We start from the raw sequence: 227196 nt of genomic DNA on the forward strand, positions 1-227196 counted from the left end.
AGGTCGGCGAGACGGCGAACCTCGCGGTGCTGGAGCGCGACGAAGTCGTGTACGTGGCCCAGGTGCCCTCGAAGCACTCGATGCGGATGTTCACCGAGGTGGGACGCCGGCTGCTGCCGCACGGCACGGGCGTCGGCAAGGCGATGCTGGCACACCTGCCGGAAGCGGAGGTGCGGGCTCTGCTCGACCGGACCGGGATGCCGGCGTACACGCAGCACACGTTCACCGACCCGGACGCGCTGGCGGCCGAGCTGGCCCGGATCGCTTCGCAGGGGTACGCGCTGGACGAGGCCGAGCAGGAGCTGGGCGTGCGGTGCGTCGCGGTGGCGGTCCCGGGAGCACCGGTCCCGGCGGCGGTTTCGGTGTCCGGCCCGTCGGGACGGCTGACCGCCGAGGCGGTGGCCCACATCGCCCCGGCGGTCCAGCGGGTGGCGGACGCCCTCGGGGCGAGCCTCGCCCAGGCACCGCTGTCAGTGTGACCAAAAGTGATAATTCATGACTCAACGTGACACCGATGGAATCGGCGACGACCCCTGCCGGTAAAGTGAGCGGCATGGCAAGTCTCGAAGACCTCGAAGCCCGGGTGAGCGCGTTGGAGGCCCAGGCGCGTCAGGCCCGGCAGGACGCCACCGCGGCTCGCATCCTCGCCGGTGCGGCGGACCGAGACGTCTCCGAGTTCAAACAGGGCCAGAACGCCCTGATCAGGTCGATAGGTGCCCTGCGCGAGACCCAGCTCGAAGACCACGAACGGCTCACCGACCTCGAAGTCAAGGTCGACAACCTCGATGCGAAAGTCGACAGCGGGTTCACCAAGGTCAACATCGGCGTGGAGCAGATCAGCCGGTTGCTCCAGCAGGTCATCGACAAGCCCTGACCCTCAGCCCGGCTCGCTCTTCAGCAGCTCCATGAGCAGCCCGTCGTGCCAGGTGCCGTCCGGGCCGCGTTCGTACTGGCGCAGCACGCCCACCGGCTGGAACCCCGCTTTCGTGTACACCCGGATCGCCGTCTCGTTGGCCGCCGCCGGGTCGATCGTCAGGCGGTGGTGGCCCGTCGCGAACAGGTGGGCCGCCAGCGCGCGGACCGCGTCCGTGCCCACGCCGCGGCCGTGGAAGCCCGGGTGCACCGCGATGTCGATGCCCGCGTGGCGGTAACGCGGGTCCGGCTCCTCCCAGCTCTGGATCAGCCCGACGACCACGTCGTCCAGCTCGATGACATAGACGGCGTAGCCCTCTTCGACCGCGTACAGGCCTTCGGTTTCCTCGTCCGCGTCGCCCCACCAGCGGGCGACCTCCGGCGTCGCCAGGATCTCGCGCACGCGGGCGCGGTCCGGCTCGGTGATCGGGCGCAGCAGCACCCGCGCACCACGGATGGTGGTCATTTCGGTCCTCTCTCGTAGCGAACGACGGCGGTGCGGCGTCTGATACGAGGAGGGGCACGAGCGGACGGGCGTCAACCGGGCATGCCCCGATTCTGCGCCGGCCGGCGCGGCCCGTCAGCCGAATATCGGAGGGACGGCATGGACCCGCACCCCGGTGGCGCACTCGCCTGGCTCGCGCAGGGCGCCGCCGCGAACCTGCTCGACCGGCTCGTCGACCGCGCGCTCGACGGCCCGCCGCTCGCACCGGCCTGGCCGCGCCCGGGGAAGACCGCGGCGGGCACCGTCGAAATCACCGTGCGGCACCACACCGCCGCGAAGATCCGCACGCCGGTCATCCTCACGCTGCAGGAGGACGGCAGCCGCGCCGGAACGGCGTTCCCGACCCTGCTCGGGCACACCGCCCGCCTCGCCCTGCCCGTCGGCCATTACCTCGGCGCGGCGCTGGTGGTCAACCCGCGGCGGCGCACCCTGCAGGGCATCGGCTGGTCGCGGCTGACGGTGGTCACCCACCGGACGTCGCCGGTCATCATCCCGGCCCAGCGCCCGTCGGCGCCGGTGATCCTGCAGCTCGGCCTGCGCAAAGCCGACGGAACGCCGCTGTTCCGGCTTTAGCCGAGCAGCGCGTCCACGAACGCGCCCGGCTCGAACGGCGCCAGGTCGTCCGGGCCCTCGCCGAGCCCGACCAGCTTCACCGGTACGCCCAGTTCCTTCTGGACCTGGAAGACGATGCCGCCCTTCGCGGTGCCGTCCAGCTTCGTCAGCACGATGCCCGTGACGTCGATGACCTCGGCGAACACGCGGGCCTGCATCAGCCCGTTCTGACCGGTCGTCGCGTCCAGCACCAGCAGGACCTCGTCGACCTTCGCCTGCTTCTCCACGACGCGCTTGACCTTGCCCAGCTCGTCCATCAGGCCCGTCTTCGTGTGCAGCCGGCCCGCCGTGTCGACCAGCACCGCGTCCACGCCCGTGTCCACGCCGCGCTTGACCGCGTCGAACGCCACCGCCGCCGGGTCCGCGCCTTCCTTGCCGCGCACGACCTCCGCGCCGACGCGCTCGGCCCACGTCTGCAGCTGGTCGGCCGCCGCGGCGCGGAACGTGTCCGCCGCGCCCAGCACCACCGTCTTGTCCTGGGCGACCAGCACGCGGGCGAGCTTGCCCGTGGTCGTCGTCTTGCCCGTGCCGTTGACCCCCGCCACCAGCACGACGGCGGGCTGCTTCTTGCCGTCGACGGTGTGCGGCAGCGCCCGCACCGCGCGCTCCGCGTCGGTGGACAGCTGGGCCGTCAGCACCTCGTGCAGCACTTCGCGGGCCTCGGCCGACGAGCGGACCGCGCGCCGGGACAGCTCGTCACGCAGCCGCTCGACGATCTGGTTGGTGGTGGCCGCGCCCAGGTCGGCCATCAGCAGCGTGTCTTCGACGTCCTGCCAGGAGTCCTCGTCGAGGTCGCCGGCGCCGAGCAGGCCCAGCAGGCTGGTCCCGAAGACCGACCGCGACTTCGACAGGCGCCCGCGCAGCCGCTCCATGCGGCCGGTCGCGGGTTCGATCTCCTCGACGACCGGAACGGGCGCGGGCTCTTCGGGCAGCTTGACGTCCCGGACCGTGCGCTGCGCCGAGTCGCGCGGCACGGCGGCGTCATCGCCCACCGCGGGCTGGCCGTCCACCTCCGGCCGGTCCTCGACCGGGTGCTCGACCTCCTCCGGCGGCGCCGTGCCGCCGGGCGCGAGCGCGATGCCGCCGCTGGCAGCGTAGCTGCCGCCCTTCGGTTTCTCCTCGACCTCGCGCTGGGCGTCCAGGCTGATCCGGCGCCTCCGCGCGATCAGCAGGCCGGTCACCAGGAGGGCGACCAGCACGACAACGGCGACGACTACGAACAGGAACCAGGTGCTCGACACGCGCCCATCCTTTCATCCGCACCCGCCGGGCCCGGACACCCCGTCCACACAGGCAATTCATAACGACGTAGGTCGCGATTGGGCCAAGACTTCACCACGTGGGTTGCGTCACCCCGTGGCCTGCACTAAACCCCACCGGATGGGGAAAGACTGTTCCACCCGGGGCAGCCACGGCTTCCGGGTGATCGGGCTGATTTCCGGCACGTCGGTCGACGGCATCGACGTGGCCGTGGCGGACCTGCACGCCGAAGACGACACGATCATGTTGACGCCGCTGGGCGAGCTGGACGTCCCCTATCCCGAACCGCTACGCGAGCGCCTGCTCGCGGCGCTGCCGCCGAACCCGTGCACCGCGGGTGAGCTGACCCGGCTCGACACCGGCGTCGGCCAGGCGTTCGCCGAAGCGGCCGCCCGCGGCGCCGAAGAACTGGCCGGCGGCACCGCGGACCTCGTCGCGTCGCTGGGCCAGACCGTGTTCCACTGGGTCGAGGACGGGCACGTCCGCGGCACGCTCCAGCTCGGCCAGCCCGCCTGGATCGCCGAGCGCACCGGGCTGCCGGTGCTGGCCGACCTGCGCGCCCGCGACGTCGCCGCGGGCGGCCACGGCGCGCCGCTGGCCGGCACGCTCGACCGGCTGTGGCTGCGCGGCCTGGCCGAGGACACCGGCCGCCCGGTCGCCGCGCTGAACCTCGGCGGCATCGCCAACATCACCGTCGTCGCCGCGGGCGAGCCGGCGATCGCCTACGACACCGGGCCCGCCAACGCGCTGCTCGACCTCGCGGCCTACCGCGTCACCGGGCGGCACAGCGACGTCGACGGGCGGCTCGCGCTCAGCGGGTCGGTGCGCTCGGACCTGCTGGCGCGGCTGCTCGCCGACCCGTACTTCGCCGCGGCGCCGCCGAAGTCCACCGGCAAGGAGCACTTCAACGCGCCCTACCTCGACGCCGCGCTGGCCGGGCTGCCGCCGGTCGATCCCGGCGACCTGCTCGCCACGCTCACCGAGTTCACCGCGGTGACCGTCGCCGACCAGTGCCTGCGTCACGGCGTCGCGACGGTCGTCGCCTCCGGCGGCGGCGTCGCCAACCCGGCGCTCATGGCGGCGCTCGCGCGGAACCTGCCGTCCGTGGCGCTCGAGACCAGCGACGACCTCGGCCTGCCCGGCGCCGGCAAGGAGGCGTACCTGACCGCGCTGCTCGGCTGGCTCACCTGGTGCGGCGTGCCCGGTACGGTGCCGTCGGCGACCGGCGCCCGCGGGCCGCGCCTGCTCGGCGCGCTCGTCCCGGGTGCCGGGCCCCTGATCCTTCCCGCCCCGCTGGGGGGCACCGTGACGCGGTTGCGAGTCGCGGAGAAGGCCGGAACAGTAGGAGAAGTCCATGCGTGGTGTTGACCTCGCCATCATCGTGGTCTACCTGGCGGCGATGCCGCTGATAGGCGTGCTCGTCGGCCGGAAACAACGGTCGGCGGCCGACTACTTCGTCGGCGAGCGCAGCCTCCCGTGGGGCGCGGTGATGCTTTCGGTGGTCGCCACGGAGACGTCGACCCTGACCGTCATCAGCACGCCGGGGCTCGTCTTCGGCAACGCGTTCCTGTTCCTGCAGCTGGCCTTCGGTTACATCATCGGCCGGACCATCGCCGCGTTCGTGCTGCTGCCGCGGTACTTCCGCGGCAACCTCGTCAGCGCGTACGCCTTCCTCGGGAAGCGGTTCGGCTCGGGGCTGCAGGGCACCGCGTCGGTGACGTTCGTGATCACCCGGCTGCTCGCCGAGGGCGTGCGCCTGTTCGCCGGCGCCATCCCGATCAAGGTGATCCTCGGGCACTACAACATCCACCTCGACTACTGGGTCATCGTCGTCATCCTGACCGCGCTGACGCTGATCTACGCCTACATCGGCGGGATCAAGGCGGTCGTCTGGGTCGACGTCATCCAGCTGTCGCTCTACCTCGGCGGCGCGGCGGTGGCCGCGATCGTGCTGTTGAACAAGCTGCCGGGCGACTGGGCCACGCAGGCGTCCGCCGACGGGAAGTTCATGCTCGTCGACTTCACGAAGAACCTGCTCACCAGCCCGTACGCGTTCGTGACGGCGGTGCTCGGCGGCGCGGCGCTCTCGATGGCCTCGCACGGCGCCGACCAGCTGATCGCCCAGCGGCTGATGGCCACGCGCAGCCTGCGCGACGGCCAGAAGGCGCTCATCGGCAGCGGCATCATCGTCACCGTCCAGTTCGCGCTGTTCCTGCTGGTCGGGGCGATGCTGTGGGTGTTCAACGGCCGGAAGTCGGTCGCGCAGCTCGGGTTGCAGAGCCCGGACGACGTGTTCTCGCGGTTCATCATCGACGACCTGCCGGTCGGCGTCTCGGGCCTGCTCATCGCCGGGGTCCTCGCTTCGACCATGGGCGCGCTCGCGTCGGCGCTCAACGCGCTTTCGACGTCGACGGTGGCCGACCTCTACCAGCGGTTCACCAAGCGCTCGCCGGAGGACTCCAAGCTGCTGCGGCACGGTCGCATGTGGACACTGATCTGGGCGGTCGTGTTCGCGGTGTTCGCGTCGCTGTTTTCCACCACGAAGAACTCGGTGATCGAGCTGGGCCTGGCCATCACCGGCTACACCTACGGCGCGCTGCTCGGCGCGTTCGTGCTCGGCCTGCTGATCCGGAAGGCGCGGCAGGCCGACGCGATCGTGGCGTTCGTCGTCACGGTCCTGGTGATGGCGTTCGTGATCCTCGGCGTGAAGTTCAACGCGAAGACCGGCGCCCTGATCGGCGTCGACTTCAGCAAGGCGGCCGGGGACAAGGTGGCGCTGGCGTACCCGTGGTACACGCTGCTGGGCGTGGTGATCACGCTGGTCGTCGGCGGGCTGCTGGCACTGCGGCACCGGACGCCGGACCCGAAGGCGGTTCCCGACGAAGCCGCCGGTGAAGCGGAAGAAGTCCCCGCCGCCTGAACCCGCTGAACCGTTTCCGGCGGGCGCCCGTGTTGGTCAGCGGGAGCCCGCCGGGAGGCGGCGGGAGGCAGCGAAGGTGGGACGATGAAAAAGACGACGGTGGCGCTCGCGGCCGGTGCCCTGCTGGCCGGCGGCGCGGCGACGGCTTCGGCGACCCCCGCCCCGGCGAAGGTGCCGGACGCGGTCAAGGTGCCGGACGGCAACCGGCACCTGGTCACTTTCCACGGCGAAGGCGTGCAGATCTACGGCTGCGCGAACGGCGCGTGGACGCTGGTCCAGCCCGCGGCCGTGCTGTCGGAACACGGGAAGCCGGTGGCGCTGCACAGCAAGGGTCCGGTCTGGACGTCCACTGTGGACGGCAGCACGGTCGGCGCGGCGGCGGTGGCCAGTGCGCCACGGCCGGACGCGATCCCGCAGCTGCTGCTCAAGGCGGACCTCAACACCGGCGACGGCGTCTTCGGCAAGGTCACGTACATCCAGCGCCTCGCCACGCGCGGTGGCGTCGCTCCGGCGGGAAGCTGCCCGCCGGGCGCGCAGACGGCGGTCCGGTATTCGGCGGACTACGCCTTCTGGGTGGCCGGCTGACAAGCGCCCCAAGGCGACCTTGGTTGCGTCTGACGCACCGAAGGCCGCCTTGGGTGCGTCTCACGCACCGAAGGCCGCATTGGGGCGATCGGGACCAGGCGAATGGGCGGTGCGTGCGGGGCCGTGCTCCCGTAACTTGGGAGTGGGAGATGGGGGTCGGATGGGGTTCTTCATCGGTGTCGGCGTGCTGCTGGCCGTCGTTCTCGTCGTCGCTTTCGTGCTCGACCGGGCGGATCGCCGACGCGGGGTCAAGCACGGCCTGCTCCGGCCGCGCGGGCGGCGGCCGCGGATCGGGGACGCCGGTTACGTCGGCAACGACCTCCGGCACTACGAGCCGCGCGTGCGGGGCGAGGATCGCCCCGCCCCGCGCGAAGACGACATGTGATCGCTCAGCCGGCCGGGACCGGCTCCTCCGCGGCCGTGCGCAGGCGCTGCGAGATCACCTTCGTGATGCCGTCGCCCTGCATGCTCACGCCGTAGAGGGCGTCGGCGATCTCCATCGTCGGCTTCTGGTGGGTGATGATGATCAGCTGCGACGAGTCGCGCAGCTGCTCCAGCAGCCCGATCAGCCGGCGCATGTTGGTGTCGTCGAGCGCGGCCTCGACCTCGTCCATCACGTAGAACGGTGACGGGCGGGCGCGGAAGATCGCGACCAGCATGCCCACCGCGACCAGCGACTTCTCGCCACCCGACAGCAGCGAAAGCCGCTTGACCTTCTTGCCCGGCGGGCGCGCCTCGACGTCGACGCCCGTGCTCAGCAGGTCGTCCGGCTCGGTGAGGACCATCCGGCCCTCGCCGCCGGGGAAGAGCACGCCGAACACGGTCTCGAACTCGCGGGCGACGTCCGCGTACGCCGACGTGAACACCTCCAGGATCTTCTCGTCGACCTGCTTGATCACCGACTCGAGGTCCTTGCGGGTCTCCTTGAGGTCTTCCAGCTGCGTGGAGAGGAACTTGTACCGCTCCTCCAGCGCCGCGAACTCCTCCAGCGCGAGCGGGTTCACCTTGCCCAGCAGGGAAAGATCCTTCTCGGCGCGCTTGGCGCGGCGGGCCTGGGTGTCGCGGTCGTACGGCATCGGCGGCGGCGGGGTGACGTCCTCGCCGCGGTTCTTGGCCGCCTCGTACTCGGCCATCTCGCCCGCGCTGGGCGGGACCGGGACGTCCGGGCCGTACTCGCGGACGAGGTCGTCGAGGCCGATGCCGAAGTCCTCGGCGATCTTGGCTTCCAGTGTCTCCAGCCGCAGCCGCTGCTCGGCGCGCAGGACCTCGTCGCGGTGCACGGCGTCGGTGAGCTTCTCCAGCTCGCCCGACAGCTCGCGGACCTTGGCGCGGACGCCGCTCAGTGCCTGCTCGCGGGACTGGCGGCGGGCCTGGACCTGGTCGCGTTCGGTGGCCGCGCGCTGCACCGAGTGTTCGATGCGCTCCAGCGCCAGCTCGCCCGCGTTGACGACGGCGTTGGCGATCTCGGCGCCGCGCTTGCGGGCCGCGGCGGCGCGCTCGGCGCGCTCGCGGGCCTGCTGCTCGGCGTGCGCGGCGCGGCGGAGCCCTTCGGCCTTGCCCGCGATGCTGCGCGCCCGCTCCTCGGCGGTGCGCTGCGCGAGCCGGGCCTCCATCTCCTCCTGCCGGACGACGGCCAGCTCTTCGACGGCCTGGTCGCGCTCGGCGGTGTCCGGGTCGTCCTCGACCGGCTGCTCGGCGACGGCGGCGAGCCGTTCCTCCAGCTCCGCGAGCTGTGCCAGAGCCTGCTCGCGGCTCTGCTCGACCTTCGCGCGCTGGCCGCTGAGCCGTTCGACCTCGGCCTGGGCCTGCCGGACCGCCTGCTGCAGCCGGTTGAGCCGCTCCGAAGACCGGGCGCGCCGGACCTTCGCCTCGCCGAGCGCGTCCTTGGCCTGGGAAACCTCTTCGCGACGCGCCTGCTGTTCGGCGCGGGCGCCTTCCAGCTCGGCGGCGTACCGCTCCAGCGAGCGCTCGGCCGTGCGGAGCCGCTCCCCCGCCTCGTCGACGGCCGCCTGGACCTCGATCACGCTCTCGCGCTTGCCGGAGCCGCCGATCGCCCAGCGGGCGCCGAAGACGTCGCCTTCGGCGGTGACCGCCCGCACGTCCGGGTGCGCGGCCACCAGCTGCCGCGCCGCATCGAGGTCGCGGACCAGCGCCAGCTTGTCGAGCGCCTGCTCGACCGCGGCGCGCAGCGGCGGCGGCGCCGTGACGACCTCGCGGGCCCAGCGCGCGCCTTCGGGCAGCGCGGGCCACGCCGAAGTGTCCACAGTGGACTCGGGACTGCCGAGCAGGATGCCCGCGCGGCCCGAGTCGGTGTCCTTCAAGTACTTCAGCGCGCGCAACGCGTCTTCGCCGCCGGCCACGGCGACCGCGTCGGCGACCGGGCCGAGCGCCGCGGCCAGCGCGACCTCGTACCCCGGTTCGACGGTGAGCAGCGCGGCGACCGAGCCGAGCAGGCCCGGCAGCTCGTGCGACGCGCCGAGCAGGGCACCCGCGCCGTCCTTGCGCCGCAAGCCCATCGACAGCGCCTCGACGCGCGCCTTCTCCGACGCGATCTCGCGCTCGGCCGCGCGTTCCGCCTTGACCAGCTCTTCGACGCGCGCCTTGGCCGCGTTGTTGGCCTCGACGGCGCGGTCGTGGCGCTCCTGCAGCGCCGCGTCGTCGGACTCCTCTTCGCCGCCTTCGGCCTTGGCCAGCTCCAGCTCCTCGACGGCGATCTCGGCGCGCTCGGCGGCTTCCTCCAGCGAGACGCTGAGCCGGTCGATCTCGTCGGAGGTGGCGCCGTTCTTGCTGCGCAGCGCCTCGACCTGGCCGGTCAGCTTGGCCATGCCCTCGCGGCGGTCGGCGATCGCCCGGACGGCGGCCCAGTGCGCGCGCTCGGCGGCCTGGACGCGCTGTTCGAGGTCTTCGCGCCGCAACACGGTCTGCGCCAGCAGCTCCCGGGCCTCCATGACGGCCTCGTTGAGCTCCTCTTCCTGCTCGGCGACGCGTTCGGCTTCTTCGAGCAGCTCCTCGGGGTCACGGCCGCCGGTCGACGTCGAGACGTCGGCCGACAGGTGCCGCTGCCGCTCGACCGCCAGGCGGACGGTGCCGCGCAGGCGCTCGGCCAGCGCGGACAGCTTGTACCAGGTCTCCTGGGCGGTCTGCAGCAGCGGCGCGTCCTCGGCCAGCGACGCCTCCAGCTCGGCTTCTTCGGCGGAGACGATCTCGAGGTGCTGCTCGACCTCGGCACGGCGCTGGCGGGCGGCCTTCTCGTCGGCCTCTTCGCGCGCGATGGCGTCCCGCTGGGTGACCAGGTCGTCGGCGAGCAGGCGCAGACGGGCGTCCCGCAGCTCGGACTGCACGGCCTGGGCCCGGCGGGCGATCTCGGCCTGCTTGCCCAGCGGCTTGAGCTGGCGGCGCAGCTCGGTGGTGAGGTCGCCGAGCCGGTCGAGGTTGCCCTGCATGTTGGCCAGCTTGCGCAGGGTCTGTTCCTTGCGCTTGCGGTGCTTGAGGACGCCGGCGGCCTCTTCGATGAAGGCGCGGCGCTCTTCGGGCTTGGACTCGAGGATCGCCGAGAGCTGGCCCTGCCCGACGATGACGTGCATCTCGCGGCCGATGCCGGAGTCCGAGAGCAGCTCCTGGACGTCCATCAGGCGGCAGCGGTCGCCGTTGATCTCGTACTCGCTCGCGCCGTCGCGGAACATCCGGCGGGTGATCGACACCTCGGAGTACTCGATGGGCAGCGCGCCGTCGGCGTTGTCGATGGTGAGGGTGACCTCGGCGCGGCCGAGCGGGGCGCGGCCCGCGGTGCCGGCGAAGATGACGTCCTCCATCTTGCCGCCGCGCAGGTCCTTCGCGCCCTGGGTGCCCATGACCCAGCGCAGCGCGTCCAGCACGTTCGACTTGCCGGAGCCGTTCGGCCCGACCACGCAGGTGATACCCGGCTCGAAGCGCAGCGTGGTGGCCGAGGCGAAGGACTTGAAGCCCTTGAGCGTCAAGCTTTTCAGGTGCACTGGGTGCCGACCCCTCTGGCCGCGATGACTGGCGTTTCAATCGTCCCAGGCTACCTGGGGGTGTCCGGGGACCGCCGGACGCGCCCCCTCTCGGCGCGGCTACCGCTCGGCGAAGCCGGTCAGCCCGCCTTTCGGGTCCGACCAGCGCTCGACGACGTGGTCCACACTTCCGGGTGATTCTCCGGACCGAAGCGCGGCGAGCAACCGCTCACAGTGGTCGCGATCACCCTCCGCTATGACCTCGACACGCCCGTCGGGCATGTTGCGCGCACTGCCGACCAGACCCAGTTCCAGCGCCCGGCTGCGGGTCCACCAGCGGAAACCGACTCCCTGCACCCGGCCGTGCACCCACGCCGTCAACCGGATGTTCGTTTCTTCCTCACTCACGTCCTCATCCTTTCCGGGCTCTCCGACTGCGCACAGTGATCGCACAGGGCCACTACCTGGGCGAATGCGGCACCGACGGTGATAACCTCGCCGCCGAGGTCCTCCCCCCGGGTTCCCCCGCCCGGGGAGGCGGTGATCGATTCACCGGCCTCACACCGCGCCTTCCTCCCCGAACCCCCGAGGAGCCTGCAATGCCCCGCCCCGACGGGTCCGCCTCGAGCCGGCACGCGACCAGGATCGACACCGCGCCACCGAAGAGCAGCAAACCGAACCGCACCGGGTACGTCGTGCTCGGGGTGGCCGGGCTGGTGGTCGCGACCGCGTTCGCCGCCGTCGCCGAGCTCGCCGGCCCGGACCCGGCCACCACCGCGGGCGGCACCGGCGGCACCGGCGGCCAGGGCACCTCGCAAGCAGGCCTGCAGACGGTCCGGAACACCCCCTCCACGGCCGGCCCGTCGACGGCCGGCAGCGTGCCGACGACCCCGTCGGCGCCGACGTCGTCCAGCGCCCCGACCACGCTGGTGTCGGTGAGCCCGGACGGCAAGACGACCACCACGTTCGTCACCCAGGCGCCCCCGCCCCCGCCGCCGCCGCCGCGCAGCGACACGGGCGGTGGCACCCCGCCGCCGCAGCAGCAGTCGAGCCAGAACCCGAAGCCGCCGAGCGACACGAGCACGAAGCCGTCCCCCTCGACCGACCCCGCGACAACGCCCGACCCGTCGCCGTCGTCGACCCCGACCACGGGCGGCAGCTCCAGCACGGGCGGCTCGCCGACCACCGCGCCCAGTGCCTCGGGGAGCACCACGCACGCGCAGTGAGCCACGCGCCGCGTCAGGCCAGGATCGCCGCGACGATCGCGTCGCGCAGGAACTTCCCGTAACGCTCCGGTGACCAGCCGCGCTCCAGGCAGAGCAGCTCGTACTGCTCCGGGGCGTGGTAGGTCCACAGGACGTCGCGGACGTCTTCGGCGGTGAGGCCCGGCTTGATCTGGCCGGTCGCCATCAGGTCGGCCGAGAAGTACGTCATCGCCGTGAGCATCTCCTGGCGCATCTGGGCCCACACCTCGGCGGCCCCGGGGTCGGCGGCGGCCGCGTCGCGGGCGAGCAGCTGGACCGGCCACACCGCAGGCGCCGAGCCGGCGAGGTGCTCGAGGTACATCTCGATCTTGCGGGCGGCGTCCGGCTCGGCCTGGATCGCCGCGATGAAGTCGCGGCCCGCGATGGGGATGTCTTCGTCGTCGCCGGCGACCGTCACGTCGAACACCGCCTTGAGCAGGACCGCCTTGCTGGCGAACGCCTTGTAGACGGTCTGCACCGCGACACCGGCGGCCTTCGCCACTTCGGGCATCGCCGTGCCCGCGTACCCCTTCTCCCGGAAGAGCCCCGACGCCGCGGCCAGGATCCGGCGGCGGTTTTCGCGTGCCTGCTCTTGGCGGCGCGAAGTGTCGTAACGCCGCTTGACAGGATCGGCCATTTGAGTAGAGACTCCTCTATCCAATAGACGTCCATCTATCATGACACCCTGAGGGGGCGCTGACCATGATGGGACAAGCCACGACCGACGCCGTCACCGCCGCGCGGGAGCTCGCTCCCGAGCTGAGCGCGCGGGCCGCCGAAGCGGAAGAGCTCCAGACGCTGCCACGCGACCTGGTCGAGCGGGCGCGCTCGGCCGGGTTGTTCCGGCTGGCGACGCCCCGCGCGCTGGGCGGGCGGGAGCTGCCGGCCGCCACGATCGTCGAAGTGATCGAGGAACTCGCCCGCGCGGACGGCTCGGCGGGCTGGACGATCACCATCGGCAACGCCTCGTCGTTCCTCGCCTGGCTCGCGCCGGACGTCGCCGCCGAGCTCGTGGCGGGCGTCCCGGACCCGATCGGCGGCGGCGTCTTCGCGCCGATGGGGCGGCTGACCCCCGACGGCACCGGGAAGTTCACGTTCGGCGGCCGGTGGAGCTTCTGCAGCGGCAGCCCGCACACGGACCTGTTCTTCAACGGCGCCTTCGCCGGCGGCGACCCGCGGGACTGGCGGCTGGCCGTGGTCCCGGCCGCGGCGGTGCGGGTGATCGAGAACTGGGACGTCAGCGGGCTGCGCGGCACCGGCAGTCACGACGTCGTGATCGAGACGGTGGTGCCGGAGGAGCACACGATCTCACCGTTCACCCAGCCGGCGCGCCACGACGGACCGCTGTGGCGGTTCCCGTTCTTCACGCTGGTGGGCGCGATGTTCGCGGGCATCCCGCTCGGCATCGCGCGGCGGGCGCTCGACGAGTTCACCGCGTTCGCGCCGGCGAAGTTCCGCCCGCCGAGCCCGAGCCCGCTCGCCGAGGACGGCGACGTCCAGGTGGCGCTGACCCGCGCCGAAGGCCGGCTGCGCTCGGCACGGGCGTTCGTCTTCGAGGCGCTGGGCGCGCTGTGGGACACGGCGTGCGCGGGCGACGTCCCGGACGTGCGCCGGCGCGGCCAGTTCCTGCTGGCGACCCAGCAGGCGATGCGCGCGGCGCTCAGCGCGGTGAACATCGCGTTCGGCTTCGCGGGCGCCGGCGCGCTGCACGCGGACCAGCCGATCCAGCGCTGCTTCCGCGACCTCCACGCGGCATCCCAGCACATCTACTTCTCGGCCGCGGCTTCGAAGCGGTACGCCAAGCTGCGGTTCGGGATCGACCAGCCGACGTTCTGGTTCTAGTGCCGAAAGGTTCACGAGCAGGACCGGCGACGCGCGACACTAGATCTCGAAGCGGTAGCCCATGCCGGGTTCGGTGAGCAGGTGCCGGGGCCGTGACGGCTCCGGCTCCAGCTTGCGGCGCAGCTGGGCCAGGTACACCCGCAGGTAGTGGGACTCCGTCTCGTACGTCGGGCCCCAGACCTCGCGCAGCAGCTGCTTCTGCGCCACCAGGCGGCCGCGGTTGCGGACCAGCAGCTCCAGCACGCCCCACTCCGTCTTCGTCAGGTGGACCTCCACGCCGTCGTGGCGGCGGACCTTCTTCGCCGCCAAATCCACCGTGAACGACGACGTGTCCACCACCGCCTCCGCGCCCTCCGCGCCCGACACCGCCGAGCGGCGGACCGCCGCTCGGAGGCGGGCCAGCAGCTCGTCCATGCCGAACGGTTTCGTCACGTAGTCGTCCGCGCCGGCGTCGAGGGCCTGGACCTTGTCCGCCGAGTCGCCGCGGGCCGACAGCACGATGATCGGGACCGTCGTCCAGCCGCGCAGGCCCGCGATCACCTCCGTGCCGTCGAGGTCCGGCAGGCCCAGGTCGAGCACGACGACGTCCGGCTTCGTCTCGGCGACCGCCTTCAGCGCGGCCGTCCCGTCGTGCGCCGTGATCACCTTGTAGCCGCGGGCGTTCAGGTTGATCCGCAGCGCCCGCACGATCTGCGGCTCGTCGTCCACCACCAGCACGGTGGCACCCCGGTCGCTCATCGCGCCCCCTCCTTCGCCGGCTCGGCGCTGAACGCGGGCAGCGACACCACGACCGTCAGGCCGCCGCCCGGCGTGTCCTCGGCCCGGATCGTGCCGCCCATCGCCTCGGTGAACCCCTTCGCCACCGAAAGCCCCAGCCCGACACCCGGTGTCGTGTCCCGGTCGCCGCCGAGACGCTGGAACGGCGTGAACGCCGAGTCCGCCGCGCCCTTGCGCAGGCCCTTGCCGTGGTCGACGATCCGCAGCTCGACCTGGCCCGAGTGGGCGCTGGCCCGCGCCGACACCGGACCGCCGCCGTGGCGCAGGGCGTTGTCCAGCACGTTCGCCACCACCCGCTCCAGGAGCCCGGGGTCGGCGAGCACGGACGGGAGCCGGTCGTCGACCGCCACCTCGACCGCCTCGGAGCTGTCCACATTGGACAAGGCGTGCGCGACGACCTCGTCGTAGCCGACCGGGCGCAGGTGCGGGCGCACCGCCCCGGTGGCCAGCCGCGACGAGTCGAGCAGGTTGTCGATCAGCCCGGCCAGCCGGTCGGCGGACACCTCGATCGCCTCCATCAGCTCCGCGGTGTCCGCTTCGGACAGTGCGAGGTCGGGCGCGCGCAGGCTGCCGACCGCCGCCTTGATCGACGTCAGCGGCGTGCGCAGGTCGTGCCCGACGGCCGAGAGCAGCGTCGTGCGCAGCTCGGTCGCCTCGGCCTTGCGCTCGGCGCGCGCCGCGGCGGCGGCCGCCCGCTGCTGGCGCAGGGCCAGCAGCGCCTGCCCGGCCACGGCCTCCAGCACCCGCCGGTCGGCCGCCGGCAACGCGCGCCCGCGCAGCGTCAGGTGCACGTCGGCGGTGACGGCGATGTCGACGTCCGCCTCGTCCGGGTCGGCGCACGGGTGCTCCCCCGCGGTCGCGACGCGCCGCCACTCGCCCTCCCGCTTTTCCAGCAGCGTCACCGACGTCAGCGCGAAGTTCTCCCGGACCTTCGCCAGCAGCCGCTCGATCGGGCTCGCGTGGGTCAGCACGGTCCGGGCGTAGGAGGCGAGCAGCGCCGCCTCGGTCCGCGCCCGCGCCGCCTGCGTGGCCCGGCGCGCGGCCTGGTCGACGACCAGCGCCACGAGCACCGCGACGACGACCATCGCGATCAGCGTCACCAGGTTCTGCGGGGTGTGCACGTTGAGCGTGTACAGCGGCGGGGTGAAGAAGAAGTTGAGCAGGCCGGCCCCGAGCACGGCCGCGACCAGCGCCGGGCCGAGGCCACCGACCAGCGCCACGATCACGGTGGCCAGCACGTAGGAGATGACGTCGGTGGCGAAGTCGAGGCCGCCCGGCAGGAACACGCCGATCGCCGTCACCAGCACCGGCAGCGCGACGCCGAGCACCCAGCCCGCCACCAGCCGCGAGAGTCCCAGCGGGCTCGCGCTCAGCCGTGCCCGCAGCCGCCCGCCCGCCTCGGAATGGGTGACCATGTGCACGTCGATCGGCCCCGACTGGCGGACCACCGAAGCGCCGATGCCCTCGTCGAACAGCCGCGCCACGCGCGAGCGCCGCGAAGTGCCGATCACCAGCTGGGTGGCGTTGACCCCGCGGGCGAAGTCCAGCAGCGCGGTCGGCACGTCGTCGCCGACGACGGTGTGGAACGTGGCGCCGACCTCTTCGGCGAGGGTCCGGCAGCGGGCGATCGCGGCGGGCCCGAGCCCGGACAGGCCGTCGCCACGCAGGATGTGCACGACCTGCAGCTCCGCGCCCGCGCGGGTGGCGATGCGGCTGGCGCGGCGGATCAGCGTCTCGCTCTCCGGGCCGCCGGTGACCGAGACGACGACGCGTTCGCGTGCCTCCCACGTATCGGTGATGCGCTGCTCGGCGCGGTAGCGCTGCAAGGCGACGTCGACCTGGTCGGCCACCCACAGCAGCGCCAGCTCGCGCAGCGCGGTGAGGTTGCCGGGCCGGAAGTAGTTGCCGAGCGCGGCGTCGATCCGCTCGGCCGGGTAGACGTTGCCGTGCGCCAGCCGCCGCCGCAGCGCCTCGGGGGTGATGTCGACCAGCTCCAGCTGCTCGGCGCGGCGGACGACCTCGTCGGGCACGGTCTCCTGCTGGGTGACCCCGGTGATCCGCTCGACGACGTCGTTGAGGCTCTGCAGGTGCTGCACGTTGACCGTGGACAGCACGTCGATGCCCGCTTCCAGCAGTTCCTCGACGTCCTGCCAGCGCTTGGCGTTGCGGGAGCCCGGCACGTTCGTGTGGGCGAGCTCGTCGACGACCGCGACCTCCGGCGCGCGGGCCAGGACGGCGTCGAGGTCCATCTCCTCGAACTCGCGGCCGCGGTGGCCGGCCCGCCGTCGCGGAACGATCTCGAGTCCTTCGAGCAGCTCGGCCGTCTTGGCCCGGCCGTGCGTCTCCACCAGGCCGACGACGACGTCGGTGCCGCGGTCGAGCCGCCGCCGCGCCTCGCCGAGCATGGCGAAGGTCTTGCCGACGCCGGGAGCCGCGCCGAGGTAGATCCTCAGCTCACCGCGACGCGGCTTCGGCGACGTGTTTTCCGTGGTCACGGTGTCAGTGTGCCCCTCCGGCCGCGGCTTGCACGGCCAAGTTGAGCGGGAGCACAGTCACGCCGGGGACACCGATCCCGGCTCCGCTCGTGTTCTGCTCGATCAGCTGCTTCACCCGGTCGAGGGGCACGCCGGTGTTCCGGGCGACGCGCGCGGCCTGCAGCTCGGCGTAGGCCACGCTGATCGCCGGGTCGAGCCCCGAACCGGACGCGGTGACGGCGTCCGGCGGCACCTGGCCGGGTGACACGCCTTCGCGTCGCGCGACCACGTCACGCCGCTCCCGGATCGCGTTCACGAGATCCTCGTTGTAGGGGCCCTTGTTGGACGCACCGGACGGCATTCCGGGGGTGACCGCCGAAGGCCGCGTGTGGAACCACGGGTCGTGCGCCGGGTCGGCGGGCACCGGGTCGACGCCGATCAGCGACGACCCCACGGCCTGCCCGTTCCGCGTGACGACCGAGCCTTCGGCGTTCGATTCCAGGCCGGGAATCCGAGCGACCGCCCACACGGCGAGCGGGTAGAGGATCCCGAGCAGGACGGTCATGACGAGCAGGACGCGCAGCCCCGCCCAGGTTTGCTTGACGAGCGTGTGCACGGACTTCACCCGATTCCGGGGATGAGACGGACGAGCAGGTCGATCAGCCAGATCCCGAGGAACGGGCTGACGATCCCGCCGAGGCCGTAGACGAGCAGGTTGCGGCGCAGCAGCGCGGACGCCGACGACGGCTTGTACCGCACGCCCCGCAGCGCCAGCGGGATCAGCACGACGATGATCAGCGCGTTGAAGATCACGGCCGAGAGGATCGCCGACTTCGGCGTGGCCAGGTGCATGATGTTCAGCCCGCCCAGCTGGGCGTGGATGCCGGTGAACATCGCGGGCAGGATCGCGAAGTACTTGGCCAGGTCGTTGGCGACGCTGAAGGTGGTGAGCGCGCCGCGGGTGATCAGCAGCTGCTTGCCGATCCCGACGATCTCGATCAGCTTGGTCGGGTCGCTGTCGAGGTCGACCATGTTCCCGGCCTCCTTGGCGGCCGAGGTGCCGGTGTTCATCGCGACGCCGACGTCCGCCTGCGCGAGCGCCGGGGCGTCGTTGGTGCCGTCGCCGGTCATCGCGACCAGCCGCCCGCCTTCCTGCTCCCGCTTGATCAGCGCCATCTTGTCTTCGGGCTTGGCCTCGGCGAGGAAGTCGTCGACGCCGGCGTCGGCGGCGATGGCCTTCGCGGTGAGCGGGTTGTCGCCGGTGATCATCACCGTCTTGATGCCCATCGAGCGCAGCTCGGCGAAGCGCTCCTTCATGCCCGGCTTGACGACGTCGGAAAGCCGGATCACGCCGCGGACCACCGTGTCTTCGGCGACGACGAGCGGCGTGCCGCCCTGCGCGCCGATCTCGTCGACGACCCTGGTGGTCTCCGCGGGGAATTCGCCGCCGTTGCCGAGCACCCAGTCGCGCACCGCGCTCGCCGCGCCCTTGCGGATCCGCCTGCCGCCGAGGTCGAGCCCGCTCATCCGGGTCTGCGCGGTGAACGGGACGAACTCGCCGCGTTCGTCCTGGCCCGCGTGGTCCGGCGTCAGCTCGACGACACTGCGTCCTTCCGGGGTCTCGTCGGCCAGGCTGGCCAGCCGGGCGGCGCGGGCCAGCTCGTCCCGGGTGGACGTGCCGACCGGGATCAGCTCGGTGGCGCGCCGGTTGCCGAAGGTGATGGTGCCGGTCTTGTCGAGCAGCAGCGTCGAGACGTCGCCCGCGGCCTCGACCGCGCGGCCGCTCGTCGCCAGGACGTTGCGCTGCACCAGCCGGTCCATGCCCGCGATGCCGATGGCGCTCAGCAGCGCGCCGATGGTCGTGGGGATCAGGCACACCAGCAGGGCGGTCAGCACGATCACCGGCTGCTCGGCCCCGGAGTAGCGGGCCATCGGCTGCAACGCGACGACGGCGAGCAGGAAGATGATCGTCAGCGTCGAGAGCAGGATCGTCAGCGCGATCTCGTTCGGCGTCTTCTGCCGCGCCGCGCCCTCCACCAACGCGATCATGCGGTCCACGAAGGACTCACCGGGTTTCGTGGTGATCTTCACGACGATCCGGTCGGACAGCACGGTCGTGCCGCCGGTGACGGCGCTCCGGTCGCCGCCGGACTCGCGGATGACCGGGGCCGACTCGCCGGTGATGGCCGACTCGTCGACGGTCGCGATGCCCTCGACGACGTCGCCGTCACCCGGGATCACCTGGCCCGCCTCGACGACGACGAGGTCACCGATCTTCAGGTCGGCGCCGGGCACCCGCTCCTCGCCGGTTTCGGTGAGCCGGCGGGCGACGGTCTCCTGCTTCGCCCGCCGCAGGCTTTCGGCCTGCGCCTTGCCGCGCCCTTCGGCGACGGCCTCGGCGAGGTTGGCGAACAGGACCGTGAACCACAGCCAGACGGCGATCAGGACCGTGAACACGCTCGGGTCCGTGACGGCGAAGACGGTGGTCAGCGCGGACCCCACCCACACCACGAACATCACCGGGTTGCCGAGCTGGTGCTTCGGGTTCAGCTTCCGCAGCGCTTCCGGCAGCGAAATCCAGAGCTGGCGGGGGCTGAACACCCCGGCGCCCACCCGGCTCCGGTGCCCGGCGGGAGCCACCTGCGGTCGTTCGTCGGTGACGGTCATGCGAGTGCCTCCGCGATGGGCCCGAGCGCGAGCGCCGGGATGAACGTGAGGGCCGCGACGAGCACCACCGTGCCGGTGAGCAGGGTGGCGAAGAGCGGTCCGGTGGTCGGCAGGGTGCCGGCGGTTTCGGGCACCGTGCGTTGCGCGGCCAGGGAACCGGCCAGGCAGAGCACGGCGAGGATCGGCACGAACCGGCCGAACGCCATGGCGACGCCGAACGAGGACTGGAACCAGTCGTTCGTCGCGGTCAGCCCGCCGAACGCGCTGCCGTTGTTGTTGCCGGTGGACGCGTAGCCGTAGAGGATCTCGGACAGGCCGTGCGCGCCGCCGTTGCCGAGCGCGCCCGCGGTGCCCGGCAGCAGCAACGCGATCCCGGAGCCGAGGAGCACGACCGTGGGCATCGCCAGCATGGCGACGGCGGCGCAGGTGACCTCGCGCTTGCCGAGCTTCTTGCCCAGGTACTCGGGGGTGCGCCCGACCATCAGCCCGGCCAGGAACATCGCGATGATCGCCATGACGAGGATGCCGTAGAGCCCGGTGCCGACGCCGCCGGGCGAGATCTCGCCGTAGAGCATGTTGAGCAGCGGTCCCCCGCCGCCGAGGCCGGACAGGCTGTCGTGGGCGCCGTTCACCGCGCCGGTCGACGTGCCGGTGGTCGTGTCGGCGAAGATCGACGTCGCCCCGATGCCGAACCGCTGTTCCTTGCCTTCCGTGCTGGCGCCGGCGGCCAGCGCGGCCGGGTTGCTCGCCTCGGCCTCGGAGAACCAGATGATCGCCAGCGACGCGGCCCACAGCAGGCCCATCACGCTCAGCAGGACGTACCCCTGGCGGCGGTTGCCGACCAGCGTGCCGAACGCGCGGGTCAGGCTGACCGGGAGCACCAGGATGAGGAACAGCTCGACGAGGTTCGTCCAGGCGTCGGGGTTTTCGAACGGGTGCGCGGAGTTGGCGTTGAAGACGCCGCCGCCGTTGGTGCCCAGTTCCTTGATCGCCTCCTGGCTCGCGGCCGGGGCGAGGGCGATGGTGCCGTGGCTGCCGTCCGGGTTCGTCACGGCGATGCCCGCCTTCAGGCTCTGCACCACGCCGAGCGCGACCAGCACGAGCGCGAACACGAACGCCATCGGCAGCAGCACGCGGATCGTGCCGCGGGTGAGGTCCACCCAGAAGTTGCCGAGCCGGTCGGTCTTCGCCCGCACGAACCCCCGTGTCACGGCGATGGCCACGGCCAGGCCGACGCCGGCCGACAGGAAGTTCTGCACGGTCAGCCCGGCCATCTGCACGAAGTGGCCCATCGTCGTCTCGGGGACGTAGGACTGCCAGTTCGTGTTGGTGACGAACGAGATCGCCGTGTTGAACGCGACGCCGGGGCTCACCGGGCCGCGGCCGAGGCTCCACGGCAGCAGCGGCTGCCACCGCTGCAGCAGGTAGAGCAGGACGACGGAGACGAACGAGAAGCCGAGCACGCCCGCGGCGTAGGCCGGCCACCGCTGCCCGGAGTCCGGGTCGACGCGGAAGACCTTGTACAGGCCCTTTTCCAGCTTGAGGTGCTTCTCGGTGGAGAAGACGCGCGCCAGGTAGTCGCCCAGCGGCCGGTAGACCGCGGCGAGGGCGGCGAGCAGGAGGCCGAGCTGGACGAGCCCGGCCGTCGTGTCGGACATCAGAATTTCTCCGGCCTGGTCAGGGCGACGAACAGGTAGCCGAGCAGACCGAGCGCCAGCAGCCCGCCGGCGACGTTGGCCACGGTTCCCGCGCCGCTCACAGCTTCTCCAGCCCGCGCAGCACCAGCGCGAGGACCACGAAAACGCCGATCAGCAGCACGGCGTAGAGCAAGTCGGCCACAGGCACCTCTCAAGACGGGTCACCGGGTTCGGTGACCGGACGCCGTTCACTGTGCGGCTCCGGAACCGCGTCACGACCTGCGGATGACGGCGCCTTGATGCGTTCCCGACACGCATTTACGCCGTCTTGACGGCTGGTGGCGGCGGTCACGCAAGCGTTTGCCGGACACTCACGGTATGCAGTTGGTTAGTGACCCGCGACACACCGCGTGACCGAACAGGTGCGGAACGTGCAATTCGGGCAGACAAGATCTTGGGGGCGTGTTACACCTGAGTTACCGATAGTTGTATCGGCTAAGCAATTCGGAGAGAGGGGTTCCCCATGTGCGGTATCGCCGGCTGGGTTTCCTACGACGCCGACCTGACCCGCCGCCGGGACGTGGTCGGCGCCATGACGGAGACCATGGCCTGCCGCGGACCGGACGACGAAGGCACCTGGGTGCGTACGCACGTCGCGCTGGGGCACCGGCGCCTGGCCATCATCGACCTGCCCGGCGGCCGTCAGCCGATGTCGGTGCACACGCCCAACGGCGACATCGCGATGGTCTACAGCGGTGAGGCCTACAACTTCACCGAACTCAAGGAAGAGCTGACGAAGCTCGGGCACACGTGGGAGACCGACAGCGACACCGAGGTCGTCCTGCACGGCTACCTGCAGTGGGGCGACGAGGTCGTCGACCACCTCAACGGCATGTACGCCTTCGCGATCTGGGACGAGCGCGACGACCGGCTCGTCATGATCCGCGACCGGATGGGCATCAAGCCGTTCTACTACTACCCCACCCGCGACGGGGTCCTGTTCGGGTCCGAGCCGAAGGCCATCCTCGCCAACCCGCTGGCGGCGAAGGTGGTCGACACCGACGGCCTCCGCGAGCTGATGGCCTTCACCAAGCGGCCGGGCTGGTCGCTGTGGAAGGGCATGGAGGAGGTCCGGCCGGGCACGATCGTCACCGTGTCCCGCGAGGGCATCCGCACCCGCACCTACTGGAAGCTCGACGCGAAGCAGCACACCGACGACCAGGAGACCACGGTCGCCCGCGTGCGCGAGCTGATGACCGACATCGTGAACCGGCAGCTCGTCGCGGACGTCCCGCGCTGCGTGCTGCTCTCGGGCGGGCTCGACTCCAGCGCCGTCACCGGCCTCGCCGCCGCGCGGCTGGCCGAGCAGGGTGAACGGCTGCGGACGTTCTCCGTCGACTTCGTCGGCCAGGAGGAGAACTTCAAGCCGGACGAGATGCGGGACACGGCGGACTCGCCGTTCGTCCGCGACGTCGCGAAGCTGGTCGGCTCGGCGCACAAGGACGTCGTGCTGAACCCGGCCGAGCTGACCGACCCCGAGGTGCGGCGCGCGGTGCTGCGGGCGCGGGACATCCCGGCCGGGCTCGGCGACATGGACACGTCGCTGTACCTGCTGTTCAAGGCGATCCGCGGCGAGTCGACGGTGGCGCTGTCGGGCGAGTCGGCCGACGAGGTGTTCGGCGGCTACCGCTGGTTCTTCGACGAGGCTTCGGTGAACGCGGACATGTTCCCGTGGATCGCCTTCCGCACCTCGATGATGACCGAGCGGACGTCGATCTACACGCCCGAGCTGATGGGGAAGATGGACTTGGAGTCCTACGTCCGCGACCAGTACCGGTCCGCCGTCGACGAAGTCGAGCACCTGGACGGCGAGTCCGAGCGCGAAGCCCGGATGCGGACGATCTGCCACCTGCACCTGACCCGGTTCGTCCGGATGCTGCTCGACCGCAAGGACCGCGCGTCGATGGCGGTGGGCCTGGAGGTCCGGGTGCCGTTCTGCGACCACCGGCTCGTCGAGTACGTCTACAACACGCCGTGGTCGCTGAAGACGTTCGACGGCCGCGAAAAGAGCCTCCTGCGGCACGCGACCAAGCACGTGCTGCCGGACTCGGTGCGCGACCGGGTGAAGAGCCCGTACCCGTCGACGCAGGACCCGGGCTACGCGGCCGCGCTGCAGCAGCAGGTCAAGGAGGTCCTCGGCGAGCCCGGCCACCAGGTGTTCGGCCTGGTCGACCGCGGCTGGGCGCACCGCGCGTCCGAAGTGGACCCCGCGGCCATGGACCCGGCGATGCGGATCGGCCTGGACCGGCTGCTGGACCTCTACCACTGGATCGAGATGTACTCCCCCACGCTCGAACTGGCTTGACTTCGAGTGCCCTCGAGGTTCCAGGCTGGGTGGCATGAAGGTGCTGCTGTTCGGCCGCAACCCGGCCACGGTCTCGAGGGTGACGGCGGCGCTGTCCGCGGCGGGTCTCGCCGCGGACGGCGTCGCTTCGGAGGAAGCCGCACTGGCCCGGCTGGGGGTGGTGGACGCGCTCGTGCTCGGCGCGGGCGTGGTCGGCGACCTGCGGGAGCGCGTCACGGCCGCGGCGGCGCGGCACGGCGTCGTGTGCGTGCAAGGGCCGCACATCCTGCCTTCGCGGGACGCGCTCGAGTACGTCCGGACCGAGATCCTGCCGCTACTGGCGCAACGCCGTCCGCACGAACGCCGCGACCCGCGGTGACCGTGACGTCGACGGCCACGCCACCTGCAACCGCACGTCGCTGAGCCCGTCGATCTCGCGGTAGGCGATGCCTTCGCGCGGGTAGCGGCGGGCCACCGACCTCGGGAGGAACGTCACCGCCTGGCCCAGCTCGACCAGCCGCAACGCCTCGGCGAGGTCCTTCGCCGGCGGGCCGAGCCGGGCGGGCGGCGGGTCGGCGAGCACGGTCCGGGGATCGCGGGCGCGGTAGTAGGCGTCGAGGCGGTCGTCGACGCCGGGCCACGTCACGGCCGGGCGGGCGAGCACTTCGCGCAGCGTCGCCGCTTCCCGGCCGCGCGGCTGGGCGGCGACGCGCGGCTCGGTGGTGACCGGCTCGACGTCCAGCCCGGTGCGGTCGAACGGCGCCGGGATCAGGGCGACGTCACCGCGGCCGTCGCGGAGCATGCGGGCGGCTTCGTCGCCGGTGGCGGCGAAGAGCAGGTCCGCCGGCTCGCCGAGGGCGGCGAGGATGCCGGGCAGGAGCCCGGCGTCACCGTCCGGTTTGGACACGACGACCAGGGCGCCGTTCCGCTGCGCCCGGCGTCTCGCGGCCTTCGCGGCTTCGACGGCGGCGCGGGCGTCCGGCAGCATCGCCGCGCCGGCCCGGGTGAGCGCCACGCTGCGGGTCGAACGGTCGAAGAGCGTGACGCCGAGTTCGCGTTCGAGCCCGGCGACGGCCCGCGAAAGGGACGGCTGGGTCCGGCCGAGCCGGTCGGCGGCCCGGCCGAAGTGCAGTTCCTCGGCGACGGCGACGAAAGCCTCGAGGTCATTCATACGTGTTCAGCATAAGTGGCGGTGTCCAGCGCATTTCCGTCCCGCGCCGGACGATGGTTGCCTCGGGGACATGACCAACACCGACATCGTCCGCCGTTACCTGGCCGCCTTCAACCGCGGCGACCTCGCCGCGTTCGACGAGCTGATCGCGCCGGACTACCTCAACCACAGCCCGAGCCTGCCGGGCCTGCCGCCCGGCCCGGAGGGCCTGAAGCCGATCGTCGAGGACCTGCGGCGGCAGGCCCCGGACCTGCGTTTCGAGGAGGTCCACCTCCTGGAGGACGGCGAGTTCGTGGCAGCGCACCTGCTGGTCCACGGCTTCGGCCCCCAGCCGGCGCGGCAGATGCAGATCGAGCGCCTGCGCGACGGCCGGATCGTGGAGCACTGGCGCGTCACGGCCTGAGCGGCGGCCTCGCGGCGACCCGGGCTCGGCGCGAGCCGGCTTTCCCCAGCCGCCGGAGAAACCGGACGTACGGCGACCACCGGACCGGCTCCGCGACACCGCCGGTCAGCTCCTCCTCCGCCCGGTCCAGCAGCTGCTCCAACAGCGCGTCGTGCAGGGGACGGAAGAACAACGGCCAGCTCAGCCGGGCCCAGCCGCGCAACGACGCCGACAGCACGTGCGTCAGCCTGCCGTCGCCGGCCGAGAACTCGTGGTACCCGTGCACGCCGGCCGGGGCCGTGAAGCGGAACCGCAGGCGGTCCGGTGCCACCTCCGCCAGCACGTACCGCACCGGGCCGTGACCGGCCGGCGTGCCCGGGCCGCGCGGGCCGCCGAGGCGGGCCGGCGGCCAGTCCGCCACCGGCCACAGGCGGTCGTCGCGGGTGCCGAGCGTTTCCAGCAGCGCGGCCAGTTCCGGCCGGGACGCCGGGAGCCGCCGGGTGTGCACGTTGCGGACCATGTCGGGGTCCTCGCCTTCTGGAGACTGTCCTCCAGAAAGTATTAGAGCATATCCTCTACAACATGGGCCGCCCCGCGACGTACACCACAGACCGGTTCCTCGACGCCGCCGTCCGGCTCTTCGCCGAAGGCGGCGCGCGGGCCGTCACCATGGCCGCCACCGCGAAGGCCGCCGGCGCGCCGAACGGGTCGATCTACCACCGTTTCCCCGACCGCGCGGCGCTCCTCGCGCGGCTGTGGCAGCGCACCGCGCGCGACTTCCAGGACACGTTCACCGCCGCCCTCGCAGACGCCGCCGGTGTCGACGCGGCGGTCGCGGCCGCGACGAGCGTCGTGCACTGGTGCCGCGAACACCCCGACGGCGGCCGCGTCCTGGACGCCGGCATGCCGGCCTTCAGCCCCGAAAGCTGGTCGGCGGAAGCGAAGGAAGCCGTGGCGAAGGACGAGGCGGCCCTGCGGCACGCCCTCAAGAACGCCACCCGGCGGCTGCCGTCACTGACCGGCTGCACCGACGAGGAGGTCGTGCTCGCCCTCGTCGAGATCCCGCGCGCGGTCGTCCACCGCTACCTCGCGACCGGGCGCACTCCCCCGCCGAAAGCCGTCACGCTGGTGGAACGCACGGTCCGCAAGCTGCTCAGCGCCTGACCTCCGCCAGCCGCACCGGACGCCGCTCACGACGGGAGACCTCGCAGGCTTCGGCGATGTAGAACGCTTCGAGTGCGTCGGCCGCGCCGCACGGCGAAGGCGCCCGGCCCGCGACGACGTCCAGGAACGCCCGCAGCTCGGTCGTGTACGCCGGCCGGAACCGCTCCATGAAACCCGGGTACGGCGGCCCCGGCAGCGGAGCGACACCCGGCTCCACCGACCGCAGCGGCGACCGGTCGTCCAGGCCGACCACGACGCCCGCCACCGAGCCCAGCACGTCGAGCCGCACGTCGTAGCCCGCGCCGTTGTAGCGGGTCAGCGACACCGTGGCCAGCGTGCCGTCGTCCAGGGTCAGCGTCGCCGCCGCCGTGTCGACGTCGCCCGCGTCGGCGAAGAACCGCTCACCGCGGTTCGCGCCGATCGCGTACACCTCGTCGACCTCGCGGCCGCTGACCCAGCGGATGATGTCGAAGTCGTGGACGCCGCAGTCGCGGAACAAGCCACCCGAATGGGCGACGTACTCCGCCGGTGGCGGGGCCGGGTCGAACGTCGTCGCGCGCAGCGTGTGCAGCCAGCCCAGCTCGCCCGACGCGACCGCCGCCCGCGCCGCCGCGTAGCCCGCGTCGAACCGGCGCTGGAAGCCGATCTGCACCGGGACGTCCGACGCCCCGATCCGGTCGATGACGGCCAGCGTGCCCGGGATGTCCGCGGCCACCGGCTTCTCGCAGAACACCGGCAGGCCCGCGTCGACCGCCGCGATGATCAGGCCCGGGTGCGCGTCGGTCGCCGCCGTGACGACCAGCCCGTCCAGCCCCGCCGCGAACAGGCCGTCGAGGGAAGCCGATTCGACGCCGAGCTTCGCGGCGGCGGAAGCGGCCCGCGCGGCGTCGACGTCGGCCACCACGACCGACTCGACCTCGTCGAAGCCCTTCAGCGTCTCCGCGTGCGCGGTGCCGATCCGGCCGGTGCCCGCCAGTCCCAACCTCATCGTGGTGCTCCTCCTGTCGCAGAAACTGTGCCGATGGTTTCCGAGCCGGCCACAGACACGGCCGGACGGCTCCGCGGCAACGGTCACGTGCCGCTCGGGCGCCGGCCCGCTTTCGGCCGGCTCGGAAACGGGGCGGTGGTCGCCCGCACCACCAGTGACGGGTGCAGCAGGTGCCGGACCGGCTCCGTGCGCTCCCCGCGGACGCGCTCGATCAGCGCCTCGAAGGCCAGCCGTCCCATCTCGGTGCGCGGCTGGTCCACTGTGGTCAGTGACAGGTGCCGCAGCGCCGCGAGTGACGTGTTGTCGTAGCCGACGACCGACACGTCCTCCGGCACGCGCAGCCCGGCTTCCTCCAGTGCCGAAATCGCGCCCACGGCGTTGAAGTCGTTGCCCGCCACCAGGCCGGTCGGCAGGTCCGCGCGCGGATACGCCGCCAGCAGCTCCCGCACGGCCTTCTCGCCACCGGTGTCGGTGTGCTCGCTGCGCACGACGATCGGCTCGAGGCCGTGCCGCCGCATCGCCGCCTGGAACCCGCGACGGCGCTGGGCCGCCCCGGCCGCGCCCCCGCCGTCGAGGTGCGCGATGCGCCGGTGCCCGAGCCCGACGAGGTGGTCGACGGCCAGCGCGGACCCCGCCTCGCCGTCATCGTTCACGGTGTCCACAGCGGACACTCGCGAGGTCCGCGACACGAGGACCACCGGGCACTGGCGTGCCGCGGCTTCGATGGCCGACGCGGGCACGACCGGCGAGAGCAGGATGACTCCGGCCGGACGGAAGGAAAGCAGGCTGCGCAAGGCGTTCCGTTCGCGCGCGGGGCTGCGGCCGCCGGTGTTGAGGACGAGGTCGAAACCCGCCGCCTGCGCGGCCGCGTCCAGTCCCTCGACCACGTCGGCGAAGAACGCGTTGCGCAGGTCGTTGACCATCACCCCGAGCACCGTGGACGTCCGGCTGGCCAGCGACCGCGCCATCACGTGCGGCTGGTAGCCGAGCTCTTCGGCCGCGCGCAGCACTGCCGCGCGGCGCGGGGCGGAGACCTTCGGTGAATTCCTCATCACCAGGGAGACCAGTGCGCGGGAAACTCCCGCCCGCGCGGCGACGTCCTCCATGGTCGGACGCACCATGCACCTCCCCTGAGCACCGAAAACTCGGCCTTGACTTGATGTGACGGACGCTACAAGATTAGAGCGCTCTAATCAATAGAGCGCTCCAACGCACCCGATGAGAGCAACGGAGTCCGCACTGTGACAGCGAAGATCCGTTTGGCCGCCGCCCCGATCTCCTGGGGCGTGTGCGAGGTCCCGGGGTGGGGCCGCGTGCTGGACGCGGCGACCGTGCTCGGCGAGATGCGCGAGCTGGGTGTCCAGGCCACCGAACTGGGCCCGCCGGGCTACCTGCCCCGCGACCCGGCCCGGCTGCGCGAGCTGCTCGGGACGTACGGCCTGACGCTCGTCGGCGGCTTCCTCGCCGTCGTGCTCCACGAAAAGCAGGACGAAGCCCTGCACGAAGCCGAAGAGTCCGCCGCGCTGTTCGCCGCCTGCGGTGGTGACGTCCTCGTCCTCGCCGCCGCCACCGGGCTCGACGGCTACGACGCGCGCCCGAAGCTCACCGACGCCGAATGGGCGACGCTCGTCGAGACCGCGGGGAAGATCCGCGGCATCGCCGCCGCCCACGGCCTGCGCACGGTGCTGCACCCGCACGTCGGGACGCACGTGGAGCAGCAGGCCGAGGTCGAGCGGTTCCTCGCCGATTCCGATCTCGGGTTGTGCCTCGACACCGGGCACCTGATGATCGGCGGGACGGATCCGGTCGAGCTGGCGAAGCGGTTTCCCGAACGGGTGGGGCACGTGCATCTCAAAGACGTCCGGGCGGACCTGGCGGCCGAGGTCCGCGCCGGCCGGCTGGCCTACACCGACGCGGTCGGGCGGGGCATCTACACCCCGCTCGGCGAGGGCGACGTGGACGTGGCGGCGATGGTGCGCTCCGTCCGGGCGGCCGGCTACGACGGCTGGTACGTCCTCGAGCAGGACACCGCCCTCCACGACTCGAGCCCCGACGACCTGCCCCGGCGGGACACCGAGCGCAGCCTGGCCCACCTCGCGAAGATCATCGGCTCCCAGTAATCGGTCCCAAAGGAGTGACTGTGTTCTCGTTCAAGAAGCTGGCGGTGCTCGCCGCCGCCGCGCTGGCGCTCACCGCGTGCAGCGGGCCCAGTGCCGACAACTCGAAGAGCAGCTCCGGCGGCTCGCCGTCCGCGGCGGCCCCGAGCAGCGGCGGCCCGCTGAAGGTCGCGGTCGTCACGCACGGCAGTGCCGGTGACGCCTTCTGGAACGTCGTCAAGAACGGCGCCCAGCAGGCAGGCAAGGACCTGGGCGTCGGCGTCGACTACTACTCCGACGGCGATCCCGCCAACCAGGCCAAGCTGATCGACAACGCGGTCGCGCAGAAGGTCGGCGGCCTGGTCGTGTCGATGGCCAACCCGCAGGCCCTGCAGACGTCGATCCAGAACGCGGTCAAGGCCGGCATCCCGGTCATCACCATCAACTCCGGCGAGGACTACAGCACGCAGTTCGGCGCGATCGCGCACGTCGGGCAGAGCGAGGGCCTCGCGGGCCAGGGCGCCGGCCAGCGGCTGAAGGCGGCGGGGAAGACGAAGCTGCTGTGCGTCATCCACGAGGCCGGGAACATCGGCCAGAACCAGCGTTGCGACGGCGCGAAGCAGACCTTCGGCAACGTCACGACGCTGCAGGTCGACATCTCCAACCCGACCGACGCGCAGTCGCGGATCCGCGGCGCGCTGCAGTCCGACCCGTCGATCGACGCGGTGCTGGCGCTGAACTCGCAGGTCGCGGCCCGCGCGGTGAGCGCGGCGAAGGAAGCGAGCAGCAAGGCGCAGGTCGCCACCTTCGACCTGAACGCCGACGTCGTCGCCGCGATCAAGGACGGCAGCATCCTGTTCGCCGTCGACCAGCAGCAGTACGAGCAGGGCTACCTGCCGATCGTGTTCCTGAAGCTGTACAAGGAGAACGGCAACACCATCGGCGGCGGCCACCCGGTGCAGACCGGCCCCGGCTTCGTCGACAAGACCAACATCGACACCGTGGCCCCGTACGCGCAGCGCGGCACGCGATGACCGCAGCGATCCAGGCCCAGCCCGACGAGCGCGTCGCGAAGAAGGGCCTGGCCGACCGCCTGGTCGTCCGGCCGGAAATCGGCGCGCTCCTCGGCGCCGTGCTCGTGTTCGTCTTCTTCTCCGTGGTCACCGGCCAGTTCCTCAGCCCGCTGGGCGTGGCGACCTGGCTGGACGACTCCTCGACGCTGGGCATCATGGCCGTCGTGGTCGCGCTGCTCATGGTCGGCGGCGAGTTCGACCTGTCGGCGGGCGTGATGACGGCGTCGACGTCGCTGGTCACGGCGATCCTGGCGACGCAGGCGGGCTGGAACGTCTGGCTCGCGCTGCTGGTCTCGCTCGCCTTCGCGCTCGGCGTCGGCGCGTTCAACGGCTGGCTGGTCATGAAGACCGGCCTGCCGAGCTTCATCGTCACGCTGGGGTCGTTCCTGGCGCTGCAGGGCCTCAACCTCGGCGTGACGCGGCTGGTCACCAACACCGTCCAGGTGTCGGGCATGCGCTCGACCAGCGGTTACGAGTCGGCCGGGTCGTTGTTCGCGTCCACCTTCGACATCGGCGGCACGGAGTTCCAGTCGTCGATCGTGTGGTGGATCCTCGTCACGGCGATCGCGGCGTGGCTGCTGGTGCGGACCCGGTTCGGCAACTGGATCTTCGCGGTCGGCGGGTCGCAGGTGTCGGCCCGCTCGGTCGGCGTGCCGGTGGTGCGCACGAAGATCCTGCTGTTCATGGGCACCGCGCTCGGCGCGTGGCTGGTCGGCTCGATCAACATCCTGCGGTTCGCCAGCGTGCAGGCCAACCAGGGCATCGGGCTGGAGTTCCAGTACATCATCGCGGCGGTGATCGGCGGCTGCCTGCTCACCGGCGGGTTCGGCTCGGCGGTGGGCGCGGCGATCGGCGCGCTGATCTTCGGCATGGCGCGCCAGGGCATCGTGTTCGCGCAGTGGAACAGCGACTGGTTCATGCTGTTCCTCGGCATCATGCTGCTGGCCGCGGTCCTGGTGAACAACGCCTTCCGGCGGCGCGCGGAAAGGGTACGCCGATGAGCCTGATCGAAGTCCGCGACATCGGGAAGACCTACGGCAGCGTCATCGCGCTGCGCGACGTGTCCACTGTGGTCAACGCGGGCGAGGTGACCTGCGTGCTCGGCGACAACGGCGCAGGGAAGTCCACGCTGATCAAGATCCTCGCCGGCGTGCACCAGCACGACCGGGGCGAGTTCCTGGTGGAGGGCGAGCCGGTGCGGTTCGCCTCGCCGCGCGAGGCGCTCGACCGCGGCATCGCGACCGTGTACCAGGACCTCGCCGTGGTGCCGCTGATGAGCGTGTGGCGCAACTTCTTCCTCGGCTCGGAGCCGACGACCGGGTTCGGCCCGTTCCGGATGCTCGACCGGAAGAAGGGCCGGGAGACGACCAAGAAGGCGTTGTCCGACATGGGCATCGACCTGCGGGACGTCGAGCAGCCGGTCGGGACGCTCTCCGGCGGTGAGCGCCAGTGCGTCGCGATCGCGCGGGCGGTGTACTTCGGTGCGAAGGTGCTGATCCTCGACGAGCCGACCGCCGCGCTGGGGGTCAAGCAGGCCGGGGTGGTCCTGAAGTACGTCGCGCAGGCGCGGGACCGCGGGCTCGGCGTCGTGCTCATCACGCACAACCCGCACCACGCCTATCCCGTCGCCGACCGGTTCCTGCTGCTCAAGCGCGGTGCCGCGCTCGGGCACTACGAGAAGTCCGAGATCGACATCAACGAACTGACCCGGCAGATGGCGGGCGGTGCGGAGCTGGAAGCGCTCGAACACGAGCTGCGGCAGGTGGGGAAGGCGTGAGTCTCGAAGCGCTCACGATCGGCCGGGTCGGGGTCGACTTGTACCCCGAGCAGAGCGGCGTCCCGCTGGCCGGGGTCAGCACGTTCGCCAAGTCGCTCGGCGGGACCGCGACGAACGTCGCGGTCGCCGCCGCGCGGCTCGGCCGGCGCACCGCGGTGCTCACCAAGGTCGGCCCGGACGGCTTCGGCGACTACGTCCGGCAAGCTCTCGGCGGCTTCGGCGTCTCGCCGGCTTTCGTGGGCACTTCGCCGGACCTGCGGACCCCGGTGGTGTTCTGCGAGCTGAACCCGCCAGCGGACCCGCCGCTGCTGTTCTACCGCGCGCCCATCGCGCCCGATCTGACGCTCACCGACGAGGACGTGCCGTGGGACGTCGTCGAGTCGGTGCCGCTGCTGTGGGTCACGGGCACCGGCGTGTCCGCGGAACCGGCGCGGGCGACCCAGCGGAAGATCCTCGAAGCCCGCGGCCGGCGGGAGCACACCGTCCTGGACCTGGACTACCGCCCGATGTTCTGGCCTTCGGTGGCCGAGGCCCGCGAAGAGATCGGCGGCCTGCTCGACCACGTCACCGCCGCGGTCGGCAACCGGGCCGAGGTGGAGGTCGCCGTCGGCACCGCCGATCCGGACATCGCCGCGGACCGGCTGCTTTCCCGCGGCCTGCGGCTGGCCGTGATCAAGAAGGGCGCCGATGGCGTGCTGGTGGCGACGCCGGAGGGGCGCTGGACGGTGCCGCCGCAACGCGTCGAAGTCGTTTGCGGCCTCGGTGCCGGCGACGGCTTCGGCGGCGCCCTGATCCACGGGCTGCTGTCCGGCTGGGACCCCGTGCGCATCGCGGAGTACGCGAACGCGGCGGGGGCGCTCGTCGCGTCCAGGCTGGCCTGCGCCGACGCCATGCCGACCGCCGAGGAGATCGAGGAAATGCTGTGATCCTCACCGACGAGCGCTGGCGGGAGCTGCTGCACACGCGGGCGACGAACCCGGGCGCGGTCCGGCAGGCGTACGCGACCCGCAAACGGCGTCCCCGGCTGCTGTCCGACGCCGGCACGCTGTTCCTGGTCGCGGCCGACCACCCGGCGCGGGGCGCGCTGAAAGTCGGCGAGGACCCGCTCGCCATGGCCGACCGGCGGGGGCTGCTCGAGCGGCTGCTCGTCGCGCTGGCGAACCCGGCGGTCGACGGCGTCCTCGGCACGCCCGACGTCGTCGAGGAGCTGCTGCTGCTCGGCGCGTTGCACGACAAGGTCGTGTTCGGCTCGATGAACCGCGGCGGACTCGACGGCGCGGACTGGGAGATCGACGACCGGTTCACCGGCTACGACGCCCGCACGCTCGTCGACTGCGGCCTCGACGGCGGCAAGATGCTGCTGCGGCTGGTCGACTCCGACCCGGGCACGGTGCCGACGCTGCAGGCTTGCGCCGACGCGGTCACCGAGCTGGCCGCGTACGGGCTGGCCGCCATGGTCGAGCCGCTCCCCTACGCCCGCTCCGAGGGCAAGCTGGTCCTGCGATCGGATCCGGTGTCGCTCGCGCGGGCGGTCACGGTGGCTTCCGGTCTCGGCACGACGTCGGCACACACCTGGCTGAAGCTGCCGCCCACCGATTCGGCCGCCGTGCTGGGCGCCACGACGCTGCCGGTGGTCGTGCTCGGCGGCGCGCCGTCCGGCGACCCGGACGCCGGCCTCGCGTCGTGGGGCCGGACGCTGCGGCACGACGTCGTCCGCGGCCTGGTCGTCGGCCGCTCCCTGCTCTACCCGCCCAGCGGCGACGTCGCCGGTGCCGTCGAAGCCGCCGCGAAGGTCTTGGAGGCCGCGAAGTGAGCAAGCTGCACCGTCCACTCGGGACGCTGTCCGACGACGCCGACCCGGTCCGGCTCACCCCGGACAGCGCGGGCTGGACCTACACCGGCCTCCGGGTCCTGGCACTGGCCGCCGGCGAGACGCGGGTCCTGCACACCGGCGAGTTCGAGGCGTTCGTGCTGCCGCTTTCCGGCTCGGCGACGGTTCGCGTCGACGGTCAGGTCTTCGAGCTGACCGGACGCACGTCCGTCTTCACGCGGGTCACGGACTTCGCCTACGTCCCACGGGACGCCGAAGTCGAGTTGTCGACAGTGGACGGGCTGGAGGTCGCGGTGCCGATGGCGCGCTGCACGCGTCGCCTGTCGCCGGCGTACGGACCGGCGGAGGACGTGCCGGTCGAGGTCCGCGGCGCCGGGCAGGCGACGCGGCAGGTGACCAACTTCGGCGTGCCGGGAGTGTGGGACCACGCGGACAAGCTCAACGCGTGCGAGCTGATCACGCCGGGTGGCAACTGGTCGTCGTACCCGCCGCACAAGCACGACGAGGCGACCGGGTGCGAAGTCGTCAACGAGGAGATCTACTACTTCCGCATCGCCGGCCGCGACGGGGTGACGCCGTCCCGCGAGGGCTTCGGCCTGCACCGGACGTACACGGGCGACGGCGAGCTGGACGAGGACGTCGCCGTCCGCGACCACGACGTCTTCCTCGTCCCGCGCGGCTACCACGGCCCGTGCGTGGCCGCGCCGGGCTACCCCATGTACTACCTGAACGTCCTCGCCGGGCCGGCGGACGAGCGGTCGATGGCGTTCTGCGACGACCCGGCGCACAGCTGGGTCCGCGGCACGTGGGCGGCGCAGGAGCTTGACCCGCGGTGCCCGGTGACGAGTCATGAAGGGCGTGTGCGGTGAACGACTTCAGGGGTCCGGGGGCAGCGTCCCCGGCCGGGGTGCGGGGGCCGGGCCCCCGCCGGACACAGCAGCTGACGACGGCTCAGGCGCTGGTCCGCTGGATCCTCGCGCAGCGTTCGGAAACCCTCGACGGCCGGGAAGTACCGCTCTTTCCGGGCGTCTTCGCGATCTTCGGGCACGGCAACGTCCTCGGCCTCGGGACGGCCCTGGAGGAACACCGCGGAGAGCTTCCCGTGTGGCGCGGGCACACCGAGCAGGGCATGGCCCTCGCGGCGGTCGGCTACGCGAAGGCGACGCACCGGCGGCAGGTCGGCGTGGTGACGTCCTCGATCGGGCCGGGCGCGCTCAACACGGTCACCGCGGCCGGGGTGGCGCACGCGAACCGGCTGCCGGTGCTGCTGCTGCCGGGCGACACGTTCACCAACCGGGCGCCGGACCCGGTGCTGCAGCAGATCGAGCCGTTCGGCGACGCGACCGCGACGGTCAACGACGCCTTTCGCGCGGTGTCGCGCTACTTCGACCGGATCGGCAGGCCCGAGCAGCTGGTCGCGACGTTGCCGCAGGTCGCGCGGGTGCTCACGGACCCGGCCGACGCCGGGCCGGTGACACTGGCGCTGCCGCAGGACGTCCAGGCGGAGACGTACGACTTCCCGGACGCGTTGTTCGAGCCCGTGCTGCACCGGCCGCTGCGGCCGCGGCCGGACCGGCGTTCGGTCACCGAAGCGGCGGCGGTCCTGCGCGCGTCCCGGCGTCCGTTGCTCGTGCTCGGCGGGGGTGTCCGGTACTCGGGCGCCGGGCAGCGCGCGCTCGACTTCGCCGAGCGGCACGGGATTCCGCTGGTGGAGACGACGGCGGGCCGCACGCTGGTCCCGCACTCGCACCCGCTGCACGCGGGGCCGCTGGGCATCACGGGCTCGACGTCGGCGAACGCCGTCGCGGCTGCGGCGGACGTGGTCCTGGCGGTCGGGACGCGGCTGCAGGACTTCACGACGGCGTCCTGGACGGTCTTCTCCCCCGACGTCCGCCTGGTGGCGCTCAACGCGGCCCGGTTCGACGCGGTGAAGCACGGCGCGCTGTCGGTGGTCGGCGACGCCGACGCGGGCCTGACCGATCTCGCGGCCCAGCTGGAGAGCTGGCGGGTCGACCCGTCGTGGACGTCGCGGGCCGCGGCCGAGCGGGCTTCCTGGGACGCGCACGTCGGCTCGCTCCGGTCGGCGCCGGGCCCGGTCCCGTCGTACGCGCAGGTCGTCGGGGTGGTGAACGACCTGTCGGCGCCGGACGACTACGTCATGACGGCGTCCGGCGGGCTGCCGGGCGAGCTGATCGGCGGCTGGCGCGGGTCCGGCTCGGTCTCGATGGACGTCGAGTACGGGTTTTCGTGCATGGGGTACGAGCTGTCGGGTGCGTGGGGCGCGGCGATCGCGTGGCCGGGCCTGGTGACCACACTTCTGGGTGACGGTTCGTACCTGATGCTGAACTCGGAACTGTTCTCGGCGGCGTTCGCGGGCCACCCGTTCGTCGCGGTGGTGTGCGACAACGACGGGTACGCCGTGATCGCCCGCCTCCAGGAGGGCCAGGGCGGGAAGCCGTTCAACAACTTCTACGCCGACTGCACGACTTCGCACGATTCACCGCCGCGCGTCGACTTCGCACGGCACGCGGAGTCACTGGGGTGCGTGGTGTTCCGCGCGTCCACAGTGGACTCACTCCGGTCGGCGTATGCCGCGGCACGGGAAGCCGCGGTGACCGAGCGGCGGCCGGCGGTGGTCGTGGTGCCGACACAGCCGTCGGCGTGGACCGAAGCGGGCGCGTGGTGGGAGGTCGGGGTGCCGGAGCACCTCGCGGGCCGGGACGAGTACGAGCGCGGGAAGAGCGGACAGGTCCGTTACCTGCGCTCCTGAGCACCCCTGCTCGTCACGCGAGGGCCGTGGCAGCGGGCGACGCCGCGTTCTGCACGAGCTTGCGCGGCGCGCCGGAGCCGTCGGCCGGGACCGTCCAGATCGCGTTGTCCAGCCCGTACAGGACGGTGTGGTCGTCCTGCCAGAGAGCCTGGTCGTCGACGCTGCGGGTCTCGGCCAGCGCGGTCTCCCGCAGCGTCGCGAGATCCAGCACCGACAGCCGCCAGAAGCCGTCGCCGACTTTCTTCTTGAACGCGATGCGCTTGCCGTCCGGGGAGAGCGACGGGCATTCGACGTTCTCCCTGACGGCCTTCCCGCGGTAGCGCGCGTAGTCGGCCTCGACGAGGTACGTCTTGCCCTTGCTGCCGAGGGTGGCGTAGAAGCGGTTGCCATCGGGGGCGAACGTGATGCCCCAGTAGTTGACGTCGGCGGCGAAGTACCGCTTGCCGTCGAGGAAGACCGGCAGCTCTTCGATCGTCTTGACGAGCCGTCCGGTGTCCGCTTCGTACAGTCCGGCGCGGGTCGAGAAGCCGGTCTGGGCGTAGGAGTCTCCGGTGACGAACAGTGTCCAGTAGACGCGCTTGCCGTCGGGGGACACCCGCGCGCGGCTGGGCGTGCCGGGCAGGGTTTCGGTGTGGCGGACGGCGAGGTGGTCGTCGAGGACGAGGACGTCGGTCACCGCCGGCAGCGTCCCCGGCCGCACGGCCAGGCACACCGCCGTCTGCTTCGCCGCCGCGAACCGGTCGCATTTCAGGCTGCTGAGCTGCGGCTTCGCTTCGGAATGCGCCAGCGGGACGGCGCCGACGCGGCCGGTGGCCGTGTCACGGAACAGCAGCTGGCCGGGCGCGAGGGTCAGCGCGGCGGCCGGTTCGGCGTCGGCGGTCTCGTGGCGGGAGCTGACGACGTAGGCGACCGCGGCGGCCACCAGCAGCGCGGTGCCCACGAGGGCGAGGACGAGTTTCTTCACGGGCGCACCGGTTTCACGAGAGCGGCGGCGAAGGCGACGACAGCCAGGCAGGCCGTGGCGCCGAGCACGGCGGGCCGCAGGTCCCAGACGGTCCATGCGAGTCCGAACAGGACGGACGACAGCATCCGGGCGACGGCCTGGCCGGTCTGCACGACGGCCATCCCGGTGGCGCGCAGGCCGGCCGGGATGAGCGGTCCGGCGGCGGCCATGAGGACGCCGTCGGTGGCCGCGTAGAAGACGCCGTGCAGGCCGAGCGCGACCACGGCGAGGACCGCGGTGGCCGGGCCGCAGAGCAGGAGCAGGGCCAGGCACAGCGCGGCGTGGCCGCCGAGGAACACCGGCCAGCGGCCGATCCGGTCGGCGAGCCTGCCCAGCGGCACGGCCAGCACCAGGTAGACACCGGCGGTGCCCAGCGGCAGCAGGGGGAAGAACGTCGCCGCGATCTCCCAGCGGCGCTGGAGCACGAGGTACACGAAAGAGTCGCCGACCGTGACCAGGCCGAGCAGCGCGGCCCAGAGCGTGACGCGCCGGAAGTCGCTCTCCTTGAGCAGCCGGAACGCGGCTCGCGCGGACACCGCGGCCCGGTCGAGGGCGCCGGGGCGATCGCGGACGAACAGGGTGAGCAGCAGGACGGCGATCGCCGCGACGCAGAAGCTGGTGAAGAACACGCTGGTGTAGCTGCCGAGGCTCAGCGCGAGCACGGCCATCGCCACCAGCGGGCCGAGGAAGGCGCCGACGGTGTCGAGCGCGCGGTGCACGCCGAACGACCGGCCGAGCGCGTCGGGCTCACTGGACAGCGAGATCAGGGCGTCGCGCGGGGCGGTGCGCAGGCCCTTGCCGGTGCGGTCGGCGGCGAGGACGACGCCGATCGCCGCGACCGACGAGCCGGCGGCGATGAGGCCGAGCTTGCACACCGCGGACAAGCCGTACCCGAACCCGGCGACCGCCTTGAGCCGCCGCCACCGGTCGGCGAGGTGCCCGCCGAGCACCCGCACGACCGCCGTGGCGCCCGCGTAGAGCCCGTCGAGCAGCCCGAACTGCAGCGGGTTCAGGCCGAGGCCGAGCACCAGGTAGAGCGGGAGGACGGCGGTGACCATCTCCGAGGAGACGTCGGTGACCAGGCTGACCATGCCGAGCGCCACGACGTTGGCGGAGACCCGCTTCAACGCGGTCCTGCGCTCGGTGCCGGTCGCCACGTCCGAGGTCCGGCTTGCCGCGATGTACATGCCCGCGTCTCCTAGTGGCAGGTGTAGGTCGGGCTGCTGTCGAGGACCTTGCCGTCGACGCCGATGAGCTGCGTCTGGAACGAGGTGTCGGTCATCGACAGCTTGAGGACGCCGTAGGTCTTCAGCAGCTTCGCGGTGGTCGGGTGCGCGGAGTGGAGGTCGTAGAGGCTCGCGCCGCCGCTGCCGCCGACGATCTCGACCGGGCCGGCCGCGTCCGCCTTGCCGTCGGCGTTCTGCGGGACGAACCGCTCGTAGTCGTGGTCGTGGCCGTTGAGGACCAGGTCGACCTTGTTGGCCACCATCAGGTTCCACAGCTCGATGCTGTCGGGGTTGTCACCGTGGTCGCCGGAGCTCCAGCGTGGGTGGTGGTAGTAGGCGGCGACGCAGCCCTTCTTGTTGTTGGCCAGGTCCTGCTTGAGCCACGCCAGCTGCTCGCTCGGGCCGAACTCGTGGGTGGCGAAGTCGTTGGAGTCGAGGGCGATGAAGTGCCAGTTGCCCATTTCCCAGCTGTAGTAGCGCTGGCCGTGCGGCTTCGCGATGGCGCCGAAGTAGTCGTCGTAGCCCTTGTACGGCGTGTCGTCGTAGGTTTCGTGGTTGCCGGGGATGGGGTGGGTGATGGCCTTGAACTTGCCCCAGGTCTTGTCGTAGTAGGACTTGAAGTCCGAGAGGTGGGCGTCGTCGTACTGGTTGTCGCCCATGGTGATCACGGCCGCCGGGTTCATGGTCTCGACGAGCTTGGCGGTCTTGACGTGGGCGCAGCTGGAGCTGCTGGCGGTGCAGCGTTCGGCGATGTCGCCGGCCGCGGCGAGGACGAAGCCGGTGCCGTTGCCCGCCTGGGTCTTGACGGTGATCGGGGTGCTGGTGCCGGACAGGTTCCCGGCGGCGTCGCGGGCGCGCACGGCGTAGGTGTAGCTCGTGTCGGGCGTGAGGCCGGTGTCGGTGTAGGACGGGGTCGTGCTGGTGGCGACGGCGGTGCCGTTGCGGAGGATGTCGTAGCCGGCGACGCCGACGTTGTCGGTGGCGGCGTTCCAGGTCAGGGGCACGCTGGTGGCGGTGGCCGGGCCCGCGGTCAGGCCGGTCGGCGTGGTCGGGGCCTGGGTGTCGCCGGAGGAGTCGGTGCTGCCGAAGACCTGCATCTCCCAGAAGGAGTAGCCGTAGCTGGTGGCGCGGGTGAGGCCGACGAAGCGCACGTACCGGCCGTGGGCGTTGAGGCCGGTCAGGTCGTCGGTCTTGCCGTCGCCGTTGTCGACGGTGGCGGCGGTGGTGAACTGCGTGCCGTCGTCGGACACTTCGATCCGGTACTTCTTGGCGTAGGCGGCTTCCCAGTTCAGCAGCACGCGGTGGATGGCGGCGGGCTGGCCGAGGTCGATCCGCAGCCACTGGGGGTCCGAGCCTTCGGCGCTGGCCCACCGGGTGGACGTGTTGCCGTCGACGGCCTTCGCCCCGGTGTAGGACGAGCTTTCGACGGTGGACGTGGCGACGGGTTTCCCCTGCGAGAGCAGGACATCGGCGGCCTGCGGGGTACTGGCCGCGGCGATCGCGGAGGGCAGCAGGGTGATCGCCGCGATCACGGGGGTGAGCCGGGTGAGTGTGCGTAAGCGGGTCGACGGCACGTCGCGCTCCTTCTTGGCCTGGCGGAGGGCTGCTGGGCTGCGGCGTTTCTGTTAGGAAAGTTTCCTAACTAAAGAGACTGTATCGATGACCGGTTTCGGGTGACAAGACGTGTCCGGCCATTGAATCGGTCAAGAGGGTGAGCTTCGGCTGCTTTCCGCTGGTCAGCACCCGTCCCGATAATCGGGGCAGTGCCCCGCGAGGCGAGATCGCGGGCCCGCCTCCGCCGATCTTGTCGGTGGCGGCCGGTAGCATGGAGACCGGGGGCAGCGCCCATCGCTGCGCGCCGATTCCTCTTGCACTGCAACGGAATCACGTCCGTACAGTTCACTCTTTCCAGCGATGGTGTTCGCACACTTGTTCGGTTAGCTTCAGATGTATGACCCGCTCAGCTCTCCGAACGCAGCAGCTTCCGGATCTCGGTGACCGCCGCGCGCCCCGCCCGGTTGGCCCCGACCGTGCTCGCCGAAGGCCCGTAGCCCACCAAGTGCAGCCGCGGCTCGCGCACCACGCGCGTGCCGTCCATCCGGATGCCGCCACCCGGCTCGCGCACGTGCAGCGGCGCCAGGTGGTCGATCGCCGCGCGGAACCCGGTGGCCCAGAGGATCACGTCGGCGTCGAACCGCGAACCGTCGGCCCACTCGACCCCCGTGGGCACGATCCGGGAGAACATCGGCCGCCGGTCCAGGATCCCGGCGGCGCGCGCGGCGCGCACCTCGGGCGTCACGGCGAGGTCGGTCACGCTCACAACGCTCTCCGGCGGCAGCCCGGCGCGCACGCGTTCTTCAACCTTCGCGACGGCGCTGCGGCCCCAGTCCTCACTGAAGGGCTCGTCGCGCCACACGGGCGGGCGCCGGGTCACCCAGGCCGTGGCCCGCGCGAGAGGAGCGAACTCCATGAGTAGCTGAACGGCGGAAGCCCCACCCCCGACCACGACAACCCGCAGGTCCCGGAACTCGCCGGGCCCGGCGTAGTCGGCGGTGTGCAGCTGACGGCCGGCGAACGTCTCCTGTCCGGGATAGCGCGGCCAGAAGGGCCGATCCCAGGTACCGGTCGCGCTGATGACGGCCCGAGCGGCCCATGACTCGGCCGGGCTCGCCACCACCAACCGCTCCCCCGCGCGCGTCACGGACTGGACGTCGACGGGTCGATGCACAGGGAGGTCATAGACGCGTTCAAAGCGCGCGAAGTATTCCGAGACGACCTCGGAGGCGGGCCGCGTGACGTCCGGGCTGCCGAAGGCCATGCCGGGAAGGTCGTGGATGCCGTGCACCTTGCCGAGGACGAGTGAAGGCCACCGGTACTGCCACGCACCCCCGGCCCGCTTGCCATGATCGAGCACCACGAACCCGGAGCCGTTGGCGAACCCGGCCCGGCGCAGGTGATAGGCCGCGGAGAGGCCGGCCTGCCCGGCACCGATCACCACGACATCGGTCTCGTGATCCGCACGGCTCATGTAGGTGTCAACAGCACCGAAAGGCAGGTATTTCGCGCCCTGAATCACACGGCGCCCATCAGGCCCGCGCTTCCGGAACGTGCCCACCACCCGCTCAGCTCGCGACTACCCGACCACGCCCGCGAGACCGCGTTCCCGGCCGAACCAGCCTGCTCCGGCAGGCTCAAGCCCACAGCCGTCCACCCGGCTGCGCCCGAGTCAGGGCCCCGGCGCCACCAGACTCACGCTGCCACCCTCGGTTGCACCCAGCCCATTCCCAGGCCCCGAACCAGCACCCGCCACCCTCATACCGCCGCCCCCGTCGCACTCAGCCTGAGCCCGGCCCATATCCGAGGCCGCCCCCATCGGCTCCACCCCGCACCAGCGCCAGCCAGGCTCACACGGCACCCCGCTGCCCCCAGCCTCAGCCCACATCCCACGCCGCCCCGAACCAAAGGCCCCCAGCGCCGGCCAGGCTCAGACCGCCACCCGGTTACGCCCAGCCTCCTTGGCACGGTAGAGCGCGGCGTCCGCCGAGCGGAGAACGTCGTCCAGGGTCGGGCCGGCATCCGGGTGGCGCGCGACGCCGATCGATACCGACAGGCCGCTCACCCGGACCGTGCCGCTGCCCGTCGAAATCACCACGTTCAGCTCCCCCACCGCCGCGCGCACGCGTTCGGCGATCCCCAGCACGTCCGCGCGCCCGATACCCGGCAGCAGCACCACGAACTCCTCACCACCGAACCGGCCGACCGTGTCGCCCTGGCGGACCGAGCCCGAAATCGCGACCGCGACCGCCGCGAGGACGTCGTCGCCGGTGAGGTGACCGTACGTGTCGTTGATGCGCTTGAAGTGGTCCAGATCGATCATCAGCACCGCGAAACCACCACCCGCGGCGCCGCGCCGCTGCGCGCGGGCGTGCTCCCGAACCGCCGACTCGTGCCAGCCCGCGGTGTTGAGCAGCCCGGTCTTCTCGTCCGTGACGGCGGCGACCTGGAGCTGCTGCTTCAACAGCAGGTACCGGTGCAACAGCAGCAACGGCGCGACGACGAACACCACCAGCACCGGCTGCTCGGCGAGCGCCAGCGCGGCGAGCCCGCCGAGACAGAGCGTCGCCAGCTCGAAAGCGTTGTCCTCCCACGTGCCGATCAGATCGGCCGCCGAGCGCTGGCTCGTGTACAGGTAAATCCCGGCCGCGACCAGGCCGATGTTGACCAGCTCGAACACGGCCGCGCCCAGGCAGAGCCCGAACAACCCACGCGGCGTCTGCAACGGCGTCCCGTGCAGCCCGGACACAGCGAGAACGGACGAAGCAGCGAAGCAGGAGAGCATCGCCCAAGCCGTGCTGGCGACGAAGCGGTGCGCGGGCCGCGTACGGACCTGACGCCACACACGCATCCACAGGTGCGCGTAGAGCACGACAGCCAGCAGCGCCACCCAAGCGGGCGGCAGCAGGACGACACCGGCGAGGTACCAGACGGACGTGACGTTGATGTGGGTCTGCCCGCTCATCCACCGCCGCAACCGCTCGATCCGGCGCGACATCTCGGCCTGGGCCACACCGAGCCCGACCAGCACGCCGAACCAGACCGGCCGCACCGGCCCACCGAACCCGGTGACCAGCGCGGTCACGGTCGCCCCGACGGCGACCAGCTCACAGCCGAGCGCGTAAGTGATCCACCGGGCCTTGGCCCCGCCCCACATCGCCCACCGAGCAGGCCACCCCACCCAGGCGGAAAGCGCTTCCCCGCGCACGTCGGCCTGGGCTCTCAAGAGCCGAAGCCACAGAAGTGACGGACCGGCATCGTGACGTACCCCTTGCGCGAAGTTCGGCCGACAGGTAGCCCAGCGTAGCCGTTCAGACGACGCCCGTCGCCAGTCCGGGCGAATTGCGGGCAACGCGCCTGCCCAAAGACCCGCGCAGGGTGGGTCTGCCCAGCTCAGAGCAGCACAATCAGCTCATCGCCGCCAAAACACCGACACGACTCCGCGCAACTCAGCCGCCCAACGAACGAACAAATCCGCCAGCGCGCGTACGCGCGGCTCGGCCGCCAGCGCCCGCACAAGCCGACCGGCTCGCGCCCAGCACGCACGACCAGCCCTGAGCGACCCGACCGACTCACCGCAGCGAGCTAACCAGCCCGACAGCGCCACCGGTTCCCTGAGTAGCTCGCCCGCCCCAACCTCCCAGCCACGAGCGATCCGACTCAACCTCCAGCGAACCGCCGAGCCCGACAGCCCACCGGTTCCCTGAGTAGCTCGCCCGCCCCAGCCTCCCAGCCACGAGCGATCCGACTCAACCTCCAGCGAACCGCCGAGCCCGGCATCGCCACCCGCTACCTGCCTCGCGCGCCCAGCACTGGGCTACGGCGCCTTCTCACCCAGCGGACCAGCCAGCCCGACCGGCGCGCCGCTACTTGCGCAGAGCGCGAACGATCGCCACCACCCCGGCCACCGCCGCGATCGCGACCAGCACCGGCGCCAGCCGCTTCAGCACCGACTGCCCGGCGTAATCGAGGAGGTCGATCGCTTCCGTCTCCGGGGCCGCCGGAACGCTGCGCAGCGGCGGGCGCTCCGCTGTCTCCTTCGGTGCCGTGTTGATCTCCGGGGTCGTCGGGGCCGGCTTGACCGCCGGTTCCGGCTTTGCCACCGGCTCTGCCGTGGCCGTCGGCTCCGGTGCCGGTTTCTCGGCCGCCGGTGCGGGGGCCGGTGTGGCCGCGGGCGCCAATTTGCCCGACAGGCAGCCCGCGAACGTGTCCAGGATCTTGCCGCCCACCTCGCTGATCAGGCCGCGGCCGAACTGGGCCGGCTTGCCCGTGATCGCCAGGTCCGTCGCCACCGCGCCGTGGGTTCCGCCGTCGCTCTCCGTCAGCGTCAGCGTCACCGTTGCCGCCGCCGTGCCCGCTCCGCGGGCGTCCTTGCCCGATGCCTTGATCGTGACCTTGTGCGCCGCTTCGTCCTTCTCCAGGAACTCGCCGTTGCCCTTGTACAGCAGGGAAATCGGGCCGAGCTTGACCTTCACCGTCCCGCTGAACTTGTCCCCTTCGACCTTCGTCAGCGTGGCGCCCGGCATGCACGGGGCGACGCGCTCGGGGTCGACGACCGCCTGCCAGACCTCGCCGATCGGTGCCGGGACGGTGAATTCGTGGTCGAGCCGCACGGCCGACCTCCTTCCTCGAGACGAGCCTGCCGCACCCCACCCTAGCCGCACCCGGCGCTCGTGCCCCGGCGGCGAAGCCGGGGCACGAGCGGTGTGTCAGGCTCCGGCCGCCGCCGCGATCGCGCGGCCCGTCAGCACCTTCGCCAGGTGACGGCGGTATTCGACGTCGGCGTTGCCGTCGACCGGCGGGTTCGTCCCTTCCGCCGCGTGGGACGCCGCCGCGCTGATCGACTCGGCCGACGCCTGCACCCCGACCAGGGCCGCTTCGACGCCCGTGGCGCGGACCGGCGTCGAGCCCATGTTGGTCAGCGCGACCCGCGCCTCCTCGATCACCCCGGCCTCGGTACGGACGGTGACCGCGACCGCGACCATCGACCACGCCTGGGCGACACGGTTGAACTTCTCGTAGTGCGCCCGCCACCCCGTGTGCTTGGGGACGCGGACCTCGACGAGCAGCTCGTCCGGCCCCAGCGCCGTGGTGAACAGGTCCTGGAAGAACTCCGCGGCCGGCACCGTCCGGCGCACGGACGGCCCGGCCACCACCAGCGCAGCGTCCAGCGCCAGCACCGGCGCGAGGAGGTCCCCGGCCGGGTCGGCGTGCGAGATCGCGCCGCCGAGCGTGCCGCGGTGGCGGATCTGCGGGTCGGCGACCGTGTCCGTCGCTTCCTTGAGCAAGGCCGCGTGCGAAGCGACCAGCGGGTCGCGCTGGACCTCGTAGTGCGTGGTCATCGCGCCGATCACCAGCGCGTCGCCGTCCTCGCGCACGCCGCGCAGCTCCGGGATGCGCCCGAGGTCGACCAGCGTCGTCGGCGCGGCCAGCCGCATCCGCAGCACCGGCAGCAGGCTCTGCCCGCCGGCCAGCACCTTGGCGTCCTCGCCCGCCGACGCCAGCGCCTGCACCGCTTCGTCCACTGTGGACGGGCGGACGTAGTCGAAGGAAGCCGGGATCACTGCGCACCTCCGGTAGCGTCGATCGAACCGAGCCCGCCACCGGCTTCGTCGCGGCCGGGGCCGCCCGCGTCGGTGGTGCCGTGCTGGATGGCGTGCCACACCCGCATCGGCGTCAGCGGCATCTCGATGTCGTCGACGCCGAAGTGCCGCACCGCGTCGACCACCGCGTTCACCACCGCCGGGGTGGACGCGATCGTGCCTGCCTCGCCGACGCCCTTGGCGCCGAGCGGGTTGGTCGTCGACGGTGTCTCCGTGCGGTCGGTGGTGAACGACGGCAGGTCGGCCGCCGACGGCAGCAGGTAGTCGGCGAACGTGCCGGTGGTCAGCGTGCCGCTGTCGTCGTGCTCGGTGCCCTCGAACAGCGCCTGCGCGATGCCCTGCGCGAGCCCGCCGTGCACCTGGCCTTCGACGATCAGCGGGTTCACCACGACCCCCACGTCGTCGACGCAGACGTACGAGCGCAGCTTGATCCGGCCCGTCTCGGTGTCCACCTCGGCGGCGCACAGGTGCGTGCCGTGCGGGAACGAGAAGTTCTCCGGGTCGAACGTCGCGTCCGAGTCGAGCGACGGCTCGACCCCGTCGGGCAGGTTGTGCGCCGCGAACACGGCCAGCGCGACATCACCCAAGGTGGTGGATGTGTCGGTGCCCTTCACGGTGAACTTGCCGCCGGCGAACTCCAGGTCGTCCTCGGCGCATTCGAGCAGGTGCGCCGCGATCGGCTTGGCCTTCGCGATCACCTTCTCCGCGGCCTTGATGACGGCGATCCCGCCGACCACCAGCGACCGCGAGCCGTAGGTGTCCATGCCCTTGTGCGACGACTGCGTGTCGCCGTGCAGGATCTCGACGTCCTCGAACGCGACGCCCAGCTGGTCGGCGACGATCTGGCTCCACGCCGTCTCGTGGCCTTGGCCGTGCGCGGACGCGCCCGTCGTGACCTCGACCTTGCCGGTGGGCAGCATCCGGATCGACGCGTACTCCCAGCCGCCGGCGCCGTAGTCCAGCGAGCCGAGCACCCGCGAGGGCGCCAGACCACACATTTCGGTGAACGTCGAGACGCCGATGCCGAGCTGGACCTTGTCGCCGGACTCGCGGCGGCGCCGCTGTTCGGCGCGCAGGCCGTCGTAGTCGAAGAGCTGCTTGGCCTTCTCGGTCGCGGCCTCGTAGTTGCCGGAGTCGTAGGTCAGCCCGCACACCGTGGTGAACGGGAACTCCTCGTGCTTGATCCAGTTCTTCTCGCGCAGCTCCAGCGGGTCCATGCCGAGCTCGACGGCGAGCTCGTCCATGATCCGCTCGATCGCGAACGTCGCTTCCGGCCGTCCGGCGCCGCGGTAGGCGTCGGTCAGCGTCGTCGTCGTGTACACGTTGGTGCACGCGAAGTGGTACGCCGGGATCTTGTAGATCGCGTTGAACATGAACGCGCCGAGGATCGGTACACCGGGGCCGACGAGGCCGTTGTACGCGCCGAGGTTGGCGAGCAGCTCGACCTTGAGGCCGGTGACCCGGCCGTCCCGGGTCGCGGAGATGGTGATGTCCTGGATCTGGTCGCGGCCGTGGTGGGCGGCGAGCATGGTCTCCGACCGCGTCTCGTTCCACTTGACCGGCTTGCCGAGCTTCTGCGCGACGAGCAGGGACATCATCTCTTCCGGCAGGACGCCGATCTTGCCGCCGAAGCCGCCGCCGACGTCCGGGGCGATCACGCGCAGCTTGTGCTCGGGAATGCCGAGCGTCAGCGCCGACATCACGCGCAGGATGTGCGGGATCTGCGTGGCCGACCACATGGTGATCTGGGTGCCGGTCGGGTCGACGACGCAGGCGCGCGGCTCCATGAACGCCGGGACGAGCCGCTGCTGGCGGAAGCGGCGCTTGAGGACGACCTCCGACGAGCTGATCGCGTCCTCGACGTTGCCGCCGGTGCCGGCTTCGGCGGAGTCGAACTTCCAGACCGCGCTCGTGTTGGTGCCCAGGTCCTCGTGGACGAGCGGGGCGCCGTCGGCGATGGCGGCCTCCATGTCGAGGACCACCGGCAGCTCGTCGTACTCGACGTCGATCTCCTCGAGCGCGTCGTGCGCTTCGGCGGACGAGCGCGCGACGACGACCGCGACGCCTTCACCGGCGAAGTTGACCTGCTCGGCGGCGAGCACCGGACGGCGCGGCGCCTTCATGTCCGGCGTGATCGGCCACGCGCAGGGCATGCCGATCGAGCCGTCCGGGTCGAGGTCCTTCGCGGTGAAGACGGCGATGACGCCCGAAGCGTTCTTCGCCGCCGACGTGTCGATGGAGACGATCTTGGCGTGCGCGAACGGGCTGCGCAGGACCGCCATGTGCAGCATCCCGGGCAGCGTGATGTTGTCGGTCCAGCGGGTGCGGCCGGTGATCAGCCGCTCGTCCTCCTTGCGGCGGCGGGCCTTCCCGACCTCCGGTTCGATCGTCGCGGTCATCAGTCACCACCCACGCCGACGTGCTTGTTCTCGGCGATCCGCTCGGCTTCGGGTCCGGCGCCGGGACTCATGTGCTTCGCGGCGTCGCGGACCGCCCGGACGATGTTCTGGTAGCCGGTGCAGCGGCAGAGGTTGCCTTCGAGGCCCTCGCGGACGGCCTGTTCGTCCGGGTCCGGGTTGTCGGCCAGGAGGTCGATCGACTGCATGATCATGCCCGGCGTGCAGAACCCGCACTGCAGCGCGTGGTTGTCGTGGAAGGCCTGCTGCACGGGGTGCAGCTTGCCGTCGCGGGCGAGGCCTTCGACGGTGGTGACCTCGCAGCCGTCGGCCTGTACGGCCAGCACGGAACAGGACTTCACGCTGTGCCCGTCGAGGTGGACGGTGCAGGCGCCGCAGTTGCTGGTGTCGCAGCCGACGACGGTGCCGACCTTGCCGAGCCGCTCGCGCAGGTAGTGCACGAGCAGGGTGCGGGGCTCGACTTCGTCGGTGTACTTCGTCCCGTCGACAGTGACGGAGATGCGCATCAGGCCTCCAAAAAAGCGGATGCCCGCCGGGGCGGAGCAGCGGCGAGCCGGTTCGGGAACGGCCAGGCCCGACCGTGATCGGGCTCACAAGACCCGAGCGTGCTACGCGACCTTCGCGGGGACAAGTCCTGATGTCACACGTTCAACTATCTTTTCCGCAGATGCACGGCCATCCCGCGAAAGGCGCCGTTTCTGCGGAAGTCCGGATGGGTGAACTTTTGTGGGCCACCCGGAGCAGTGCCGCCGGCTCAGCCGTGGATGCGGCCGCTGAGGTCCGCGAGCCGCCGGCCGCCGCCACCCCACCGCAGTGCGATGATCTCCGCCGCGATGGACACCGCCGTCTCCTCCGGGGTGCGGGCGCCCAGGTCGAGGCCGATCGGCGAGGACAGCCGCGCCAGCTCGGCCTCGGTGATCCCGGCTTCCCGCAAGCGGGCGAGGCGGTCGTCGTGCGTCTTGCGGGAGCCCATCGCGCCGACGTAGCCGACGTCCAGGCGCAGCGCGACCTCCAGCAGCGGCACATCGAACTTCGGGTCGTGGGTCAGCACCGCGATGGCCGTGCGCTGGTCGACGCGGCCGGCCTCGGCTTCGGCCTTCAGGTAGCGGTGCGGCCAGTCGACGACCACGTCGTGCGCGTCCGGGAACCGGCTGGCGGTGGCGAAAACCGGCCGTGCGTCGCACACCGTGACCTGGTAGCCGAGGTAGGCGCCCATGCGCGCCATCGCGGCGGCGAAGTCGATCGCGCCGAACACGAGCAGCCGGGGCGGCGGCTCGAAGGAGTTGACGAACACCGTCATCCCCTCGCCGCGGCGCTGCCCGTCGGGACCGTAGTGCAGGGTGCCGGTGCGGCCGCTGGCCAGCAGGCCGCGCGCGTCGTCGGCCACGGCGTCGTCCATCCGCGACGAGCCGAGCGAGCCCGCGGTCCGGTCCGGCCAGACGATCATGTGCTCGCCCACCAGGCCTTCGCGCTCGTGCTCGATGATCGTGACGACCGCGACCGGCTCGCCACCGCGCACGGACGCCACGACGTCGCCGAGCTCGGGCATCGACGCGCGGTCGACCGGCTCGACGTAGATGTCGATGATCCCGCCGCAGGTGAGGCCGACCGCGAAGGCGTCGTCGTCGCTCACGCCGTAGCGCTGCAGCACCGGCTTGCGCTCGGCGACGACCTCCTGCGCGAGCTCGTAGACGGCGCCTTCGACGCAGCCGCCGGACACGCTGCCCGCGACGGTGCCGTCCGGCGCGACGACCATCGCGGCGCCCGGCGCGCGCGGCGCCGAAGAGAACGTCGCGACCACGGTGCCCAGCCCGACCGTTTCACCCGCCGACCAGCGGCGGAACACGTCGTCCAGTACGTCACGCATCGGAAATCTCCCCGAGCAGTCGTTCCAAGGTGGCCAGGGTGTGCCCGGCCAGCAGCCGGTCGATGTGGGGCAGCGCGGCCACGATGCCCGACTGGACCGGAGCGTACCCCGCACGGCCGGCATGCGGATTCACCCAGAATACGGCGTGCGCGAGGCGGCGCAGCCTGGCGAGCTGCTCGCCGAGCAGGCCGGTGTCGCCGCGTTCCCAGCCGTCGGAGAAGACGGTGACGACCGCGCGGCGCGCGATGCCGCGCTGGCCCCAGCGGTCGAGGAACGCCTGCAGCGTCTCACCGAGCCGGGTGCCGCCGGCGAAGTCGGGCACCGCCGAGCCGGCCGCGAGCATCGCGCGTTCGGGGTCGCGCAGCCGGAGCTGGCGAGACACGCGGGTGAGGCGCGTGCCGAGGGTGAAGACCTCGACGGATTGGGGCGCGCGCCGCGTCAGGACGTGGGCGAAGCGCAGCAGGGCGTCGGCGTACGGGCTCATCGAACCCGAGACGTCGATGAGCAGCACGACCCGCCGCGGCCGGCTGCCGCGCCGGACGTGCGCGAGTTTCACGGGCTCCCCGCCGCTGGCGAGCATGGCGCGCAGCGTGCGCGACGGGTCGAGCCGTCCCCGTCGCGACGGCGTGCTCCGGGCGGCCGGCCGGTCCGGGAGCGCGGGCTTCAGGGTGGCCAGCAGTTCGCGGAGGTGTTCGCGTTCGGCGGTGGTGAGCGCGGCGAGGTCCCGGTGGCGCAGCACTTCCTGGCCGCTGGCGGCGACTTTGAGCTGCTCGGCGCCGTCGCCGCCCTCGGCGTCCCCACCTCCGGTTTCGGCGAGAGGCGCAATCCGAGCCTGCTTCGGCGCGGCGGCCTTCGCGCGCTGCGGAGCGGGCGGCTCGATGGAGAACCACTGGCTGAAGGCCTCCTCGTAGCACGGGAGGTCATCGGGGCTGGAGCACAGGGTCAGCCGCCCTGCCCAGTACAGCTGGGTGGGCCGGGCGACATCGACCGCGGCCACGGCGGCGAGGTAGGCCTGCACACGGTGCGCGTCACAGGCGACCCCGGCCTCCCGCAGCGCGGCGGCGAACCCGGCGTAGCCGGCCACCGGATCAGTGGTCATGCATCCATTGTGCGCTCTGGTGGCGTCCCGGCGAGGAATCGAACCCCGGACCTCGGCGTTCGTAGCGCCGCGCTCTCTCCGACTGAGCTACCGAGACAAGGCGGCCTGCGCACACGCCCCTCCCCGGACGGGCGCAGACCGCGCTCTCCGCCGCGGCCGACCCAAGGTAGCGGAGGGTGGGCGCGAAGAGCTTTCAGGAAGTGTGTTCAGCGAACGGCACGGGAGATCGTGCCGCAGCGGTGCATCCGGAATCCGGTCACGATCTCCTCCTCTCGGGTGTTGCCTGCTGTGCTGAGAAAAGGATGCCGGAGCCCGGCGGGCGGGGCAACGGAATTAACCGCGTACCGCGAAGCACCTGCCGAGTCCTAAATGGACATCCGGCGGATGCGGCGTCACGCGGCCTTGACGCCGGGGGTGATGGGAGCGCAGCCGCGCAGCCCGGCGGTCTTGTTCAGCTCCAGAACCGGCGGCAGCGTCCGCTGCGTGTACGCCTTGAGTTCCGCCAGCTTCGCGTCGTCGACCAGGTCGCGCCGCACGTAGTAGCTGACCCAGTTCCGCGAATCCACCGTGAGGTTCCCGATCGGCTGGGTCGCGAAGATCGTCACGTACTGCTGCTCGAACCTCGGGTCCTTGTCGAACTGCAGCGTCGAGATCCAGGAGCCGATGAAGGTGATCAGCTCCGGCTTCTCGGAGTCGAACACGTAGTCCCGCACGCCGGCGACGTCGGAATGCAGGAGGTGATCGGCGACCGTCTTGTCACCGAGGCCGGCGAGGTCGAGCACGCGGATCCGGCTGCCCAGCGACGTCGCGCCGAGGTCGATCAGGCCGACCTGGGCGGAGTCGGGCAGCCTGAGCAGGTCCGCGAGCCCGTTGATCGTCTGGGCGTCCCGCTGCGCGACGATGCACATCGCCGTCTTGACGTTGGCCCGGTAGTCGGTCCCCTGCGCGTAAAGCCCGTTCACCGAGCTGACCAGGGCGACCACCAGGAGGCAGGCGAGGACGATCCGGCCGCGCAGCCGCGCCGCGGCCAGCGCCTCGACCACGACGACCGCCCCGCCGAACGCGCCGAGCGTCCACACCGGGGTCGCGAACCGCAGGTGCCCCATCCAGTCGTACTCGAGGATGATGAACGCCACGACGGAGAGGCCGAACGGCACCAGCAGGGCGATCAGCCCGGTGCGCAGCCGCGATGGCCGGACGAGCAGCATCGCCAGGCACGCGACGGCGACCGCGACGATCAGCCAGCCCACGTAGTCGATGATCTGGCCGGGCTGGGCGAGGTCGTCGAGCGTGGGCGGTTCCTGTCCCTTCGCGACCGCGGTGTTCGGCACGAGCCTGCCGAACTCGAACCAGCGGAAGACGAGGTACCCGCCGTACGGCACGGCGAACGCGACGATCGAGACGACCACCGTGCGGACGCTGCGGACGAGCAGCTCGCGCTTGAGGAACAGCAGCACGACGATGGGGTAGGCACCCGCGTAGATGACGCCGTCGGGACGGGTCAGCGCGGCCGCGGCGGCGATCAGGCCGGAGCCCGCCGCGATCTGGTAGTTCAGCAGCTTGCCGCCCTGCACCGCGCGCAGGACCAGCACCCCGAGCGCCGCGACGGTCAACGCGTAGAAGGAGTTCTCCAGGCCCGAAAAGCACCAGATGACGAACGACGGGATCGCGGCGAGCGCCGCACCGGCGGCGAAGGTGATGAGAGCCGGGCGGCGGCTGAGCGTCTTGGCGCCGAGGTAGAACAGGACCAGCAGCCCGAGGCAGCAGGCCAGCGCGAGCGCCTTGGGGAAGAGGATCTGGTCGTTGACCCCGAAAAGCGTGCCGTGGTCGAAGAGGCCGACGAGCTTGCCGAGCGCGAGCAGGATCATCCAGGTCGGGTTGGAGTAGCCCTCGACCGGCATGGCGCCGGGCTGCAGGACCGGGCCGAAGCCGTCGGCGACGTTGCGCGAGTACGCGAACGTGATGGCCGAGTCGTCGATCAGCCAGTGGCCGTAGAACGAGGCGTGCACGGCGATGAGCGCGGTCCCGCCGAGGACGGCGGCCACGGCGGCGAAGCGGGCGCGCCACCTGCGCGCGGGCACAGCCGGCGCCGTCGGCCGCCGTTCGGCGACCGGCCTTGCCTCCGTCGTCTCCGCCACGCTCATGCCGCAGGTCCTCCCCCGCCTTCGGTGCCCCCGGAACCGGCCACTCAGGCGAACAGCGCGTCGAGTTTCGCCCTGACCCGGTCGAGGTCTTCGCTGTACTTCAGGACCGCGCCGAGTGTCCGCGCCGCCGTCGCCGCGTCCAGCTCGTCACGGTGCAAAGCCATCAAGGCTCGCGCCCAATCGAGTGACTCTGCTACCCCTGGTGGCTTCAGCAAGTCCATTTCGCGGAGCCGATGCACCGCTTCAGCGACCTGCCGAGCTAGGACTTCACCTATTAGCGGGATCCTACGGCGCAGGATTGTGACCTCTCGCACCAGGTCCGGGTGTTCCAGCCAGTGGTAGAGGCAGCGGCGCTTGAGGGCGTCGTGCACTTCGCGGGTCCGGTTCGACGTCAGGACCACCAGCGGGGGCTCTTCGGCGCGGACCTCGCCGTACTCGGGGATGGTCACGGCGTGCTCGTCGAGCAGCTGGAGGAGGAAGGCTTCGAATTCGTCGTCGGCTCGGTCGATCTCGTCGATGAGCAGCACGCACGGCGCCGTGATCAGGGCCTGCAGCAGCGGCCGGGCCAGGAGGAAGCGCTCGGTGTAGAGGGAGCGTTCGGCGGTCTCGACGTCGACGCGCCCGTCGCCGGCGGCTTCGAGGGCGCGCAGGTGCAGGAGCTGGCGCGGGAAGTCCCACTCGTAGAGGGCCTGGGCGGCGTCGATGCCCTCGTGGCACTGGAGGCGGACCAGCGGGCGGCCGAGCGCGGTGGCCAGCGCGATGGCGAGCGACGTCTTCCCGGTGCCGGGCTCGCCTTCGCAGAAGAGCGGACGGCCCATCCGCAAGGCGAGGAACCCGGCGGTGGCCAGCCCGTCATCGGCGAGATAACCGGTCGCATCCAGCGCGGCGGCGAGTTCTTCAGGCGAGTCCGTCACGCTGTCGATCGTAGGCGGCCCGGCGCTGGTGTGCGGCTTCGCCGGGCTGGTTCGGCGGGTGTTTCCTGGGCCGGTCCCGCGGCCGGCCCTGGCGGCCCACGCCGGGGCCTGCGGTCAGGACGGCAGGTCGGCTCGGTGGTCGACGTCGCGGCCGCTGCCGAGGTCGCCGCACTCGATGAGGCGGAGGTCGGCGCGGGTGGCCAGCCAGTCGCGGGCACCGTGGTCGCCGCGGGCGGTGGCGGCGATTTCGGGCCACCAGCGGCGGCCGAGCACCACGGGATGGCCGGGGACGCCGTCGTAGGACGCCCGGGCGACGGTTTCGGAGTTCGCGTCGGCGGCGACCCGGGCGAGGATGCCGGCGCCGACCCAGGGCAGGTCGACCAGGTGGACGAGCGCCGCAACGGGACCGTTGACCTGGGTAAGCGCGGCGAGGCCGGCTTTGAGGGAGGCGCCCATGCCGGTCTCCCAGTCGTCGGCCCGGACGGCCTGGGCGGGGTCGGGAAGAAGCGCGGCGACCTGGTCGGCCGCAGCACCGAGAACGACCCGAACCGGCGCACAGCCAGCGGCGGCAAGTGTCCGGAGAGCACGACGGACGAGAGGTTCCCCATCGAGTTCGGCGAGGGCTTTCGGCCCGCCGAACCGCCGACCGGCGCCGGCAGCGAGCAGGAGCCCGGCGACGGGCGGGGCGGCGGGTTCGGTGGTTCGGGACTGCTCTGCCGCCGAGGTGGTGGGGCGCTCGGGTTCGGCCACGGAGCCGGCGGGCGGGGCTTGGTCTGCCGCCGGGCTCATGGCTGCCCCGGGTCGGGCCCGGATCCGGCGGCCCGGACTTGTTCCGCCATCGGGCCCCCGCCTCCGGGCCGCCACCGCCCCACCCGGGTGGTGCGTGCCTCGTCAGCCATGGGCGCGGCCCGGGGCACCTACTGCCAGGTCTGCTTCTATCGCCCTGGCCGTCTCCAGCAGCGGGGGCACCAGTTCCTTCTCCACCGACTCCGCCGTTGTCCGGCTCGCGTGTGTTGACAGGTTCACCGCCGCCACCACTCGGCCCCGGCGGTTGTGGATCGGGGCCGCCACTGAACGGAGGCCTTCCTCCAGCTCCTGGTCCACCATTGCCCAGCCCTGGTCGGTCACCTTGGCCAGCTCGGCCCGCAAGCGCTCCGGTGAGGTCACCGTGCGGTCCGTCAGGCGATCGAGGCTCGCCACCACGAAGTACGCCTCCAGCTCCGCCGGGCTCAGGCCCGCCAGCAGGACGTGGCCCATCGACGTCGCGTACGCCGGGAAACGGGTTCCCACGTTGATGCTCACCGTCATGATCCGGGAGACCGCCACCCTCGCCACGTAGACGATGTCCGTTCCCTCCAGGACCGACACCGAGCTGGACTCGTGCACCGCCGCCGACAGGTGCTCCAGGTGCGGCTGTGCCACCTCCGGCAGCGTCATGCTCGACAGGTACGCGTAGCCCAGCTCCAGCACCCGCGCCGTCAACGAGAAGTACTTTCCGTCGGTGCGGACGTAGCCCAGGTCGGTCAGGGTCAGCAGGAAACGCCGCGCCGCCGCGCGGGTGAGGCCCGTCGCGCGGGCCACGTCGCTCAGGGTCAGCTCTGCCGCGTCCGCGTGGAACGCCTTGATCACCGCCAGCCCGCGCTCCAGCGACTGCACGTGGTGGGCACCACGGTGCGCCGGCTCGCTGTCCAGCTCGGCTTCGAAAGGCGGCCTCCCCGTGTCCATGCCCGGCAGCCTATCCGGCGTCGGCCGGCCGGGCGGTGGGCTCGCCGAGCTCGGCCAGGGTGCGCTGGGCGATCGCGAACGCCGCGTTCGCCGCCGGCGCTCCCGCGTAGACCGCCGTGTGCAGCAGGACCTCGCTGATCTCCGCCGCCGTCAGGCCGTTGCGGACCGCGGCCCGGACGTGCATCGCCAGCTCGTTGTGTGCCTGCAACGCCGTCAGCGCCGCCAGCGTGACGCAGCTGCGCGTCCGGCGGTCGAGGCCCTCGCGGGACCAGACCGAACCCCACGCGCCTTCGGTGATGTAGTCCTGGAACGGGCGGCTGAACTCCGTCGTGCCCGCGACGGCGCGGTCGACGTGCTCGTCGCCGAGCACCTCGCGCCGCACCTTCATGCCCTGCTCGTGGCGGTTGGTCACACTCGCTCCAAGTGCTCGAGGATCAGCCGGGTGAACTCGGCCGGCTGCTCGTAGTTGCCCAGGTGCGCGGCGTTCGCCACGACCTCCAGCCGCGCGCCGGGAATACCGTCGGCGATCAGGTCGGCGTGGCCCGCCGGCGGGGTCGACGGGTCGTCGGCGCCCGCGATGACCAGCGTCGGCGCGCTGATCTTCGGCAGCGTGTCGAGCTGGTCCATCCGCTCGATCACCTCGCAGCAGGCCGCGTACCCCTCCGCCGGGACCGCGGCGATCATGGCCCGCAGGAACTCCGCGACGTCCGGGTGGCTCTTCGCGTACGGCTCGGTGAGCCAGCGCCCGACCCCGGCTTCCGCGACCGACGCCGTGCCTTCCGCGCGGACCTTGCGCGCCCGCTCCGCCCACATCGACGGCGGGCCGAGCTTCGCCGACGTGCAGCACAGCACCAGGCTCTCGATCCGCTCGGGCGCGTGGACGCCGAGCCACATGCCGGTCATCCCGCCGAGGGACAGGCCGACCAGGTGGGCGCGCTCGACACCGAGGTCGTCGAGCAGGGCCACGAAGTCCGCGCCGAGGTCGTCCAAGGTGTACGGCGCGGGCGGCACCGGCGACGCCCCGTGCCCGCGCGTGTCGTAGCGCACCACCCGGTAGCCGCGCCCGGCCAGCGGCGCGACCTGCGGCTCCCACATGCGCAGGTCACTGCCCAGCGACCCGGCGAAGACCACGACCGGGCCGTCTTCCGGTCCTTCGACGACCCGGTGCACCCGCACGGCACCCACTCGCCCACCTCCGTCCAGCGCCGTCATACCCGGAAGAACACCGTTTCGCCGTCACCCTGCAGCCGCACGTCGAAGCGGTAGCCGTCCTCGGTCTTCGCCGCGATCAGCGTGCCGCGCCGCTCCTCGGGGACCGTCGCCAGGACCGGGTCCGCCGAGTTGTCCTGGTCCTCGAAGTAGATCCGGGTGACGCACCGGTTCAGCAGGCCGCGGGCGAACACCGATACGTCGATGTGCGGTGCCTGCACGGCGCCGCCGGCCCCGGGCACCACGCCCGGCAGCAGGGTGAGGATGCCGTAGGTGCCGTCGGCCTCCGTCGGGCAGCGGCCGAACCCGCGGAACTCGCCGGACGTCGCGCCGCGCGGATCGTCGGGGTGGCAGAAGCCGCCGTCCGGGTCGGCCTGCCAGGTTTCGATCATGGCGTCCGGGACCGGGTCGCCGTTGCCGTCGCGGACGACACCGCGGATCCAGAACGCCCCGGCGGTGCCCTCGGGCACGACGTACGGGCCGTCGGGCCACGGCAGCCCGATCGACAGGTACGGACCGACGGTCTGCGAAGGGGTGGGCAGCAGCTTGGGCATCAGTCTTCGTCCTCTTCCTCTTCGAACACCGACGCGTCGCGCCCGCGCAGCACGATGTCGAACTGGAACCCGAGCGCCCATTCGGCCTGGGTGATCGAGTGGTCGTAGCGGGAGATCATCCGCTGCCGGGCCTTCTCGTCCGGGATGGAGTTGAAGATCGGGTCCTGCGAGAAGAGCGGGTCGTCCGGGAAGTACATCTGGGTGACCAGCCGCTGCGTGAACGCCGAGCCGAAGACCGAGAAGTGGATGTGGGCCGGGCGCCAGGCGTTGTCGTGGTTCTTCCACGGGTACGCGCCGGGCTTGATGGTGGTGAAGGTGTAGCGGCCCTCGCTGTCGGTCAGGGTGCGTCCGACACCGTCGAAGTTCGGGTCGAGCGGTGACGGCCAGCGGTCGCCGGTGTGGCGGTAGCGGCCGCCCGCGTTGGCCTGCCAGATCTCGATGAGCGAGTCGCGCACCGGGCGGCCGTCGCCGTCGAGGAGCCGGCCGGTGACGATGATCCGCTGGCCCTGCGGCTCGCCCGCGTGCTGCCGGGTCAGGTCGTTGTCGTGCTCGCCGAGACGGCCGGGGCCGAGCAGCGGGCCGGTGACCTCGGTCAGCATCTGCGGCAGCAGGACGAGCTCCTGCTTCGGGTGCCGCAGGGCCGTGGAGCGGTAGCCGGTGTAGTCGAGGGGCGGGTGCGTGCCTTCGGGGTCTTCCCCGTAGCGCGGCAACCTGAGTTCGGTCGGAGTGGCCACGTGTTTCTCCTTTACCGGCCGTCCAGGACGACGGCCAGGCCCTGGCCGACGCCGATGCAGATGGCGGCGAGTCCCCAGCCACCGCCGCGGCGGTGCAGGTCGTGCGCCAGGGTGCCGAGGATCCGGCCGCCGGACGCGCCAAGGGGATGACCGATGGCGATCGCGCCGCCGTGGGTGTTCACGATCTCCGGGTCGAGCTTCTTCCAGTCGCGCAGGCACGCCAGCGACTGCGCGGCGAAGGCTTCGTTGAGTTCCACCGCGGCCAGGTCCTCCCAGCCGATGCCGGCGCGTTCGAGGGCGATCTCCGCCGCGCGCACCGGGCCGATGCCGAACACGTCCGGGTCGACACCCGCCGCGCCACGGCCCGCGATCCGGGCCAGCGGCGCCTTGCCGAGGCGGTTCGCGGCCGCTTCGTCGCCGAGGAGCAGGGCCGAAGCACCGTCGTTCAGCGGAGACGCGTTGCCCGCCGTGACGGTGCCGTTCTCCTTGCGGAACACCGGCTTCAGCTTGGCCAGCGTCTCCGGGCTGGAGTCCGGGCGGATGCCCTCGTCGCGGGCAAGGTCCACCCCGTCGACCGGGACGACCATGTCGTCGTAGAAGCCCTCGTCCCACGCCTTCGCGGCATTGACGTGGCTGCGCGCGGCGAACGCGTCCTGCTCTTCGCGGCCGATGCCGTAGCGCTCGGCGAGCTGCTCGGTGGATTCGCCGAGGGAGATCGTCCACTGGGACGGCATCGCCGGATTGACCATGCGCCAGCCGAGCGCGGTGTTGTAGAGGGTCTGGTTGCCCGCCGGGAAGGCCTTGTCCGGCTTCGGCATGACCAGCGGCGAGCGGGTCATCGACTCGACGCCGCCCGCGACGACCAGCGACGCGTCGCCGACCTGGATCGCCCGGCTGGCCTGCATGACCGCGTCGAGCCCGGAGCCGCAGAGCCGGTTCACGGTGCTGCCAGGGACGCTCGTCGGCCAGCCGGCGAGGAGCGCGGCCATCCGGGCGACGTTGCGGTTGTCCTCGCCGGCGCCGTTGGCGTCGCCGAGCGTCACCTCGTCCACAGTGGACGGATCGAGGTCGGTGCGCTGCCGCAGAGCGCGGAGGACACCCGCGGCCAGGTCGTCCGGACGGACGCCGGCCAGCGCGCCGCCGTAGCGGCCGAACGGGGTGCGGATCGCGTCGAGGACGTAGACGTCGGTCATGCGCTCGCCTTCCGGATCGGCGGGTGGGTCGGGAGCAGGAGGTTTCGCGCGGCGGCGGTGGTCATCGGCTCACCTTGCCACGACGCGGACGGGATGGGCGCGGTCATGCGCTCGCCTTCTCGAGGTCTCGCAGGAGGGTCAGCTCCTGCTCCGTGGGCGCCGGGGTGGTCTTGAGGTCCTCCGACACCTTCAGTTTCCAGCCCGTGGCCGCGACGGCCTGCTCCAGCTCCACGCCCGGGTGCAGCTCGGTGAGCGTCAGCTCGGCGGTCCCGGGGTCCGGGCGCAGCAGCCCCAGGTCCGTCACCACCAGCGTCGGGCCTTTGCCCGGCAGGCCCAGCTTTTCGCGGTCGCCCTTGCCCGTGCCGTGGCCGAACGACGTCACGAAGTCGACCTTCTCCACGAACGCACGAGGACTCTGGCGCAGCACGATGAACACCTCGCCGCAGGAGGCGGCGATCTCCGGGGCGCCGCCCGCGCCCGGCAGCCGCACCTTCGGGTCGTGGTAGTCCGAGCCGATCACCGTCGTGTTGATGTTGCCGAACTTGTCCAGCTGGGCGGCGCCGAGGAAGCCGACGTCGATCCGGCCCGGCTGGAGCCAGTAGTTGAACACCTCCGGGACACTGACCACCGCGTCGGCCGTGTCGGCCAGTTCGCCGTCTCCGATGGACAGCGGGAGGCGGGACGGCTTGGCGCCCAGGCACCCGGACTCGTAGATCAGCGTGAGGTTCGGGGCGTGCGCGCGGCGGGCGAGGTTCGCCGCCTTGCTCGGGAGGCCGATGCCGACGAAGCAGGAGGAGCCGTCGGCGAGCGCGCGGGCCGCCGCGATGCTCATCATCTCGTCGGCGGTGTAGCCGGGGTTCATGCTGGGACCTCCGCGGAGTCGGCCGCTGCGGGACGCGGGTGGTGGACAGGGGCCGGCCCGGGCGTCATGCCGTCACCCCCGTCAGCTCGTTCAGCCACTTGGTGAACTCCTCGCGGTCACGGCCCACCTCGTCCCACGCCTGATACGCCGAGTTGTCACGCTCGTAGTACCCCGCCGCGTACGACGGCTTCGCGCCGCCGGGCACCTCGGCCACTGCGGTGACCACCCACGCCGGGAGCACGACGGCGCCCGGGCGGGGTTCCAGCTCGTCGACGATCTCCTCCACCGTCACCACCGACCGCTTCGCCGCCAGCACGGCCTCCTTCTGGACGCCGGTGATGCCCCACATCTGGACGTTGCCCTCACGATCGGCGCGCTGGGCGTGGACGATCGTGACGTCCGGGTTCAACGCCGGGACCGCGGTGAGCCGCTCGCCGGTGAACGGGCAGGTGATCGGCTTGATCGTGGCCGTCTGGGCCGGGAGGTCCGTGCCCGTGTAGCCGCGCAGCACCGCGAACGGCAGGCCGGACGCGCCGGCGACGTACCGGTTCGCCATGCCGGCGTGGCTGTGCTCCTCGATCTCCAGCGGGACCGGCCACGCGTGCTGGACGGCGTCGCGGAAGCGGTGCAGCGAGCCGACTCCCGGGTTGCCACCCCACGAGAAGATCAGCTTGCGCGCGCAGCCGGCGCCGATCAGCTGGTCGTAGACGATGTCGGGGGTCATCCGGACCAGCGTGAGATCCCGCCGGCGCTGCCGGATGATCTCCTGCCCGGCCGCGACCGGGATGAGGTGCGTGAAGCCCTCGAGCGCGACGGTGTCCCCGTCGTGCACCAGCCGGGCCACGGCCTCCTCCAGCGACAGCAGCTCCGCCATCACTCGCTCCAAACTGTTCGCATCACGCACACTCGTTCTGAAACCGAACATAGCACGGCGCGCGCCGAGCCGACCAGACGTCTTCCGCCCAATGGATGACGCAGACCGGAAATCGAACTCGAGTCAGCCGCGGTCGGCGGCGAAAAGGCCCTGGATGGCAACCGCCGCGGCACCGCGAGCCCACTCTTCGAAGGGCAGCGGCCGGACGGCCAGACGGCACCGGGCCGCGCTGCCGAACGCATGGACCTCGAAGGTCCGGCGGATCTGCTCCTCGAACAGGTCGTACGTCGCAACGCCTTCGCCGGAGACCACCACCCGTTCCGGGCCGAACAGGTTGACCAGCGCGGCCAGCCCGAGCCCGATCGCGTGGCCCGCCGCGGCGAAGACCTCGCGCAGCGGCTCGTCACCGCCGCGGGCGCGCGTCACGGCGTCTGCCATGGACAACGCGGGTTCTCCCGTGACCTGGCGCGCCCGCGTCAGGATCGCTTCGCCGGACGCGATCGCCTCGACGCAGCCCTGCCCGCCGCAGGAGCAAGCAGGGCCCTCGGCGACCGGGACGTGCCCGATTTCGCCCGCGACGCCGTACGCGCCGCGAAGGACACGGCCGTCGACCACGAGCGCACTGCCGATGCCCGCACCGACGGTGACCAGTGCGAACGTCGACGCGCCGACGCCTTCACCGAACCACTTCTCGGCGACGGCGAGGGCCTTGACGTCGTTCTCCAGTGTCGTGGTGAGCCCGGTGGCGTCTTGCAGCAGTTCCGCGAGAGGAACGTCCCGCCAGCCGAGGAACGGCGAGTACCGGACGACGCCGGACACGCGGTCGACGTCGCCGGACACCGCGACACCCACGCAGAACGCGCGGTCACGGACGCCCGGGTCGGACAGCAGCTCGCCGGCCAGATCGGCCAGCGCCCGGACGACGTGGCCGACGTCGTGGCCGGTCAACGCATGGCGGGCACTGGCACGAACGTCGGCACGCAGGTCCGTGACCACGCCGATGAGGTCGTCGCCGGTGATCTTGACGCCGACGAAGTACTCGCGGTCCGGCCGGATGGCCAGCGGGTTCGCCGGACGGCCGGCGCCGGGCGCGGTGCGGCCGCCGGAGGCGAGTTCTTCGAGGTACCCGGCTTCGATGAACGGCCGGGCCGCCTTGGTGACCGCGGCCGAGGACAGGCCGGTGCGCCGGGCGACGTCGACCCGGGACACCGGCCCCTCGGTCAGGACCGTGGTGAACACGGTCGCGGCCGCGGGACCGGTGATCGGCGCCCTCGCGCTGCGCGGCATGCCCGGCACGTTAGACAGCATTAATTAACTTCGTCAAGAATTTATTTTTCCGCTGGTCGTGCCTACGCTCGCGGTCATGCCGCTCGTCGAACACGACCCCGCGCACCGGCTCTGGCTGCTACGCGGCCCCGAGAGTGCGTACGCCTTCCGGCTCGACGCCGACGACCGGCCGCGGCACGTCCACTGGGGCTCGCCGTTGACGTTGTCGCAGGCCACGCAGGTCACCGCGCGTCGCAACCCGGCCGACAGCAGCTTCGACGAGCCGGGCGACGAGCGGCAGGAGCTGCCGGCCGAAGGTGGCGCGTTCTTCGGCGTTCCCGCGCTGGCCGTGCGCTTTGAGGACGGCACGTCGGCCCTCGAGTGGCGCTACGACGGCTTCGCGCTCGACGACGACGCTCTGGTGGTGCGTCTCGCGGACCGTCACTATTCCCTGAAAGTGTCGCTGTACTACCGCGTCCGCGGCGACGTCGTCGAGCGCCGGACGACCCTGCGCAACACCGGCGACGAGCCGATTTCCCTGCTGCGCACCGATTCCGCGTCGTGGACGCTCCCCCGGCGCGACGGCGCACGCCTGAGCCGGACGTCGGGCGCGTGGAGCGCCGAGTACGGCGTGCTGCGCGAACCGCTGCCCGTCGGGGAAACGACGCTGACCAGCCGTCGCGGGGTGTCGAGCCACCAGGTCGACCCATGGGTGATGCTCGACGCGGGCGACGCGACCGAGACGTCCGGCGAGGTCTGGAGCACCGCCCTCGCGTGGAGCGGCAGCTGGCGGATCACCGTGGAGCGCACGCACACCGGCCGCGTCACGTGGACCGGCGGGTTCGGGCACGAGCACGTCGGCTGGCGGCTGCTCCCCGGCGAAACATGGGAGACGCCGGTGTTCGCCGGCCTCTACGCGGCCGACGGCTTCGGCGGCACGAGCCGGCGGTGGCACGCCTACGTCCGCGAGTTCGTCCAGCCGCACCCGGACGAGCTGCGTCCGGTCGTCTACAACTCCTGGGAAGCGACCGGCTGGGACGTCGACGAGCGGACCGAGACGGAACTGGCCGCGGCCGCCGCTCGCGTCGGGGCCGAACTGTTCGTCATGGACGACGGCTGGTTCGGAGCCCGCACCGGCGACGCCGCCGGGCTCGGCGACTGGGTCGCCGACGAAGAGCGTTTCCCGGGCGGGCTGAAACCGCTGGCCGACGCCGTGCACGCGCACGGGATGCGGTTCGGGTTGTGGGTCGAGCCGGAGATGGTCAACCCGGACAGCGATCTCTACCGCGCACACCCGGACTGGGTGCTGCACATGGCCAACCGGGAACGCACGACGTTGCGCAACCAGCTCGTGCTGAACTTCGCGCGCCCGGACGTCGCGGACTGGGCGCACGACTGGCTCGACCGGCTCGTCGGCGACCACGGCATCGACTACCTCAAGTGGGACATGAACCGCGCGTTCACCGAGGCCGGCTGGCCGGGCGAAGACGCGGGACGCGTGTGGGTCGAGCACGTGCGTGCCGTGTACCGGATCCTGGACCGGCTGCGCGCGGACCACCCGGCACTGCGAATCCAAGGCTGCGCGGGCGGCGGCGGGCGTACCGACCTCGGGATCCTCGCGCGCACCGACGAGAACTGGGCCTCCGACAACACCGACGCCGCCGACCGGATCACCATCCAGCACGGCTACGGCCAGATCTACCCCGCGGGCACGATGTCGGCGTGGGTCACCGACAGCCCGAATCCGGCCACGGGACGCGAAGCGCCGCTGAGCTTCCGGTTCCACGTCGCGATGGCGGGAGTGCTCGGCCTGGGCGGCGACCTGCCGCGGTGGAGCGCGGGCGAACTCGACGAGGCCGCGAAGCTCGTCGCGCTGTACAAGGAGATCCGGCCGGTGGTGCAGCACGGTTCGCTGTACCGGCTCGCCGATCCGGCAACGTCGGCGCTGACCGCGGTGCAGTACGTGCTGGACGACTCGGTGGTCGTCTTCCTCTGGCGCCGGCCCACCGAGTTCGCGCGGCCCTTCACCCCGCCGCGCCTGCGGGGACTCGATCCGGCGGGCCGCTACCGCGACCAGGACGGTGCCGTGCACGACGGCGCGGTGCTGCTGTGCCACGGACTCGGCTGGGATTTTCCCGGGAGCGGGTACGCGAGCGCGGTGGTGCGGCTGACTCGGGTGGGCTGAATCGCCGGGGGTGTGCCCTAGGCTGTCGGGGTGGCCAAGATCGCGGTGACCCGATGGATTCCCGACGACGCGGTGCAGCTCCTCGCCGACGCCGGTGACGTTGCCGTGTCGCGGCTCGATCGCCCGCTGACGCCCGGCGAACTGCACGAGTTTGTCGATGGCGCCGCGGCCGTGGTCGGGATGCTGCACGACCGGATCGACGGCGCGCTGGCCGACGCCGCCGGGCCCGGCCTGAAGATCGTGGCGAACGTCGCGGTGGGCTACGACAACGTCGACGTGCCCGCGCTGGCGTCGCGCGGTGTCGTCGTCACGAACACGCCGGGCGTGCTCACCGACGCGACCGCCGACCTCGCCTTCGGCCTGCTGCTCGCCGTCACGCGCCGGATCGGCGAGGGCGAGCGGCTGCTGCGGTCGCGGACGCCGTGGTCGTTCCACCTCGGCTTCCTGCTCGGCTCGGGGTTGCAGGGCAAGACGCTCGGCATCGTCGGGCTCGGCCAGATCGGGCGGGCGATGGCGAAGCGGGCCGCCGCGTTCGGGATGTCGATCGTCTACTCAGGACGGTCCAAGCAGGACACCGACGCCGAGTTCGTGCCGTTCGAAGAACTCCTCGCCCGCTCGGACGTCGTCTCGCTGCACTGCCCGCTGACGCCGGAGACGCGCCATCTCATCGACGCCGCCGCGTTGCGGGCCATGAAACCGGGCGCCTACCTGGTGAACACGACGCGTGGCCCGGTCGTCGACGAAGCCGCGCTCGCGGACGCCTTGGAGGCCGGGGAGATCGCCGGTGCCGCGCTGGACGTGTTCGAGAAGGAACCCGAGGTCGAACCGCGGCTGCTCGGCCGCGACGACGTCGTGCTGAGCCCGCACCTCGGGTCGGCCACGGTCGAAACCCGCACCGAGATGGCCGTTCTGGCCGCTCGCAACGTCGCGGCGGTGCTCGCCGGGCGTCCCCCGCTGACGGAGGTGAAGCCGTGACCCGTGTCGTCATCGCGCCCGACAAGTTCAAGGGCAGTCTCACCGCGGTGGAGGCGGCGGAGGCGATCGCCCTCGGCGTCCGTGACGCGCTGCCGGAGGCCGAAATCGTGTCCTGCCCGGTCGCCGACGGTGGTGAAGGAACCCTCGACGTCCTCGAAGCGGCGGGCGCGCGGATCGTCCGGATGCGGGTCCGCGGCCCGCTCGACGACCAGGTCGAAGCCCGGTACGCCGTGCTGGACGGCACCGCCTACGTCGAGTCGGCGCGCGCGTGCGGGATCGAGTTCGTCGAGCCGAGCCCGCAGACGGCGCTGGCCGCGCACACGTGGGGCGTCGGGGAACTGCTCGCGGACGCGCTCATCCACGGCGCCGAGCGGCTGGTGCTGACGGCCGGCGGCACGGCCAGCACCGACGGCGGGGCGGGCATGCTCGGCGCGCTCGGGGCGGGTGTGCTGGACGCGTTCGGCGCACCGGTCGGCCTGGGCGGCGGCACGCTCCGGCGCGTCGCGTCGACCGAGCTGACCCCGGTGCGGGAGCGCGTGGACGGCGTGCGGGTCGCGGTGGCGACGGACGTGACGAACCCGCTGCTGGGCCCGTCGGGAGCCGCGGCCGTGTTCGGGCCGCAGAAAGGGGCGGGACCGGACGAGGTGGCGTTGCTGGACGAAGCGCTGGGCCGGTGGGCGTACGCGCTGCAGGTGGGTGGCGCTCCGGACGTCTCGCGGATCGCGGGCGCGGGAGCCGGGGGCGGGATCGCGGCCGGGGCGATCGCGGGCCTCGGGGCAACGGTCGAATCCGGGTTCGACCTCATCGCCGGGCTGACCGGAGTGGACAAGGCACTCGACGGGGCCGATCTCGTCATCACGGGCGAGGGATCGCTGGACGAGCAGAGCCTGAACGGCAAGGCGCCGGCCGGGATCGCGGATCGGGCTCGGCCGCGCAGGGTGCCGTTGCTGGCGCTGGCGGGCCGGATCCAGCTCGATGCCGCCGGGTTGGCTCGGCTCGGGGTGGTGGGGAGCAGCGCTTTGATCGATCACGCGCCTTCGGTCGATCACGCGCGGGCGCATGCCGCGGAGTTGCTGCGGGAACGGGCTGCGGTGCTGGTTCGCGAGTGGCTCGCGAGGTAGGCACGCCGGGAGCCGGGAGCGCTGGTGCGGCACCGAGTTCTTCGGCCGTCCGCGCGGGCGAACGGACCTTTCGCCGCGCTGCGAAAGGCCCGTCCGCCTCGGTCAGCTCGTGTGCTGGGGCAGCACCGCGAACGCCACTCCGCCCGCTTCGTCCTCCTGGACGTCGAGGACCTTGTCGTCGAGCAGCGCCGCCGCCTGGGGTTCCAGGAAGACCTTCGGGCCTTCTTCCTCGCCCAGGACGCTGTCGCCCTCTGCCGGCTCCGGGGCCACCGAGAGCGCCAGCTGGGCGCTTTCGCCGTCGGCTTGCTGGACCGCCAGGCGCAGCCCGGCCTCTCCTTCGCCCTGGCTGGTCAGTGCGGTGATCGCCTCGGCGGCGGCTTCGGTCACGGTCAGCATTTTCGGCCTTCCCTTCGTCGCGGTCCGATGCACTGGAGGTCCCCACGCTAGGGGCGTCCGTCCGGACGTGCAGTCTGAGCGGATCAGCCCTGCCGCGCCTCGCGGATGGCGTCCGCCACCGAGCCGCCCGCGTAGTCGGCTTGCTCCCGCGGGTCCGGGTCGGCGTGCCGGCGCGGGATCTCGTCGTCCGGGGTCACCTGCTCGAAGTCCGGCGGTGCGTCCTCGACGGTCTCGTCGAGCTGGTCCACCGGCGTCACGGCCAGCGGACGGTCCGGCACCGGCTCCGGCTCGGTGTCCGGCACCTCTTCGGCGAGGCGCTGGTCCATCGGCTCGCCTTCGCGGATCTCGCTGGGCGTCGTGCCGAAGCGGTCCGCGGCACTCCAATGCTCGGGCGGCTCGATGCCCTCCTCGAGCGGGTCCACGCGCAGCTCGTCCTCGTCCAGCGCCTCGCTGGGGTCCAAGCTTTCCGGTTCGGCCGCGTCACGGTCACTCACTGGTTTCTCCCGGCGCGTAGGCAGTAGTCGGTCTCGCCGTTGAGCTACCCGGCCGCCGGGGTGGCTCAAACGCGGGCGATGTCGCCGGAATCACATTTCTTCAACTGGTTTAACACATTCACAAGTTTGTGAACGCAGGGTAGGTTGGGATCATGGCCACCACCAGGTGGGCGCCGGAGCACCGGCTGCTCGCCGCCGACCCCGACCGCGACCACGAGCTCGGCACGCACGCCGCGTGGTACGTCGTGGCCGGTGTGGTCACCACCGGGGTCCAGGCCGTCCTGTTCCTCCTGCTGCGCGACCAGCTGGGCTCGCAGATGGCGAACCTCGTCGCGATCGCGGTCACCACGGTCGGCAACACCGAGTTCCACCGCCGCGTGACGTTCGCCGGACGGCGGAGCAACGCCGGGAAGCGGCACCTGCAGGACCTCGTGACGTTCGCCTTCTACGCCGGGTACGGCTCGGCGGTGCTGGCGGTGCTGGACGCGCTGGTCGACCGGCCGACGTCGTGGGAAGAGACCGGCACGCTGCTGCTGGCGAGCCTGGTCGGCGGTTTCGTGCGGTTCGCGGTGCTGCGCTGGTGGGTCTTCGCGCACCGAGCCGAGGCGGCGCGCGCCCGCTAGCGTCTGCGGACGTGGACCGGGAAGAGATCACGCCCCACTCGGGCGGCAGCGAGCCGGATTACCGCTTCACGCTGGCCAACGAACGGACATTCCTCGCCTGGCTCCGGACGGCGCTGGGCTTGCTGGCGGGCGGGGTCGCGGTGCACCAGCTGGTCCCGGCGCCGGCCGCGGCGAGCGCGGTGCTCGCGGGGTTGTGCGTGGCGCTGGCGGCCGTGCTGGCCGCGACGGCCTATCCCCGCTGGCGGCGGGTGCAGATCGCCATGCGGGCCGGGCAGCCGCTGCCGCGGAGCCGGATGATCCTGGTGCTGACGGGCGGCCTGCTGACCCTGACCGTGGCGGCGGCCGTGCTGCTGGTGGTCTCGTGAGTGCGCCGGACGCGCAGGTGCGACGGCCGCGAGGAGGTAAGCGGCCGGGGCTGACGGGAGTGGCTTCGGAGGTGCCGCGAGCGAACTCGCAGCCCGGGAGCCCCCGACCGGGGCTGACCACAGCCGCCGCGGAGGCGGGACGGCCACGAGGAAGTCGGCTGCCGGACCCGACCGGAGCTGCCACAGACGTGCCGCGAAGGCTCCGCAGGGCCACCTTCTCCGCCGCGGCGACCTCACCCGGTCGGCCACGGACCGCACTCACCCGTTCCTCACCCGGACGCGCCGCCGATGCCTCCCCGGCCACCTCTCGCCCCATTCGGCCGAGCCCGGCCGACCACCTCACCGCCGCCCGAATACCGCGGCTTCGCGATTATCGCGACGTCAGAAATGCCGTCATACTCCTCCGGACCCCCTCATGACCACCGATGCCGGGGCTCAGGCCGAGCGGACGGGACTTGCCTGGCGGCGGACCGCCCTTGCCTCCGCCGCCTGCACCGTACTGCTTCTGCACTCCGCCGCCCAGCGGCACTGGGGTGCCTCGCTCGTGCCCGTTCTGCTCGCCGCCGCCACGTCTGCCCTGCTCGCGGGCGTGGCCGTGCGGCGGGAACGGGCTTTGCGCGCCGGGCGGCCCGTCGTCATGTCTTCCGCCGTGCCCGCTGTCGCGTCGCTCGCCGTGACCGTCACTGCCGCCTCCGTGGTCGTCTTCCACTGACGGGTGAACTCGGCACATCCTGAAACCGATTAATCGCAATGTGCGGGCGCTGGTCGCGGGAACATCACGGTCGCTCCTGCGAACGGGGTATTGGTCGTTGAAATCTGGACTGACGCCCCGGGAGGTGTTTACGATTACCCAGCGTCGCACGGAGTGCGGGTGAGCCGGAATCTCCCGGAGTATCCGCAACCGAAAAGTCACGGAGAGTGGAGCCCCCGGCAGCGACGGTCGAGGGTCGGCCGGGGAGACGACCATGACAGCACCGCCGAGGACCACCGCTGAATCCGGTTCCGCCGTTCGCGATTATCGCACTCTGGAGTCATCTCCGCGGCCGAACGGACGCCTGACGAAGGAGGACCTCGACCCCCTCGTCAAAGACGCGGGCGAGGGCAATCCGGCCGCGATCCACAACCTCCTCCAGATGATCGAGCCGGTGGTGGTCCGCTACTGCCGCGCGCGCATGGGCGGCCGCGACCTCTCCTACCTCTCGGCCGACGACGTCGCCCAGGAAGTCTGCCTCGCGGTGCTCAAGGCGCTGCCGGACTACCAGGACCGCGGCGGCTCCTTCCTCTACCTCGTCCACGCGATCGCGGCCAACAAGGTCGCCGACGCCTACCGCGCCGTCGCGCGGGACCGCTCCGAGCCCGTCCCCGAGCTCCCGGAGCGTCCGCTGGTCGGCAACGAGCCGGAGACCCACGCGCTGCACCTCGACCTCGGCGCGCGCCTCGGCCGGCTGCTCGCGTCGCTCCCGCGCGTGCAGCAGGAGATCCTGACCCTGCGCATCGCGGTCGGCTTCTCGGCGACGGAGACCGCGGAGGCCCTCGGCATCTCGCCGGGCAACGTGCGCGTGACGCAGCACCGCGCCCTGACCCGGCTGCGCGCGATGATCGGCGGCGAAGAGTTCTAGACCACCCCAGCGGCGGGCGGGGAAACCTCTTTTACCCCCTGGAAGAGGTTTCCCCGCTCGCATCCAAGCCGTAGACCGAGCGGGCGTTGTGCTCGAAGACGGCCAGCCGCTCGGCGTCCGACAGCGACCCGGTCAGGGCGATCGCCGCGTCCAGCACCAGCTCGTAGGACGCCGCCAGCTCGCAGACCGGCCAGTCCGAGCCGAACAGCAGCCGCGACGGGCCGAACACCTCCAGCACGTGGTCGACGTACCGGCGCAGGTGCCCGACCTCCCAGCCCGACCAGTCCGCTTCCGTGACCAGCCCGGAAAGCTTGCAAGCCACGTTTTCGTGTGCCGCCAGCGCGGCCACCCGCGACGCCCACGGCTCCCACTCCCCCGCCGCGATCCCCGGCTTCGCCGCGTGGTCCAGCACCAGCCGCAGCTGCGGCAGCCGCGCCGCCAGCGAAGCGGCCGCGGGCAGCTGGTCGACGCGCACCAGCAGGTCGTACGCCAGCCCGGCGTCCGCCACCGCGCGAAGTCCCGCCACGACCGAGGGGCGCAGCAGCCAATCGTCGTCCGGCTCGGTCTCCACCTGGTGCCGGATCCCGACCAGCGGGCCGGCCGAGGCCGCCAGCCGGTCCGCGACGTCCGGGGCCGTCAGGTCGGCCCAGCCGACCACGCCCGCGATCACCGGCTCGGCGGCCGCCGTCGCGAGGAACTCGGCGGTCTCCTCCGCCGACGACACGGTCTGGACCAGCACCGTCGCGTGCACGCCCGCCGCCTTCGTCACCGCGCGCAGGTCGTCCACCGTGTACGGACGGCGGATCGGGTCGAGCGCCGCCCCCGCCATCCACGGGTACTCGCGCCGCGCCGGGTCCCACAGGTGGTGGTGGGCGTCGATCATGAGACTCCTTCGGCGATCACGACGTCGGCACGCAACAGCCCCGCGTCGACGAGCTCGGTCCACAGTTCCGGCGGCACCGCCGCCCGCGCGCGCCGCGTGTTGACGCTGACCTGCGAAGGATCATGCGCGCCGACGACGACCGACGCCACCGCGGGATGCGCCATCGGCAGCGCCAGCGCGGCTTCCGGCAGCTCGACACCGTGCCGCGCGCAGACCGCCGCGATCCGGCTCGCCCGCTCGACCAGTTCCGGCGGCGCCTCGGCGTAGTCGTAGAAGCGGCCCGGTTCGGCCGTGGCGAGGATGCCGCCGTTGAACGCGCCGCCGGCGACCACGGCGACACCGCGCTCCAGGCAGAGCGGCAGCAGCTCGTCGAGCGCCGGCTGGTCGAGCAGCGTGTAGCGGCCCGCCACCAGCACGACGTCGAGGTCGGTGCGCCGGACGAACTCCGCGAGCATCGGCGCCTGGTTCATCCCGGCGCCGAATGCGCGGATCACGCCCTGCTCCCGCAGCTCGTGCAACGCCGGGAAGGCGCCGCGCAGGGCTTCCTCGAAGTGGTCGTCGGGGTCGTGGACGTACACGATGTCGACGCGGTCGAGCCCGAGCCGCGTCAGGCTGTCCTCCAGCGACCGCAGGACGCCGTCGCGGCTGAAGTCCCAGCGGCGCCTGTACGCGGCCGGGACGGCGAAACCCTGGTCGTCCTGCACGTCGGCGCCGGCGGGGTTCGGTTCCAGCACGCGGCCGGCCTTCGTGGACAGCACGTACTCGTCGCGGGGAAAGGAACGCAGCGCCGCGCCGAGCCGCGTCTCCGACAGACCGAGGCCGTAGTGCGGCGCGGTGTCGAAGTACCGGACGCCTTCGTCCCACGCGCGGCGCACGGTCGCGTCGGCGGTCTCGTCGCTGATCGCGTGGTACAGGTTGCCCAGCTGCGCGCAGCCGAGCCCGAGCGGGGAGAGGGAGAGTCGCAACGCCGTCACTCCTTCACCGGCAGTTCCCAGACCAGCCCGATGCCGGTGTCGTTGCCGGAGTAGTCGTCCTCGACGTCCAGCAGCTCGGCCATCCTCGCCTGCCACGGGACGTTCGCGGGATGGTTCCGCAGCGCCGCCCGCATCGCCGCGTAGTCGTCGACTTCGACGACGTGGAACAGGTCGAGACCGTTACGCCAGATCCGCCAGCTGTGGACGCCCGCTTCGCGCAGCGCGGTGTCCAGCTCGGGCGGGATGACCGCGTGGACGCGCTCGTACTCCGCTTCCCTGCCGGGCTTGAGTCGGGTGTGCAGAGCCACCCGTTGCGGTGGGGGCTGGTGGGTCATCACCACTCCTTTGCCGGAACATGGCACGCTGGACAGCAACACCGAAACATCCGAGGTCTGTTGCAGGGAGGGCGGACGCGATGCCCGTCACCGATGTCGCGATCGACAAGATCAAGGACATGATCATCTCCGGCGAGCTGGCGCCGGGCGACCGGCTGCCGAAGGAGGCCGAGCTGGCCCAGCGGCTCGGGCTCTCGCGCAGCTCCCTGCGGGAGGCCGTGAAGGCGTTGTGCCTGATCAGGGTGCTCGACGTCCGGCAAGGCGACGGCACGTACGTCACCAGCCTGGAGCCGAACCTGCTGCTCGACGCGATGACGTTCGTGGTCGACTTCCACCGCGACGACACCGTGCTCGACTTCCTCGCCGTGCGGCGGATCCTCGAGCCGGCCGCGACCGCGCTGGCCGCGCTGCACATGAGCGACGACGACATCACCGAGCTGGGCGCGCTGCTCGGCGAGCTGGAGGACTCGCCGACCGTCGAGGCGCTGGTCGCCAACGACCTGCAGTTCCACCGCAAGATCGCCGACGGCTCGGGCAACCCCGTGCTGTGCTCGCTGCTCGACAGCCTCTCCGGGCCGACAGCGCGCGCCCGGATCTGGCGCGGCCTCACCCAGGAGGGCGCGGTCGCGAAGACCCGGGAACAGCACACGGCGATCTACGAGGCCATCGCGGCGCGCGAGCCGGAGCTGGCGCGCTCGTGGGCGACCGTGCACGTCGCGGGCGTGGAGCAGTGGCTGCGCAACGCGCTGGGCACGGCGGACGACCCGACAGTGCCCGACCCGGAAGCCGAGCCCGCCGCGGAAGCCTCGTAGCACACGCCCTCCTGAGAACGTCGGATCTTCACCGGGTGGGCGTCAGGTCTGGGGCTTTCCGCCCGCGTACCGGGAGATGATCAGCGCGACCAGGATGATGGCGCCGTAGATGGCCATCTGCCACTCCGGCCGCACGTGCGCGAAGTTCAGCAGGCTCGACACCGACGACAGCAGCAGCACGCCGGTGAGCGCGCCGACCAGGGAGCCCTTGCCGCCGTCGAGCGAGACGCCGCCGATCACCGCCGCCGCGAACACCTGCAGGATCAGCCCCGCGCCCTGGCCGGAGCCGATCGCGCCGACGTAACCGGTGTAGGCGAGGCCGCCGATCGCGGCCAACGCGCCGGCGAGCACGAACATCGCCCACGAGATCCGGTCGACCCGGATGCCCGCCGCGCGCGCCGCCTCGCGGTTGCCGCCGATCGCGTACAGGGACCGGCCGACCCGGTGGTAGCGCAGGAACCAGCCCGCGACCGCGAACAGCGCGGCGGCCAGCCACACGGTCATCGGCAGCCCGGCGAACGTCGTCGTGGCCAGGTCGGTGAACGCGTCCGGCAGATTGAACAGCGTCTTGCCCTTCGTCGCGCCGACCTGCACCCCGCGCAGCACGAACTGCATGGCCAGCGTGACGATGAACGCGTTCAGCTGCAGCTTCACGATCAGGAAGCCGTTGAAGTAGCCGACCAGCGCGCCCACCACCGGGATCAGCAGCAGCCCGACGGCGGTCGGCAGGCCGAGGCCGAAGCCGGCGGACGCCGCCGGCAGCACCACCATCGCGCCGAGCGCCGGCGCCAGGCCCATGGTCGACTCGAGCGACAGGTCGAACTTGCCGGTGATCAGCACCAGGGACTCGCCGAGCACGACCAGCGAAAGCGCCGCGGACGCGGTCAGGATGCTGACGATGTTGCTCCAGCCGACGAAGGCACCGTCGACCAGGCCGCCCAGCACGAACACGGCGGCCAGCGCGGGCAGCAGCGCCAGTTCCCGCAGCCAGACGGCTTTGCGGCGCCGGGCCGGGGCGGCCGGGACCGCCGTCTTCGGATCGGTCATCACGTCGGTCACGAGAGCTCGACTCCTTCGATGTCGGCCACGAGGTCGCCGTCGGACCACCCGGCCTGGTGTTCGGCGACGACGGCGCCGGCGCGCAGCACCAGCACCCGGTCGCTCAGGCGCAGGTCGTCGAGCTCGTCGCTGACGATCAGCACCGCCTTGCCTTCGGCGCGCACCCGGTCGACGACCGCGAGCAGCGCCTCCTTCGACTTCACGTCCACCCCCGCGGTCGGGTTGATCAGCACCACGACCCGCGGATCGCTCAGCAACGCCCGGGCCAGCACCACTTTCTGCTGGTTGCCGCCCGAGAGGTCGGACACCGGCTGCTCGGCGCCCGCGGCCACGATGTCGTAGTCCGCCAGCGCCTGCGCCGCCTTGGCGCGCCGCGTGCCCGGCGACGCGATCCCGCCGCGGCCCAGCTTGCCCAGGATGGACAGCGTGGCGTTGTCGGCGATCGAGTGCTCCAGCACCAGGCCCTCGTGGTGGCGGTCGCGCGGCACGCAGCCGATCCCGGCCCGCAACGCCGCCGGGATGTCACCGGGCCGCAGCGGCGTGCCGTCGACGCGGATCGTGCCCGCCGACGGCGTCCGCAGGCCGTAGACCGTCTCGGCGACCTGGTGCTTGCCGCTGGCGTTGCTGCCCGCCAGGCCGACGACCTCGCCGCGGCGCAGGCGGAACGAGACGTCCCGGAAGCCGTCGCCGGACAGGCCGTCCACGGCCAGGATCTCCGGCGCGTCCGCTTCGAGCGCCTCCCGCGATGCCGCGTCACGGACGGCCAGGCCGCCCGGCTCGCCGGTCATCGCGTCGACCAGCTCGGCCTTGCCGACTTCCGAAACCGGCGCGGTGAGCACGTGCTTCGCGTCGCGCAGCACCGTGACGGCCTGGCAGACCTCGTACACCTCGTGCAGGTGGTGCGAGATGAACAGGAACGTCACCCCGCCCGCCTGCATCTGCCGCATCCGGCCGAACAGCCGGTCGATGGCCTGGCTGTCCAGCTGCGCGGTCGGCTCGTCGAGCACGATGAACCGGGCGCCGTAGGACAGCGCGCGGGCGATCTCGACGAACTGCCGGTCCTCCACCGACAGCTCGCCGGCGGGGGTGTCGACGTCGACGTGCACGTCCCACGAATCCAGCAGCTCACGGGCCTGGCGGCGCAGCTTCTTCCAGCCGATGGCGAACCCGCCGCCGGACTGCCGGTTGAGGAACAGGTTCTCGGCCACGGTCAGCTGCGGGACCACCATCGCGTGCTGGTACACGCAGGCGACCCGGGCCTTCCACTCCTCCTGCCTGGCCAGGGGCGGGGCGGGCGCGCCGCCGAACTCGACGTGCCCGGTGTCCGGTTTGGACAGTCCGGTGAGGATGCCGACGAGCGTCGACTTCCCGGCGCCGTTCCGCCCGACGAGCGCGTGCGACTCGCCGGGCTGCACGGTGAGGCTGACGTCGTGCAGCGCCACGGTCGGGCCGTAGCGCTTGCCGACGCCTGCGGCGCTGACCACCGGGACGGCGGATTCGCCGGCGGGCAGCGCGGTCACAGGTTGTTCCCCCAGAGGGCCTTGTCGTCCACGTTGTCCTTGGTGATGACCGGCGCCGGCAGCTGGTCTTCCAGGATGCCGTTGCCGAGGTCGACGATGGTGCTGTCGTGGTCGGTCGGGCCCGGCTTGAACGTCTCGCCCGCCATCGCCTTCTTCAGCCAGTACAGACCGTACTTCGCGTACGCGTCGGCCGGCTGGGACACGGTCGCGTCCAGCTCGCCGGCGCGGATGGCGGCCAGCTCCTGCGGGATGCCGTCGTTGGACACGAGCACGATGTGCTTCGGGTCGCCGACCGGGAAGTACAGGTTCTTGCGCTTGAGCGCCTGTTGCGTCGGGGCCAGGTAGACCCCGCCCGCCTGCATGTAGACGCCCTTGATGTCCGGGTTCGCGGTCAGCATGCTGTCCAGGCCGGAGGACGCCTTGTCGGCCTTCCACTCGGCCGGGATCTCCAGCACCTGGATGGCCGGGTACTTCTGCTTCATGCAGTCGCGGAAGGCTTCCGAGCGGTCGCGGCCGTTGACCGAGGCCAGGTCGCCCATGATCTGCACGACCTTGCCGGACTTGACCTTCTCGCCGATCGTGTCGCACGCCTTGGTGCCGTAGGCCTTGTTGTCGGCCCGCACGACCATGGCGACCTTGCCGCTCTCGGGAGCGACGTCGACCGCGACCACCGGCACGCCCTTGTTCTCGGCCTGCTTGAGCCCGGCGACGACGGCCGCGGAGTCCAGCGGCGTCACGACCAAGCCCTTGACGCCCTCGTTGAGGAACGTGCCGATGTCGGTGATCAGCTTCGCCGGGTCGCTGTCGGCGTTGACCGTCGGGAGGACGTCGACGCCCTCGGACTTCGCCATCTGCGGCACGTAGTTGTTGTAAGCCTGCCAGAACGGTGAGGTCAGCAGCGGGATCGTCGCCCCGACCTTGCCGCCGCCACCCCCGCCGGCGGCCGGGGCGGCCGCGTTGTCCTTGGTGGACCCGCAGGCGGCCAGCACCAGGCCGCAGACGGCGGCCGTGGCGGCCACCTGGATCACCCTCGTGCGCACAGCATCCTCCTTGATGACGGCGTTGGATCAAGTCTTCTAGTCGTGGTGGACCGGGCCGCGGGGCCGCAGGCCGTACATGCCGCCGTCGACCGCGAGCGCGGTGCCGGTGGTCGACGCGGAAAGCGGGCTGGCCAGGTAGGCGATCGCGTGCGCGACCTCGTCGGCGGTGACCAGGCGGCCCATCGGCTGCCGGGCGGCGAGCGCGGCGCGCTCGGCCTCCGGGTCGCCGGCCGCGTCGAGGAGGCGGCCCACCCACGGCGTGTCGGCCGTGCCCGGGCACACGCAGTTGACGCGGATGCGGTCGGGCAGGTGGTCGGTCGCCATGGCCAGGGTCAGCGAGAGCACCGCGCCCTTGCTGGCCGAGTAGAGCGCGCGGTTGGGCAGGCCGGCCCAGGCCGCGATGGAGCAGGTGTTGACGATCGCCGCGGACGGCGACTGCTTCAGGTGCGGCAACGCGGCCCGCGCCACCCGGACCATGCCGACGACGTTGACGTCGAACACGCGGTGCCATTCGTCGTCGTCGTTGGCCGTGACGTCGCCCTGGGCGCCGATCCCGGCGTTGTTGACGAGAATGTCGAGGCGCCCGAAGCGGTCCACGACGGCGTCGATCGCGGAGCGCACTTCGTCGTCGGAGGAGACGTCGCAGCGGAAGCCGTCGTCGTCCGGTTTCAGGTCGAGGACGGCGACCTGCGCGCCGCGTCCGGCCAGCACGGTGGCCGCGGCCGCGCCGATGCCCGAGGCACCTCCGGTGACGGCGGCCACCAGGCCCTCGAATTCACTCACTTGCGGTCTCCGTCCACTCGGGACCGTCCGGGAAGCGGAACCGGCGCAGCGTGGCGTCGTGCATGCGCGCGGAGAACCCGGGTGCGGTCGGGGCGAGGTACCGGCCGCGCTCGACGACGGCCGGGTCGGTGAAGTGCTCGTGCAGGTGGTCGACCCACTCGATCGAGCGGTCCGCGTCGGTGCCGGACACGGCCACGAAGTCGAACATCGACAGGTGCCGGACGAGCTCGCAGAGCCCGACCCCGCCGGCGTGCGGGCACACCGGCACGCCGAACTTGGCGGCCAGCAGCAGGATCGCGAGGTTCTCGTTGAACCCGCCGACGCGCGCGGCGTCCAGCTGCAGCACCGAAATCGCGTTCGCCTGCAGCAGCTGCTTGAAGACCACGCGGTTCTGGACGTGCTCGCCGGTGGCGACCCGGATCGGGGCAAGCGCTTTCGCGATGGCCGCGTGCCCGAGGACGTCGTCCGGTGACGTCGGCTCCTCGATCCAGTACGGGTCGTACGGCGCGAGCGCCGTCATCCAGGTGACCGCGGCGGAGACGTCCCAGCGCTGGTTGGCGTCGACGGCGATCCGGACGTCCTGGCCGACCGTCTCGCGGGCCAGCTTCATGCGGCGGACGTCGTCCTCGAGGTTGCCGCCGACCTTCAGCTTGATCATCTCGAAGCCGTCGGCGACGGCCTGCTCGGCCAGCCGCACCAGCTTCGCGTCGGCGTAGCCGAGCCAGCCGGGTGACGTGCTGTAGGCGCGGTAGCCGTGTGCTTCCAGCTGTTCGGTCCGCTCCGCCCGGCCCGGTTCCGCGCGGCGCAGGATCTCCAGGGCTTCGGCTTCGGTGAGCGCGTCGGACAGATACCGGAAGTCGACCAGGGACACGAGTTCTTCGGGGGTCATGCGGGCCGCGAACTTCCAGACCGGGAGGCCGGCGCGGCGCGCGGCGAGGTCCCACGCCGCGTTGACGACCGCGCCGACGGCCATGTGCGCGACGCCTTTCTCGGGGCCCAGCCAGCGGAACTGCGAGTCGCCGACGAGGGTGCGGGACAGGTCGCCGAGCGCGGCCGCGTCCTCCGGGACGTCCCGGCCGACGACGTGCGGGGCGAGCGCGCGGATCGCCGCGGCCTGCACGTCGTTGCCGCGGCCGATGGTGAACGCGAGGCCGTAGCCGTCCGGGCCGCCGTCGGCGTGGAGCACGACGTAGGCGGCGGAGTAGTCGGGGTCGGGGTTCATCGCGTCCGAGCCGTCCAGCTCCCGGGAAGTGGGGAACCGGACGTCGAGGACCTCCATGCCGATGATCTTCGCCATGGTCAGGCCTGCCTCGCGGTCTGGCGCTGCCGTCCGAGGCCGTCGATCTCCAGCTCGATGACGTCGCCGTCGCGCAGGTAGGGCTTGGGATCGGGGTGCCCGAGCGCGACGCCTTCGGGGGTACCGGTGTTGATCAGGTCGCCGGGCCGCAGCACCATCACCTGGCTGAGGTGGTGGACGATCGCGGCCACGGAGAAGATCATGTCCTTCGTGCTCGAGTCCTGCTTCTTCTCGCCGTTGACCCACAGGCGCAGGCCGAGGTTCTGCGGGTCGGGCACCTCGCTCGCCGGGACGAGCGCCGGGCCGAGCGGGTTGAAGTTCTCGCAGGACTTGCCCTTGTCCCACTGGGCGGTGCGGAACTGCAGCGCGCGCTCGGAGACGTCGTTCGAGATCACGTACCCGGCGACGTGGCCGAGGGCTTCGTCGGCGCTGTCGAGGTAGCGGGCCGTCTTGCCGATGACGACGCCGAGCTCCACCTCCCAGTCGGTGCTGACCGACCCGCGCGGGATGAGGACGTCGTCGCCGGGGCCGACCACGACGTCCGGCGCCTTCATGAAGACGACGGGCTCGGTGGGCGGGGTCGCGCCGGTCTCCTCGGCGTGGCGGCGGTAGTTCATGCCGATGCAGACGACCTTGCCGGGCTGCGCGATGGGCGAGCCGACGCGCAATCCCTCGACGTCGGCGCGCGGCAGCTCCCCGGCGGCGAGCGCGGCGGCCGTGCGCGCGATCCCGTCCGCGGCGAGGAAGCCGCCGTCGATGTCGGCGGTCAGCCCGCCCAGCTCGTAGGTCGTGCCGTCGCCGGCACGCACGAACGGACGCTCACTTCCCGGCTCCCCGAGACGCACAAGCTGCACGGATTTTCCCTTCACCCGCCCTGACCAGACATCCGATGTATATCGCAGTGTGGCGGCGCGATCCAGAGCCAACGCCCAATCGGCCGGAAAATTGATCGGATCAGTATCGGTTCACCGCTCGGCCGACCACGGCGTGTCACCGATCACAGCCGGAATAGCCCCGGCGCCCGGCTCGCTGGTCCGGTTCAGGGACCGACAGGAGGCGGATGACCACCACGGCGGAACGTACCGCGCCCGGCGGGCGGGCGCAGCTGAAGTTCGTCCTGATCCTGGGCGGCCTGACGGCGTTCGGGCCGCTGTCGATCGACATGTACCTGCCCGCGCTGCCGCGGATGGCCGGCGACCTGCGGGCGGCGGACACGACGGTCCAGCTGACGCTGAGCGCGTTCATCGTCGGCCTGGCGCTGGGCCAGCTCGTGCTCGGCCCGCTGTCGGACGCGCTGGGCCGCCGCCGCCCGCTGCTGGCGGGGCTCGTGCTGTACGTCGCCGGCTCGGTGCTGTGCGCGGTGAGCCCGGACGCGTGGCTGCTGGTCGCCGCCCGGCTGGTGCAGTCGCTCGGCGCGGCCGCGGGCATCGTGATCGCGCGCGCGACGGTGCGCGACCTGTTCTCCGGCACCGCGATGACGAAGTTCTTCTCGACGTTGATGCTGGTGAGCGGCCTGGCCCCGATCCTGGCGCCGCTGCTGGGCGGGCAGCTGCTGAACTGGACGTCCTGGCGCGGGGTGTTCGTGGTCCTGACGGCGTTCGGCGCGCTGCTGCTGGCGGTGGTGACGTTCTTCCTGCCGGAGCCCTCGACGGTCCGCTCGCCGGCGCGGCTGGGCGCGGTGATGCGCACGTACGGGCGGCTGGTGCTGGACCGCTCGTTCGCCGGCTACGCGCTGGCGTCCGGGCTGCTGTTCGCGGCGATGTTCGCCTACATCTCCGGATCGTCGTTCGCGCTGCAAGGGGTGTACGGGCTCAGCCCGCAGGCGTACAGCGTCGTGTTCGGCGCGAACGGCGTCGGCATCGTGCTGGCGGGCCAGCTCAACGGACGGCTGGTGGGCCGCGTGTCCGAGCGGGCGCTGCTGCTTTCGGGACTGCTGCTGGGCGTCTTCGGCGGCGCGTCGGTGCTGGCTTCGGCGTTGCTGCGGGCGCCGCTGCCGGTGTTGCTGGTGTCGTTGTTCCTGCTCGTGTCCAGCATCGGGCTGGTGATGCCGAACGCGAGTTCGCTGGCGCTGGCCGCCCACGCCCGCTCGGCCGGGGCGGCGTCGGCGTTGCTGGGCGTGCTGCAGTTCGTCGTGGGCGCGGTGGCGACCCCGCTGGTCGGGCTCGGCGGCCCGGGAACGGCGGTGCCGATGGCCGCGACCATGGCGGGGTTCGCGCTGCTGGCGCTGGCGGCTTTTCTCGCGCTGGCGCGGAAAGTCAGGCCAGGGACGCCAGGTCCGCGTTCTTGAGCTGGCCGGCCGTCACCTTCGCGCGGCCGTCCACCAGCGCGCCCAGCGCGTCGCCGTCGTCCCACATGTTCACGTTCATCGCCGCCGTCACTTCGCCTTCGCGGAGCCAGAACGCCGTGAACTCGCGGGCACCGAGGTCGCCGCGGATCACCAGCTCGTCCGAGTCCGGGTCCGCCAGCCCGCGGTACTCGCAGCCCAGGTCGTACTGGTCGGTGAAGAAGTACGGCGAGTTGAGGAACGGCTGGTTCTCGCCCAGCAGGTTCTGCGCCACGTGCGTGCCCTGGTCCTTCGCGTTCGCCCAGTGCTCCACGCGGATCCGGCGCCCGTAACGCGGGTGGAAGTGCGCCGCGATGTCGCCGACCGCGTACACGTCCGGGGCCGCCGTGCGCAGGCCCGCGTCCACGGACACGCCGCCGTCGTCCGACAGCTCCAGGCCCGCCGCGTGGGCCAGTTCCACCCGCGGTGCCGCGCCCACCGCGATCAGGACCACGTCCGCCGTCAGCTCCTCGCCGCTGCCCAGCCGGACGCCGCGGACGCCGTCCGCGCCGCCGGTGATCTCCGCGACCTGCTCGCCCAGCCGGTAGTGCACGCCGTGCTCGGTGTGCAGGTCGCGGAACACCCCGCCGACCGTCTCGCCGAGGACGTTCGCCAGCGGCACCCGCACCGGGTCCACCACCGTGACGTCGGCGTCGTGCGCCCGCGCCGCCGCGGCCGCCTCCGAGCCGAGCCAGCCGGCGCCGACGATCACCACCCGCCGCGCGTCCGCGAACGCCGCGCGCAGCCTGCGGGAGTCGTCGAGGGTGCGCAGCGTGTACAGGCCGGGCAGGTCGCCGCCGGGCACCGGGAGCGTGCGCGGGCGCGAACCGGTGGCCAGGACGAGGCGGTCGTAGCGGTGCTCGCCGCCCGTGTCGTCGAGCACCAGGCGCGCGCCCAGCTCGACGCGGGTCGCCGTGACGCCGGGGGTGAACCGGATGTCGTGCTCGGCGTAGTACTTCTCCTCGTGCACCCAGTCGGGCTCTTCGGCATTGCCCAGCAGCACGCCCTTCGACAACGCAGGCAGCTCGTACGGGCGGTGCGGATCGGAGCCCATCAGCAGGACTTCCCCGGAGTAGCCGCGTTCCCGCAACGCGGCCGCGGCGGACGCCCCGCCCAGGCCCGCTCCGACGATGACGATCTTCCGCGGCTCCGACATCCCAGACCTCCCACGTCGACGAATCGGTGCGGACGGTACTCCCGGACGGCCCGCGCCACGACCGGGGGATACGCCGGAAATCCCGGAAGCGCAAGAGAAAACCCGCGGGTAGGCAGATCGGGTGAACCGGCGTCATAGCACGTCCCCGGCCTGCTCCCTCCCTCGCACGGAGCACGACCACGAGGAGAAGTCGGAGGCGGCGACCATGAGTCGGGGCGAGTGGTCGATCGGCTGCCGGGATCTGGCCGGCAGGCGCAGGGACGTGACGGTGTTCGTCAGCCAGGACAAGGTGGTGCTGGTCGCGCCGCCCGGCGAGGCGGCGGTGCTCGGCCCGCTCGACGTCGGACGGCTGCGCGCCGCCCTGCGTGACGCCGTCGTGGCGACGGCCGACGAGAAGACCGAAAGCTGACAACTACCGTTCCTACTTTCCAGTAGGTTAGAGTCGGGCCCGACGAGAAGGGACCGGCCATGACGACCTACTTCATGACGGGCGCGACGGGTTTCCTCGGGAAACGCCTGGTCGCCCGCCTGCTGCGGCGGCCGGGGACGACCGCCGTGTACGCACTGGTCCGCGAGACCTCCCGCGACCGCCTGACGGCGCTGGGCGAGGGCACGGGCAAGCTGCACCCCGTCACCGGCGACCTCGCCGAACCACGCCTCGGCGTCGACCCTGCCGCGCTCCCGCCGCTGGACCACGTCGTCCACCTCGGCGCGCTCTACGACCTCACCGCCGGCGAGGAGGCCAACCGGCGCGCCAACGTCGACGGCACCCGCCACCTGCTCGCCTTCGCCGCCGCGGCCGGGGCCGGGCTGGTGCACCACGTGTCCTCGATCGCCGTCGCGGGCGACCACGCCGGGCGGTTCACCGAGGACGACTTCGACCTCGGCCAGCGCTTCGCCTCGCCGTACCACGCGACGAAGTTCCAGGCCGAGAAGCTCGTCCGCGAGCAGCCGCTGCCCTTCCGCGTGTACCGGCCCTCGGCCGTCGTCGGCGACTCGCGCACCGGCGAGATGGACAAGATCGACGGCCCGTACTTCTTCCTCCCCGCCATCTCGCGGCTGGCGGCGCTGCCCGCGCGGCTGCCGCTGGCCGCCCCCGATCTCGGCGCGACCAACCTGGTGCCGGTCGACTACGTCGTCGAGGCGATGGAGTACCTGATGCACCGGGACGCGCCGTCCGGGACGACTTACCACCTGGCCGCCGCGCGCCCGCAGTCGCTCAACTCCGTCTACAACGCGTTCGCGCGCGCGGCGGCCGGGCCGACGATCCGGGCGGTGCTGCCCGCGCGGCCGTCCGGCGTGGTGCGCCGCGCCGGGACGCGGATCGCGAAGGCCGCCGCGAGCGGGATCGATCGCGTGCCCGGCGGCCGCGCGGCCCGCGCCGCCGTGCTGGCGGAACTCGGCATCCCCCTGGCCGTGCTGCCGCACCTGAGCATGGACGTCGTCTTCGACACCGCGCGCACCACGACGGCGTTGTACGGCAGCGGCGTCGAGCTGCCGGAATTGCGGGACTACGCGGCGCCGCTCTACCGGTACTGGCAGGCCCACCTCGACCCCGACCGCGCCCGTCGCGCCCACGGCCTGGCCGGGCGGACGGTGCTGATCACCGGCGCGTCCTCCGGGATCGGCCGGGCGTCGGCACTGGCCGTGGCCCGCAAGGGCGCGAAGGTGATCCTCGTGGCCCGGCGCGCTTCGGAGCTGGAGGAGGTCCGGAGCGAGATCGCCGCGGCGGGTGGCGCCGCGGCGGCGTACCCGTGCGACCTCACCGACGGCGACGCCGTCGACGCGCTGGTCAAGGACGTCCTCGGCGAGCACGGCGCGGTCGACGTCCTGGTCAACAACGCCGGCCGGTCGATCCGGCGCTCGGTCGCGCTGTCCACGGAACGCTTCCACGACTACGAGCGCACGATGGCGATCAACTACTTCGGGCCGGTGCGGCTCATCCTCGGCTTCCTGCCGTCGATGGCGCGGCGGCGGTTCGGGCACGTCGTCAACGTGACGACCCAGGGCCTGCAGACCGACACCCCGCGCTTCTCCGCGTACCTCGCTTCGAAGGCGGCCCTGGAGGAGTTCGGCCTGACGGCCGGGCGCGAGACCCTCTCGGACGGGATCACGTTCACTTCGGTGCGGATGCCGCTGGTCCGGACGCCGATGATCGCGCCGACCGGCTACCGCGGCATCCCGTCCAGCAGCCCCGAACGCGCCGCCGCGCTCGTGGTCAAGGCGTGCGAGGAACGTCCGGAGATCCTCAGCCTGCCGGAGGGCCGGGCGGCCGAGCTGGCGACGCTCGCCGCGCCGCGGCTCGCGCGGTTCGCCGCGCACCTGGCCTACCGGGCCACGCCGGAGTCCGCGCCCGAGGCGAAGGACCTGCCGCGGCGGCCCGCGCCGGCGTCGGTCGCGGCGGCGGTGACCCGCCTGATCTGGCGCCGCCGTGCTTGATCCCCTCGAATTCCGCCGGAACACTGGCTTCGCGACGACGGTACTTCTACCCTCGCGCGAGTCCCGTACATCGGTGCGGGCGTGAACTGGGGAGTTCGAAATGCCGGAAAACAGCACTGGGGAACGATTCGCCGTGGCCGACGAGACGGCCGCGATCGGCACGGCCCGCAGGACGAGGTAGGCCGGCCGGCCCGTCCGTGAATGCCACCTCGAGGGACCTGGCGTCGGCGAGCGTGGCGTTCACGGGCTCCGGGGCCGGTGGTCTGTCCACGCCCGCGCCGGGCCCGGCCGCTACCATCGCTTCCCGGGCGTGATCGGGAGCGGAAGGCGGGCAGGCGTGGACGTGGCGAGTCCGGCGCGCGCCGCCGCCCCGGAGCCCGCGGCCGCCAGGACCCGGCGGCCACTGCTGCGCTGGGGCATCCACGCCGGCTGGGTCGTCCTGCTCGCGCTGGCCACCGAACTGCGCGTCGGACGCTTCGGCTTCCACCCCTCAGACCAGGGCTTCATCCTCGCCCAGGCGTGGCGCGTGCTGCACGGCGAAGTGCCGCACGCCGACATCATCTCCGCGCGCCCGCTCGGCTCGGCCGTCCTGCACGTCGCCGACTACGCGCTTCCGATGCCGCTGTTCTTCGGGTCGAGCTTCCTGTCCATGATCGAGATCATCGTGGCGACGATCGCGTTCGCCACGCTGGTCACCCGCCGCCGGGTGCTGGAGTGGGGCCCGGGCATGACGGCGATGGTCGCGGCGGCGTCCCTGATCAACCTCAACGCCTTCCCGCTGATGGCCTGGCACACCGTCGACGGCATCGCGCTCACCGCGGGCGGGGCCTGGGCGCTCGACACCGGTCTGCGCACCGGCCGCGCCGTCGCCCGCCGCGGCGGGCTGGCGCTGCTCGGCTGCGCGGTGTTCGTCAAGCAGAGCTTCGCGCTGGCCGCGGTCATCGGCGTGCTGTGGCTGCTGCTGCACCCGGCGACCCGGACCGGGACCCGGCGCGCGCTGCGGCTCGTGCTGGACCTCCTCGCGCTCGGCGCGCCCGGCCTGGGGTACGTCGCGTGGGTCGGCCTCGGCGGTGGTTTCACCGAAATGGTCGAGCAGCTCACCGGCGGCGTGCCCGCGTACGGCGAACGCCTGCTCGGCCTCTGGCTGGAGGACCCCGAGGTCCTGACCCGGGCGCCGGTGCGGGAGCTGAGCTTCTTCGCCGCGATCGCCGTGGTCCTGCTCGCCGTCCGGTTGCCGGGCGACCGGCTCGGCGCGGCCGGGCGGGTCGCGTCGTGGGTGCTGGTGCTGGCCGGCGCGGCCGCGGTGGTCTGGACGATCGTCGACGGCCGGTTCACCGGCTCCTCCCGCTGGGCCGACGTGCTGTGGTGGATCGTCGCGGTCAGCGTGCCGGTGAACGCGGCGGTGCGGCGGAAGGTGCCCCTGCCCGGGCTGCTCGTGCTCGCCACCGGCTTCATGACGAGCCTGTCGTGGGGCAACGACACGCCGACGCTGCTCACCGGCACGCTGGCGCTCACGGCGTTGCTGCTGCTGAGTCACGTCGTCCCGCCGCGGCCGCGGCTCGCGCGGCGGTGGGTGACCGCGACGGCCGGGGTGACGGCCGTCGCGGTGTGCGGCTGGGTCGTCGTCGCCCGCCACGACCAGGCCGCCTACCTCGACCTCGGGCACGACCGGCTGACCGAGGACCTCGGCGCGGTCAGCCGGGCCATGTCGGGTATCCGCACGAACCCGTCGACGTTCACCTACGTCCGGCAGATCCGCGACTGCCTGGACCGGTTCCCGGCCGCGCGGACGGCGGTCCTGCCGGACAACGCGTTCGCCTACCCGGCCTTCGGCCTGCGCAACCCGTTCCCGCTGGAATGGCCGCTGCCGCTGGAGATCGTCGGTGACGCGCCCCAGCGGATGCTCGACACGGCCGACGCGCTCAGCCGCGAAGGCGGCTACCTCGTGCTGTTCCAGACGGTGCCGAGCCGCGTGCTGGCGACCGGCGGCCCGGTGCCGGCGGAGGTTCCCGCCGGCACGCCGGTGTTCACCTATCTCGGCCTGGAGCGGGCGATCCAGGCCCGGCTCACGGGCCGCACGGTCACCTGCGGCAGTTTCGTGGGCAAGTACGCGCCCTGATCTCAGGAGGCCCGCGCGGCCTCGTCGATGGTGCCGAACGCCTCGATCAGGGTCTGCGCGATGTCCTCCTCCCCGGCGCCGGAGAGCAGTTCGCCGAACCGGACGCTCTCGGCGGCGATCCTGGCGCTGCGGGCGAACATGGCCCGCTCGAACCCGGCGAGCGCGGTCTCGGCGTCGCCGGGGTGCGCGGCGAGTGCCTCGGCGAGTTCGGCGCCGTCGAGCATGGCCAGGTTGGCGCCTTCGCCGTTGGCCGGCATCAGGTGCGCCGCGTCGCCGACGAGCGTCACGCCCGGCACCCGGTCCCACCGGTGCCCGACCGGCAGGCTGTAGTGCGGCCGCAGCACGGGCGCGGTGTCGCCGTCGGTGATCAGCGCGGTCAGCTCCGGTGCCCAGCCGTCGAATTCGGCCGCGATCCGCACGGCGGCCGCGGCGGGTTCGGCGAAGTCGACGGCGTCGAACCACGTCAACGGCCGGGTGAGCGAGACGTAGGTGTGCAGCGTGTCCCCGCTCTCCCGGTGGGCGAAGATGCCCTTTCCCGGCGCGGGAACCATGAGCGAGCCACCGCCGACCGCTTTCGCGGCCGCGACGTGCCGCGTGTCGGCGTCGTACAGGTAGACCTCGACGAACGCTTCGCCGACGTACTCCGGCTTCGCCGCCGACAGCAGCGGCCGGATCCGCGACCAGGCACCGTCCGCGCCGACGAGCAGGTCCGTCACGACGGTGCTGCCGTCGGTGAAGCTCACCTCGTGCCTGCCGTCGCCGAGCGCGCGGGCCCCGCCGACCTTGTGTCCCCAGTGGACAGTCCCGGCGGGCAGCGAGTCGAGCAGCATCCGCCGCAGCTCACCGCGCTGCACCTCGGGACGGCCGCCGGTGCCGTCGTCACCCTTTTCGAACAGGACGGTCCCGTGCCGGTCGAGGATCCGCATGGCCTGGCGGCCTTCCAGGACCAGGCCGCGGAACCGCTCGGTCAGGCCGGCGGCCTCGACGGCGAGCTGGCCGTTGTAGTCGTGGATGTCGAGCATCCCGCCCTGCGTGCGCGCCATCGGCGACGTCTCCGCCTCGTGGACGGTGGCCGGGATCCCGTGGCGGTGCAGCACCCTGGCCAGGGTGAGCCCGCCGAGCCCGGCGCCGATGATCGTGACGTTCATGGATGCTCCTCCGGTTCGGTTCGCGACCACCGAAGGCTGGCGTACACGGCTGGTACGGGACGCACACGGCACTGGCACCGCGCTGGCACGGACGCTCAGTCGGCCACCAGGTCGTCCGGGTGACCGGCGGCCAGCCCCGCCAGGACGCCGAGCGCCGCGGACAGCGTCCCGACCGGTGGGGCCGACAGCGCGATCCGCACCGCGTTCGGCGCGTGGCCCGGCAGGACCGCGAACGCGGCCGCCGGGGACAGCGCGATGCCCCGGCGGGCCGCCGCCGCGACGAACATCTCCGCGCGCCACCGTTCCGGCAGTTCCCACCAGCGGTGGTAGGAGGCCGCGTCGCCGCGCAGGCCCGGCAGCTTCTCCGCCACCACGGAAGCCCGCGTCGCGGCGTCACGGCGTTTCGCGGCTTCGACTTCGGCGAGGGTGCCCGTCACGATCCACTGCGTCGCCGCTTCGACGGCGAAGCGTGACGCGGTCCAGGCGCCGGACCGCACCGACGACGCCAGCCGCGCGGTCCAGGACGGCGGTGTCACGAGGAAACCGGCGGTCAGCCCGGGCGCGACCCGCTTGGACAGGCTGTCGACGAACACCGTCCGCTCCGGCGCGTACGCGGCGAACGGCCGGACGTCCCCGCGCAGGAACGTGTAGATGCCGTCCTCGATCACCGGCAGGTCGAGCCGGGCGACCACGCCGGCCAGCTCTTCCCGGCGCCGGGGCGGCATGGTCGTGCCGAGCGGGTTGTGCAGCGTCGGCTGGACGTACAGCGCGCGCACCGGCCCGGCCGCGGCGAGGGCGTCCGGCACCAGCCCGGACTCGTCGGTCTCGACCGGCACCAGTTCCACGCCGAGCCGGGCGGCGACCGCCTTCACCACCGGGTAGGTCAGCGACTCGACCGCGAGCCGCTCCCCCACCGGGACGAACGCGGCGATCGCGGCCGCGATGGCCTGCCTGCCGTTCCCGGTGAACAGGATGCTCGCCGGGTCGGGCCGCCAGTCGCCGCGGGTGAGCAGGCCGGCCGCCGCCGCGCGGGCCGCCGGTGTCCCGGCGGTGCCGATCGGGTGCAGGGCCGCGGTGAGCACGTCGTCGCGCAGCAACGGCTCCAGCGCTTTCGCCAGCAGCGCCGACTGGTCGGGCAGGACGGCGAAGTTGAGCTCGAGGTCGACGCGGGCGTCGCCGGGTTCGGCGAGCGCGGGTTCGGGCGGGGGTTTCGCGGCCCGGACGAACGTGCCGCGGCCGACTTCGCCGACGGCCAGGCCGCGCCGGACCAGCTCGCCGTAGACGCGGGCCGCCGTCGAGTTCGCGATGCCGCGCTGCCGCGCGAACCGGCGCTGCGGCGGGAGCCGGTCGCCGGGGCGGAGGCGGCCGGCCTCGATGTCGGCGGCGAGGGCGTCGGCGACGACGCGGTAGTCGTCCATGTCCACCTTCCCGCCTCCGACCGGTCGGTGAGCATGATCCCACTCGGGCCGGACCGCCGAGGACCTCGGGCCGGGCCCCGAGCCCGCTAGATTGGCCGAGGAGGTGTCATGACCGACAAGACCTGGGCCGAAGTCGACGAGTACCTCGCCGGAGCCGTGCTCGCTCCCGATCCCGTGCTCGACGCCGCGCTGGCGGACTCGGCCGCCGCCGGGCTGCCGCCGATCGCCGTCGCGCCCAACCAGGGCAAGCTGCTGCACCTGCTGGCCCGCCAGGCCGGCGCCCGCTCGATCCTGGAGATCGGCACGCTCGGCGGGTACAGCACGATCTGGCTGGCCCGCGCGCTCCCGCCCGACGGCAAGCTCGTGACCTGCGAATACGACCCCAAGCACGCCGAAGTCGCGAAGGCCAACCTGGCGCGGGCGGGCTTCGGCGAAGACGTCGTCGACATCCGGGTCGGCGCCGCCCTCGACACGCTGCCGTCGCTCACCGGCCCGTTCGACTTCGTGTTCATCGACGCCGACAAGGCCAACCTCGCGAACTACGTCCGGGCCGCGCTGGAGCTGACGCGCCCGGGTTCGACGATCGTCGTCGACAACGTCGTCCGCCAGGGCAAGGTGACCGACCCGGCGAGCGCCGACCCGAACGTGCAGGGCGCGCGGCGGATGTTCGACCTGCTCGCCGCCGAGCCGCGGCTGGACGCGACCGCCGTCCAGACCGTGGGCGCCAAGGGGCACGACGGGTTCGTGCTGGCCCTGGTGCGCTGACTCACCGCGGCGGCCGCACCACCGGCGGCGGGCCCCCGGCGACCGGCCGGGCCGGCCCGCTCGCCGACGCCGCCGTCATGAACCCGCGCCAGACGTCGGCCGGGACGGCGTCACCGGTCAGCTCGGCGCCGGTGGCGTCCTTGAGCCGCCGTTCGTCGTCGGAGCCGATCCACACCGCGGCCACCAGCTCCGGCGTGTAGCCGACGGCCCAGGCGTCCTGGTTGCCGGGACTGCTGCCGTGCCCGGCCTCGCCGGTGCGCAGCGCGGCCGCGCGCCCGTCCGGCAGGCTCGTGGCCAGCGTGCCGGTGACGTCGCGGGCGATGCGGCGGCTTGCGTCGCCGTCGCCGTCGTCGAAGGCGGGGCGCGCGGCGTCGGTGTGCTCCCAGACGACCGCGCCGCTCTCGTCCCGCACGCGCGACACCAGGTGCGGGGTGGTGCGGCGGCCGTCGGCGGCGAAGGTCGCGTAGGCGCCGGCCACGTCCAGCGGCCGCAACGGATACCGGCCGACCGCGATGCCCGCGCCGATGAGGAACCCGTCCTTCTCCCGCATCGTCGGGGTGCCGTCGACGGTCTCCGGGATGCCGGCCTGGCGCGCGGTCTCGCTCAGCGCGTCCGGGCCGAGCTTCTTCGCCAGGGCGACGAACGGGCCGTCGGCGTGGACCCGCATCGCCGTGCGCGGGGTGCACTTGGGCCCGCAGACGTCCGGGTAGGTGAAGTCCTCGCCGAGGAACCGCTGGTTCACCGGGGACGAGATCAGCTGGTCGGTGCCGTAGCCGTGGCGCAGGGCCGCGGCGAGCGTGAACGGGTGGAACGCCGTGCCCGCGGCGTGCGGGGTGCCCGCGTAGTCGCGCACGCCCTGGTCACCGCCCTGGTAGGCGCGGACGGCGCCGGTCTTCGGGTCGATCGCGACCATCGCGCCGCGGAACTCCTTCGGCTCGCCCGCGAGCCGGTCCCGCAACGTCCTCTTCGCGGCGTCCTGCAGGCCGCGGTCCAGCGTCGTCTCGACCGTCATGTCGCCCTGCTGCAACCGGCCGAGCGGGAAGCCCTCACGGTCCAGCTCGGCCAGGACGGCCTGCTTGACGTGGAACTCGTCGTAGGTGAGGCGGCCGGCCCGGGTCTCCGACGGCGGCTGGATCTCGGCTCCGGGGTAGGCCAGCTGCTCGTCGTTCTTCACGTAACCGCGGCTCACGAGCTTGTCGCGCACGTACTGCCAGCGCCGCGCGGCGTGCGCGTCGCCGGAGGCGGCCGGGTCGTGCACCGACGGCGACTGGATCATCCCGGCGAGGAAGGCGGCTTCGCTCCAGGTGATCGAGTCGTCGAGGTTCTTGCCGAAGTAGGCGTGCATCGCCGCGGCGGGCCCGAACGTGCCGCGGCCGAAGGAGATGATGTTGACGTAGCTTTCGAAGATCTGCTCCTTGCTCTGCTCTTGGGTGATCTTCGTGGCCAGCACCAGCTCGGCGAACTTGCGCCCGAGGGTGGCGTCGTCGTCGCCGGTGGACTTCTTGATGTACTGCTGGGTGATCCCGGACCCGCCGCCGACGCCGGTGACGAACGCGCGGCCGATGCCGGTCGGGTCGAAGCCCTGGTTGTCCCAGAAGGTCGGGTCTTCGGTGGCGATGATGGCGTCACGCAGCTTCGCGGGGATCTGCGCGTAGGGCACGAAGGTGCGGTCGCCGTCGGCCGGGACCACCTTGAGCAGCGGCGATCCGTCGGCGTACTGCAGGACGACGGTCTTGTCGAGCCCGGCGAGGACGTCGCGAGGGCTGCGGACGTCGAGGACGAGGTAGGCGATCCAGAAGGCGATCAGCGGCCCGCCGACGAGCACGCCCGCGGTCCGGCAGGCGATCCGGCGGACGCGCCGCCATCGGCGGCGGCGGGGCGGGGTGTCCGGCTTCTGGTCTGCTTCGTCCGTCGGCGAGGTCACGAATGGATGACGGCCGAACGGGTGACAAGGTTCTGCCGAGGTTGTTCGAATCCTGTCAGGAACTTTCGGGACGCGTCAGGACAGGAAGGCCCGCAGGAGCGACGCCGTGCCCTCGATGTGCTCGGCCATTGCCCGGCGGGCGGCGGGGGCGTCGCCGGCCAGTATCGCGTCGACGATCGCCTCGTGCTGGGCGTTGGAGTGCTCCAGGTTGGGCGGCAGCAGCGGGATCCGGTCGAGCAGCTGGTTGACGCGGGTGCGGGCGTCGGCCATCGCCGTGGTCAGCGAGCCGGACGCGGTCACCTCGGCGATCGCCAGGTGCAGGCGGGAGTCCTTGCGGCGGTAGTCGCCGAGCTCGGCGCCCGCGGCCTCGGCGAGCGTGCCGGTGAGGTGCTGCCGGTCGGCGCGGCTGAGCGAGCGGGCGGCGGCCATCTCGGCGGCACCGGTCTCCAGGACGTACCGCAGGCACAGCGCGTCCTCGAGCGCGACGGCGTCGACCTTGCCGCCGGGCTCGGGCGGAGCGGGAAGCGTGTCGTGCACGAACGTGCCGCCGTACCGGCCCCGCCGTGACTCCACGTAACCGGCGTCGGAGAGGGCGCGGATGGCTTCGCGGAGGGTCACCCGGCTGACCCCGAGGCGTTCGGCGAGCTCGCGTTCCGACGGCAGCCGCTCCCCCGCGCCGACCACGCCGAGGCGGATGGCCTGCAGCAGCCGTTCGACGGTCTCCTCGAAGGCGTTGCCGGCCCGGACCGGCCGGAACAGCGCCTCACCGGCGTTCACCACCGAGGTCGACTCCATCCCGCGAGTTTAGGCGCACCCGGGAGGTGGCCGCCGAGGCCGGCGCCGGTCACACTGTGTTCGCGGCGCGGAAAACCGGTGGAACCGGACGGCCACTGTCGGCAACGATGACAAGACCGACACCGAACATCGACGCAGGGGGCGATCCGGTGCACTTCCTGATGGCCGAAGATCTGGTCCACGAGCGAGAAGACGAGCTGCGCCACGGAGTCAGCCGCCCACCGGGCCCGGGCCGCACGCTGCCGAGCCGCAGCCCGGGAACGAGGAAGCAGCAGCTGGGCTGGCGCCTGGTCGAGGTGGGGCTGCGGCTGGCGGTGGAGCCGGAGGACCGGCGGAACTGACCCGTCGGCCCGGACTCGCGCTGGTCACCACCGCCGCTGACCGGCGCACCGCGCCGCAGGCCAAGCCGCTGCCCGGCCCCGTCAAACGGCGCGGCCCGAGTGCTCCCGCCACAGGCCAAGCCACCGCCCGGCACCGCCACACCGCGCCGCCCGCCTCCCGCCGCAGGCCAAGCCACCGCCCGGCACCGCCACACCGAGCCGCCCGCCTCCCGCCGAGCCGCTGCCCGGCACCGGGGCGACCCGCCGCCAGCGGCGCCTCGCCGGGGCCACCTGGCCCAGCCGCCAGCGCCACCACCGGCTACCCGCCACCGGCCACCCAGGCCAACCCGCACCGGCGCACCACCGGACCCGCGCCCCGCCGGCGTCAGCACTCGATGACGTTCACCGCCAGGCCGCCTCGGGCCGTCTCCTTGTACTTCACGCTCATGTCCGCGCCCGTCTCGCGCATCGTCTTGATCGCCTTGTCCAGTGTCACCACGTGGCTTCCGTCGCCGCGCATCGCCATCCGGGCCGCGTGGATCGCCTTCGACGCTCCCACCGCGTTGCGCTCGATGCACGGGATCTGGACCAGGCCGCCCACCGGGTCGCACGTCAGGCCCAGGTGGTGCTCCACGCCGATCTCCGCCGCGTTCTCCACCTGCGCCGGCGTTCCGCCCAGCACTTCCGTCAGGCCCGCCGCCGCCATGGCCGAGGCCGAGCCGACCTCGCCCTGGCAGCCGACCTCCGCTCCCGAGATCGAGCCCGTCTGCTTGAGGATCGAACCGATCGCGCCGGCCGTCAGCAGGAACTTCACGATCCCGTCGTCGTTCGAGTGCCGGATGAACCGCTGGTAGTAGTGCAGCACCGCCGGGATGATGCCCGCCGCGCCGTTGGTCGGGGCCGTCACCACCCGGCCGCCGGCCGCGTTCTCTTCGTTGACCGCCAGCGCGTACAGGCTCACCCAGTCCATTGCGTACAACGGGTCGTCCGCGCCGTCCTCGGCGAGGAGCTTCTCGTGCAACGCCTTCGCCCGGCGCGGGACCTTCAGCCCGCCCGGCAGGACGCCTTCGTGCGTGCAGCCGTTGCGGACGCACTCCGCCATGACCGCCCAGATCCGCAGCAGCCCGTCGCGGACCTCCTCGCGCGAACGCCAGGCCAGCTCGTTCTCCAGCATGATCTCGCTGATCGACAGGCCGGTCGCCGAACAGTGCGCCAGCAGGTCCGCGCCCGTGCGGAACGGGTACGGCACCGGTGTCGAGTCCTCGACGAACACCGTGTCCGTCTCGTACGACTCGTCGCGGACGAACCCGCCGCCCACCGAGTAGTACGTCCGTTCGCGCAGCAGGACACCCGACGCGTCGAACGCGCGGAACACCATGCCGTTCGGGTGCGCGGGCAGCGACTTGCGGCGGTGCATGGTGAGGTCGGTGTCCTCGTCGAACGCGATTTCGTGCGTGCCGCCCAGCCGCAGCCTGCCGGATTCGCGAATCGACGCGATGCGCTCCGGCACGGTGTCCGTGTCGATTTCCTCCGGACGCTCGCCCGACAAGCCGAGCAGGACGGCCTTGTCGCTGCCGTGGCCGAACCCGGTCGCGCCGAGGGAGCCGAACAGCTCGGCCTGTACCCGCGCGGTCCGGGCCAGGTCGGCGCCGAGTCCGTCCACGAAGGTCAGTGCCGCCCGCATCGGCCCGACGGTGTGGCTGCTCGACGGGCCGATGCCGATGGAAAACAGGTCGAAGACGCTGATCGCCATTGATCTGCCCCTTCCTATCGCGCCAGCAGCGAGCTGGCTTCTTGCGCGGCCGGGCCCTGGTCGGCGAGGTGGGCCAGGTTTTCCGGCAGTTCTTCCCCGCGGTGGGCCTTGGTCTGGGCGTAAAGCCGGCCCGCGCGGTAGGACGACCGCACCAGCGGACCCGCCATCACACCGGCGAAGCCCATCGCCTCGGCGGCCTGGGAGTGCTCGACGAACTCCTCCGGCTTCACCCACCGATCCACCGGATGATGCCGCGGCGACGGACGCAGATACTGCGTGATCGTCAAGATCTCGCACCCCGCGTCCACCAGGTCCCGCATCGCAGGGGCGACCTCCTCGGGGGTTTCGCCCATGCCCAGGATCAGGTTCGACTTCGTCACCAGCCCCGCCTCACGCGCCTTGGTGATGACCTCCAGCGACCGCGCGTACCGGAACCCCGGACGGATCCGCTTGAAAATCCGCGGCACCGTCTCCACGTTGTGGGCCAGCACCTCGGGCCGCGACCCGAAGACCTCGGCCAGCTGCGCAGGGTCGGCGTTGAAGTCCGGGATCAGCAGCTCGACGCCGGTGCCCGGGTTCAGCTCGTGGATCTGCCGCACCGTCTCCGCATACAACCACGCACCACCATCGGGAAGATCGTCCCGCGCCACACCCGTCACGGTCGAATACCGCAACCCCATCGCCTGCACCGACTCCGCGACCTTCCGCGGCTCGGTGCGGTCCAGCTGGGCGGGCTTGCCCGTGTCGATCTGACAGAAGTCGCACCGCCGCGTGCACTGATCCCCACCGATCAGGAACGTGGCCTCACGATCCTCCCAGCACTCGTAAATGTTGGGACAACCCGCCTCTTCACACACCGTGTGCAGACCCTCACGGCGCACCAGACCCTTGAGTTCGGTGAACTCCGGCCCCATCCGCACCCGCGTCTTGATCCACGACGGCTTCTTCTCGATCGGCGTCTCGCTGTTGCGGACTTCCAGACGCAGCAGCTTCCGGCCCTCGGGCAGCGCGCTCATCGCGAAAGGTCCGCGTACAGCGGGTGCTTCGCCGCCAGGGCCTCGACGCGGTCACGCAGCTTTGCGCGCACGCCGTCGTCGAAGCCCGGCTTGAGCGCCTCGGCGATGACGTCGGCGACCTCGGCGAAGTCCTCGGCCTGGAAGCCGCGAGTGGCCAGCGCCGGGGTGCCGATGCGCAGGCCCGAGGTGATCATCGGCGGCCGCGGGTCGAACGGGACGGCGTTGCGGTTGACCGTGATGCCGACCTCGTGCAGCCGGTCCTCGGCCTGCTGACCGTCCAGAGTGGACTCGACGAGGTCGACGAGCACCAGGTGGACGTCGGTGCCGCCGGTCAGCACCCGCACGCCCGCTTCGGCGCAGTCCGCCTGGGACAGCCGGGAAGCCAGGATCCGCGAGCCTTCGAGGGTGCGCTGCTGGCGCTCCTTGAACTCCTCGCTCGCGGCGATCTTCAGCGCGACGGCCTTGGCCGCGATGACGTGCTCCAGAGGCCCGCCCTGCTGGCCCGGGAACACCGCCGAGTTGATCTTCTTCGCCAGCTCCTCGCGGCACAGGATCAGCCCGCCGCGCGGGCCGCCGAGGGTCTTGTGCGTGGTCGTGGTGACGATGTCGGCGTGCGGCACCGGCGACGGGTGCAGCCCGGCCGCGACCAGCCCGGCGAAGTGCGCCATGTCCACCATCAGCCGCGCGCCGACCTTGTCCGCGATCCGGCGGAACTCGGCGAAGTCGAGCTGACGCGGGTACGCGGACCAGCCGGCGATGATCAGCTTCGGCTCGTGCTCGACGGCCAGCCGCTCGATCTCGGCGAGGTCGACGATTCCGGTCTCTTTGTCGACGTGGTACGCGACGACGTTGTAGAGCTTGCCCGAGAAGTTGATCTTCATCCCGTGCGTCAGGTGACCACCGTGCGCCAGGTCGAGGCCGAGGATCGTGTCTCCCGGCTTGAGCACCGCGAACATCGCGGCCGCGTTGGCCTGCGCGCCCGAGTGCGGCTGGACGTTGGCGTGCTCGGCGCCGAAGAGCGCCTTCGCGCGGTCGATGGCGAGCTGCTCGACGACGTCGACGTGCTCGCAGCCGCCGTAGTAGCGGCGGCCCGGGTAGCCCTCGGCGTACTTGTTGGTCAGCACCGAGCCCTGCGCTTCGAGCACGCCCACCGGGGCGAAGTTCTCGGAGGCGATCATCTCCAGGGTCGACTGCTGGCGGTTCAGTTCGTCGGCGACGGCCGCGGCGACCTCGGGGTCGACTTCGGACAGGTGCTGGTCGAACGTCGTCATCAGTTCTCCTGGGTGTGCGCGGCGTACGCGGCGGCGTCGAGCAGGTCCGGCACGTCCCCGGTCAGACGCACCTTCAGGAGCCATCCTTCGGTGTACGGGTCGGAGTTGATGACCTCGGGGGTGTCCGATGTGGTGCCGTTCACCTCGACGACCTCGCCGGAGACCGGCGCGTACAGCTCGCTGACCGACTTGGTCGACTCGACCTCGCCGAACACCTCGCCGGCGGTGATCGTCGAGCCCGCCTCGGGCAGCTGGACGAACACGATGTCACCGAGCGACTCGGCGGCGAAAGCGGTGATGCCGACGGTGGCGACACCGTCCTCGACCTTCAGCCACTCGTGTTCCTTCGTGTACTTCAGGTTCTCGGGGATGCTCACGGGGAAGTCCTTACGCGCGGGAGTAGAAGGGAAGGGCGACGACCTCGACGGGCTCGATCCTGCCCCGGATGTCGACGGTCAGCTCGGTGCCGGGCTCGGCGTACGCCCGATCGACGTAGGCCATGGCGATCGGGTAACCCAGCGTCGGCGACAGCGCGCCGCTGGTGACCTCGCCGATTTCGGTGTCGCCCGCCAGGACGCGGTAGCCGTGCCGCGGGGCCCGGCGGCCGGCGCCTTTCAGCCCCACTCGCACGCGCGGGACGTCCGCCTTGGAGCGCTCTTCGAGGGCCGCGCGGCCGACGAAGTCGCCGGGCTTCTCGAATTTGACGACGCGCCCGAGCCCGGCCTCGAACGGGCTCTGGTCCAGGGTGAGTTCGTTGCCGTACAACGGCATCCCGGCTTCCAGCCGCAGCGTGTCGCGGCAGGCCAGCCCGGCCGGGACCAGGCCGTGCGGCTCGCCCGCGTCCATGAGCAGACGCCACAGCGCCGGTGCCTCGTCGGCGTCGACGAACAGCTCGAAGCCGTCCTCGCCGGTGTAGCCGGTGCGGGCGAGCAGGACGTCGTGGCCCTTCACCGAGGCCGGGACGCTGGCGTAGTACTTCAGCGCGTCCAGGTCGGCGTCGGTGACGGCGCCGAGGATGGCCGCGGCCTCCGGGCCCTGGACGGCGATCAGCGCCGTGGTCTCGGACCGGTCGTCGACGACCGCGTCGAAGCCTGCGACCCGCTCGGCCAGCGCGTCGGCCACGACCTGCGCGTTGCCCGCGTTGGCGACGACCAGGTAGTGCTCGTCGGCCAGCCGGTAGACGACCAGGTCGTCGAGGACGCCGCCGTCGGCGTTGCAGATCATCGTGTACCGGGCGCGGCCCGGCTTGACGCCGGAGAGGTTGCCGACCAGCGCGTAGTCGAGGACGTCCGCCGCCTGCCTGCCCGTGACGTGGATCTCGGCCATGTGCGACAGGTCGAACAGCCCGGCCGCCTCGCGGACGGCCTTGTGCTCAGCCAGCTCGCTGGCGTAGCGGACCGGCATCGACCAGCCGGCGAAGTCGGTGAACAGCGCACCGAGTCCCTTGTGGACTCCGTGCAGGGAGGTCTCTTTGGACACTGTCAGCCTTCGTAAGCGTTGAGGGGCGGGCAGGAGCAGACGAGGTTGCGGTCGCCGCGGGCGCCGTCGATGCGCCGCACCGGCGGCCAGTACTTGTTCTTCCGCGACACACCCGCCGGGTACACCGCCACCTCGCGGCTGTACGGCTTGTCCCACTCGCCGACCAGCGTCTCGGCGGTGTGCGGGGCCCCGCGCAGCGGCGACTCCTCGGCGCTCCACTTGCCGTTCGCGACCTCGTCGATCTCGGCCCGGATGGCGATCATCGCGTCGCAGAACCGGTCGATCTCGCCCAGGTCCTCGGACTCGGTCGGCTCGACCATCAGCGTGCCCGCGACCGGGAACGACATCGTCGGCGCGTGGAAGCCGTAGTCGATGAGCCGCTTCGCGACGTCGTCGACCGTCACGCCGGTCTCCTTCGTGATCTGGCGCAGGTCGAGGATGCACTCGTGCGCGACCAGGCCGTCCTGGCCGGTGTAGAGCACCGGGTAGTGCGGCGCCAGGCGTGCGGCGACGTAGTTGGCGGCCAGCACGGCGACCTTTGTCGCCGCGGTCAGGCCGGGCGCGCCCATCATCCGGACGTACGCCCAGGAGATCGGCAGGATCGACGCCGAGCCGTACGGCGCGCCGCTGATCGGGCCGACGCCGGTCTCCGGGCCGGCGGCGTCGAGCAGCGGGTGGTTCGGCAGGTACGGCGCGAGGTGCGCGCGCACCGCGACCGGGCCGACACCGGGGCCGCCGCCGCCGTGCGGGATGCAGAACGTCTTGTGCAGGTTCAGGTGCGAGACGTCGCCGCCGAACTCGCCCGGCTTGGCCAGGCCGAGCAGGGCGTTGAGGTTCGCGCCGTCGACGTACACCTGGCCGCCGCCGTCGTGGACGATCTCGGCCAGCTCGTCGATGCCGTGCTCGTACACGCCGTGCGTGGACGGGTAGGTCACCATGATCGCGGCCAGGGTGTCCCGGTGCGCGTCCACCTTGGCCCGCAGGTCGGCCAGGTCGACGTTGCCCTCGTCGGTGCACTTGACGACGACCACGCGCATCCCGGCGAGCACCGCGGAGGCGGCGTTGGTCCCGTGCGCGGACGACGGGATCAGGCAGACGTCGCGGCCCTCGTCGCCGTTCGCGCGGTGGTACGCGCGGATCGCCAGCAGCCCGGCCAGCTCGCCCTGGCTGCCCGCGTTCGGCTGCAGCGACACCTTGTCGTAGCCGGTGACCTCGGCCAGCCACCCGGCGAGCTGCTCGACGAGCGTGTGGTAGCCCTCGGCGTCCTCGGCCGGCGCGAACGGGTGGATGCCGGCGAACTCGCGCCAGCTGATCGGCTCCATCTCGGTGGTGGCGTTGAGCTTCATCGTGCAGGAGCCGAGCGGGATCATGCCGCGGTCGAGCGCGTAGTCCTGGTCGGAAAGCTTGCGCAGGTAGCGCAGCATCGCCGTCTCGGAACGGTGGGTGCCGAAGACCTCATGGCCCATGAAGCCGCTTTCGCGGGCCAGGCCGTTCGGCAGCGCGACGCCGTCGCGGACCTCCGCGTCGACCCCGAACGCCTTCAGCACCTTCGCGGTGATGGCGGGCGTGCTGACCTCGTCGAAGGCGACGCGCACGTGGTCGGCGTCGACGTGGCCCAGGTTGATCCCGGCCTCGCGCGCGGCCGCGTGGACCTCGGCGGCCTGGCCCGGGACGTGGGCGACGACCGTGTCGAAGAAGGACTCGTGCACGACCTCGACGCCGGTCTCGCGCAGGGCGCCGGCGAAGCCCGCGGCGAGACCGTGGACGCGCTGGGCGATCTTCTTCAGGCCGTCCGGGCCGTGGTAGACCGCGTACATCGCGGCCAGCACGGCCGGGAGGACCTGCGCGGTGCAGATGTTGGACGTCGCCTTTTCGCGGCGGATGTGCTGTTCACGCGTCTGCAGCGCGAGGCGGTAGGCGGGGTTGCCGTCGGCGTCGACCGAGACGCCGACCAGGCGGCCCGGCAGCGACCGCTCGAGCCCGGAGCGGACGGCCATGTATCCGGCGTGCGGGCCGCCGTAGCCGAGCGGGACGCCGAAGCGCTGCGTCGAACCCGCGGCGACGTCGGCACCGAACTCGCCGGGCGAGGTGATCAGCGTCAGCGCGAGGAGGTCGGCGGCGACGGTGTACAGCGCGCCCGCGGCCTTCGCCGACTCCGAAACGGCCTGGTAGAAGCCACGGCCGCGGAGCACGCCGGATGCGCCGGGGTACTGCACGACGACGCCGAAGAACTCCTCCGGCAGGCCGGTGAGCAGGTCACGGACCTCGACCTCGATGCCGAGGGCCTCGACGCGCGTGCGGACCACGGCGATGGTCTGCGGCAGGCACTCGGCGTCGAGGACGACCTTGTTCGACTTCGACTTGGACGCGCGGCGCATCAGCGTGACGGCCTCGGCGACGGCGGTCGACTCGTCGAGCAGCGAGGCGTTCGCGGTGGCCAGGCCGGTCAGGTCGGCGACCATGGTCTGGAAGTTGAGGAGGGCTTCGAGACGGCCCTGCGAGATCTCCGGCTGGTAGGGCGTGTACGCGGTGTACCAGGCCGGGTTCTCGAGAACGTTGCGGCGGATGACGCCGGGCGTGACGGTGTCGGAGTAGCCGAGGCCGATCATCTGCGTCATCGGCCGGTTGCGCGCGGCGAGGGCACGCAGCTCGGCAGTGGCGTCCTCTTCGGACGCGGCGGGCGGCAGCCGCAGGTCACGGGTGGCGCGGATGGCACTCGGCACGGCGGCGCCGACGAGGGCGTCGAGGCTGCCGTACCCGCACTCGGCGAGCATCTTGGCCCGCTCGGCCTCGGCGGGGCCGATGTGGCGGGCGTCGAACTGCGTGGAAGTGATCGGGAGCTCCTCGGGCCGGGCACACAGCGGTGCGCTGGAACTCCCCCTCTGTCATGGCACCTGAGAGTTTCACCGCGTGTGACGCGGCTTTCACCTTGGGTGAGGCGCGGGTGCGCCTGCTTTCCAGAGTGGCCTCGCGCGAAGCGGTAGCAGGTACCTGAGAGATTCCGGGGAGTTTGCTCCTTCGGTGCCCCACCGGTTTCGTGGGGGCTCTCCCGCCTCGGCTCAACGGCCCGATCTGCAGTTGTGTGCTTACGGTACCCGGCGCGTTCGAGGCCCGTCTACTTCACCCCGGCAACGCCACATCAATCTTCGAGACCGCTTCGACACGCGCCCCAAGGTGGCCTTCGGTGCGTCACACGCACCCAAGGCGGCCTTCGGTGCGTCGGACGCAACCAAGGCCGCCTTGGGGCGCTCGGGTCAGGGCTGCCCGGCGACGCGCCGCAGCACGCGCCCGGCCAGCGCCGGCGGGCGGCGGACCCGGCCGGAGGGCAGGACCAGGCGTTTCAACGGCCCGCCCAGCGGCACCGGCGGCAGACCCGCGCCCAGCAGGACCTGCTCCACGATCTGCTCGGCGAACCACGCCACCGCGTCGTTGAGCCGGTCCAGCGAAGGACGGTCGCCGTCGAAGACGTCCTCGTCGGCCAGTGTCACCTCGAAGTACGCGCAGCCCGGCGGGACCGAGACCGCGTCCTCGATCGCGCGGGCACCGTCCAGCGGGTCGGCGAACCCGGCTTCGAGCAGCGGTTCCCGGTAGATGCGGGCGGCGCGGGCCCGCATGCGCGGCCCGTACCGGACCAGCACCGGGAGGCGGCCGGTGAGGTCCGGCACGGCCAGGCCGTGCAGCAGCATGATCGGCGGCACGGAGTGCACCAGCCGCGGCGCCGGCTCGGCCAGCTCGCGCGCGGTGATGCGGACGCGGTCGGCCATCGCGTCCGGCAGGCCGAAGTAGCGGAAGTCGACGTTGCCGAACCCGAGGCCGTCGGCGACCAGCGACGCGAGCAGCTCGCCGTACCCCCAGATCGGCGACAGCACCACGATCGGCGGCGCTGCGACGACCGGCGACGGCACGGGCGGCCGCGTCGCCTCCTGCTCGGGCACCTGGATGACCAGCCGCGGCGGCTCGTGCCAGTCGTGCACCTCGGCGACCCGCCAGTACAGCCCGAGGGGCCGCCACAGCTCGCCGAGGATCTCGTGCTCGATGATCCGGCGCACCTCGGCGTCGTCGTGGGGCAGGTCCCGCGGCGGCACGACGCCGACGTAGTGGTGGTAGGTGACGCGCACCTCGTCGCCGCGGGTCGCCGAGCGGATCCGCATCTCCCAGTCGATCGGCGACGCGGCGATCGCGTTGGCCACCTGCGTGCCCGGCGAGGAGTAGACGAGCGCGGTGGCCTGCCGGAGGAACCGCCCGGCCTGGTCGAGGCCCTCCCGCAGGGCCTTCGCGGCCTGCGCGACGTGCACCGGGCCGGCGAGGCTGTCGGGCAGGACACCGGCGACGCGCAGCAGCTCGGCTTCACCGAGCCCGGTGACCTCGGCGAGCTGTGCCCAGTGGTCGAAGACGGTCACCTTCGGCGCGTGCCGGTGTTCGATCCAGCTGCGCAGGGTGGACGTCGGGACGCCGATCCGGCGGGCGGCCTCGTCCAGGGAGAGCCCCTTCGCGCGGATGCCCGTCCGGACCGCTTCCGCCCACTCGCCGGCGCGCCAGTGCGTCACCTCGCAAAGCTAACGAAACCCGCTAGCTTTGCGCAGGGACGAAACGCCCATCGCGCCCCGACGCTGGTCACCATGACCACCACCGTCGTCACCCTCACGCTGCTCGTCGGCGCCGTCACCTTCGCCGCCGGGGCCTTCCTCGCCGCCGAAGTCGCCACCCGCATCCTGCGCCGCCGGGAGAGCGAGATCTCCGAAGAGCGCAAGAAGCTCAACGCCGCCTGGACGTACCTGCGGGAGGTCTACGGCGTCAAGAAACCGACCGGGCGTTAGAACGTGGCGATCGGGTTGACCGGGCTGCCGGACGTACCCGCGAAGCGGACCGGCGCGACGGCCAGCTGGAAGTCCCACTGGCCGAGCTCGGCAGCCGTCGACGCGCACGCCTCGAGGTCGCAGTTGTCGAGCAGCCACAGGCCCATCGCCACGAGGCCCACGGTGTGCACCGGCATCGCCAGGTCGTCGTACCCCGACGGCTGGACGTCCTGGGGAGTGTCGGCGCCGATCAGCGCGACTTCCCGTTCGTGCAGCCAGGGCAGGCAGGACGCGTGCCAGCCGGCCTGCGTGACGCCGCCGGATGCCCCGGCCTCGTGCCGGACGCGGCCGTAGCCGGTCCGCAGGAGCACCGCGTCACCGGTCCGGACCCGCACCCCCTGGCGGCGCTCGGCCGCCTCGAGATCGCCGGGGAACACTCCCTCACCCGGTTCCAGCCACGGCACCTCGCGGACTGCCGCGATGTCCAGCAGGACACCCCGCGTGACGATCCCGTTCGCCGCCGCCGTGACGGCTCCCCACGCCGATCCCGTCTCGGCGCCGACGAGCGAGTGCGGTCGCCCGTTGTACATCTTGCCGTCCCAGAAGATGTGGCACGGCGAGTCGACGTGGGTGATGGTGTTGCCGTGGAACAGGAATCCGAGGCGCTCGTTCGAATAGCCCCAGTGCCGGTCGTTGCGGAACCCGGGCAGCGGCATGTTCTCCGCGCCCGGCAGGTCGGCGAAGCACGGGCACGTCGTGGTCGACCGTTCCATCTCTTCCGGCACGGCCACCTCCCACGCGCACGACACGCTCCGGCCGTGGCGCACGGCCCGCGCCGCCGCCAGCCGGACGTCGTCGGTGATGTGGTTCAGCGTGCCGAGCTCGTCGTCGTCGCCCCACCGTCCCCAGTTCGACAGCGTGTCGAAGTACGCGAGCACGTCGTCCCGGGTGGGTGCCGGCCGCCCCGCCGTCATCAGAGCGGGGTGACGTACGCGCCGGAGATGCCGCCGTCGACCAGGAACTGCGACGCCGTGATGAAACTGGCGTCGTCGCTGGCCAGGAAGGCGACCGCGGCCGCGATCTCCTCGGGCTCGGCGAACCGGCCGACCGGCACGTGCACCAGGCGCCGCGCGGCGCGTTCCGGGTCCTTCGCGAACAGCTCCTTGAGCAGCGGCGTGTTCACCGGCCCCGGGCACAGCGCGTTGACGCGGATGTTCTCCCGGGCGAACTGCACCCCCAGCTCGCGGCTCATCGCCAGCACGCCGCCCTTGGACGCGGTGTAGGAGATCTGCGACGTCGCCGCGCCCATCACCGCCACGAACGACGCCGTGTTGATGATCGAACCGCGGCCTTGGCGCTGCATGTGCGGCAGGACGGCCTTGCAGCACAGGTACACCGAGGTCAGGTTGACGCGCTGGACCCGCTCCCACGCCTCGATGCCCGTGGTCAGGATCGAGTCGTCCTCCGGCGGCGAGATGCCGGCGTTGTTGAACGCGACGTCGACCGAGCCGAACTGCTCGACCGTGCTGTGGAACAGGTTCTCGACCTGCTCGGCGTCGGTGACGTCGGTCTGGATGAACGCGCCGCCGACCTCGTCGGCCGCGGCCTTGCCCGAATCCGGCGTCAGATCCGCGATGACGACCTTCGCGCCTTCGCTCGCCAGGCGGCGGGCCGAGGCGAGGCCGATGCCGCTCGCGCCGCCGGTGATCACCGCGACGCGGCCTTCGAAACGCTGGACCATTACTCCTCCGTGCTGAGAAAGACGTTCTTGGTTTCGGTGAACGCCGCCGCGGCGTCCGGGCCAAGCTCGCGGCCGAGGCCGGACTGCTTGAAGCCGCCGAACGGCGTCCAGTAGCGCACCGAAGAGTGCGAGTTCACCGACAGGTTGCCGGATTCGACGCCGCGCGCCACCCGGAACGCGCGGCCGGCGTCACGGGTCCAGATCGACCCGGACAGGCCGTACTCGGTGGCGTTGGCCATGCGGATGGCGTCGGCCTCTTCCGCGAACGGCACGACGGCGACGACCGGGCCGAAAACTTCCTCCGCCACGGCCGGGTGCCGCAGGTCGGGCGGGGTGAGGACGGTCGGCGGGAACCAGAAGCCGGGTCCGGTGGGCGCGCTGCCGCGGAAGGCGACGGGCGCGTCGTCCGGCACGTAGGAAGCCACCTTCTCGCGGTGCGCGGCCGAAATCAGCGGCCCCATCTCGGTCTTCTCTTCGGCGGGGTCGCCGACGACGACGCCGTGCACCGCCGGTTCGAGCAGTTCCATGAACCGGTCGTAGACGCTCGACTGCACCAGGATCAGCGACCGCGCGCAGCAGTCCTGCCCGGCGTTGTCGAAGACACCGTAGGGCGCGGTCGCGGCGGCCTTTTCCAGGTCGGAGTCGGCGAAGACGATGTTCGCGTTCTTGCCGCCCAGCTCCAGCGTCACGCGCTTCACCTGCGCGGCGCAGCCCGCCATGATCTGCTTGCCGACCTCGGTGGAGCCGGTGAAGACGACCTTCCGCACGGCCGGGTGATCCACGAACCGCTGTCCCACCACCGATCCCTTGCCGGGCAGCACCTGGAAGACGTCCTCCGGGATGCCCGCCTCGCGGGCGAGTTCACCCAGTCTGATGGCGGTCAGCGGCGTCAGCTCGGCGGGTTTGAGGACGACGGTGTTGCCGGCGGCCAGTGCGGGCGCGAAACCCCAGCCGGCGATGGGCATCGGGAAGTTCCACGGCACGATGACGCCGACCACGCCCAGTGGCTCTTGGAACGTGACGTTGACGCCGCCCGGCACCGGGATCTGCTTGCCGATCAGGCGTTCCGGTGCCGCGGAGTAGTAGTTCAGGACGTCGCGGACGTTGCCCGCCTCCCAGCGGGCGTTGCCGATCGTGTGCCCGGAGTTGGCGACCTCCAGCCGCGCGAGGTTCTCGATGTCGGCCTCGACGGCGTCGGCGAAGCGGCGAAGCAGCCGCGCGCGGTCGCCGGGCGTGACGTCACGCCACGCCGGGAACGCCGCCTGTGCGCGGGCGATCGCCGCGTCGGTCTCCTCGGCGCTGGCCAGGGGGACCGTCCGCACCACCTCCTCGGTGGCCGGGTTCAGGACGTCGAACGTGGTCATCGCTTCTCCTTGCTCGCTTCGGCGAGAGCCTGGAACAGCCGGACGTCGTCGCTGTCCTGCTCGGGGTGCCACTGGACACCGAGGACGAACTCGCCGGGGATCTCGGCGGCCTCGATCGTGCCGTCGGCGGCCCAGCCCACGGCTTCCAGTCCGGCGCCGAGCCGGTCGACGGCCTGGTGGTGGTAGCAGTGGGCCTTGGTCTCCGACCCCAGGATTTCCGCCGCCCGGCTGCCGCTTTTCAGCGAGATCGTGCTGGTGCCGAAGGTCGCCGGGGCGGGCTGGTGGTCGGTGGTGTTCACACTTTCGGGCAGATGCTGGACCAGGGTCCCGCCGAGGGCGACGCTCATCACCTGCAGGCCGCGGCACACGCCGAGCACGGGCTTGCCCTGTCGCCGGGCCGCTTCGAACAGGCCGAACTCGAAGGCGTCCCGCTCAGGGCGGACGTAGGTGGCCGGGTGCGGTTCGTGGCCGTAGCGCTCGGGCTCGACGTCGGCGCCGCCGGTGAGCACCAGCCCGTCCACTGTGGACACAAGACGCTCGTACGCGTCCGACACCGGCGGCAGCAGCACCGGGATGCCCCCGGCCGCGACGACGCAGTCGACGTAGACCCGGTGCAGCAGCACGGCTTCGGTCTCCCAGACCAGGAACTTCGCGGGCTCCAGGTAGCCGGTGAGGCCGATGACCGGCCTAAAGTCGCTCGAAGCCACGGATCAGCTCCCAGTCGGTGACGGCGGCGTTGTAGGCGTCGATCTCGATCTTCGCCGCGTTCAGGTAGTGGCCGACGACGTCGTCGCCGAACGCGGCGCGCGCCAGCTCGCTCCCGGCCAGGGCCGCGGCGGCCTCCGGCAGCGTGGTCGGCACGGTGGCGCGGTCGGAGTCGTAGGCGTTGCCGGTGAAGGGTTCTTCCAGCGGCAGCTCGTTCTCGATGCCGTGCAGGCCGGCGGCGATGAGCGCGGCGACGGCGAGGTACGGGTTGACGTCCCCGCCCGGCACCCGGTTTTCGACGCGCAGCGAGTCGCCGTGGCCGACCACGCGCAGCGCGCACGTCCGGTTGTCGGTGCCCCACGCGATCGCCGTCGGCGCGAAGCTGCCGGGCACGAACCGCTTGTAGGAGTTGACGTTCGGCGCGAAGAAGTACGTCAGCTCGTGCAGCGCGGCGAGCTGGCCGGCCAGGAACTGCTCCATCAGCGTCGAGAAGCCGTGTTCGTGGTCACCGGCCAGGACGGCGCGGCCCTCGGTGGAGCGCAGGCTGATGTGGATGTGGCAGGAGTTGCCCTCGCGCTCGTTGTACTTCGCCATGAACGTCAGGCTCTTGCCCTCCTGCGCGGCGATCTCCTTGGCGCCGTTCTTGTAGATGCTGTGGTTGTCGCAGGTCGTCAGCGCGTCGGTGTAGCGGAAGGCGATCTCCTGCTGGCCGGGGTTGCACTCGCCCTTGGCGGACTCGGGGTAGAGCCCGGCGCCGGCCATGTCGTTGCGGATGCGGCGCAGCAGCGGCTCGAGACGCGCGGTGCCGAGCATCGAGTAGTCGACGTTGTACTGGTTGGCGGGCTTGAGGCCGTGGTAGCGCTTGTCCCAGGCGGCTTCGTAGGTGTCGTCGAAGACGATGAACTCGAGCTCGGTCCCGACGTACGCGGCGAGCCCCCGCTCGGCGAGGCGGGCGAGCTGGCGGCGCAGGATCTGGCGCGGCGACACGCTGACCGGGCCGCCCTGGACGCGTTCGACGTCGGCGAGCACCAGCGCGGTGCCCTCGTGCCAGGGGACCTCGCGCAAGGTCTCGAGGTCCGGGCGCAACACGAAGTCGCCGTACCCGCTCTCCCACGACGAGAGCGCGTAGCCGCCGACGGTGTTCATGTCGACGTCGACGGCCAGCAGGTAGTTGCAGGCCTCGGTGGCGTGGCCGACGACCTCGTCGAGGAAGTACTCCGCCGAGCAGCGCTTGCCCTGGAGCCTGCCCTGCATGTCCGTGATCGCGACGAGCACGGTGTCGATCGAGCCCGCGTCCACGCGCGCCCGGAGCTCGTCGAGCGTGAGCATGCCTCGCCTGCGTGCCATCAGCCGCCCCAAAGGTTTGATGCGAATCCTTTGCGGGTTCTTCCTACCCGGTGAGGCGGCGCAGGTCAACCGGAGCAAAGGTATTTTCTTGAACCATTAACTGTACGTCCGGGTTGTCCGGGATGCCCGGCTGAGAAGAATCTGTGAATTCGGCAGGCCGGGAGGGATCCGGGGTACTCCCGCGTTGTACGGGGCAGAGAGGTGAGATCGATGACCACAGCATTCACGCAGAGCACGTTCACCGAGCAGCCGCAGGCCCGGCCGCAGCTGCCGACGATGCCCACCGGCTGGCCGATCGGCTCGTACGAGTCCTACGAGCAGGCCCAGCGCGCGGTCGACCACCTCGCGGGCGCGGACTTCCCGGTCACCGACGTCACGATCGTGGGCGTGGAGCCGCTGCTCGTCGAGCGCGTGGCGGGCAAGCTGTCCTGGGGACGGGTGCTGGGCAGCGCCGCGACGTCCGGCGCGATGTTCGGCCTGTTCCTCGGCCTGGTGCTGAGCCTGCTCAACCCGGGCGCCGGCCTGGTCCCGATCGTGATCGGCCTCGTCGCCGGTCTCGGGTTCAACCTGCTGTTCGGCGCGCTGGGCTACGCGGTGAACCGGAACAAGCGCGGGTTCGTCTCGCAGAGCCAGCTGGTGGCCCGCCGCTACGACGTCCTGTCCCAGCCGCGCAACGCCGAGAAGGGCCGCGCGCTGCTGGCGGACTTCGCGGCGCGCAGTGCGTTCGGCCACTGACGCGGATTCCGAGGGCCGCTCCCGGCTTCCGGGGGCGGCCTTCGCCGTGTCCGGGGCCGGTGGGTGTTTCCGGGGCGATCAGCGGTTCGGGGGCCGCGCGTTGATGAGCAACCCCGGCCACCGCAGGCGCCCGGGCTGCCGCCACCGTTCCCGGAGCCTCGCGCAGCCGCCGCAGGCGGAAGCCACCCGTTCCCTGCAGCCAAACCCGGCCGCCGCAGGCGGCTGCCACCACCGTTCCCCCAGGGCTTCCCGGCCGCCGCAGGCGGGCAGCCATCGTTCCCCGCAGCCAAACCCGGCCACCGGCCCGGCTTCGGTGGGCGCCAGGAGCGGCCCCGATTCCGCTCCTGGCGCCCGTTCCCCCGTTACCTCGTCGGCGTCGGCGTGGCCGGCGCGGTCGAGGACGTCGGTGCGGTCGGGGACGTCGGCGGCGCCGTCACCTTCGGGATCGCCGCGCTGAACGGCACGCTCGCGTCCTCGCGGCACGCCGACCGGTACCCGTTGTAGCCGTTGTAGTTGCCCTGGTCGTCGGTGACGCCCTGCTCGATCCGCGGCCGCGGGAACCGGTTGTCCGCCCCGATCTTCTCCTTCGTGCCCGACGAGCGTTCGCAGCCGTAGCGGGTCAGCGTGATCGGACGGCCCTCTTCGTCGTAGAGGTAGACCTCCGTCAGCGGCTTGCCCTCGCCGTCGAACGCGTAGACGTTCTCGATCTCGCGGCCGCCGTAGGTCAGCTGGTCGTTTCCGTACCGGTCGGACGACTGGTAGTACGACGGCATGTTCGCGTAGGAGTTCCGGTGCGAGATCAGGTCGACGGCGGCGGCGAACCCGCCCAGCATGCCGCCGATGACGAACGCCGAGACCGGCACAGCCACCCACAGCAGCCGCCGGTCGCGGCGCAACCGCGGACCCGCCCACACCGCCGCGCCGCCCGCGACGAGCAGGAACGGCAGCAGCAGCACCGCGCTTCGCGAACGCAGCATGAGCAGCAGCCCGAACGCCACCAGCACCAGCGCGCACACGACCCACCACGCCGGCTTCAGCGAAGCCAGGTAGCTCAGCGCCTTCCCGGAGTCCTCCTGCTCGCGTCCCTTCGCCAGCGTCCGCCGCAGCCAGCCCACCTCCGGCAGCGCCAGCACCGGCTCGGTCCCGCCGCTGAGCAGGAAGAACAGGCTGACGAGGAACACCGGCAGGAACAGCACGGCGCCCAGGAGATCGCCGGGATCGAGGTTGACGGCGGCGCCGAACGCGAACAGCGCGAGCGCCACCGCGCACACCAGCAGGCCCCAGAACGCGATCCTCGGCTTCACGAGGCTCGGGGCGGTCTTCGCCGGCAGTACCTGCGTCGCTCCCTCCGCGGCCGGCGGGTAGCCACCGGACGCGCGCAGCTCGGCGGCGTAGCTCTCCGGCGTGCCGAGCCGTTCGATCAGGGCTTCGACGCGGGCGCCCTCTCCCAGCTCGGCTTCGAGTTCCGCCAGGTGCGGGCGGACGTCGTCGAGGATCTCTTCGATCTCACTCGCGGGCAGGTCGGCGAGCGCGGTGCGGACCCGCGCCAGATACACCCGCACGGCGGTCGGCTTGTCGCTCATGCTGCCTCTCCCAAAAGCGCGTTCATCGTCGATGCGAAGCTCTGCCAGGTCTTGCCGGACTCCGCCAGGCGCGCCCGGCCCGGCTCGTTCAGGCTGTAGTACTTGCGGTGCGGGCCTTCTTCGCTCGGCACCACGTACGAGGTGAGCAGGCCGGCCTTGTAGAGCCTGCGCAACGTCCCGTACACCGACGCGTCCCCCACCTCGTCCAGGCCGGCCGTCCTGAGTCTTCGCAGGACGTCGTACCCGTAGCCGTCTTCCTCGCGCAGCACCGCGAGGACGGCGAGATCGAGCACCCCTTTGAGCAGCTGACTGATCTCCACTGCACCCTCCAGTCTTACGTTTGGAACGGTACCACGCATTGCGCAGTAGTGCGCACGGCACACCCCCGGGCAGAATGTGCCGGGTGGATCTGATCAAGACGGACTTCCAGGTGCTGGACGAACGCTTCGCCCGCGTCGGCGGCGACCAGTGGACGCGGCGCCTGCACACCGGCTGCCGCTGGGCGGAGGGGCCCGCGTACTTCCCCGCCGGCCGCTACCTGGTGTTCAGCGACATCCCGAACGACCGGACGCTGCGCTGGGACGAGACGACGGGCCGGGTCGGCGTGTTCCGGCAGCCGTCCGGGTACGCCAACGGCCACACGGTCGACCGCGCCGGCCGGCTGGTCAGCTGCGAGCAGGGTCCCCGCCGGGTGACGCGCACGGAGCACGACGGATCGGTGACGGTGCTCGCGGCGGAGTTCCGCGGCAAGCGGTTCAACAGCCCGAACGACGTGGTCGAACACTCGGACGGGTCAATCTGGTTCACCGACCCGAGTTACGGCATCGACAGCGACTACGAGGGGTACCGGGCGGAGAGCGAGATCGGGGCGTGCCACGTGTACCGCGTGTCCCCGGACGGCGAGGTATCGATCGCCGCCGACGACTTCAGCCGCCCGAACGGCCTGGCGTTCTCGGCCGACGAGTCCCGGCTGTACATAGTGGACACCCGCCAGGAGCCGAGCCACATCAGGGTGTTCGGCGTGCGACGGGACGGCGGCCTGACGGGCGGCGAGATCTTCGCGACGTGCGACAACGGAGTGTTCGACGGGGTCAGGGTGGACAGCGAAGGCCAGGTCTGGGCAGCGGCCCACGACGGATTGCACTGTTTCGCCCCGGACGGGGTGAAGATCGGCAAGCTGCGGCTGCCGGAGGTGTGTTCGAACCTGACTTTCGGGGGCCCGCGGGGGAACGACCTGTTCATCACGGCCTCGAGTTCGGTGTACACGCTGAGGGTGACGGTCACAGGGGCGCGCTACCCGCGATGAGGTGGCCCGGTCGGGCCGCTGAGGTGGGAATCTCGGTGGCCGGGCCACCGACTGGCACCGCGAAGGTGGGCCCACCGCGGGTGCGGGCTACCCGAGGTGGGGCGGCCGGGCGGGGCACTCCGCCGCCGGGCGCCGCCATCGGGCGCGCCCGATCCCACCGCGCGGCCTCACTGGAGGCGGCCCGCCCCACTGTGCGGCCTCGCTACCCCGCCACCCCGCGGCCTGACCGGAGGCGGCCCGCCCCACTGTGCGGCCTCGCAACCCCGCCACCCCGCGGCCTGACCGGAGGCGGCCCGCCCCACTGTGCGGCCTCGCAACCCCGCCACCCCGCGGCCTGACCGGAGGCGGCCCGCCCCACTGTGCGGCCTCGCAACCCCGCCACCCCGCGGCCTGACCGGAGGCGGCCCGCCCCACTGTGCGGCCTCGCAACCCCGCCACCCCGCGGCCTGACCGGAGGCGGCCCGCCCCACTGTGCGGCCTCGCAACCCCGCCACCCCGCGGCCTGACCGGAGGCGGCCCGCCCCACTGTGCGGCCTCGCTACCCCGCCGCCCCCGCGCGGCCTGACCGGAGGCGGCCCGCCCCACTGCCGACCTCGCTACCCCGCCGCCCCCGCGCGGACCCGGTCCACCACCGCCGCGCGCTGCCATGCTCGGCTTACCCTCACCAGCCAGGCCGCTTCCGTTGCCACGTCCGCGTCCGTGTCCGGGAGCTGGGTCGGGGCTGGTGGCTCGTAGCGTCTTCCTTCGCGGCCTGCCTCGATCGCCGCCGCCAGAGTCACCGCTTCCACCGTTGGCCGCACCTCCGCATCCGGGACTCCCGCCTTGCGGGCCGCCCTCTCGGCTCGGGCCGGGAGGTCCGGGTCGAAGTGGGCTCGGAGGGCCAGGTGGCCGTCGCGGATTTCGATCACCCTGCGGTACAGCGCGAACTCCGCGCCGCCCGCCAGTTTGCGGCCCGGCTCCAACGCGATTCCCGGCACTGCCGCGCGCAACGCCGTCCACAGTGGCTCGATGCGGCGGTACGCGCGGTACGCCCGGACCCGGCCGATCACCGACGTCACCGCCGGTGCCCACGCGCTGAGTGTCGCGCCCGCCGTGACTAAACCGATCGTCGTCGCCGCCAGCACCGACGACGGCAGGTCCTCGCGGGCGCCGATCCGGGCCGTTTCGGCGAGGCGGCGGACGTCGTCGATGTCCCAGAACGTCCACGCGAACGCCGACCCCACGCCGACCACCAGCAGCCACAGCCCGGCGCGCAGCGGTCCCGGCTCCGCGTGCCGCGCGCTGCGCGCGAACACCGTCATCAGCAGGCCGAGGCTGATCAGGCTGTAGAGCAGGAACACGACCTTGTCGGCCATGGCGAAGGGCAGGGCGCCGTCCGAGAAGACCGTGTCGTCGCCGACGCGCTTCGGCTCGGAGAGCGTGAAGCACGCTGCGAGCAGCAGCATCGTCGCGGCGGTGAACCACGCGTGCGGCGCGAGCCTGGCGCCTTCGCCGCGCCAGACCGACTGCGTGAACGCGACGGCGAAACCGATCGCGCCGAGCTTCAGCTCGTCGCCGGCCAGGGTGAGGATCCACTCGGCGACCGGGCCGGGGCCGGCGAGGGCCGTCATGGCGGGCGTCAGGACGAGAATGCCGCCGGCGATGCAGATCCCGAAGCCGGCGAGGAACCACATGACGCGCACCGGCTGGCTGCGGCGCGCCTCGATCAGCTTGTAGCCGAAGCCGGCGAAGCCCACTACGCAGAGGTAGTAGGCCAGCGTCTCGATCACGGCGTACGGCGGCGCGCCCGGCCGCCGAACAGGGAGTCGAAGCGGCGGACGCCGTCGGGAACGTCGGTAGCGGGCTCGCGCGGCTCGGCGGGCCGGACGACGCGCTGGGCGAGCAGGCTCGCGACGAGTTCGGCTTCGCGCTCCTCGACCTCGGTGTAGGTGGTGCGGCCGAGCACGCGCCGGACCAGCTCGGGCGAGAGGTTCGGCATGAGCTGCCGCCCGGCGGCGTCGATGGCGACGCCGTCCGCGCCGCCGACGGTGCCGGCGTGGCCGCAGAGGAGGTGCCCGACCTCGTGGAGCAGGATGTGCCGCCGGTGCAGGGCGGTGGTGTCGGCGGGATAGAGGATGTAGTCGGCGCGTTCGGTGCTCATGAGCAAGCCACAGGGCGCGCCTTCGGGAGCGCGGACGGGCATGAGTTCGATGGGCCGCCCACGCTGGCGGGCCAGGCCGGCGACGAACGCTTCGGCATCGAAGGGCTCGGGAAGGGTGACGGAGTCGGCGACTTCACGGGCGCGCTTCCAGAGCGCGCGGCTGGGCCGCCGCCGCCAAGGGGCACCGGTTGCCACCTCAGCCCTCCTTCTCCGAGCTGTACCGCCTCGCCCGGTTCAACGCCGCGGCCGCCACGGGGATACGCGGCTGGACGGGATATCGCGTGCCGCGGGGGTGGGCGGGCTGGCCGGAGAGCGGCCTGCCGCTGAGATGCGCCGCCCGCGCGGACCGCACACCGCCGGAGCGAGCGGACTGGCGGGAGAGCGGCCTGCCATTGAGAGGCGCCACCGAACCGGACCGCGCGCCGCCGGAGCGAGCGGACTGGCGGGAGAGCGGCCTGCCATTGAGAGGCGCCACCGAACCGGACCGCGCGCCGCCGGAGCGAGCGGGCTGACCGGAAACCGCCCCGCCGCTGAGACGCGCCGCCCGCGCGGACCGCACACCGCCGGAGCGAGCGGACTGGCGGGAGAGCGGCCTGCCATTGAGAGGCGCCACTGAACCGGACCGCACACCGCCGGAGCGAGCGGCCAGACCGGAAACCGCCCCGCCGCTGAGACGCGCCGCCCGCGCGGACCGAACGCTGCCGGGGTGGGCGGGCTGACCGGAAAGCATCCCACGGCTGGGAGGCCCCGCCGCGCTGCTCTCGCGGCCGCCCCGTCGGGCCGTGCGGCCCGTGAGCGTCGTTCCGGCTCTGTACATGGTGCCGAACCCAGGCCCGATGGGCGCCTTTGGCCGGGAACCCGCACCCTCAGTTCTCCTTCTTCTGTCCGCCGCGGCTTGCCTCCCGCCGGGCTATCGCGTCGATCATGTCGCTGATCGTGTCCAGGCCGTCCGCCGACAGCGTCACCGCTCGCAGCGCCAGATCGCGCACCCCTGCGTCGCGCAACGCCCCCAGCAGGGCCAGCTCCTCCGCGATCTTCGCGCTTTGCTCGTCGTCGAAGAAATACGCCGGGGGTACGCCGAAGAACTTTGCCAGTGCCTCCAGGTGGCGCTTGGTCGGGTTGTCGCGGCGGCCCGTGCGCAGCTGCCACAGGTACGTCGTCGAGAAGCTTTCGCCCGTTGCCTCGCGGCACGCCTTCGCTACCTCTTCGTTGCTGTACGGCTCACGATCGGGCCTGCGGACCACGTGGAACAGCCGGTCGATCTTCTCGGCCAGCGTCGACTTTCCGGGCTCCTTGACCACGATGCACTCCCTCGGCTACCAGGCGCATTCATCTTAGCTGGGAGGCAAACACCTTTTATCTACCCAAGTTGCCGCCTGGGCCGGGGCTGGCAGCGGGGACAGGAGAACGACGACCGGTTCATGAACGGCTCCCGCCGGATCGCCGTGCCGCACCGGCCGCACGGCTTGCCCTCCTGGCCGTACGCGTCCAGGGACCGGTCGAAGTACCCCGACTGCCCGTTGACGTTCACGTACAGCGCGTCGAACGACGTGCCGCCCGCGCCCAGGGCCGCGTTCATCACGTCCGCCGCCGCCGACAGCAGCTCGCGGCCCTTGGCCATCGTCAGCTTCTCCGTCGGCCGTGACCAGTGCAGGCGCGCCCGCCACAACGCTTCGTCCGCGTAGATGTTGCCGATGCCCGACACCAGCGTCTGGTCCAGCAGCGCCCGCTTGACCTCCGTCCGCCGGGACCGCAGCGCGCGCACCGCCGCGTCCAGGTCGAACTCCGGGTCCATCGGGTCACGCGCGATGTGCGCGATCGTGTCCGGGAGGAGCACCTCGTTGAGGTCGTCGAGCGCCAGGCCGCCGAACGTCCGCTGGTCGACGAACCGCAGCTCCGGGCCGTCGTCGGCGAAGCGCAGCCGCACCCGCAGGTGCTTCTCGTCCGGTGCGTCCTCCGGCTGGACGAGCATCTGCCCGCTCATCCCGAGGTGGGCCAGCAGCGCTTCCTTGTCGGACAGCTCCAGCCACAGGTACTTGCCACGGCGCCGCGCCGCCTCGACGCGGGTGCCGGCCAGGCGCCGCGCGAAGTCATCGGCGCCCAGCGCGTGCCGGCGGATGGCGCGGGGGTGCAGGACCTGCGCCTCGCGGATCGTCCGGCCCGCGACGTGCGCCTGCAGGCCCAGGCGGACGACTTCGACCTCGGGGAGTTCGGGCATGCCGCCATTGTGCCCGGAGGGTCCGACATTTTACGGCGCGCCCGGTCCGACGTCGGCTTTCGTCAGCGGGACGCGGGTGAGGCCGGTGGCGAAGTACTCGTCGGCGCCGACGTCGAACGCGCCCGTGCGGGTCTGCAGGTCGAAGTCCTTCGCCGCATCCGGGTACGACCCGACGCCGGCGTCGATCGCCGGGCTCCCGGCGGCCAGCCGGTACAGCCCGGCGGCGTCCTTCACGAGCTTCGGGTCCACCGGCCGGGACGGGATCCCGGCTGTCCCGCCGAAGGTGATGTTGCCTTCGTACTTCACCGTCGACCCGCTCGGCAGCGTCACGAGCGTGCCGGACGTCCCCTGGACGATGTTGTCCGCGACCACGCAGTCCTTCGGCTTGAAGTCGCCGCCGTCGCCGTCGATCACCGACGAGCTGCCCAGGACCGTGTTGTACGCCACCGTGCCGCGGTCCGGGCGGTCGTGCAGCTTGCTCGTCGGCCCGCTGTCGGCCTCGTCGCCGGACCCGAACACGATCGCGCGGCCGTCGGAGTTCGCGACGTAGTTGTCGACGATCCGGTGGTCGTTGCCGTGGAACCGGATGCCCGACCGGAACAGGAGGTTGCCCTCGACGAGGCCGCGGTTGCCGTGCCGCAGCACGATGTAGCCCTTGCTGTCGCGGATCGTGTTGTAGCGCACCACGTTGTCCGACGACTTCACCGAGATCGCCTCGATGTCGCCGTCGGCCTTCTCGAACAGGTTGTTCTCGACGAGCGCGTGCGCCGAGTACGCCTGGTGGTTGCTCAGGCCGAGCCGGATCGACTCGCCGCCGTTGGCCCCGGCGAACTGGTGGTTGAAGAAGTAGTTGTGGTGCACGTGGACGCGCTGCGCCATGGCGTCCGACGGGCCGAGGATCTGCAGGAACACACCCTGGCTGGTGCGGTTCTGGAAGACGTTGCGGTCGACCTCGGTGTCGTCGCCGTTCACCGTGACCCAGTTGCCGTCGGTGGTGAGCTGGAAGTCGTTTCGGGACAAGCGGTTGTGCGACGCCCCGGCGGGGATGCTCAGCGGCGCGCCGCCCCGGAACTTGAAGCCCCGCAGCACGACGTTCGACACGCCGCCGGCGAAGGAGAACGTCTTCGAGCCGGTGATCGTCGCCTTGCCGACGTGCTCGGCGGTGACCGTGATCGGCGCCGGCGCGGTACCGGACCGCTTGATCGCGAGCGCCGACCCTGCGGAGTAGGAGCCGTCGGCCAGCGCGATCGTGTCCCCCGGCTGCGCCTTGTCCAGCGCCGACTGCAGCGCGGACAGCGAAGTGACCCGGATCTGCGCGGCCGACGCGGAAGGTCCGGGCACGACGACGAGCGCCGCCGCGATCAGGGGAACGAAGAACAGCCGCATCCGCCAACCCTCTCAGTGAGCAGGTGCGCGGCGGATGGTCAGCACGCTACTGAGCGATCAGCGGAACCGTCAACGAAGGTTCCCGCTGATCAGGACTCCGGCTTTTGGACCTCGAGCTCGGCCGACAGCGAACGCCAGGCCGTCTCGGCGGCCTTCTGCTCGGCTTCCTTCTTGGTCGAACCGGTGCCGTGGCCGAGGCCGCGGCCGGCGACGAGCACCGTGGCCGTGAACTCCTTGCGGTGGTCCGGTCCGGTGTCCTCGACCTTGTACTCGGGCACGCCGAGACCGGCCGACGCGGTCAGCTCCTGGAGGCTCGTCTTCCAGTCGAGCCCGGCACCGCGCAACGGCGCTTCGGCGAGCAGGCCGTCGAAGAGGTGGTGCACGAGCTTGCGGGCGATCTCGATGCCGTGCTCGATGTAGACGGCGCCGATGACGGCTTCCAGGCCGTCGGCGAGGATGCTCGCCTTGTCCCGGCCGCCGGTGAGCTCTTCGCCCTTGCCGAGCAGCAGGTGCGCCCCGAGCCCGCCCTCGCCGAGCCCGCGGGCGACCCGCGCCAGCGCGTGCATGTTGACGACGCTGGCGCGGAGCTTCGCGAGCTGACCTTCGGGCAGGTCCGGGTGCGTGGTGTACAGGTGATCGGTGACGACGAGGCTCAGCACGGCGTCACCGAGGAACTCCAGCCGCTCGTTCGGCGGCAGACCCCCGTTTTCGTACGCGTACGAACGGTGGGTCAGCGAAAGCCGGAGCAGCTCGGGGCCCAAGGTGACCCCGAGCGCTTCGAGCAACGGCGCCGGATCGGCTGCGGGTCCCCCGGGCGTCTTGCCCCCCATGTCGGCTACCCGATCAGGCGGGCTCGACGACCTGGCGGCCGTTGTGCTGGCCGCACGACGGGCACGCGACGTGCTGGAGCTTCGGCTGCTTGCAGGCGCGGTTGGAGCAGGGCACCAGCTGCACCGGAGCCGCCTTCCACTGGCTGCGGCGGGAGCGCGTGTTGGATCGCGACATCTTCCGCTTCGGGACGGCCACGAGTAGATCTCCTTATGACGGTCTGCTCGCGGTCGTGCGAGCGAACTTTCCTCCGGAACGAGCTGGCGCTCGTCAGGCTTGCTCAGCGGGGCCCGGCGCAGGCTTTTCGCCCGCGTTCTCGTCGAATCGCTCCACGAGTGCGGCCCACCGAGGGTCTATCTTCTCATGCCCGTGTCCGGGCTCGAGATCGGCCCACTTGACACCGCACTCCGAGCACAGCCCGGCGCAGTCCTCGGTGCACAACGGCGCCAGCGGCAGGGCGAGCACGACGGCGTCGCGCACGATCGGCTCGAGGTCGATCCGGTCGTCGACCAGCCGCGGGATCTCGTCCTCCTCGGTGGTCTCCTCCGTGGCCGACCCCGGGTAGGCGAACAGCTCCTGGACCTCGACCTCGACCTCTTCGGTCAGCGGATCGAGGCAGCGGGCGCACGTGCCCTTCGCCGTGGCCGTGGCGGTGCCGCTGACCAGCACGCCTTCGACGACGGACTCGAGGAGCAGGTCGAGTTCCAGCTCGGAGCCGGCTTCGATGGTGATGACGTCGGGGACGCCGAGCGGCGTCTCCACCGGCACGCTGCGCCGGACGGCGCGGCTGAGGCCGGCGTGACGGCCGAGCTCACGGGTGTCGATCACCCACGGGCTGCGGTCGTCGAGCTGGGGGGTCTTGTTCTCGGACATCCCGTCCAGGGTACGCACGGTGCGCCACCGCTGTTGAGCTGGGACGGCGTGCGGCGGACGGGACGGCCGAGAGACTCGTCACACCTGGTAGTCGTAGAGCGTCGGGCGGCCGCCGCCACCCGGGAGGTTCGCCGGGGAGCGCAGGTGGTTGCGGCCCGAGTCGACCGTCCGCAGCGTCGTCGCCAGCAGCTCCGAGAACTCCGCCAGCTTGCCGTCGACGTAGGCGTCGCAGTCCGCGCGCTGGCGGTCGGCCTCCGCGTGGGCCTCGTCGACGATGCGCGCCGACTCCGCGTGCGCCGCCTGGACGACCTCGGTCTGCGCCACCAGCCGGGCCTGCTCGGCGCGGCCGTCCTCGATCGCGCGGTCGTAGGCGTCGCGGCCGGCCTGGATCATGCGCTCGGACTCGGCGCGGGAGCGCTCGGTGAGGTTCTGGTACTCGGCCTGGCCGGCGGCGACCGTGCGGTCGGCCTGGTCGTGCGCGTCGGCGAGCATCTGCTCGGCACGGGCGCGCGCGTCGGCCAGGATGCGCTCGGCTTCGTCGGTGGCTTCCGCGATCGCCCGCTCGGCCTCGGCGTTCGCGCCGGCGACGGTCTCGCTCGCCTCCTTGCGGGCGGCGTGGAGGATGTCGTCGCGCTTGTCGAGCACGTCCTGCGCGTCGTCGACCTCGGCGGGCAGCGCGTCGCGGACGTCGTCGAGGAGCTCCAGCACGTCGCCGCGGGGCACCACGCAGCTGGACGTCATCGGGACGCCGCGCGCCTCTTCGACGATGGTGACGAGCTCGTCGAGCGCCTCGAAAACCCGGTACACGGCAACTCCAATCCCCTGTCGCTGGGACCAGTCTGCCCGGTTTTCCCGCCGAAGCGGTGAAGGCGACCGGCGCCGGGCGTGTCCCCCGGTGGACGCCCGGCCGCCGTCGCCGGAGGTCAGGCGCCGAGGTCGATCCGCTCGAAGGTGACGTAGCGGTCCGGCGTGTAGGCCAGCTCGCCCGCCTTGCCGGAGATGACCCGGTCGTTCGTGCCGACGGCGAACAGCGTGTAGTACCCCGGCGCGCACGCCGGGAGGACGCCTTCGCGGTTCTGGTACGTCGTGCCGGTGGCGGTGCCGTCGCGGACGTCGTCCACCGCGGTCTTCGCGGCCGACGACAGCTGCGAGTAGCCGATCTTCGCCAGGCCGGACAGGTCGCCGCAGGCGTGCGCCGGGCCGCCGGGCACGTCGATCACCTGGAAGGTGGCGTAGTGGTCGCCGGTGTAGAAGTACTCGCGGCCGGAGCCGGTCACGATGCGCCGCGTGCCGCGGGTGCTCGAGCCGGGCGTCGGCACCGTGTACTCGTGGTAGTAGCCCGGCGCGCACGCCGGGAGGACGCCCTCCCGGTTGTCGAAGACGACCCCGTCGTTGCGCGGGTACGGGAACGGGCCGCCCTGCTGGATCAGGTCGTACGTCGTCGTCGCTTCGGCCGGCAGCGCCGGGAGCGTCGTGTGCGTGAACCCGGACAGGTTCCCGCAGGCGTTCTGCGCGGCGACGGCGGGTGAATCCGCGACCGCTTCGGCGGCGGTGACACCCGTGAACAACGTGGCCAGGAGCGCGAAGAGGACAGCGACCAGGCGTGATCGGTAGTTGGTCATTTTCGGACCGTAACCCGATCGGATGGTCGTCAGAAGACGAGCACGTGACCTCGGGGCCGCCGGCGCGCAAGTCCCGACGAACGGAGGGAGCCGAAGGACGGGAACCGGACGTCAGCGGCCGAGCTTCGGGAACTTCGCCGACAGCCGCTGGTAGACGATCGGCGGCACGAGGTGCTCGATGTCGCCGCCGAGCGCCGCGACCTCCTTGACCAGCGAGCTGGACACGAACCCGTACGCCGGGTTGTTCGCCATCAGCAGCGTCTCGACGCCGGTGAGCTCGCGGTTCATCTGCGCCATCTGCAGCTCGTAGTCGAAGTCGCTGACCGAGCGCAGGCCCTTGGCGATCGCCGCGATGTCGTGGTCGCGGCAGTAGTCGACGAGCAGGCCCTCCCACGAGTCGACCCGCACGTTCGGCAGCTTCGCGGTGATCTCGCGCAGCATCTCCAGGCGCTCTTCGATCTCGAAGAGGCCCTTCTTGCTCCGGTTCACCCCGACCGCGACGACGACCTCGTCGAACAGCCGGCCGGCCCGCTCGATGATGTCGAGGTGGCCGTTGGTGGCCGGATCGTAGGAACCGGGACAGACCGCACGCCGCATGGCGCGGACGCTACCGTGCCGCACCCGGTTTCCGCCGCGTGGCTCACGCCACAGGCGTGTACTCCGCCCAGAAGACCGCGGTGTCGCCGTACTTCTTCTCGCGCGCCGGCGTGAAGCCGGGAGGCCAGTCGGGCGCGCCGTCGCGGGCCGCGCGCTCGATCACGACCAGCGCGCTCCCGCCCAGCCAGCCGCCCGCGGCCAGCGCCGCGAGCACCGACCCCAGCGCGGCCGCGTCCACGGCGTACGGCGGATCGGCCAGCACCAGGTCGAACGCGGCGGGCGCGGGCGCGGCGACCACCGTCTCGACCTGCCCGGCGCGGACCGTGCCGCCCAGGCCCAAGGCCGCGACGTTGCCGCGCAGGACGTCGACGGCACGCCGGTCCGCCTCGACGAACAGGGCGTCGGCCGCGCCGCGGGAGAGGGCTTCGAGGCCGAGCGCACCGGAGCCCGCGTAGAGGTCCAGGACGCGGGCGCCGTCCAGCTCGCCGGCCGTCTCCAGGGCGTTGAACAGGGCTTCCCGCACGCGCTCGGACGTCGGCCGGGTGCCCTTCGGCGGCACCTTCAGCCGCCGCCCGCCCGCCGTCCCGGCCACGATCCTGGTCACCCCCCGATTGTGCGGGGATGACGCACGGCACTGATGACCGGGACACGGGTGTCGCCGCCGGACCCAACGCGTAGAGTCGTTCTTCGCCCTCGGAGGCGATCCAGAGCTGTCAAGGAGCCATGCGTGTCGGAACCTCGGGTCAGACGGGCCGAGATCGCCATCGAACAAGCCCACGTCGATCGCGTGTACACCCGTCTGGACGAACTGCGGGCCCAGGCCGAGGCCATGCGCACGAAGGGCTACGAAATCGGCCAGGGCGCGCAGCGCGAGGCGATCTTCGAGCAGGCGTCGATGCTGTTCGAGCGCGACATGATGGTCTACCACGCCAACCAGACGCTCCAGACGCTCGACGCCGAGTACGAGGGCCTGGTCTTCGGCAGGCTCGACCACCTCGACACCGAGCGCGTGTACGTCGGCCGCCTCGGCATCCGCGACGCCGAGTTCGACAACCTCGTCACCGACTGGCGCGCGCCCGCCGCGGCCGCGTTCTACCAGGCCACGGCCGAGGAGCCGATGGACGTCGTGCGGCGGCGCGTGATCCGCTGCTCGGGCCAGAACGTGCTCGACGTCGACGACGACGTCCTGATGGCCGACGCCGTCCCCGAGGACATGCGGATCGTCGGCGAAGGCGCGCTGATGGCCGCGCTGGGGCGCTCGCGCGGCGAGAAGATGCGCGACATCGTCGCGACCATCCAGAAGGAGCAGGACGAGGTGATCCGGGCGCCTTGGCGCGGGGTCACCGAGATCACCGGCGGGCCGGGCACCGGCAAGACCGCCGTCGCGCTGCACCGCGCCGCGTACCTCCTCTACCGCTACCGCCGTCAGCTCGGCGGGGCGGGCGTGCTCGTGATCGGGCCTTCGGGGGTGTTCACCAGCTACATCTCGCGGGTCCTGCCCTCGATGGGTGAGACGAACGTCGAGCTGCGCGCGCTCGGCGAGGTCCTCGACGGCCTGGAGGCGACCCGGCAGGACGCGGCGCCGCTCGCCGCCGTCAAGGGCTCGCTGCGGATGCGGAAGGTGCTGCTGCGGGCGCTGCGCGACACGCCGCCCGAGGCGCCGGAGGAGATGCGGATCGTCTACCGCGGCGAGGTGCTCAAGCTGTCGGCACGCGAGCTGGAAAAGGTCCGCCGCAAGGCGCACACGCAGGGCGCGCCGCCCAACCGGTCGCGGATCCGGGCGGCCGAGCTGCTGCTCGACGCGCTGGCGGCGAAGGCCGAGGAGCACGCGAAGGACGACGGCCGGCAGCTCGACCGGGCCGAGCTGATCACCGATCTGGGGGAAAGGATCGACTTCCACCGGTTCCTGGTCGTGTGGTGGCCGGTGCTGTACCCGGCCCAGATCCTGAAGTGGCTGGGCGACGAGAAGCGGCTGGCGTCGGCGGCGAAGGGCGTGCTGAACCGGCAGGAGATTTCGATGCTGGCCGCGGACTTCGCGGACCGGTCCCGCGGCTGGTCGATCGCGGACGTGGCGCTGCTGGACGAGCTGCGCGTGCTGATCGGGCCGCCGCCGAAGCGCAAGCGGCGGCAGGTGATCGAGGTGGAGCCGGAGCGGTCCGGCGGCGCCCCGACCCGGCCCGAGCACTACGACGAGTACTCGCACGTGGTCGTCGACGAGTCGCAGGACCTCTCGCCGATGCAGTGGCGGATGGTCGGCAGGCGCGGCAAGTACGCGAGCTGGACGGTCGTCGGCGACCCGGTGCAGAGCTCGTGGCCGGACCCGGCGGAGGCGGCTTCGGCGCGTGACCAGGCGTTCGGCGTCAAGACGGCCCGGCGGCGGTACACGCTGCGCACGAACTACCGCAACTCGGCGGAGATCTTCGACCTGGCGGCGAAGGTGGTCGCCGGGCACGCGAAGGCGGACGAGCTGCCGGTGGCGGTGCGCCGGACGGGCGTGGCGCCGGAGGTCCGCCCGGTGGAGGCGGCGGGGCTGGCGTCCGCGACGCAGGCGGCGGTGAAGGAGCTGCTGGGCGCGGTCGAGGGCACGGTCGGCGTCATCACGGCGATGGACCGGGTGCCGGAGGTCGCGGGCTGGCTGGCGGGCCAGGCCGACGAGCGGCTCAAGGTCGTCGGCAGCCTGGACTCCAAGGGCCTGGAGTACGACGCGGTGGTGCTGGTGGAACCAGTGGACCTGATTCGCGAGTCGACGACGGGACGGCGGGTGCTCTACGTCGCGCTGACCCGCGCGACGCAGCAGCTGATCGTGCTGGCCTCGAACCCGGACTGGCTTCCGGCGGGCTGACGGCCGGGCTCGGTGTCAGCCCGGCTCATGGTGGGCCACGACCTGCCCGAGCGGCTGCCCCGGGCCCGTTTCGGTCACGTCACCCGGTTGCCGCCCACGGTGCCGGGCTCGCGGTGAAGCGCGTCACGGCGGCGCGGGAAGCAACGGGACCGCCCGCGCGTTGCACCAGGGCGTGAGCTCACTGCCTGACGTGCCGCTGTCCGTTCTCGACCTGTCCCCCGTGTCGGAGGGGACGACCGTCGGCGAGACGCTGCGCAACACCCTGGACCTCGCCCGCGCCGCGGAACGGCTGGGCTACCACCGCTACTGGCTGGCCGAGCACCACAACATGCCCGGCATCGCCAGCTCGGCGACGGTCGTGCTGATCGGGCACGTCGCCGACGCGACCGAGCGCATCCGCGTCGGCTCCGGCGGGATCATGCTGCCCAACCACGCGCCGCTGGTGGTCGCCGAGCAGTTCGGCACCCTGGAGGCCTTCCACCCGGGCCGGATCGACCTCGGCATCGGCCGGGCGCCGGGCACCGACCAGCGGACGGCGCTGGCACTGCGCGGGCCCGGCGGCCTGTCCGCGGAGAACTTCCCGGAGAACCTGCAGGAGCTGATCGGCTATTTCACCCACTCCGAGGCCCGCGGGGTGAACGCGGTGGTCGCCGAGGGCAACCAGCCGCCGATCTGGCTGCTGGGCTCCAGCGGCTTCAGCGCCCAGCTCGCCGGGCGGCTCGGGCTGCCGTTCTCCTTCGCGCACCACTTCGCGGCCGAGAACACCATCCCGGCCGTGCAGCTCTACCGGGAGAACTTCCGGCCCGGGGTGCTCGACGAGCCGTACGTGATGCTCGGCGTGTCGGTGGTCGCCGCCGAGACCGACGAGCGCGCCCGGTTCCTCGCCGGGCCGTCCGGCCTGACGTTCCTCAGCCTGCGCCGCGGCCGGCCGATCGCGCTGCCGACCCCGGAGGAGGCGGCCGAGTACCCGTACACGGAGATGGACCGGGCCTTCCTGGCCGAGCGGTTCGGCTCGAGCATCATCGGCTCGCCGGAGACCGTCCACAAGGGACTCGAGCGGCTGCTGGCCGACACGGGCGCGGACGAGCTGATGATCACCACGATGGTGCACGGCCACGCCGACCGCGTCCGCAGCTACGAGCTGGTGGCCGGCCTCAAGTCCTGACCCGGAAAACCCGGTGGGCGGGAATACGCGATTCCGTCCACCGGGTCGGGAATTTCTTTTCCTCCGCTGACAACAAGATCCGGGGCATTTGTCAGCGCCGGACAAGAAATGCGCGGTTACCAGCCCGTGACCGCGTGATCCCGCGCAAGTTCTTGTCTCCCAGCAGGCCCGTCGTTAGCGTACCGACCAGTAGGAAACGGCACGGTGGCTCCCGGGACCGTGAATGGCCGACATTTGTTACCCCGTTCGGACCATTTCCCTTTGCTCACCTCGGGTGTATTCGGCGTGCCGGCGAAACCGCTGGGGAGGCATGCGAATGGCCGCACGGACGACGACGGCGTCGTTTCCCGGGGCCGCCGCGCTGCGGCAGACCGGACGGCTCTACGGGCTCGGGCTCGACGTCGTCCGGCTGACCTTCCGCCGCCCGTTCCAGCTGCGTGAGCTGATCCAGCAGTTCTGGTTCATCGCGAGCGTCTCGATCCTGCCGACGGCGCTGGTGTCCATCCCGTTCGGCGCGGTGATCGCGCTGCACATCGGGTCGCTGACCACGCAGATCGGCGCGCAGTCGTTCACCGGCGCGGCCAGCGTCCTCGCGATCATCCAGCAGGCCAGCCCCATCGTCACCGCGTTGCTCATCGCCGGCGCCGGCGGAAGCGCGGTCTGCGCCGATCTCGGGTCGCGGACCATCCGCGAAGAGATCGACGCCATGGAGGTGCTCGGCGTCTCGCCCGTCCAGCGGCTGATCGTGCCGCGGGTGCTGGCCGCCATGGGGGTCGCCGTCTTCCTCAACGGCATGGTCAGCGTCGTCGGGGTGCTCGGCGGCTACTTCTTCAACGTGATCATGCAGCACGGGACGCCGGGCGCGTACCTGGCCAGCTTCTCGGCCCTCGCGCAGCTGCCCGACCTGTGGATCAGCGAGATCAAGGCCGTCATCTTCGGGTTCGTCGCCGGGGTCGTGGCCGCCTACCGGGGGCTCAACCCGCGCGGCGGCCCCAAGGGCGTCGGCGACGCGGTCAACCAGTCCGTGGTCATCACGTTCCTGCTGCTGTTCGTGCTGAACCTGGTGCTCACCACCGTGTACCTGCAGCTCGTGCCGCCCAAGGGGAGCTGAGATGGTGACCACGACCCCCGCCGCGAGAGTCCGCGAAGCCGTCGACCGCCGCTTCGGCTTCCTCGACACGCTCGGCGACCAGATCCTCTTCTTCCTCCGCGCCATCGCCTGGGCGCCCCGGGCCGTGCACCGCTACCTGCGCGAGATCACGCGCCTGCTGGCCGAGGTCAGCTTCGGCAGCGGCGCGCTCGCCGTCATCGGCGGCACGATCGGCGTGATGATCGGGATGACCGTGGCCACCGGCACGGTCGTCGGCCTGCAGGGCTACTCCGCCCTCAACCAGGTCGGCACGTCGGCGTTCGCCGGGTTCGTCTCCGCCTACTTCAACACCCGCGAGATCGCGCCGCTGGTCAGCGGGCTCGCCCTGAGCGCCACCGTCGGCTGCGGGTTCACCGCGCAGCTGGGCGCGATGCGGATCTCCGAGGAGATCGACGCGCTGGAGGTCATGGGCATCCCCAGCGTCCCGTACCTGGTGACGACGCGGGTGATCGCCGGGTTCCTCGCCGTCATCCCGCTCTACGCGATCGGGCTGCTGTCGAGCTACCTCGCCTCGCGGCAGGTCACCGTGTGGTTCTTCGGCCAGTCCGCCGGCACCTACGACCACTACTTCCTGCTGTTCCTCCCGCCCGGCGACGTGCTGTGGTCGTTCGGGAAGGTCCTCGTCTTCAGCGTCGTCGTGGTGCTGGCGCACTGCTACTACGGCTTCCGCGCGAGCGGCGGCCCCGCCGGGGTCGGCGTGGCGGTCGGCCGCGCGGTGCGCACCGCGATCGTCGCGATCAGCGTGCTCGACTTCTTCCTGTCGCTGGCGATCTGGGGCGCGACGACGACCGTGCAGGTGGCGGGATGAGGCGCGAGACCCGCCGCAAGGCCGGGATCCGCACCGCCGGCGTGCTGTTCCTGGTGGTGATGGGCGTGCTCGTGACGCTCTCGATCAAGGTGTACGACAAGGACTTCGTCAGCACGGTCCCGGTGACGCTGAAGGCGAACCGCATCGGCAACCAGCTGCAGGCGGGCGGGCAGGTCAAGGCCCGCGGCGTGCTCGTCGGGGAGATCCGCGCGGTCCGGGCCACCCCGCAGGGCGCCGAGATAGCGCTTGCTCTCCAGCCGGACAAGGTGACCATGCTGCCGCGCACCGTTTCGGCGTTGCTCGTGCCGAAGACGCTCTTCGGCGAGCGGTACGTCCAGCTGTCCGTTCCGGACGGTGCCGGTACCGCACCGCACCTGGCCGCCGGCGACGTCATCGAGCAGGACCGGTCGGCGAACGCGATCGAGCTGGACCGGGTCTTCGACGACCTGCTGCCGCTGCTCAAGGCCGTCCAGCCGCAGAAGCTCGCGACGACGCTGACCGCGGTCGCCACCGCGCTGCAGGGCCGCGGCACCCAGATCGGCGAGACGCTGTCCACCGCGGCGGACTACCTCAAGGACTTCGACCCGCAGCTGCCGGCGCTCACGAAGGACGTCCAGGACCTCGCGTCGGTCTCCCGGCTGTACGGCGACATCGCCCCGGATCTGCTCGACGCGCTCACCGACTCGGCCGTCACGCTGAACACCGTCCACGACCAGACGGCCCGGCTCGCCACCGTCTACCAGCAGGTGGGCGACTCCGCGGGCGAGGTCGGGGAGTTCCTGAGCCGCAACGAGAACACCATCATCGCCCTGTCGGCCGACAGCCGCGCGGCCCTGGAGGTCGCGGCCCGGTACTCGCCGAGTTTCCCGTGCACGCTCGAAGCGATGGACGCCCTGCGCGAGCCGGTCGACAAGGCGCTGGGCAAGGGCACCGGCCGGCCCGGCATGCACGCGCAGGTCACCGTGACCCAGTCACGCGGCAAGTACGTGCCCGGCGAGGACGACCCGATGTACCCCGCCACCGGCGACGGCCCGCGCTGCTACCCCAGCGGCGTCGCCCCGACGACCGGCACCGCCGCGGCCGCGCCGGGCACGTCCCGGCACCCGCTGCTGACCGGCGCGCGCGACGACCTCGGCGTCGCGAACTCGCCGCAGGAACGCGAACTGCTCGCCACGATCCTCGCGCCGCAGCTCGGCGTGCCCACCGGGCAGGTCGCGGACTGGAGCAGCGTGCTCGTCGGCCCGCTCTACCGCGGCACGGAGGTGACGCTGAAGTGAGGAAGTTCGCCGCCCCGCTGGTCAAGAGCCTGATCTTCATCCTGGTCACCACGGCAGCGACCGTGTTGCTGGCCGTGTCCATCGCCAACACCGGCGTCGGCCGGACCGACCTCTACGGCGCCACCTTCATCGACGCGACGTCGCTCAACGTCGGCGACGACGTGCGCATCTCCGGGGTGCGGGTGGGGCAGGTCGAGGAGCTGGCGATCGCGGACCACAGCCTCGCCCACGTCCGGTTCTCCCTCGACGCGGGCCGTCAGCTGCCCGCCGACGTCGGCGCGGTCATCAAGTACCGCAACATGGTCGGGCAGCGCTACATCGCCCTGCAGCGCGGGGCCGGCGCGCCGGGCACGCTTCCGCCGGGCGGCGAGATCCCGCTGAGCCGCACCACGCCGGCGCTCGACCTGACCGACCTGTTCAACGGCTTCAAGCCGCTGTTCCAGGCGCTGTCGCCCACCGACGTCAACCAGCTCTCCGGCGAGATCGTGCAGGTGCTGCAAGGGGAAGGCGGCACGGTCGACGAGCTGCTCGCGCACACCGGCTCGCTGACCTCGACGCTGGCGAGCCGCGACCGGCTGATCGGCGAGGTGATCACCAACCTCAACCACGTGCTCGGCACGGTGAACAGCAAGGGAACCGCGCTGACGACGTTGATCTCGACCCTGCGGGAGCTGGTCTCCGGGCTGGCCGCGGACCGCACCGCGATCGGCGACGCGATCGGCGGCCTCGGCGACCTGTCCACGGCGACCGCGGGCCTGCTCGGCGACGCGCGGACGCCGTTGCAGGACAGCATCGCCGGGCTCGACCGCGTCACGAAGAACCTCGCGGACCCCGGCACCCTGCCCGGCCTGGAACAGACGCTGGGCACCCTGCCGGAGAAGCTGACCGGGCTCGGGCGCATCAGCTCCTACGGCTCGTGGATGAACTTCTACCTGTGCAGCGCGACCCTGCAAGCCACGCCGCCGCGCGGGACGCCGGTCACCGCGGAGAGGTGCGGCTCGTGAAGTCCTTCAAGGAACGCAACCCGCTCGCCCTCGGCGCCGCCGGCAGCGTCGTGCTCGCCGCGCTGCTGACCGTGACGTTCAACTACGACGACCTGCCGATCGTCGGCGGCGGGACCACCTACCGCGCCGAGTTCTCGGAGGCGGCCGGGCTGCAGCCCGACGACGAGGTCCGCGTGGCCGGCATCAAGGTCGGCGAGGTGCGCGACGTCCGGCTGGCCGACGACCACGTGCTCGTCACCTTCCGCGTCAAGAACGCCTGGGTCGGCGACCGGACGTCGGCGGAGATCCGGATCAAGACGTTGCTGGGCCGCAAGTTCCTCGCCCTCAAACCCACCGGCGACGGCGTGCAGGACCCGGACCGGCCGATCCCGCGCGACCGGACGGTGACCCCGTACGACGTCACGGAGGCGTTCAACGGCCTGGCGAACACGGCGGGCTCGATCGACACCCGGCAGCTCGCGGACAGCTTCACCGCGATCAGCGACACCTTCCGCAACGCCCCGGCCCACGTCCGCACCGCGCTCGACGGCCTGTCCGCGCTGTCGAAGACGGTGTCCTCCCGCGACGACCAGCTCGCCGGCCTGCTCGCCAACGCCCGCAAGATCACCACGACGCTGGCGAACTCCAACGAGGACTTCGAGCAGCTGCTCTCCGACGGCAACCTGCTGCTCGGCGAGCTCGACCGGCGCCGGCAGGCCATCCACGACCTGCTGACCGGCGCGCAGGCCCTGGCCACCCAGCTCTCCGGCCTGGTCGCCGACAACACCGGGCAGCTGCAGCCCGCGCTGAGCCAGCTGAACACCGTCACCGACCTGCTGTCGCGGCAGAACGCCAACCTGGCGAAGAGCCTGGCCGCCGCCGGGCCGTACTTCCGGCTGGCGAACAACGCGCTCGGCAACGGCCGCTGGCTCGACGCCTACCTCTGCGGGCTGCTGCCCGAGAACCGCGACCCGTGTGTCCCGCCGAAGCAGTCGGGAGTCCCGAAGTGACCACCACCCGCACCTACCGGTTCCTCGCCGCGGCGATCCTGCTCGCGCTCGTCGTCGTGGCCGCGTTGTGGTGGCTGTTCTCCGGCAGCGGCCTCGACCGCGCGACCGTGTTCTTCTCCCGCGCGGTCGGCGTCTACAGCGGGTCCGACGTCCGGCTGCTCGGCGTCCGGATCGGGCAGGTCGAGTCGGTGACCCCGCGCGGCGAGCAGGTCGAGGTGACGCTCACCTACGACGGCTCCGCGCCGATCGCCGCCGACACCGGCGTCGTCGTCATCGCCCCCAGCGTGGTCGCCGACCGGTACGTCCAGTTCGCCAAGCCGGCCCGCGGCGGGCCACGGCTGGCGGACAACGCCACGATCGGCGTGGACCGCAGCGCGACCCCGGTCGAGCTGGACCAGCTGTACGCCAGCCTCGACACGCTGACCAAAGCGCTCGGCCCGGACGGCGCGAACAAGAACGGCGCCCTGTCGGACCTGCTCACCACCGGCGCGCGGAACCTGCGGGGCAACGGGACGGCGTTCAACGACTCGGTCCGGCAGCTCGCCGAGCTGGCCAGAACCCTCTCCGGCAACTCCGGCGACCTGTTCACCACGGTACGGGAGCTGCAGCGGTTCACCAGCATGCTCGCCGCCAACGACGACCAGGTGGCCAAGGTCAACCAGCAGCTCTCGTCGGTGTCGGGCACGCTGTCGGCCAACCGCGACGAACTGGCTTCGGCGTTGCGCTCGCTCGGCACCGCGCTCGGGGACATCCAGGGGTTCCTCAAGGACAACCGGGCGCTCATAAAGTCCAATGTGGACAAGCTGGCGGTGACCACGCAGACGCTCGTCGACCAGCGCGCGTCGCTGGCCGAGACCCTCGAGACCGTGCCGCTGGCCGAGACCAACCTGCTCCGGACGATCGACCCCGCCACCGGCGCCCTGCAGAGCCGCACCGACCTGCTCGACTACCTGCCGCTGCCGGTGACCGGATCGATCTACACGAACGAGGTGGGCGGCCGATGAAAGGACTGCGACGCGTCACCACGTTGGCCATGGGCTGCTGCCTGGTGCTGACCGCCTGTTCGGGGGAATTCAAGGGCGTCTACGACCTGCCGCTGCCCGGCGGTGCCGACGTAGGCGACCACCCGTACCACGTCACCGTCCAGTTCGCCGACGTCCTCGACCTCGTGCCGCAGGCCGCGGTCAAGGTCGGCGACGTCCCGGTCGGGCGCGTGCAGGCCATCCGGCTCGGGACGGACGGCTGGACCGCCGAGGCCGTCGTCGAGGTCAACGGCGACGTCGTCCTGCCCGCCGACGCCGTCGCGCGGCTGCGCCAGTCCAGCCTGCTCGGCGAGAAGTTCGTCGAGCTGGCCGCGCCGGAAGGCGGCCAGGCGAAGGAAAAACTCGCCGACAACGCCGTGATCCCGGTGTCGCGCACCAACCGGAACCCGGAGTTCGAAGAGGTCTTCGGCGCGTTGTCGCTGCTGCTCAACGGCGGCGGCATCGGCCAGCTGCAGACGATCAACCGCGAGCTGTCGCGGGTGATGACCGGCAACGAGAGCCAGATCCGGTCGTTCCTCTCCGGCGTCGACACCCTCGCCACCGACCTGGACGCGCACCGCCAGGACATCACCGCCGCGCTCGACGGCGTCAACCGGCTGGCGACGACACTCGCCGACCGGGACAAGCAGGTCTCCGGCGCGCTCACCGATCTCACGCCGGGCCTGCGCACGCTGACCGACCAGCGCAGCCAGCTCGTGGCCATGCTCCAGTCGCTCGACGACCTCTCCGGCGTCGCCACCGACGTCATCCACAAGAGCAAGGACGACCTCGTCGCCGACCTGCGGGCGCTCGCCCCGATCCTGCACCGGCTCGCCGACGCCGGCGCGTCGCTGCCGAAGGCACTGGAAATCCTGCCGTCCTTCCCGTACACCGACGCGGTCATCCCGGCGATCAAGGGCGACTACCTCAACGTCTACGCGTCGGTGATCCCGGCTCCCGGCGTGACGCTGCCGCCGCCCGGCGAAGGCACCCCGCCGGGCCTGCCGACCCTGCCGCTGCCCTCGACCGGCCAGGTCACGACGCCGGGAGGCCGCTGATGCTCACCACCCGGATCCGCGTCCAGGTCCTCGCGTTCGTAGTGATCTCGCTGGTCACCGTCGCGTTCGTGGGCGCGAACTACGCCGGGATCGGCCGGCTCTTCGGCGGCGGGTACACGGTGCAGCTGGAACTCGCCGAAGGCGGCGGCATCTTCACCGGCGGCGAGGTCACCTACCGCGGTGTCGCCGTCGGGCGGATCGGCGAACTCCGGCTGACACCGTCCGGGATGGAAGCGGACCTCGTCATCGACGGCTCCGCGCCGCCGATCCCGGCGAACGCGCAGGCCGTCGTGGCCAACCGGTCCGCCGTCGGCGAGCAGTACGTCGACCTGCAGCCGCGCACCGCCGACGGCCCGTACCTGAACGCCGGCTCGGTCATCCCGCGCGAGAAGACGACGCTGCCGATGCCGGTGCAGCACCTGCTCGGCGACCTCGACTCGCTGACCGCGTCCGTGCCGACCGGCGATCTGCGCACGGTCGTCGACGAGCTGGACGACGCGCTGCGCGGCACCGGCCCCGACCTGCAGGTCCTGCTGGACACGGCGACGTCGTTCACCAGGGACGCCGCGGCCAACCTGCCGCAGACGGCGAAGCTGATCGACGACGGCTCGACCGTGCTGCGCACCCAGCTCGGCTCCTCCGCCGACTGGCGGTCGTTCACGAGCAACGCCAAGCTCTTCGCCGCGCAGCTGTCCTCTTCGGACGGTGACCTGCGCCGGCTGATCGCCGCCGCGCCGCCCGCCGCGTCCGAGCTGGGCTCGCTGCTGCGCGAGAACACCCCGGGGCTGCCGGTCCTGCTGGCCAACCTGCTCACCACCGCGCAGGTGTTCCAGGCCCGCACCGGCCCGCTGGAGCAGCTGCTGGTCCAGACGCCGAAGGCGGTCGCGGCGACCTCGACCGTCTTCGCCCACGACCAGGCCAACCTGGGGCTGGCCCTGACCTTCTACGACCCGCTCCCCTGCCGGGCCGGGTACGAGAGCACGCGGTACCGGCCCAGCACGGACACCTCGCCGCTGCCGTTCAACACCGGCGCGTCCTGCACGCTGGAGCCGGGCGACGCGTCGTCGGTGCGCGGCTCGCAGCACCTGCCGCACCTGCCGGTGCCGCCGGCCGCGGTCCCCGGCTCCGGTGGCGCCCCGCTCAGCGCGTCGCCCGGCCTGGCGGTGTCCCCGACCCTCGAGGAGATGCTGTGGCTGGGAAAGTGAAGTGGCCGCTGCGGGCGGCGGTGCTCGCCGTGGTCGTCACCGCGGCCTTCGCCGGCTGGTCGGCGATCGGCTGGTACCGGGCGGCGCACAGCGAGGCACGCACCTACGGCACCGCGCGCGACGAGGCACTGGCCAGTGGCCGCGAGCTGGTCGCCCGCCTGTGCAGCCTCGACTACCACCGGCTCGACCAGGGGCTCGCGCAGTGGCTCGACGCGACGACCGGACCGCTGCACGACCGGCTGGCCCACACCGACGACGCCACGAAGAAGACGCTCACCCAGGACGCGACGGTGTCCACCGGCAAGGTCCTGGACGCGGCGGTGAGCGAGCTGGACGAGCATGCCGGGACCGCGAAGCTGCTGGCGTCGGTCGAGATCACCGCGCTGAAGGAGGGCGTGGCCCCGGCGACCAAGCGCAACCGGTTCGCCGCGGGCCTCACCCGGACCGCGAGCGGCTGGAAGCTCAGCGCGCTCGACGAGCTGCCGGTGGGCGCCCGATGAGCACCGCGACGGAAGAAGAAGCCGAGGTCATCATCGAGACGGCCGGACCGCGGCGCCGCCGGTTGCTCCTGCCGCTGCTCGTCGCCGTGTCGGTGCTGCTGGCCGCCGCGGGTGTGGTGTTCACCGTCGCGGCGCGGTCGGCGGCGGACGACCCGGCCGCGGCCAACCGCGCGCTGACCGACGTCGGGGCCACCGCCGAGGTGAACTCGGCGGTGACGCTGGCCCTCAACCGGATCTTCTCCTACTCCTACGACCGGACCGACGTCACCGCGCAGGCCGCGCGGGACGTCCTGCGCGGCGACGCCCGCACCACCTACGACCGGCTGTTCGCCCAGGTGAAAGAAAAGGCACCGGCCCAGAAACTGGTGCTGACGACCCGGGTGACGTCTTCGGCCGTTCAGGAGGTCCGCGACGGCCGGGCCCGGCTGCTCGTGTTCCTCGACCAGTCGGCCACGCGCGCGGACAACAATTCCAGCAGTTCCGCGGCCGCCCAGCTTTCGGTGACCGCGGAACGCGAGGGCAATGCCTGGAAAATCACCGGGCTCACACCTCGCTGATCCCGTTTTTCCACCGCTGCACAATGCGAAGGAGAGTTGGCATGCCTGTTGTCCCGCGCACTCGGAAGAACGGCCGGAAATGGGGCCGCGCGGCCGCGGTCACGGCCGTGGCGGGCGTCGCGCTGAGCGTCGTCACCGCCGTTCCGGCCTCGGCCGACGTGGTCGAGATCCCGGTGGGCTACACCGTCACCGGCAGCACCGTGGTGAAGAAGACCGGCAGCGCGATGACGCTCGGCCCCGGCAACCTCGACGGCGCGCTGGTCATCGACGACCAGACCGGCTCGGTCGGCCTGCGCGCGAACCTGACACTGCCGCCGTCGCAGGCGAACATCTCGCTGGTGTCGGGCGTGTTCAAGATCAAGGCGAAGGTCAAGATCACCCCGACCGGCCCGGCGACCGGCACCATCGCCGGCGGCACGCTGACCACGCACGCCCAGGCGAACATGGAGATCTACGACATCTGGGCCGGCCTGCTGGTCCCGGTCGTCCCGGTGCCGACCGTGCCGGGCAGCTGCAAGGCGAGCAAGCCGCTCGACCTGGACCTGAGCGCCGGCGACGTCGACATCTTCGGCCCGAAGATCACCGTCACCGGCACCTACACCATCCCGGAGTTCAAGAACTGCTTCATCGCCGACCTGGCGCTGGGCGCACTGGTCTCCGGGCCGGGCAACACGATCTCGCTGGACCTGGTCTCCAAGAACGCGGGCTGACCCGGTCCGCGAAGAGGGGGCTTCCCGCCCGGGAAGCCCCCTCTTCGCGTGGCCCGCTCAGCAGGGCGCGGACGGATCGGCCTTGAGCGCGACGGTGAACCGGTCGCCCGACGAGACGGACAGGAACGGGCCGCACAGCCCCCAGCCCGCCGGGTCGCTTTCGGACACGTCGTCGGATCCCCAAGCGACGTAATCCCCGTTGCTCTTGAGCGCGAAGCTGAACGTCCAGCCCGCCTCGATCGCGACGACGTCCGACAGCGCCGCCTCGGGCACGTCGGCCTGGTGGTTGTCGTTGCGGCCCCAGGCGATCACCCGGCCGTCCTTGAGCGCGAGGCTGTGCTGGTGGCCGGCGGACACGGCGGTCACGCCCGATTTCGCCTCGGCCGGCACGTCGGTCTGGCCGTGGTCGTCGGCGCCCCAGGCGAGCACCTCGCCGTTCTTGATCGCCAGGCTGTGGTCGCCGCCGGCGGACACGGCGGTGACCCCGGAAGCCGCCGCGGGCGGGACGTCCGAGCGCAGGCCCCAGCCGATCACCCGGCCGCCGGCGGTCAGGGCGAGGTTGTGCATGGCGCTGGTGGAGATGGCGGTGACGCCGGACTTCGCCTCGGCCGGCACGTCCGTCTGGCCGTACCAGTCGTTGCCCCAGGCCAGGACGGCGCCGTCTTTGAGCGCGAGCTCGTGGCCCCAGCCGGCGGCGATCGCGGTGACACCCGAGGCCGCCGCGCCGGGGACCTCGGTCTGGCCGAAGTTGTTGTCGCCCCAGACCAGGACGCGGCCGTCCTTGAGGCCCATGGCGTCCAGCCCGCCCATGGAGACTTCGCTCAGCCCCTCGGCCGCTTCCGGCGGCGGGCCCAGGATGTAGTTCGAGAACCCCCATTCCACGACACCGCCGGTGACCGGTGCCTGCGCGGAAGCGGACGCGCCCGGCACCACCGGCACGGCGGCCAGCGTGACGGCGAGCAGCACGGAGGCCCGGCGGTGGGCGATGCGGAAACGGGCGGCCACGGCATCCTCTTTCGCTGAATCGATTCCCGCGTTCACGGTGCGCGCGTGGTATCGATAGTAACGCGGACAACGGCCGATCGAAACGCGGTCGCGTATTTGTCAAAATCGCACCAAGGTCATCACACCACTACTCCGGCGTTGACAAGAACCGCGCCGGGCAAACGCCGGTGGAAACCGACCAGGTGACATCCTTGTTGCGCAACCGACTGGCGAGTAACCTCATTTCTCACAGCCACCTCGCGAGGGTTGCGGCTGCACCAGGAATACACCCGGGGGAATTCGCGGTACCGCTTCGGTCCGCGGGGCGCGTGGGCGGCGCCCGCCCGAGACGTCAACTGGATGATCGAAGGAGATTGACAGTCATGACCCGACTCAGGAACCTGTCCCTCAAAGCAGTCACGACCGCGGCCGCGGTCAGCGCGTTCGGCATGGCGCTGACCGGCGTGGCCTCGGCCGACACCGCCTACAACGCGGCGGCCACCTACCGGTGCACCTTCCCGGGCATCCCGCAGCAGGACGTGGCGATCACCGCGTCCCTGACCGGGCCGGACTCCGTCCCCGCGGGCACCACCGTCACGCCGGGCAACGTCGGTGGCACCGCGACCATCTCGGCCGCGGTCCACACGCTGCTGACCGCCGTCGGCTACGACGGCATCCGCGGCACGGCGACGGTCCCGGTGACCGCCGCCCGCGGCACGGTTTCCGGACCGGCCAGCGGCCTGAGCATCCCGGAGACGATCTACCCGGCCGGCGGCCCGATCACGGTGGTCATCAGCCAGGTGGCGACCTCGTCGATCCCCACCTACACGGCGCCGGCGACCGCGGGCAGCGACACGCTCTCGCTCGGCACGCCGATCACCGCGGCCCTGCAGTTCCACAAGGCCTCCGGCAACACCTGGGCGAACTGGAACATGAGCTGCACGCCGAAGACGACGAGCCCGGCGCAGAACCTGGCGTTCTCGCCGAACTTCGTCATCACCTGACAGCGCTGAACCAGCACGCCCGTAGGGATGGCCGGGGCCCCGGCCATCCCTACGGCTCGTTTCCCCGTGGCACGGACAGGAGCACGGCATGGCCCCACGGCTGACCCGGCGGACGGCGGTCCGCGGCGCGCTGGCGCTGGTGTGCGCGGTGTCGGTCACCACCGGCGCGTTCACCGGGACCGGCTCGGCCGCGCCCGGGACGGCGGCCACGGAGGCCGCACCGGACGGCCGCGCGGTCACGAAGACGATCACGGCGTCCTGCCCCTTCGCCGACCCGGTGGGGCCGGTGAAGCTCGACGTGAAGACCGAGGCCACGCTGCCCGCCTCGATGACGACGGGCAAACCGGCGGCGATCGACGGCCTGTCCGTGTCGTTCGCGCTGCCGCGTGCCGCCGCCCAGCAGCTGCTCGGCACCGGCGCCGCCCTCGAAGGTGGGCTGACCTTCCAGCTGCTGCTGGAGCAGGGCAAGAGCAAGGACGCACTCGTCGTCCCGCTGACCATCGCCGCCACCCCGATGCCGCCCGAGGGCGATGTTCCGCTGGTGGCCAAGGGAAAGCTCGCCGCGTTCTCGCCGTCCGCGGCCGGGGTGCTGCGGATCCGGCTGAGCGCACCGGAACTCGCGCTGGGCCCCACGGGCGCGCCCGCCGGTCACCCCGCCGAGCAGGTGGCCTGCACCACCGACGGCGGCCAGGACCTGTCCTTCGGCACGATCGCCGTGCTGGCGGCCACCACACCGCCGTCCGGGAAGCCGGCCCCGGACAAGAAGGCCACGCCGTCGCCCCGGCCGGGCACCCCGCGGCGGCATTCCCTGCTGGCGGAAGAGCCACCGGCGGACGACACCGTCACCACGGTGCTCCCGTTGCAGCCGAACCAGGTCAACGCCACCAGCACGGTCGTCCGGACCGGCACGGTCGTGCGCAGCTCGGCCGCCGCCCTGATCAACGGCGTCTGGCGGCAGGTCACCGACCCGAACGGCACGCCGCTGTCGAGCGACATCACCGGTGAGATCGCGCTCGCGCCGGTGCGGGTGTCGTTCCTCGCCTACGGGTTCCTCCCGGTGAGCGCGACCGTCGAGTTCCTGCCACCGGACTACCGCAACGGCAGGCTGATCCACTCGGCGGGCACGCTCTTCAACGGTGTCCTGCGCGACCACCTCGACGTGGTGGCCCGGCTGAGCGACGTCGAGATCAACGGCGCCCCGCTGCGCGTCGGGCCCGGTTGCGTGACGAAGGAGCCGGCGTCGATCGACATGATGGGCCCGTACGACCCGTTCTCCAGCGGCGAGATCGGCACCGACCCGGCCAATCCCGACCCGAAGTACCGCGGCTTCCGGCTCCCGGAGTTCACCGGCTGCGGCGTGGACGAAAAGCTCAGCTCGGTGTTCAGCGGCCTCACCTCGGGCGACGGCAACCAGGCGCACGCGAGCCTGGCGATCATCGCCCTGTGCACCGAAGCCGACCACCGCAACTGCCCGCCGGTGATGCCGATCCCGGCCGCGGTGTTCCGCGCCGGCCGCTGAGCCGCGGCTACCGTGCGGTCCACTGTGGACGTGCGCCGCCGGTGCGGGGCGACGGCAGCAGTTCGCTGACCGGGTAGCGCAGCGGCAGCGGCGCCGCACCCGCGCGCAGCGCCAGCTCCATCTCGAAGCGCGCCGCCGGGTCGCGGAGCTTTTCGCCGAACGTCGCCTGCAGCTGGCGCATGCGGTAGCGGACCGTCTGCGGGTGCACGCCGAGGCGCTCGGCGATCTCCACCACGTTGCCCTGGCTGTCCAGCCACGCCCGCAGCGTCTCCAGCAGCCGTTCCTGCTGCTTGCCCGTCAAGTCGGCCAGCGGCGCGAACAAGCGGCTCCGCAGGGTGCCGACCAGGCCGGTGTCGGAGTTGACCAGCAGCGTCGCCAAGTGCTCTTCCGCGCGCAGCACCGGACGCGGTGTCAGCACGCCGCGTTCGGCCAGCTGCAATGCGTTCCGGGCCCAGCGCAGGGAATCCGCCACCGACGCGAGCGGGACGCACGGGCCGATCGAGAGCCGGCAGTCCGGCAGCGCCACCTGCAGCGTCGCCAGCCGGGCGCCACCGAGCTCGCCTGGAACCACCAGTTTCGCGTCCGGCGTGTCCAGCTCGGCGAGGATGTCCGCGTCCAGGCCCGCGTGGCGGCGGGCCGGGGCGACGCCGCCGGACGGGCTGACGGCCACCGGGGTCGCGTCGGCGGGCACCGGCCAGCCGATCAGCTGGGCCAGCTCGGCGATCGCCTTCGGCGAGGCCGGTGGCGTCTCGAGGATCAGGTGGAGAAGCTTGCGGCGCCAGGTTTCCAGCGCGCCCGCCGTGCGCGCCTTCGCCTCCAGGTACCCGTCGAGCGCGACGGAGGCGAGTTCGTCCATGAACGCCAGCATCGCGTCGGCCAGCTGGGACATCACCGCCGAGGAAAGCCCGCTTCGCCGCCCGACACGCATGATCCGCCGCCACGACACGCGCGCGCCGACGCGGTACGCCGACTGCAGCGTGTCGAGGCTGCGGCCTTCCCGCATTTCGTTCTGCCCCAGCCGGTGGTGCACTTCGTGGGACTGTTCCTTCGACACGGTCGGGTCGGCGATCTGGGCGACGAACAGCGTGATCGCGTATTCGACGCCGGCCCGGATGGACTTGCCGTAGGGCCCGTCGAGCGGCCGGGCGTAGGCGGGAATGGTCGCGCGGATCTCGTCGACGATCTCGGCCGCGAGGCTGGCCAGCTCCGGACGCAGGATGTCGGCGAGCTTGCGGGGCAGCGGGGCGGGCGGCGCAGCGTGTTCGAATCCGCGCTCCACCGACATCGCAGCTCCTTCGCTCCGCCCCGGGATCCCGGCGCGCGCACCGCGCGGCCGGGCACCCCGCGCCTGGTGCGGGGTGACACCGGACACATCGAAAAAGTAGTCCTGAACGTGTCATCCGTTCGAAGGGAAACCGATTTCTTGTCATCTTCGTGACAAATTCACGGAGGCAGGCTGCGGAAGGCTGACAATCCGGCGACCGACTGCCCGTGACCGTGCGTACGAACGGCCGAACCCTCCAACGAGGCGGCCGCGCCGCGGTTACGCGGCCGTCTTGTATCATGCTATTGATACAAGCGAGGAGGTCCGCATGCCGTGGGACAACGTGCTCGGCGTCGCGCTGGTGACGGGACTGGCCGGCCTGGCGATCCTGATCGTGCTCTGGCCCGGTGAGAAGCACGGAAAGCGCTTGCTGCGCCGCTGGGGCGTGCCGGATCCGGACCCGGCCGAGGTCGCGCTCGCCGTCCGCTACCTCAAGCGCCGCCGGCTCTGGTACCCGTGGCTGTTCCTCGCGATCCCGCCGCTGCTGGACCGGACGGCCGGCTCGCTGTTCACGACGTTGATGCTGGGCGGCCTGATCGCCGAACTGCTGGCGCAGCGGCCGTCGCGCGGCCCACGCCGCGAAGCCGTGCTCTCCCGGCGCACGCTGACCGGGCTCGTGCCGGCGTGGGCGCTCGGGATGAGCGTGCTGGCGGCGGCCGGGTCGATCGTCAACCTCGCCAGGACCGACCGCTGGACTTCGCTGGCGGTGTCGGCGGGCGCGTTCGTGGTCGCGTGGGCGATCGCGCTGCTCGCGGTGCGCCGCCCGGCCGCCGGTGACCGGGCCGACCTCGCGCTGCGCTGCCGCAGCGCGCGCGTGGCGATCGGGCTGGGCATCGCGACGTGCGCGGCCGCCGGCGGCCCGGTCCAGTCCTTCGGCGCGCTCCTGACGGTCGTGGGCGCGCTGGTGGTGTTCTCGGCGGTCGTGGCCCCGATGAAGCAGGTGCCCGCGCCGGCGTGAAGATCTTCGTCGACACCGAAAGCGGCGTCGCCCCGTGGCGGCAGGTGCACGACCAGGTGGTCCGCGCGGTCACGACGGGCGCGTTGCCGGCGGGGACGCGGCTGCCGCCGATCCGCCAGCTGGCCCGCGACCTGGGCCTGGCGCCGGGAACGGTGGCGCGGGCCTACCGCGAGCTGGAGACGGCCGGCTGGGTGGCGACGGCCCGCGCCCGCGGCACGGTGGTGACCCTGCCCGCCGCTCCCCCGGACTCCGCGGCTTTACTGCGCTCTGCCGCGGCCGGCTACGTCACCCAGGCCCGCGAGCTGGGCGCGGATCTCGCCACGGCGCTCGCCGCGGTGCGCGCGGCCTACGAGCACCCGGCCTAGCGCGGGTCGAGCAGGCGGCCGATCGCGGCCAGGACCGGTTCCAGGACCTCGACCTCGCGGGGCGTGCCCACGCACTCCGTGATGCCCGCGCCCACCACGTCGAACTCCGCCAGCGCGTCCAGTTCGGACACCAGGCGGGCGATCGTCCAGCCGTCCGGCTCCGGGTAGTTGAGTCCCGGGAACTCCCCCGGATCCAGTACGTCCAGGTCCACGTGGACGTACAGCTTCTCCACGTCCGCCAAGGCGTCGGACGATGTGACCGCCAGTCCCCGGGAAACCGCCGCCCGCTCGTCCGGGTCGAACACCCGCGTACCCAGCAGCGCCACGCTGCCCGGCGAAAGCGCCGGGTCCGCCGCGAACTCCGGGTCGCCCTCGCCGAACAGCGACCGCAGCACCATCCCGTGGAACGCGCCCGACGGGGACGTCGACGCCGTGTTCAGGTCCGCGTGGGCGTCGAACCACGCGACCCCCAGCCCGGGCCCGTACCGGAAGCGCGCGACACCGATCGGCACCAGCTCGACGCCGCAGTCGCCGCCGATCGTGAGCACCGGGCCGCCGGGTGCCTCCAGCGCCGCCAGCTGCGCCGCGCGGTTGGGGCCGGTCAGCACGGCGCGCGACGCGATGCCACGGTCTACTTCGGACACTTCGCGGGTCTGGCGGACGTGGTGCACGGGCCGGCCGAGCACGTGCCCGGCCAGCTCCGCGAGCGCCAGGCAGCCGTCCGGCAGGCCCGCCGCCCGCGGTCCCACCGCGCCCTGGCGCTGCGGGACCGCGTTGATCAGCGTCACTCCAGCACCAGCAGCAGGTCACCGCCCTCGACCTGCTGGACGTTCGTGATCGCCAGCCTGGCCACCCGGCCGCCGGTGGACGCGGTGATCGACGCCTCCATCTTCATCGCCTCGATCGTCGCGACCGTGGCACCGGCCTCGACCGTGTCGCCCTCGGCGACCTGCAGCGTCACCACGCCGGCGAACGGCGCCGCGACCTGCTTCGGGTTGCCCTTGTCGGCCTTCTCGGTCGCCGGGACGTCGGAGGCGATCGAGCGGTCGCGGATCTGGATCGGGCGCAGCTGGCCGTTGAGCGTCGACATCACCGTGCGCATGCCGCGTTCGTCGGCCTCGCCGATGGCCTCCAGCTCGATGAGCAGCCGCACGCCCGGCTCCAGGTCGACCTGGTACTCCTCGCCCGGGCGCAGCCCGTAGAAGAAGTCCTTGCTGGGCAGCACCGACGTGTCACCGTAGGCCTCGCGGTGGGCTTCGAACTCCTTCGTCGGGCCGGGGAACAGCAGCCGGTTGAGCGTCCGGCGCGGTTCAGCCGCCAGTGCGGTCCGGTCCTCTTCGGACAGTTCGACGACCGGCTTCGCCGCCGCGCGGCCTTCGAGGGCCTTGGTGCGGAACGGCTCCGGCCAGCCGCCGGGCGGGTCGCCCAGCTCGCCGCGCAGGAAGCCGATCACCGAGTCGGGGATGTCGAACTTGTTCGGCTCGGCCTCGAAGTCGGCCGGCGAGACGCCCGCGCCGACCAGGTGCAGCGCCAGGTCGCCGACGACCTTCGAGGACGGCGTCACCTTCACCAGGTGGCCGAGGATCTTGTCGGCCGCGGCGTACATCGCTTCGATGTCCTCGAACCGGTCGCCCAGGCCCAGCGCGATGGCTTGGGTGCGCAGGTTCGACAGCTGCCCGCCGGGGATCTCGTGGTGGTAGACGCGCCCGGTCGGCGACGCCAGCCCGGCCTCGAACGGCGCGTAGATCTTGCGCACGCTCTCCCAGTACGGCTCCAGGTCGCCGATCGCCTGCAGGTCGAGCCCGGTGGTGCGGTCGGAGTGGTCGGTGGCCGCCACGATCGACGACAGCGACGGCTGCGACGTGGTGCCCGCCATCGACGACACGGCGCCGTCGACGGCGTCCGCGCCCGCCTGGATCGCCGCGAGGTAGGTGGCCAGCTGGCCGCCCGCGGTGTCGTGGGTGTGGATGTGCACCGGCAGGTCGAACTCCTTGCGCAGCGCGGTGACCAGCTTGGTCGCCGCGGGCGCGCGCAGCAGCCCGGCCATGTCCTTGATCGCCAGGACGTGCGCCCCGGCACCGACGATCTGCTCGGCCAGCTTGAGGTAGTAGTCGAGCGTGTAGAGCTTCTCGCCCGGATCGGACAGGTCCGAGGTGTAGCACAACGCCACCTCGGCGACGGCCGTCCCGGTCTCGCGCACGGCTTCGATGGCCGGGCGCATCTGCTCGACGTCGTTGAGCGCGTCGAAGATCCGGAAGATGTCGATCCCGGTCTTGGTGGCCTCGTCGACGAACGCGGTCGTCACCTCGGTCGGGTACGGCGTGTACCCGACGGTGTTGCGCCCGCGCAGCAGCATCTGCAGGCAGATGTTCGGCACAGCCTCGCGCAGCGCGGCCAGCCGCTCCCACGGGTCCTCGGCCAGGAACCGCAGCGCCACGTCGTAGGTCGCGCCGCCCCAGCACTCCAGCGAAAGCAGCTGCGGCAGGGTGTTCGCGACGACCGGCGCGACCGCGAGGAGGTCCTTCGTCCGGACACGGGTGGCGAGCAGCGACTGGTGCGCGTCCCGGAACGTCGTGTCGGTGACGCCGATGTGCGGCGACTTCCGCAGCCACTCTGCGAACCCGGCCGGCCCCAGCTCGGCGAGCTTCTGCTTCGAACCCGGCGCCGGCTGCGCGTCCTCCGGCAGCTTCGGGAGCTTCAGCGTGGCGTCCGGCGTCTTCGGGCGCTCGCCGTGCGGCTTGTTGACCGTCTGGTCGGCGAGGTAGGTGAGCAGCTTCGTGCCGCGGTCGGCCGAGGACCGGGCGGTGAGCAGGTGCGGGCGCTCCTCGATGAACGAGGTCGTCACGCGCCCGGCGCGGAAGTCCGGGTCGTCGAGGACGGCCTGCAGGAACGGGATGTTCGTCGCGACCCCGCGGATCCGGAACTCGGCGACGGCGCGGCGCGCGCGGCCGACGGCGGTGTCGAAGTCGCGGCCCCGGCAGGTGAGCTTGACCAGCAGCGAGTCGAAGTGGGCGCTGATCTCGGTGCCGGAGAAGGCGGTGCCGCCGTCGAGCCGGATACCGGAGCCGCCCGGCGAGCGGTAGGCGGAGATCATGCCGGTGTCCGGGCGGAAGCCGTTGGCCGGGTCCTCGGTGGTGATCCGGCACTGCAGGGCGGCGCCGCGCAGGTAGATCTTGTCCTGGGACAGGCCGAGGTCGGCGAGGGTCTCGCCGGCGGCGATCCGCAGCTGCGACTGCACGAGGTCGACGTCGGTGACCTCTTCGGTGACCGTGTGCTCGACCTGGATGCGCGGGTTCATCTCGATGAAGACGTGCTTGCCTTGCTTGTCGAGCAGGAACTCGACGGTGCCGGCGTTGCGGTAGCCGATCTGGCGGGCGAACTTGACCGCGTCGGCGCAGATGCGCATCCGCAGCTCGGGGTCGAGGTTCGGGGCCGGGGCCAGCTCGATGACCTTCTGGTGGCGCCGCTGCACCGAGCAGTCGCGCTCGAAGAGGTGGATGACGTTGCCCTCGCCGTCGGCGAGGATCTGCACCTCGATGTGCCGCGGCTCGACGACGGCCTTCTCGAGGAAGACGGTCGGGTCGCCGAAGGCGGACTCGGCCTCCCGCGCGGCGGCCTCGATGGACTCGCGCAGCAGGGCGGGGTCCTCGACCCGGCGCATGCCGCGCCCGCCACCGCCGGCGACGGCCTTGACGAAGACGGGGAAGCCCAGCTCCTCGGCGGCCGCGACCAGCGTGTCGACGTCACTCGACGGCTCGGACGACCCGAGCACCGGCACCCCGGCCTCCCGCGCGGCCTTGACCGCGCGCGCCTTGTTACCGGTGAGTTCGAGGATGTCGGCGCTCGGCCCGACGAAGGTGATGCCCGCTTCCTCGCACGCGCGCGCGAGATCGGGGTTCTCGGAGAGGAAGCCGTAGCCGGGGTAGACGGCGTCGGCTCCCGCCTTCTTCGCGGCGGCGACGATCTCGTCGACCGAGAGGTAGGCGCGCACGGGGTGACCGGGTTCGCCGATCTCGTACGCCTCGTCGGCCTTCAGCCGGTGCAGCGAGTTGCGGTCTTCGTGCGGAAACACGGCGACCGTCCCGGCGCCCAGTTCGTAACCGGCGCGGAACGCGCGGATGGCGATCTCGCCGCGGTTGGCCACCAGCACCTTGCGGAACATGCCCGGTCCTTCCCGTATGGATCGGTAGTCAACGCACGTTACCCGGTTCTTCCCGCTCTGCGGGAGTTCAGTCCCGGGTGATGGACATCATGCGCCGCGGGAGGTTGGCCGGGACGCCGGCTGGGCAGCCTGTCCGGATCCGGGCAGCGGTGCCATCTTCGCAGGCCGGGAGCACATCGGCCAGTGCCTCGGGTCAGCCGCCGGGCGGCGCGTAGAGCAGCCGGTTGGCCGTGCCGTCCGGAACGCCCTGCAGCGCGTCCGGGGTCGCCGCCTGAACAAGCGCTTGGTCCACTTGGGCCGGTGCCGCCTCCGGGTGCTGGGCGCGGTACAGCGCCGCCACCCCGGCCGCGAACGCCGCCGCCATCGAGGTGCCCGATTCCGGGCCCGCTCCCGCGCCGCCCGCGATCGGGGCCGGGATGTCCACGCCCGGCGCGTACAGGTCGACGTCCTGGCCGAAGTTCGACGCCTTGTCCGGCCGGTCCTGGGCGTCGCTCGCCGCGACGGTCAGCGCCTCGGCCACGCGGCCCGGCGAGAACCCGCTCGCGTCGGCGGTCTCGCTGCCCGCCGGGACCGCGACCGGGACCACCGCCGCCAGCCGTTTCACCGCGGCGTCGAGCCGGTCGTTGGGCACGCCGCCGATGCCGAGGACGGCGACCGCGGGCTGCTGGGCGTTCTGGGCGACCCAGTCGATGCCCGCGATGATCCGGTCGGTCGCGCCGCCGCCGTCCTTGTCGAGCACCCGCACCGGCACGATCTGCGCGCCCTTCGCGACGCCGTAGTCCTTCCCCGCGGCGAGCCCGGCGAGCCGTGTGCCGTGGCCGTTGGTGTCGGAGGTGTCCGAGCCGCCGCCGAGGAAGTCCCGCCCCGGCGCGACGCGGCCCTGGAAGTCGGGGTGCTTCGCGTCCACGCCGCTGTCGATGACGTAGATCGAGACGCTCGAAGCGTCCGTTGCGTAGTGGTAGGCGTGGTCCTGCCCGGTGCGCTGGTCGATCCGGTCGAGCCCCCAGCTGGGCGGGTCCGGCTGCACACCGCCGGCGGCGGCCTGCCCGGCGAGCACGGCCGTCATCGCCGCGAGAAGCATCCTCATGATCGTCGTCGTACCCCGGCGGTGACCGGGCGACAACTCAGGGCCGTCGCTCGATCGGCTGATTCCGCGCCCGCACGGCGAGCACGACGACGTCGGCGGCCAGCAGCACGAGAGCGATGGTGGCGACGATCTGGCCGGCGTAGGTCAGGGAGGAGTGCTCGAGCACGGCCGCGAACGTCGGCGCGAGGACGCCCAGCAGTCCCGCGGTCCCGCCGGCGAGCACGGCCCAGCGCAGCCCGGCGGGGCGAAGGACAAGGGCGAGGACGGGAACGACAACGGCGAGCAACGCCCCGAGCACGAAGTAGGCCGCCGCCCGCCCGCCGTCGCTGCGGTCGTGGTCGGCCAGTTCGGCGAGCTGCCCGGCCCAGCCACCGGCGGCGACCAGCCCGAGCCCGATCGCCACCCAGCCGTCCCAGCCCCGCACCCGCCCGGCCCCGAATCCCCCGGCCCGCCTCAGCACGACGAGCGCGGACGTCCCGGCGACGACGAGCGCGAGGTGGGCGAGCAGCAGGAAGGCGAAGCCCGCGCTGAGGTCCGAGGAGCCGTCCTGGGAGAGGGTGATGAGATCGCCGAGGAAGCGAAGCAAGCCGAAGAGCGCACCGAGCCCGGCCCCGGCCAGCAGCGCGGGGCCGACGTGCCGGCGGGCACGCGGAGCGAGGGTCAGGATGCCGGCGAGCAGGGCGGTCCCGGCGACGAGCACGACGTAGACGGGCATGCCCGGCCGGTAGTCGGCGAGACTGTACTCGCCGTAGCGGTAGTAGAGGCCGAGTCCGAGGAAGGCGAAGAGCGCGCCGGTGATGGCGAGGATGCCGGCGAAGCCACCGACCGGATCCACCGGCCCGGGCGCGACGGGCCGGGCCCCGGTCTCGGCGACGGCTTCGGCCTCCGGCGCGGCCACCGGCGCAGGCTCCACAATGGCCTGAGGCTCAGGCTCATGCGCCACGACCGGCTCGGGCTCCCGCTCCACCACCGGCTCCGGCGCCACGACCGGTTCTGGCTCGACGACCGGCTGGTGCTCCGGCGCCACGACCGGCTCCGGCTCGACGACCGACTGGGGTTTCGGCACCACGACCGGCTCCGGCTCGACGACCGGGAGCGTCTCGATCTCCACCGCCACCACGACCTCACCGGTGGGACCGCGGACCACGACCTTCCCCCGCCGCGTGCCCGACTCGCCCGCCGTCACCCTCAGCTCCGCGCCCGACGCCGTCTCCGCGACGCCGATCCACGCGTGCGAAGCCTCGAACCGCACCTCACGCGCCACGGGCGGCCCCGCCGTCCGCAGCTCCGCCGACGCCACCTCCCCGGGCGCCGCCGACAGCCGCACCGACGGCACCGCCACCTGCACCAGCGCGGAGCCCAGTGCGTCCGAGGCCGCCGCGGCCACGTGCTCGATGTCCGTCGCCGCCATCGTCTTCAGTGCTTCGAACGCTCCCATGGCCACCGGCAGGTTGTCGCTCGCCAGCCTTCGCCGCAGCTCCGCCACCGCGCCCAGGCGGGTGAACGGGTTCTCCGCCTCGATCGCCGCCGCCAGGTCGGCCGGGACCGGCGACGGCTTGATGCGCCGCCGCCTGCTCTTCGCCAGGTACAGCTCGCCCTGCATCTCGATGTCACGGCTCGGTGTCTGCTTCGGGTTGCGCTCGCGGACGCGGTCGAACAGGTACTCGTACAGCTCGCCCAGCGCGATCCAGCCGTCCTCGTCGCGGTCGGCCTCGCCCGTGCGCAGGCCTTCCACCAACGCCGACGTGAACACCGAAGGCTGCGCCGGCTGTCCTTCCGCCAATCGCGCGCCTTCGAAGGCGTACTCGATCGAGTTCGACGCCGTGATGACCGCCCGGCCGCGGCCACCGCGGAAGCTGTCCAGCACGTTCGCCTCGCCCGACGCCCGTACCGTGACGCCCTGGGCGAACGCCCCGCCGTAGCAGCAGTCCAGCAGCAGCACGATGCTGCGCGAGCGGCTCTGCCGGATGCACAGCCGCACGAAGTCCGCCGGCACCGCCGTCGACCGCAGCCGGTCCGGCCGGGTGTTGCGGGCGGCGAAGAACAGCCCGCCCGAGTCGTCTTTCAGGCCGTGGCAGGAAAAATGCAGCAGCAGGACGTCGTCGGGACGGCCCTCCGCGCAGAGGTCTTCGATCTCAGCCTGCACGACGTGCGCGGTCTCGTTGCGCACGACGCGGACCTCGAAGTCGCTGATCGCCCGGTCACCGAGCACTCCGGCGAGGGCGTCGGCGTCCGCCGCGGGCGAGCCCAGCCGCTGCAGCCCCGCGTTGTCGTACTCGCCGTTGGCGACGATCAACGCCCGCCTCCGCCCCGCCATACCGGTAGGAAACGCCCGCGCGCGCCGTTGCGGCAATCAGCCGAACGGGCACACCTACCCCGCCTCCGCCCGGAAAATCGTTTCCTGCCCTTTCAGGCAGACGACGGCGTCGAAGGCGGCCGCGACGTCGACCCGCACCGCCATGTGCGCGTGCCGGATGCTCGACGCCGCCGGGCTCGCGACCACGCACGGCGCCCGATCGGCCAGCACCGCCTCGACCCCGCCGTCCGCGGGCGCTTCGAGGGCCTGCTCGAACATCCGGAACCCGAGCCGCCCGGTTTCGTCGGGGACGAGCCCGGTCGTCGTCCCCGAAACGGCCGTGAGCGCGAGCGCGAAGTACCGGTCACCCAGCTCCGCGGCCAGGTGCGTGCCCGCCGACGGCGCCGTCATGCCCGGCATCGGCGAGAACGGCACCCGCTGGAGGTGTCCGTTGTGGAGCATCAGCACGACCTTCTCGCCCGGGTGCAGGCGGCGCAGCAACCGGACGGTCGCCGCCATGTACGTGTCGCGCGACGAGCTCTGCGGCTCCGGCGCCTGCCCGGCCATCAGCGCGTCCAGCTCACGCAGGTACAGGTCGACGCGCAGGGCGCCTTCGGCCAGATGCACGGCGACCTGGCCGTAGCCCGGCGCAAGCGATTCGACGTGTCCTTTGAGGATGGTCAACGCCGTCGTCGCCGCGTCCCGCGCTTCGGTGCTCATCTCCTTGTAGCGCGCGGGAGCGACGGCGCTGCTCACCGACGCGTACGGCTGGCACGCCTTCAGCGCCGTGTCCACGAGGGACACCGCGGCCGGGTCCACGCGCTCGAGGTGCTCGCGCAGCGCCCGCAACGCCGGCACCGGCGAGCCCGCCGAACTCGGCACGTCGAGCCCGTAGAACCGGACGTCCCGGCCGCGCAGCCAGGTCAGCATCCCGTGCACCTCGGCCGAGTCGCCGAGGCCGAAGGTGAAGCCGTCGCGGGCGATGCCGGCGACGTCACCGGGGCCGCCCCGAAGCCACGCGTCGACCAGGTGCCCTTCCGGGAACCCGCTTTCGAACCCCAGCACGGTGAACCCGCGCTCGTCGACGAGGTGGCGCAGCAGCCGGTCGCGCAGCACGCCGAACTCGCGGATGTGATGGTTGTTCTCGCCGATGGCGACGACTTCGGCGTCGCCGACGAGGTCGGCGATCTCGGTGACAGCGACGGTTTCTGGCATACTGACCACACTAACGCAACAGGAGTAGCAGTTGGCTTCCGAGTTTTCCGGCACGCGACGGCCGGGCGGCCGCACCGGGCGGACCCGCCTCGCCGCGCTGAACGCCACCCTGGAGCTGCTCGGCGAACGCGGGTACGCGGAGCTGACCGTCGAGGCGGTCGCCGAGCGCTCCGGCGTGCACAAGACGACGCTGTACCGCCGGTGGGAGTCCGCCGAAGGCCTGGTCGCGGCGGCCCTGCTGATGGGCACCGAGCAGCCGTGGGAAGCCCCGGACACCGGGTCGCTGGAGGGTGACCTGCGCGAGGTCAACCTGGAGCTGGTGCACTACTTCACCGCGCCGGGCGAGCGCGAGCTGCCGACGGCGTCGATCTCGGCGGCGTTTTTGTCCCCGCGCGCCGCGGAGGCCCTGCGCGAGTTCTACGTCGACCGCCACGCCCGGTCCGCGCCGATCGTCGAGCGGGCCGCCGGCCGCGGCGAGGTCCCGCTCGGCACCGACCCGGTGGAGGTCGTGCGCGTGGCGTGCGGGCCGATCTTCTACCGCTTGTTCGTCTCCCGCGAAGGCGTGACCCCGCAGGACGCCGACGTGGCCGCGAGAGCCGCCGCGGCCGCCGCGAAAGCCGGCGTGTTCACGGCAAAGACCGGCGGTACCGCGTCTCCTCCAGCGTGACCCGGCCGCCGTCGATGGTCTCGGTCTGGGTCACGCCGTCGTCCACCCAGCCCTGCCGGACGTAGAACGCCTTCGCCCGTTCGTTCGTCGACAGCACCCACAGGACGGCGCTGTCGCCGGTCAGCTCCTCGATGACCCGGTCGTGCAGCGCCCGGCCGAGACCGCGACCCCAGTACTCCGGCAGCAGGTACAGCGCGTAGAGCTGCCCGTCCCCGAATGCGGCGAACCCGGCGAGGACGCCGTCCTCCTCGGCGACCAGCACCCGGCCGATGCCCTCGCCGATGCGCCGCGCCCACGACGCGGCGCGTGAGGAAGCCGAGAGCCCGGCGAGGAAATCGTCCGGGAGCAGGCCCGCGTACGCCGCCTGCCACGACCGCACGTGGATCTCGCCGATCGCGGCCGCGTCGGCGACCGTGGCCGGCCGGATCAACTCTTCTCCAGGTATTCCGCGCGTTCCAGATCGACGACGTCGGCGACCATCTGCGCGAGCCCGCGGTACTTCTTCAGCTCCGGATCCTGGTCGACGATCTCCTGCGCGCTGGCCCGCGACGCGGCGATGACGTCTTCGTCCCGCAGCAGCGAAAGCAGCTTCAGCCCGGACCGCTTGCCCGACTGCGCGGCGCCGAGGATGTCGCCTTCGCGGCGCAGCTCCAGGTCCAGCCGGGACAGCTCGAAGCCGTCCGTCGTGGACTCGACGGCCGCCAGCCGTTCGCGCGTCGCCGTGCCGTCGAGCGCCTCCGTGACCAGCAGGCACAGGCCGGGCACGCTGCCCCGGCCGACGCGGCCGCGCAGCTGGTGCAGCTGGCTGACGCCGAACCGGTCGGCGTCCATGATCACCATCGCCGTCGCGTTCGGCACGTTGACGCCGACCTCGATCACTGTGGTGGCCACGAGGACGTCGAGCTGCCCCGCGGAGAACGCGCGCATCACCGCGTCCTTGTCGTCGGGCGGCATCCGGCCGTGCAGCACGCCGATCTTCAGGCCCTGCAACGGCCCGTGCTCCAGCTCGGGCGCGACGTCCAGCACCGCGAGCGGCGGCCGCTTGTCGCTCTTGTCCGACGGCGGCTCGTCGCCGATGCGCGGGCACACGACGTACGCCTGATGCCCCTTGCCGACCTCTTCGCGGACCCGCTGCCAGATCCGGTCGAACCAGGCGGGTTTCTCGGCGACCGGCACGACCGTGGTCGAGATCGGGGACCGCCCGACCGGCATCTCGCGCAGCGCCGACACCTCCAGGTCGCCGTACACGGTCATCGCCACCGTGCGCGGAATCGGCGTCGCGGTCATGACCAGGACGTGCGGGCTCGTGTCGCCGGCCCCGCGGGTGCGCAGCGCGTCCCGCTGCTCGACGCCGAAGCGGTGCTGCTCGTCGACGACGGCGAGGCCGAGGTCGGCGAACTCGACGTGGTCCTGGATGAGCGCGTGCGTGCCGACGACGATGCCCGCTTCCCCGCTGACGATCTCCAGCAGCGCCTTCTTGCGCTCCTTCGCGCCCATCGAGCCGGTGAGCAGCGTGACGCGGGTGGCGTTCTCCGCCGCGCCCAGCTCGCCGGCCTGGCCGAGGTCGCCGAGCATTTCCCGCAGCGACCGCGCGTGCTGCGCGGCGAGGACCTCGGTCGGGGCCAGCATCGCGGCCTGCCGCCCGTTGTCGACGACCTGCAGCATCGCCCGCAGCGCGACGACCGTCTTGCCCGAGCCGACCTCGCCCTGCAGCAGCCGGTTCATCGGGTGGTCGGAGGCGAGGTCCGCGGCGATCTCGTCGCCGATCCCCCGCTGCCCGGCGGTCAGGTCGAACGGCAGCCGCTTGTCGAACGCGTCCAGGATCCCCCCGCTGACGTGCGGGTTCGCCTTCGCCGGCCGCGAGACCGCGGAGTGCCGCCGCTGCGCGAAGATCAGCTGGACGGCCATCGCCTCGTCCCACTTGAGCCGCTTCTTCGACGCCTCCAGGTGCGCCCAGTTGCTCGGACGGTGGATGCCGTGCAGGGCGGTGTCGAGGTCGGACAGCTTGTGCAGCCGCCGCAGCTCCGCGGGCATCGGGTCCTCGTCGACCTCCAGGACGTCCAAGACCTGCCGCACGCACTTAGCGATCGACCAGGTCGGCATGCCCTGCGCGGCCGGGTACACCGGGATGATCGCGGCGAGGAAGTCGTCCATCGCCTCGTCCGCGCGGTCGGCCTCGAAGAGCTCGTACTCGGGGTTGGTCAGCTGCAGCGTGTCGCGGAAGGCGGAGACCTTGCCGGCGAACAGGCCGGTCTTGCCGGGCACCAGCTCTTTTTCGCGCCACGCCTGGTTGAAGAAGGCGCAGGTCAGACGCTTCTTGCCGTCGGTGATCACCATGTCGAGGATGGTCCCGTTGCGTGACTTCATCCGCCGCTTGCTCACCTTTTCGATGCGCGCCATGACGGTCGCGTGCTCGCCGAGCTCCAGCCCGGCGATGTCGGTGAGCTCGCCGCGCTCGGCGTAGCGGCGCGGGTAGTGGCGCAGCAGGTCGCTGACCGTCTCGATGCCCAACGCCGTGGAGAGCGCCTTCGCCGTCTTGGCGCCCAGCAGCAACGGCAGCTTGTCGCGCAATCCGGCCATTCGCTATTCGACTCCCATCAGCAGCACGGCGTCGGCCTGGCCACTCGCGTAGCTGGTCAGCTCCACCTCCGGGTGCTCCACCCGCAGCTGCTCGGCGAGCTCCTCGGCGACCCCGGGCGGGGCGGCGGCCCCGCTCAGCACCGTCACCAGCTCCCCGCCGAGCGCCAGCATCCGGTTCAGCACCTTCATCGCGGCCGCGACCACGCTCGTCTCGGACGCGGGGGCCGGCTCGATCAGCACCACCTCGTCGTCGACCAGGCCGACCACGTCGCCGGACTGGGCCCGGCCCACCCAGGTTAGCGACTCCTCCTGCGCGATCCGCAGTTCGCCACGCCTGGTCGCGGCGGCCGCCTCGGCCATCGCGACGACGTCGTCGTTGGTGCGGCGCCCGGCGTCGTGCACGGCGAGGGCGGCCAGCACCTGCACCGGCGACGCGCACGGGATGACCACGACGTCCCGGTCGGCGGCCATCGCGTGCCCGGCCGCGGTGTCGGCCGCGGCGGTGAGCGCGGTGCTGCCCGGCAGCACCGTGACGTGCCGGCCGGCGGCCTCGTTGAGCAGGCCGATCATGTCCTCGACGCTCGGCGTCTCGCCTTCGGGAACGGCCAGCACCGGAATGCTCTCGGCCCGCAGCAGCTCGGCGAGCGCGCCGCCGTGGACGACGGCCACCACCGTGCGGTCGATGCCGCCGCCCGGCTCGATCGGTGTCGGCGTGAGCAGCGGTTCGACGCGGATCCGGCGCGGGCGGCCCAGCGCGAGCCCGGCCTCGATGGCGGCGCCGATGTCGGCGCAGTGGACGTGCACGGCGTGGCTGCCCGAGCCGTCGCCGGCCACGGTGACGCTGTCGCCGAGACCGCTCAGCTCCTTGCGCAGGGTCGGCAGGCTCTGCTCGTCGACGCCGTCGAGCAGGTACATGACCTCCCAGGCGTAGGCGCCGGCCTGGCCGGCGGCGTGGACCTCGAGGGCGTGCTCGTGCGGGAGGTCGGTGCCGGTGACCACGCCGACCAGGGCGTCGAGCACGGCGACCAGGCCGCGCGCGCCCGCGTCGACGACCCCGGCCCTGGCCAGGGCGGGCAGCTGCAACGGCGTCTTCTCGAGGGCGTGCGCGGCCGCCTTCGCGGCCTTCTCCGCGACGTCGCCGAGCGGGCCCGTGTCCCCGCGCACGGCGAGGGCGACGGCGTGCAGGACGGTCAGGATCGTCCCCGCGACCGGGCGGCTGACGGCGCCGGTGGCGACCTCGTCGGCGTGCCCCAGCGCCCGGGCCAGCCACGGCCCGTCCAGCTCGCCGCCGGCCCGGTCCGCCAGCCCGCGCACGACCTGCGAGAGGATCACGCCGGAGTTGCCCTTGGCGGCGGCCACGGCCCCCCGAGCGAGGACCTTCAGCGCTTCGGCGGCGTCCCCGGGGTTCGCCTTCGCCAGTTCTTCGGCGGCGCCGGTCATCGTGAAGAGCATGTTGGAGCCGGTGTCGGAGTCGGCGACGGGATAGACGTTGATCTCGTCGATGGCCGGCCGCAGGGTCGCCAGGCTGCGCACACAACCCGCAGCCCAGGCCGACACCGCCGCCGCGTCCAGCACCCGCACCCCGTAACCTCCTGACCGGTCTCGGGCAGCGTATCGACCCGGTGCGGAGGCCATCGAACGCAGTAGTTACTATGGTCGAGTTGCCCAGTGCATCTGGGCTCATTTCTATGACCCAGATCCAAAGGAGTTCGACGTGGCTGCCGTGTGCGACGTCTGTGGCAAGGGACCCGGCTTCGGCAAGTCGGTCTCGCACTCCCACCGCCGTACCAACCGCCGGTGGAACCCGAACATCCAGACCGTCCACGCCAAGGTGGGTGTGTCCCAGCGCAAGCGCCTGAACGTGTGCACGTCCTGCATCAAGGCGGGCAAGGTCGTTCGCGGCTGACGCGAGAAGTTTGGGTGGCGGGTGCTCGCGAGAGCACCCGCCATTTTCATGTCCGCGGCCGGAAGCGCCCAATGTGGCCTTCGGTGCGTTGGATCAGCACTGCGGCGCGAAGCGCCTCCGCTGAGGGCGGCGGTGGGGGCATGGGCGGAGCACCCAATGTGGCCTTCGGTGCGTCACACGCACCCAATGTGGCCTTCGGTGCGTCACACGCACCCAAGGCGGCCTTCGGTGCGTCACACGCACCCAAGGCCGCCTTGGGGCGCTCACTTGAGGAAGCCGGTCAGCAGGTCCTTGAGCGTCTCCGGGTACTGGAGGACGCCGTGGTCCTGGCCTTCGAGGGTTTCGTGACGGGCGCCCGGGATCGCCGCGGCCGCCGCGCGGGCTCCTGACTGCAGTGCTTCGTCGCTGGCGCCGCCGCCGATCACCAGGGCCGGCACCGCGATGCGGGCCAGGTGGTCGAGACGGGGGCGGGCGCCCGGGCCGCAGATCGTCAGGTCGTACGGCAGCGTGTGCGCCAGCGCCGTGAACCAGCCCCACACCGGGGCGGCCTTCATGCCGTCGACCGTCTCCGCCGGGGTGCCCGCGACCCGCAGGAACGTCGCCACCGCGCCGTCGCGGTCCCCCGCCGCGAGCTGCGCGCGGACCTCGTCCAGGACGTCGGCCCGCGGGTGCTCGTCGGTCGCGTACGGCGGCTCGTACGCCACCACCCGATCGATCGGCAGGCCCGCCGCGGCCGCCTCCAGGGCCAGGACCGCGCCCGACGAGTGCCCGAACACCGACGCCGTCCCGCCCGCGTGGGAGATCAGCGCCGCGAGGTCTTCGATCTCACGCTCCATCGCGTACGAAGGCGCGTCGCCGCTCGAGCCCCGGCCGCGCCGGTCGTAGGTGATCGTCGTGAAGTCGCCGGCCAGGACCTCCGCCAGGCCGGCGACCGTCGTGCGGTCGTTGAACGCGCCGCCGACCAGGATCACCGGCGCACCGGATCCGCGCCGCTCGAAGAAGATGGTCGTGCCGTCGGCCGACGTGACGTTCATGGTTTCCTCCGGAAAGGGTGTCGTTTCCCCCTGGTCGGAGCCGTCACGCCGATCCGGACACGCGGACCTAGGGAAGTTTCCAGTCGACCGGCGCCGCGCCCTGCTGCTCCAGCAGCTGGTTGGCGCGGCTGAACGGCCGGGACCCGAAGAAGCCGTTGTGCGCCGACAGCGGGCTCGGGTGCGCCGACTCGATGCACGGGACATCGCCGAGCAGCGGGCGCAGGTTGCGGGCGTTGCGGCCCCACAGGATCGCCACCAGCGGCCCTCCTCGCGCCGCGAGGGCCTTGATCGCCTGCTCGGTGACCTCTTCCCAGCCCTTGCCCTGGTGCGAGTTGGGTTTGTTCGGCTGCACCGTCAACGCCCGGTTGAGCAGCAGGACGCCCTGCTCGGCCCACGGCGTGAGGTCGCCCGTCGACGGCGTCGGGTGGCCGAGGTCGTCGACGTACTCCTTGTAGATGTTGATCAGGCTCTTCGGGATCGGCCGGACGTCCGGCGCCACGGAGAAGCTCAACCCGACCGCGTGCCCCGGCGTCGGGTACGGGTCCTGCCCGACGATGAGCACCCGCACGTCGTCGAACGGCTGCTTGAACGCGCGCAGCACGTGCTCCCCGGCCGGCAGGTACTGCCGGCCCGCGGCGATCTCCGCGCGGAGGAACTCCCCCATCGCGGCGACCTGCGGCGCCACCGGTTCGAGGGCCTTCGCCCAGCCTGCCTCGACGATCTCGTGCAGCGGTCGTGCGGTCACGGGCCGCGAGCTTACCGGGCGTGGCCGGCGTCACCCGAGCGGGTCGAGCCGCCGCAGCTCGGCGCGGAACCGTCGCGCCCGCCGGACGTACGAATCGACGACGAGCGCGATGTTCTCCGCGCTGAACGACTTGTTCTCCCGCGTCTTCCCCGGCACGCCCAGCGCGATCTCCCCGGTCTTGACGTGGGAGCCGTACGACAGCACCGCGCCCGCGCCGACCATGCCGCCGTCCTCGATCACCGAGCCGTTCAGCACCACCGAGCCGGACGCGATCAGGCAGCCGGTGCCGATGGTCGCGCCCTCGATGTGCACCGCGTGGCCGACCGCCGACGACGGCCCGAGGATCGTCGGGTGCCGCTCGGTGCAGTGCACGACACAGCCGTCCTGGACGTTCGAGCGCTCCCCGATCTCGATGTACCCGTGGTCGCCGCGCAGCACCGTCTGCGGCCACACCGACGCGTGCGCGCCGATCCGGACGTCGCCGATCACGGTCGCGTCCGGGTGGACGTAGGCGTCGGGGTGGATCGCCGGCTCCAGGGAGCCGAGGGCGTAGATCGGCATGCCGCCTCCGGGTGCACTGCGGTTTCACTTCCCGTGCGATTGGATCACGCCATCGCCGCCTCGTCGAAGACCAGTGCCGGGAGCACGGGACTCGTGCTCCTGCTGGTCGTGCTCGCGTGGCTGCTCAGCCTGCCGACGGTGTCGCCCGCGCTCGCCAACGGCCTGGCCGCGACGCCGCCGATGGGCTGGAACAGCTGGAACCAGGTCCGCTGCCACGACCTGACCGAGGACGTCGTCCGCCACGCCGCCGACGCGCTCGCCGACACCGGCCTGCGTGACGCGGGCTACCGGTACGTCGTCGTCGACGACTGCTGGCAGGCCCCGACGCGCGCGGCCGACGGTTCACTGCGGGCGGACCCGGCGCGGTTCCCGCACGGCATCGCCGACCTCGCCGACTACGTCCACTCGCGCGGCCTGCTGTTCGGCATCTACGCCGTGCCCGGCAGCCGGACCTGCGCGATGGCCAACGACGGCTACGCCGCGTCCGGCATCGGCTCGCTCGGCCACGAACGCCAGGACGCCGAGACCTTCGGCCGGTGGGGCGTCGACTACCTCAAGTACGACTGGTGCCACGCCGACACCGTCGACGGCCTCGACCGGAAGGCCGCGTTCGAGAAGATGCGCGACGAGCTGGCCGCGCTGCCCCGCCCGATCGTGTACGCGATCTCCGAATACGGCGTTTCGAGCCCGTGGACCTGGGCGCGGCCGGTGGCGAACCTGTGGCGCACGACCGACGACCTGGGCGCGACCTGGGATTCGGTGCTCGCGACGATCGACCGGCAGGCCACCGTCGCCGTCCACAGTGGCGCCCCGGGCGGCTGGAACGACCCGGACATGCTGCAGGTCGGCAACGGCACGCTGACCGCCGACGAGGCCCGCGCGCACTTCAGCGTCTGGGCGGTGCTGAACGCGCCGCTGTTCGCCGGCACCGACCCGGCGAAGCTGAGCGGGGAGGACCTGGCGACGCTGGGCAACCCGGAGGCGATCGCCGTCGATCAGGACTTCGCGGGCGGCCAGGGACGGCGGCTGGACGCGGGTCCCGGCTACCAGGTGTGGGGCAAGCCCTTGTCCGGCGGCGGGTTCGCGGTGGTGCTGCTCAACACGGGCGGCACCACCGCGACCGTCTCCGCCGCGATCCCGGGGTCGTGGACCGTCCGGGACCTGTGGGCCCACCGGGACGTCGGCACCGGCGTCTCGGCGACCCTGCGGCCGCACTCGGCGGCCCTGCTCAAGCTCACGCCGAGGTGAGGTCCTTGCCGTAGCAAAGGCTTTCCGGCTCGTTCTTGTAGACGCCGAACTTCGGGATCTCGACGTACCCCGACGACGTGTAGAGCGCGATGGCTTCCGGCTGCTTGGTCCCGGTCTCCAGGACCGCGCGTTTGCGGCCGGACAGCGCCGCCGTCCGCTCCAGCTCGAACAGGATCATCCGCGCGAACCCCCGGCCGCGCGCGGAATCGGCGACGTACATGCGCTTCAGCTCGGCGTCGCCGTCCTGGAAGTCGGGCGCGGGCCCGTCGTGGGCGCGCCACGCTCCGCAGGCGACGGGTTCGCCGCCCTGGTAGCCGACGAGGAACAGGCCACGCGGCGGCTCGAAGTCCGCCGGGCTCATCGGGGTGGCGTCCTCGTCGCCGTAGCGCTCGACGTAGACCTGCTGCACCGCGGCCATGAGCTTGGCCGCGTCGGGGTGGTCGTAGGGGACCGGAACGATTCTCACGTCCTCGACCCTAGATCAGCGCCAATGCGCCCAGCCGCCTTCTCGGGTGAACGGCTTGCCGTCCACGGTGATCCCCGAGTCGGCCATGGTGACGACGCCGATCGTGCGCCAGCCGTCGGGCAGCTCGGTGAACGGCGGGAACGTGGCCACCAGCGCGTGGTCTTCGCCGCCGGTGAGGACCCAGTCGAGCGGGTCCGCGCCGAGGGCGGCGCCGACTTCGGTGAGGCGGGCGGGGACGTCGAGGTCGGCCGTGCGGACGTCGATGCCGACGCCGGAGGCCTCGCCGATGTGGGCGAGGTCGGCCAGCAGGCCGTCGGAGACGTCGATCATCGCCGTCGCCCCGGCCAGGGCCGCGCGCGGCCCGGCCTCGTACGGCGGTTCCGGGCAGCGCTGCGCGTTGACGACGCCGACCGGCGACCGGAAGCCGCGGCCGAGCACGGCCAGGCCGGCGGCGGCCCAGCCGAGCCGCCCGGTCACGGCGACGACGTCCCCGGGCCGGGCGCCCGCGCGCGTCACCGGCTCGCGGTCGCCGAGGTCACCCAGCGCGGTGACGCTGATCACGAGCTGGTCGGCGCGGACCATGTCGCCGCCGGAGACGCCGATCCCGGCGCGCTCGGCCTCGGCCCACATGCCGTCGGCGAGGCCGGTGACCAGGTCGCGCGGCGTGTCGGACGGGCAGGCCAGACCGACGAGGACGGTGGTCGGCGTGGCGCCCATGGCGGCGATGTCGGCCAGGTTGACCGCGACGGCCTTGCGCCCGACGTGCTCGGGCGAGGACCAGTCGAGCCGGAAGTGGACGCCCTGGACGAGCACGTCGGTGCTGGCGACCACCCGGCCGTCCGGGGCGGCGACGACCGCCGCGTCGTCGCCCGGGCCGAGCAGCGTGCCCGGGGGCTGGCGCCGTCCTTCCGTGACGGCGCGGATGAGCGCGAACTCGCCGGTCCCGGCGACCGTTCCGTCGTTCGGTGACACCGGTCACCTCTGCTTTCTCTATCGGGACAAAGGTCGATCACCGATAGTCGGATGCCCTATGTTTTTCCGTGAGCTGGCGATACGTTGCTGATGACGTTCCTACCTTGAGCCGATCAGTCCAGACGAAAGGGCGCGCCGTGGTCCACGCATACATCCTCATCCAGACCGAGGTCGGCAAGGCGGCCGCGGTGGCTGCCGAGATCTCCAGCATCCCGGGTGTCACCAGCTCGGAGGATGTCACCGGACCGTACGACGTCATCGTCCGCGCGGCCGCCGACAACGTCGACCAGCTGGGCCAGCTCGTGGTCGCGAAGGTGCAGAACGTGGAAGGCATCACGCGGACGCTGACCTGCCCGGTGGTGCATCTCTGAGCAGTGGTGTAGTGGTCGGGTGCCTGACTCCGACACCGGTGCCCCGCCGAAAGTGGTTCTCGTCATAGCGGCGACGCTGGCCGTGGCCCTCGCGGCCACCGTCGCCGTGTTCGCGTTGACCCAGGGCCGGGCCCGGCCGGAAGCCGGTCCCCTGCCGCTCGTTCCCGTTCCGGCCCCCGAGGCGGGCTCGCCGGGCTGCACCGCGCTGCTGGGCGCGGTGCCGACGGAGCTGACGTCGAACGGGTCTGCGCTGAAGCTGCGCGAGCTGGCGAACCCGGCTCCGCCGGCGACGGTCGCGTGGGGCACGGACGACCCGGTCGTGTTGCGCTGCGGGCTGAACCGGCCGCCGGAGCTGACGCAGACGGCTCCGCTGCGGGTGGTGAACGGCGTGCAGTGGCTGCAGGTCTCGGGTGAGGGTGCGTCGACGTGGTACGTCGTGGACCGCGAGGTCTACGCGGCCTTGACGGTGCCGGACAGTGCCGGGACCGGGCCGCTGCAGCAGCTCTCGGACACCGTGGCCGCGAAGCTGCCGGCGAAGCCGCTGCGCTTTTCCTAGCGCAGGCCGGTGCCGCGGGCGATCGCCGTCTCGATCAGCGTGGTCAGCAGCGTCGCGTAGTCGACGCCGGTGACCTCCCACATCTTCGGGTAGGCCGACTTCGTCGTGAACCCGGGCATGGTGTTGACCTCGTTGATCGTCAGCTCGCCGTCCGCCCCGACGAAGAAGTCGACGCGGGCCAGGCCCTGGCAGTCCAGCGCCCGGAAGGCTTCGACGGCCATCGCGCGGAGCTTGTCGGTGAGGGCGTCGTCGAGCTTGGCCGGGATGTCCAGCTCGGCGTCGTCGCCGAGGTACTTGGTTTCGAAGTCGTACCAGGCGTTCTCGTCGTCGGACAGGACGCGGATCTCGGCGGGCAGCGACGCTTCGACGCGGCCGTCCGGGAACTCGAGGACCCCGCACTCGACCTCGCGCCCGGTGACGGCGGCCTCCACGAGGACCTTGGGGTCGGTCCGGCGCGCGAGGGCGATGGCGGCGTCGAGGTCTTCCCAGGCGGCCACGCGCGTGATCCCGACCGACGAGCCGGCGCGCGACGGCTTGACGAACACCGGCAGGCCGAGCCGTTCACGGTCCGTCTGGTCCAAAGTGGATTCGTGACGGCGGAGCGCGCGGTAGGTGCCGACGGGAAGTCCTTCGGCGGCAAGGAGTTTCTTCGCGGTCTCCTTGTCCATCGCGGCGGCGCTGGCGAGGACGCCGGGCCCGACGTACGGGATGCCGGCCAGCTCGAGCAGGCCCTGGATGGTGCCGTCCTCGCCGAAGGCGCCGTGCAGCACCGGGAAGACGACGTCCACCTGGGAGAGGAGTTCGCTTTCCCGCCCGGGTTCGACGGCGACGAGCCCCCGGCTGGAGGGATCCCCGGCGAGGACGAGCCCCTTGCCGTCTTCGACGGAGGGCAGTTCGCGGCCGCGGATGGCGAGCTGGGCGGAGTCCCCGGTGCCGAGCACCCAGCGGCCTTCCCGGGTGATCCCCACCGGCACGGCTTCGAAGCGCTCGGGGTCGAGGTTCCCCAGGACACTGCCCGCGGACAGGCAAGAGATGGTGTGCTCGCTGCTGCGCCCGCCGAACACGACCGCCACCCGGATCTTCTCGCTCATGGTGAGCCACCGTACCCGGTGACCTCGCCGAACAGCCGAGCCCGGTGCGACGGGCGGCGCCCGCCTCGCGACGAACGCAACCGGGATGGGACTTGGCACGTCTGGTGTGTCGAGGCGGCAGTGGGCCGGTGGTTCTCGAGGGTGCTCGGGTGACGGCGCATCCGCGGCGCCGGGCTGCCCGCGCGGCGTGGCGCGAGTCCTGGAAGGCGGAAGCCACGCTGGGCGCGGTGGGCCGGTTGTTGGGTAGCTCTGCGGCACCGATGCGCCACCGCTCGGGGCTCGGGGCTCGGGGCTCGGGGCTCGGGGCTCGGGGCTCGGGGCTCGGCGCTCGGCGCTCGGCGCTCGGGGCTCGGGGCTCGGGGCTCGGCGCTCGGCGCTCGGGGCTCGGGGCTCGGGGCTCGGGGCTCGGGGCTCGGGGCTCGGGGCTCGGGCGAGGCTGCCAGGCAGGGCCGTTCAGGGCCACCGGGCAAGGCCGGGCGATGACCACCAGGCACGACCCGGGCGAAGACCACCAAGTGCAACCGGGGCGAAGACCGCCGGGCAGGGCGCGCGCCCACAGCCCCCAAGCACAGCCCCCAAGCACAGCCCCCAAGCACAGCCCCCAAGCACAGCCCCCAAGCACAGCCCCCAAGCACAGCCCCCAAGCACAGCCCCCAAGCACAGCCCCCAAGCACAGCCCCCAAGCACAGCCCGCCCTCCCAGGGGGAACCACCAGCCACACTGAGCGTATCCACGGCCACCGACACCGGACCCGGAAATCCCGCCACCAGGCCAACGTTGTCCACAACACCACCGGCCTGTGGACAATCAGCGCAGCAACGACACCAACGTCGGCAACGCGGCCACCAACGCCTCCCGCGAACAACCCGCGTACCCGATCGCCACCCCGTGCGCCGTCGGCTCGCCCGCGAAGTGGCGTGCCAGCCCGTCCAGCCGGATGCCCCGTCGCTCCGCCGCCGCGAGCACCTCGGCCTCCACCGTGGCCGACGGGAACGGCACCACCAGGTGCGCGCCCGCGTCGTCGCCGCGGACCGGGATGTTCGCCGCCGCCAGTGCTCCTGCCAGCAACGTCCGGCGCTCCGCCATCTCGCGGCGCAATTTGCGCAGGTGGCGGCCCAGGTCTCCGTTGCGGGCGAACTCGTACAGCACCCGCTGGCCGGCCGGGGATGGGCGCGTTCCCGTCGAATCCCGGTACGCCAGCACCGCCGACGTGATCGGCTCCGGCGCCACCATCCAGCCCGCGCCCAGCGTCGGCGTGAGGATCTTCGACGTCGTGCCCAGGTGGGCCACCACGTCCGGGGCCAGTGCCGCCAGCATCGGCAGCGGGGCGACGTCGAACCGCAGCTCGCCGTCGTAGTCGTCCTCGATGACCAGCATCGCCGACGCCCTCGCCCGCTCCACCAGCTCCACCCGCCGCGCCGCGCTCAGGCGGCTGCCCATCGGGTACTGGTGCGCCGGCGAGCAGTACACCGCCCGCGCGCCCGGTGGGATCGCGTCCGGGCGCAGGCCCTCCTCGTCCACCGGCACGCCCGCGACCCGCATTCCCGCGCGGCGGAACGCCTGGACCGCGCGCTGGTAGCCGGGCTCTTCGACGGCGACGACGTCCCCGCGCTCCAGCACCGCCGCGGCCAGCTCCACCACCGCCGCCGTCGTCCCGCCCGTGGCCAGCACCGATCCGGCCGCGAGCCCGCGGTGCCGCAGCAGGTGTTCCGACACCGCCGCGCGGTACTCCGGCAGCCCCGCGCGGTGGGCCCGGACCAGCGGGTCCGGGTCGGCCGCCGCGCGCCAGGCGCGCCGCCAGGCCGCGCGGTCGAGTCCCGCGGCCCACGGCGTGCCCGGCCCCAGGTCCAGCAGCGACGGCGCGTCGGCTTCGGCCGCCGGTACCGCGTCCGGCGCGGGGACCTCGGCCGACGACACGTTCGGGGGAGTCGTGACGTACGTGCCGGAGCCGTGCCGTCCGGCGATCCAGCCCTCGGCGTGCAGCTGCTCGTACGCCGCCGACGTCACCGTGCGGCTGACGCCGAGCCGCCCGGCCAGCGCCCGCGTCGACGGCAGCCGGTCGCCGCCGCGCAGGTGCCCGGTCGCGGCGGCTTCGCGGAGCGCGTCGGCCAGCTGGACGGCCAGCGGCGTCACGGCCGAGCGGTCGAGGCTGACCGGGATCGCGGTGTCGGCGTGGGTCACGGGACCTCCTCGAGTGGACTTCCCAAGTGTACGAGAAGTGGCTGTTTTCCGATGCCACTGCGCCACGAGACGCTGGTCGCATGCTCTCCACCACGCCCCGCACCACGCTCGGCCGCAAGAAGCACCGGGCCGTGACCGACCGTTCCGTGCTCTACGACGTCCTCGACGAGGGTCTGATCTGCCACCTCGGGATCGTCCGCCACGGCGTCCCCGTGGTCCTGCCGACCGGGTACGGCCGCGACGGCGACACGCTCTACCTGCACGGCTCGACCGGCGCGGCCAGTCTCCGGGAAGCGGCGCGGGACCTCGACGTCTGCGTCACCGTGACGCTCCTCGACGGCATCGTCTACTCGCGCTCGGTCAACAACCACTCGATGAACTACCGCAGCGCGGTGATCTTCGGGAAGGCCGCACCGGTCGTCGACCGCGAACCCAAGATGCACGGCCTCGAAGTGCTCACCGAGCACCTCGCGCCGGGCTCGTGGGCGCACGCGCGCGGGGTGAACGCGAAGGAGTTCGCCGCGGTGTCGGTGCTCGCGCTCGACCTCGCCGAGGCGTCGGTGAAGATGCGCGCCGAGGGCCCGGACGACGAGCCGGAGGACGTCGAGGCGGACGCCGCCTGGGCCGGGGTGCTGCCGGTGCGGACGGTCTTCGGCGAGCCGGAGCCGTCGGCCGACCTCTCCCCCGGCCGGCCGGTGCCGGCCCACGTCACCGCGCGAGCGGCAGCCGGACGGTGAAGGTCGTGCGGCCCGGCTCAGAAGACACCGAGACCGTGCCGCCGTGGGCCGTCACCAGCGACTGGACCACCGACAGGCCCAGCCCGGTGCCGCCGTTGCCGCGCGTGCGGGAGTCGTCGACGCGGAAGAACCGGTCGAAGATCCGCTCCTGGTCGGCGGGCGCGATCCCCGGCCCCGCGTCGGTGACCCGGACGACCGCTTCGGAGCCCGAGGCCGCCACCGAGACGTGCACCGCGGTTCCCGGCGGGGTGTGCACGGCCGCGTTGGTGAGCAGGTTGTCGAGCACCTGCCGCAGCCGCAGCGGATCGGCGTCCACGGGCGCCGCGCTCGACGAAGTGGTCAGCGGGTGGCCGGGACGCCCGGCGGCGAAGGCGTCCGCGGCGGCGCGGGCCAGCTCCGCCAGGTCGACGCGTTCGGGCCGCAACGGCGTCTCGGCCGCGCGCGCGTCGAGCCGGGCCAGCAGCAGGAGGTCGTCGACGAGGACGCTCATCCGCGCGGTCTCCTCGCGGATCTTCGCCAGGTGCGCTTCGCGCTCGGCCGGCTCGTTCGCCGCGGCGTAGCGGAAGAGGTCGGCGTAGCCGCGGATCGACGTCAGCGGGGTCCGCAGCTCGTGGGAAGCGTCCGCGACGAACCGCCGCAGCCGCTCGTTCGCCTCGGTCTTCGCGGCCAGTGACGTGTCGATGTGGGCCAGCATCACGTTGAACGCCGTCCGCAGCTCCTCCACCTCGGCGCCGCCACCGGTGCCCGCCGCGCGGACCGGCAGGTCCGGGTCGGCGGTGAGGTCGTGGGACGCGATGTCGTGCGCGGTGCCCGCCATGTCGGCCAGCGGGCGCAGGCCGCGGCGCAGCACCAGCCGCCCGAGAACCAGCAGCACGGCCAGCGCGAAGGCGAACGCGCCCACCTCGACCCAGATCAGCTGCTGCACCGTGGCGTCGAGGTCCTTCTGCGGCGCCGCGCTCAGCAGCACCGAGCCGTTGTCGACCGGGCAGGCGCGTACCCGGTACGGGCCGTCGTCGCGGAGCCGGATGTTGCGCGTGACGTCGCCGTTCACCGCCTCGGCCGCGATGTCGGCCAGCTGTTTCGCGTCCTCCGGCAGCTTCCCGCCCGGCTCGGGCGTCGCGACGCCGTCGCGCACCCGGTACAGCGCCGAATACCACGAGAACACCGACTGCGGCGAGCCGTGCGTCTCGCGCAGCAGCGGCAGCTGGGTGTTCTGGCTCTTGGACAGCTGCTCGTCGAGGCGCCGGTCGAGGTAGCCGTGCATGATCCCGGTCATCGTGGCGCCGACGACGGCGAACACGACCAGCGCGAGCGCGCCGAGGCCGAGCGTGATCCGCGTGCCGAGCCGCGTGCGCTGCCAGGCCCGGTACCAGCGCTTCACCGGTGGGCCTGACGCACGGCGTACCCGACGCCGCGCACGGTGTGGATCAGCGGTTCGCCGCCGCCCGCGTCGACCTTGCGCCGCAGGTGCGAGATCACCAGCTCGACCACGTTGGACCGGCCGCCGAAGTCGTATTCCCAGACGTGGTCGAGGATCTGCGCCTTGGTCAGCACCGCGGGCGAGCGGCGCATGAGGTAGCGCAGCAGCTCGTACTCGGTCGGCGTCAGCTCGGCCGGCCGGTCGCCGCGGCGGACTTCGCGGGTGTCCTCGTCCAGCGTCAGGTCCCCGACGCGCAGCACCGCGCCCCGCGCCGCCTGATGCGCCGAACCGGTGCTGCGCCGCAGCACCGCGCGCAGCCGGGCCATCAGCTCCTCGACCGAAAACGGTTTCACGAGGTAGTCGTCGCCCCCGCGGGTGAGCCCGGCGATCCGGTCCGACGTCGCGTCCTTCGCCGTGAGGAACACCACGGGCACCGTGCCGCCGTTCGCCCGCAGGCGGTCGAGCACGGTGAAGCCGTCGAGGTCGGGCAGCATCAGGTCGAGCACGACGATGTCCGGCCCGAACTCGGCGGCCCGGCTCAGCGCGGCCTCGCCGGACCCGGCCGTGACCGCCTGCCAGCCCTCGTACCGGGCGACGGTGGCGACGAGGTCGGCGATGTGCGGCTCGTCGTCGACGACGAGCAGGCGCACGGGGTCGGGGGTCTGCACCACCCCATCTTCTCCCGGGCCGGGCGCGGCGGGCGAGCGGAGCCGGGGGCCGACAGGAAGCCGACAGCCGGCACCCAGCCTCGCCACAGGCCGCGTGACGAGGCTGGTCTTCGTGAACCGAACCGAAGGGGAATCCGTGTGACCACCATGACGCAGACCGCCGAGGCCGCGCGCCCGGCGATCCGCCCCCGGATCGCCGCGCAGTCCGGCCTCTTCACCTTCCTGGGCGCCAACGTGGCCGCGGTCACGGTGCTGTTCGCCGAAGCCGGGCTGTCGCCGAACGTGCTGATCACGATCGGCAGGCTCGCCGGGCTGTACGGCGCGCTGGCCATGGCCTTCCAGCTGGTGCTCGTGGCCCGGCTGCCCTGGCTCGACCGGCGGATCGGGATGGACCGGCTGACTTCGTGGCACCGCTGGACCGGCTTCACGATCCTGTGGACCCTGCTGGGGCACCTGGTGTTCATCGCGTTCGGCTACGCCGAGGTGTCGGACAAGGACGTGGTCGACGAGGTCGTCGAAATGGCCAGCACCCTCGAAGGGATCCTGCGGGCGCTGGTCGCGTTCGCCGTGATCCTGGTCGTGGGCGCGGCTTCGGCGAAGTTCGCCCGGAAGCGGCTCGCCTACGAGACGTGGCACTTCGTCCACCTCTACACCTACGCGGCGGTGCTGCTGGCGTTCACCCACCAGCTCGCGCTCGGGACGTCGTTCGCCGGGTCGGAGGCGGCGAAGGCGTACTGGTGGACGCTCTGGCTCGGTGCCGGTGCGGCCGTGCTCGCCGGGCGCGTCGTGCTGCCGCTGTGGTGGAACGTGCGCCACCAGCTGCGCGTCACCGCGGTGGTTTCCGAGTCCCCGGACGTGGTTTCGGTGTACATGACCGGCAAGCACCTGGACCGGATGCCGGTGCGGGCCGGTCAGTTCTTCCTGTGGCGGTTCCTCACGAAGGACCGCTGGTGGCAGGCGAACCCGTTCTCCCTGTCGGCCGCGCCGGACGGCCGCACGCTGCGGCTGACCGCGAAGGCGCTGGGTGATTCCAGCGCCGGGCTGCGGAATCTGCGGATCGGGACGCGCGTGTTCGCCGAAGGCCCGTACGGCGCCTTCACGACGATCCACCGGCAGCGGCCCAACGCGCTGCTCGTCGCGGGCGGGGTGGGCATCACGCCGATCCGCGCCCTGCTGGAGGACATCGACGGTCATGTCGTCGTGCTGTACCGGGTGCGCACGCAGGCCGACGCGGTGCTGCTGCCGGAGCTGAACGGCCTGGCCAAGGCCCGCGGCGCGGTCGTCAGCGTCCTCACCGGACCGGACCAGGCGGTCGGCCCGCGCGGCGCCATGCTCGGCCCGGCCAACCTGCACATGATGGTGCCGGACGTGCACGAGCGGGACGTGTTCGTCTGCGGCCCGCCGGGGATGACCGCCGCGGTGCTGCGCAGCCTGCGCGAGCTGCGGGTGCCGAAGAGCCAGGTCCACGCCGAACGTTTCAGCCTCGCGGCCTAGGGGGATCCGCTGTGAAGAAGACCATCTTCGTCGTCGCGCTCTCGATCGCGGGGTTCATCGCGGTCTGGCGGTTCGAGCCGGGACCGGTGCACGACACCGCCGCCGTCGCGCAGGCACCGCCCACCGCCACGGCACCGTCCACATCGGCCGCTCCAGCGCCGTCCACTTCGGACAATCGGGACGCGACGGTCACGACCCGGGGCTCCGCGGAGTCGAGCAGCTACGGGACCGTGCAGGTCCAGGTCACCTTCACCGGCTCGCGCCTGACCGCGATCACGCTGCTGCGGGCACCCGACGACGGCCGCGCGCTCACCGCGTTGCCGCGCCTGCAGGAAGAGGCGATGAAGGCCCAGAGCGCCGACATCGACACCGTCACCGGCGCGACCGAGACGAGCGAGTCCTACAAGAAGTCGCTGCAGGCGGCGATCGACGCGCGGGGCAGCCGATGACCGTCCGCGTGGAGCAGGTGATGGGCCTGCCGATCTCCCTCGACCTGCGCGACGAGAGCGGCCCGGCCGGCTTCGCCGGGATCGTCGGCGAGGTCTTCGCCTGGTTCCGCGACGTCGACGCGAAGTTCAGCCCGTTCTCCGAAGACAGCGAGGTCAGCCGCTACGACCGTGGCGAGCTGACGGCCGCGCAGCTGAGCGGCGACCTCATCGAGGTGCTGGAGCTGTGCGCGTACTACGAGCAGCTGTCGGGCGGCGCGTTCCGCGCGCGGCTGCCCGGCCGCGGCCTCGACCCGTGCGCGGTGGTGAAGGGCTGGGCCGTCCAGCGCGCCGCCGACATGCTCAAGGCCGAGGGCGCGACGACGTTCTGCCTCAACGCCGGCGGCGACGTCGTCACGGCGGGCGAGCCGGAGCCCGGCCGCCCGTGGCGGGTCGGCGTCCGCCATCCCGAGCAGCCGCTGGCGGTGTGCGCGGTGCTGGAGTCGCGCGACGGCGCGATCGCGACGTCGGCCGCCTACGAGCGGGGTTCCCACATCCTCGACGGCCGCTCCGGCCTGCCGGCGACCGGGCTGATGAGCGTCACCGTCGTGGCCGGGGACCTGGTCACGGCGGACGCGCTGGCCACCGCGGCGTTCGCGATGGGCGCCGAGGGCATCGCCTGGGCGGCCGACCGGCCGGACTGCGAGATCCTCATCGTCGACGACAGCAGGCGCGTGCACCGGACGGCGGGGCTGGCGCTGGCCGCCTAGAAATCGGTCGCCGTCGCCCGGGCATTGGGCCAGACTCGGGACGTCCGCCGTGTCCGCTTCCGAGGGAGTGCCATGCCGTCCGCCGTCCTGCACGTCTCCGTCGACTGCGCCGACCCGTACACGCTGTGCCAGTTCTGGAGCCAGGTCACCGGGAAACCGATCCCGGAGCAGGACCGGCCCGGCGACGACGAGGTCGGCATCGAGCTGGAAGGCGGGATCGACATGCTCTTCCTGCGCGTGCCCGAGCCGAAGACGGTCAAGAACCGGCTGCACGTCTGCCTGCAGCCGGACGTCCCGCGCGACGAGGAGGTCGAGCGGATCCTGCAGCTGGGTGCGACGCTCGTCGACGACCTCCGCAAGCCCGACGGCACCGGCTGGGCCGTGCTCGCCGACCCCGAGGGCAACGAGTTCTGCGTGCTGCGCAGCGCGGCCGAGCGGGCGGCGACGTCGTGACGGACTCGTTCGAGGTCAACAAGGCCAACTGGGACGAACGCGCGGTCCTGCACGCGGCGTCGCCGGGCTACGGCTTCCCGGACTTCGCCGCGGACCCGGCGTACCTGAGCGCGGTGGTGCGGTTCGACCGGCCGCGGCTGGGCGACATCGCCGGGCTGCGCGCGGTGCACCTGCAGTGCCACATCGGCACGGACACGGTTTCGCTGGCCCGGCTGGGCGCTTCGGTGACCGGCCTGGACTTCTCGGGCGCGGCCCTGGCGCAGGCGCGACGGCTCGCCGCGGTGGCGGGTGTCGAGATCGACTTCCGCGAGGCGAACGTCCACGACGCCGTCGAAGTGCTCGGTGCCGGGCGGTTCGACCTGGTCTACACCGGGATCGGCGCGCTGTGCTGGCTGCCGTCGGCCGCGCGGTGGGCGTCGGTGGTGGCCGGCCTGCTGCGCCCGGGCGGGCGGCTGTTCATCCGCGAAGGCCACCCGATGCTCGGGACGCTGGACGAGACCACCGACCCGGCGGTGCCGCGGTACCCGTACTTCGAGCACGCCGAGCCGCTGGTGTTCGACGAGCCGGGCAGCTACGTCGAGGTGGACGGCGAGCTGACCCACACCGTGACCCACGAGTGGGCGCACTCGCTCGGCGAGATCATCACCGCGCTGCTGGACAACGGCCTGACGCTGACCGGGTTCACCGAGCACGACAGCGTCCCGTGGAACGCCCTGCCGGGCCAGATGGCGCCCGACGAAGCCGGCGAAGAGTGGCGGCTGAAGGAGTCGCCGCAGCGGCTCGCGGCCAGCTACACGCTCCAGGCCGTCAAGGGCGGCTGAATAGGGTGGGCGCATGCCCTTGATCGCGGTCGCCACCCTCGGCGGAACCATCTCGATGGCCCCGGTCGCCGGTTCCGGCGGGGCGGTGCCCCGGCTGGGCGCGGCCGACCTGCTCGGCGGCCTCGGCGACCTGCCGATGGACGTCCTCGCGGAGACCCTGGCCGGGATCGGCAGCGCGTCGATGGACTTCGCGACGCTGCTGCGGTGCCGCGCGTGGGGGCTGCGGCAGGACGCCGACGGGTTCGTCGTCGTGCAGGGCACGGACACGCTGGAGGAGACGGCGTACTTCCTGGAGCTGGTCTGGCCGTCGGAGATGCCGGTGGTGGTCACCGGCGCGATGCGCAACGCGGGCCTGCTCAGCCCGGACGGGCCCGCCAACCTGCGGAACGCGCTGACCGTCGCGGCCGATCCGCGCAGCCGCGGCCGGGGCGTGCTGGTGACGCTGAACGACGACGTCCACGCGGCGCGCTGGGTGCGGAAGGCGCATTCGAGCCATCTGGAAGCGTTTTCGTCGGCGCCGGCGGGGCCGCTCGGCATGGTCGTGGAGAACGCGGTGCACTGGTTCCACCCGTCGCCGCCGCGGCTGCCTGCCCTCGCCGGTGCCGACTTCACCGGGCTCGTCCCGGTGGTGGAAGCCGGCCTGGACGACTCGGGCGCGATGCTCGCGCACGCGGCTTCGCACCCGGAGGTCCGCGGGGTCGTGGTCGCCGCCACCGGCGTGGGACACGTTTCGTCCGGCACGGCGGACGAGATTTCGCGGCTCGTTTCGCGGATGCCGGTGGTCGTCGCTTCGCGGACCGGCGCCGGGCCGACGCTGCGTTCGACGTACGGCTTCCACGGCTCGGAGTCGAGCCTGATCGAGATGGGCGTCACGATGGCGGGCTGGCTGGACGTGCGGAAGGCCCGGATCCTGCTGCACACGCTGCTGGCGTCCGGCGCGGACCGGGCGGCGATCGAACGCGAGTTCCGGGCCCGCGGCGACCTCGGCTGACCCGGCCGGGCTCCGTCGCGTCAGCCGAGGACCGGGCCGCCGAGCGGGTCGAGGTGGTAGGGGCGCATCGCGCGGCCCGCGTCGCGGTAGACGTGGATCGACACCGCCGGGTCCGGGCCGTCGTTGCGGACCTCGTGGACGTACCCCGGGCCGAACACCCGGGACTGGCCGGCGGAGAGCGCGTGCAGCTCGGTGATCGCGCGGCCGTCCGGGGCGCGGCGGGCCACCGCCTCCGTCAACCGGCCGCTGACCAGCGTGAACGCGCCGGCGGCGAACGCGTGGTCGTGCAGGTCGGTGTGCTGGCCGGGCAGCCAGCTCATCAGCCACACCTCCTGCCGCTCGTCCTGCTCGACCAGCGTCGCGAACCGCTCGTCGGGGTCGTAGCGCAGCAGGTGCTTCCAGCGGTCGCGGTCGGCGGCGAACTCCAGCGCGACGCGCACCGGGTGGCGCAGCGCGGGGTTCTCGGGACGCAGCAGGGTGTTGTCCGGAACGGCGAACATGAGGGTCCTCAGGGAAGAAAAGGGTGTCGAACTGGGCCGGGGCTGGGTTCACCGACAACAGCGACACGCGCGCACGACGGCGCGGAGGCTCAGGTGGCCCCGCAGCTCGAACATGCCGTACGCGAACATGGCGCCCAGGCTTCCAGCCGGCGCCGGCCCGGTCAAGCCGTCCCAGCCGGCGGGAAGGTCAGGACCACTCGTGTTTCCGGGACCGTCCCAGCAGCTCGGCGCCCGCCTGCCGCGGGTCGACGCCTTCGTGGCAGACGCGGTGCATCGCGTCGGTGATCGGCATGTCGACGCCGACGCTGCGCGCCAGCGCCCGGATCGACGAGCACGACATGACACCCTCGGCGACCTGCCCGCCGGCCGCGGCCTGCGCCTGTTCCAGGGTCTCGCCGCGGCCGAGGCGCTCGCCGAAGGTCCGGTTGCGCGAAAGCGGCGACGAGCACGTCGCGACCAGGTCGCCGACGCCGGCGAGCCCGGCGAACGTCAGCGGGTCGGCGCCCAGCTTGGCGCCGAGGCGGGCCATTTCGGCCAGGCCGCGGGTGATGAGCGTCGCCATCGTGTTGGTGCCGAGGCCGAGGCCCGCGGCCATCCCGCAGCTGAGCGCGATGACGTTCTTGCACGCCCCGCCCAGCTCGCAGCCGACGACGTCGGTGTTCGTGTACGGGCGGAAGTAGGAGTTGGCGCAGGCACGCTGGATCGCGACGGCGCGCTCGTGGTCGGCGCAGGCGAGCACCGACGCGGACGGCTGCCCGGCGGCGATCTCCTTGGCCAGGTTCGGCCCGGTGACGACGACGACCTCGCCCGCGTCGATCCCGACGATCTCGGCGATCACCTCGCTCATCCGCTTGAGCGTGCCGAGTTCGACGCCCTTGGCGAGGCTGACGAGGATGGCGCCGGGCGGCAGCAGATCGCGCCAGGACGTCAGGTTGGCGCGCAGGCTCTGGCTGGGGACGGCGAGGACGACGGCTTCGGCACCGTGCAGGGCCTTCGCGGGGTCGCTGGTCGCGGTGACGGTCGGCGGCAGGTCGACGCCCGGCAGGTAGGCGCTGTTGACGTGCCGTTCGCGGATGTCTTCGGCGACCTGCTCGCGGCGCGCCCACATGGTGACGTCGCGGCCGGCGTCGCCGAGCACCTTCGCGAAGGCGGTGCCCCACGAGCCGGCCCCGAGGACGGTGACCCGCTGCACGTCGGCGCGCATCAGGCGGTTTCCCCCGGCTTCGCCGCCGGCGGCTCTTCGTGCCGGATCTCGGCGAGCAGCCGCGTGACCTCGTCCATCATGACCTGGGTGACTTCGCGCAGCTTGGCGGCGCTGCGGGCGCTGCCCCCGCGGTAGGCCGAGAGGTCGAGCGGGTCGCCGACGTTGTGGGTGATGGTCTTGCGCGGGAACGGCTTGAATTTCTTGGTGTAGCCGTTGAAGAGCTGGCTGGTGCCCCAGCGGGCGATGGGGATCACGGGGACGTCGTTCTGGATGGCGAGCCGGGCGGCGCCGGTGTAGGACTCCTTCGGCCAGCCGGCGGGGTCCTTCGTGATGGTGCCCTCGGGGTAGATGACGACGACTTTGCCTTCCTGGAGGGCCTGGTGCGCGGCCTTGAGGCTGTCCCCGGCGGCGGCGGAGCCGCGGGAGACGGGGATCTGCCCGGACCCGACGAAGACCTTCCCGAAGATCGGCGTGCGGGTGAGGCTCTCCTTGCCGAGAAACCGCGGAACCCGCTTCTGCCGGTGCACGAAGACGGCGTCGACGACGGGGTCGAGGTGCGAAATGTGGTTGAGCACGAGGAGGGCGGGCCCCTCCCGCGGAATCTTTTCGTCCCCGACGTAGACGCGCCGCGCAATACCGGTGAGCGGATAGAACACGGCGGCGGCCAACCCCACCCAGAAGCCGCCCTTCTCACGCCGGGCCACGATCTCCTCCTCCACGGTTCAGGTCCCCCAGATCCTGCCGCGCGGGGTTCGGCCCAGTCCAGGGAGGGTGCCTTCAGCCCCGCCGGGCCGGTGCTCACGCCCGGTGGAGGGTGGCCTGCGTTCCCTGGGCTCTGGCAGCTCGGACGGACATTCCCGGCTTCGGGGCGCCTCCCTGCTGGCGATGCCCTTTCGCGGTCGGCTTCCCCTGGCGGCCGCTGGGGGTCAATCGGCGTTCCGCAGCTCCGGCCGGCACCGCGACCTGGCAGCCCCAGGCCCTGGCCGACACCCCAGACCCCGAGACCCGCTCCCGCAGCTCCGGTCGCCACTCCCCGGCCCGGGCAATCCCGCTCCCGCAGCTCCGGCCGACGCCTCAGCCCGGCAACCCGCTCCCGCAGCTCGGGCCCCGCAGGCACCACTTGTCCACAACCCCCGTCACCTGTGGACAACCTCCCCGACCGGGCCGACACCCCGCCGCCGTTTGCGGTAAAGATGGACGGGTGGACGTGGACCTGGTCGTGCCGATGAAACACCCCCGCGACGGCAAGTCGCGGCTGCGTGGTGCCGTCGAACCCGAAGCGCATCCCGGGCTCGTCCTCGCCCTCGCCGCCGACACCCTCGCCGCCGTCACCGCGAGTGCGCACGTCAGGCGCGTCGTGCTCGTCGCCGCCGCGCCGGCCGCCGTCGCCGAGCTCCGGGACCTCGGGGTCGAGGTGGTCGCCGAGCCACCCGAGAAAACGCTCAACGCCGCCTTCCGCCACGGCGAAGCCCTCCTCCGCGCCGATGATCCCGGCGCGGTCGTCGGCGCGCTGCAGGCCGATCTTCCCGCGCTGCGCGCCGTCGACCTGGCCGGCGCGCTGGCCGAGGCGGACGGGCGCCGGGCCTTCGTCGCCGATCGGCAGGGCACCGGCACCACCCTCCTGCTGTCCGCGCCCGGCCGGCCCCTCGACCCGCGCTTCGGGCCCGGCTCGGCGCGCGAGCACGAAACCTCCGGCGCGACGCCGCTCCGGGGCGCCTTCCCGACCCTGCGCAGCGACGTCGACACCCCGGCCGATCTCGCCCACGTCCGCGCGCTGGGTGTCGGAAAACACACCGCCGCCGAACTCGGTGGACCCCGCGCCGAGCTGTTCACCTGACCTTCACCGCGGCCTGCGCAAATCACCGTGGCTTAGTGAAGAATGGGGGCCGTGAGCACAGCAGACGGCGGCACGCCCGCACCGCGGAGGCGACGGAACCCGGCGAACGGATCTCCGGAGACGGCGAAGAAGACCACGGCCAAGAAGGTCCCGTCGAAGTCCACCGCGCGCGACACTGCCGCCCGTGCCACCGCCGGCAAGGCGAGAAAGACCACCTCCGCCGCGGCGACGCCGGCGACGACCCGCCGCCGCAGCTCCGCGCACGGCAACCCGCGCGGCGCCGAGGAGTTCCGCGCGGTCCCGTCGGCGCCGCCCGCCGTCACCGCCGCGCCCACCGCCGTCGAGACGCTGCCGGACGACCGCTACTTCAACCGCGAACTCTCGTGGCAGGACTTCAACGCCCGCGTGCTCGCGCTGGCCGAGGACGAGTCGCAGCCGCTGCTGGAACGCGCCAAGTTCCTCGCCATCTTCGCGTCCAATCTGGACGAGTTCTACATGGTCCGCGTCGCCGGCCTGAAGCGCCGCGACGAGACGGGCCTGCTGGTGCGCAGCGCCGACGGGCTCACCCCGCGCGAGCAGCTCGACTACATCTCCAAGCGCAACCAGGACCTGGTCGAGCGGCAGACCGGCGCGTTCGAAAAGAACCTGCGCCCGCAGCTGGCCGAGCACGACATCCGGATCGTCGGCTGGTCCGACCTCGCCGGTGCCGACCAGCTGCGGCTCTCCAGCTACTTCTCCGAGCAGATCTTCCCGGTGCTGACGCCGCTGGCGGTCGACCCGGCGCACCCGTTCCCCTACATCTCGGGCCTGTCGCTCAATCTCGCGGTGACGGTCCGCGACCCCGAAGGCGGCACCGAGCGCTTCGCCCGGGTCAAGGTGCCGAGCAACGTGCCGCGCCTGATGCGCGTCGAGACCGAGCGCACCAGCCGCACGGCGACGTTCCTGCCCCTCGAAGAGCTGATCGCCGCGCACCTTGGCGAGCTGTTCACCGGCATGGACGTCACCGAGCACCACGTCTTCCGCGTCACCCGCAACGCCGACTTCGAGGTCGACGAAGACCGGGACGAAGACCTCCTGCAGGCGCTCGAGCGCGAGCTGGCGCAGCGCCGGTTCGGCCCGCCGGTGCGGCTCGAGGTCGCGCAGGACATGAGCGAGCACATGCTCGAGCTGCTGCTGCGCGAGCTGGACGTCGACCCGGCCGACGTCGTCGAGGTGCCCGGGCTGCTCGACCTGACCTGCCTGCACCAGCTGTCCGCTGTGGACCGCAAGGAGCTGAAGGACCGGCCGTTCGTGCCGGCGACGCACCCGGCGTTCGGCGAGCGCGAGACGCCGAAGAGCGTCTTCGCGACGCTGCGCGAGGGTGACGTGCTGGTGCATCACCCGTACGACTCGTTCTCCACGAGCGTGCAGCGGTTCATCGAGCAGGCGGCCGCCGACTCGAAGGTCCTCGCGATCAAGCAGACGCTGTACCGGACGTCGGGCGACTCCCCGATCGTCGACGCGCTGATCGACGCCGCCGAGGCGGGCAAGCAGGTCGTCGCGCTGGTCGAGATCAAGGCGCGGTTCGACGAGCAGGCGAACATCACCTGGGCGCGGACGCTGGAGCGCGCGGGCGTGCACGTCGTCTACGGCCTGGTCGGGCTGAAGACGCACTGCAAGGTGTCGATGGTGGTGCGCCAGGAGGGCTCGACGATCCGGCGCTACTGCCACATCGGCACCGGCAACTACAACCCGAAGACAGCGCGGCTCTACGAGGACCTCGGGCTGCTGACGGCCGACCCGAGCATCGGCGCGGACATCACCGACCTGTTCAACGTGCTGACCGGCTATTCGCGGCAGGACACCTACCGGACGATCCTGACGTCGCCGCACGGCATCCGCCGCGGCATCGTGCGGGCGATCGGCGAGGAGATCGAGCTGGCGCGGGCCGGGCAGCGCGCCGGGATCCGGATCAAGTGCAACTCGCTGGTCGACGAGCAGGTGATCGACGCGCTGTACCACGCGTCGCAGGCCGGGGTGCCGGTCGAGATCGTCGTGCGCGGGATCTGCGCGCTGAAGCCGGGCGTCGAGGGCCTGTCGGAGAACATCCACGTCCGGTCGATCCTCGGCCGGTTCCTGGAGCACTCGCGGATCTTCCACTTCCGCGCCGGCGGCACGCACTGGATCGGCAGCGCGGACATGATGCACCGCAACCTCGACCGGCGGATCGAGGCGCTGGTGCGCGTCAAGGACCCGAAGCTGACCGCGCAGCTCGACGACATCTTCGACTCGGCGCTGGACCCGGCGACGCGCTGCTGGGTGCTGACCGCCAGCGGCGAGTGGTCGCCGTTCCCGGCGGACGGCTCGCGGGTGCGCGACCACCAGCTGGAGCTGGCGAAGCTGCACGGGGCCGCCGGATGACCCAGGAGGTACGGGCGGCCGGCGCGGTGCTGTGGCGCGGCGACGGCGGGGAGACGGAAGTCGCCCTGGTGCACCGCCCGCGGTACGACGACTGGTCGTTGCCGAAGGGAAAGCTCGACGCCGGCGAGACGAGCGCCGAGGCGGCGGTGCGGGAAGTCCGGGAAGAGACGGGGTTCGACGCGGTCCTGGGCCGTTACCTGGCCCGGACGGCGTACCCGGTGCAGGCGCGGAACGGGTCCGGGACGGTGCCGAAGACCGTCGACTACTTCAGCGCCGAAGCCGTCTCCGGCGAGTTCGCCGCGAACGACGAGGTCGACGAGCTGCGCTGGCTGCCCCCGACGGCCGCGGAGAAGCTGCTGACCCGCCCGGAGGACGTGCGGGTGCTGCGCGCTTTCTGCGAACTGCCCCCGTCGGTGACGACGGTGTTGCTGGTACGCCACGCGAAAGCGGGCAAACGGGACGACTGGAACGGTGACGACGACCTGCGGCCGCTGTCCGAAGCGGGACAGCGGCAGGCGTCGGCGTTGCGGCGGGTGCTGGCGTTGTTCGGACCGGACCGGGTGCTGTCGGCGCCGCGGCTGCGGTGCGTGCAGACGGTGCACGGCATCGCGGAGGACCTGGGCACCGAGGTACGGCACGAGCCGCTGCTGTCGGAGGAGGGCTACTGGCCGGACCCGGTGCTGGGCGTGGCGCGGCTGCTGGCCATCGCGAGCGACGGCGGGACACCGGTGGTCTGCAGCCAGGGCGGAGTGATCCCGGACCTGGTCAGCGCACTGGCCGACCGCGACGGCGTGGAGCTGCCCTCCGCCCGCGGCGGAGTGGTGCCGAGCAAGAAGGGCTCGTTCTGGGTTTTGTCGTTCCGCGCGCCGACGCCGGAGGCGGGCCCGGTCCTGCTGGCGGCGGACTACCACGCGAGCGCGTTGCCGACGCCGTCGCCGAGCCGCTCCTGAGCGGGTTGCTGCCCGGCTCGGGCGCGACAGCGGTGTGACAGTCGATCTTGGTGTACTTGCTCCGGGGCCCCGCTGGGCTGCGCCGGGCTAGGGGTACGGCGCATCCCGGGCCGGGGGCTTCTCCGCCGGCACCGTTGCCAGCAGGGCCTGGATCTCCGCGCCGCGGGGATCGCCGAGGCGCCGGCAGACGGTCAGCGCCTCGGCCCAGTGCCTGCGCGCCTCCGCCGCGCGGCCCGTGCGGAGCTTGAGGCGGCCGAGCGTGATCCGGACGTCGATCGTGCCGTACTCCGCGTTCAGCTCCTTCAGCTCGGCGAGCGCTTGCAGACCCGCCTTCTCCGCCTCGCCGTGCCGTCCGGCCCCTTCGAGCGCTTCGGCGACGTTCCCCAGCGCCAGCGCCGCATGGTAACGATCACCGAGCTCGGCGAAGGCTTCGTGCGCTGCCTGGGCCGCTTCGGCGGCGTTGTCGTAATTACGCAGCCCGATGCGGCTCGCGCTGACGTTGAGCAGCGCGTGCGGGACGAACGTGCGCTGCCCGTGGTCGCGCGCGAGCCGGACGGCCTGGAGCGCGTGACGCTCGGCTTCGGCGTACTCGGCCCGGACGTAGTACGCGCCCGAAAGGTTCGACAGGATCGCCACGGCCAGCGCGGTTCCGCCGCCGGTCTCGGACGCGGCCCGGGCTTCCTCCAGTGCTTCCAGCGCCTTGTCCGGCTGGAGGGTGCGCAGGTAGGCCGAGCCGAGGTTGTTCGCGCTGTACCGGAGGCCGGTGTTGTCGCCCGCGTCGCGGGTGGCCGTGACGGCGGTGCGGGCGGTCGTGATCCAGTCGTCCCGGTCGTGGCGCTCGGCGAAGAAGCCGCGCAGCAGCCAGGCGAGCTTCCACGCGTGCCCGGTCCAGCCGTTGTCCGCGGCGATCCCGACCAGCGCGGTGAGCGCCGCGCGTTCGGTCGTGTACCAGGCGATCGCCTGCTCGTGCTGGGTGAAGTGGACGGCCGGCACCGGCGGGGTGCCGAGCGTGATGTCGTCGGTGAGCAGGTCGGGGCGGACGAGCTTGGTCGCTTCGGCGACGGTCGCCAGGTACCAGTCGAGGAGCCGTCGCAGCGCGGCCGCGCGCTCGGCCGGCGCCGACTCCGATTCGACGAGCTCGGCGGCGTAGACGCGCAGGAGGTCGTGGAACTGGTACCGGTCGGTGCCGGGCTGGTTGAGCAGGTGCGCGGCGGCGAGCTGGTCGGCCAGCTCACGGGCTTCACGCAGGGAGGCACCGGCGAGCGCGGCCGCCGAAGACAGGCTGAACCCGTGCCCGGGGTGCAGCCCGAGCAGCCGGAAGAACCGCGCGGCGGCCGGGCGCAACGCCTTGTACGACCAGGAGAACGCGGCCCGCAGGTCGGTGCCGGCGTCCTGCGGGTCCCGCAGCGCGTCGAGCCGCAGCCGCTGGTCACGGAGTTCTTCGACGATTCCCGCGAGCGAGACGCCGGAAAACCGCGACGCGCGTTCGCCGGCGAGCGCCAGCGCCAGCGGAAGCCGGCCGCAGAGCCGGACGAGTTCGGCGACGGCCGCGGGTTCGGCGGCGAGACGCTGCGGCCCGACGCTGCCGGCGAGCAGCGCGGTGGCGTCCCGGTCGTCGAAGGAACGCAGGGCGATGCGGCGCGCGCCGTCCCGTGCGACGAGGCCACGCAGCTGATTGCGGCTGGTCACGACGACGAGATTGCCGGGGCCGGGCAGCAGCGGGCGGACCTGGTCGGCGTCGCGGGCGTTGTCGAGCAGCATGAGCGTCCGGCTGCCGGCCAGCCGGCTGCGCAGCAGCGCGGAGCGTTCCTCCACTGTGGAAGGCAGGGTTTCGGGCGGGACGCCGAGGGCGCGGAGGAACCCGGCGAGCGCGGCGCCGGGGGTGACCGGGGTGACCGCGGAGTGGCCGCGCAGGTCGAGGAACAGCTGGCCGCCGGGGAAGCGGTCGCGGACGCGGTGCGACCAGTGCACGGCCAGCGACGTCTTCCCGACGCCGGCCGTGCCTTCGATGACGACGATGCCGGAGGCGTCACCGGGCGGCAGGCTGTCGAGTTCGGCCAGCTCGGGGCCGCGTCCGGTGAACCCGGCGACGTCGAAGGGCAGCTGGCGCGGCACAGTGTGCACAGCAGGCCCGCTGTCGGCGGCGAGGAGTTCGGCGTGCAGGCGGCGCAGGTCCTCCCCCGGTTCGACGCCGAGCTCATCGGCGAGCAGCGCGCGCAGCCCGGCGTAGCGGGCCAGCGCTTCGGCGCGGCGGCCGGAGCGGGCCAGGACGCGCACCAGCCGTTCCCACAACGATTCCCGCAGCGGGTGCTGGGCGACGAGATCGGTGAGTTCGGCGACGAGCCGGGCGTCGGGGACGTGCCCGGCGTCGAGGTCGATGCGCTGCTCGACGGCGAAGAGGTAGCGCTCGGTCAGCAGCGGGCCCCATTCGGCGGTCAGTGCGGGCGAGCCGACGCCTTCGAGCGGCACGCCACCCCAGACGGCGAGCGCGGCGGTGAGCAGTTCGCGGCGTCGAGCGGGTTCGGTCGCGGCGGCGGCCTGGTCGAGGGTGCGGAGGAAGCGGAGGGCGTCGACGCGGGCGGGGTCGACGACGAGCCGGTACCCGTCGGGTTCGGTGACGACGGTTTCTTCGCCGCACAGCCGCCGCAGCCGCATGACGTAGGTCTGGAGGCTGCCGCGGATGTGCGCGGGCGGCGCTTCGCCCCAGACGCCGCGGGCGAGCGCGTCGATCGACACCAGGCGGCCGGCGGACAGGGCCAGTGTCGCGAGCAGCGCGCGCTGCCGGGAACTGGTCAGCACGACCGGCGAATCGCCGACGAGCACCTGGAACGGGCCGAGCAGCCGGATGTCGATGGTGGTCGCCCCCAGGTTCGCCTCGCCCACGGCCGGACGCCGCCGGACGCGGCCCCCGAGGGGCAGCGTGGCATCACTCGGCCGGGCGCTCAAGCAACTTTGCGAAATTGGGCGGAACCGGTCCCGGGACGCGGGCTGGGCCGAGCGGGTGGTACGGAAGTCCCGTTCGGACGGCCGATCGCGCCAGCGGGTTACGCGGTTCGCTGATCGCCGGTTCGCGCGGGCCGGGATTCGGCTCGCCGGCTTGGATTGCGTACGGGGAGGAACGGTTCGCTTACCGGGTGGCTTCGTTGCCTACACGGGGAGTTGGCGCGCGTGCCCCGGTTCGCGCGCCTGAAGAGCCGGCTTGGCCTGGAACGCGGCTGGGCCCCGCGCAGGTCACGCGGGGCCCAGCCGGAAAGGGTGTACGCCCAGCGGGGGTCACCCCCTGGGGGACCCCCGATTTCACGTTACCGCAGGGGTCCGACAGTTTTTGGCGCTCAGCTCTTCTTCGCCGCCGTGGTGCGGCGGGCCGGGGCCTTCGCCGCGGTCGTCTTGCGGGTCGTCGTGCTCTTCGCCGCCGTCGTGCTCTTCGCCGCTGTGGTGGACTTCGCCGCCGTCGTCTTCGGGGCCGCCTTCGCGCGGGACGTCGTCGTCTTCGCCGCTGCTGCCCGGGTTGTCGTGGCCGGCTTGGCCGCCGTCGCGCGGGTGCGCGTCGTCGTCGCCGGCTTCGCCGCGGCCGTCCGGGACGCAGCCGTCCGGGAAGTCGTGGCCGTGGCCGTCCGCCTGGCCGGCGTGGCCTTCGGCAGCTTCTTCGCGCCCGAGACGACGTCCTTGAAGGTGGTGCCGGCCCGGAAGGCGGGGACGTTGGTCTTCTTCACGCGCACCGTCTCGCCCGTGCGCGGGTTGCGGGCGGTGCGAGCGGCGCGGGTGCGCTTCTCGAACACCCCGAACCCGGTGATGTTGACCTTCTCGCCCTTGTTGACCGTCCGGATGATGATGTCGACCAGACCGTCGACCGCCTCGGAAGCGGCCTTCTTGTCGCCCAGGCGCTCCGTCAGCGCCTCGATCAGCTGGGCCTTGTTGGCCATTCCAGTCCTCCAAGAAGGAAGTACTCTGCACGGCCGCGTCGGGCCGACTAGCGACACGGTATTACCAAGGCAGCACAAATTCCAACCGGCACGCGGAACTTTCCCTTGTCCGGGGACAGGTTCCGCCTCGCGGGGGACGCCTCGCGAGAGCCGGTCAGCGCGACCACCGAAACGGGCGGGATCCCTTGGCACCCAAGAGATCCCGCCCCGCGACGGAGTTATCCGGCAGCGACCGGCGTGGTCGTCGGCTTCCAGGACGGGCGGGCCGCCTCGAAGCTGTCGATCTCACCGGCATGGCGCAACGTGAGCGCGATGTCGTCGAGGCCTTCCAGCAGCCGCCAGCGGACGTAGTCGTCGATCTGGAACGGCGCGGTGAAGTCCTTGGCCCGCACGGTCTTGGTCTCCAGGTCCACCGTGACCTCGGTGCCGGGCTCGTTCTCCAGCAGCTTCCACAGCAGCTCGACGTCGTGCTGCTCGCACTGCGCCGCCACCAGGCCGCCCTTGCCGGAGTTGCCGCGGAAGATGTCGGCGAACCGAGCGGAGATGACGACCCGGAAGCCGTAGTCCATCAACGCCCAGACGGCGTGCTCGCGGGAGGACCCCGTGCCGAAGTCCGGGCCCGCGACCAGCACGCTGCCGCGCTTGAACGGCTCCTGGTTGAGGATGAAGTCCTCGTCGCCGCGCCAGGCGGCGAACAGGCCGTCCTCGAACCCGGTCCGGGTCACCCGCTTGAGGTAGACCGCCGGGATGATCTGGTCGGTGTCCACGTTGGACCGGCGCAGCGGGACGCCGATGCCGGTGTGCTGGGTGAACGGTTCCATGGGGAAGCTCCTCGGGGTGGGTCAGCGGGCGGCGGTCAGCAGGTCTTCCGGCGACGACAGCGTGCCCCGCACGGCCGTGGCCGCGGCCACGAGCGGCGAGACCAGGTGCGTCCGGCCGCCCTTGCCCTGCCTGCCCTCGAAGTTGCGGTTCGACGTCGACGCGCTGCGCTCGCCCGGTTTCAGCTGGTCCGGGTTCATCCCGAGGCACATCGAGCAGCCCGCCTGGCGCCACTCGGCGCCGGCCTCGGTGAAGATCCGGTCGAGCCCCTCGGCCTCGGCCGCCTTGCGGACGCGCATCGAGCCGGGAACCACCAGCATCCGGACCGAGTCCGCCACTTTCCGCCCGCGCAGCACCTCGGCGGCCGCCCGCAGGTCCTCGATCCGGCCGTTGGTGCAGGAGCCGAGGAAGACGGTGTCCACCGCGATCTCCCGCAGCGGCGTGCCCGGCTTCAGATCCATGTAGGACAGGGCCTTTTCGGCGGCGATGCGGTCGTTCTCGTCCGGGATCCGCTCCGGGTCGGGCACCTCGGCGCTCAGCGGGAGGCCCTGGCCGGGGTTGGTGCCCCAGGTCACGAACGGGGTCAGCTCGCTCGCGTCCAGGTGCACCTCCGCGTCGAACTCGGCGCCTTCGTCGGTGCGCAGTTCCCGCCACGCGGCGACGGCGGCGTCCCAGTCGGCGCCCTTCGGGGCGTGCGGGCGGCCCTTCAGGTACTCGAACGTCGTCTCGTCCGGCGCGATCATCCCGGCGCGGGCGCCGGCCTCGATCGACATGTTGCAGATGGTCATCCTGGCCTCCATCGAGAGGGCCTCGATGGCCTTGCCGCGGTACTCCAGGACGTAGCCCTGGCCGCCACCGGTGCCGATCTTCGCGATGACCGCGAGGATGACGTCCTTCGCCGTGACGCCGGGGCGCAGCTCGCCGTCGACGGTGATCGCCATCGTCTTGAACGGGCGAAGCGGCAACGTCTGCGTCGCGAGCACGTGCTCGACCTCGGACGTGCCGATGCCGAAGGCGATCGCGCCGAACGCGCCGTGCGTGGAAGTGTGGCTGTCGCCGCACACCACGGTCATCCCCGGCTGGGTCAGGCCGAGCTGCGGGCCGATGACGTGCACGATGCCCTGTTCGGCGTCACCCATCGGGTGCAGCCGGATCCCGAACTCCTTGCAGTTGCGGCGAAGCGTGTCGACCTGGGTGCGCGAGACCGGATCGGCGATGGGGAGCTCGATGTCGACGGTCGGGACGTTGTGGTCCTCGGTCGCGATGGTGAGGTCGGGGCGGCGCACCGGCCGCCCGGCCAGGCGGAGGCCGTCGAAGGCCTGCGGGCTGGTCACTTCGTGCAGCAGGTGGAGGTCGATGTAGAGCAGGTCCGGTTCGGCGCCTTCGCCTCGGCGCACGAGGTGGCTTTCCCACACCTTCTCCGCCAGCGTGCGGGCCTTGCCGGTCGGGCTGGTCATCTCCGGCTCCTTCCACGGTTCGTCATCGGAACTCGGGCGCGCACCTGCGGTACCGGGGTGCGAGCCGCGAAGGAGGGGCGCAGCTCGAGTTCAGGGTTTTCCCAGATGCTGGACTTCCCAAACTGCGGGACGCTAGTATCGGGTCGTGGGACAGCATAGCGGTATCGGAGTACTGGACAAAGCAGTGGCCGTCCTCCAGGCGGTCGCGGACGACCCGTGCGGCCTCGCGGAACTGTGCACGCGGACGGGCCTGCCCCGCGCCACCGCGCACCGGCTCGCGGTGGGTCTCGAGGTGCACCGGCTGCTGCGCCGCGGTCCGGACGGGCGCTGGCGTCCCGGTACCGCGCTGGCCGAACTGGCCGGCGGCTCGACGGATCCGCTGCTCGACGCCGCGGGCGTGGTGCTGCCGAAGCTGCGGGACGTCACGGGGGAAAGCGTGCAGCTCTACCGCCGCGACGGCGTGCAGCGCGTGTGCGTGGCGACGGCGGAGCCGCCGAGCGGGCTGCGCGACACCGTCCCGGTCGGTTCGCGGCTGCCGATGACGGCGGGCTCGGGCGCGAAGGTCCTGGCGGCGTGGGCGGATCCGCACACGCAGCGCACGATCCTGGCGGACGCGGTCTTCGGCGAGCGGACGCTGCTGGAGGTGCGGCGCCGCGGCTGGGCCCAGAGCGTGGCCGAGCGCGAGCCGGGCGTGGCGAGCATTTCGGCGCCGGTGCGCGACTCCGCGGGCACGGTCGTGGCGGCGGTTTCGGTGTCCGGTCCGATCGAGCGGATCGGCCGCAAGCCGGGCGCCCGCTGGGCGGCCGACCTCCTCGCGGCGGCCGACGCCCTGCAGGAACGGCTGTGACCTGCCGGCGGCGTCCGTTCGGGGGATCCTCGCGAAAACCGCGTATTCGGTGACGGCGGTCACGTCTCCTTGAGGACAGCACCACGGAGGGGGAGACACATGTTGAACAGACGGGCGCTGGCGATGCTGCGGGCCGTCGGCGCGGGGCGTGCCGAGCTGACCTGCAGCTGCGAACCGGACCTGCGGGTCGACGGGCTGCCGTGCTGCGACCAGGCGACGGCGCACGAGCTGGCCAGGGCGGGCCTGATCCGGGCCGCGCGTGCCGTGGCCGTCGGGCAGTGGACGCGCGCGGAGCTGACCGAAGACGGACGGCTCGCGTTGGGCCAGACGCTCGCCGCGGCGTGACGCCACCACCGGGCCGCCTCGCGCGCCGAGGATCACGGTAAGGGGACCGATGAAGATCGCCGCCGGACTGCTGGGCGCCTGCCTGCTGGCGGCCGCGTGCTCGGGACCGGCACCGGCCGCGCCGACCGTGACGGTGACGGCGCCGGCCACGCGGCCGTCCGCCGACCCGGCGACGCTGGCCTGGGTGGACGGTTTCTGCGCCGCGATCCACGGCTACCGGAAACGCACCAACGCCGAAGCCGTCCCGAACCCGTCGGAGCCGGGCTCGGTGGCCGAGGCGCAGAAGGCGCTCAGCGAGGAGCTGGGCGGGATCGCGGCCCGCACGGGCGAGGTGGTCGACCGGCTGACGGCGCTGCCGCAGGCCCCGGTACCGCTGGCGGAGACGGTCCGCAAGGCGTTCGTCACGAAGTACACGACGGCCCGCGACCGGGCGCGCACCGCGAAAGCGGCTTTGGACGGCGCGAAGCCGGACGACGCGGCGTCCCAGGAACCGGCGGCTCAGGCGCTGGAGCGGGCCCAGCAGGACGTCGACGGGACGTATGACCCGGTGGCGCCGCTGGCGGATGCACCCGAACTGGTCGCCGCCGCGGCCGCCGCTCCCGGCTGCAGGGCCTAGAGCCGGTAACGGCGGTAGGCCGGGTCCGGCTCGCCGAACTCGAGTCCGTTCTCGTCCAGGGCGTTGTGGACCGTGACCGCGCCGCCGTCCGCGAAGGCGAACCGCGGCGCGACCATTCCGCGCGCCAGGTCGTCGCCCGCCCACTCGAGAAGCTCCACCGAGCGCAACCGCCGGCCCTGCAGCTCGGCCAGTTCGGCACGCGCGCCGGTGCGCCACGCCAGGCGAATCGCGGGGTCGTCGCCGAAAGTCCATCGAGCCCGCCGGAGCGGATCCGCCGTTCTCCAAGTGATGGAGAGTTCATCGAACTTGTGGTGGCACAGCTCCACCTGCTCGCCTTCGAAGCCGAGCAGCACCGGGGCGTCCGCGAACCATGTGCCGTCGTCGAGGTCCCACGCCAGCCACGCGCCCGTCAGCCGGCGGCCCGCGAGCGCGGCGAGGCGCGCGCCGTGGGCCGACACGATCGCCTGGCGGCCCGTGAGCCACCGCGGTTCGTACCCCTCGATGTCGAAGAACGTCACCCGGCCATCATCGCTCGAGCGGCGCCTGCAGCGGCAGCGACCGCGACGAATCCCCGACCTGGACCGTGAACCCGCCCGGCACCGGACGCCAGGCGTGGCTCGTCGTGTCCCACACGGAGAAGTCGCGCTCGTCCAGGCGGATCGTCACCCGGCGGGACTCGCCCGGGCCCAGTGACACCCGCGAGAACCCCTTCAGCTGCCGTGGCGGCTCGCCCGCGCCCGCCGGGAAGCCCAGGTACAGCTGGGCCACCTCCGCGCCCGCGCGGTGGCCCGTGTTCCGGACCGTGAACGACGCCGTCGCGCCGTCGCCCGTGCTGCGCACCGACAGGTCCGAGAACGCGAACGTCGTGTACGACAGGCCGTAGCCGAACGGGAACAGCGGCGCCCGGCCCTGCGCGTCGAACCAGCGGTAGCCGATCTGCAGGCCCTCCGAGTACGTCGCCACGCCGCCGGTGCCCGGGAACTGGGCCGGCGTGTTCGCCGGGGTGTCCGCGTCCGCCGCCGGGAACGTGATCGGCAGCTTCGCCGACGGGTCGACGTCGCCGAACAGCACGCCCGCCACCGCCGCGCCGTCCTGCTGGCCCGGGTACCACGCCCTGCAGGATCGCCGGCACGCTCGACGCCCACGGCATCAGCACCGGGCCGCCGCTCTTCACCACGACCACCGTGTGCGGGTTCGCCGCGGCGACCGCCGCCACCAGCGCGTCCTGGTTCCCGTCCAGGGCCAGGCTCGGCCGGTCCTTGCCCTCGGTCTCGTTGTCGCCGACCATCACGACGCTGACCTGCGCCGTGCGGGCCAGCGCGGCCGCCCGTGCCGGGTCGCTGCCGTCGTCGAGGGTCACCACCGCGCCCGGGACCCGCGCCCGCAGCCCCGGCAGCGGGTCCACTGTGGACGTCGGGATGACGGCCGAGCTGCCCCCGCCGCCGGTCTTCGCCTTCGTGGCGAACGGGCCGATCAGGGCGATCGACCGGACCGCCGGGTCGAGCGGCAGCTGGGCGTGCTCGTTGCGCAGCAGCACCATGCCGCGCTCGGCGAACTCCTTCGCCGCGGCGTCGTGCTGCGCGGTGGGCAGCGGCGTGAGCACCGGCGGGTGGTCGAACTGCCCGAAGGCGAACATCGTCCGGAACCGCGGCAGCAGCAGCTCGTCGACGCGCTGCTCGCTCACCTGGCCGGCCAGCACCGCCTGCTTCAGCCGGTCGCCGTACCAGGTGCCGTCGATCATTTCGAGGTTCATGCCCGCGTTCGCCGACCCGACGGTGCTGTGCGCGGCACCCCAGTCGGACTGGACGAACCCCTCGAACCCCCAGTCGTCACGCAGCTTGCCCTGCAGCAACGCCGGGTTCTCGCACGTGAAGACGCCGTTGATCTTCGGGTAGGCGCACATCACCGAACCCGCGTGCCCCTCGGTCACCGCCTGCTCGAAGTGCGGCAGGTATATCTCGTTGAGCGTGCGCTCGTCGATGTGCTCGTCGATGCTCTGGCGCCGGGTCTCCTGGTTGTTCGCCGCGAAGTGCTTGACCTCGGCGATCGTGCCGTTCTCCTGGATGCCGCGGATGTCGGCGGCGCCGATGGCCCCGGCGAGCACCGGGTCCTCCCCCATTCCCTCGAACGTCCGGCCGTTGCGCGGGACGCGGGCCATGTTGATGTCGGGCCCTTCCGACACGTTGTGCGCGAGCGCGCGCGTCTCGTCGCCGATCAGGCGGCCGTAGCGGCGCGCGAGGACGGTGTCGAACGTCGACGCCAGCGCCATCGTGGCGGGCAACGCGGTGGCCGGCTTCTGCGGCTTGTCGTCGGCCGGGCCCATGCCGGCCGGGCCGTTGGCGATCCGGAACCCGGGCACGCCCAGCCGCGGGATGGGCGGCACGAACCGCTGGTGCTGGGCGTCGGGTTGCAGGTGCAGCTGCGAGATCTTCTCGTCGAGGGTCATCGCGGCGACCAGCTCGGCCGCCCGGCGCTCCGGCGGCCGGCGGGCGTCCCGCCAGGGCTGCGCCTCCGCGACCGCCGGCGCGGCCAGTGAAACCCCGAGAACCACGGCAAGAACCAGCGGGCCGGTGCGCATCGCAGTCTCCCTCGCCCTTGAACGGGATCAACGGCGCACAAGCTAACGCATACGTGACGAGAAAACATAGACTCGAAATTGTTCACGTATATGAATATGCGACGCGACTAAACCGTTTCCCGGGCTCACGCGTGGAGGCAGCACCGGCGACCGGAGCCGGACGCGGCCCGAAAGAACCTGATCGGCCTAACGGCGGCAGGTCACCTCGGGTCCCGACCCTCCACAAAGGACACCCGGGGCGGGCGGTACCCCCAGGCCGCCGTCCCGGGGCACCGGCTGCGGGGCGCCCGCGACAGCGTCCCGCAGCCCCCGGTCAGCGGGCCGCGGCCAGCCGCAGCGCCCGGTAGACGAACTGCTGATCGCCCAGCCGGTGCCGCAGGTCGCGCTCGAGCCCGGCGATCGGGTACAGGTTCTGCGGCGCGCGCGAGTCCTTGTACGGGACCGACGCGAACCGCCCGAGCACCGACTGCGTCAGGTTCGCCAGCCCGGCCACCTCGTCGCGGCCGAGGTGCGAAGCCGCCTCGACGCGCACCACGCCCGACCACGGCGGCCCACCCGCCGACGGCAGGCGCAGGTACCACGAGTGCCGGACCCAGGTCGTGCCCATCAGGAACACCGGCGTGCGCTGGTGCGGGCCGAGCGCGCCCACCATCGCGTTCAGCTCACCGGGCAGGTACGTGATCTGGTGGCTCTTGATGAACCCGACCGCCCGGTCCAGGTGCGCCCGGCCGCGCAGGGGGCCGTCGACCACGAGCAGGTCGCGGCCGACGTGCCCGGAGACCGCCGACCGCGCGGCGATCGCCGCGTCCAGCTCGGTTTCGGCGAGCTGGTCCTGCAGCGCGGTCGAGAGGACGACCGGCAGCGGCTTGTCCTCCTTCGCCGCCGCCCGGAACGCCCGGTAGGTCCCGGCCGGGGTCGCGATGTCGCCCGCTTCCGGCGAAACGGTGAACAGCCCGCGCCGGACGTCGGTGCCGACGACGTGCGCGCGCCCGTCGCAGCAACACACCACGCCGGCCGCGTAGGACGCGCAGAGCCCGATGGACGCGGAGTTCGTGCTGCCCGGGTCGTCGATCCAGACGCGGGCGTCGATCCGGCGGACGCCGTCGACGAACAGCACGGCCTCGGGCGGGGTCACCGGCGAAGGGTCGACCGGCGCCCATTCCGCCGCCGGGACCTCGATGTCCAGCTCGACTTCGGCACCCGAGCGGCCGAGCTCCTCGGCCTCCATCGAGCTGCCGTAGCCCGGGTCCCACGCGTCGACGGTGAACTGCATCCCGGCCACCGCGGTCATGCGCCCTCCCGGCTGATGTGCGACCCGGTGCCGTCGCGGGTGACGTGGAAGCGCACCGGCACGCGCTCGGCCAGCGCCGGCACGTGCGTGATCACCCCGACCATGCGGGACCCGGAGGCCGCGAGGTTCTCCAAAGTGGACGCCACGACGTCGAGGGTGGCCTCGTCCAGCGTGCCGAAGCCCTCGTCGAGGAAGATCGACTCGAGCTTGGTCGCGCCCTCGGCGGCCATCGCGCCGAGCTGCGAGGACAACGCCAAGGCCAGCGACAGCGACGCCTGGAACGTCTCGCCGCCGGAGAGCGTCTTCACCGGACGGCGGGCGTCGGCCTCGTTGTGGTCGACCACGAGGAAGTCGCCCTTGTCGTGGGTCAGCTCGAACTGCCCGCCGGACAGCTCCAGCAGCGACGCGGACGCCTCCGCGACGAGCGTGTCGAGCGCTCCGGCGATGAGCCAGCGCGGGAACTTGTCGGAGCGCAGGAGATCGGCGAGCAGCCGCGCGACCTGCGCTTCGGACTCGGCGGCCGCGATGTCGGCGCGCAGGCCCGCCACCCGCGCGACGCGCCGCTCCATCTCCGTGTGGTCGGCTTCGGCGCGGGCCCGGGCGGTCGCCAGCGCGACCGGCACGCGGTCACGCACCGGCCCGTCCGGCAGTTCGATCCCGAAGGCCGTGACGTCGTCGGAAACGGCGCGCTCGGCCGCCTGCAACGCTTCGGCCGCTTCACCTTCGGCGGCCGACGCGGCGGCGAGCCGATCCCGGCGCTCCTTCGCCGCTCCGGCCGCCCAGTCCGTCAGCGCGGCCCAGGCGTCCAGGAGGCTTTCTCCGTCGATCGGTGGTGCGCCGAGGCCGACCAGCGGATCGCGGGCGCGGGACAGCCGTTGCCGTTCGGCGTCGACCTGGTCGGCGATCCGCGCCTGGGCTTCCGCGGCCTGTTTCGCGGCCGCGCGGGCGGTCCGCAGGTCCGCGTCGGCCGCTGTGGCGGCCTTCTCGAGTTCGGCGACCTTCGCCAGCTGCCCGGTCACGACCTCGGCTGAAGGCGCGCCGTCCAGGATCCCGGCCAGTTCGCCTTGCCGGCGCCGGGCGGCCGCCAGGTCCGCGCTCGCCGACTGCTCCGCCAGCGCCGCCTCCTGCGCGCGGTTCCGCCGCTGTTCCGCGGTCCGCTCGGCGGAGGCGAGGTCGTCCGCCGCGACGACGGCTTCCTTGCCCGCGGCTTCGGCGGCCGCTTCGAGCGCGGCCAGCGCCGTGCGCCGGTCTTCGAGGCCGGCCGCCGCCCAGGCGGTCAGCCGCTGCCAGCCCGCCGGGACGTCGTCGGCGTCGATCGCCGGCGCGCCCAGCTCCACCAGCGGATCACGCGCCGCCCGCAACGCCTCCCGCGCCGCCGCGACGGACTTTCCGACGACGTCGGCGTCTTCCTGCGCCGCGGCGCGTTCGGCGCGGGCCGCGGCCAGTTCCGCGTCCGCGGCGCGCGCGGCTTCGGCGACGCGCGCGCGGCCGTCGATGGCCGCCGACAGCCATTCCCCGCGTTCCCGCACGGCCGCGACGAGATCCGCGTAGTCCCGCTCGGAAAAGGACGCCGTGACCGGACGGCACAGCACCGCCGACTCCGGTGGTCCGTCGACCGCGGCGAGCACCGCCCGCAGTTCTTCCGCCTGCGCGGCCGCGGACGCCGCCGTGTCGGCGTCGCGGTCGACGGCCCGCTCCAGCTTGCGCACGGCCGCTTCCGCCGCCGCGCGCTCGCGTTCGGCCCGCTCGGCGCGTTCGCGGGCCTCGGCGAGGTGGGCGTGCCCGCCGGCGTCCGGCAGCGCGGAGACTTCCTGCTCGCACACCGGGCAGGGGTGCCCGACCGCGAGCCCGGCCCGCAGCACCAGGGCCTGCCCGGCCCGCTCGGCGTCGGCCAGCGCGGCCTTCGCCGCGCTCAGTTCGGCGTCGGCGCTCGCGAAGGCGGTTCGCGCGGTTTCGAGTTCCGCACGCCGGGCGGCCTGTTCGGGCGCGGCCTTCCGTTGCGCGTCGCAGACCGTGTAGAGCGTGCGGGCGTCGGAGCGGGCCGCGGCCAGCGGGGCGACGTCGGGCTGCTCGGCCAGCGCCTTGCGCGCTTCGGCGTCCGCGGCCTCGGCGGCACGCAGGCGTGCGTCGGCGTCCGCCGTCCGCTTCGCCGCCCGCGCCGACTCCGCCGACAGGTCCCCGAGATCCGCCGGCGGCCGCAGCCCGGCCAGCCGGTCACGGTCTTGACGGGCTCGCGCGGCTTCGGCGGCGGCGTCCTCGGCCGCGCGCGCCGTGGTGTCCCGGTTCTGCCGGGCCGCTTCGACGAGCGACACCGCTTCGGTCACCGCCTGCGCGGCGGCCGCGCTGGCTTGCGAAGCCGTCTTCACCGCTTCTTCCAGGCGAGGAAGGGCCTGCTCGGTCTCGGCGAGTTCCGTTCGGGCGGTGCGGATCCGTTCCAGGTGCGCCCGGTCGGGCGCGGCGGCGAGCGCGGCACGGGCCGCCTCGTCCGCCGTTTCCGCCTGCTCCAGCCCGGCGCGGGCCGTCGTGGCCGCGTCCGCCGCCGCCCGGCGCCGGGTTTCGAGGTCTTCGACGCCGTCCGGGCGCTCCAGCGCCTCGAGGACGGTCAGTTCGCGCGTCAGCGTGGCGACGAGCTGCCGGGCGTCTTCGTGCGCCCGGGTGGCGTCGGACAGCCCGGGCAGCGCCGCGGTGACCCGCGCGGCCAGTTCTTCCAGCGCGGTCATGCGCGCGGCCAGCGCTTCGACGGCTTCCCCGGTGGCGTCGGCGTAGCTGCCGAGCTGCTCGGTGAGCACGGCGGCGCGCTGCTTCTGCTGCTCCGCGGTCACGCCGGCGCGGCGGCCGATGCGCTCGTAGACCTCCAGGCCCAGCAGCTTGATGAGGATCTTCTGCCGGTCGGCGGCCTTGGCGTGCAGGAACTCCGCGAAGTCGCCTTGCGGCAGCGCCACGCAGGTGCAGAAGTGCTTGAACGTCAACCCGAGCAGCCGCTCGACGGCCGGGGTGACCTCGGAGTCGGCGGCGACCGGGTCGGCGTCGTCCGCCGGACCGCCGAGCGCGGTGGGGTCGACGAGCCGTTCCAGGCGCACGTTCTTCACGCTGACCGTGGGTTTCTTCCCACCGCTGCGCCGGACTTCCCGCACGACGTGGTAGCGGGCGCCGCCGGCGTCGAAGACCAGCCGCACGGTGGCGCGGTTCGCCGTCGGGGCCAGCGCGGGCGCGACGAGCCCTTCGTGGTCCCAGCGGGCGACGGAACCGTAGAGGGCGAAGGTCAGCGCGTCGATCACCGTGCTCTTGCCGGCCCCGGTCGGCCCGACGAGCGCGAAGTAGTCCGTGTCCTCGAAGCTGATCTCGGTCTTGTCGCGGAACGACGCGAAGCCGGTCATCTCCAGCAGCACAGGCCGCATGTCACACCCCGCTCGTCTCTTCGTCGTGCAGCCGCGCGAAGAGCGTTTGCACGCGCTTGTCCTCGACCGTGCGTTCCGCGCAGTAGGCCGCGAACAGCTCGCCCGGCGACCGGTCGGCGACCGCCCGCTCGCCGCCCGACGTCGTCACCGGGGCCGCGAACTCCGGGTCGATGCGGATTTCCAGCGCGTTGGGCAGGGCTTCCTGGATCTCCTCGCGCAGCCCGGCCCTGGTCGCTTCGCGGACGTAGACGCGGAGGTAGTCCTCGCCGAACTCCTCCGCGCGGCCGGTCAGCTCCGCCACCGTGCCGTGGACGGTCCGCAGCCGCCGTCCCGCCGTGACGGGGACGTCGGTGACCTTCGCCGGCGTCGACGGCGTCACCTCCACCGACAGCACGACGCTCTTGTTGTCCTGCTCGCCGAAGTCGACGGCCAGCGGCGAACCGCTGTAGTGCACCGGGCACGCGGCGGGCAGCGACTGGCGGCGGTGCAGGTGGCCGAGGGCCACGTAGTGCGGTTCGGCGCCGAACGCCGTGGCGGGCACGTGGTACTCGAAGATGGACTGCGCCGCGCGCTCGCCGCCGCCCATCGTCCCGCCGGTCACCGTCAGGTGCGCCATGACGAGATTGACCGCGCCGTCGGTGAACCCGGACTTGAGGTGGTCCAGGATGTCGCGCACGCGCTGGTCGTACTGGCCGACGTTGTCCGACGGCGTCCCGGTGAGCAGCTCGGCCGCGCGCACGGCGTAGCGCTGGGAAAGGAACGGCAGCACCGCGACGTTGACGCGTTCGCCGGTCGACCGGGCGTCGAACGAGTACACCCCGCCGTCGTGGACCGGGCGCGGGTCGCCGGCCAGCTGGATGCCCGCGGCCTTCAGCAGCGGCCGGTACGCCTCGAACGTCGCGGCGTGGTCGTGGTTCCCGGCGATGGCGACGACCTCGGCACCGGTTTCGCGCAGCGCCATCAGCGCCCGCACCACGAGCTGCTGCGCGGCGGCCGACGGCGCCGACGTCTCGTAGAGGTCGCCCGCGACGAGGATCGCGTCGAACGCCTCTTCGCGCGCGATCCGGACGATCTCGCCGAGCACGGCGCGCTGCTCGTCCAGGCGGTTGCGGCCCTTGAGCGTCTTGCCGACGTGCCAGTCGGAGGTGTGCAGGAACTTCACACTTCGTCCTTCCGTTCGGGTGGCGGGCGGCGGGCTCAGAACGGCGGCGGGTCGTCGCCGAACGGGTCACCGCCGCGCGTCGGCAGGCCCGCGAAGGGATCGGCCTTCTTCGCCGCCGCCGTGGTCGTCGGGACCTGCCCGGCCTCGGAAAGCCGCGTGGCCCAGGCGGGGAACGGGAAGCCGACGGCGATCGGCACCGGGATCTCCGGCTGGCTGACGAACATCGTGCCCGGCGTGGCGAGCGTCGCGCGGACCCGCTGGCTGGCCGGGAGGAAGCCGTATTCGGGACGCGAGGCCTCCGCGGCGTCCAGGCGGCCGACGATCCGGACCGAGCTGTTGCTGACGATCCGGCGTTCGACCTCGCTCGCGGTCTGCTGCGCGCCGATGAGGATGACGCCGAGCGAGCGCCCGCGCTCGGCGATGTCGAGCAGCACCTCCTTGATGGGGCTGCTGCCTTCGCGCGGCGCGTACTTGTTCAGCTCGTCCAGCATGGTGAACAGCAGCCCACCGGGACCGGCCGCTTCCTTGCGCGCGGTCTCCGCGGCGAGCGTGACGCCGACGACGAACCGCTGCGCGCGCTCGACGAGGTTGTGGATGTCCACGACGGTCACCTGCTGGTTCTCCGTCGACAGCTTGCGCGCCGGGTGGTCGGCGAGGTCGCCGCGGATGAGCCCGGACAGGGCGCGCTGGCTGGACCGCAGGCGGCGGATGAAGGCGTTGACCGTGCCCGCGCCGGTGACCGCGCCCGCCCAGCTCGCGCGGGTTTCCTCGTCGGTGACGCGGTCGCAGATGACGTCGATCAGCTCGGCGTAGGTGCGGCAGAGGACGCCGTCGACGTTCGCGGCGCCGTCCTTGCCCGCCGGGGTGCTGTCCAGCCGCAACCGGTTCGCGACCTGGTGGATGACCATCGTGTACTGGTTGCGCTCGTCCTCGGCGTCGGCGAAGACGTACGGCAGCAGGTCGTTCGCGCAGAACTCCGCGATGGTCCACCAGAACGCGCCGACGCCCGAGGTCCGGCCGGTGACGTAAGGCTTCCCCGTGGTGTCCGACGGCGTCGGCGGCGCGTAGAAGCCGACGGACGCGAAGGGCTCCGCGGGCAGGCCCAGCTTGGCGTACTCGGCTTTGAGGTTTTCGTCGAGGTGGACGTTGGGCGTGTCGAGGAACAGCAGGTCCTCGCCCTTGACCGAGAAGACGAGGGCCTTGGCGTTGTGGGCGTTGGGCAGGGCGCCACCGCGGAAGATCGAGTGCAGCAGGAACAACGCGAACGACGTCTTGGTGGCCACGCCGGAGACGCCGCTGATGCTGACGTGCGCGCCGCGGGTGCCGTCGAGGAAGTCCATGTTGAGGTAGACGGGTTCGCCGTCCCGGCCCAGCCCGACCGCCACCTGGCGGGTCATGTTGTCGAAGTACAGCGCCTGCGCGCGGTCCTCCCCCACGGCACGCTCGACGACCGACCCCGGCTTGGGCGGCACGTAGCACTCGGGCTCGACGCGCGTGGTGGCGATCTCGGCGATCTCCTGCACCTGCGCGGGCAGCACGCCGTCGGAGATCAGGAAGACGTCGCTGCCGAAGCTGGCGCCCTCGTGCCGCGCGCTCACCTGCGTGACCACGCCGTAGGAGGTGACTTCGCCGAGGCCGGGCAGTTCCCGCCGGGTCACGACGACGTCGTCGAGCTGCAGATAGGCTTGCGCGTCGATGGCCACGTGGAACTGCAGCGGCGTCGAGTCTTCGGTCCCGGCCACCCGGCCGACCACGGTGGTGAGCGTCTCCTGGTCCACGGTTCTCCCTGTCCGCCCGGGTCTTCCTCCCGCGGCAGACTAGCTCGCCGGTACGACAGTCCCGCGCCCAACACGGCCTTGCGGGCCCTGCGTACCGGAAGCGTCACGGCAGGCCACCGCTGCGCCGAACGAGTGAGTTCACCCTACGGGGAAGATCATTCCGGCCCGGTGGACGGCGCCACCGGTTGCGCCGCAACGACGTCGCCGCGCCCCGGAGAGGGTCGCCCCGGGCGGGCGCGGCGTTACTGCCTTGGCCCCACGGCGATCTCCGCCCGGCGGGCGTCCCGGGACCCTCACCCGGGGGCCGCCGGCGGGCCCGCGATCCCCCGCCGCCGCGCGGGATCGGGCCCGCGTGGCTCCGGCCACACGCCCGCGGGGGCCGCCACCGGCGTGTCGCGCGAAAAAGTCCCCCGGAGGGCCCGGGTCCTATATGGACGACCACTGTGGACGGCTCGGGTACCGGGTTTGGCCTGCTCAGGGCCATGATCGAGGTTCGGGTCCGGTTGCGGGCCGCGTCCGGCGGAGGTCCCTCGGGAGGCGGAACCAGCGGCCTCGCAAGGAAATATTTCGACCCCCGGTTGGATTTTGTGCGGTATTGGTAATACCGTGTGCAGTGTCGGCCGAGATGGGCCGTGACTAGTAGTTCCACTATGGAGGACTGGAATGACGAACAAGGCCCAGCTGATCGAGGCGCTGTCGGAGCGTCTGGGCGACAAGAAGGTGGCTTCGCAGGCCGTTGACGGTCTGGTGGACATCATCATCCGGACGGTCAACAAGGGCGAGAAGGTCAACATCACCGGGTTCGGGGTGTTCGAGAAGCGTGCCCGTGCCGCGCGCACCGCGCGGAACCCGCGTACCGGTGAGGCCGTGAAGGTCAAGAAGACCAACGTGCCCGCGTTCCGGGCCGGCACCACGTTCAAGGACGTCATCTCCGGGACCAAGAAGCTGCCCAAGGCCACGCCGGTCAAGCGGGCCAGCGCCGCCACCAGCACCCGCGCCACCGCCACCAAGACCACCGCCGCGTCGGCCCCGGCCAAGACCACCACGTCGCGGGCGAGCACCACGCGGGCGGCGGCGGCCAAGCCGGCCACCACGCGCTCGACCACCACCCGCACCCGCACCGCGGCGGCGAAGCCGGCGGCCAAGGCCACCACCACCAAGGCCACCACCACCAAGGCGGCCCCGAAGACCACCACGGCCAAGACCACCACGGCCAAGGCCACCACCACCCGGGCGAAGACCACCGCCAAGCCGGCCGCCACCAAGACCGCCGCGGCGAAGAAGACCACCGCCGCCAAAACCCCGGCCAAGCGCACCTCCGCCGCCAAGAAGAAGTAACACCCCGCACAAACTCACCCCCGGAAGGGCCCCGCACCACCACGGTGCGGGGCCCTTCGGCGTCCCCGGGGCCGGAACCGGTCCCGGGCACCCGGGCGTGGAGTGGTGCCGAGCGGCGCTTGGTACGCGCGCCCGGCCGCGGAGTGGCACCCGAGCGCCGTTCGGTGCCTGCGCCGGGCCAGGAGTGGCGTTCGGTGCCATGGCGCCGGGCCATGGAGTGGCGTCGGTGCCTGCGCCCGGCCACGGAGTGGCGCCCGGGCGCCGCTTGATGCCATCCGCCCGGCCCACGCGCCGGAGAGAGCCCTCAGTGCCACCGCCTGGCCACCCAGACCGCCGGAGAACCACTGGAACGACACGCAAGCCCCCAAACACCGCCCAGGCCGTCTCACGGGCACCCAGCGGGCCTTCTCCCGCAAACCCGGCAGAAACCCACACCGGCTCACCTCATCGAGTGCCCACCCGCCGCCGTCTGGCGGGGCCGCCATTTTTTCCCCGGCCGTTAACGGCAACCCGTGAAATACCATTCGGCGCCTTTCCGTCAATCCCGCCGACGGTTGCGCTCGCGCCCGGGCGGGTATCCGAACTTCGACCCGACGACCCTCGGCAAGGAGTGGTGATGACCGCGAACGACAAGCCCGACGACCCCGACGCGGAGCTCGCCCGGTCCCGGCAGCACATCAAGGAAGCGAAGGAAGCCGCCGCCGAGGCGGATCTCGCCGACCCCGCCGAAGGCGACGCCGACCAGGCGCTGGCGACCGACCCGCCCTACCACCACGGCGAACAGGGCACGACGCCGTCCGGGACGTAGCTTCCGGGGCGCTCCGGAAAGCCCGGAGCGTCCTTTCCGGACTCGCGGACCGCGGGGAAGCCACGGGAAATTGCCGTACCGATCCCCGGGTGGATACACTCCACCCAAGAACGTCGGTCATTGTGCAACTTGTCACACGTCACGTTCCCCCTGACGCACATCCAGCTTGAGGAGCATTCCCGTGGCCCAGAAAGTCCTCGTCGAGATCCTGGACGACATCGACGGCAGCACCGCTGCCCAGACCGTTCAGTTCGGCCTCGACGGCGTCACCTACGAAATCGACCTTTCGGAGGAGAACGCCACCGCGCTGCGCGACGAGCTCGCCCGCTACATCGCGGCCGGGCGGCGCATCGGCGGCCGCAAGGTCCGCGTCGCGACGGGCCAGTCGACCACCACCAGCACCACCGACCGCGAGCGCAACCAGCAGATCCGCGCCTGGGCGAACGCGAACGGCTACGAGGTCTCCGAGCGCGGCCGCCTTTCCTCCGAGGTCATCGCGGCGTACGAGCAGGCCCAGGTGGCGGAGCCGGAAGCCCCGGCCGCCGCGCCGCGCAAGCGGTCGCCGCGCAAGAAGGTCGCCGCCGCGAAGAAGTGACGCCGGTGGCGACCGGAACACGGGGGGAGAGAGCAAAGACCCGCCGGCGGCAGGGACGTCCTCGCCGCCGGCGGGTCCAGCCCGCACGAGCGGGCACGGGCACCGCGGCGTGACGACTCCGCCGCACTCCGGCCGCGGATCGTCTCGCGGCCGCGTGACTTTCTCACGACCGGGCGCCGGCCGATTCCTTTCGGCGCCGGGCGAGGTCTCCATAGCCGACCACGCGGTCCGCCGGAACGGCCGGCCGCGCCGAGGCCGAGCCCGGGAGAGCCGATGACCGCCACCATGCGCGCCCTGCAGCAAACGTCGCTGAACGGGCCGGAAGACCTGCGCCTGCGCACCGACGTCCCTGTCCCGAGCCCAGGCCCGGGCGAAGTGCTGGTCCGGGTCGACGCCGCCGGGGTCAACTTCGCCGACATCTCCCAGTCCTACGGCACGTTCCGGGACGGCCCGCGGCCGCCGTACGTGGCCGGTTTCGAGGCCGCCGGCGAGGTCGTGGCGACGGGCGACCCGGCGGCCACACCACAGCCGGGCGCTCGCGTCGTCGGCGTCGGATACGGGGCTTTCGCCGAATACACGGTGCTGCCGGCCGCGACGGCGATGCCGGTCCCGGCCGGCTGGAGCGCCGAGCAGGCGCTGGGCCTCGCCGTGAACTGGCCCACCGCCTTCGCCGCGCTCAAGCCGCTGGGCCGCCTGGCGGCCGGGGAAACCGTGCTGATCCACGCCGCGGCGGGCGCGACCGGGCAGGCCGCGGTCCGCATCGCCAAGCACTACGGCGCGACGGTCATCGGTGTCGCGTCGCCTGGCAAGCACGAAACCGTGCTGGCGCTGGGCGCCGACCACGTCCTGGATCCGCACGGCGAAGACGTCGCCGCCGCGGTACGGGCGCTGACCGGCGGCGCCGACTTGGTACTGGAGTCGGCGGGTGGTGCCTCGTTCGCCGCGAGCCTGGCCGCGGCCAAACCGGTCACCGGCCGGGTCGTCGTCTACGGCTTGGCGGGCGGCGAAGCGTCGCTGACCAACTGGGAGCTGGTGTACCGGTACCAGGTCCACGTCGCCGGTCTCAACATCGGCGTGCTGGCCCAGGCCGCACCGCATGTCTTCGGGGAGGTCACGGCCGAGGTTTCGGCGCTCGTCGCGGCCGGCGTCCTCGCTCCCGCCCGCCCCACCACCTACGACTTGGCCGACGGCCCGAAAGCCCTCGCGGAGCTGGCGGCCAGGACGACCGTCGGCAAGCTGGCGCTGCGGCCCTGACGCCGAAGGAGCAACGCATGCAGGAGCCCACGCCGCGCACCGCGAAGGACGAGTTCGCCGCCGAAACCGAGCGGTTCCGGCGCGAGCTGCTGGCGCACTGCTACCGCATGGCCGGATCGGCGCACGAGGCCGAGGACCTGGTACAGGAAACCTATCTCCGCGCGTGGCGTTCCTACGCGGGCTTCGAAGGCCGCGCGTCGGTCCGGTCCTGGCTCTACGCGATCGCCACGAACGTCTGCCTGACGGCGCTGGCGTCACGCCGGACGCGGGTGCTGCCGTCGGGCTTGCGGGAGCCGTACGACGGGCCCGGCCGCCCGCCGAGCCAGGCCGGACCGGGCGAGGTGTCGTGGCTCGAACCGCTGCCGGACCGGTGGATCGCCGACGACGACCCGGCCGCCGCGGTGGTCGCGCGCGAGTCGCTGAGGCTCGCGCTCGTCGTCAGCCTGCAGCACCTGCCGCCACGCCAGCGCGCGATCCTCATCCTGCGCGACGTGCTGGCGTTCACGGCGCCCGAAACCGCGCGGATCCTGGACACGACGACGACGGCGGTGAAGAGCGGCCTGCAGCGCGCCCGCGCCCGTCTCGAAGAGCTGGGACCGGAGCCCGAGCGCCCGCTGGAACCGTCCGACCCGCGGGCGCGCGCCCTGCTGGAGGACTACATGGCGGCGTTCGAACGCGCCGACGCCCGCCTGCTCGAACAGGTGCTGCGCAAGGACGCCACGCTGGAGGCGACGCCGTTCCGCGACTGGTACGCAGGGCGCGAGAAGTGCATCCGCCTGCTGGAGAACTCCGTGCTGGGCAAGCGGGGAGACTGGCGCATGATCCCCACGACCGCGAACGGCCAATCCGCCGCGGCGGTGTACCACCGTGACACCACGGGCGTGTTCGGCGCTCACGGCATCGTCGTGCTGACCCCGACGGCCACGGGTGTCGCCCGGGTGGTCGAGTTCCACGATCCCGCGCTGGTCGAGACATTCGGCTTCCCGCCGGAAAGACGGGACTGACCCGCGGTTCACCGCCGTCCGTTCCCGCTAACCTCGGGAAGTATGAGGCATTTTCCCGCGCTCGTCGCCGCGGTCCTGCTCGCCGGCTGCTCGGCAGGCACCAGCGGCACACCGTCACCGGCTCCGGCGACAGCCACTCCTCCGCAGCCGAGCGCGCCCCGGGCCGAGCCGCACCGGCTCGAAATCAAGATCGACGGTACGGCCGTGCTCACCTCGCTGACCTACACCATCGACGGGAAGGCGACGGAGGACAAGGACGTCAAGCTGCCGTGGAGCCACACCTTCACCTTCGCGCCCCACACGGGCAAGCACGTCTACGACGTCGTGATGCGATCCACCGGCGGCGAGGTGACGGCGACGGCGACGGTGGACGGGCAGCCCTGGGGCCAGAGCCGCGGCAGCGGCGACGGTGCGTCGACCCAGTCCCTCGACGGCGATTTCAGCGACTGAGCGCGGCGACGAGGAGGCCGATCGACGTCTGTGCGGCATCGGCCGCGACCGGACCGCGGCGGAACTTCGTCCCGGCGCGGAAGCACGGCCACCGCACAGCGCCGTTGGGAGGTGTCGGCCGGCCTGACTCGTGCGTGACGCCGAAGGGCCCCGCACCGTGGTGGTGCGGGGCCCTTCCGGGGGTGAGTTTGTGCGGGGTGTTACTTCTTCTTGGCGGCGGAGGTGCGCTTGGCCGGGGTTTTGGCGGCGGTGGTCTTCTTCGCCGCGGCGGTCTTGGTGGCGGCCGGCTTGGCGGTGGTCTTCGCCCGGGTGGTGGTGGCCTTGGCCGTGGTGGTCTTGGCCGTGGTGGTCTTCGGGGCCGCCTTGGTGGTGGTGGCCTTGGTGGTGGTGGCCTTGGCCGCCGGCTTCGCCGCCGCGGTGCGGGTGCGGGTGGTGGTCGAGCGCGTGGTGGCCGGCTTGGCCGCCGCCGCCCGCGTGGTGCTCGCCCGCGACGTGGTGGTCTTGGCCGGGGCCGACGCGGCGGTGGTCTTGGTGGCGGTGGCGCGGGTGCTGGTGGCGGCGCTGGCCCGCTTGACCGGCGTGGCCTTGGGCAGCTTCTTGGTCCCGGAGATGACGTCCTTGAACGTGGTGCCGGCCCGGAACGCGGGCACGTTGGTCTTCTTGACCTTCACGGCCTCACCGGTACGCGGGTTCCGCGCGGTGCGCGCGGCACGGGCACGCTTCTCGAACACCCCGAACCCGGTGATGTTGACCTTCTCGCCCTTGTTGACCGTCCGGATGATGATGTCCACCAGACCGTCAACGGCCTGCGAAGCCACCTTCTTGTCGCCCAGACGCTCCGACAGCGCCTCGATCAGCTGGGCCTTGTTCGTCATTCCAGTCCTCCATAGTCTGGCCCATCTCGGCCAACGTCGCACAGAGTATTACCAGACGGGCCCGAGATCCAAACCGGAGTGACCTGAACTCTGTTGTGTCGCCAAGGAAGTCGGCTCTGGGCCAGTTAGGACACACCGATGTCGATCAGTTGTTCGATCGCGCGGCGCCGGAAACCGGGCAGGCGCAACGGGTGTGCGAGCCCGAGGGCCTCAGACGGTCTTCTTCGTCCCGCTGTCGATCCGGCTGGGCGACGACGTGGCAGCACATGTCCACCGTGACCTCCCTGTCGACCGTCCCGCTGTGATCAGCGCAGCCGGCGGCCGCGGCCTGCGGGTGAACACGATCTCGCCCGGCGCGGTCCGGACGGCTCTGTGGACGTCGCCCGGCGGGCGGCCAGCACGCTCGAAGAGTTCAAGGACCAGCCGCCGGCCGCTCGGCCGGCGGGAACCCGCCGGCCGGCGTATCGCGCCGACCGGCAGGATTTCCTTGCTTCGCTTGGCCTGCTGGGCTTGCGCCCGGAAGCTCCGTCAAGCGGCGGGCTCGATCGTCAGTTCGTCCGGCTCACCGGCGTGGTGAACGTAGACCCGGACCGGCTCGGCGAGCCATCCCGGCAGCCCGGCCAGAAACTCCTTCGTCTCCGGTGCGCCCATGTGCGCCTGCCGGGCTTCGGCGTCGCGATAGCGTTCGGTGAACACGTACACCTCCGGCTCGCCGAGCGACTGGCCGACGGAATAGCCGACCACACCCGGCTCCGCCACCGCGGCGGCCCTCAGCCGGCGGACGGCCTGCTCGAAGTCGGCGCGTGATCCGGGCCGGATCTTCATCGCGGCCACGAGCACCTCGGTCATGCGGCTTCCTCCCTGCTCGGGTACTGCTCGAAGAAGACGTTGCGCGCCACGGGACGGCGGCCGGGGTGCGGGACCGGGCCGGCCGGGTAGCCGATCGTCACCAGCACCGCGATCGCCAGGTCGTCGCGGTCGCCGAGGCCGATCACCTTCTTGACCTTGGCCGGGTCCCAGCCGTTCATCGGCGCGCTCGCCAGGCCCATGCTCGCCGCGGCGAGCATGACGTACGTGGCCGAGATCATCGCGTTCTTGACCGCGTTCTCCCGCAGCAGGCCCCGCTCGGCCAGATCGTGGAACTCGGCCCGGGAATCGAACATCGCCGCGAACTCCGCGTTCCAGGCACCGGCGTCCGCCGCCCGCTCCGCGACGTCGGCGTGGTCCTCCCGCCACGCTTCGGGCTCGGCGACGAAGACCAGGCACACCGGAGCCTCCGCCGGCTGCGGCTGGCCACCGGCCGCCCACGACAGGCCCTCCCGGCCCGTTTCGCCGGTGACGACGACGATCGAGCGATCCTGCATGTTCCAGGCACTCGGCGCCTCGACGGCCAGCTCGAGCAGCTCCTCCAGCAGCGCCGCCGGCACGGGATCCGGACGGTAGTGGCGGACCGTGCGCCGGGCACGAATCGCGTCGGGCACCGAAAGACGTTGTGAACTCATGGATCTCACTATCGGAGAGTGACGCTCGAACGGGAAGTAGGCACTTTTTGGTGCGCTACACTCCCAGCGTGACCCATTACGTCGAGTCGAGCGGCCTGCCCGCGGACGTCTACTCGGCCAAGTGCCCGACCCGCGAGGTCCTGGACCACATCGCGGGCAAGTGGACGGTGCTGATCGTCGACGCGCTGGCCGAGCGGACGCTCCGCTACACGGAACTGCGGCGCCGGATAGAAGGCATTTCGCAGAAGATGCTGACGCAGACGCTGCGGCAGCTGGAAGCGGACGGGTTCGTCACCCGCACCGCCTATCCGACGGTGCCACCGCAGGTGGAGTACACGCTCACCCCGCTCGGCCACAGCCTGCGGAGCCCGATCGCGGCTTTGCGGGAGTGGGTGGAAGCCCACATCAACGACATCGAACGCGCCCGTCAAAGCCGCTGACGGGTCATCGTGGGCGCTTGAGTCAGAAAGCACACGACAACGCAAAGGCCCGCTTTTGAACAAAAGGAACCCGCGGAATCGTCAAAAGGTGTTGCCGGAAAGTTCCGGAAGAGGCAAGGAGCCGATTGCGGGCGGCCCGTCGTGCGCTCAGACGGTGCGCCTCGCGGCAAGACCGGCAGAGGGGAAGCGCGCGGTGCCGCCTCGAAGCGGCACCACAACGGCTCGCGAACGTGCCCCGAGAGGCAAGCTACCTCACCGAAGGCCACGGCACGCCCTTCCCCGACCGCGTGCACGCTCGGCCGCCTCCGGCGGCGGCACCCAGTCGAAGGGGGCCCGGCGCCCAGTCGAAGCGTCAGCGGGCTCCATGCCCGCGAAGGAGTACCGGACGACCCGGTGCGCCGCCAGAGGACCCTCAAGCGGTCGCGAGGGGTACCTCGTCGGCCGCCCTCGACCGGCCCGGAGCGCTCCCCTGCGGAGCGGCGCGAAGGCACCGCTCCCCAACCAAAAAAGCCCGGCTGACCTGGGTCAGCCGAGCTTGGATGGTACCTGCTGTACCCCCGATGGGATTCGAACCCACGCTACCGGCGTGAGAGGCCGGCGTCCTAGGCCGCTAGACGACGGGGGCTTAGGATCTTTCCCTGGTCTCCCAGGGGCTTTTCTGTTTTTCTTGCTGGAGAGAACTTACCAGAGGCGATTTCTCGCTCCGCAGGGGGGTCACTCTCCGCAGCTGGGGTACCAGGACTCGAACCTAGACTAACTGGACCAGAACCAGTCGTGCTGCCAATTACACCATACCCCAGTGAGGTACGCACCGACCTGACCAGGTCCGGCCGGTTCAGCACCGCACGAGGAGAAATACTAGAGCACGCCGTTCCGGACGCTGAACGCGGGGGTCTCCCTTGCGCGCTGGGCCGGGACGCCGATCGTCGCGTACTCCGAAACCAGCAGCTCAGGCAGCTCCGTCAGGCCGGCCACCCGGTGCACGCCGTCCGGCGTGCGCTCGCCGATGCCGTCGCGGTCCAGCCAGACCGCGCCCAGGCCCGCGTCGCGGGCGCCGATCGCGTCGGTGTCCAGTTTGTCCCCGACGTGGACGGCCTGGGCCGGGGCGCAGCCCAGGCCCAGGCAGACCGTGTGGAACATCACCGGATCGGGTTTCGCCACGCCCAGCTCGCCCGCGATGGCGACGTGGTCGAAGAACGGCGCCAGCCCGAGGTCGGCGATCTTCTTCCGCTGGTGGGCGCCCGAGGCGTTCGTCACGGCCGCCAGCATCAGGCCGGCGGCGCGCAGCCATTCCAGGCAGTCCAGGACGTCGTCGAACAGTTGCCAGGAGTGGTCGAGCAGCTCTCTTCGGCGACGCTCGAACGAGCTCACCTGCTCGGCGTCGGCCAGGATGCCGATCTCGGCGAGGAAACAGCCCGTGCGCCGCTGGTGCATCGTCGCGTAGTCCAGCTCGCCGGCGACGACGAGCGCGACGTGCTCTTCGGTGATCAGGTCCCACAGCGGCCACAGGTCGCCCCGGCCGGTGAGGATGTGGAGGCTGCGGCGGATGGCGGCGGTGCAGTCGATCAGCGTGTCGTCGATGTCCAGGCACACCAGCCGGAGCTCGGGCGGCGCCCAGGGCTCGGACGCCGCCGTTGCGGGCGAGGCGGTTCGCGACGGGGTCCGGGGTGCCAGGGCGAAATCCACCCAGTGAGGCTAGGGCAACCGCCGCGTTCGCGACGCTGCCAAAGAGGTGATTGCCGCTGCCCTGTTCCGGCGCACCGGTTCTACTCCCAGTTGGCGGACCGTCTTCTCCCGGTTACCCGGCCAGTGCGCGGCGCAGCCGTCCCAACGAGACATCGCGGCCGAGCAGTTCCATCGACTCGTACAGCGGCGGCGACACGGTCCGGCCGGTGACGGCGACGCGAACCGGCGCGAAAGCCTTGCGGGGCTTGAGACCCAGACCGTCCACAAGGGCGTCTTTGAGCGCCTGCTCGATGGCCGCGGTCTCCCAGGACGGCAGCTTTTCGAGCGCCTCGACCGCCGCGGTGAGCACCGGCTGCGCCGCCTCGCCGAGGTTCTTGGCCGCGGCGTCCTCTTCCGGCGCGAAAGCGTCCTCGTCGGTGAACAGGAAACGCACCATCGGGGCCGCGTCCGAAAGCACCGTGACGCGCTCCTGCACCAGCGGCGCGATCGCGCTCAGCCGCGCCAGCTGCTCCTCGCTCGGTGATTCCGGAAGGACACCCGCCGTGACGAGGTACGGCGTGACGCGTTTCACGAACTCCGCCGCCGGCAACGCCCGCACGTGGGTGCCGTTGATCGCTTCCGCCTTCTTGAGGTCGAAGCGCGCCGGGTTGGCGCTGACCTTGGTGACGTCGAAGGCGGCGACCATCTCCTCGACGCTGAACACGTCGCGGTCGTCGGCGATCCCCCAGCCGAGCAGCGCGAGGTAGTTCAGCAGGCCCTCACGGATGAAGCCGCGGTCGCGGTAGTTGAACAGGTTCGACGAAGGGTCGCGTTTGGACAGTTTCTTGTTGCCCTCGCCCATCACGTACGGCAGGTGGCCGAAGCGCGGGGTGGACTCCGCCACGCCGATCCGCTCCAGCGCGGCGTAGAGCGCGAGCTGGCGGGGCGTCGACGGCAGCAGGTCCTCGCCGCGCAGGACGTGCGTGATCTTCATCAACGCGTCGTCGACCGGGTTGGTCAGCGTGTACAGCGGTTCGCCGTTGGCCCGCACCAGCACCGGGTCCGGGATCGTGCCCGCCGGGAAGCTGATGTCGCCGCGCACCAGGTCGGTCCAGCCGAGGTCGGTGTCGGGCATGCGCAGCCGCAGCACCGGCGCGCGGCCTTCCGCCCGGTAGGCGGCGCGCTGGGCGTCGGTGAGGTCGCGGTCGAAGTTGTCGTAGCCGAGCTTCGGGTCCAGGCCGGCCGCCTTGCGCCGCGCCTCGACCTCCTCGTTGGTCGAGTACGCCTCGTACAGCTCGCCCGCCTCGAGCAGCTTCGCGGCGACGTCGGCGTAGATCTCGCGCCGCTCGCTCTGCCGGTACGGCCCGTACGGGCCGCCGACCTCGGGGCCCTCGTCCCAGTCGATGCCCAGCCAGCGCAGGCCGTCGAGCAGCTGCTCGTAGGACTCCTGCGAGTCGCGGGCGGCGTCGGTGTCTTCGATCCGGAAGACCAGCTGCCCCTGGTTGTGCCGGGCGAAGGCCCAGTTGAACAGCGCCGTGCGGATCAGCCCGACGTGCGGGGTGCCGGTCGGCGAAGGACAGAAGCGCGCGCGAACCACCGATGTCTCACTCATAGCCCGATCAGCGTATCCGCCGCCACATCGCTTGACGTCACGGACCGGCCGGGTGCATTCTCACTTTATTCAACAAGCGATGAATAGGTGGGGAGATGGTCGAGATGACCGAGCGCACGGGCTGCGTCGTCATCGGTGGCGGGCCGGCCGGCATGGTCGCGGGGCTCCTGCTGGCCCGGGCCGGCGTCGAGGTGACGGTGCTGGAGAAGCACGCCGACTTCCTGCGCGACTTCCGCGGCGACACCGTGCACCCGTCGACGCTCACACTGCTCGACGAGCTGGGCCTCGGCGAGAAGTTCCACGCGCTGCCGCACAGCGAGCTGCGCTCGGCGGGGTTCCCGACCGAGGACGGCGAGATGATGAAGCTGGCCGACTTCTCGTGGCTGAAGGTGCCGCACCCCTACATCGCGATGGTGCCGCAGTGGGACTTCCTCGACCTGCTCGCCGAGAGCGCCCGCAAGGAGCCGACGTTCGTGCTGCGGATGGAGACGGAGGTGACCGGGCTGGTCCGCGAGCACGGCCGGGTCGACGGCGTCACCTACCGCACGGCCGGCGGCGAAACCGGCGAACTGCGCGCCGACCTGGTGATCGCCGCCGACGGCCGGTGGTCGCAGGCCCGCCGCGAGGCCGGCCTGGTGCCGCGGGAGTACGACTGCCCGTTCGACGTCTGGTGGTTCCGGCTCTCGCGCCGCGAGGACGAGGAAGGCGGCATGCTGCTGCCGAAGATGCGGGACCGCCGCTTCGCTGTCCCGCTGCCCCGGCCGGGCTACTACCAGATCGCCTACCTCGCGCCGAAAGGCGCCGATCTGCGCCGCGAGGGCATCGAGGCGTTCCGGGAGAACGTCGCGCAGATCTGCCCGGAGTTCCGGGACCGCGTCGGCGAGCTGCGGTCGATGGACGACGTGAAGTTCCTCGACGTGCGGCTCAACCTGCTGCGCAAATGGCACGTCGACGGGCTGCTGTGCGTCGGCGACGCGGCGCACGCGATGTCCCCGATCGGGGGTGTCGGCATCAACCTCGCGGTGCAGGACGCGGTCGCGGCGGCGACGCTGCTGGCCGAGCCGCTGCGGCGCGGCCGTCCGCCGGCGGCCGCACTGGCGAAGGTCCGGGCACGGCGGCTGGCGGCGACGCTGCTGGTGCAGGGCCTGCAGCGGCTGCTGCACCGCGGTGTCGTCCGCGCGGTCATGGCGGGCAGGCGCAACGGCCCGCCGGCGCCGATGATCAAGCTGTTCGCGCGCTTCCCGCGGCTATCGGCCGTCCCCGCCCGGCTGCTCGGCCTCGGGCTGCGGCCGGAGCACGCCCCGGCGTTCGCCCGGCGGCCGATGGAGCCGGCCGGGCGCTAGCCGCCGTCACCGGGACTCGACCCGCTCGCGCAAGCGCTCCAGCAGTCCCCGACCCAACGGCCGCCCCACGCGACGCAGCACCGGGGCGGCCGTCCGGGTGCCCGGCCCGCGCAGCGCGCCGAGGAACGCGAACCGCGTCCCGCCGCCGCCGGGAACCGCCGCCATCCCGCCGGTCACCCTGCTGCCCTGCATGACGCACCAGCCAGGGCGCAGCACGACGTCGAAGGTGTCCCGCAGCCCGAAGCGGCCCGTGAGGTCGGCGACGACGTGCTCCCCCGCGCGCCGGGAGACCCGCACCGACCGCACGTTCCGCAGCAGCCGCGGCCACTCCCCCTCCAGGTCCGCGGCCACCGCCCAGACGTCGTCGAACGGCGCGTCCACCACCGTCTCGGCGAAGAACGCGCCCGGCAGCGCCGCCGCCAGCACCGCCAGGCGGCGGACGTCGTCCAGCTCGGCGACCGGCCAGCTCATCGGGCCCACTCCTTCCGGAAACTCCGCCGCGCCCGGAACAGGCGCGACTTCACGGTGCCCGCCGGCACCGCGAGCAGCTCGGCCACGGCCTGCTCGTCCAGGCCTTCGACGTCGCGCAGGACGAGGATCGCCCGGTGTTCCGGGGCCAGCCGGTCGAGCACGTCGCGGATGTCGACGCCCAGCTCGACGTCGACGGCGGCCGGGACGTCGGCCGCTTCGGCCGGCACCGCCCGCCGCGCCCGCCGGGCGACGCGCACCGCCTCGCGGACCGCGATCGCCCGTGCCCAGCCGAACACCGCGGCCGGCTCGGTCAGCGCGCCCAGGTTGCGGAAGATCGCGATCAGAGCCTCCTGGGTGGCGTCGGCACCGTCGTCGAGCGCGATCGGGCCGCACAGCCTGCCGATGTACGGCGTGAGCAGCCCGAGCAGCTCCTGCATCGCGAGCGCGTCGCCGCGCTGGGCGGCGCGCACGAGCTCCGTCCGGTCCATGCGCCTCCTCGTCCTCCGCCCGGGTAGAGGCCGGCGCCGGCGGAAAGGTTCCCGGGAACTTCGTCACCTTTTCCGCGGGAACCCCGGGCGCCCCGCGGCTCCTCTCCCCGGCGTGAACCCGAGAGACGATCCCTTTCCCGCCGTCGGCGGCGTGACCCACCGGTACGTGCAGGCCGGCGCCGTCCGGCTGCACGTCGCCGAGGCCGGGTCCGGTCCACCCGTGCTGCTGCTGCACAGCTTTCCCCAGCACTGGTACGCCTGGCGCCGGGTGATCCCCGGTCTCGCCGCCGGGTACCGCGTGCTCTGCCCGGACTTCCGCGGGGCCGGCTGGTCGGCGGCGCCACCGGACGGCTACGACACCGCCACCCGCGCGGACGACCTGCTCGCCCTGCTCGACGCGCTCGGCTTGGCCGAGGTTTCGCTCGTTTCGCACGGCTGGGGCGCGTGGACGGCGTTCGCGCTGTGCCTGCGTGCGCCCGGGCGCGTCCGCGCGCATCTCGCGCTCAACATGACCCATCCTTGGCCGGCGCGGCGGGCGCTGCGCCGCGCCGCGTGGCGCTTCTGGCACACGGCGCTGTGGGAACTTCCGCTGCTCGGGCCCGCCGTCCTGCGGCACTGGCCGGGGCTGACGCGGTTCTTGCTCCGCCGGTGGGGCGCGGACCGCGGCGCGGCCACGGAGTACGCGGAGCGCGCCCGCCGTCCGACGCTGGCCCGGGCCGGGCAGCAGCTGAACTGGCAGTTCGTGGTGCACGACCTGCCCAAGCTGCGCCGTCCGGGCGCGGACCGGCCCGGGATGCCGACCGAGATCCTGGCCGGTGGCCGGGACGTGCTCGTGCCGCCGGCGCTGCTGGGCGGCGTCCTGCCGGTGCGGGTGCTGGAGGACTGCGGGCACCTGATCCCGGAGCAGCGCCCGGACGCCGTCGTCGCCGCGGCCCGGGCGCTGTTCGGCCGCGGTTAGACGTCCTCGACGGGGTTGGTCAGGGTGCCGATGCCTTCGACGGTGATCGAGACGCTCTGGCCGCCCTCGATCGGGCCGACGCCTTCCGGGGTGCCGGTGAGGATGACGTCGCCGGGCAGCAGCGTCATCACGCGCGAGACGAACTCGACCAGCTCGGGGATCTTGTGGACCAGATCCGAGGTGCGGGCGTCCTGCTTGAGCTCGCCGTCGACCTCGGCCTTCAGCGACAGGTCGGACGGGTCGACCGCGGTCTCGATCCACGGGCCGAGCGGGCAGAACGTGTCGAAGCCCTTCGCGCGGCCCCACTGGCCGTCGGACTTCTGCAGGTCGCGGGCGCTGACGTCGTTGGCGATCGTGTAGCCGAGGATGACGCTCGCGGCACGCGACGCGGGCACGTTCTTCACCGGCTGCCCGATGACGACGGCCAGCTCGCCCTCGAAGTCGACGCGCCCGACGTCCGACGGGCGGCGGATCGGCGCGTTCGGGCCGATGACCGTCGTGGACGGCTTGACGAACAGCATCGGCGCGCCGGGCACGTCGTGGCCGAACTCGGCCGCGTGCTTGGCGTAGTTGCGGCCGACGGCGATCACCTTGGACGGCAGGATGGGCGCGAGCAGCCGCACGTCGGCCAGTGGCCACCGCTTGCCGGTGAAGTTCGGCTGGCCGAAGGGGTGCTCGGCGATTTCGAGGACCTGGGCGTCGGCACCGTCGCCTTCGATCGAGGCGAACGCGACACCACCGGGATGAGCAATACGGGCTAGGCGCACGCGGATCAGTCTACGTCCGCCGCTGGGCTGCCGGGGGTTCCGGGTGGCGGGGCCCCCGGTCCGGACCGGAGGCCCGGCGCCACGGTGGTGCTCTTGTGGACGAGCGCATCGCACAGCGCCAGCCAGCTGGCCTCGACGATGTTCCCGTGCACGCCGACGGTGGTCCACTCGCGTTCGCCGTCGGTGCTCTGGACCAGCACGCGCGTCACCGCGTCGGTGCCCGGGTGGCCCTGGAGGATGCGCACCTTGTAGTCGGCGAGCTCCACACTGTCCAACCAGGACAGGTGCGGCGAGAGCGCCTTCCGCAGGGCGGCGTCGAGGGCGTGCACCGGGCCGATGCCCTCGGCGGTGGCGATGACCCGCTGGCCGCCGACGTGCACCTTGACCGTCGCCTCGGCGACGACCTCGGCGTCGGCGCGGTGGTCGAGGACCACGCGGTAGGACTCGAGCTCGAACGGCGCCTCGGCCGGCACGTCGGCTTCCTGGCGCAGCAGCAGCTCGAGGGAGGCGTCGGCGGCCTCGAAGGACCAGCCTTCGGATTCGAGGCGCTTGACCTTGGTGATGGCGCTGGTGAGGGCTTCGGGCCGGCCGGCAAGGTCGACCCCGAGCTCACGTCCCTTGAGCTCGAGGCTGGCCCTGCCGGCCATCTCGGTGACCAGTACCCGCATGTCGTTGCCGACGGAAGACGGATCGATGTGGTTGTACAGCAACGGATCCACCTTGATCGCGCTCGCGTGCAGTCCCGCCTTGTGGGCGAAGGCCGACGCCCCTACGTAGGCCTGGTGGGTGTAGGGGGCGATGTTCGCGATTTCGGCAAGGGCATGGGAGACCCGGGTGAGCTCGGCGGCGCCTCCGGTCGGGAGGACGTCGAGGCCGAGCTTGGTCACGAGGTTCCCGGTCACGGCGAACAGGTCGGCGTTGCCGGCCCGTTCCCCGTAACCGTTGGCGGTGCACTGGACGTGCGTCACGCCGGCCTGCACCGCGGCGACGGAGTTCGCCACGGCGCAGGAAGTGTCGTCCTGACAGTGGATTCCGAGCCGGAACCCGGTCTTTTCCTTGATGGTGCGGACGGTTTCGGCGAGGCCGAGCGGAAGCTGGCCACCGTTGGTGTCGCAGAGCACGAGGACGTCGGCACCCGCGTGCGCGGCGGCGTCGAGGATCCTCAGGGAGGTCTCGGGCGAATACGCGTAGCCGTCGAAGAAGTGCTCGGCGTCGAGGAAGACGCGACGGCCTTCCTTGGTCAGGAATTCGACGGTGTCCTTGACCATCGCGCAGGCTTCGTCGACGTCGACGCGGAGGGCGCGTTCGATGTGCCGCAGGTCGGATTTCGCGACGAGGGTGACAACGGGAGCTTCGCTGTCGAGCAGGGCCTGCACCTGCGGATCGGCCTCGGCGGTGGTGCCGGCCTTGCGGGTGGCCCCGAAGGCGACGAGCGCGGCGTGCTTCAGCTGCAGCTCGCCCTTCGCGGCGCGGGCGAAGAACTCGGTGTCCTTGGGAAGAGCCCCGGGCCAGCCGCCTTCGATGAACCCGACGCCGAGCTCGTCCAGCAGCCGCGCGACGGCGAGCTTGTCCTGGACGGAGTAGGAGATGCCCTCCCGCTGCGCACCGTCGCGCAGGGTGGTGTCGTAGAGGTGGAAGGCATCGCCGAGCGGAGTATCGGCGGGCTCCTGGCGGGTCACGGGCGTCTCCTAGCGTTTCGGGGCAACAAAAAAACCTCCCGCAGGGTGCGAGAGGTTGCGCGCCGGGGGCTCTTGTGGAGCTAGCGTCCGGCGCGCTCGTCGATAATGATCGCGAAGCTGGTCATGGTCGCATCATGCCACAGGGAGCCGACGGAAGTCCACAAGCTGGGTCAAGCTCCCACGATCCGGGAACACGCCTCGGCGTCCGGTCGCATTGGCGGCGTGGCGCGCCCGCGATCATCGCGTTTCGCAGCGCCGCCCCCACAGACCAGACCCCGCCGCCCCCACAGACCAGACCCCGCCGCTCCCTGGGGGCTGACCCCGGTCCAGTCTATCGGCGCCTGCCGACAAAACCGGCTGAGAAGCCATCCGGCGGCCGAGATATCCACATCTCGGTGCAGCTGTGGACAACGCCGCGATAGTCGGCGTTCGCGGACGCTGACACGGATGGTGGTCTACGGCTCCGGCCGCGGCTCAGCGGGCCTCCACGGTACGGGCGGCAGCCCGACGAACCCGTTACGGCCCGGGTAGGCGCAAACTCCGACGCGCCCAGCGGGACCTCTTGCGGCGGCGGGAGTGAACCGCTCGGCCGCCGCCCCTTACGCCCTCCACGGCGCCAGCCGCGGCTCAGCGCAGCCTCCGCACCCCTCGTGGCGGCAGCCGCCCAGTAGCGCCCGACCGCAGCCCGACGCACCGTCCACGGCTCCGGCCGCAACTCCAACGCGCCCAGCGGGACCTCTTGCGGAGCGGGAGTGAACCGCTCGCGCCCCGCACGGCTCCGGCCACAACTCCACCGCGCCCTCCGCGACCCCTTATGGCTGCAGCCGCCCAGGTAGCGCCGCCCGCAGCCAAACGCACCCGCCACGGCTCCGGCCACAACTTCACCGCACCCTCCGATCCTCGTGCGCCGCCAGCAGGGCGGACCGTTCGCGCCCGACCAAAGCGCAACACACCCTCCACGGCCGCAACCCGGCACACCTCCAGGCGAAGGGTCCAATCGCACTCTGAATCGCGGGAAGTGGACAGCGTGAGTTGCCACGCCCACAGCACGAACGATCCGCGGGCACCGGGCCAACGTGTACGAGTGTGCACGGCCGTCGGCACCGCGCCGGGCTTCGCGAGCCGACCATCGGTGTCATGGGCGCACGACCCCTACCGCACGGGCAAAAGCACCCACCCGGCAGCGGGCACGAAAAAGCCCCGCACCACAGTGCGGGGCTTCCCCGAAACCTCAACCAGCCGTCCGAACGTTGGACGAAACCAACGCCGCCAGCCGGTCACCGATCGCCTGCGTGGCGCCCGGCGAAGACTGGTCCCGCGTAGCCAGGTCGAACGCGACCGAAGCCTCGATCCGCCGCGCGGCCTCCTTCTGGCCCAGGTGGTCGAGCAGCAACGCCACCGACAGCACCGCAGCCGTCGGGTCGGCCAGCCCCTGCCCGGCGATGTCCGGCGCCGACCCGTGGACCGGCTCGAACATGCTCGGGTTGCGTCGCGTGATGTCCAGGTTGCCGCTCGCCGCGAGCCCGATTCCGCCCGTCACCGCCGCCGCCAGGTCCGTGATGATGTCGCCGAACAAGTTGTCCGTCACGATCACGTCGAACCGGGACGGGTCCGTCACCAGGTGGATCGTCGCCGCGTCCACGTGGGAATACGCGACCGTCACCTCCGGGTGCTCCAGCGACACCTCCTCGACGATCCGCGACCACAGCGAGCCCGCGTACTCGAGCACGTTCGTCTTGTGCACCAGCGTCAGGTGCTTGCGCGGGCGGGCCTCGGCGCGGTTGAACGCGTCCGCGACCACGCGGCGGATGCCGAACGCCGTGTTGACGCTGACCTCCGTCGCGATCTCGTGCTCGGTGTCCTTGCGCAGCAAGCCACCGGTGCCCGCGTACGGGCCTTCGGTCCCTTCGCGCACCACGACCATGTCGACGTCGCCGGCGTCGGCCAGCGGGCCGCGGACCCCCGGGTACAGCCGCGCCGGGCGCAGGTTCACGTGGTGGTCCATTTCGAACCGCAGCCGCAGCAGCAGGCCGCGCTCCAGGATGCCGCTCGGCACCGTCGGGTCGCCGACCGCGCCCAGCAGGATCGCGTCATGCTGACGCAGTTCGCCGAGCACCGACTCCGGGAGCAGCTCACCGGTCGCGTGCCACCGCGCGGCGCCGAGGTCGTAGTTCGTGATCTCCGCCGTCGGTACTACCTCGCCGAGCACCTTCAGCGCCTCGGAGACCACCTCGGGCCCGATCCCGTCTCCTGGGATCACCGCGAGCCGCATCCACACACCTCCGTCGACCGGACCACCGGCCGCACCGATGGCCCACCGCAACAAAACGCCAGCAGCCGGAAGGTTACCGGCCGTAGACAAACGGCCGTAGCCGCACCACCCTTATGCCGCATCCTCCCACGGGGTGAGACACCCAATCGGGTGAATACGGATCGGGGCGCCCCCGGTGGATACCCACCGAAGACGCCCCTGACCCTGCACTGATCGATCTTGACCGGGACTAGCGCTGACCTGCCCCGATCGGCTGACGGTCGTTCCCCGGCCGGGCGTCCACCTTGACCACGTTCGCCCGGTTGCCCGCGGCGTTGTGGTGCTCGATGGCGAGCAGCCCGAGTGCCTTGTCGGCCTCGGCCGACGCCGCGTTGCGCGTCACGACCAGAGCCGTGCCCGGCTTCGCGACGTAGCCCAGCGCGGCGTCGCCACCGCCCTGCACCGAGTAGCCCGGCGCGAGCGCGTCGAACGAAAGCGGCGTGCCGACGTAGTCGATCAGCCCGTTCGTCGTGCCCGGCGCGACGTAGAAACCGCTCACGCCGACCGTGTAGGAGATCCGGTGGCTGCCGGCGTCCGGGTCGATGCCCAGCGCGGCCACCGAAACCGGCAGCGTGATCACGTTCGTGTCGAACACGTTGGTGTCCACGTCGCCGAGCTGCCCGTTGACGGCCTGGACGTCGACCTGCGGGAAGCCGGTCTTCAGCGCGACCGTGACGGCCAGCAGCACGTCCGTGGACGTCGCCTTGGTCACGTAGGTCTCGAAGTCCGGCGTGCCGTCGCCGTTCGTGTCGATGTCCACGAACGGCGAGGTGTTGCTGCCGATGTTCGCCCAGTCGCCCCAGGTGGACAGGCCGAACGCGAGGATCGCGTTCTCCGGCTCGCCCTGCGCCTTCGCCAGCGGCGCGGTGGACGCCGCGCCGATGTAGCGGAGGTCGCCGCCCTTCGCGGTCTTGTTCACCGTGCAGTCGGTGACCACGTCCGCGTCGCACTCGGGCAGCTGCGGCGACTCCGCCTGCAGCTCGAGCACGCTGATCAGCGAGCGGTACCGCTGCGCGCCGGTGCCCTGGTCGACGCCCTTGCCGCCGAGGTTCAGCACGGCCTGGGTGGCGTCCGGGGCGAACTTCACCGACGGCGGCGTCGAAATCGTCGAAACCGGCTTGGGCGCGGCGTAGACCGAGACCCGCAGCGGCACGCTCGCCCCGCCGACCGGGGTGAACGCGACGCGGCCGGAGGCGTCGGCCACGAACTGCCGCGCCAGGCCGGCCTGGGTGGCCTGCATGGTCGGGTCCATGACCTTGCGCAGCGCCTTCGGGTCGGCGATCCGCAGCGTGACGCGCACCTTCGCGGTGCCACGCGGGGACAGCTTCACCGACTGCTTGTCCACTGTGTACTCGACACCGGGCAGCGCGTTGACCGCCTGGTAGGCCACGGTGTACTCGGCCGGCGTGACGCCCTTGTTCACCAGCTTGATCGTCTTCGCCACCGTGACCGGGCCGGACGCCTCGACGGTCCCGAAGCTGACGCTGACCGTGCCCGGGTCGTCCTGGACGTAGGCGAGGACCTGGTTGTCCAGCGCGGCTTTCGCGTCGATCCGGCCGCTGCCGACGCGCTGCGGCGCGTAGGTGTGGCCGGCGCCGTCGGTGACGTCGTGGCCGGCGGTGTCGATCACCGACGCCTTGACCTCCTCGACCGACCAGTCCGGGTGGGCCTGGCGGACGAGCGCGGTGATGCCCGTGGTGTGCGGGGCGGCCATCGACGTGCCGGAGAGCACGGTCCGGCCGTTGCCGCTGCCGCGGAAGGCCGAGGTGATCGTGTCACCGGGCGCGGCGACGTCCGGCTTGACGGCCGGCCCGCGGGTGCCGCGCGAGGTGAACGAGCTCGGGGTGTCGACGATCGTCTTGTCGTAGGTCTGGATCGACGCCCGGCCGGCGCCGTAGAGCCGGACCTGCAGCGTGCCCGCGGTCAGCGCGGCGCGCAGCGTCTTGGTCGCCGAGCCGGTGAACTGGAACATCGGGATCGCCGCGTTGCCCGCGATACCCGCGCTGAAGTGCTCCAAAGTGGACGAAAGCAGGGCGCCGGTCGCCCCGGCGGCCTGCGCGTTGCCGGCGCGGGCGGCCGAACCGCAGGCACGGGTCGAGTCGTTGTCGTCCCATTCCAGCCAGACGAACTTGCCCGCCGCCTTCGCCTTGTCCTCGGCGGAGTACGGCGCGCAGCCCGCCGCGTTCGACGCCGAGAGCGTGACGACCGGCGCCGTCAGATCCAGGGTGTCGTAGCCGGCGTAGTTCTGGCTGTACTGCCCGGTCTTGGGCCCCGCGGCGCCCGCGGGCGCCTTGACGTCGGCGGCGTCGCGCAGGACGCCCGCGTCGCGGGTGCTGGCGACGGTGAGCGCCTCGGGCGTGTTGCCCGGCGAGCCCGCGATGTCGTTGATGTCGCCGCCGTTGCCCGCGGAGATCACCGGCAGCACGTTGTTCGCGGCGAGCTTGCGCACGAACAGCGAGTCCGGGTCGTCCGGCGCGCCGAAGTCGGAGCCCAGCGACAGGTTGACGATGTCGAGGTGGTCGGTGAAGTCGCCGTCGCCGTCCGGGTCGAGGGCCCAGTCCAGCGCCTGCGAGGTGACGTTCGTCGAGCCCGCGCAGCCGAACACCTTGATCGCGTAGAGCAGCGACTTCGGCGCGGTCCCCGGGCCGATCAGCATCTCGTCGACCTTCTTGGGCGTGAGCTTGCGGTAGTCGCCGGTGAAGGTCTTGCCGTCGGCGGTCACGCCGAAGCCGCCGATGGTGCCGGCCACGTGCGTGCCGTGTTCCCCGCAGGCCAGCGGGTTCGGGTCCGGCTTGGGGGTGGCCTTGGCCGGCGTCGCGGCGTCGTAGTCGTCGCCGACGAGGTCGGTGCCGCCGACTACCTTGGCGCTCGGGAACAGCGGCGTGGGCTTGGTGCTGTCGACGCTCTTGTAGGCGGCCTGCGTGCCGGGGCCGCCGAAGTCGGCGTGGGTGTAGTCGATGCCGTCGTCGATGACGCCGATGCGGACGTTGTCGCCGAACCGGCCGGTCTGCTGCCACGCGGCGAGCGTGTTGGTCAGCTGCTCGGCGCTGGCGTTGGTGCGCGTCTTCGGCACGACCGTGCGCACCGAAACGACGTCCGCGCGCTTCGCGACTTCACGCAGCTTCGCGGCGTCCGCGGTGACGACCACGCCGGGCACGGCGTTGGCGGTCTGGGTGACGACCTGCGGCTTGGCGTCGGCCGAGCGCAGCTGGCCGACGACGGACTCGACCGCGGCGGCGGTGTCGGCCTTGGCGGCCTTGGCGGCCCGCTTGGCCTGGTCCTTGCCCTGCGGCTGCGCGGCGGCGAACGCGTCGACGGCGGGCTGCTTGGCCAGCTCGACGAACGCGGTGACCCGTCCCTGCGCGGCGCCCAGCCGCGGCGAAACCTTGCCCGGCAGCTCCGTGGCGTCGACCTTCGCGGGCGCCACCCCGTCCGCGAGCGGAGCGTCCTGCGCGCTCGCGGCGGGCGCCCCCAGCGCGGCCGCCAGCACGACGGCGAAGGCCGCCGTCGTGGCGCGCGCGGGTAAGCGGGATCTGCTCATGAGTCGGCCCCTTACTCGAGGTCTGGACCCGAACCTGCCTGCCGCTCCTGGCACCCCCGACGGTGAAGCGCGGCCAGCGCCGTGCCCTCGACGGCGCGTGGTTCAACCTCGCGGGGAGAACTTAATGCCCCAAAACACCTACTTACGTAGGCAAAGGACTCCGTTACGTGAATGTGATTGCCCACGAGGGCCCCCCACCGGGTGGTGAGGGGCCCTCGAAAGCGTTACGTCAGTTGAAGTCGACCGCACGGATCGTGTGCGCCCCGACGGAAGCGCCGATCGGCTCCAGCAGGTGCGCGTCGATGTGGCGGTCGACGCGCAGCAGCATCACCGCGTCCGAGCCGTCGGTGGTCTGGCTGATCTGCGCGGCCTCGATGTTGATACCGGCCTCGCCGAGCAGCGTCCCGACCCGGCCCATCACGCCCGGCCGGTCCGGGTACTCGACGAGCAGCACCGTGCCCTCGGCGCGCAGGTCGAACCCGCGGCCGTTGACCTCGACGAGCTTCTCGACCTCGTCCTTGCCGGTGACCGAACCGGACACGGTCAGCACCGCGCCGTCGGCGTGCACCGCGCGGACGGTGACCAGGCTGCGGAACTTCGGGCTCTCCGACTCGGTCTCCAGCTCGACCTGCACGCCGAGCTTCTCGGCCAGCTGCGGTGCGTTGACGAACGTGACCTGGTCCTCGACCACGCCGGTGAACACCCCGCGCAGCGCGGCCAGCTGCAGCACGCCGGTGTCCTCGCTGGTCAGCTCGCCCTTCACCTGCACGGTCACCGACGTCGGCGCCTTCGGGTTCAGGGCGGTGAGCAGGGTCCCGAGCTTCTGGGTCAGCGACAGGTACGGGCGGACGTGCTCGCCCACCGCGCCGCCGCCGGAGACGTTCACCGCGTCCGGCACGAAGTCGCCGCGCAGGGCCAGCAGCACCGACTTCGCGACGTCGGTGCCCGCGCGGTCCTGCGCCTCGGCCGTCGAGGCGCCCAGGTGCGGCGTCACGACGACGTTCTCCAGCTCGAACAGCGGGCTGGACGTGGTCGGCTCGGTCGCGAAGACGTCGATGCCGGCGCCGCCGACGTGACCCGAGCGCAGCGCGTCGGCCAGGTCCTCCTCGACGATCAGCCCGCCGCGGGCGGCGTTGACGATGATGACGCCCGGCTTGGTCTTCTTCAGCGCCTCGGCGTCGATGAGGCCCTTGGTCTCCGGCGTCTTCGGCAGGTGGATGGAGATGGCGTCGGCGCGGGAAAGCAGCTCGTCGAGGGTGACGAGCTCGATGCCGAGCTGGCCGGCGCGCGCGGCCGAGACGTAGGGGTCGTAGGCGATGATCTTGGTGTCGAACGCGGCGAGGCGCTGGGCGAACAGCTGGCCGATCTTGCCGAGCCCGACCACGCCGATGGTCTTGCCCTGCAGCTCGACGCCGGAGAACGAGCTGCGCTTCCACTCGCCGCCGCGCAGGCTCTGGTCGGCGGCCGGCACCCGGCGCGCGACCGCCAGCAGGAGGGCGACGGCGTGCTCGGCGGCGGAGACGATGTTCGACGTCGGCGCGTTGACGACCAGGACACCGCGCTCGGTCGCGGCGGGCACCTCGACGTTGTCGAGGCCGACACCGGCGCGGGCGACGACCTTGAGCCGGCTGGTGGCGCCGAGGACCTCGGCGTCGACCTGGGTGGCGGAGCGGACCAGGAGCGCGTCGGCGCTCTTCACCGCCTCGAGCAGCGCGGACCGGTCCGTGCCGTCGACGTGCCGGACCTCCACCTCGTCACCGAAGACGCTCAGCACGGAGGGGGCGAGCTTCTCCGCGATGAGGACGACGGGCTTGCTGGGCTTGCTCACGATGCGGCTCCCACTATCTGGTCATTTCCAGGACGCTCTGTGTCGACAGACGGATCTCAGCACGCCGTTGTGCCCCGGTCGAGGCGGAGTTTAACCCGCAGGACGGCCCCCTGGCTTCCCGCGGTGTTAACTCACCCGTAATCCCTCGAAAACAAGAGCCAGCAGGCGCTGCATGCCCCCCGGGCCGGGCAGGTGCCCACCCGCCCAGGATGCCGCGTGCAGCAACAGAAGCAGCTCGTGCGTGGTGACGTCCTCGCGCAGTTCACCCTCGCGCTTCGCGCGTTCCACTAGATGGGAACCGGCATCGCGCATCGCGTGGCACGAGGCGTACAACCGGGACGATTCGTCGCTGAGCGCGCCGGCGGTCAGCTCGACCAGGCCGCGGAAGGTGCCGGTGGTGTCGCCGAGCCCGGCCAGCCACGTCTGCAGCGCGTTCAGCGGCTCCGGATGGGTGAGCAGTTCGCGCGCCCGCTCGGCCTGGGCGTCGAAGCGGGCGCGCAGGAGCGACTCGAGCAGCGCGTCGCGCGTCGGGAAGTGCCGGTAGAGCGTGCCGATGCCGACGCCCGCGCGGCGCGCGATGTCCTCCAGCGACGCCTCGACGCCGTGTTCGGCGAAGGCGCGTTGCGCCTCTTGGAGGAGGCGCTCGTAGTTGCGGCGGGCGTCCGCGCGCATCGGCTTGACTTCGGTCATCGCCCTCCCGACTTTACCGGGTAGCCAATCGGAGGCTACCTCCGTATATTAACCGGAGGCAGCCTCATCTTACTGGAGGGATCTCGAGAATGACCCTGGTCGAAGACACGCGGGCCCGGCTCGGCGCGTTCGGCGCCTGGCTGCCGAGCGCGCCCATGGCTCCACCGCCGGACGTCGAGCGCGCGGCGACGCGACGGCTCGCCGAAGCCGGCTACCGGTCGGTCTGGAGCGGCGAAGGACCCGGCTCACGCGAACTGTTCGCGCATTTCGGTGCTCTGCTCGCCTCGGTGCCGGACGTCGTGCTCGGCGCCGGCATCGCGAACCTGTGGGCCCGGCGCGGGACGACCGCACACAAGGGCGGGGCCACGCTCGCGCACGCCCACCCCGGCCGGTTCGTGCTCGGCATCGGCGCCGGGCACGCGTTCCAGGCGGCCAAGCTCGGCGAGGACTACCGGCCGATCGACCGGATGCGAGCCTACCTGTCCGAAATGGACACTTCGGCGGCCGAAACTCCGTCTCCGGTCCCGTTTCCGCGTGTGCTGGCCGCCGTCGGGCCGCGGATGCTGGAGCTGGCGCGCGACCACGCCGACGGCGCGCACCCGTTCGCCCAGCCCGTTTCGCACACGCCGTACGCCCGCGGGATCCTCGGGCCGGGCAAGCTGCTGATCCCCCAGCAGACCGTGCTGCTCGGCAGCCGGGAGGACGCTCGCGCGAGCGTGCGGCGCCGGGTCGCGCAGTCGCGGGAGCACCGGGTCGAGGCGTACCTCGCGGGCTGGAAACGGCTCGGCTACACCGGTTCCGACATCGACGGCCCGAGCGACCGGTTCGTCGACGACCTCGTGCTCTGGGGCGACGCGGCGACCATCGCGAAGCGCCTCGGCGAGGTCCTCGACGCGGGCGCGGACCACGTGCTGCTGACGCCGTCCGCGTCCACGTTCGAGTCCACCGTGGACGTCCTGGTCGAGCTGGCCCCGGCGGTGCTCCGATGAGCGTCGGGATCTGGCGGTTCTTCGACGGCGACCCGGTCACCGCCATGCGCGAGACGGCCGCCGAGGTGGAAGAACTGGGCTTCGCCGCGATCTGGTTCGGCGAGTACGCCGGCCGGGACGCCTTCACCCAGGCGGCGCTGCTGCTCGCGGCGACCTCCCGGCTCACCGTGGCGACCGGGATCGCGCGCTTCGACCGCCGCGCCCCGATCACGGCGGAGGCGGCGACCCGGGCGCTCGGCGAGGCGTACCCGGGCCGGTTCGCCGCCGGGTTCGGCGGGCACTTCCCCGGCGCGCGGCCGATCGCGGCGATGCGGGAATACCTCGCCGGGATGGACGACGCCGAGCTGCCCGGGCTGCCGGTGCCGGCGCCGCGGCCCCGCCGGCTGATCGCCGCACTCGGGCCGCGCGCGCTGGATCTGGCGGCCGAACGGGCCGACGGCGCGCACCCGTATCTCGTCCCGCCGGAACACACGGCGCTGGCGCGGGAGCGGCTCGGGCCGGGCAAGTACCTGGCGGTCGAGCAGGCGGTCGTCCTGGACGCCCGCCCGGACGCCGCGCGCAAGCACGTCGGCCTCTACGTCCGGCAGGCCCCGCACCACCAGGCGAACCTGCGCCGCCTCGGCTTCACCGACGCGGATCTGGCCGGCGGCGGCAGCGACCGCCTGGTCGACGCCCTGGTCGCCACCGGCGAGCAGGACGCGGCGGACCGCATCCGCGCCCACCTCGACGCGGGCGCGGACCACGTCTGCGTCCAGGTCCTGGCCCGCACGAAGGACTCCTACCGCCGCCTGGCGGACCTCGTGCCGTGACGGCTGTTCCACCGCGACCGGGGTAGGGTGGCGGGGCGCGGCGGGGGCCGCGTCCCGGCCCCCTACCCGGTTGCGACGGAAAGGGCCGAGCTCACCCCGGCAGCACCGCACCACCAGCCTGCGCACCTTCTTCCTGCCCGGTGCCGGCGGACCACCGGCGACGCGGGAAGGAGGCACGACGGTGCCGGGCAAACTCAACCTGGAACAGCTGCGCAAGCGCGCGAAGGACCTCGCGCGCGCCGAAGGCGTCAAGCTCGCCGAAGCGCAGTTCCGGATCGCGCGGGACCACGGGTTCCCGAGCTGGCCGAAGCTGCGGGCGTACGCCCGGCGCGTCACCGAGCACGGCGAAACGCTGCAGCACGCGTACCACCAGGACGTCGAGTACTACGCCGGGCGGGCGCTCGGCCTGCTCGCCTCCGCCG

General features: G+C 72.2%; 210 protein-coding genes, 3 tRNA genes, 1 pseudogene and 1 riboswitch (2 of these 215 running past the window's edge). Of the genes and pseudogenes, 85 read left to right on the forward strand and 129 right to left on the reverse strand.

Translation table 11 applies throughout. The features are described from left to right. Positions 1-479 carry the 3' portion of an IclR family transcriptional regulator gene (locus BT341_RS39025; protein WP_072480997.1) on the forward strand. Its footprint begins 298 nt before the window's first position, so 479 of the gene's 777 nt are visible here — the last part of the coding sequence; its start codon lies beyond the left edge, outside the window; the stop codon is at positions 477-479. A 74-nt stretch (positions 480-553) separates the two neighbouring features. After that, positions 554-874, forward strand: a complete 321-nt coding sequence (locus BT341_RS39030) for a hypothetical protein (RefSeq protein WP_072480998.1) — start codon at positions 554-556, stop codon at positions 872-874. Positions 875-877: 3 nt separating this feature from the next. Here BT341_RS39030 and BT341_RS39035 read toward each other — a convergent pair whose 3' ends face one another. Then, a complete protein-coding gene (locus tag BT341_RS39035) occupies positions 878-1378 on the reverse strand; it encodes a GNAT family N-acetyltransferase (RefSeq protein ID WP_072480999.1) in 501 nt (166 codons plus the stop codon). A 138-nt stretch (positions 1379-1516) separates the two neighbouring features. Here BT341_RS39035 and BT341_RS39040 point away from each other — a divergent pair, with 138 nt between their 5' ends. Further along, positions 1517-1990: a hypothetical protein gene (locus tag BT341_RS39040; RefSeq protein ID WP_072481000.1), complete on the forward strand. Its 474-nt coding sequence runs from the start codon at positions 1517-1519 to the stop codon at positions 1988-1990. Here the strand turns inward: BT341_RS39040 and ftsY are convergent. Next, entirely contained in the window at positions 1987-3270 is a 1284-nt protein-coding gene (gene ftsY / locus BT341_RS39045; RefSeq protein ID WP_072481001.1) for a signal recognition particle-docking protein FtsY, read from the reverse strand. The two genes, BT341_RS39040 and ftsY, sit on opposite strands and share 4 nt — an antisense overlap. A 139-nt stretch (positions 3271-3409) precedes the next feature. On the opposite strand from ftsY, the gene BT341_RS39050 reads away from it, so the two are divergent. From BT341_RS39050 to BT341_RS39065, 4 genes are all read left to right on the forward strand, one after another. After that, positions 3410-4657 (forward strand): anhydro-N-acetylmuramic acid kinase, encoded by a 1248-nt coding sequence (locus BT341_RS39050; protein ID WP_072481002.1) that lies wholly within the window; start codon positions 3410-3412, stop codon positions 4655-4657. Next, positions 4644-6209: a sodium:solute symporter gene (locus tag BT341_RS39055; protein ID WP_072481003.1), complete on the forward strand. Its 1566-nt coding sequence runs from the start codon at positions 4644-4646 to the stop codon at positions 6207-6209. The genes BT341_RS39050 and BT341_RS39055 overlap by 14 nt, the downstream gene beginning before the upstream one ends. A gap of 84 nt (positions 6210-6293) precedes the next feature. Beyond that, on the forward strand, positions 6294-6794 hold the full coding sequence (locus BT341_RS39060; protein WP_072481004.1) for a DUF3455 domain-containing protein: 501 nt from the start codon (positions 6294-6296) through the stop codon (positions 6792-6794). A gap of 160 nt (positions 6795-6954) precedes the next feature. Then, positions 6955-7179 carry a hypothetical protein gene (locus BT341_RS39065; RefSeq protein WP_072481005.1) on the forward strand — a complete coding sequence of 75 codons (225 nt, stop codon included), beginning with the start codon at positions 6955-6957 and terminating at the stop codon, positions 7177-7179. 4 nt (positions 7180-7183) lie between these two features. Here BT341_RS39065 and smc read toward each other — a convergent pair whose 3' ends face one another. Next, the gene (smc, locus tag BT341_RS39070) at positions 7184-10786 is read right to left on the reverse strand and encodes a chromosome segregation protein SMC (RefSeq protein WP_072481006.1); all 3603 of its coding nucleotides are present in this window, start codon (positions 10784-10786) and stop codon (positions 7184-7186) included. Positions 10787-10885: 99 nt separating this feature from the next. Beyond that, positions 10886-11173: an acylphosphatase gene (locus tag BT341_RS39075; RefSeq protein ID WP_072481007.1), complete on the reverse strand. Its 288-nt coding sequence runs from the start codon at positions 11171-11173 to the stop codon at positions 10886-10888. Between the two features lie 191 nt (positions 11174-11364). On the opposite strand from BT341_RS39075, the gene BT341_RS45775 reads away from it, so the two are divergent. Further along, positions 11365-11991: a hypothetical protein gene (locus BT341_RS45775; RefSeq protein WP_177329002.1), complete on the forward strand. Its 627-nt coding sequence runs from the start codon at positions 11365-11367 to the stop codon at positions 11989-11991. 13 nt (positions 11992-12004) lie between these two features. Here BT341_RS45775 and BT341_RS39085 read toward each other — a convergent pair whose 3' ends face one another. After that, on the reverse strand, positions 12005-12646 hold the full coding sequence (locus BT341_RS39085; RefSeq protein ID WP_072481008.1) for a TetR/AcrR family transcriptional regulator: 642 nt from the start codon (positions 12644-12646) through the stop codon (positions 12005-12007). Positions 12647-12711: 65 nt separating this feature from the next. Here BT341_RS39085 and BT341_RS39090 point away from each other — a divergent pair, with 65 nt between their 5' ends. Then, the gene (locus BT341_RS39090; protein WP_072481009.1) at positions 12712-13851 is read left to right on the forward strand and encodes an acyl-CoA dehydrogenase family protein; all 1140 of its coding nucleotides are present in this window, start codon (positions 12712-12714) and stop codon (positions 13849-13851) included. A gap of 39 nt (positions 13852-13890) precedes the next feature. On the opposite strand, the gene BT341_RS39095 is transcribed toward BT341_RS39090, so the two are convergent. Genes BT341_RS39095 through kdpF form a run of 6 tightly spaced genes read right to left on the reverse strand, consistent with a single transcriptional unit; the run spans position 13891 to position 21528 of the window. After that, positions 13891-14589: a response regulator gene (locus tag BT341_RS39095; protein WP_072481010.1), complete on the reverse strand. Its 699-nt coding sequence runs from the start codon at positions 14587-14589 to the stop codon at positions 13891-13893. Next, complete coding sequence (locus BT341_RS39100; RefSeq protein WP_072481011.1) at positions 14586-17123, reverse strand: sensor histidine kinase; 2538 nt, start codon at positions 17121-17123, stop codon at positions 14586-14588. Before BT341_RS39100 ends, BT341_RS39095 begins: the two co-directional genes overlap by 4 nt. A 4-nt stretch (positions 17124-17127) precedes the next feature. Then, complete coding sequence (locus BT341_RS39105; RefSeq protein ID WP_072482423.1) at positions 17128-17718, reverse strand: potassium-transporting ATPase subunit C; 591 nt, start codon at positions 17716-17718, stop codon at positions 17128-17130. 5 nt (positions 17719-17723) lie between these two features. After that, positions 17724-19769, reverse strand: coding sequence for a potassium-transporting ATPase subunit KdpB (kdpB, locus tag BT341_RS39110; RefSeq protein ID WP_072481012.1), 2046 nt, complete (start codon positions 19767-19769; stop codon positions 17724-17726). Next, positions 19766-21427, reverse strand: a complete 1662-nt coding sequence (gene kdpA / locus BT341_RS39115; protein ID WP_072481013.1) for a potassium-transporting ATPase subunit KdpA — start codon at positions 21425-21427, stop codon at positions 19766-19768. The genes kdpB and kdpA overlap by 4 nt, the downstream gene beginning before the upstream one ends. Next, entirely contained in the window at positions 21427-21528 is a 102-nt protein-coding gene (gene kdpF, locus BT341_RS39120; protein ID WP_072481014.1) for a K(+)-transporting ATPase subunit F, read from the reverse strand. Before kdpF ends, kdpA begins: the two co-directional genes overlap by 1 nt. Positions 21529-21929: 401 nt before the next feature. On the opposite strand from kdpF, the gene asnB reads away from it, so the two are divergent. Next, on the forward strand, positions 21930-23771 hold the full coding sequence (asnB, locus tag BT341_RS39125) for an asparagine synthase (glutamine-hydrolyzing) (protein ID WP_072481015.1): 1842 nt from the start codon (positions 21930-21932) through the stop codon (positions 23769-23771). A gap of 34 nt (positions 23772-23805) precedes the next feature. Further along, entirely contained in the window at positions 23806-24129 is a 324-nt protein-coding gene (locus BT341_RS39130; protein ID WP_072481016.1) for a hypothetical protein, read from the forward strand. On the opposite strand, the gene BT341_RS39135 is transcribed toward BT341_RS39130, so the two are convergent. Further along, positions 24085-24921, reverse strand: coding sequence for a LysR family transcriptional regulator (locus tag BT341_RS39135; RefSeq protein ID WP_072481017.1), 837 nt, complete (start codon positions 24919-24921; stop codon positions 24085-24087). The genes BT341_RS39130 and BT341_RS39135 overlap by 45 nt on opposite strands. A gap of 70 nt (positions 24922-24991) precedes the next feature. On the opposite strand from BT341_RS39135, the gene BT341_RS39140 reads away from it, so the two are divergent. Continuing rightward, positions 24992-25324, forward strand: a complete 333-nt coding sequence (locus BT341_RS39140; protein ID WP_072481018.1) for an ester cyclase — start codon at positions 24992-24994, stop codon at positions 25322-25324. Here the strand turns inward: BT341_RS39140 and BT341_RS39145 are convergent. Next, complete coding sequence (locus tag BT341_RS39145) at positions 25314-25823, reverse strand: hypothetical protein (protein ID WP_072481019.1); 510 nt, start codon at positions 25821-25823, stop codon at positions 25314-25316. The genes BT341_RS39140 and BT341_RS39145 overlap by 11 nt on opposite strands. A gap of 62 nt (positions 25824-25885) precedes the next feature. Between BT341_RS39145 and BT341_RS39150 the strand changes: the two genes are divergently transcribed. Next, positions 25886-26467: a TetR/AcrR family transcriptional regulator gene (locus BT341_RS39150; protein WP_072481020.1), complete on the forward strand. Its 582-nt coding sequence runs from the start codon at positions 25886-25888 to the stop codon at positions 26465-26467. Here the strand turns inward: BT341_RS39150 and BT341_RS39155 are convergent. Further along, positions 26457-27455 (reverse strand): Gfo/Idh/MocA family protein, encoded by a 999-nt coding sequence (locus BT341_RS39155; RefSeq protein WP_177329003.1) that lies wholly within the window; start codon positions 27453-27455, stop codon positions 26457-26459. The genes BT341_RS39150 and BT341_RS39155 overlap by 11 nt on opposite strands. 83 nt (positions 27456-27538) lie before the next feature. Next, positions 27539-28576, reverse strand: a complete 1038-nt coding sequence (locus BT341_RS39160) for a LacI family DNA-binding transcriptional regulator (protein WP_072481021.1) — start codon at positions 28574-28576, stop codon at positions 27539-27541. Between the two features lie 120 nt (positions 28577-28696). On the opposite strand from BT341_RS39160, the gene BT341_RS39165 reads away from it, so the two are divergent. Genes BT341_RS39165 through iolD form a run of 8 tightly spaced genes read left to right on the forward strand, consistent with a single transcriptional unit; the run spans position 28697 to position 37002 of the window. Further along, positions 28697-29575: a TIM barrel protein gene (locus tag BT341_RS39165; protein ID WP_072481022.1), complete on the forward strand. Its 879-nt coding sequence runs from the start codon at positions 28697-28699 to the stop codon at positions 29573-29575. Positions 29576-29595: 20 nt separating this feature from the next. After that, positions 29596-30585, forward strand: a complete 990-nt coding sequence (locus BT341_RS39170; protein ID WP_072481023.1) for a sugar ABC transporter substrate-binding protein — start codon at positions 29596-29598, stop codon at positions 30583-30585. Continuing rightward, the gene (locus tag BT341_RS39175; RefSeq protein ID WP_072481024.1) at positions 30582-31625 is read left to right on the forward strand and encodes an ABC transporter permease; all 1044 of its coding nucleotides are present in this window, start codon (positions 30582-30584) and stop codon (positions 31623-31625) included. The genes BT341_RS39170 and BT341_RS39175 overlap by 4 nt, the downstream gene beginning before the upstream one ends. Beyond that, complete coding sequence (locus tag BT341_RS39180) at positions 31622-32401, forward strand: ATP-binding cassette domain-containing protein (protein ID WP_072481025.1); 780 nt, start codon at positions 31622-31624, stop codon at positions 32399-32401. The genes BT341_RS39175 and BT341_RS39180 overlap by 4 nt, the downstream gene beginning before the upstream one ends. Next, a complete protein-coding gene (gene iolC, locus BT341_RS39185; RefSeq protein WP_072481026.1) occupies positions 32398-33327 on the forward strand; it encodes a 5-dehydro-2-deoxygluconokinase in 930 nt (309 codons plus the stop codon). The genes BT341_RS39180 and iolC overlap by 4 nt, the downstream gene beginning before the upstream one ends. Next, positions 33324-34214, forward strand: coding sequence for a Cgl0159 family (beta/alpha)8-fold protein (locus tag BT341_RS39190; protein WP_072481027.1), 891 nt, complete (start codon positions 33324-33326; stop codon positions 34212-34214). Before iolC ends, BT341_RS39190 begins: the two co-directional genes overlap by 4 nt. Then, positions 34211-35101, forward strand: a complete 891-nt coding sequence (gene iolB / locus BT341_RS39195) for a 5-deoxy-glucuronate isomerase (RefSeq protein WP_072481028.1) — start codon at positions 34211-34213, stop codon at positions 35099-35101. Before BT341_RS39190 ends, iolB begins: the two co-directional genes overlap by 4 nt. A 38-nt stretch (positions 35102-35139) precedes the next feature. After that, complete coding sequence (gene iolD / locus BT341_RS39200; protein WP_072481029.1) at positions 35140-37002, forward strand: 3D-(3,5/4)-trihydroxycyclohexane-1,2-dione acylhydrolase (decyclizing); 1863 nt, start codon at positions 35140-35142, stop codon at positions 37000-37002. A gap of 13 nt (positions 37003-37015) precedes the next feature. Here iolD and BT341_RS39205 read toward each other — a convergent pair whose 3' ends face one another. The 24 genes from BT341_RS39205 to BT341_RS39320 all read right to left on the reverse strand — a co-directional run bounded on the left by BT341_RS39205 (position 37016) and on the right by BT341_RS39320 (position 63267). Continuing rightward, a complete protein-coding gene (locus tag BT341_RS39205) occupies positions 37016-37966 on the reverse strand; it encodes a TolB family protein (RefSeq protein ID WP_072481030.1) in 951 nt (316 codons plus the stop codon). Next, positions 37963-39192 (reverse strand): MFS transporter, encoded by a 1230-nt coding sequence (locus BT341_RS39210; protein WP_072481031.1) that lies wholly within the window; start codon positions 39190-39192, stop codon positions 37963-37965. The genes BT341_RS39205 and BT341_RS39210 overlap by 4 nt, the downstream gene beginning before the upstream one ends. A gap of 11 nt (positions 39193-39203) precedes the next feature. Continuing rightward, complete coding sequence (locus BT341_RS39215; RefSeq protein ID WP_072482425.1) at positions 39204-40763, reverse strand: discoidin domain-containing protein; 1560 nt, start codon at positions 40761-40763, stop codon at positions 39204-39206. A 428-nt stretch (positions 40764-41191) separates the two neighbouring features. Beyond that, positions 41192-42259, reverse strand: a complete 1068-nt coding sequence (locus BT341_RS39220; RefSeq protein WP_072481032.1) for an NAD(P)-binding domain-containing protein — start codon at positions 42257-42259, stop codon at positions 41192-41194. A 456-nt stretch (positions 42260-42715) separates the two neighbouring features. Continuing rightward, a complete protein-coding gene (locus BT341_RS39225) occupies positions 42716-43942 on the reverse strand; it encodes a GGDEF domain-containing protein (protein ID WP_072481033.1) in 1227 nt (408 codons plus the stop codon). A gap of 709 nt (positions 43943-44651) precedes the next feature. Continuing rightward, the gene (locus tag BT341_RS39230; protein ID WP_072481034.1) at positions 44652-45398 is read right to left on the reverse strand and encodes an SRPBCC family protein; all 747 of its coding nucleotides are present in this window, start codon (positions 45396-45398) and stop codon (positions 44652-44654) included. A 96-nt stretch (positions 45399-45494) separates the two neighbouring features. Then, positions 45495-46349 (reverse strand): FAD binding domain-containing protein, encoded by an 855-nt coding sequence (locus tag BT341_RS39235; RefSeq protein WP_072481035.1) that lies wholly within the window; start codon positions 46347-46349, stop codon positions 45495-45497. Next, positions 46346-48787 carry a xanthine dehydrogenase family protein molybdopterin-binding subunit gene (locus BT341_RS39240; protein WP_072481036.1) on the reverse strand — a complete coding sequence of 814 codons (2442 nt, stop codon included), beginning with the start codon at positions 48785-48787 and terminating at the stop codon, positions 46346-46348. The genes BT341_RS39235 and BT341_RS39240 overlap by 4 nt, the downstream gene beginning before the upstream one ends. After that, positions 48787-49311 carry a (2Fe-2S)-binding protein gene (locus BT341_RS39245; protein ID WP_072481037.1) on the reverse strand — a complete coding sequence of 175 codons (525 nt, stop codon included), beginning with the start codon at positions 49309-49311 and terminating at the stop codon, positions 48787-48789. Before BT341_RS39245 ends, BT341_RS39240 begins: the two co-directional genes overlap by 1 nt. A 248-nt stretch (positions 49312-49559) precedes the next feature. Then, on the reverse strand, positions 49560-50672 hold the full coding sequence (locus tag BT341_RS39250; protein ID WP_072481038.1) for an XdhC family protein: 1113 nt from the start codon (positions 50670-50672) through the stop codon (positions 49560-49562). Further along, positions 50665-51771 (reverse strand): vWA domain-containing protein, encoded by a 1107-nt coding sequence (locus tag BT341_RS39255; protein ID WP_072481039.1) that lies wholly within the window; start codon positions 51769-51771, stop codon positions 50665-50667. Before BT341_RS39255 ends, BT341_RS39250 begins: the two co-directional genes overlap by 8 nt. A 20-nt stretch (positions 51772-51791) precedes the next feature. Continuing rightward, a tRNA-Arg gene (locus tag BT341_RS39260) sits at positions 51792-51868 on the reverse strand. Positions 51869-52163: 295 nt separating this feature from the next. Next, a complete protein-coding gene (locus tag BT341_RS39265) occupies positions 52164-53915 on the reverse strand; it encodes a hypothetical protein (RefSeq protein ID WP_072481040.1) in 1752 nt (583 codons plus the stop codon). Positions 53916-53959: 44 nt separating this feature from the next. Next, entirely contained in the window at positions 53960-54829 is an 870-nt protein-coding gene (locus tag BT341_RS39270) for an AAA family ATPase (protein WP_072481041.1), read from the reverse strand. 114 nt (positions 54830-54943) lie between these two features. Then, on the reverse strand, positions 54944-55495 hold the full coding sequence (locus BT341_RS39275) for a nucleotidyltransferase family protein (protein WP_072482426.1): 552 nt from the start codon (positions 55493-55495) through the stop codon (positions 54944-54946). 225 nt (positions 55496-55720) lie between these two features. Next, positions 55721-56554, reverse strand: coding sequence for an IclR family transcriptional regulator domain-containing protein (locus tag BT341_RS39280; protein WP_072481042.1), 834 nt, complete (start codon positions 56552-56554; stop codon positions 55721-55723). Positions 56555-56564: 10 nt separating this feature from the next. Then, positions 56565-56966 (reverse strand): 4-carboxymuconolactone decarboxylase, encoded by a 402-nt coding sequence (pcaC, locus tag BT341_RS39285; protein ID WP_072481043.1) that lies wholly within the window; start codon positions 56964-56966, stop codon positions 56565-56567. Continuing rightward, entirely contained in the window at positions 56963-57739 is a 777-nt protein-coding gene (gene pcaD / locus BT341_RS39290; RefSeq protein ID WP_245805251.1) for a 3-oxoadipate enol-lactonase, read from the reverse strand. The genes pcaC and pcaD overlap by 4 nt, the downstream gene beginning before the upstream one ends. 23 nt (positions 57740-57762) lie before the next feature. Next, complete coding sequence (pcaG, locus tag BT341_RS39295; RefSeq protein ID WP_072481045.1) at positions 57763-58317, reverse strand: protocatechuate 3,4-dioxygenase subunit alpha; 555 nt, start codon at positions 58315-58317, stop codon at positions 57763-57765. Beyond that, positions 58317-59051, reverse strand: a complete 735-nt coding sequence (gene pcaH, locus BT341_RS39300; RefSeq protein ID WP_072481046.1) for a protocatechuate 3,4-dioxygenase subunit beta — start codon at positions 59049-59051, stop codon at positions 58317-58319. The genes pcaG and pcaH overlap by 1 nt, the downstream gene beginning before the upstream one ends. Before the next feature lie 11 nt (positions 59052-59062). Continuing rightward, positions 59063-60244 (reverse strand): thiolase family protein, encoded by a 1182-nt coding sequence (locus BT341_RS39305; RefSeq protein ID WP_072481047.1) that lies wholly within the window; start codon positions 60242-60244, stop codon positions 59063-59065. Positions 60245-60347: 103 nt separating this feature from the next. Then, positions 60348-61106, reverse strand: coding sequence for a CoA-transferase subunit beta (locus BT341_RS39310; protein ID WP_072481048.1), 759 nt, complete (start codon positions 61104-61106; stop codon positions 60348-60350). Between the two features lie 64 nt (positions 61107-61170). Further along, positions 61171-61980 carry a CoA transferase subunit A gene (locus tag BT341_RS39315; protein ID WP_072481049.1) on the reverse strand — a complete coding sequence of 270 codons (810 nt, stop codon included), beginning with the start codon at positions 61978-61980 and terminating at the stop codon, positions 61171-61173. A 123-nt stretch (positions 61981-62103) separates the two neighbouring features. Beyond that, the gene (locus tag BT341_RS39320) at positions 62104-63267 is read right to left on the reverse strand and encodes an ROK family protein (RefSeq protein WP_245805252.1); all 1164 of its coding nucleotides are present in this window, start codon (positions 63265-63267) and stop codon (positions 62104-62106) included. Positions 63268-63343: 76 nt separating this feature from the next. On the opposite strand from BT341_RS39320, the gene BT341_RS39325 reads away from it, so the two are divergent. The 3 genes from BT341_RS39325 to BT341_RS39335 are packed head-to-tail and all read left to right on the forward strand — an operon-like array spanning position 63344 to position 67527. Next, entirely contained in the window at positions 63344-65431 is a 2088-nt protein-coding gene (locus tag BT341_RS39325) for an alpha-galactosidase (protein ID WP_072481050.1), read from the forward strand. Between the two features lie 30 nt (positions 65432-65461). Next, on the forward strand, positions 65462-66406 hold the full coding sequence (locus tag BT341_RS39330; protein WP_072481051.1) for a 2-hydroxyacid dehydrogenase: 945 nt from the start codon (positions 65462-65464) through the stop codon (positions 66404-66406). Next, positions 66403-67527 carry a glycerate kinase gene (locus BT341_RS39335; protein ID WP_072481052.1) on the forward strand — a complete coding sequence of 375 codons (1125 nt, stop codon included), beginning with the start codon at positions 66403-66405 and terminating at the stop codon, positions 67525-67527. Before BT341_RS39330 ends, BT341_RS39335 begins: the two co-directional genes overlap by 4 nt. Before the next feature lie 102 nt (positions 67528-67629). On the opposite strand, the gene BT341_RS39340 is transcribed toward BT341_RS39335, so the two are convergent. Together BT341_RS39340 and BT341_RS39345 are read right to left on the reverse strand one after the other, a co-directional pair. Next, the gene (locus BT341_RS39340) at positions 67630-67923 is read right to left on the reverse strand and encodes an iron-sulfur cluster biosynthesis family protein (protein WP_072481053.1); all 294 of its coding nucleotides are present in this window, start codon (positions 67921-67923) and stop codon (positions 67630-67632) included. Between the two features lie 83 nt (positions 67924-68006). Continuing rightward, positions 68007-68417 (reverse strand): hypothetical protein, encoded by a 411-nt coding sequence (locus tag BT341_RS39345; RefSeq protein ID WP_072481054.1) that lies wholly within the window; start codon positions 68415-68417, stop codon positions 68007-68009. A 152-nt stretch (positions 68418-68569) separates the two neighbouring features. Between BT341_RS39345 and BT341_RS39350 the strand changes: the two genes are divergently transcribed. The 4 genes from BT341_RS39350 to shbA all read left to right on the forward strand — a co-directional run bounded on the left by BT341_RS39350 (position 68570) and on the right by shbA (position 71024). Further along, complete coding sequence (locus BT341_RS39350; RefSeq protein ID WP_072481055.1) at positions 68570-69040, forward strand: GtrA family protein; 471 nt, start codon at positions 68570-68572, stop codon at positions 69038-69040. Between the two features lie 11 nt (positions 69041-69051). Then, positions 69052-69405: a YidH family protein gene (locus tag BT341_RS39355; RefSeq protein WP_072481056.1), complete on the forward strand. Its 354-nt coding sequence runs from the start codon at positions 69052-69054 to the stop codon at positions 69403-69405. A gap of 415 nt (positions 69406-69820) precedes the next feature. Continuing rightward, complete coding sequence (locus BT341_RS39360; protein ID WP_072481057.1) at positions 69821-70117, forward strand: DUF202 domain-containing protein; 297 nt, start codon at positions 69821-69823, stop codon at positions 70115-70117. A gap of 253 nt (positions 70118-70370) precedes the next feature. Then, complete coding sequence (shbA, locus tag BT341_RS39365; protein WP_072481058.1) at positions 70371-71024, forward strand: RNA polymerase sigma factor ShbA; 654 nt, start codon at positions 70371-70373, stop codon at positions 71022-71024. 31 nt (positions 71025-71055) lie between these two features. Here the strand turns inward: shbA and BT341_RS39370 are convergent, their stop codons facing one another. The 3 genes from BT341_RS39370 to BT341_RS39380 are packed head-to-tail and all read right to left on the reverse strand — an operon-like array spanning position 71056 to position 73216. Further along, complete coding sequence (locus BT341_RS39370) at positions 71056-71907, reverse strand: amidohydrolase family protein (RefSeq protein WP_072481059.1); 852 nt, start codon at positions 71905-71907, stop codon at positions 71056-71058. Continuing rightward, positions 71904-72872 carry an aldo/keto reductase gene (locus BT341_RS39375; protein ID WP_072482428.1) on the reverse strand — a complete coding sequence of 323 codons (969 nt, stop codon included), beginning with the start codon at positions 72870-72872 and terminating at the stop codon, positions 71904-71906. Before BT341_RS39375 ends, BT341_RS39370 begins: the two co-directional genes overlap by 4 nt. Positions 72873-72877: 5 nt before the next feature. Further along, positions 72878-73216, reverse strand: a complete 339-nt coding sequence (locus tag BT341_RS39380; RefSeq protein ID WP_072481060.1) for an L-rhamnose mutarotase — start codon at positions 73214-73216, stop codon at positions 72878-72880. Between the two features lie 80 nt (positions 73217-73296). Between BT341_RS39380 and BT341_RS39385 the strand changes: the two genes are divergently transcribed. Beyond that, complete coding sequence (locus BT341_RS39385) at positions 73297-74028, forward strand: FadR/GntR family transcriptional regulator (protein ID WP_072481061.1); 732 nt, start codon at positions 73297-73299, stop codon at positions 74026-74028. Between the two features lie 42 nt (positions 74029-74070). Here BT341_RS39385 and BT341_RS39390 read toward each other — a convergent pair whose 3' ends face one another. Genes BT341_RS39390 through BT341_RS39415 form a run of 6 tightly spaced genes read right to left on the reverse strand, consistent with a single transcriptional unit; the run spans position 74071 to position 80581 of the window. Beyond that, entirely contained in the window at positions 74071-75087 is a 1017-nt protein-coding gene (locus BT341_RS39390) for an ABC transporter permease (RefSeq protein WP_072481062.1), read from the reverse strand. Beyond that, positions 75084-76607, reverse strand: coding sequence for a sugar ABC transporter ATP-binding protein (locus tag BT341_RS39395; protein ID WP_072481063.1), 1524 nt, complete (start codon positions 76605-76607; stop codon positions 75084-75086). The genes BT341_RS39390 and BT341_RS39395 overlap by 4 nt, the downstream gene beginning before the upstream one ends. Further along, entirely contained in the window at positions 76604-77635 is a 1032-nt protein-coding gene (locus tag BT341_RS39400) for a sugar ABC transporter substrate-binding protein (protein WP_143168988.1), read from the reverse strand. Before BT341_RS39400 ends, BT341_RS39395 begins: the two co-directional genes overlap by 4 nt. A gap of 48 nt (positions 77636-77683) precedes the next feature. Next, positions 77684-78430 carry an SDR family NAD(P)-dependent oxidoreductase gene (locus BT341_RS39405; RefSeq protein ID WP_072481065.1) on the reverse strand — a complete coding sequence of 249 codons (747 nt, stop codon included), beginning with the start codon at positions 78428-78430 and terminating at the stop codon, positions 77684-77686. Beyond that, positions 78423-79727: an enolase C-terminal domain-like protein gene (locus BT341_RS39410; RefSeq protein WP_072481066.1), complete on the reverse strand. Its 1305-nt coding sequence runs from the start codon at positions 79725-79727 to the stop codon at positions 78423-78425. The genes BT341_RS39405 and BT341_RS39410 overlap by 8 nt, the downstream gene beginning before the upstream one ends. A 2-nt stretch (positions 79728-79729) precedes the next feature. Continuing rightward, positions 79730-80581: a fumarylacetoacetate hydrolase family protein gene (locus tag BT341_RS39415; protein WP_072481067.1), complete on the reverse strand. Its 852-nt coding sequence runs from the start codon at positions 80579-80581 to the stop codon at positions 79730-79732. A gap of 206 nt (positions 80582-80787) precedes the next feature. Between BT341_RS39415 and BT341_RS39420 the strand changes: the two genes are divergently transcribed. Next, complete coding sequence (locus tag BT341_RS39420; RefSeq protein WP_072481068.1) at positions 80788-82014, forward strand: multidrug effflux MFS transporter; 1227 nt, start codon at positions 80788-80790, stop codon at positions 82012-82014. On the opposite strand, the gene BT341_RS39425 is transcribed toward BT341_RS39420, so the two are convergent. Beyond that, positions 81983-83206, reverse strand: coding sequence for an NAD(P)/FAD-dependent oxidoreductase (locus BT341_RS39425; RefSeq protein ID WP_072481069.1), 1224 nt, complete (start codon positions 83204-83206; stop codon positions 81983-81985). The genes BT341_RS39420 and BT341_RS39425 overlap by 32 nt on opposite strands. A 205-nt stretch (positions 83207-83411) precedes the next feature. Between BT341_RS39425 and BT341_RS39430 the strand changes: the two genes are divergently transcribed. The 3 genes from BT341_RS39430 to BT341_RS39440 all read left to right on the forward strand — a co-directional run bounded on the left by BT341_RS39430 (position 83412) and on the right by BT341_RS39440 (position 87764). Continuing rightward, on the forward strand, positions 83412-83615 hold the full coding sequence (locus BT341_RS39430; RefSeq protein WP_072481070.1) for a hypothetical protein: 204 nt from the start codon (positions 83412-83414) through the stop codon (positions 83613-83615). Between the two features lie 59 nt (positions 83616-83674). Next, a complete protein-coding gene (locus BT341_RS39435; protein WP_072481071.1) occupies positions 83675-85645 on the forward strand; it encodes an SDR family oxidoreductase in 1971 nt (656 codons plus the stop codon). A 337-nt stretch (positions 85646-85982) separates the two neighbouring features. Further along, entirely contained in the window at positions 85983-87764 is a 1782-nt protein-coding gene (locus BT341_RS39440) for a hypothetical protein (protein ID WP_072481072.1), read from the forward strand. A 2-nt stretch (positions 87765-87766) separates the two neighbouring features. Here the strand turns inward: BT341_RS39440 and BT341_RS39445 are convergent, their stop codons facing one another. Both BT341_RS39445 and BT341_RS39450 read right to left on the reverse strand, forming a co-directional pair. Then, positions 87767-88912, reverse strand: coding sequence for an FAD-dependent oxidoreductase (locus tag BT341_RS39445; protein ID WP_072481073.1), 1146 nt, complete (start codon positions 88910-88912; stop codon positions 87767-87769). Positions 88913-89007: 95 nt separating this feature from the next. Then, positions 89008-90330, reverse strand: coding sequence for an aminotransferase-like domain-containing protein (locus tag BT341_RS39450; protein ID WP_072481074.1), 1323 nt, complete (start codon positions 90328-90330; stop codon positions 89008-89010). 108 nt (positions 90331-90438) lie between these two features. Between BT341_RS39450 and BT341_RS39455 the strand changes: the two genes are divergently transcribed. Next, positions 90439-91095, forward strand: coding sequence for an O-methyltransferase (locus BT341_RS39455; RefSeq protein WP_072481075.1), 657 nt, complete (start codon positions 90439-90441; stop codon positions 91093-91095). A gap of 1 nt (position 91096) precedes the next feature. Here the strand turns inward: BT341_RS39455 and BT341_RS39460 are convergent, their stop codons facing one another. Continuing rightward, positions 91097-93019, reverse strand: coding sequence for a transglycosylase domain-containing protein (locus BT341_RS39460; protein WP_072481076.1), 1923 nt, complete (start codon positions 93017-93019; stop codon positions 91097-91099). 75 nt (positions 93020-93094) lie between these two features. Beyond that, the gene (locus BT341_RS39465; protein ID WP_072481077.1) at positions 93095-93814 is read right to left on the reverse strand and encodes a FadR/GntR family transcriptional regulator; all 720 of its coding nucleotides are present in this window, start codon (positions 93812-93814) and stop codon (positions 93095-93097) included. A gap of 107 nt (positions 93815-93921) precedes the next feature. Between BT341_RS39465 and BT341_RS39470 the strand changes: the two genes are divergently transcribed. After that, positions 93922-94155, forward strand: a complete 234-nt coding sequence (locus BT341_RS39470) for a hypothetical protein (protein WP_072481078.1) — start codon at positions 93922-93924, stop codon at positions 94153-94155. A gap of 364 nt (positions 94156-94519) precedes the next feature. On the opposite strand, the gene BT341_RS39475 is transcribed toward BT341_RS39470, so the two are convergent. The 7 genes from BT341_RS39475 to BT341_RS39505 all read right to left on the reverse strand — a co-directional run bounded on the left by BT341_RS39475 (position 94520) and on the right by BT341_RS39505 (position 104200). Next, positions 94520-95887: an L-serine ammonia-lyase gene (locus BT341_RS39475; RefSeq protein ID WP_072481079.1), complete on the reverse strand. Its 1368-nt coding sequence runs from the start codon at positions 95885-95887 to the stop codon at positions 94520-94522. Between the two features lie 14 nt (positions 95888-95901). Then, the gene (lipA, locus tag BT341_RS39480) at positions 95902-96903 is read right to left on the reverse strand and encodes a lipoyl synthase (protein WP_072481080.1); all 1002 of its coding nucleotides are present in this window, start codon (positions 96901-96903) and stop codon (positions 95902-95904) included. Beyond that, a complete protein-coding gene (gene glyA, locus BT341_RS39485) occupies positions 96900-98174 on the reverse strand; it encodes a serine hydroxymethyltransferase (protein ID WP_072481081.1) in 1275 nt (424 codons plus the stop codon). The genes lipA and glyA overlap by 4 nt, the downstream gene beginning before the upstream one ends. Next, positions 98174-98551 (reverse strand): glycine cleavage system protein GcvH, encoded by a 378-nt coding sequence (gene gcvH / locus BT341_RS39490; RefSeq protein ID WP_072481082.1) that lies wholly within the window; start codon positions 98549-98551, stop codon positions 98174-98176. Before gcvH ends, glyA begins: the two co-directional genes overlap by 1 nt. Positions 98552-98561: 10 nt before the next feature. Further along, positions 98562-99653 carry a glycine cleavage system aminomethyltransferase GcvT gene (gcvT, locus tag BT341_RS39495; RefSeq protein ID WP_072481083.1) on the reverse strand — a complete coding sequence of 364 codons (1092 nt, stop codon included), beginning with the start codon at positions 99651-99653 and terminating at the stop codon, positions 98562-98564. A gap of 2 nt (positions 99654-99655) precedes the next feature. After that, entirely contained in the window at positions 99656-102487 is a 2832-nt protein-coding gene (gene gcvP, locus BT341_RS39500) for an aminomethyl-transferring glycine dehydrogenase (RefSeq protein WP_072481084.1), read from the reverse strand. Between the two features lie 134 nt (positions 102488-102621). Then, a riboswitch (glycine riboswitch) is annotated at positions 102622-102715 on the reverse strand. 192 nt (positions 102716-102907) lie between these two features. Then, positions 102908-104200, reverse strand: coding sequence for a helix-turn-helix domain-containing protein (locus BT341_RS39505; protein ID WP_072481085.1), 1293 nt, complete (start codon positions 104198-104200; stop codon positions 102908-102910). 72 nt (positions 104201-104272) lie between these two features. Between BT341_RS39505 and BT341_RS39510 the strand changes: the two genes are divergently transcribed. Next, positions 104273-104470 carry a hypothetical protein gene (locus tag BT341_RS39510; protein WP_072481086.1) on the forward strand — a complete coding sequence of 66 codons (198 nt, stop codon included), beginning with the start codon at positions 104273-104275 and terminating at the stop codon, positions 104468-104470. Here the strand turns inward: BT341_RS39510 and BT341_RS39515 are convergent. From BT341_RS39515 to BT341_RS39535, 5 genes are read right to left on the reverse strand one after another with little or no spacing between them, the layout of a single operon-like run. Next, on the reverse strand, positions 104467-105423 hold the full coding sequence (locus tag BT341_RS39515) for a cyclase family protein (protein ID WP_072481087.1): 957 nt from the start codon (positions 105421-105423) through the stop codon (positions 104467-104469). The genes BT341_RS39510 and BT341_RS39515 overlap by 4 nt on opposite strands. Then, on the reverse strand, positions 105423-106190 hold the full coding sequence (locus tag BT341_RS39520; protein ID WP_072481088.1) for a 3-oxoacyl-ACP reductase: 768 nt from the start codon (positions 106188-106190) through the stop codon (positions 105423-105425). Before BT341_RS39520 ends, BT341_RS39515 begins: the two co-directional genes overlap by 1 nt. Beyond that, a complete protein-coding gene (locus BT341_RS39525) occupies positions 106190-107554 on the reverse strand; it encodes an aldehyde dehydrogenase family protein (RefSeq protein WP_072481089.1) in 1365 nt (454 codons plus the stop codon). Before BT341_RS39525 ends, BT341_RS39520 begins: the two co-directional genes overlap by 1 nt. Beyond that, positions 107551-108261 (reverse strand): gamma-glutamyl-gamma-aminobutyrate hydrolase family protein, encoded by a 711-nt coding sequence (locus tag BT341_RS39530; protein ID WP_072481090.1) that lies wholly within the window; start codon positions 108259-108261, stop codon positions 107551-107553. Before BT341_RS39530 ends, BT341_RS39525 begins: the two co-directional genes overlap by 4 nt. Continuing rightward, entirely contained in the window at positions 108242-109606 is a 1365-nt protein-coding gene (locus tag BT341_RS39535; RefSeq protein WP_218177819.1) for a glutamine synthetase family protein, read from the reverse strand. Before BT341_RS39535 ends, BT341_RS39530 begins: the two co-directional genes overlap by 20 nt. 210 nt (positions 109607-109816) lie before the next feature. Here BT341_RS39535 and BT341_RS39540 point away from each other — a divergent pair, with 210 nt between their 5' ends. Further along, positions 109817-110341 (forward strand): YflT domain-containing protein, encoded by a 525-nt coding sequence (locus tag BT341_RS39540; protein WP_072481092.1) that lies wholly within the window; start codon positions 109817-109819, stop codon positions 110339-110341. 362 nt (positions 110342-110703) lie between these two features. Here BT341_RS39540 and BT341_RS39545 read toward each other — a convergent pair whose 3' ends face one another. Together BT341_RS39545 and BT341_RS39550 are read right to left on the reverse strand one after the other, a co-directional pair. Next, the gene (locus BT341_RS39545) at positions 110704-111924 is read right to left on the reverse strand and encodes a DUF1700 domain-containing protein (protein WP_072481093.1); all 1221 of its coding nucleotides are present in this window, start codon (positions 111922-111924) and stop codon (positions 110704-110706) included. Then, complete coding sequence (locus tag BT341_RS39550; protein ID WP_072481094.1) at positions 111921-112244, reverse strand: PadR family transcriptional regulator; 324 nt, start codon at positions 112242-112244, stop codon at positions 111921-111923. The genes BT341_RS39545 and BT341_RS39550 overlap by 4 nt, the downstream gene beginning before the upstream one ends. Before the next feature lie 83 nt (positions 112245-112327). Here BT341_RS39550 and BT341_RS39555 point away from each other — a divergent pair, with 83 nt between their 5' ends. Beyond that, positions 112328-113230, forward strand: a complete 903-nt coding sequence (locus BT341_RS39555; RefSeq protein WP_072481095.1) for an SMP-30/gluconolactonase/LRE family protein — start codon at positions 112328-112330, stop codon at positions 113228-113230. Positions 113231-113826: 596 nt separating this feature from the next. Here the strand turns inward: BT341_RS39555 and BT341_RS39560 are convergent. The 12 genes from BT341_RS39560 to rsmD form a co-directional block, all read right to left on the reverse strand. Next, positions 113827-114999, reverse strand: a complete 1173-nt coding sequence (locus tag BT341_RS39560; protein ID WP_072481096.1) for an MAB_1171c family putative transporter — start codon at positions 114997-114999, stop codon at positions 113827-113829. Next, positions 114996-115565, reverse strand: coding sequence for a hypothetical protein (locus BT341_RS39565; protein WP_177329004.1), 570 nt, complete (start codon positions 115563-115565; stop codon positions 114996-114998). Before BT341_RS39565 ends, BT341_RS39560 begins: the two co-directional genes overlap by 4 nt. 671 nt (positions 115566-116236) lie before the next feature. Beyond that, entirely contained in the window at positions 116237-116671 is a 435-nt protein-coding gene (locus BT341_RS39570) for a helix-turn-helix domain-containing protein (RefSeq protein ID WP_072481097.1), read from the reverse strand. A 59-nt stretch (positions 116672-116730) separates the two neighbouring features. After that, positions 116731-117588, reverse strand: a complete 858-nt coding sequence (gene mutM / locus BT341_RS39575) for a bifunctional DNA-formamidopyrimidine glycosylase/DNA-(apurinic or apyrimidinic site) lyase (protein WP_072481098.1) — start codon at positions 117586-117588, stop codon at positions 116731-116733. 30 nt (positions 117589-117618) lie between these two features. Next, positions 117619-118974, reverse strand: a complete 1356-nt coding sequence (locus BT341_RS39580) for a polysaccharide lyase 6 family protein (protein WP_072481099.1) — start codon at positions 118972-118974, stop codon at positions 117619-117621. Between the two features lie 89 nt (positions 118975-119063). Continuing rightward, the gene (gene rnc / locus BT341_RS39585) at positions 119064-119804 is read right to left on the reverse strand and encodes a ribonuclease III (protein ID WP_177329005.1); all 741 of its coding nucleotides are present in this window, start codon (positions 119802-119804) and stop codon (positions 119064-119066) included. Between the two features lie 13 nt (positions 119805-119817). Further along, complete coding sequence (gene rpmF / locus BT341_RS39590) at positions 119818-120000, reverse strand: 50S ribosomal protein L32 (RefSeq protein WP_003090635.1); 183 nt, start codon at positions 119998-120000, stop codon at positions 119818-119820. 72 nt (positions 120001-120072) lie between these two features. Beyond that, positions 120073-120675, reverse strand: coding sequence for a YceD family protein (locus BT341_RS39595; RefSeq protein ID WP_072481101.1), 603 nt, complete (start codon positions 120673-120675; stop codon positions 120073-120075). 78 nt (positions 120676-120753) lie between these two features. After that, positions 120754-121482 carry a DivIVA domain-containing protein gene (locus tag BT341_RS39600; protein ID WP_072481102.1) on the reverse strand — a complete coding sequence of 243 codons (729 nt, stop codon included), beginning with the start codon at positions 121480-121482 and terminating at the stop codon, positions 120754-120756. 116 nt (positions 121483-121598) lie between these two features. Then, the gene (locus BT341_RS39605; protein ID WP_072481103.1) at positions 121599-122297 is read right to left on the reverse strand and encodes a ribonuclease domain-containing protein; all 699 of its coding nucleotides are present in this window, start codon (positions 122295-122297) and stop codon (positions 121599-121601) included. Positions 122298-122408: 111 nt separating this feature from the next. Beyond that, on the reverse strand, positions 122409-122894 hold the full coding sequence (coaD, locus tag BT341_RS39610) for a pantetheine-phosphate adenylyltransferase (protein ID WP_072481104.1): 486 nt from the start codon (positions 122892-122894) through the stop codon (positions 122409-122411). Positions 122895-122937: 43 nt separating this feature from the next. Continuing rightward, entirely contained in the window at positions 122938-123498 is a 561-nt protein-coding gene (gene rsmD, locus BT341_RS39615) for a 16S rRNA (guanine(966)-N(2))-methyltransferase RsmD (RefSeq protein ID WP_177329006.1), read from the reverse strand. A gap of 123 nt (positions 123499-123621) precedes the next feature. On the opposite strand from rsmD, the gene BT341_RS39620 reads away from it, so the two are divergent. The 13 genes from BT341_RS39620 to BT341_RS39680 all read left to right on the forward strand — a co-directional run bounded on the left by BT341_RS39620 (position 123622) and on the right by BT341_RS39680 (position 137181). Next, a complete protein-coding gene (locus tag BT341_RS39620; protein WP_072481106.1) occupies positions 123622-125736 on the forward strand; it encodes a HelD family protein in 2115 nt (704 codons plus the stop codon). A 172-nt stretch (positions 125737-125908) separates the two neighbouring features. Beyond that, positions 125909-126901 (forward strand): LLM class flavin-dependent oxidoreductase, encoded by a 993-nt coding sequence (locus tag BT341_RS39625; RefSeq protein WP_218177820.1) that lies wholly within the window; start codon positions 125909-125911, stop codon positions 126899-126901. 316 nt (positions 126902-127217) lie between these two features. Further along, positions 127218-128012, forward strand: a complete 795-nt coding sequence (locus BT341_RS39630; RefSeq protein WP_072481108.1) for an MlaE family ABC transporter permease — start codon at positions 127218-127220, stop codon at positions 128010-128012. 1 nt (position 128013) lies between these two features. After that, positions 128014-128859: an MlaE family ABC transporter permease gene (locus BT341_RS39635; protein ID WP_072481109.1), complete on the forward strand. Its 846-nt coding sequence runs from the start codon at positions 128014-128016 to the stop codon at positions 128857-128859. Then, positions 128856-130136 (forward strand): MCE family protein, encoded by a 1281-nt coding sequence (locus tag BT341_RS39640; RefSeq protein ID WP_072481110.1) that lies wholly within the window; start codon positions 128856-128858, stop codon positions 130134-130136. The genes BT341_RS39635 and BT341_RS39640 overlap by 4 nt, the downstream gene beginning before the upstream one ends. Then, positions 130133-131140 carry an MCE family protein gene (locus BT341_RS39645; RefSeq protein WP_072481111.1) on the forward strand — a complete coding sequence of 336 codons (1008 nt, stop codon included), beginning with the start codon at positions 130133-130135 and terminating at the stop codon, positions 131138-131140. Before BT341_RS39640 ends, BT341_RS39645 begins: the two co-directional genes overlap by 4 nt. After that, entirely contained in the window at positions 131137-132129 is a 993-nt protein-coding gene (locus tag BT341_RS39650) for an MCE family protein (RefSeq protein ID WP_072482430.1), read from the forward strand. Before BT341_RS39645 ends, BT341_RS39650 begins: the two co-directional genes overlap by 4 nt. After that, positions 132126-133133, forward strand: coding sequence for an MCE family protein (locus tag BT341_RS39655; protein ID WP_072481112.1), 1008 nt, complete (start codon positions 132126-132128; stop codon positions 133131-133133). Before BT341_RS39650 ends, BT341_RS39655 begins: the two co-directional genes overlap by 4 nt. Then, on the forward strand, positions 133130-134209 hold the full coding sequence (locus BT341_RS39660) for an MCE family protein (protein ID WP_072481113.1): 1080 nt from the start codon (positions 133130-133132) through the stop codon (positions 134207-134209). The genes BT341_RS39655 and BT341_RS39660 overlap by 4 nt, the downstream gene beginning before the upstream one ends. After that, positions 134209-135414 (forward strand): MCE family protein, encoded by a 1206-nt coding sequence (locus BT341_RS39665; RefSeq protein ID WP_072481114.1) that lies wholly within the window; start codon positions 134209-134211, stop codon positions 135412-135414. Before BT341_RS39660 ends, BT341_RS39665 begins: the two co-directional genes overlap by 1 nt. Then, positions 135399-135914, forward strand: a complete 516-nt coding sequence (locus BT341_RS39670; protein ID WP_245805253.1) for a hypothetical protein — start codon at positions 135399-135401, stop codon at positions 135912-135914. The genes BT341_RS39665 and BT341_RS39670 overlap by 16 nt, the downstream gene beginning before the upstream one ends. Further along, a complete protein-coding gene (locus BT341_RS39675) occupies positions 135911-136471 on the forward strand; it encodes a hypothetical protein (RefSeq protein ID WP_072481115.1) in 561 nt (186 codons plus the stop codon). Before BT341_RS39670 ends, BT341_RS39675 begins: the two co-directional genes overlap by 4 nt. 41 nt (positions 136472-136512) lie before the next feature. Continuing rightward, complete coding sequence (locus BT341_RS39680) at positions 136513-137181, forward strand: hypothetical protein (protein WP_072481116.1); 669 nt, start codon at positions 136513-136515, stop codon at positions 137179-137181. Between the two features lie 57 nt (positions 137182-137238). On the opposite strand, the gene BT341_RS39685 is transcribed toward BT341_RS39680, so the two are convergent. Then, positions 137239-138186: an RCC1 domain-containing protein gene (locus tag BT341_RS39685; protein WP_245805254.1), complete on the reverse strand. Its 948-nt coding sequence runs from the start codon at positions 138184-138186 to the stop codon at positions 137239-137241. Positions 138187-138548: 362 nt separating this feature from the next. Here BT341_RS39685 and BT341_RS39690 point away from each other — a divergent pair, with 362 nt between their 5' ends. Both BT341_RS39690 and BT341_RS39695 read left to right on the forward strand, forming a co-directional pair. Continuing rightward, positions 138549-139169: a DUF6801 domain-containing protein gene (locus BT341_RS39690; RefSeq protein WP_072481117.1), complete on the forward strand. Its 621-nt coding sequence runs from the start codon at positions 138549-138551 to the stop codon at positions 139167-139169. A gap of 88 nt (positions 139170-139257) precedes the next feature. Beyond that, positions 139258-140688 (forward strand): DUF6801 domain-containing protein, encoded by a 1431-nt coding sequence (locus tag BT341_RS39695; RefSeq protein WP_072481118.1) that lies wholly within the window; start codon positions 139258-139260, stop codon positions 140686-140688. Positions 140689-140695: 7 nt separating this feature from the next. Here the strand turns inward: BT341_RS39695 and BT341_RS39700 are convergent, their stop codons facing one another. After that, entirely contained in the window at positions 140696-141973 is a 1278-nt protein-coding gene (locus tag BT341_RS39700; protein ID WP_072481119.1) for a PucR family transcriptional regulator, read from the reverse strand. A gap of 307 nt (positions 141974-142280) precedes the next feature. On the opposite strand from BT341_RS39700, the gene BT341_RS39705 reads away from it, so the two are divergent. Both BT341_RS39705 and BT341_RS39710 read left to right on the forward strand, forming a co-directional pair. Further along, on the forward strand, positions 142281-142970 hold the full coding sequence (locus tag BT341_RS39705; RefSeq protein ID WP_072481120.1) for a hypothetical protein: 690 nt from the start codon (positions 142281-142283) through the stop codon (positions 142968-142970). Beyond that, positions 142967-143335, forward strand: coding sequence for a GntR family transcriptional regulator (locus tag BT341_RS39710; protein ID WP_072481121.1), 369 nt, complete (start codon positions 142967-142969; stop codon positions 143333-143335). Before BT341_RS39705 ends, BT341_RS39710 begins: the two co-directional genes overlap by 4 nt. Here BT341_RS39710 and BT341_RS39715 read toward each other — a convergent pair. The 5 genes from BT341_RS39715 to BT341_RS39735 form a co-directional block, all read right to left on the reverse strand. Continuing rightward, the gene (locus BT341_RS39715; protein WP_245805255.1) at positions 143332-144123 is read right to left on the reverse strand and encodes an arginase family protein; all 792 of its coding nucleotides are present in this window, start codon (positions 144121-144123) and stop codon (positions 143332-143334) included. The genes BT341_RS39710 and BT341_RS39715 overlap by 4 nt on opposite strands. Beyond that, positions 144120-147497, reverse strand: a complete 3378-nt coding sequence (locus tag BT341_RS39720; RefSeq protein WP_072481122.1) for a pyruvate carboxylase — start codon at positions 147495-147497, stop codon at positions 144120-144122. The genes BT341_RS39715 and BT341_RS39720 overlap by 4 nt, the downstream gene beginning before the upstream one ends. A gap of 193 nt (positions 147498-147690) precedes the next feature. Further along, positions 147691-148578 carry a S8 family peptidase gene (locus BT341_RS39725; RefSeq protein WP_072481123.1) on the reverse strand — a complete coding sequence of 296 codons (888 nt, stop codon included), beginning with the start codon at positions 148576-148578 and terminating at the stop codon, positions 147691-147693. A 43-nt stretch (positions 148579-148621) separates the two neighbouring features. After that, positions 148622-150901: a caspase, EACC1-associated type gene (locus BT341_RS39730; RefSeq protein WP_177329007.1), complete on the reverse strand. Its 2280-nt coding sequence runs from the start codon at positions 150899-150901 to the stop codon at positions 148622-148624. Between the two features lie 54 nt (positions 150902-150955). Further along, on the reverse strand, positions 150956-152095 hold the full coding sequence (locus BT341_RS39735) for an erythromycin esterase family protein (RefSeq protein ID WP_072481125.1): 1140 nt from the start codon (positions 152093-152095) through the stop codon (positions 150956-150958). Positions 152096-152126: 31 nt separating this feature from the next. Between BT341_RS39735 and BT341_RS39740 the strand changes: the two genes are divergently transcribed. After that, entirely contained in the window at positions 152127-152762 is a 636-nt protein-coding gene (locus BT341_RS39740) for a TetR/AcrR family transcriptional regulator (RefSeq protein WP_072481126.1), read from the forward strand. Here the strand turns inward: BT341_RS39740 and BT341_RS39745 are convergent. The 3 genes from BT341_RS39745 to BT341_RS39755 are packed head-to-tail and all read right to left on the reverse strand — an operon-like array spanning position 152722 to position 156923. After that, complete coding sequence (locus BT341_RS39745; protein ID WP_084743140.1) at positions 152722-153192, reverse strand: GNAT family N-acetyltransferase; 471 nt, start codon at positions 153190-153192, stop codon at positions 152722-152724. The two genes, BT341_RS39740 and BT341_RS39745, sit on opposite strands and share 41 nt — an antisense overlap. After that, a complete protein-coding gene (recG, locus tag BT341_RS39750) occupies positions 153189-155342 on the reverse strand; it encodes an ATP-dependent DNA helicase RecG (protein WP_072481127.1) in 2154 nt (717 codons plus the stop codon). The genes BT341_RS39745 and recG overlap by 4 nt, the downstream gene beginning before the upstream one ends. A gap of 3 nt (positions 155343-155345) precedes the next feature. Continuing rightward, entirely contained in the window at positions 155346-156923 is a 1578-nt protein-coding gene (locus tag BT341_RS39755; RefSeq protein ID WP_072481128.1) for a DAK2 domain-containing protein, read from the reverse strand. Between the two features lie 133 nt (positions 156924-157056). On the opposite strand from BT341_RS39755, the gene rpmB reads away from it, so the two are divergent. Next, positions 157057-157248, forward strand: coding sequence for a 50S ribosomal protein L28 (gene rpmB, locus BT341_RS39760; protein ID WP_003091970.1), 192 nt, complete (start codon positions 157057-157059; stop codon positions 157246-157248). 263 nt (positions 157249-157511) lie between these two features. Here the strand turns inward: rpmB and BT341_RS39765 are convergent, their stop codons facing one another. The 3 genes from BT341_RS39765 to BT341_RS39775 form a co-directional block, all read right to left on the reverse strand. Continuing rightward, entirely contained in the window at positions 157512-158282 is a 771-nt protein-coding gene (locus tag BT341_RS39765) for an alpha/beta fold hydrolase (RefSeq protein WP_072481129.1), read from the reverse strand. A gap of 67 nt (positions 158283-158349) precedes the next feature. Next, on the reverse strand, positions 158350-159027 hold the full coding sequence (locus tag BT341_RS39770; protein ID WP_072481130.1) for a uracil-DNA glycosylase: 678 nt from the start codon (positions 159025-159027) through the stop codon (positions 158350-158352). 30 nt (positions 159028-159057) lie between these two features. Continuing rightward, on the reverse strand, positions 159058-159588 hold the full coding sequence (locus BT341_RS39775; protein ID WP_072481131.1) for a gamma carbonic anhydrase family protein: 531 nt from the start codon (positions 159586-159588) through the stop codon (positions 159058-159060). A 33-nt stretch (positions 159589-159621) separates the two neighbouring features. On the opposite strand from BT341_RS39775, the gene BT341_RS39780 reads away from it, so the two are divergent. Next, positions 159622-160836: a glycoside hydrolase family 27 protein gene (locus tag BT341_RS39780; RefSeq protein WP_245805256.1), complete on the forward strand. Its 1215-nt coding sequence runs from the start codon at positions 159622-159624 to the stop codon at positions 160834-160836. Here BT341_RS39780 and BT341_RS39785 read toward each other — a convergent pair. Then, complete coding sequence (locus tag BT341_RS39785; RefSeq protein ID WP_072481133.1) at positions 160823-161302, reverse strand: GNAT family N-acetyltransferase; 480 nt, start codon at positions 161300-161302, stop codon at positions 160823-160825. The genes BT341_RS39780 and BT341_RS39785 overlap by 14 nt on opposite strands. Positions 161303-161317: 15 nt before the next feature. Beyond that, positions 161318-162274: a thiamine-phosphate kinase gene (locus tag BT341_RS39790; RefSeq protein ID WP_072481134.1), complete on the reverse strand. Its 957-nt coding sequence runs from the start codon at positions 162272-162274 to the stop codon at positions 161318-161320. Between the two features lie 137 nt (positions 162275-162411). Between BT341_RS39790 and BT341_RS39795 the strand changes: the two genes are divergently transcribed. Both BT341_RS39795 and BT341_RS39800 read left to right on the forward strand, forming a co-directional pair. Beyond that, entirely contained in the window at positions 162412-162645 is a 234-nt protein-coding gene (locus BT341_RS39795; RefSeq protein WP_003091994.1) for an Lrp/AsnC family transcriptional regulator, read from the forward strand. Between the two features lie 19 nt (positions 162646-162664). Then, positions 162665-163201, forward strand: a complete 537-nt coding sequence (locus tag BT341_RS39800; RefSeq protein WP_072481135.1) for a DUF3515 domain-containing protein — start codon at positions 162665-162667, stop codon at positions 163199-163201. Here BT341_RS39800 and BT341_RS39805 read toward each other — a convergent pair. Beyond that, positions 163198-164292 (reverse strand): D-alanine--D-alanine ligase family protein, encoded by a 1095-nt coding sequence (locus BT341_RS39805; protein WP_072481136.1) that lies wholly within the window; start codon positions 164290-164292, stop codon positions 163198-163200. The two genes, BT341_RS39800 and BT341_RS39805, sit on opposite strands and share 4 nt — an antisense overlap. 807 nt (positions 164293-165099) lie before the next feature. Further along, on the reverse strand, positions 165100-166473 hold the full coding sequence (gene pdxR / locus BT341_RS39810) for a MocR-like pyridoxine biosynthesis transcription factor PdxR (RefSeq protein ID WP_072481137.1): 1374 nt from the start codon (positions 166471-166473) through the stop codon (positions 165100-165102). 80 nt (positions 166474-166553) lie between these two features. Here pdxR and BT341_RS39815 point away from each other — a divergent pair, with 80 nt between their 5' ends. Then, positions 166554-167210, forward strand: a complete 657-nt coding sequence (locus tag BT341_RS39815; protein WP_072481138.1) for a pyridoxamine 5'-phosphate oxidase family protein — start codon at positions 166554-166556, stop codon at positions 167208-167210. Here the strand turns inward: BT341_RS39815 and BT341_RS39820 are convergent. Together BT341_RS39820 and BT341_RS39825 are read right to left on the reverse strand one after the other, a co-directional pair. Continuing rightward, the gene (locus BT341_RS39820; protein WP_072481139.1) at positions 167182-168591 is read right to left on the reverse strand and encodes a sensor histidine kinase; all 1410 of its coding nucleotides are present in this window, start codon (positions 168589-168591) and stop codon (positions 167182-167184) included. The two genes, BT341_RS39815 and BT341_RS39820, sit on opposite strands and share 29 nt — an antisense overlap. Next, positions 168588-169298, reverse strand: coding sequence for a response regulator transcription factor (locus BT341_RS39825; protein WP_072482435.1), 711 nt, complete (start codon positions 169296-169298; stop codon positions 168588-168590). The genes BT341_RS39820 and BT341_RS39825 overlap by 4 nt, the downstream gene beginning before the upstream one ends. 147 nt (positions 169299-169445) lie before the next feature. Between BT341_RS39825 and BT341_RS39830 the strand changes: the two genes are divergently transcribed. The 6 genes from BT341_RS39830 (at position 169446) to BT341_RS39855 (ending at position 174252) form a co-directional block, all read left to right on the forward strand. Next, on the forward strand, positions 169446-170792 hold the full coding sequence (locus BT341_RS39830; protein WP_072482436.1) for a ferredoxin reductase family protein: 1347 nt from the start codon (positions 169446-169448) through the stop codon (positions 170790-170792). An 11-nt stretch (positions 170793-170803) separates the two neighbouring features. Continuing rightward, the gene (locus tag BT341_RS39835; protein ID WP_072481140.1) at positions 170804-171241 is read left to right on the forward strand and encodes an FMN-binding protein; all 438 of its coding nucleotides are present in this window, start codon (positions 170804-170806) and stop codon (positions 171239-171241) included. Continuing rightward, positions 171238-171987 (forward strand): FAD:protein FMN transferase, encoded by a 750-nt coding sequence (locus BT341_RS39840; protein ID WP_072481141.1) that lies wholly within the window; start codon positions 171238-171240, stop codon positions 171985-171987. Before BT341_RS39835 ends, BT341_RS39840 begins: the two co-directional genes overlap by 4 nt. Positions 171988-172059: 72 nt before the next feature. Then, positions 172060-172440 carry a VOC family protein gene (locus tag BT341_RS39845; RefSeq protein WP_072481142.1) on the forward strand — a complete coding sequence of 127 codons (381 nt, stop codon included), beginning with the start codon at positions 172060-172062 and terminating at the stop codon, positions 172438-172440. Beyond that, positions 172437-173261, forward strand: coding sequence for a class I SAM-dependent methyltransferase (locus BT341_RS39850; protein WP_072481143.1), 825 nt, complete (start codon positions 172437-172439; stop codon positions 173259-173261). The genes BT341_RS39845 and BT341_RS39850 overlap by 4 nt, the downstream gene beginning before the upstream one ends. A 13-nt stretch (positions 173262-173274) precedes the next feature. Further along, positions 173275-174252 (forward strand): asparaginase, encoded by a 978-nt coding sequence (locus BT341_RS39855; RefSeq protein WP_072481144.1) that lies wholly within the window; start codon positions 173275-173277, stop codon positions 174250-174252. 20 nt (positions 174253-174272) lie between these two features. Here BT341_RS39855 and BT341_RS39860 read toward each other — a convergent pair whose 3' ends face one another. The 3 genes from BT341_RS39860 to BT341_RS39870 all read right to left on the reverse strand — a co-directional run bounded on the left by BT341_RS39860 (position 174273) and on the right by BT341_RS39870 (position 176675). After that, the gene (locus BT341_RS39860) at positions 174273-174752 is read right to left on the reverse strand and encodes a cysteine dioxygenase (RefSeq protein WP_072481145.1); all 480 of its coding nucleotides are present in this window, start codon (positions 174750-174752) and stop codon (positions 174273-174275) included. Positions 174753-174939: 187 nt separating this feature from the next. Further along, the gene (locus BT341_RS39865) at positions 174940-175956 is read right to left on the reverse strand and encodes an NAD(P)H-dependent glycerol-3-phosphate dehydrogenase (protein ID WP_072481146.1); all 1017 of its coding nucleotides are present in this window, start codon (positions 175954-175956) and stop codon (positions 174940-174942) included. Then, on the reverse strand, positions 175956-176675 hold the full coding sequence (locus BT341_RS39870) for a lysophospholipid acyltransferase family protein (RefSeq protein WP_072481147.1): 720 nt from the start codon (positions 176673-176675) through the stop codon (positions 175956-175958). The genes BT341_RS39865 and BT341_RS39870 overlap by 1 nt, the downstream gene beginning before the upstream one ends. A gap of 482 nt (positions 176676-177157) precedes the next feature. Here BT341_RS39870 and cofC point away from each other — a divergent pair, with 482 nt between their 5' ends. Genes cofC through BT341_RS39885 form a run of 3 tightly spaced genes read left to right on the forward strand, consistent with a single transcriptional unit; the run spans position 177158 to position 181143 of the window. Beyond that, positions 177158-177793 carry a 2-phospho-L-lactate guanylyltransferase gene (cofC, locus tag BT341_RS39875; protein ID WP_072481148.1) on the forward strand — a complete coding sequence of 212 codons (636 nt, stop codon included), beginning with the start codon at positions 177158-177160 and terminating at the stop codon, positions 177791-177793. A 42-nt stretch (positions 177794-177835) separates the two neighbouring features. Continuing rightward, the gene (locus BT341_RS39880; RefSeq protein WP_177329008.1) at positions 177836-180193 is read left to right on the forward strand and encodes an RNA degradosome polyphosphate kinase; all 2358 of its coding nucleotides are present in this window, start codon (positions 177836-177838) and stop codon (positions 180191-180193) included. After that, positions 180190-181143, forward strand: a complete 954-nt coding sequence (locus BT341_RS39885) for an NUDIX hydrolase (protein ID WP_072481150.1) — start codon at positions 180190-180192, stop codon at positions 181141-181143. The genes BT341_RS39880 and BT341_RS39885 overlap by 4 nt, the downstream gene beginning before the upstream one ends. Before the next feature lie 87 nt (positions 181144-181230). Here the strand turns inward: BT341_RS39885 and BT341_RS39890 are convergent, their stop codons facing one another. From BT341_RS39890 to leuC, 4 genes are all read right to left on the reverse strand, one after another. Continuing rightward, positions 181231-184026, reverse strand: coding sequence for an AfsR/SARP family transcriptional regulator (locus tag BT341_RS39890; protein ID WP_177329009.1), 2796 nt, complete (start codon positions 184024-184026; stop codon positions 181231-181233). 449 nt (positions 184027-184475) lie between these two features. Continuing rightward, positions 184476-185066 (reverse strand): HU family DNA-binding protein, encoded by a 591-nt coding sequence (locus BT341_RS39895; RefSeq protein WP_072481151.1) that lies wholly within the window; start codon positions 185064-185066, stop codon positions 184476-184478. 218 nt (positions 185067-185284) lie between these two features. After that, entirely contained in the window at positions 185285-185887 is a 603-nt protein-coding gene (gene leuD, locus BT341_RS39900) for a 3-isopropylmalate dehydratase small subunit (protein WP_072481152.1), read from the reverse strand. Between the two features lie 21 nt (positions 185888-185908). Beyond that, complete coding sequence (gene leuC / locus BT341_RS39905) at positions 185909-187342, reverse strand: 3-isopropylmalate dehydratase large subunit (protein ID WP_072481153.1); 1434 nt, start codon at positions 187340-187342, stop codon at positions 185909-185911. A 145-nt stretch (positions 187343-187487) separates the two neighbouring features. On the opposite strand from leuC, the gene BT341_RS39910 reads away from it, so the two are divergent. From BT341_RS39910 to BT341_RS39920, 3 genes are all read left to right on the forward strand, one after another. Continuing rightward, positions 187488-188189: an IclR family transcriptional regulator gene (locus tag BT341_RS39910; protein WP_051183801.1), complete on the forward strand. Its 702-nt coding sequence runs from the start codon at positions 187488-187490 to the stop codon at positions 188187-188189. 99 nt (positions 188190-188288) lie between these two features. Beyond that, positions 188289-188534 (forward strand): hypothetical protein, encoded by a 246-nt coding sequence (locus tag BT341_RS39915; protein WP_072481154.1) that lies wholly within the window; start codon positions 188289-188291, stop codon positions 188532-188534. A 49-nt stretch (positions 188535-188583) separates the two neighbouring features. Beyond that, positions 188584-189150 carry a hypothetical protein gene (locus BT341_RS39920; RefSeq protein WP_072481155.1) on the forward strand — a complete coding sequence of 189 codons (567 nt, stop codon included), beginning with the start codon at positions 188584-188586 and terminating at the stop codon, positions 189148-189150. Here BT341_RS39920 and BT341_RS39925 read toward each other — a convergent pair. From BT341_RS39925 to BT341_RS39950, 7 genes and pseudogenes are all read right to left on the reverse strand, one after another. Then, positions 189147-189668, reverse strand: a complete 522-nt coding sequence (locus BT341_RS39925) for a hypothetical protein (RefSeq protein ID WP_072481156.1) — start codon at positions 189666-189668, stop codon at positions 189147-189149. The genes BT341_RS39920 and BT341_RS39925 overlap by 4 nt on opposite strands. 7 nt (positions 189669-189675) lie before the next feature. Then, entirely contained in the window at positions 189676-190230 is a 555-nt protein-coding gene (locus tag BT341_RS47140; protein ID WP_342750272.1) for a fibronectin type III-like domain-contianing protein, read from the reverse strand. Between the two features lie 70 nt (positions 190231-190300). After that, a pseudogene (locus BT341_RS47145) lies at positions 190301-191728 on the reverse strand (glycoside hydrolase family 3 protein); the annotation flags it as partial. 313 nt (positions 191729-192041) lie between these two features. Beyond that, a complete protein-coding gene (locus BT341_RS39935; RefSeq protein WP_072481157.1) occupies positions 192042-193019 on the reverse strand; it encodes a hypothetical protein in 978 nt (325 codons plus the stop codon). Beyond that, positions 193016-196417 (reverse strand): AAA family ATPase, encoded by a 3402-nt coding sequence (locus tag BT341_RS39940; RefSeq protein WP_072481158.1) that lies wholly within the window; start codon positions 196415-196417, stop codon positions 193016-193018. Before BT341_RS39940 ends, BT341_RS39935 begins: the two co-directional genes overlap by 4 nt. Before the next feature lies 1 nt (position 196418). Continuing rightward, complete coding sequence (locus BT341_RS39945) at positions 196419-197579, reverse strand: exonuclease SbcCD subunit D (protein WP_072481159.1); 1161 nt, start codon at positions 197577-197579, stop codon at positions 196419-196421. A 35-nt stretch (positions 197580-197614) separates the two neighbouring features. Further along, positions 197615-199357, reverse strand: coding sequence for an ATP-binding protein (locus BT341_RS39950; protein WP_072481160.1), 1743 nt, complete (start codon positions 199355-199357; stop codon positions 197615-197617). Positions 199358-200020: 663 nt separating this feature from the next. Between BT341_RS39950 and BT341_RS39955 the strand changes: the two genes are divergently transcribed. The 6 genes from BT341_RS39955 to BT341_RS39980 all read left to right on the forward strand — a co-directional run bounded on the left by BT341_RS39955 (position 200021) and on the right by BT341_RS39980 (position 204806). Continuing rightward, positions 200021-200695: an HU family DNA-binding protein gene (locus BT341_RS39955; protein ID WP_072481161.1), complete on the forward strand. Its 675-nt coding sequence runs from the start codon at positions 200021-200023 to the stop codon at positions 200693-200695. A gap of 616 nt (positions 200696-201311) precedes the next feature. Continuing rightward, entirely contained in the window at positions 201312-201503 is a 192-nt protein-coding gene (locus BT341_RS39960; RefSeq protein WP_072481162.1) for a hypothetical protein, read from the forward strand. 181 nt (positions 201504-201684) lie between these two features. After that, on the forward strand, positions 201685-202098 hold the full coding sequence (locus tag BT341_RS39965) for a histone-like nucleoid-structuring protein Lsr2 (protein ID WP_072481163.1): 414 nt from the start codon (positions 201685-201687) through the stop codon (positions 202096-202098). A 273-nt stretch (positions 202099-202371) separates the two neighbouring features. Continuing rightward, positions 202372-203352 (forward strand): zinc-binding dehydrogenase, encoded by a 981-nt coding sequence (locus BT341_RS39970; RefSeq protein WP_072481164.1) that lies wholly within the window; start codon positions 202372-202374, stop codon positions 203350-203352. Then, positions 203349-204356: a sigma-70 family RNA polymerase sigma factor gene (locus BT341_RS39975; protein ID WP_281256044.1), complete on the forward strand. Its 1008-nt coding sequence runs from the start codon at positions 203349-203351 to the stop codon at positions 204354-204356. The genes BT341_RS39970 and BT341_RS39975 overlap by 4 nt, the downstream gene beginning before the upstream one ends. Positions 204357-204398: 42 nt before the next feature. Beyond that, the gene (locus BT341_RS39980; protein ID WP_072481166.1) at positions 204399-204806 is read left to right on the forward strand and encodes a hypothetical protein; all 408 of its coding nucleotides are present in this window, start codon (positions 204399-204401) and stop codon (positions 204804-204806) included. 200 nt (positions 204807-205006) lie between these two features. On the opposite strand, the gene BT341_RS39985 is transcribed toward BT341_RS39980, so the two are convergent. From BT341_RS39985 to BT341_RS39995, 3 genes are all read right to left on the reverse strand, one after another. Beyond that, a complete protein-coding gene (locus BT341_RS39985; RefSeq protein WP_072481161.1) occupies positions 205007-205681 on the reverse strand; it encodes an HU family DNA-binding protein in 675 nt (224 codons plus the stop codon). 528 nt (positions 205682-206209) lie between these two features. Next, the gene (locus tag BT341_RS39990) at positions 206210-206530 is read right to left on the reverse strand and encodes a putative quinol monooxygenase (RefSeq protein ID WP_072481167.1); all 321 of its coding nucleotides are present in this window, start codon (positions 206528-206530) and stop codon (positions 206210-206212) included. Continuing rightward, the gene (locus BT341_RS39995) at positions 206527-207183 is read right to left on the reverse strand and encodes a nitroreductase family protein (protein WP_072481168.1); all 657 of its coding nucleotides are present in this window, start codon (positions 207181-207183) and stop codon (positions 206527-206529) included. Before BT341_RS39995 ends, BT341_RS39990 begins: the two co-directional genes overlap by 4 nt. A 68-nt stretch (positions 207184-207251) precedes the next feature. Here BT341_RS39995 and BT341_RS40000 point away from each other — a divergent pair, with 68 nt between their 5' ends. Beyond that, on the forward strand, positions 207252-207623 hold the full coding sequence (locus BT341_RS40000) for a winged helix-turn-helix transcriptional regulator (RefSeq protein ID WP_072481169.1): 372 nt from the start codon (positions 207252-207254) through the stop codon (positions 207621-207623). A gap of 552 nt (positions 207624-208175) precedes the next feature. Here BT341_RS40000 and BT341_RS40005 read toward each other — a convergent pair. The 4 genes from BT341_RS40005 to gltX all read right to left on the reverse strand — a co-directional run bounded on the left by BT341_RS40005 (position 208176) and on the right by gltX (position 210900). Then, positions 208176-208248, reverse strand: a tRNA-Glu gene (locus BT341_RS40005). A 102-nt stretch (positions 208249-208350) separates the two neighbouring features. After that, a tRNA-Gln gene (locus BT341_RS40010) sits at positions 208351-208422 on the reverse strand. Between the two features lie 59 nt (positions 208423-208481). Next, complete coding sequence (locus BT341_RS40015) at positions 208482-209216, reverse strand: HAD family hydrolase (RefSeq protein WP_072481170.1); 735 nt, start codon at positions 209214-209216, stop codon at positions 208482-208484. 205 nt (positions 209217-209421) lie between these two features. Further along, positions 209422-210900 carry a glutamate--tRNA ligase gene (gene gltX / locus BT341_RS40020; RefSeq protein WP_072481171.1) on the reverse strand — a complete coding sequence of 493 codons (1479 nt, stop codon included), beginning with the start codon at positions 210898-210900 and terminating at the stop codon, positions 209422-209424. A 104-nt stretch (positions 210901-211004) separates the two neighbouring features. Between gltX and BT341_RS40025 the strand changes: the two genes are divergently transcribed. Next, positions 211005-212243, forward strand: a complete 1239-nt coding sequence (locus BT341_RS40025; RefSeq protein ID WP_072482438.1) for an FAD-dependent oxidoreductase — start codon at positions 211005-211007, stop codon at positions 212241-212243. A gap of 6 nt (positions 212244-212249) precedes the next feature. Here the strand turns inward: BT341_RS40025 and BT341_RS40030 are convergent, their stop codons facing one another. Both BT341_RS40030 and BT341_RS40035 read right to left on the reverse strand, forming a co-directional pair. After that, complete coding sequence (locus tag BT341_RS40030) at positions 212250-212714, reverse strand: SRPBCC family protein (protein WP_072481172.1); 465 nt, start codon at positions 212712-212714, stop codon at positions 212250-212252. Next, positions 212711-213202: an RNA polymerase sigma factor gene (locus BT341_RS40035; protein ID WP_072481173.1), complete on the reverse strand. Its 492-nt coding sequence runs from the start codon at positions 213200-213202 to the stop codon at positions 212711-212713. Before BT341_RS40035 ends, BT341_RS40030 begins: the two co-directional genes overlap by 4 nt. A gap of 112 nt (positions 213203-213314) precedes the next feature. Between BT341_RS40035 and BT341_RS40040 the strand changes: the two genes are divergently transcribed. After that, positions 213315-214160: an alpha/beta fold hydrolase gene (locus tag BT341_RS40040; RefSeq protein WP_072481174.1), complete on the forward strand. Its 846-nt coding sequence runs from the start codon at positions 213315-213317 to the stop codon at positions 214158-214160. Here the strand turns inward: BT341_RS40040 and BT341_RS40045 are convergent. The 6 genes from BT341_RS40045 to BT341_RS40070 all read right to left on the reverse strand — a co-directional run bounded on the left by BT341_RS40045 (position 214157) and on the right by BT341_RS40070 (position 224976). Beyond that, complete coding sequence (locus BT341_RS40045) at positions 214157-214927, reverse strand: fumarylacetoacetate hydrolase family protein (protein WP_072481175.1); 771 nt, start codon at positions 214925-214927, stop codon at positions 214157-214159. The two genes, BT341_RS40040 and BT341_RS40045, sit on opposite strands and share 4 nt — an antisense overlap. A gap of 5 nt (positions 214928-214932) precedes the next feature. Further along, entirely contained in the window at positions 214933-216606 is a 1674-nt protein-coding gene (gene cimA / locus BT341_RS40050; protein WP_072481176.1) for a citramalate synthase, read from the reverse strand. 1231 nt (positions 216607-217837) lie between these two features. Continuing rightward, complete coding sequence (locus tag BT341_RS40055; protein WP_072481177.1) at positions 217838-218878, reverse strand: 3-isopropylmalate dehydrogenase; 1041 nt, start codon at positions 218876-218878, stop codon at positions 217838-217840. A gap of 229 nt (positions 218879-219107) precedes the next feature. Further along, positions 219108-222458 carry a S8 family serine peptidase gene (locus tag BT341_RS40060; RefSeq protein WP_072481178.1) on the reverse strand — a complete coding sequence of 1117 codons (3351 nt, stop codon included), beginning with the start codon at positions 222456-222458 and terminating at the stop codon, positions 219108-219110. Positions 222459-222687: 229 nt separating this feature from the next. Next, positions 222688-224286: a phosphoglycerate dehydrogenase gene (serA, locus tag BT341_RS40065; RefSeq protein WP_072481179.1), complete on the reverse strand. Its 1599-nt coding sequence runs from the start codon at positions 224284-224286 to the stop codon at positions 222688-222690. Between the two features lie 126 nt (positions 224287-224412). Next, positions 224413-224976 (reverse strand): TetR/AcrR family transcriptional regulator, encoded by a 564-nt coding sequence (locus tag BT341_RS40070; RefSeq protein WP_072481180.1) that lies wholly within the window; start codon positions 224974-224976, stop codon positions 224413-224415. 89 nt (positions 224977-225065) lie between these two features. Between BT341_RS40070 and BT341_RS40075 the strand changes: the two genes are divergently transcribed. The 3 genes from BT341_RS40075 to BT341_RS40085 form a co-directional block, all read left to right on the forward strand. Beyond that, positions 225066-225965, forward strand: a complete 900-nt coding sequence (locus BT341_RS40075) for a TIGR03620 family F420-dependent LLM class oxidoreductase (protein ID WP_072481181.1) — start codon at positions 225066-225068, stop codon at positions 225963-225965. Beyond that, positions 225962-226774, forward strand: coding sequence for a TIGR03620 family F420-dependent LLM class oxidoreductase (locus BT341_RS40080; RefSeq protein WP_072481182.1), 813 nt, complete (start codon positions 225962-225964; stop codon positions 226772-226774). Before BT341_RS40075 ends, BT341_RS40080 begins: the two co-directional genes overlap by 4 nt. Before the next feature lie 181 nt (positions 226775-226955). Next, positions 226956-227196 carry the 5' portion of an ankyrin repeat domain-containing protein gene (locus BT341_RS40085; RefSeq protein ID WP_177329010.1) on the forward strand. Its footprint extends 1079 nt past the window's final position, so the window shows 241 of its 1320 coding nt (coding positions 1-241); its start codon is at positions 226956-226958; its stop codon lies beyond the right edge, outside the window.

Origin of the sequence: Amycolatopsis australiensis, from assembly GCF_900119165.1 — a bacterium.
Taxonomy (GTDB): Bacteria; Actinomycetota; Actinomycetes; order Mycobacteriales; family Pseudonocardiaceae; genus Amycolatopsis; species Amycolatopsis australiensis.

Coding starts and splice junctions, on each gene's coding strand:
- BT341_RS39630 (WP_072481108.1), top strand. CDS start 127,218: ATGGCCGCACGGACGACGACGGCGTCGTTTCCCGGGGCCGCCGCGCTG.
- BT341_RS39320 (WP_245805252.1), bottom strand. CDS start 63,267: ATGCCGCGCAGCGCGAGGGCGCCGATCACCGGTCCCGCGGCCGCGACC.
- pcaG (WP_072481045.1), bottom strand. CDS start 58,317: ATGCCCAAGCTGCTGCCCACCCCTTCGCAGACCGTCGGTCCGTACCTG.
- BT341_RS45775 (WP_177329002.1), top strand. CDS start 11,365: ATGCCCCGCCCCGACGGGTCCGCCTCGAGCCGGCACGCGACCAGGATC.
- BT341_RS39990 (WP_072481167.1), bottom strand. CDS start 206,530: ATGACCGAGGTGCTCGTGGCCGCGATGAAGATCCGGCCCGGATCACGC.
- BT341_RS39775 (WP_072481131.1), bottom strand. CDS start 159,588: ATGCCGATCTACGCCCTCGGCTCCCTGGAGCCGGCGATCCACCCCGAC.
- BT341_RS39915 (WP_072481154.1), top strand. CDS start 188,289: ATGTTGAACAGACGGGCGCTGGCGATGCTGCGGGCCGTCGGCGCGGGG.
- BT341_RS39420 (WP_072481068.1), top strand. CDS start 80,788: ATGACCACCACGGCGGAACGTACCGCGCCCGGCGGGCGGGCGCAGCTG.
- kdpB (WP_072481012.1), bottom strand. CDS start 19,769: ATGACCGTCACCGACGAACGACCGCAGGTGGCTCCCGCCGGGCACCGG.
- BT341_RS39240 (WP_072481036.1), bottom strand. CDS start 48,787: ATGACCGCGACGATCGAACCGGAGGTCGGGAAGGCCCGCCGCCGCAAG.
- BT341_RS39855 (WP_072481144.1), top strand. CDS start 173,275: ATGCCCTTGATCGCGGTCGCCACCCTCGGCGGAACCATCTCGATGGCC.
- BT341_RS39155 (WP_177329003.1), bottom strand. CDS start 27,455: ATGAGGTTGGGACTGGCGGGCACCGGCCGGATCGGCACCGCGCACGCG.
- BT341_RS39160 (WP_072481021.1), bottom strand. CDS start 28,576: ATGGTGCGTCCGACCATGGAGGACGTCGCCGCGCGGGCGGGAGTTTCC.
- lipA (WP_072481080.1), bottom strand. CDS start 96,903: ATGAGCGCGCTGCCCGAGGGCCGGAAGCTGCTGCGTCTGGAAGTCCGC.
- BT341_RS39815 (WP_072481138.1), top strand. CDS start 166,554: ATGCTCTCCACCACGCCCCGCACCACGCTCGGCCGCAAGAAGCACCGG.
- BT341_RS40030 (WP_072481172.1), bottom strand. CDS start 212,714: ATGAGCTGGCCGGTCGCCGAGCTGGACGACGTCCGCCGCCTGGCGGTG.
- BT341_RS39935 (WP_072481157.1), bottom strand. CDS start 193,019: ATGACCGCGGTGGCCGGGATGCAGTTCACCGTCGACGCGTGGGACCCG.
- BT341_RS39680 (WP_072481116.1), top strand. CDS start 136,513: ATGCCTGTTGTCCCGCGCACTCGGAAGAACGGCCGGAAATGGGGCCGC.
- BT341_RS39135 (WP_072481017.1), bottom strand. CDS start 24,921: ATGAATGACCTCGAGGCTTTCGTCGCCGTCGCCGAGGAACTGCACTTC.
- BT341_RS39955 (WP_072481161.1), top strand. CDS start 200,021: ATGACGAACAAGGCCCAGCTGATCGAGGCGCTGTCGGAGCGTCTGGGC.
- BT341_RS40060 (WP_072481178.1), bottom strand. CDS start 222,458: ATGAGCAGATCCCGCTTACCCGCGCGCGCCACGACGGCGGCCTTCGCC.
- BT341_RS39695 (WP_072481118.1), top strand. CDS start 139,258: ATGGCCCCACGGCTGACCCGGCGGACGGCGGTCCGCGGCGCGCTGGCG.
- BT341_RS39920 (WP_072481155.1), top strand. CDS start 188,584: ATGAAGATCGCCGCCGGACTGCTGGGCGCCTGCCTGCTGGCGGCCGCG.
- BT341_RS39895 (WP_072481151.1), bottom strand. CDS start 185,066: ATGGCCAACAAGGCCCAGCTGATCGAGGCGCTGACGGAGCGCCTGGGC.
- BT341_RS39700 (WP_072481119.1), bottom strand. CDS start 141,973: ATGTCGGTGGAGCGCGGATTCGAACACGCTGCGCCGCCCGCCCCGCTG.
- BT341_RS39985 (WP_072481161.1), bottom strand. CDS start 205,681: ATGACGAACAAGGCCCAGCTGATCGAGGCGCTGTCGGAGCGTCTGGGC.
- BT341_RS40070 (WP_072481180.1), bottom strand. CDS start 224,976: ATGACCGAAGTCAAGCCGATGCGCGCGGACGCCCGCCGCAACTACGAG.
- BT341_RS39040 (WP_072481000.1), top strand. CDS start 1,517: ATGGACCCGCACCCCGGTGGCGCACTCGCCTGGCTCGCGCAGGGCGCC.
- BT341_RS40080 (WP_072481182.1), top strand. CDS start 225,962: ATGAGCGTCGGGATCTGGCGGTTCTTCGACGGCGACCCGGTCACCGCC.
- BT341_RS39370 (WP_072481059.1), bottom strand. CDS start 71,907: ATGATCGACGCCCACCACCACCTGTGGGACCCGGCGCGGCGCGAGTAC.
- leuC (WP_072481153.1), bottom strand. CDS start 187,342: ATGACCAGCCCGACCGGCAAGGCCCGCACGCTGGCGGAGAAGGTGTGG.
- kdpA (WP_072481013.1), bottom strand. CDS start 21,427: ATGTCCGACACGACGGCCGGGCTCGTCCAGCTCGGCCTCCTGCTCGCC.
- BT341_RS39970 (WP_072481164.1), top strand. CDS start 202,372: ATGACCGCCACCATGCGCGCCCTGCAGCAAACGTCGCTGAACGGGCCG.
- BT341_RS39705 (WP_072481120.1), top strand. CDS start 142,281: ATGCCGTGGGACAACGTGCTCGGCGTCGCGCTGGTGACGGGACTGGCC.
- BT341_RS39595 (WP_072481101.1), bottom strand. CDS start 120,675: ATGTCCGAGAACAAGACCCCCCAGCTCGACGACCGCAGCCCGTGGGTG.
- BT341_RS39465 (WP_072481077.1), bottom strand. CDS start 93,814: ATGGAGTCGACCTCGGTGGTGAACGCCGGTGAGGCGCTGTTCCGGCCG.
- BT341_RS39280 (WP_072481042.1), bottom strand. CDS start 56,554: ATGGACACGGGGAGGCCGCCTTTCGAAGCCGAGCTGGACAGCGAGCCG.
- BT341_RS39220 (WP_072481032.1), bottom strand. CDS start 42,259: ATGAGCCGTGCGGATCACGAGACCGATGTCGTGGTGATCGGTGCCGGG.
- BT341_RS39055 (WP_072481003.1), top strand. CDS start 4,644: ATGCGTGGTGTTGACCTCGCCATCATCGTGGTCTACCTGGCGGCGATG.
- BT341_RS39880 (WP_177329008.1), top strand. CDS start 177,836: ATGGGGGCCGTGAGCACAGCAGACGGCGGCACGCCCGCACCGCGGAGG.
- shbA (WP_072481058.1), top strand. CDS start 70,371: ATGACAGCACCGCCGAGGACCACCGCTGAATCCGGTTCCGCCGTTCGC.
- BT341_RS39380 (WP_072481060.1), bottom strand. CDS start 73,216: ATGACCCACCAGCCCCCACCGCAACGGGTGGCTCTGCACACCCGACTC.
- BT341_RS39035 (WP_072480999.1), bottom strand. CDS start 1,378: ATGACCACCATCCGTGGTGCGCGGGTGCTGCTGCGCCCGATCACCGAG.
- BT341_RS39580 (WP_072481099.1), bottom strand. CDS start 118,974: ATGCGGCTGTTCTTCGTTCCCCTGATCGCGGCGGCGCTCGTCGTCGTG.
- BT341_RS39410 (WP_072481066.1), bottom strand. CDS start 79,727: ATGGCGAAGATCATCGGCATGGAGGTCCTCGACGTCCGGTTCCCCACT.
- BT341_RS39840 (WP_072481141.1), top strand. CDS start 171,238: ATGACCGTCCGCGTGGAGCAGGTGATGGGCCTGCCGATCTCCCTCGAC.
- BT341_RS40055 (WP_072481177.1), bottom strand. CDS start 218,878: ATGCGGCTCGCGGTGATCCCAGGAGACGGGATCGGGCCCGAGGTGGTC.
- BT341_RS39145 (WP_072481019.1), bottom strand. CDS start 25,823: ATGGTCCGCAACGTGCACACCCGGCGGCTCCCGGCGTCCCGGCCGGAA.
- BT341_RS39150 (WP_072481020.1), top strand. CDS start 25,886: ATGGGCCGCCCCGCGACGTACACCACAGACCGGTTCCTCGACGCCGCC.
- BT341_RS39860 (WP_072481145.1), bottom strand. CDS start 174,752: ATGTTCGCCGTTCCGGACAACACCCTGCTGCGTCCCGAGAACCCCGCG.
- BT341_RS39535 (WP_218177819.1), bottom strand. CDS start 109,606: ATGGCACGCAGGCGAGGCATGCTCACGCTCGACGAGCTCCGGGCGCGC.
- glyA (WP_072481081.1), bottom strand. CDS start 98,174: ATGACGACGTTCGACCAGCACCTGTCCGAAGTCGACCCCGAGGTCGCC.
- BT341_RS39865 (WP_072481146.1), bottom strand. CDS start 175,956: ATGCGCGCCGACGTGCAGCGGGTCACCGTCCTCGGGGCCGGCTCGTGG.
- BT341_RS39470 (WP_072481078.1), top strand. CDS start 93,922: ATGACAAGACCGACACCGAACATCGACGCAGGGGGCGATCCGGTGCAC.
- BT341_RS39475 (WP_072481079.1), bottom strand. CDS start 95,887: ATGGCGATCAGCGTCTTCGACCTGTTTTCCATCGGCATCGGCCCGTCG.
- BT341_RS39030 (WP_072480998.1), top strand. CDS start 554: ATGGCAAGTCTCGAAGACCTCGAAGCCCGGGTGAGCGCGTTGGAGGCC.
- BT341_RS39540 (WP_072481092.1), top strand. CDS start 109,817: ATGACCACAGCATTCACGCAGAGCACGTTCACCGAGCAGCCGCAGGCC.
- BT341_RS39255 (WP_072481039.1), bottom strand. CDS start 51,771: ATGACCACTGATCCGGTGGCCGGCTACGCCGGGTTCGCCGCCGCGCTG.
- BT341_RS39250 (WP_072481038.1), bottom strand. CDS start 50,672: ATGCGTGACGTACTGGACGACGTGTTCCGCCGCTGGTCGGCGGGTGAA.
- gltX (WP_072481171.1), bottom strand. CDS start 210,900: ATGAGTGAGACATCGGTGGTTCGCGCGCGCTTCTGTCCTTCGCCGACC.
- BT341_RS39830 (WP_072482436.1), top strand. CDS start 169,446: ATGACGCAGACCGCCGAGGCCGCGCGCCCGGCGATCCGCCCCCGGATC.
- BT341_RS39425 (WP_072481069.1), bottom strand. CDS start 83,206: ATGTCGGAGCCGCGGAAGATCGTCATCGTCGGAGCGGGCCTGGGCGGG.
- BT341_RS39050 (WP_072481002.1), top strand. CDS start 3,410: ATGGGGAAAGACTGTTCCACCCGGGGCAGCCACGGCTTCCGGGTGATC.
- BT341_RS39085 (WP_072481008.1), bottom strand. CDS start 12,646: ATGGCCGATCCTGTCAAGCGGCGTTACGACACTTCGCGCCGCCAAGAG.
- BT341_RS39995 (WP_072481168.1), bottom strand. CDS start 207,183: ATGAGTTCACAACGTCTTTCGGTGCCCGACGCGATTCGTGCCCGGCGC.
- BT341_RS39940 (WP_072481158.1), bottom strand. CDS start 196,417: ATGCGGCCTGTGCTGCTGGAGATGACCGGCTTCGCGTCGTTCCGCGAC.
- BT341_RS39315 (WP_072481049.1), bottom strand. CDS start 61,980: ATGGCGGAGCTGCTGTCGCTGGAGGAGGCCGTGGCCCGGCTGGTGCAC.
- BT341_RS40075 (WP_072481181.1), top strand. CDS start 225,066: ATGACCCTGGTCGAAGACACGCGGGCCCGGCTCGGCGCGTTCGGCGCC.
- BT341_RS39980 (WP_072481166.1), top strand. CDS start 204,399: ATGAGGCATTTTCCCGCGCTCGTCGCCGCGGTCCTGCTCGCCGGCTGC.
- BT341_RS39430 (WP_072481070.1), top strand. CDS start 83,412: ATGAGTCGGGGCGAGTGGTCGATCGGCTGCCGGGATCTGGCCGGCAGG.
- BT341_RS39960 (WP_072481162.1), top strand. CDS start 201,312: ATGACCGCGAACGACAAGCCCGACGACCCCGACGCGGAGCTCGCCCGG.
- BT341_RS39640 (WP_072481110.1), top strand. CDS start 128,856: ATGAGGCGCGAGACCCGCCGCAAGGCCGGGATCCGCACCGCCGGCGTG.
- BT341_RS40035 (WP_072481173.1), bottom strand. CDS start 213,202: ATGGACCGGACGGAGCTCGTGCGCGCCGCCCAGCGCGGCGACGCGCTC.
- BT341_RS39885 (WP_072481150.1), top strand. CDS start 180,190: ATGACCCAGGAGGTACGGGCGGCCGGCGCGGTGCTGTGGCGCGGCGAC.
- BT341_RS39095 (WP_072481010.1), bottom strand. CDS start 14,589: ATGAGCGACCGGGGTGCCACCGTGCTGGTGGTGGACGACGAGCCGCAG.
- BT341_RS39675 (WP_072481115.1), top strand. CDS start 135,911: ATGAGCACCGCGACGGAAGAAGAAGCCGAGGTCATCATCGAGACGGCC.
- BT341_RS39605 (WP_072481103.1), bottom strand. CDS start 122,297: ATGACCAACTACCGATCACGCCTGGTCGCTGTCCTCTTCGCGCTCCTG.
- BT341_RS39210 (WP_072481031.1), bottom strand. CDS start 39,192: ATGTACATCGCGGCAAGCCGGACCTCGGACGTGGCGACCGGCACCGAG.
- BT341_RS39340 (WP_072481053.1), bottom strand. CDS start 67,923: ATGCTGACCGTGACCGAAGCCGCCGCCGAGGCGATCACCGCACTGACC.
- BT341_RS39635 (WP_072481109.1), top strand. CDS start 128,014: ATGGTGACCACGACCCCCGCCGCGAGAGTCCGCGAAGCCGTCGACCGC.
- BT341_RS39545 (WP_072481093.1), bottom strand. CDS start 111,924: ATGAGCGACAAGCCGACCGCCGTGCGGGTGTATCTGGCGCGGGTCCGC.
- rnc (WP_177329005.1), bottom strand. CDS start 119,804: ATGGGGGGCAAGACGCCCGGGGGACCCGCAGCCGATCCGGCGCCGTTG.
- BT341_RS39130 (WP_072481016.1), top strand. CDS start 23,806: ATGAAGGTGCTGCTGTTCGGCCGCAACCCGGCCACGGTCTCGAGGGTG.
- BT341_RS39435 (WP_072481071.1), top strand. CDS start 83,675: ATGACGACCTACTTCATGACGGGCGCGACGGGTTTCCTCGGGAAACGC.
- BT341_RS39325 (WP_072481050.1), top strand. CDS start 63,344: ATGCCGCTCGTCGAACACGACCCCGCGCACCGGCTCTGGCTGCTACGC.
- BT341_RS39455 (WP_072481075.1), top strand. CDS start 90,439: ATGACCGACAAGACCTGGGCCGAAGTCGACGAGTACCTCGCCGGAGCC.
- BT341_RS39180 (WP_072481025.1), top strand. CDS start 31,622: ATGAGCCTGATCGAAGTCCGCGACATCGGGAAGACCTACGGCAGCGTC.
- BT341_RS39845 (WP_072481142.1), top strand. CDS start 172,060: ATGCCGTCCGCCGTCCTGCACGTCTCCGTCGACTGCGCCGACCCGTAC.
- BT341_RS39140 (WP_072481018.1), top strand. CDS start 24,992: ATGACCAACACCGACATCGTCCGCCGTTACCTGGCCGCCTTCAACCGC.
- BT341_RS40025 (WP_072482438.1), top strand. CDS start 211,005: ATGACCGAGCGCACGGGCTGCGTCGTCATCGGTGGCGGGCCGGCCGGC.
- BT341_RS39090 (WP_072481009.1), top strand. CDS start 12,712: ATGATGGGACAAGCCACGACCGACGCCGTCACCGCCGCGCGGGAGCTC.
- BT341_RS39730 (WP_177329007.1), bottom strand. CDS start 150,901: ATGGCGGGGCGGAGGCGGGCGTTGATCGTCGCCAACGGCGAGTACGAC.
- BT341_RS39350 (WP_072481055.1), top strand. CDS start 68,570: ATGGCCACCACCAGGTGGGCGCCGGAGCACCGGCTGCTCGCCGCCGAC.
- mutM (WP_072481098.1), bottom strand. CDS start 117,588: ATGCCCGAACTCCCCGAGGTCGAAGTCGTCCGCCTGGGCCTGCAGGCG.
- BT341_RS39060 (WP_072481004.1), top strand. CDS start 6,294: ATGAAAAAGACGACGGTGGCGCTCGCGGCCGGTGCCCTGCTGGCCGGC.
- BT341_RS39225 (WP_072481033.1), bottom strand. CDS start 43,942: ATGTGGGGCGGGGCCAAGGCCCGGTGGATCACTTACGCGCTCGGCTGT.
- BT341_RS39665 (WP_072481114.1), top strand. CDS start 134,209: ATGCTCACCACCCGGATCCGCGTCCAGGTCCTCGCGTTCGTAGTGATC.
- BT341_RS39525 (WP_072481089.1), bottom strand. CDS start 107,554: ATGACCACGTTCGACGTCCTGAACCCGGCCACCGAGGAGGTGGTGCGG.
- BT341_RS39360 (WP_072481057.1), top strand. CDS start 69,821: ATGACCACCGATGCCGGGGCTCAGGCCGAGCGGACGGGACTTGCCTGG.
- BT341_RS39445 (WP_072481073.1), bottom strand. CDS start 88,912: ATGAACGTCACGATCATCGGCGCCGGGCTCGGCGGGCTCACCCTGGCC.
- BT341_RS39765 (WP_072481129.1), bottom strand. CDS start 158,282: ATGAACGTCACGTCGGCCGACGGCACGACCATCTTCTTCGAGCGGCGC.
- asnB (WP_072481015.1), top strand. CDS start 21,930: ATGTGCGGTATCGCCGGCTGGGTTTCCTACGACGCCGACCTGACCCGC.
- BT341_RS39690 (WP_072481117.1), top strand. CDS start 138,549: ATGACCCGACTCAGGAACCTGTCCCTCAAAGCAGTCACGACCGCGGCC.
- BT341_RS39510 (WP_072481086.1), top strand. CDS start 104,273: ATGACCACCACCGTCGTCACCCTCACGCTGCTCGTCGGCGCCGTCACC.
- BT341_RS39450 (WP_072481074.1), bottom strand. CDS start 90,330: ATGGACGACTACCGCGTCGTCGCCGACGCCCTCGCCGCCGACATCGAG.
- leuD (WP_072481152.1), bottom strand. CDS start 185,887: ATGGAACCGTTCACCCAGCACACCGGCATCGGCGTCCCGCTGCGCCGG.
- BT341_RS39520 (WP_072481088.1), bottom strand. CDS start 106,190: ATGGTCCAGCGTTTCGAAGGCCGCGTCGCGGTGATCACCGGCGGCGCG.
- BT341_RS39725 (WP_072481123.1), bottom strand. CDS start 148,578: ATGCTTCTCGCGGCGATGACGGCCGTGCTCGCCGGGCAGGCCGCCGCC.
- BT341_RS39660 (WP_072481113.1), top strand. CDS start 133,130: ATGAAAGGACTGCGACGCGTCACCACGTTGGCCATGGGCTGCTGCCTG.
- BT341_RS39515 (WP_072481087.1), bottom strand. CDS start 105,423: ATGACGGCGGGGCGGCCGGCACCCACCCGGGACGACGTGCTCGCGTAC.
- BT341_RS39175 (WP_072481024.1), top strand. CDS start 30,582: ATGACCGCAGCGATCCAGGCCCAGCCCGACGAGCGCGTCGCGAAGAAG.
- BT341_RS39385 (WP_072481061.1), top strand. CDS start 73,297: ATGCCCGTCACCGATGTCGCGATCGACAAGATCAAGGACATGATCATC.
- BT341_RS39805 (WP_072481136.1), bottom strand. CDS start 164,292: ATGAGCGAGAAGATCCGGGTGGCGGTCGTGTTCGGCGGGCGCAGCAGC.
- BT341_RS39065 (WP_072481005.1), top strand. CDS start 6,955: ATGGGGTTCTTCATCGGTGTCGGCGTGCTGCTGGCCGTCGTTCTCGTC.
- BT341_RS39265 (WP_072481040.1), bottom strand. CDS start 53,915: ATGAGCGTGGCGGAGACGACGGAGGCAAGGCCGGTCGCCGAACGGCGG.
- BT341_RS39305 (WP_072481047.1), bottom strand. CDS start 60,244: ATGACCGACGTCTACGTCCTCGACGCGATCCGCACCCCGTTCGGCCGC.
- recG (WP_072481127.1), bottom strand. CDS start 155,342: ATGGCCGGATTGCGCGACAAGCTGCCGTTGCTGCTGGGCGCCAAGACG.
- BT341_RS39735 (WP_072481125.1), bottom strand. CDS start 152,095: ATGCCAGAAACCGTCGCTGTCACCGAGATCGCCGACCTCGTCGGCGAC.
- coaD (WP_072481104.1), bottom strand. CDS start 122,894: ATGCGGCGTGCGGTCTGTCCCGGTTCCTACGATCCGGCCACCAACGGC.
- BT341_RS39310 (WP_072481048.1), bottom strand. CDS start 61,106: ATGAACCCCGGCTACACCGCCGACGAGATGATGAGCATCGCGGCGGCC.
- BT341_RS39245 (WP_072481037.1), bottom strand. CDS start 49,311: ATGCGCATCTCCGTCACTGTCGACGGGACGAAGTACACCGACGAAGTC.
- BT341_RS39720 (WP_072481122.1), bottom strand. CDS start 147,497: ATGTTCCGCAAGGTGCTGGTGGCCAACCGCGGCGAGATCGCCATCCGC.